A 230,686-nucleotide genomic window follows, 5' to 3' on the forward strand; every position below is an offset into this window, starting at 1 on the left:
GCCACACGAGCTTTTCACTGGACGGGAGTTCAGACGTGTGCGCCTCCGATCTGCGCTGCCGCCGTCGCGCGCGGTGGCCAGCGCCCCGAGCGCGGCGGCCAGGCCCGGGTCTGTCCCCGTTTCGCCGGCCGGCAGCAGATCGTAGGCCGGAGTCGCCGCCCGTTCGAGCGCCTCGGCCAGCGCCTGCGCTTGCTGGCGCCGCGCTTCCTGCGCTGTTAGGGGCGGCGCCAGCGTGGCCTGCTGCTGCGCCAGCTGTGCCTGGGCGGCGTCGCCACGGGCCTGCGCGGCGGCCGCGCTTTGCCTGGCGTGCTGCAGCGTTGCGGCCAGGCAGAAGTCGCCTTCCGCCGCCAGCGCGGCCGTCAGCAGACCGGGTACGGCTTCGGCCGCGCGCGGCGGCACGTGTCCCGGCGGCGGCCCGCCGTGGGCGGCCCAGAAGTCGGCATCCATTTCATCGAGCCGCCGCTGGCGCTGCGCCAGTTCGGCCGCCGCAGCCTGCCGGTGCGCTGCGGCGCGCAGCGCCGCTTCCGGCGCCCCGCGCACAGGGCACAGCTGGTCTTCGTCGAACACATGCAGCGCCGCCGTGGCCGGCGCCAGGCGCAGCGCCATGACCTCGTGATAGTGCGGCAGGCTTTTCGGCGTGCCGCAGTCTTCATACGCCAGCATCAGCGCGGCCACGTCGAGCGCATCGCTGTCGCCGATCGGGGTCTGGCCGTGGTAGACCAGCACCCCAAGTTCGTATTCGGGCAGGAACCAGACGGTGTCCATGCGCAGCGCCACTTCGGTGGCGGCGGCGGCGCCGGCCAGCTGGACAAACGCGCGCGCGCGCAGCTGCGGCAGGCAGCCTTCGATCAGCGGTTTGCTCGGATGCACATTGTGCAGGCAATAGGCTTCGCCGCCGCGGAAGAACTGCTTGCACCACTGGTCGGACGGCGCCTGGTTGAACACGCTCCAGTCGATGTCGCGCGCAAAACCGGGCGCGTCGTGCTCGAGCCAGCGGCGGTCATAGGTGCCGAACTTGTCCTTGCGCGGCGCCCAGCCGGTCGGCAGCGGGCCAAAGCCGGCCGGCGCGGCGCGGCGCCAGTGGCCGGCGGCGGCGGCCGGGTATTCGATATTGGGCATGGCGCCACAGTTGACACCGGCCAGCGCGCCCAGCGGCGAGCCGGTATAGCCGCAGCCGTCGGGATTGCCCGGATGGCCGGCGCCGCCAAAGGCGCGCTGGTAGGTCAGCGGCATCACGGAGAACGGCGTGGGCCGCGACACGGCGTGCCAGGGCAGCAGGCCATAGCGCCAGTGGCGTTCGCCCGTCACGCGCAGCGTCTTGTCGATGCCGGCCACGCACAGGCGCACCGGCAGCACGGAACAAGGCTGGCCGCCAGGGCTGTGGGCGTTGCCCAGCATCAGCGCTTCGGCCTGCTGCTTGGGCATCGCTTCGTCGAGCGGCTGGCCCGGCGGCAGCGCCTTGAGCACCAGCGGCCATTGCTCGTTCTCGGCCAGGAAGCGGGGATTGCCGGCGCCGAGCCGGAAGAAGCCGAGCGCGGTGACGGCAAAGTGATGGCTGCCCTGGTACAGATAGGGCTTGTGCAGGACGCTCAGGCTCAAGGGTTTGACTATTTTCATCGCGTCTCAGATATAGATTTTGATCGCCGGCATGGTGACCGCCAGGCCGCTGATTTCGCACTTGACGGTGGCCGCTTCGAACGAGGCGCGCATGCCGAAGCCGCTCAGGTCGAGCGAGGTGATCGCGCCGCTCAGGTTGATCGTGCTGCTCGAACCGGTCACGTTGAGCGACTTGTTCAAGCCGCTGACGTTGGTCGTGGTCTGCTCGCCGTTGACGCTGAGCGAGGTGCTGACACCCGTGATGGCGACGCTGTCGCTCTTGCCCGTCAGGTTCGTCTGGGTACTCGCGCCGGTCAGGTTGACGCTGTCGCTCACGCCGGTCAGCGCGGTGCTGTTGCTCACGCCCGTCACCGAGGCGTTGTTGCTCACGCCGGTAGCCGAGGAATTGTTGCTCTCGCCGGTGGCCGAGGAGTTGTTGCTGATGCCGGTGGCATTGGAGCTGTTGGCCACGCCGGTCAGCGAGGCGGCCGTGCTCATGCCGGTGACCGAGACATTGTTGGACATCCCCGTGGCCTGGGTGCTGCTGCTCACGCCCACCGCCTGGGTGCTGCTGGTGGTGCCGGTGATGTCGTGGCTGACGCTGTCGCCCATGGTCGAGGTATTGTTCTGGCTCGTCACATGGGAAATGCTGGTGCTGCTGCCAACCGTCGAATGGCTGTACGAGGTGTCGACCGTCGAGACGCTGGACGACACGCTGGCCTGCTGGCGGCTGAAGGTGGAGCCGAACGATTCGGAAGCGCTCAGCAGGTCGCTGACGCCGCCCAGGGCGCCGAACAGTTCCTGCAGGTTGCTGCTGCTGGCTGCGGCGACGCTGTCGGCGGCGGCAAAGCTGTAGCTGGCGCCCTGGGCGTAGCTGGTGTCGCGGTAGCGGCCGCTGCTGTAGGTCTTCTCGACGATGCCGACGGCGCGCGGCAGGTCGGCGCTGGAGGCCGTGCCGAAGCGCACGCTCTTGCCGTCGCCATAGCTGGTCGAATAATTGTTGCCCGTGCGCGAGCTGGCCACCCATGCTTCGGGCATGATGCAGGTGTTGCCGTTCGAGTGGATGATGCTCTGGATTTCAGGCAGTTCCGATTCGTCCTGGGCCCGGGCCACCACCACGGTGACGCCGATTTCCGGGGCGGTCTGCATCGATGGCGCCAGTTTGACCCAGACTGGCTCGCTGTCCTGGCCGGCGGTGGAGAAAATCACGTACACGCCGATCGCATCGAGCCTGGCCTGGCCGTCGGTGAACTGGTTGTGCTGCGCGTCGTAGGGTGTCGCCGCCGCATAGTAGCGCCAGTCCGGCGGCACGGCGGCATCGGGTACGGCCACCACCCGCGCCAGCAGGCTGCCCTGCTGCGTTTCCTGCATCGAAAAGGCACTGATCAGTCCCTGCGCCCGGGTGGCCTGGAATTCGTTGGTGTAGCCGCCATCGAGGCTGGCCTGGTGCTTGACCTGGGTCAGCACGAAAGCCTGGCCCTCGAGCGTCGGGCGCACCAGTTGCGGATGGCTGTCGACAAGTTTGCTGCCGGTGACGCTGAACTGATGGCCGGCGCGAAAATGCGGGCAGTAGCTGCTGCCGCTAAATTGCGATGCGGCGCTGTCGAGCGCGTCGCCGGTGGCGCCGGCAAAGTGGCGCGCTTCCTCGACGCTGCCGCCGTACTGGTAGATCTTGTATTGCTGGAACGGCAGCTGGCCCGGATCGGCCACGCTCGACGCCGCATAGGTCTGGTACTGCGCCACGGCGTCGCTTTCCCAGGCCGCCTCCTGGCGCGCGAAGACGGTCTGCACGCCGCTGCTGGCCAGCGTCTGCTGATAGCTGAACTGTGAAATGACGTCGCTTTGCGCCAGGCCGGCTTCATCCTCGCCGGTGTAGGTGTAGCGCAGCGGCTGGCGCGAGGCCAGCGCCCAGGGATAGGCGGGCCGGTTGGCGAAGACCGCGCGGTGCTGGTTGCCGCCGTGGCTGAAAAAATAGTACAGGTGGGCCTTGCCCATCATGCGCTTGATGAAATCGAGGTCGCTTTCGCCTGCCTGCAGCCAGTCCTGGATGCGTGCCACGGCCGGGTTGTCGTCGCCCGACACGGCCTCCATGGTGTAGGCGATGCGGTGTTCGTCGAGGATGTCGCCGATGGCGTCGCGCACGTTCTTCTGCGCGTGGACGCGGTAGCGGTTGGTCAGCGCCAGCTTCGCCAGCGCCGGCTTCATGGTGAGGCGGTAGACGCCATTCATTTCCAGCGCAAACGCGCTGACGATGCCATTGAACAACGCCAGCCCGGCGCCGCCGCCGGCGCCGCGGATGGCGCGCTGGAAGCGGTCCGACAACTCGGCCTGGCTGTCGCCGGACGGATACTGGATGCCGACCGTGACAGGGCGGCCGATAATGTCGTCAAACGTGAAGGCCACTTCGCGGTGGCGCACCGTATTGCCGTGCAGTTCGAGCTGGTATTCGAACGTTTCGGAAGCGCTTTCCTGTCCGCTGAAGCTGGTCAGGCGGAAGGTTTCGTCGCTGACGATGCGGTTGCCGCGCAAGAAAATCGCGCTGTGCAGGAACAGCGCGGGACGCGGATCGTCGATCGGCGCGACGGCGCTGGCGGCCAGTGGGTCGAGTCGCTGGTTCATCGCGCAGCCACGCTGTCGCCGTGGGCGGGGATCAGATAGTGGACGCGGCGCTGCCGGTGCGTGCGCGCGCCGCGCAGCCAGGCTGTCTGTCCCAGGCGCCAGCCGGGGCGGCCCGGCGCGGCGGCCGGCAGCGCCGGCGCCGGAATGCCGTCGTCATCGATCTGCAGTTCGATTTCGCAATCGACCTGGCGGTCGAGCAGCAGGTGCACCATCGCCACCAGCGCGGCGAAGTCGGCGCCTGCCTGCCGCCGTTCCTGCTGCCGCGCGCGCAGCTCGGCCAGGTTTGGCGGCAGCAAACGGCACAGGCGCGCGTAGCTGACGCCGGCGATCACCAGGCGCACGCGCGCCTGCTGGTCCCACACGCGCCGGCCCAGCACGGCATCCTGGCCCAGCTGGTGGCGCTGTTGTCCCAGCCGGTTCTGGTCGTCCCCTTCGAGGGTATGCCAGGCGCCGAGCATGGGAATCAGGCTGACCTGCGCACCGAGAAAGCACGACAGCACCCGCGTTACCGTCGAGGCGCTGCGGCGGCTGTTGGCGAGCAGGCCGGCCAGCGCCAGCCAGGCGCGCGGCGGCAAGGGCAACTGGCGGCGCAGGTCGTGCGAGCCGACGCCCATCAGCGATGCCAGCACATGCGCATGTCCCGTATGTTCCGGCGGCAGGGTATTGAGGGCGATTTTCTGCGCCGCCTTCAGTTCGAAGCGCAGCGTGTTGAGGCGCTGGTTGAAGATGTTCAGGAAGTCGGCCATGGCCGGCGCGCGCGCCCGTTCCAGGTCGCGCACCCATTCCGTGAACGGCTCCGGCAGCGGCCCGAGGATGCTGGCGACGCAGTAGTTGGCCGTGCCGATTTCGACCACGCCGCCCTGGCGCGCATTGAGGCTGGAGAATTCGCGCGCCGGAAACGCGGCCGACAGGTCGGCGCGGAAACGCAGCGTTGGCGCCGGCGCGCTGGCGCTGGCGCGCGTGAGCAGGCGCATCAACTGGAAGATGTTGACCTGGTCGTGCCCCTCGAACATGAGCTCTTTCAGATTACCGGCTTGGCGCCCGCTTGCGATGGCCATCGATTCTGTGGTCCTTTGATATCCTGGGTTTCGAGATTGACTTCAACGAGGGTGTTGACGGTCGCGTACAGACAGAAAAAATGCCGCAAGATGGCGCAGAACAGCACCGGGCTGGCGTGGCCGTCGCGGAACTTGCCGCGGTCCATGTCCAGCGTCAGGCCGGTGCCGCGCACGAAGCCGCGCCAGCCGCCATGCTTGCGCACCTGGCGCGTGATGGTGCGGCAGCGCATGTGCGTGATGGCATCGATCTGCTGGTGGCCAGCGGCCATGTTGGCGCCCACGTGCATGCGCAGGATGTCCTTGAGTGCGTTGAGCGCGCCCGGATCGTCCGCCAGCGACAGATGGTTGAGCGCCAGCTGCGACACCAGCTTCCACGGCCGCTCGCCGATCTGCGGCGGCGTCTGGTGGGGCGTGGGCTTGCTCAGCACGCGCATCGAGGCCACCGGCCCCGGGCCTTCGAGCTGCAGCGGGCTGCCGTTGACGAGCTGCTCCGGCAGGCGGCGGTTGGTGCACAGGGCCACGCCACCGACCACTTCGTCGCGCAGCTGGCACAGGTCGAAACGCGCATCGAGAAAGGACAGGCGCAATTCGGTGCCGGCGATATGCTCGCCGTGGCTCTGGCGGCGCCGCGCCACGTAGAAATAATCCTGCTCGCTGAGCTTTTGCACGTCATCCATCGCAAAATAGGGGGCGATCGGACGCGGCGAGCCGGACGGCGTGATCGACTCGAGTTTTTCGATCGAATAAATCTCGCAGTAGCGGTGGTTCGCCAGGTCGCCCATCACGTGGTACTCGTACTGCGTGTGGTCGAGCATGATCGGGTCGATGCGCTGCGAATACAGGTTAATCAGCGGCACGCAGTTCAGCCGCAGTACTTCCGCCGCAAAGGTCTGCGCCGTGTCGAATGGCGCGTCAAACGCGAACAGCAGATCGGTATAGTCGGCGGCGGCGCTGAAATCGTGGCGTTCGAGGCCGCTCACTTCAAAAAACAGGAATTTTTGCGGAAAGCAGAAATATTCCTGCAGCAGGCGCAAGGCGGGATGCGTGTGCAGGTTCGATGGCAGCGCCGCTTCGTCGTCGCGTTCGCCCAGCCAGCGCAGGCAGTCCGCCGGCAGCACGGTCGAGACCGTCTCCAGGCCGTCGGCCGGCGCCGTTTGCACCACCACCCCGGTCAGGCGCAAGGCCAGCATCTCGTACAGCGTCCATGCGCCCGGCTCGCTGCTGTCGATATAAAAGCGCAGGCGGCGCGGACCTTGACCCTGGGTCGTCAGCGGCAGGCCGACCTGGCTGCGCACGCGCACGCGCACGATGGCCTGGGTGCGCTTGCCGTCCTTGCCGATGATGTCGTGGGCGGCGCCCGATTCAAGCTCGATGCGCTCGACCGTCAACGGCAGCAGCGGCGTGGCGTAGCAGGTGCGAAAGCGGCAGCTGACCCTGCGGCCGCTGGCGCCGACGGCTGGCGCTGCGATGTAGGCGCCGCGCTTGAGCAGCTGTTCCTTGTTGCCGTCGGGCTTGACGGTGATGTCGGCCACCAGCATCGACGGTACCGGCGCTTCCAGGTGCGGATACAGGAAAGCCAGCAGCGCATTGGGCAGATCGGCCTTGTCCTGCTCGATCTGGTGCCGCAGCCGGCCGGCCAGGAAGGCGAACGACTGCATCAGCAATTCGACCTGCGGGTCGCCGGCGGCGCGCGCGTTCAGGCCCAGTTCGCCCGCCAGGTGCGGATACTGGCGGGCGAACGCCATGCCCTCGCTGCGCAGCGATGACAGTTCTTCCTGGAAGTAATCCTTGAGGGTGGCGTTAATCGGCAGCATGGGCGCGGCGCTCTGTTTCTTTAGTAAGCAGGCAAATCAAAGGTGAAGCTTTCCGGCGTGCTGGCGTCAGACAGCATGCCGCTCACTACCAGCCGGTATGGCGCGAGCGGCAGGCCGGTGCTTTGCAGCCGTACTTGCGGCGCCAGCAGGCGCGGCTCGTAGCGGCGCACCAGCCGTTCCAGGCGTGCGCCATAGCGTTCCAGTTCGCTCTTGCCGAAGGTGCTCAGTTCGACCACGTTGGGCATGCCGAATTCGAGCAAGCTCAGCTGGTCTCCCGTCTCGACCACGCGCGCGCCGATGATGCGCTGGATCTGCATCGCGATGGCCGTGCGCAGGTCGAACGGTGGCGGCCGTCCGGACAGGGGCGGCGTCGCATGGGCCAGGCGTTCAAGCAGGAAGAGCATGGTCGATTCCAGTACAAAAAGGGTGGTGCGGGCCGCCGCAGCCGCCCGTTGCCGGGCGGCCTGGCGTGCGGTCAGTCCGTGAACTGTCCGATCGGCCGGTTGCGGGCGATACTCCAGCCCGTCGCCAGGTTGCCGGCCGTCGTCAGGTCGGCTTTCTGCACCGTGTAGGTCCACAGGATTTCCGTGAAGTTCAGCTTGAACTGCTCGGTCGGCATGTCGTCCGGATGGGTTTGCAGCTGGATCTCGCTGATGATGGCGTCGCGCAGCGAAATGGTCAGGATGTTGGCGGTCTTGTCACCCGAGTTGCGCGCGATGTACAGCTTGGTCGGCTTGTCCTTGCCCTTGCCCAGTGGTTCGGCGCGCAGGCAATATTCGTAGAACTTGACCGAGGTCTTGTCGACGTATTTGCTGAGCGTGAATTCCGTGATGATGGGCCGGCCCGAGGTCCGCGCGGAATTGCTGACGTCGGTGGTAATCTGCTGCTTCATGCCCTGGTGCATGGACACCAGTTCGATGCACTGGCCCAGGTCGAGCACGGAATCGCGCCAGGTGTTGTCGATCAGGCTGCCGCCGTTGTCCCAGCTGTTGGCGCCGCCGAACACTTCCGGATTGCCTGGCTGTAGAAGAATCAAATCCATGGTAAAGCTCCAAAAAATTGTCGATGAGGGAAGAGCACTGCCGCTTGCGCGCTTATTTGGGCACGTCCGCCACCAGACGGATCGACGTGGTCAACTCTTCGAGCTGAAAATGCGGCTTCAGGAAGACCGTCGCACGGTACACGCCGGGTTCGCCCGGCACGTCGGTCACCGCCACCTTGGCCGAACGCAGCGGATACGATGATTTCACTTCATGCGTGGCGTTATCGTCGAGCAGGACATAATTGGAAATCCACGTATTGAGGTAGCTTTCGACATTGGCACGCGTGAGCGCGCTGCCGATCTTCTCGCGCATGATGACCTTGATGTAATGGGCGAAGCGAGAGGCCGCCAGCATGTAGGGCAGCATGGCCGAGATGCGGGCATTGGCATTGGCGTCATCGGAAAAGTATTTTTTCGGCAGATTGGTGGTCTGGCCACCGAAAAAGGCCGCCTTGGCCGTGCCCTTGCAGTGGCACAGGGAAATAAAGCCCAGGTCGTTCAGTTCCTTCTCGCGCCGGTCGGTGATCGACACTTCCGTCGGGCAGAACAGTTCGGTGCTGCCGGCGTCGGACGTGTAGGTATAGCGCGGCAGGCCTTCGACCAGGCCGCCGCCCTCGACGCCGCGGATAGCCGCCGTCCAGTTATACAGCGAGAACGCATTGGTAATGCGTTCGGCCAGCAGGTAGGCTGGATTTCCCCACAAGAAGTTCTCATTGTCGGGCGATGGATAATAGGCGGTGCCGTCGGCGCTGGTGGGCTTGGACGGCGGTGGCGGCGGACCGACGTTTTCGTTGAAATTGAGGCCCTCGCACTCGATGGTGTTGCGCTTGTCCGGCGTGCCGTAGGGCAGGCGCAGCAATGCCCGTGGCAGGACCAGCGTCACGTAGCGCGCGTCCTCCATGTCGCGAAATTCGCGCCAGCCGCCAAAATCGTCGCTTTCGAAGATTTTCTTCAGGTCGCGTGGCTTGCCCAGTTCGGCAAAGCTGCTCAGGTTGAACAGATCCTTCGAGGCCTGGGCGATGAACGGCGCATGCGCCGCCGCCGCCACTTCCGAGATCTTCTTGAGAAACTCGATATCGTCGCCGGCGCGGCCGATTTCATAGTCGCCGATCAGCAAGCTGTACGGCAGGCCGCCGAAGGTGCCGTATTCGTCTTCGTAGATCTTCTTGAACAGCGCGCTCTGGTCGAACTCGACCGCCTTCTGCATGTCTTTCAGCAGTTCGGCCTTGCTGGCGTTGAGCACGCGCAGGCGCAGCATGGTGCTCGTTTCCGTGTTGAAGACCAGGTAGTGCAGGCCGCGCCAGGTCGCTTCCATTTTCTTGAAGCTGCTGCTGTGCATGATGTCCGACAGGGCGGTGCTCAGCAGGCCGTCGATCTCGGCGACCAGTTCGTCGATGACGGCGGCGGCGCCCTTGAGGCGGGCCGCGATGACCTTGTTGCGCGTGTCTGCCTGGGGGCTGCCGATGGCGATGCGCAGCCGGTCGACGAAGGAATTGACGGCCAGGATGCTGCGCGCCGTGTCGGTCTGGATCAGCGGCAGGATGGCCTGCGTCGCCAGCACCAGGTCGTCTGCCGTGGCAGGGGCGGCAGGGGTGGCCAGCAGGTAGTTATAGAGTTTGAGCGTGGCCATATAGGTCGGTTCCTCGCCCGCCGCGCTGTCCGTCAGGCCCAGCAGCAGCAGCGGCAGGCGCCAGATCTTGTCGCCTTCCGCATCGCCTGCGGGGGTCTTGAGGGCCACGAGCAGGTCCGCATCGCTTTTTGCCTTGTCCAGCCGGACGGTGGCGGCGGCGCCATCGGCAAAACCGAGCAGCACCAGCTGTTTGTCGAGCGGCGCTGCCGGCGCCGCTGCCGCCGCTGCCGCTGCCGCCGCCTTGGCTTCCGGCGTGGCGTTCTCGTCGTCACCGGTCACCGTACCGGCTGCCGCGTCGCCAGCCTTGCCCGGCCCGCTCGCCGCCTTCGCCTTGCCGCGCAGCATTTTCAAGCGTTCGATGGCCTTGTTGCGGTTTTCTTCCGTGTCTGGCGCGGCCAGGGCATTGGCCAGCACCAGTGCGCCGGGTCTGGCGGCAGGCACGTCGGCTTCCTTGCCGCTCGCGCCCAGCAGGCGCCACGCTTGCAGCTCTGGCAGCAGCGCGGCGTCGCTGTCCTGCAAGGCGTCGTGCAGGGTGAACAGGCGGGTGACCAGCGCCGGCGCATCTTTTTCCGCCAGCGGCGCCGAATGGGTCGTAAGGATCGCCAGGTGGCGCGCCTGGTCGGCGGCGCTGGTGCCTTGCGTCATGGCGTCGAGGTGTTTGGCCACCATGTCGTCCGACTCCGCCTTGGCCTGCAGTGTACGGATCTGGCCGCGCGCCAGGTACAGTTGCGACAGCGACGGCATGGCCTGCACGATATTGAGCGGTTCGAAATCCTCGATCGAGCGGAAGGTCAGCGCCTTGTCGCCGTCCTGCGGCAGCTCGGCCCAGCGCCTGATCGCGTTGCCGGAAAAAGCGGCACGCGGCGCGATGGTGCCCATCAGGTCATTGAAATTGTCGCGGTCGATATTGCACATGGCGCGCTGTTTCAAGCCAGTGTAATTCGCAGGGTCTTCACGGTCGCCTTTTAAATCCGCAAAAACACCGACGATAAAAGGCAGCTCCTTTTTTTCGATTGCATTACCGATTTCGACGTCATAAGTAATCTTTACCCGTGGCGGTCTTACCCGCAAGAGTTTCTTTTGTATGCTTTCAGTCATTTATTTCGCCTCGCTAAGGAATCGAATTCAAGAATCAGGTTTATCGACGGTATTTGCAGGGGCCTGCGGTGACAGCAATCAAGCACGCGTCAGGACTCCGGCATCGCCTGCTGTTAATGCAATACGCGTGCCACGTTATTGATCTACGCTAAGTAGTTGATTTGACAGGAGACAATACAGGCTGCCGGGGCGGTGCCTGGGTCATTCCTCACCCAGCTTGGGCTGTTGCAGATGGCGCGCCATGGCGCGATGTTGGGGCAGGGTGGAAAAATACCGGCATGGGTGGTTTTTTGCCCCCTGCCCGAGCCCGGCCATGCACGTGTAGCGCCGCGCTCAGGCAGGGGGGGCGTCAGGTGCTGATGGCACAGCGCGGCGAGCGCCAGACCAGGCGCGAGCCCACCCGCAATACTTCAAGCTGGTCGGCGGCGACCAGCAATTCCAGCGCCGCGAGCGTGACCTCGGCGCCGGGCCGGCAGGCCGCTGGCGCGCCGGGGCAGGCAGTCCAGTCGACCCACCACTGATCGATTCCCTCGGCCGTGTCGGCCGCGTTCGGATGCTCGGCGAGGTGCCGCCTGATCGAGGCAGTGGCAAAATCGAGCAGTTGTTGATCCATTCATGTCTCCCTGGCGGGATCGCCGGGGCGCAGGGCGGTTTACCCGGACGTGACCGCGAAAATCCAGCCTGTATAGCCGATTGTATTTTGGTTCAATATACAATAAAAGCGCGGCGAGACCGTGTTTGCCTTGCAATCGTCCTGGTGTCAGCCCTCGGGTGTTGCCGTGCTGGCGATTTTTTCCTCCACGCCGTACTTGCGCGCCAGTTTGCCGAAGGCGCTTCTTTCCTGCCCCGCCAGGCGCGCTGCCTGCGACAGGTTGCCGTCGGACTGTTTCAGCGTGTCCTGCACGTAGCGCCGTTCGAAGTCGCTGATGGCACGCGCCTTGGCACTCTTGAAGTCTTGCAGCAAGGGCAGCACCGCTGCCGTCGCCAGCGCGGCGCCCAGCTGGGTTTCGCCGTCCTCGCACAGGAGGAATTGGCGGTGAACCACGTTTTCCAGTTCGCGTACATTGCCGGGCCAGTCGTGCTGGCGGATCAATGCAATCAGATTTGGATGCAGGCTCTTGCGGGCCATCCGGTACTGGTCGCTGAAGCGCTCGGCGAAAACCTGCGCCAGTTCCAGCGCATCGTCCTGGCGCTCGCGTAGCGGCGGCATGCGCAGCACCAGTACATTGAGGCGGTACAGCAGGTCGCGGCGGAACTGGCGTGCATCGACCAGCTTTTCCAGGCTGGCATTGCTGGCGACGACGATGCGCACGTCGGCCTGGCGGGTGACGCCACTGCCGACGCGGCGGTAGGTTTTGTCTTGCAGAAAACGTAACAGCGCCGCCTGCGCTTTCATGCTGAGGGAATCAACTTCGTCGAGGAACAGGGTGCCGCCGTCGGCTTCGCTGACCAGCCCCGGCGATGCCGATTTGGCATCCGTGAACGCGCCCCGTTCGTGACCGAACAGTTCGCTTTCGATCAAGCTTTCAGGCAGTCCGCCGCAATTGACCGGGATAAAGGCCTGCCCGCTGCGCTTGCCCAGATAATGCAAGGCGCGTGCCGCGACTTCTTTTCCGGTGCCGGTCTCGCCTTCGATCAGCACGGTGGCGTCGACGCGGGAAAATTTATGAATCAGGGTGCAGCTTTGGGTGAATTGGGGAGAAGAACCGAGCAAATTCAATTGCGTTAAGGTCCTGTTGGCATTCATCGACGATATCCTCTGATTTTAAAAGACGGGCAGTTTTTTAATGTTCAGCTAATCGATCAGCGGGAGCGAAATCACGACGGCATTGTCAAATCTGGCCATGAGATCGAGAAACTGGTGAGTATCTGTGAGATTGGCTAAAAGTTAATGATATTTATACCGCATACAATGGTGCTTGTCGATTTTTTTTAAAAATAAAACGCGTCGCTGGAGTGCTTGCGGGTGTTGGCGCGTACATGGACGAGGCTGATTTCTCGGCTCGTCCATGCAGGATCAGGTGATGCTGAGAGAGGCAGGCAGGGCTGGCTTCAGAACTGGTAACGCAGGTTCAGCGAGGCATTGCGGCCCTGGCCGACCATGCCCGAATACCACCAGTCCGATACCGAGGCCGTGTATTTTTTATCCAGCAGATTGCCCACGTTGAGGGTGGCCGACAGTTTGTTGTTGATGTCGTAGCGCGCCATCAGGCTGGCCACGGCGTAGCTTTTCTGCTCCCAGCGCAGGGTGCGTTCGATCTGCCATGCTTCGATAGTCGAATAGACGGTGCTTTGCCAGTTGACGCCGCCGCCCACGGTCAGGCGCTGGAGGTCGCCCGGCAGGCGGTAGGTGGTCCACAGTTTCACCAGATGGCGCGGGAAGGTGGTCTGGATCGCCTTGCCGGTGTTGTTTTTGGTGGCGCTGTAGGACCACGACGCCGCCACATTCCAGTCGCGCGTGAGCGCTCCGCTCGCTTCCACGTCCAGGCCCTCGGTTTTGGCGCCCTTGACGGTGCGGTAGGCCGCATCCGTGGTGCCGGGCACCGTGTAACCGGGGTCCGATTCCGACAGGTTTTTCTGGCGGATCTGGTACCAGGCCAGCGCCGTATTGAACTGGCCATCGAGCCATGCGCTCTTGATACCCGCCTCGAACGTCTTGCCTTCGCGCGGCGCCAGCAAGGCGCCGTTGCGGTCCTGCGCGGCCTGCGGCTGGTAGATGGTGGAGTAGCTGGCGTAGGCCGCATGCGCATTGTTGATCTCGTAGACCAGGCCGCCGTAGGGCGTGACCACGCTGCTTTCCCTGGCCGGCGTCTCGCTGTGGTAGCCGATGGTGGGCGCGTCGGTGACATAGTTTTCGTTGTAGCGCATCACCTTCGCGCCGGCGATCAATTTCAGCTGCTCCGACAAGGCGAAGCGGCCGGCCGCGTAGGCGCTGGCCTGGCGGCGCGTGCTGTCATAGGTCACATAGCGCTCGCCGTAGACGGGTGCCACCTTGCGCTTCCAGCGGTATAAATTGGCCGGCGTGCCCTGCACGTTCCAGTCGAAGCTGCCGTCGGTCACGCTCTGGAACTGGTGGTAATCCATGCCCAGCACCAGTTCATGCTGGCGACCGAACAGGGTCACGGGGCCGCTGACCTTGACGTCGGCGCTGTTGACCTTCAGGTGGTAATTGCGCGCATTGGCTTTCAGCTCCAGGCCGTCGCCTGTCGCCTGGTCGGCAAAGGTGTCGCTTACGCCCAGATACACCGAGCGTTCGTCCTGCGACGAGGTCAGGTGGTTGGCGGCGAGCTTCAGGGTCCATTCATTGCCCAACTGGTGCTCGAGCGCGGCAAAGACATCGGTCGAATTGCTGTCGAAGCGATTCGACGGCGCGGCCGGATTGAAGGAGCGCGGCAGGTCGGTCATCTGGCCGTTGCTGTAAAAGATGGGAAAGCCCAGATACGACATCGACCCTTTCGAGCGGTTGCGCTGGTGCGTCAGGCCCGCCGTCAGCAAGGTGCCGGGCGCCAGGTCCGCTTCGAGCACGCCGTAAATCACTTTCTTGTTGCGGTGGTAGTCATCGATGGCGCTGTCGCCATCTTCCACCACGGCCACCGCCCGGCCGCGCAAGGCGCCGGCGGCATTGAGCGAACCACCGGCGTCGAGCATGGCGCGCTTGTCGTGCCAGGAGCCGACGCCGCCTTCCGCCTTGACCTGGGTCTGCGCGGTCGGTTTTTTGCGCACCATATTGATGGCGCCCGAAGCGTCGCCGGCGCCCGTGATCAGGCCCGAGGCGCCGCGCAGCACTTCGATGCGGTCATACAGGGCCATGTCGGCCAGGCTTTGCGCGGGCACGGCATTGAGGCCCAGGTTTTCCGAATGGGTGCTGACGCCGTCGAGCTGGTAATTGGTGATCGAATAACCGCGCGAGGTAAAACCGGTGCGCTCGCTGCCCAGGGCAAACAGGGTGACGCCCGGCGTTTGCGCCATCGCCTGGGCGATCGTGGTCAAGCCCTGGTCTTCCATGCGCTGTCTGGTGATCACGCTGACCGATTGCGGTGTCTCCTTGATGGTCAAGCCCAGCGGCGTGGCGGTGGGGCTGCCTGCTGTCGAGACATACGAGCCGCTGCCTTCGGTCACGTCTTGCTGCGCCGAGACCGACACTTCCGGCATGGTCGACAGCGATTGTTTTTCTGCGCCAGGTTCAAACGCGCGCAGCGCATAGCTGCCGGCGCTGCTGCGTTCGGCCTTCAGGCCGGTACCGGCCAGTACGCCGTTCAAGGCGGACTGCACGTCGCGGCGGCCCCTTAAGCCTGTCGTGGTTTTGCCCTGGGTCTGTTCGGGCGTAAAGCTGAGGATCACGCCGCACTGGCTGGCCACCTGGCGCAGTGCGGCGGCCAGGTCGCCGGCCGGCACCTTGAAGTCGTGCACGGCCTGCTGCGTGCTGGCGTCCACACCCTGCGCCTGCACGGTGGAGGGTTGGAACAACAGCAGGGCGGCGCCGAACAGGGCGAACTCGATGGCGTGCGCCATCGGCGTGCGTTTGGAAGCGATAAAGGAGTACATGGTTACCTTGTGATTGAGTCGTCGAATGCCTTGCCTGTACTGGTCACGAGAGAATCGAAAACGGGTAATCTTTTTTTGAAATGCGGCGAAAATAAAGCCTAACGCCGGCTTGTTGGCTGCACCCGCACCCAGAATCGCGTGCGAAAGTGGATCTCGACCGGCAGCGAATGGGGCAGCGACAGCAGCACCGCCTGCGTGTCCTGCAGCGGAAACACGCCGGAAATGCGCAGGCCGGCCACCGTCTCGTCGCAGCCGAGCAGGCCGTGGCGGTAGCGGCCCAGCTGGCGCAGGAACTCGGACAGCAGCATGCCGTCGGCCAGCAGCAGCCCCTGGCGCCAGCCCCAGATATCGGGTGAGACGGCGTGCGCGGCCCCGATGCGCCGCGCCGTCATGCTGGCGCCCTGGCCGGCCTGGATCAGCTGATGGGCGCCGCCCTCGCGCGAGCGCAAGCGCACCGCGCCCTGTTCCACGGCAACGACGGTGTGCGCCTCTTTCTGGCGCACCGAATAGCGCGTGCCGAGCGCCTGGGCCTGGCCGTGCGTGGTTTCGACCAGGAAGGGACGGTAGGGGCGGCCTGCCTCCTTCGCGGTGGTGATGAACACTTCGCCCTTGACCAGTTCCAGGCGCCGCTCGCTGGCGCTGAAATGCACATTGACGGCGCTGTCGGCATTCAGGTGCAGATTGCTGCCGTCGGCCAGCCGCAGTTCGCGGCGCTGGCCTATGCTCGTGGACAGGTCGGCCAACGCCGAGCGCGCGCCCTGGCTGCGCAGGCCCAGCGTGCCGGTGGCGCCAGACGCCGCCAGCACCATGGCCAGCTTGAGCGCTTGCCGGCGCGTCGCCGGGCGCCGCGCCAGGGCCTTGCGGCCGGCCTGCGCGTCGAGTTGCCGGAAACCCGCGCTGACGTGTTCGATATGGGTCCAGGCCCGTTCATGGTCGGGATGCTGGGCGCGCCAGCTGGCCCAGGCCTGTTGTTCGGCCTTTGTCGCCTGGCCGCTCATCAGGGTGGTCAGCCATTCGGCGGCCTGCATGGCGATCTTCAGGTCGATCGGCTGGCCGCCCGCATAGACCTGATGGGACGTCTTGAGCACGTCAGGACGCCGCAAAATCGGGCACGGCAAAAAAGCACAGCAGATTGGCCTTGGCCAGGTATTTCTTGACCGAGTGCGTGCTGGTGGCAAGTTCAACAGCGATCTCGGCGTAGCTCAGGCCTTCCAGGTGCGCCATCAGGAAGGCCGACCTGGCTTTTGCCGGCAGCTTGCCCAGCGCGCGGTCGATCAGCTGCAGCGATTCAAGCACGATGCTCATGCTTTCCGGCGACGGTGCGCTGGCCTGCGGCAGGTGCAGCAGGGCGTCGACATACGCGCGCTCCAGCTCCTCGCGCCGGCAATGGTTGGCCAGCAGGCGCCTGGCGATGGTGGCGAGAAAAGGGCGGGGCCGGACGATGTCGTCATGGCTGCGCGCGACCAGCACCTTGATGAAGGTATCCTGCGCCAGGTCGCCCGCCAGTCCGGCGTCGTGCAGACGGCGCTTGAGCCAGCGCAGCAGCCAGCCGTGGTGCTCGCGGTACAGCGTCTGGAAGTCGGACTGCGAAGGATGGGCGGACAGCATGGCGCAGCGCGATCTAAATGAGAATTGTTCTCATTGTAGCGCAGCGGCCTGCGCCAGGCAATCGACAGCCGCACCGCGTTGTGCAAACGCCACTGGCGTGGCAACCCATATTTAATTGATGGCAAGCCTCGATGTGCGAAAATGGCCGCTGACGATGTTTGCGGAGCAAAAAATGATGTGGTTGGTAGGCGGTATCCTGTTGGTCCTGATCGCCGCATTTCTGTGGATGGCCTTTTTTCACCGCGTGCAGGCGATGTCGCGCCAGGCGCAATTGCTGAACTGGCTCGAGATCGGCCGCGTCTCCAATCCCGCTGGCGGCAAGGATATCCTGCTGGCCCGGAACGAACGTAATTCCAAGATCGACTGGCGCACCGGCGAAGTGTGGCTGGTCAATCCCAAGGTCGCCGAGTCATTCGCCGATTACCTGGCCGTCGAGCGCTGGCTGGCGCTGCACGATACGCCGCTGCCGGAACCCGAGTTGGTGCCGGCGCCGGCAGCGCAGCCCTTGCCGGAAGAGGACGAGGTGGTGGAAGTGCTTGCGCCGGCAGACGATGGCTTGCCGGCGTTCCGGCAACAGGTCGAGGACTGCCTGGCCAGGGCCGAGGGCGGCCAGGACCTGGTCGACACCAGGCAGGCTTTCGAAGCCGGCAGCCCGGAGTTTCTCGAAGCGGGAACCCAGTTGTGCACGGCCGCGCTCGAGTGCCACGTGCCGCCGATGATGGTCGCCACCTTTTATATCAGCGCCTTTGCCGCGCTGTCCGACGCGGCCGGCGAAGACAAGCTGGACCGGGTCACGGCCAGCCTGCAGGCGGCAGCGAAACAGATACGGATGATGCAGCAGGGGTAAGCGCACAGCAGGGGCCGGAATGCAAAAAAGGCTGATCGCGCGATCAGCCTTTTTCAATATTGGTTGCGGGGACAGGATTTGAACCTGTGACCTTCGGGTTATGAGCCCGACGAGCTGCCAGACTGCTCCACCCCGCAGCAGAATTATATACCAGATTATTGCGGGGCGTAAAGGGAGGATGTGACTGGAAGCGGATTGGAGGAGGTATGGATACAGCGATAGTATGTATGCGGGCTGGCCTCGCCAAAGCAAGTATGCATACATTCTTGTAAATGCTGACTCCCATAACCGGCGCACTGCAAGGTGGCCGACGAGGCTTGCCCACTGTTCGCACTGCGAGCAGTGGGCGCCTTGCCGCGCATCCGGTTCTGTTCTTTATGACTTTACAATAATTTCCTGATGATTACTTCACTATAATATGCGGCAAAGTGAATTTTTTACCCAAAGTGAAATGATTGATCTGTCAGGCGATTGTCTTCCAGGCACTCCGGAATCCATGTCGACTGGGTCGATAAGTCCGTTTTGATCACGGAATAACCGAGTGCGTCGTCGCCAGCGTCGCTTGCTTCGTAGACAGACCAAACGAACAGGGCGCGTTTGCATAGACGGGAAGTGGGGGGCTCGCTGGCGGCTGCCGGTGGCGCGTCCAGCATGCACGTGTACATGCGTTCGGGCTGTGGCAGGCTGGCGTGTAGCACGCAAGCCGAGCGACCGGGGGCGATATCGATCAGCGAATACAAGGCGTCGGGCATCGGCAGCGAGGAAACCTTATCGATCGGGATCGCCAGGCGCGCCGGCGGCATCGCAACGTTGGCCAACAATTCCAGCAGGAGCGTGTCGCCGGGCGCCAGCCCGGTCCGGCCGCTCGACGCGCCGAGCAGCGACGGCAGCGGCAGCGCATAGGAAGTTGCCGCGTTCATGCCGATGCTGGCGTGGCGCTCGCTGGCCGGTTCGCCGACCACGAACAGCAATGCTTCTTCCACGCTGGCGTCGACGCCATGGCGGCGTACGCGGGCCGACAATGTCAGGCCGGGCGGCGCGGTGGACGCGGTCGCCGAAGGCATCGAGACCGTGGCGCGGATGACCAGGGATTCGGACGGCGTGGCGCCCGCGCGATCGGCCCATAGCGTGATCTCTGCGCGCTGGTCATCCGCGCAACTGACGACGCTGATGCCACGGGCGCTGCTGAGCGCCGCGTCATAGGCCGGATCGGCGAACAGGACGGTGATGCGGCGCACCGGCATCGGGTAGCCCTCGCCAGCAAACGGCGGAAACGCCAGCGCGGCGCGCCGCAGCCCGGCGCTTTCCAGTGTCGGTTTTCCAGGATCGGGGGCAGTCCAGCCCTGCGAACAATAGCTCACCTCGAGTACACAGGCATGTGGATCGGCCAAATAGGGCGTGCCTGGCGCCGGCAGCAACAACAGTCGGTTTCCCGGGGCGGGAATGGCATGCGCCTCCTGCGCGGCGGTTGGGGCGACGGCAAAGCTGACCAGCTCGACGGACCCGCCGGCATGGCGGATTCTGGCGCGCGCCTTGCTGGTGAAGGTCTGGAAGACGAAATCGGCCGGCGCGGCGTGCGCGATGCCGGCGCGGTTGAACACGAAGCACGTGAGCGTGGTCGCGCCGCTCCACAACGGGCGCTGGCCGGCCGCAGGCGTGGCCATGCCGTCCGGCAGCGGATTGCCGAGGAAGACGTACCAGGCGGACAGGCCATCGGCCTGCGGGTCGTCGAAAATCAATTCCCAGGCACCGTCAATGACGGTGCATGAGGTCTCGGGTTTGCCGTAGAAACCGACGGTGCGGCGCCACTGCTCCGGGCCGCCCGCGTTCGGTGGCAGCGCGGCGGGCCGAGGCAAGCGCATGCTGCGTGTTTCGGCTGGGCCGGCCAGCGCGCTGGCGGCCCAGTCATCGGCCAGCGATAGCAGCACGCGCCCGCCGCGCTCGGCCAGCGTGCCCGCGCGTTCGCCGACGTCGATGCAGTCAAGCAGCGGCGGCAGGCAGGACTGCCAGTAACTCTCGGGCGGCAGTGCAGGCTCCATGCGCAGCAGGGCCGCGCGTACGCCCGCTTCACCGGGTGCGACCGGCAAGACGCTGGTGGCGGCGTCAACTTCGCGCGGCGCGGTGTCTTCGTCTGCTTCATCGCTGATTTCAAAGACACTGCGTTCCCATTCATCCAACCAGACCGTGGGTCTGGCTGTCGATGCGGCGCCGACTGCTGGAGCGCTGATCGCGGCGCGTGCGCCTGCCAGGCGAGGCGGGCGGATGCGTCCAACAATGGCGGCCAAGCCGTCGGCGCCGGCCTGGAATGGTTGACGTGCCTCCATGTCGATCGCCATCGCGCGTTTCAGTCCGGTCAGTGCTGCCGGTTCGGGCCAAGTGCGGCGGCCGTCAGTGCGGGCCAGCTTGATGGGGCGCAATGGGCGCGTGTGTCGGGTCAGCGGCTCGTGGCCCGGCGCCGGCGGCACGACCAGTGCGAATTTGACCCGCCCGCCATGCAGTCTGCGGCGGATCAGCGCCGCCGGCGCGTTCACTTGCGTCAGCGCCCATGCCCAGCGCTCGCGGTCGCTGCCGGCCGCGAAGGTGGGCGTCAGCGCCATTGCCCGCAGGTGGTGCGCACCGGCGATGATCATGTCGAGGTCTATGGACCGCAGGGCGGCATCGGCATTGGCGGCAGCTGGGTCGACGACGTGCGGCGCCGCCGTCACGACGGTGCGCACATCGATGTTAAATGGCGCGCTGCCCGTCAGACGTACCAGTACGCTGTGCACCTCGACCGGCCGCTCGGTCGCGGCGCTGATGGCCAAGTCTGCGACGGCGCGCGCTGCCACCCCGTCCGTCGTCGGTTTGCCGAGCCGTTGATGCAGCAGGGCCAGCATGACCGAGGCGCGCGGAAACGGATGTGGCCACGGTTCTGGAAAAACGCTGTCGCCCGGTCGTTGTAGTTGTTCGACGTGCCATCCCAGCTCGCCGCCGTCGCCGTTCCACCCAGCCATCAATGCCTGGCCCGACAGCGCGTGGGCCGGCAGCGCGTCGCATGCGTGGCGCACCGTTAAGGCGACCGGCAGACTCATCAAGCCACCTGCGGCCAGAGCGGTGTCCGCATCGAGGCGCACGGGCGTCGGCAGCAGGTCGTGGCGCGACATCCTGAAAGGCGGTGGGTGCACGACGGTCAATGCTGCGGTCAGCGTCGGCGCGGCACCGCCGTCGCCAAGCGCGCCGATGAATGGCAGATGCAGCGACAGATAGCCGGCGCCGTGGCCGGCGTCGGGCGCCTCGTCGATGCGGTACAACACGCTCATTCCGCCCAATACGATCCAGTCCCCGCCATTCGCCGTCGCCAGCGCTTCAAACACATGCGGCACGAAGACGCCGGCGAAGGCTGCACCGACCTTGCGCACGCCCGCATACGGAAAGGCGGCATGCGCGTTGCTTTTGTTGCCGAGGTAGGAAGGCGTGAAGCTGTATTGCTGCGCCTTGTCGTTGACGGCTTGCGCCAGCGTGGGCGCGGCCCACAATTGCAGCGCTTGCAAGCAATGTATTTTCCGCACGGCCCCGTCCGGCCAGGTCAGCGTGTGGGTCGCTTCTACCAGCCAGCTAACGGCCGGCAGCGCCTGGTCGACCGCAGGTATCACGCCGGCTGGCGAGCGGGCCGCCAGTTGCACACCGGCGATACGATGATCGGACAGCGCAAAGATGACATCGTGGCATACCCGATAATCGACATCGAACCGGACGTCAGTGCCATCGCTCTCCGGGGCCAGCGCCGGGAGCGTCAGATCGGGCCATGGGATCAGGCAGGCAAGCGCCAGGTCGCCGTCGAAACGCAATGCGTCGTACGCGCCGGTGGCGTCGGTGGTGAGCTGGTGCGACACGCACAGAGCGCCGATGTCGAACATCAGTTCCAGATAGCAAGCGCCGATGCGCCAGTCCTCGCCCAGCGCCAGGGTCAGGGCGCCGCCCGTAAACGTGGCGTCGGCATGCGCAAAGACCGTCACCGCGCTGGTCGGCGCTTCGCCGTCCCATGCGATGCTCAGGCCGCGCCGCGAGGTGTCCGGCAGCGTGGTGCCGGCGGGTAGCGCGTTGCCAAACCAGTTCAGCAACGTGCGCACGCGGTGTTCGGCGTCCTTGCCCTGCCAGGTTTCGTCTAACGTGAGCGCTACGGCGTCGCGCAGCGTGGCGGCAACATTGATGGCGACTACGCGCCTGGCGCGCAGATCGACTGTCAGCGCTTGCAGCGCCATGCACATCGCGGGCGCATCGGGAGGCGGCCCGGACAGCGTGGCGAGCGTCTCACCAGGCGCCAAATCGAGCGCCACCGTCAGCGGCGCGCCGAAACAGCGCGCATCAAGTGCGATCGCGGTCGGGCTGAGCCGGCCCGTCGGGGCGTCGTAGGCAAGCGCCGCCGACAGCCAGGGTACGCCGTCGAGTACGCCGATCCCGTCCTCGACGGGCGCCAGCTTCCAGGCGCAGCGGCCTCCCGGCACGGTGACGGCGTGCAGCGCCAATCCCGCGCCATCGGCGAGCAGCGTGAGTTCCACGCGGTTGCGGGCGTCGTCGTTGTACCCTGCCTGGCCCAGCGTCAGCGTCCCCTCCAGCACGACGCGGCTGACCCGGTCGGCGATATCGTCGTATTCCACGCTGGTCAGCGCCGCCGGCGAGAACCACAGCAATGCGCTCACTGGCCAGGCCTCGGTGCTCGCCGCGCCACTGGCGGCCAGCACCCAGCTCCAGCTGCGCGCCAGCGGCGCCAGCCTGGGCTCGTGCGGTTCGTCGGCACGCCACACGCGCTGGCCGTCGGCCTGGCGCAGCGGCAGATCGGTCAGTGCCAGCGTCCAGGTGACGTCGGTGTCGTGCAGCGGAGCGATCGGCAACGGTGTCGCCGTGCTGAACAGGCATACCGGATCGTTGGCGGTGCCGCCTTCGATCCGCATCGGGCGCAGCGCCGGCCCTTGTGCGGGCAGCGTGCCCCACCCGACACCGCGGCCATCGATGACCGTGCCGTCCGTATCGCGCTCGGCGATACTCCAGCCGGCCAGCGCTGGAACGCCGGCGCCGCTGGCGATGGCTACCGTGGTGTCGTCATCGATCACCAGATGGCCCGACGGTCCGCTGAGCAGCGCATTGCCGCAGGCATCCCAACGCCATGCCGGCGTTGTCTGGCTGAGCTGGACACTGCCCAGACTGAACGGTTTTATGCTGACCGCGAGATCGACGTGCGCGCTGGCGCCCCAATGGCGCGGTGCGAGCAGGTGGCTGGTGACGACGGGTACGTCGGTTTGCGGTGCCGCTGGCGCGAACATGATGCTTTGCTGCGCCTGTACGGCCAGCCGCGCGTCATGGTGTTGCGCGACCATGGTGGCGAGGGCCCGACGCGTGACGGCGGTCGGGTAGCCTGGTCCCGCTGCATCGGTCTGAGGCGGAGCGCGGCCGGAGACCGGACCTGGCACCTCGGCCAGTGCCAGCGCCTCGTCGCCGATCGGCAGGCTGTAGCTGCCACCGGCCAGGTAAAGATCGGGGCGCAGCGGTCGCAGCGTGATGCCCGGCAAGGAGAGCACGACAAGATCGCGTGCCGCCGGATCGGTGCCGGCCGGCGCCACGGTGAATTGTCCTGTAGCCTGGTGCAGCAAAGTGGGCGCGAACGTGGCGACGCCCGAGAGCTGCAGCTCGGTGGTGGCGCCGTCGAACGGTGTCAGGCCGCGGCTCGCGTGCGGGCGCGGCGATCGCAGATCTGCGCGCGTGCCCGGCATGGCCGTGATCGCCGGCATGCTGGTGTGGCGGCACCAGATCCGCTGCGTGGCTGGTCCGGCGTCCGGCGCGAGCAACGCCGGGCGGATGGTCAGCAGTATGCCGTCGGCCAAGGATGGCCGTCGCGATGCGCGCTGGCTTTCTCCCGGTGCGGCTGCGTCCCAGCCGGCGCCGAAGGCCGGCGCGTGCAATGCCAGGCCGTCGCACATAAATGGCGCCGTGGCCGCGTCGGCGACATCGACGTTGCGCAGCACGAGGTCGAACATGCCATCGGGCCGGTCGTCGAATCGTGGCAGCGCGTCGTGCTGGTCGGGCGCGCGGTTGGACAGCCACGCCAGGCCGCGCAACTCGATCGCCATGGCGTCAAGCTTGATCTCCACTGCGGCGAGGGACGGCGTGGCGGTGGCGGCGATGGTCCAGGACAGCCAATAGCGTTCCGGCGCGTCCAGGCGCACGCTCCATGGCGCCTCATTGGGGACAGCTACGCTGGCATGCAATTGCTGGCGCCGCGTGCCGATCAGCACACTGCCGCTGGCGTGTCGCGCGCGCACGCTGCGGGCCATCGATGGCGGCGTGGCGGCCGACGCGCTGAACGGCAATTCAAGCCATCCCTGTGCGGTTTTCATGAAGCCGATCGGCGGCGCGCCGGCTTCGGGCGTGGTCAGGGCCGCCAGTTGCGACGCCACCTGGGCTGGCGCATGGCTCAGGTGCAGGGCGCCGGGAAAGCTGATCGATTCGCGGGCCGGCTCGCCGCCCAGGTAGCGGTAATGGATGTCGCCCGCCGGCTCGCCATCCCAGGCGGTAATCGTCAGCGTGGTGCCGTGACGGACGATGCGGCTGTCAGAGGGCGTCAGGCGCAGTACCTGTTCCGGGCCGAGCATCTGGCTTTCGGTGGGCTGGTCGGCCATCGTCGCTGTCAACAGGCCGCGCGGCAAAATCATGCTGGTCCAATCGGGTGCGAGCTTGCCGTTCGCATTTTCGACAGGCCATGCCAGCGCCGGCAGCACCGTGCCGACCTCGAACAGCAGGCGCGCCCAGGCATTGTGGCGCGTATCGTCCGCATGGCGTTGCAGGCTGCGCCAGACGGCTTGCCAGCGCGCTGTGGCGATGGCGTCCTGGCGCTCCGGCAGCAGGGTCAACGACAGCAGCCTATCCTGTGCGGTCAGTCGCACGCGCGTGTCGATGTCGTCGCTGTTGTCCGGCGGCGTGATGGCCATCGTGCAAACCAGCCCATGCCGGTCGAGTTCGACGCTGCTGCCGGGCACCATACCCGGCAGCAGCGCGACGAGATTCGCCGGCTCCTCGATCGTCAGGCAGCCCTCCGCCAGGCGATAGGCCGGCACGTTGATTTCATCGCGCAGCGCTTCTTCCGCCGGCCGGTCTGGTTGCTCGGCGAGCGGGGCGAGCCAGACACGCTGTTCGTCCTGCAAGCTGATCGTGACATGATGGCCGCACACGTCCAGAGCAAAATCCGCGCCATCCTGCGACGAGCGGACGAACAGTTCGATCAGCAGCGGGTCGGCAAACGACCGGCTGTGGCCGCCGTCCGCCACCGGCTGCATGGCGTTGCGCAACCACAGCGCGCGCAGACTTTGGCTGCCTGGCGTGGCGCCGTCGCTGGCTCCTGGATTGTCGGGAACGCGTTGACTACTGGCGTCGAGCCGCCATATCCGGCTGTCGGCGTCGGCCTGGCTGGAGATGCTGACGCGGCGCAGGCTGGTCCAGGAAGCGGCGGGTGCTGTGGCCATGGTAATTCCTTCGCTTTCAGATGATGTTTTATGTCAAGGTGATCGGCGGCAGTGACAGCGGCACCGCGTCGCCGCGCGTGGCGCGCAGACGAATGCACATGCCGCCCAGCGCGCGCTCGCGCTGGCGTTGCCTGAGCGCGGTGAGATAGCCTTGCAACACCGGATCAGCGTGCGCCTGTTGCATTGCCTGCTGGAACTCCACATCCGTCATCAATTCCGATATCAGCATGCACGGCGATGGCGCATTGTCGTCGGTCGCCGGACTTAGCGTCAGTGGTGCACCGCAGGCGGGCAGCGGCGCGCCGCTCCACACCGGTAACGTGGCGCGGTGCGCGATGCTGCCGGGCCACGGCCAGTGATGTGCCGCGATCTGCGTCAGGGCCGGCGTATAGAAAGCGGCGATCATGTCCGTCAGTCCGGTCGATGAGGCGAACAACTGCGCGACCCACGCCTGTAATGCTGCGGCCAGCGCGTCCCATGCTGGCTCGTCGACAGGCTGGGTGAACGCGAGCGTTTGCCACTCCCCGAACACGGGGAAGACCGTGCGCAGGCACTCGAGTGCCGCACGCATCGGCTCGCCGACGACGGCCAGGACGTTCCAGAGTTGCGGTACGCCGAAAACCAAAGTATCGGGGACGGCGGCGCCGCCCAGTTTCTTCAGCAAGACCTCGATCCAGTGGCCGTTCCAGCCGCCGGGTACGCGCAGATGGTCGTTACGCAGGTAGTCGGCGCCTGCCAGCGCCGCGCGCAACGTGGCGAGGCCATCGTTCGTCAGTGGCAGCACGGCGCTGTACGGCGCCAGGGTGATTCGCAACGGATAGTTGCCAGTGCTGTCTGGCGTCAGCGAGCAGTCGCAGGCGACGCTCCAGTCGCCGGCCAGTTGCAGCACCTGATAGACTGCTTGCGGTTCGGCGTCGGCGGCGCAAGAGCGCTGCGGCGCGCGCGCGATGCGCGCCAGCGGCATGATCGTTTTGCGTGGCCGCAGCGGCGTTTTTGCGCCTTCCAGAGCGAGGTCATAGACCACCAGTGGATCGGGAAGGTTGGCGAGCGGCCCGGCCCAGTGCTCTGCGGTACGCTCGTCGGTGGTGTCGCGGTTGCGCAGCGCGCCCATCGTCAGCGCGATGCAATGGGCGCGCGCCGCCGCCGGGGTGCGCTCGACGACGTCGAGCCGGATGTCCGGCTGGTCATGATACCGGGTCCACGGATGCCCCGCGACCAGTGTCAGCTTGCCGTCGTCAATGCTGACCAGGCGTACGGGTGCATCGCTCAGGCGCGCGGTCGTCACCTCCGACACCGCGCGACCGGCGGCCACCGAGACGGCGATGGTGTGCAGGTACCAGTGCGGCAGGTGGCTGAGCATGCGCGTTTTCGAACGCACCGGCAGCGCGATACCCTGGCCTCGCAGATATCGCAGCACCGTGTCGACACCGGTCGGCGCGGCATCGTTGCCGAAAGGGGCCGCAATGCGCCTGGGCGGCTCGGCGAGGGCATCGGCCTGGCCGGCGCGCAGGCACCAGTCGACATCGCTGACCTGTAACAGGTGGCTGGAGCGGCTGCCGGCGAAGGAGAGTCGCCGCGCCACGCCGGTATTGGCTTTTGACAGGCGCAGCTCGGGATGGTCGGGCAGTACCGCGACCAGTTGCGCGCCGTCCTGCTTGCCCAGCCGGATGAACCCCTCGGCGCGTAGCTGCTGCGCGTCGTACGCTGGCGGGCTGGCCGCCGACGTCGCGTCTTGCTCGCGTTCGTAGACGGGCGGGTCGTCGTCCTTCCACCACCAGACGGTGTCGCCGATGCGCCCGGCCGGCACCACAGCCGGTGGCGTGAGTGGCGCGGTGCGCCGCAGCGTGCATTTGGCGTGGGCCGGCATGCCGACGACGGCGTCGGTCGAGAACGCCATGTGCGCCGCACGCCGCGTTGTGAAGACATCGCCATGGCCGGCCGCCGTCAGCAGCTTTTCATAACGCCATTGTGGCAGGATGCTCCATTCGCGGCGGTGCGCATAGCCGTCCGCCTCCATCATGTTCAACGACAAGCAGCCGTCGGCATCCTGCGCCAGCCGCACCGGTTCTCCCCGGTCCGGCGCCGCCCAGGCCAATTGCGGCCAGTCGATGTCGATCCCGCAGTCGGGCGCATAGTCGAAGAAGCGTGCGGTCCAGCCGGCCCACTGTTGGGCCAGCAGCGCCTTGGCGGCGGGATCAGTGGCCAGGTTGGGCAGGCGCAGCGCACGCGCGACCGTTGTCAGGAATTTGGCGACGCTCGCTTGCAAAGGCGCATCGAAGTCGGTGCGCTCAGGCGTCAACCAGCCGTTCCAGGTCGGAAATTGGCCGAAGGCGTCGACTCCGAGCAGATTGTCGGGATCATCCTGCGCCGGTGTCATGGCGATGCCGGGAAGGTTGTCCGCTAAGCCGGGCACATCGGTTCCCAGGCTCGGCGCGCGCAAGACGACGGTGTGCCCGATCCGCTTGGTTTTTGCCGTCTCGGCGACCAGCACGTCGTTCAGTGATTGATGGTCCAGAGAATAGATGAGGCCCGACTCGATCACCTTGGCGACGCAGCCGGGTTGGTGGGTGCTGGATGCTTCTCCCGCCGAGATGCGCCGGACACGGTATGCGAGGTGTTTGATGATGGCCGGACGCAGCGAGATGCGCAGCATCGCCAGCGCCGGCGCGGCGCCGGTGCCGTCGCCGGCATCGTCGCGGGCGTCGAAGCGCAGGCGCCGCGTCAACCCGTCCGGTTGCAGCAGCACTTCAACAAACAGCCGCCGCATGATCTGCTTTTTCAAGGTCGCGTCGGTGGCGGCCAGTTCCGGATACAGGCCGGCTGCACTCACGTCCCGCAGGGCCGCATCCAGCTGGTGCTGAAGTTGCAAGGCATCGATAAAACTGTCGCGTTCCGTATCGAACAGGCGCACCGTTACGCCCAGGCCGAGGCGATCAAGGATGGCCCACCCGCGCGGATCGGCGCCGGGATCGGCTGCGCTCAACAGATCCTCCAGGGTGCGCGCGTCGAGCACTGGCGCGGGCCGACGGTCCAGCTCGTACAGCTGGCGCGCGCCGGCGTCGGCGCCCGGCCGGCGCATGCGCGCCAGCACCGCCTCGATCATCGGATGCAGTTCGCGATCGAACGGCATCGGCACCACCAGCGGCGCCAGCGCGAAGGGCTTGTCGCTGCCGTCGGCGCCGGTGTAGGTCCAGCCAGGCGTCAACTGGAAGGCCCAGCCGGTATGCCCGGCGTCGGTCGGCGGCACCCAGCGCAAGCCTCGCAATGCGGTGCGCAGGTCCCTGGCCAGCGACGTCGTGTCCGTGACGCTGCCGCTATCGTTGCGCAAGGTCTTCGGGCCTTGATACGTCAACCATGCGGTCCCGGCGTCCAGCGTCCATGTCGCTTGGCAGCCGGCCCCGGAGGCGCAGGTGAACGCGATATCGTTGACGGCGATGTCGTCCTGGAGCATCGCCAGCACGATACGGTCGGGCGGGCCGTTTACGAGCAAGCCCATGATCAGCTCGGAACTGGGTTCGGGCAGCAATTCCACGCGCAGCAACGGCGCCGGCCAGTCGAGATAGGATTCGGCGTCCGAATACCAGGTACCGCCGGCCACGCGCTTGGCCCGGTCGCTCGGATAGTGCGCCTGCCATTTGCGCGGATCGCCCACCGCTGCCGGTGTCAGGGCCGCCTGATCGGGCGCGAGCAGACTGGCCGACAGCAGCGCGACGGCGTCCGGGCGACCAGGCGCGTCGCGGTCACGCATGAAAATTTCGAAACCGGCGCGCAGGCGGTAGCGCGCCGCCGTCGTCGCGTCCAGTCCGGACGGGAGCACGTTCCAGCGCAATGTGGTCAGCGCCGCGAACGCCGGGTCGGGCACATTGTCGCCAGGTTGCGGGCCGGGCGTGAACTGGCAGCGTGGCGGCAGATCGAGCCGGGCGGCCCGCCCGCCCTGTGCCGACAGGTCTTGCCAGACGACGGCGGCGAGCACCGGGTCGTCCGGTTGCGGCAGGCGTACCAGTTCCAGCGCATCGACGCGGCTCAGACGGCGCGCGGCGCCGTCGGCGCGGACGATGGCCACCGTCAACTCGAACGGCAGCAGCACCGAGTTGGCGACGTCGCGCTCGTTGTCGCGCCATACCGCCTGGACGTACAACCGGAACGCGCGGGGCGTCGTGGTGTCGCGCAGGGCATGCATCAGCTCGCCGAGGCGGGCAGGATTGCCCAGCTTGTCCAGTTCCGCCGTCTCGTCGCCGTTGCCATGAGGGAACGACAGGCGCTCGCCGACCGCAAAATCGACAGTCAGGTCGCCGGCCTGCACGGTGCGCTCGGCCGCCAGGCCGGCGCCCAGCGGGCGGGCGCTTTCGCCGTCGGCGCCATAAAAGCCTGCGGGGACGATCGCCTCGCCGCGCAGCACCACGCGCCAGAAGCGCTGGTGGCGGCCGGCATGGCTGTCGTCAGGCTGGTCGCCCGCTTCGATGCGCGCTTCAAGCTTGATGGCCTGTGTGGCAGGGTCGATCACCAGCACGGCGATGGCGCGTTTGATCGGCACCACGACCGGCTGGCCGCGGCGTTCGATGATGAAGTCGCTGCAAGGGACGCCGCGCGTGCCGCTGACGCACACTGGCACCACGCTGTAGCGCACGACGACATCAAAGGCCGGATTCGATAGCGCGGCACGCTCGGCCGGGCTGATGTCGGCAAATTCATCGGTGTACTGCCATGGATTGCGCTGCACGACGCGCCGTGCCGCGCCGCCGGCGGGCGCGTTGTCGTACACCAGCAGGTCGGCGCGCTTGGCAGTGATGGGCGCGGCGTCGGGGCCTGGCTTGCCGTCGATCTCCAGCCAGCGCGTCACTTCGTAGTGCTGGACATAGTGTTCTGGTTCGATCTGGCTGGCCGGCCAGACCAGGTCCCAGTCCAGATGCACCTTGTTGTCTTCGAACGCGACGCGGATGGCGTCGAAGCGCGGCGTCCGATAAGCGAAGGTGCGCTCCGGAGGGTTGAATATCCGGCATGTGACGGGTTGCGACAACTGCTCAAGGATACGTTTGCGCAGGCGCGCGCCGTCGCAGCACGCGAGCATGGCGCGCGGCACCAGCAGCGTCAGGCCTAGGCGGGCGATGTGGGCTCGCGGCGGCACCACCCCGTCGGCGCCCAGCTGGAACAAGTCGGAGATGAAGGCTTGCAGCAGAAAGTCGCGCGATTCGTGGCAGCGGCGGTCAGCTGGCGTGACTGCGATCAGCGCCTGGTTGTAGGCGCGCTCCTGGCTGGCGTAGCTGGCCTGCTCGCCGACGGGTGCCTGCCTGGCCACAGCGCCGGGCACGCCCATCGCGGCCCGCGCCAACGGTTCGCGGTAGCGCTTCTGCGCGCTAGTGTCGACATCGGCGAGTCTGGCGGCGTGGGTGCGAAAAGCGCTGAAGAACAGCCCGCTCAGCTGCGCCAGGCCGGTATGGTCGGCCGGCACGCCCGGTTGCGCGGCGCCGCCGTTCGGGGCGGTCGACGCGGCAAACGGCAACGTGGCCTTCCATTCGACGCGGGTGGGCAGCACGGTTTCGCCAGTGGCCGAGCGTTGCTCCTGCCAGCGGTTGTCGGAGAAAATGTAGAACGCATGCGCGGCGGCGTCGGCGAGCAGCGTGATTTCATGATCCGGCCCGGCGTCAACCGGAGCCACGCCGCCGGCGGGCGGCTCAGGCGGCGCTGCGTAGAACGATCCGCGTTGTGCCGCCGCGTCGGCGGCGGGCGCCGCCTCGAGCGGCAGGAAGCTCAGGTAGACCCAGTCGGTGGTGTTGACCATGTGTCCCGGCGGCAGTGCGGCGGGAACGACCGTGAGCGCCGTGAGGACGATATGGAAGTCGCCTTCGGCGATGTCGACGCTGGTATCGTGGTCGTTCCTGGGCGCGATATCGGCGGGCAGCGGATCCTCGTGTGGCTGCGCGGCGGCCGGGCCATTGTTGTCGGGTACGCCCGGTGGCGGCGCGGTGACGGCGTGGCGCGCTTCCAGGCGCTCGCGGCCCGCGTCGGCGGCGGCCTGGTTGCGGGCGTCCTGTTGCGGCAGCGATGGCGTGGTGGCCGGCAGGTCGAGTGTCAGGCCCAGATCCATGAAGCGGCCGACCCGCTGGGCGGCCTGGTCGACTACGCCGGGAGAGATGCCCAGGCCGACTCCGACGCTGAGCGTGCAACCGAAGATCGACACGACCAGCTGGGCGCGCATGCGCGCGCCCATGCTGGCGTCGCCGAGCAATGCCATTTCGCCCACCACCGAAATTTGCAGTGTCATCGCGAACGCGATGTGGATGGTGATTTTGCATAGCCATGCGTCGATCTCCAGCCAGGCGCAGATGCGGAACTGAATGTTGACGTTCAGCGCATACAGGGCGTAGTAGAGCGAATTGGCGACCCTGCGCGCGTCGAGGTAGCCGATCAGACGCGCGGCGATGGTCGCCAGCACCGACGCGCTGACGGCGACGCCGACACAGCCGGCGTCGAGCCGGCCTTCGAGCGCGAAATCGAGTTGGCCTTCCAGGTTCAAGGCGGCCAGCACTGCGTCGTCGCAGACCCGGAAGATCGCGCCGCCGGCCACGCTCAGATGCACGCCGGCGATGTTCTTGCTCCATCGGATGCGGTTCGGCCACCCGAACTCCGCGTGCAACAGGCCGGGTCGCATATAGATGATGGCCTCGTAGTCGATATCGGTGAGGGCGCTGCAGAACTCGGCCGGCAGGCCCAGGCGCGGGCCGACCTCGGCGCCGCGATTGCTTTTGAGTCGCGCCAGGAATTCACAACGCGACGCCGATAGCAGCACGTAGCCGTACATCGCCTGCTTGCCGCTCAGTGGGTTCTGACCAACCTGGCGGCCCTTGTCCCAGTCGCGGTAGTTGTACCCCAGCCACAGTGTGGCCTTCATGAAAAAGCTGTCCTCGCGCAGCGCCGCCACCGCTTCAAGGATAAAGACGTTGGGCAGATATTCCTCCTCGTCGGGTTTCCAGGACAGCGGCTCGGCTTGCGACGATGCGCTGCTCATGGTCAGCAGGATGCGCGCGGCGACGGTCAGCTTCATGTCGTTGGCGTCGGTCGGCAAGGTCCAGTGCGCCAGCTTGGACAATTCACCCGATGAGAGCCCCAGCGTGTCAAGCGATTTGATCAGTGCGGGCAGGCTGTCGGCGGCGTCGATCGCGACAAATTCGACCAGCGTGAAGCCGTAGCCCATGCCCAGCCCAGCCTCGCGCAGGTAGATCGGTACGGGGCCGACCTGGAAATAGTAACTGAGGTGCTGCGCTTCGAGGAACACGAACCATGCCCGCACCGGACCGCGCGCCGCTGTGGCCTGCACTTCGACAAAACCAAACGCGGCGGCGACGGCCGGCAGGCCCTGAATCGCCACCCGACCTTGTCCCATGAAGCCCTTGGCGGCAATCGCCGGCACTTTGCTCACGCTTTGCAGCAAGGCGTTGCCAACGCTGCCGTCGACGGCCACCACCAGGCCATCGATTTCGACACTGGCGCCGAAGCGCAGTGCCACGCCCAGTCCTTCGCAACGCAGGCGCGGCAGCCACTGGCCGGCGGCCGGCACGGCCAGGTGCAACAGATGACAGTCGATCTCCGCGCTGACCACGTCGCCCGCTTCGGCAAAAAAGATCTGGCCGCCAACCAGCAGTGCTGGCGGATGGTCGTCGAATAGCTGGTCATGCGGCATGAAGCCGATGCAGCGCACCTGGAATCGGAACAGTTCGAATACCCTGGCCTCGAGCGGCGTGTCGAGCGCGACGATGAACGACAGGTTCAGTCGTTCCAGCGCGCGTCGTACCACTTCGGAGGCGCCGGCGATCGGACAATCGGTGAAGCGCAATTCGAGGCCGGCCAGTTTGCCCAGCAGGCTGCCGGATAACTCGGCTGCTTGCGGCTTGAATGTGGCCCCGCCGCTGACAAAGGCGCAAAAGTGCAGGTTGCCAGCGTCCTCGAAGACGCGCACCGACACGGCGCTGAGCGTCAGCATGAAATGGGTGTTCTCGCAGCGCACAGGCTGATCCTTGCGCGCCAGTTCCATGCTGCCGTCGAGCAGTCCGATCGTGCCGTCCGTGCGTGCGCCAAAGGCCAGATGCAGGGCCACATCCACATTGCCGAGCAACGCCGGTGGCAACTGACCGGTGGCGTCCAGGTTGAAATCGGTGATGCGCCCGCCGCTGACGGCGATCCTGGCGGCCTGGAAAGTGAACTCGACGTCCAGCCCATTGAGCTTGATGGTGCTCGGCCCGTCGAGCACGGCCTCAAGATCGATGCCTGCGTTGTGCATGACGAACCGACCGACCCGAAAGTCGAGCGGCGGACCATCGCCGCTCAGCTGCGAAAATGCCAGCCGCAGCTGCCAGCCGTCGCCGAGCATCAGGCGGGTATCGCCGCCGCGCAGGTCGAGTACCAGCCGGTCGCCCGGCGTGGCTCCGGGTACCTGCAAGAAGGTCGCCTGCATGCCGAGCAGGTCGAAGCTGTGGTCCGGGTTGAATCCGAGCGCGCCGGCCTTGACGTTGAGGGTCAGGCTGCGTGCAGCCAGTTCCAGCACCAAGGTGGACTTGATGGCGGTGTCGAGCACTTTCACGGTGACGCCGGCCTCGGTGCTGAAGACGCCATGCTCAAGCGTGATTTGCCGGTCCGTGATCTGATCGATCTGCATGTATTGTTTCAGTTGGCCGACAAGCCCCTGGACGCCAGTGCCCGGGGCCTGGTTCCTGGGGGCCGCCAGGAATGGCAGGATGCGATGCCCGATGTCGGAGAAGGATGGAAATGTCGCGCGCACCGCTGCCACGCCGGACAGCTCGACCAGCTGGCAAGGCGCGAACGTCACAGACGCCTGGCCGAGTGCCGGCAAAGGGTCGTGCAGCGCCTGCAGGAACACCGGTTCGCCGTTGCGGATGCCAAATGGGATCACGCTCAGGCGCGCTGCGGTGCCGGCCGGCGCGGTCGTTTGCGCGACGCCGATGGTAATCAATCGGTCGGTATCGGCGCTGCTTGTGGATTGCTGTTGGTCAATGGCGCTGGCCGCGTGCTCGACATCGCCGCCGCCGAACCACAAGTCGGTTCCCAGCGTGAGTATGTCGACGCCAGCGCCGGCGCCGACGGTGGCGATCAGATATGCGTCGCGCGCGCCGGCGCGCAGGTCGAACAGCAGCGCCAGATCGGCCCCGGCCGGCGTGCGCAGGAAGCAGGCGGACGTGTCGAACACGACGTCGCTGGTGTTGTTGACACTGCGACACATGCACACCAGTACCTGCTGCAACGCGGCGCTGCGGCTGTCCAGTACCAGCGTGATGTCGAGCGCGGTCAGCGCGTCCCTGCCGCTGCGCAGCAGCGTGCACAGCGCGCGCAGTCCGGCCGCGACGACAGCGGCCAGGCCGGTGGCGCCGCTCGCGATGGCTGCCAGCAATTCGCCGACGATGTCTGCCAGCGGTGCCATGTCGGGCACCTGGGTGAACGGCAAGCGCAGTGACACGCTGGCCGGCAATGCGGCGTTTTTCAGCAAGCCGCCAAGCAATTGCATCGGCGTGGGCGCCAACAGCGTCACGCTCGTCTGCACAGGGATAGGTTCGCCATGGAAGGTAACGTGATCGACAAAATTGTCGTTCTCGAACGGTTGGACGATGTCGACGGTGATGAGATGGTCGGGTGCGCTGGCCGGCGCCATGCTGCACGTGTAGCGCAGGGCGCCGTGCACCATCAGAGTTGGGGTGGTCGTCAGCTCAAGGCGCAGTTCGCCTGCGCCTCGTTGATAGCCAATGCCGGTGAGCGGCGCCGACAGCGGGGTCTGGTTGGGGGCTGCTTCCCATGTCAGTCGCAACGGGTCCGGCCACAGGCCGGTGATCGCCAGGGTGCCGTTCTCATACACCAGCGCGGGCGACCCGAGGTCGAATGACGCCGTGGCGTCGCTGACCTTGATCGCCGCGTCCGTGACCGTGATGGAGACCGTCACCGCGCCGGTGTCCGCGTGCAAGGTAACTGAAGAATGGATCGGGCCGTGGATCACGGTGAAGGGAATGCCGGGCACGGCAGGCAGGTGAAAGTCGAACGGTGCATCTGGGTTGCAAGCGGCCGTTTGCCAGTCGAAGCCGGCAAATTGCAGCGCGGGAAATTGAAAGCCGAGTTCGGGCAAGCGCAGTGCCATGGTCGGTATCGCGCCTTGCGCGTCGATGCGCATTTGCCAGGCCAGGCGCGCGCGCAAGGCCGAGCCAAGGATATTGGCGTCGCACTCGCCAGCGATGTCGAGTTGCATTTCCAATGCCGCCGACGCCATCGATCCGCCAAGACAGGCGCCGATGTCGCACGTGACGCGAGCGACGATGGTTGCGACGCCAGCCGGGAAAATCGTGGCGCCGCAGAAACGCTGCTCTGCTTCGAGCACGAAGGCCGCATGCGATAGCGCGTTGACGGTGGCGCGCCAGACATCTTCGGTCAGCGAGTTGAATGCTTGCTGTTGCGTGCTGATCAGTTGTCGCAATTGCGCCAGCGTCATCAGGTGATCGTCGACCACCAGCATCGGATCGAGTGGAATCGGTGGTGCCAGAGTCAGACTGAGGGCCGTTTCGGGCGCTTGAGCGTAGCGGACGTGCAACCGCACGATCGTGTGATCGGCCCCAATGTCGGCCTCGAGGCTGGGCGACATGGTGTTCTGGTTCGAGGGAATGATGATCACGACGGCTCCATGACAGTCGGTGCGGCAGCGTGACATGGCACGCGAGGTCGCGACCATGCGGAATGGAAAACAGGAAAATCGGGCATGCCGATTGCGAACCAAAGCGTTACGAGACCCATCCGTTGGCGCAAAAATCATTATTACTTTTTTAATGGATGTGATGGATTATTTAACTATTTTCTTTGATAAAAATCAGCCTATGCGGTGATCTGTCCAGTAATCTTGAAACCTTATCTCTGTAAAGAGGGGAGCGAGAATATGGCCATTTCATTTGACGCGCTGCGCGATCACTACCCGACCGATCCGAAAGCGGAACTGTTCGAGCGGATGGGCGGACAATGGCCTGCGCTGGTCGATGACCCGCTTTACGCGAACACGTGTTGCGTGCGCTTGTCGATCGCCCTCAAAGGCGCTGGCGTGGGCATTCCGGCGCAATACAAGGAAGCCATCGAAGGCGATGGCACCGCCATCGTGCTCAAGGTCAAGACGATGGGCGAGTTGGTCACTGCGCTGCTCGGCAAGCCATATTGGGGTATGAGCAAGAATCCGGGGCAGCCGGTCGGCGCTGGCACAATACCGGCGCGCGCCGGCATTCTGGTCTATCACGTGGCGTGGAATGACGCGACCGGTCATTTTGATTTGTGGACCGGCAACGATTTCGTTGGCAACGGCAATTTTGGTGGCATCGCCGACGGCTTCAGTCTGGCATTCTGGAGTCTGGTGTAACGGCAACGCCGGCGTACGTCATCTCATCGTTTTGAATCGGAGAAACAGCATGGCATCGCATACGTTCGTCAATCGCGACCACGAATTCGTCCAGGTCAATCTGGTGTCGGGCAGCTTGAGCAAGAAGTTCGGCCTGTCGCGTGGTGAAAGCGAAACCGTGCCGACAGATCAGCCGGTGCAATACGCCTGGGCGCCCGAGAACGACGTGATACTGGAATCGGAATTCGCCACGTTTGCGACAACGACCGACGACAGGACGATCACATTCGGCGATCCGCCTGGCCGGGTCATGCGCTAGCCCGGATATTTCACCAGTCTTCAAACCGATGGGCTGAAGCGTGCTGGTAGCGGGCACTGCGCGCTGTGGGGTCGCTTTTTGAACGAGCACCTGACACCAAAGGATCGCCTTGGACTGCCAAGTAGTCTCCTGCTGTCGACTGCAAGGGCGCAGATACGAAAAAACCGCTGACCCTCTTGCGAGAAATCAACGGCTTCGAATTGGTTGCGGGGACAGGATTTGAACCTGTGACCTTCGGGTTATGAGCCCGACGAGCTGCCAGACTGCTCCACCCCGCAGCGCAATTATAGCGGGGTTTGCTGCATTGCGCAATGGCTGCCCGGCTTACTCCTCCATTACGCAGCCGCCAGGCGCCACAGCGAGGTGATTTCCTTCGAGCGCGCCGCATGCAGGCTGTCGGTCGCATCCTGGGCGCGCGGGTGGGTAGGGGCTACGTCATGGCGGTCAATGACTTTGAGACCGGCGCCCGTTATCCACTCCAGCAGCTGCGCGCGCGGGCGCAGGCCCAGGTGTTCGGCCAGGTCGGACAGGATCAGCCAGCCTTCGCCGCCCGGCTCCAGATGGTCGGCCAGGCCGGCCAGGAAGCCTCGCAGCATGCGGCTGTCGGGGTCGTAGACGGCGTATTCGATGGGCGAGCTGGGGCGTGCCGGCAGCCATGGGGGGTTACACACCACCAGCGGCGCACGCCCAGGCGGGAACAGATCGGCCTGCACCACCTCGACTTTGTCGATCAGGTCCAGGCGCGCCAGGTTTTCGCGGGCGCAGGACAGGGCGCGCGGGTCCTGGTCGGTGGCGACGATGCGCTTGACGCCGCGGTTCGCCAGCACGGCCGCCAGTACGCCGGTGCCGGTACCGATATCGAAGGCCAGACTGGCCCGCGGCGGCAGCGGCGCGTCGGCCACCAGGCCCACGTATTCGCTGCGGATCGGCGCGAACACGCCGTAGTGCGGGTGGATGCGCTGGCCCAGGGCCGGCAGTTCCACGCCGGTGCGGCGCCATTCGTGGGCGCCGATCAGGCCCAGCAGTTCGCGCAGCGAGGCGACGAACGGCGTTTCGCCACGGCCATAGGCTTCATTGCAGGCCAGTTTTACGTCCGGCGCGCGCCGCAGTGCAATTGTGTAGTCGGCGTCGAACGGCAACAGCAGCATGGCCAGGGTGCGGGCGCGCTGCGACTGGGCCTGGCGGTGCAGGTGGAATGCTTCGGTGGCGCTCGGCTCGGGTTTCGCCAGCCTGGCGGCCACGGCTTTCTTGCTGGGCTTGTCGTGCTTGTGGTCGGCGCGCCGCGCCAGCGCTTGCAAGAGCTGGCGTGCGTTCTGGAAGTCGCCGCGCCACAGCATGGCCGTGCCTTCGCAGGCGAGGCGATAGGCCTGGTCTGCCGTCGTGCGGTCGTCGGCGATGACGACGCGTTTCGGCGGCGGCATGCCGCTTTCCGAGCGCCAGCGGGCCGATTGTTCGACGCCGTTTTCGCTCCAGTGGATCTGCGGATGAACGGTGGAAGTAGGGGTGTCAGGCATGGGATTCAATCGAAAGAAGGTGGCGCGCGGCATGGTCGCCTGCGCAGGCCGTCTTCCATTATACGTCCCGGCAGCTTACTGCGATGGCGTTGGTTTGCCGCCGTAGGCGTCGGCGACGGCCCGCGCGCGCGCCTGCGCTTCCGGTGTCGGCTCCGGCTTGGCTGGCGGCACGGCGTCGGCCGGCAGTGCCAAAGGCTGGGCCGCTTCATCAAGCGTTTTCGGCGGCTGCAGCAAATTGAGCAAGCGCAGGTTCAAGCTGCCCACTTCGTCGCCAGCCTTGGACGTGGTCTGGTTGGCGCTGTCCTGGCCGGCATTGTAGATGCTGCTTTGCAGCTGCTGGCCCAGCATCTTGAACAGGTCGCCGAGGCTGCCGGCAAAGTTCATCGACGGCAGTTGCAGGGTCGGCAGGTCGCCGTCTTCGCCTGTGTCGGTGTCCTGATCCTGAGCTTGGTTGCTGGTTTCATGGGCCGCGCTGGCGCTGATCTTCGATTCGTACTGCACTTCCAGTTCAAAATCGAAGCTCTGGCCGTCGGCGGTGGTAATCGTGCCCTTGCCGAGAAAGTGGGCATTTTCCGCCAGGCTGAAGGCGGCCGCATTGCGCGTGCCGCCGGCGCCGGAACTGCTGGACGCCTGTGCCGCATAGCCGGAGGAGGCCGACAGGTCGATGGAGTCAAAACTGATGGCCGCGCCGTCGCCAAACAGTTGGCGCGCCATATTGCCGAGGAAATCCTGGGCCACGTCAACGGTGGCGTTGCCCAGGGCGTCGGTGCGCTGCGCCAGCCCCTGCGCCGACAGGTCGAGACCCTTTTTCGACAGGGCCACCACATCTTGCGAGGTGCGCCGCATCAGGGCGTCGGCGGCGCCCGAGGCGTTGCCGCCGGTTCTGGCCGGCTGCTGGCCGGCAAGCGTGCTCGCGCCGGTCTGGCGCGCGCCGAGGGCGGGAAGCTGGGGCAGGGTAGTGGCCATGGTGTTGTCCAAATCAACGTTGTATCGGAATTAACGGCAGGCCGCGCAGATTCTTTAACGGCTGGTTTGTAACAGGGATCGGTGGTGAAGGATCAGTGGTGAAGAATCAGTGGTGATGCGACCAACTGCCGTCGGCCGACGCCAGGTAGGACTTGACGGCGTCGGCCTGGCCGGTGGCGTGGCGTTTCAGCTCGCCGCACTGGCAGATGCCCTGGTAAGGCTGGATATGCGAGCAGGCCGATACTTTTTGCAGGTAGACCTGCATGGCTTTCTGGCATTTGACGCATTTGAAGGTAAGGCTGCGGGCGGCTTTCATGGGGGTCCTTGTGTGATGGATCGGGGCGAAGGGCGCGATTTTAACGCAAGCGGCCCCGTTTTCGCGGGTGTTGCAACGGCGCCACGTGCAGCCTTGTGTGTGTCAACGCCCGGAACGCTGGCGCGTTCAATGGGAAGATAAGCCATCGGGGCTTTGAAAGGTCGCATCATGCAACAACGCATACTGGCAGACAAGGAACTCGTTAGACAGTGGTTGAAGGCGGAACTGGCGCAGCGCCGCCCGCCGCCCGCACCGGAACAGATACGGCGCGAACTGGGCTGGCATCTGCTGCAGATAAAAAAGGCCAGCGAGCCACGCTGAAGCCATCTTCAGCGCACGCTGACCACGCTTTTGCCGCCCGCGCCCGGCTGCACCAATATCCGGGTGGCGATGCGCTCCGTCATTTCCTGCACGTGCGAGATGACGCCCACCTTGCGGCCCATGGCCTGCAGGCCGTCGAGCGCATCCATGGCCACGCGCAGGGTTTCCGTATCCAGGCTGCCAAAGCCCTCGTCGATGAACAGCGACTCGACCCGCACGCGGTTCGACGACAGCGAGGCCAGGCCCAGCGCCAGCGCCAGCGACACCAGAAACGATTCGCCGCCCGACAGCGAGTGCACCGAGCGCAGCTCGCCGCCCATGTCCTGGTCGCGCACCATCAGGCCCAGCGAAGGATTGTCGAGATTAATGATACGTTCTAACTGATAGCGACGCGCCAGATGGTTCAGGTGAGCATTGGCGTAGCCGAGCAGCACTTCCAATGTGAATTGATGAGCATAGTTACGGAATACTTTGCCAGTGGCTGACCCGATCAGGCTGTCGAGCGCGGCCCAACGACGGTAGATATTTTCCTGTTCCTCAATCTTGCCCAGGATCGCCTGCGCACTTTGCCGTTTCGCGTCGTCTTGAACAATAGTCAGGCGCAGTGCGGTAGCCTCCTGATTCACTTGTTTGCGCTCTGCCAGCAGCGCATCGAGCGCCGCCTGAAGGGTGGCCACGTCGGCCTCCAGCGCAGGCGGGGGATTGTCTTGGTGCAAGGTTTGCTGGCGCAGCCGTTCGGCCAGCACCGTGCGCGCTTCGGCCAGCTGCTTGTCCAGCAACTGCAAGGCGTCGCGCTCGGCGCGTATGGTCTCCGGGGACAGGCTCAGGCGTTCGCGCAAGGTGACGCTATCTGCGGGCGCCTGTTCGGGGTGATCGTGCTGGAACTGGCGCAGCCAGTCTTCCAGCGCGTTGGCCGCAACGGTGGACTGCGCCATCAGGCTGTCCAGGCGCTGTGTGGCTTGCGCGCGCGCTTCGTCAAACCGCGTGCGCTGTTCGCTGGCCTGCTGCACTGCGGCCTGGCGCGCAGCCAGGTCGACCCTGGCCGATTCGACCGCGTCGGCCAATGTGCGTTCCACCTCCAGCACAGGCTGGCCGTCCCATAACGACGCGCGTTCGGCCTGGGTGGCGATCAGCCTGGTGTCCAGCGCCCTGAAGGCGGTATCGGCGTCCTGCGCCGCCTGGCGCGCCTTGGCTGCGGCCGTGTCCAGCGCCGTCAGTTGCGCGGCCACCGTCACCAGCGCATGGCCGCGTTCGTCCTGGGCTGCTTGTTGTTTATTCCATTGCTGGCTTTCCAACTGGCGCGCGGCGCGGAAATCGGCCGGTCCCTGGCGCCAGCTGTCCTTCCAGTCCTCCGCGCCGTCGGCGTCGCCAAAAGCGCTGCCCAGTTGCGCCAGCAAGGCGTCAAGGTGGGCGCGCGCCGCCTGGCCCTTGTCGCTGGCCGCTGCCTGCTGCGCTTGCAACTGCGCCAGCCGCGCCTGCGCCTCCGATACCTGCGCCGTCAAGCGTGTCTGTTCCCTGGCCGCCTGTTCGCAGGCCGCTTGCGCCTGCTCGCGCCTGGCGCTGGCTTGCCGCAGCGAGCCTTCCTGTTCGGCCAGCGCCTGCATACCGGCGTGATTGGCGGCCAGCTGCTCGCTGAACCAGGCGCTGCGCAAGCTGTCTTCGGGCAGTTGCAGGCTGGCCGACTGCGTTTGCCATTGCGCGGCGAGGCTGGCAATCGCTGGCGGCAGCGTCTCAAGTTCCTGGGCCGCTGCCGCCTGCTCGCGCCGCAAGCCGTTCAACGCGGCCTGGTGCGCCGCCACCTGGCCGGTATTGGCCAGCGCCTGCGCGCGGCAGTCCCGCACCCCTCGCCGCAAGCTGGCCAGCATGGCCTGCAGCGCATGGTCGGTGTGCTGGTAGGGGTGGTCAAGCGCACCGCAGACCGGGCAGGGCGCGTCGTCCAGCAAAGTGGCGCGCAGCTGCTCGACGCTGGCCGCGCATGCCGCTTCCGCCCCTTTCAAGGCTTTTTCGGCCTGCGCCAGCGTGGCCTCGATGACCGGCGTGCTGGCCGCTTCCTGCGCCAGCGCCGCGTGTTCGGCATCGATGGCTTGCGCCAGCTGCGCCGCCTTGGCTTGCCGCTGCGCCAGTTGTTGCTGCTGGCGCGACAGCTCGGCCCAGGTCCTGTCGGCTGCCGTCAATATCCGGGCCTGCTGCTCCAGCTGCTGGCGCCGGCCCGGCAACTGCTCGCCGTCAAACGCTTGCACGGTGGCGATGGCGGCCGCCCGTTGTTCTTCCAGCGCGGCCGTCTTGTCGAGCGCCGCCGTCAGGGCGTCCTGCGCGGTGCGGGTGTCCAGTGTGGCCTGGCGCAGCAGCAGCGCCGCCTGCGCCAGGCTGGCGTCCAGCATATCGGCTTGCGATGCCGCCTGGCCGGCCTGGGCAAACAGCTGGTCCCATAACGTCCAGTCTTTCGCCAGCGCCTGCCAGTGCCGGTGGCTGGCCAGCCACTGCGATCCCGTTTGCTGCTGGGCGGTCAAGGCTTGCTGGTCCCGCTGCACGGCCAGTAGTTGTGCGCGCGCCGCATCGTTGACGGCATCGGCCGCCTGCGCTGCGTCTTTCGCCTGGCGGTGGGCCGGCAGTTGCGCAGCGATGCCGGCGTCGAGCGCCTTGGCCTGGTTCAGTTGCGGCGCCGCCGCGCGCTGCGCCGCTACCTGCGCGTGCAAGCGGGTTGACGCCTGCAGGGCAAGCAGCGCCAGCTGTTCCTGGCTGGCCAGCGCGTGCTGCACCTGCTGGCGTGCCGTGGCCAGCGCCACGCTGGCCGCCTCGCTGTCGCTGGCGAGCCGCGCCACGTCAAGCAGCAGCGGGCGGGCCGGTTGCAGCAGGTCCCACTGGGCCAGCGCGGCGCGGCGCCCCCCGGCGGCATCATGCGCGACACTGGCCGCGCCCAGTGCGTCGTTGGCATCGTTGGCCTGGGTTTGTAATCGCTGCGCATCAAGGTGCCAGCGCTGTTGCTGTTCCAGCACAGCCTTGCGCAATTCCAGCTGCTGCAGCACGGCTTCGGCTGCGCTGCTTTGCTGTTCCACCAGCGCCCGTTCTTCGCCGGGCAGCGGGCGCTGGTCGGCCAGCTTGTCGCTAAGGCGCTCCAATACCTGCTTTTCCAGCTTGGCGCGCTCGAAAGCGCGGATCGAAATATCGGAATAGATGCTGCTGCCGGTCAGCGTTTCCAGCAGTTCGCCGCGCTCGTTGTCCTCCGTTTTCAGAAAGGTGGAAAACTCGTTCTGCGCCAGCAGCACGGCGCGCGTAAATTGGTCGAACGACAGGCCGATGCGCTGTTCGATCGCTTCCTTGACTTCCGTCTTGGTGCCGCCGATGGCCTGCAGCGCGGGCAGTTGGTGCAATTGCATGACTGTCGCCTGCAGCGCGCCTTCGGCCCTGGTGCGCGAGCGGCGCACGCTCCAGCGCGCGCGGTAGCGGTGGCCGTCATTGCCGACGAAATCGACTTGCGCATGGCCTTCCGGCGTGCCGCGGCGCAGCAGGGTGCGCGTGTCCTGGGCGTTGACGGTTTCCTTGCCGACATCGGGCAGGGCATTGCGCCCGGCCACTTTCAGCAGGCGCGGGGTGGCGTCGTACAGGGCCAGGCACAGCGCGTCGAGCAGCGTGCTTTTGCCCGCGCCGGTGGGGCCGCTGATGGCGAACAGACCGGCGGACGCCAACGGTTCCTGTTCGAAGTCGACCATGAATTCGCCGGCCAGCGAGGCCAGGTTCTTGCCGCTGATAGTGAGGATTTTCATGTTGCTTGAGGATTCAGATTTGTGTGCCAGGCAGCAGCAGTTCCGCCAGTGCCGACAGTTGTTCGGGCGGCGCTTCCTTGCCGAATTTTTGCCGGTACAGGCGGCGGAAGATCTCGTCGGGCTGCAACTGCGCCAATTGGTCGAGCGTCATGCTCTCGATCTGCGTGCTGCGCGCCGCGCTTGACGTATCGATCTTGGCCAGGCGCACCGGCTTGCCGTCGAGCGCCGCTTCGATGCGCGCGCGCAGGCCAGGCTCGGGCGCCTCCAACCGCACGCGCACCTCCAGGAAGGGCTGCGCGTCGATAGCCGCGTCGGCAATGTCGAGTGCCGCCAACTGCGCCAGCACCTCGGCCACCGGCGCCGGTTTGTCGGGTATGCGCAACAGCGGCACGGCGCGCGGAATGTCGATGGCGCGCACCGCTTGCAATTGTTCGCCGTCGATCTCGACGCACAGCACCTGGTGCCGGTAATGGACTTCGGCGAACGACAGCGGAATCGGGCTGCCGCAGTAGCGGATATGCGGCTGGCCGCCGACCGCCTGCGCCAGGTGCAGATGGCCCAGCGCGGCATAGGCGATGGCCGGGTCGAATATGCCCGAGGGCAGCATCTCGGTGCCGCCGATGACGATGCGCCGCTCGGAGTCATTCGACATTTCGCCGCCCACCATATGGCAGTGGCCCATGGCGATAATGGCCTGGCCAGGTGCGCGCCGCGCCAGCGCCAGCCCGGTCAGTTGCTGGTACAGCAGGGCGATGCCGCCCAGATAGGCGTCTTGCGTGCTGCCTGGCGGCAGTTTCGGCACGTCGCCGGGGCGCAAAAAGGGCACGGCCAGGCACCACGCCGCCACCTGGCCATCGGCGCCCGTCAACGGCAGCAGCAGCCGTTCAAGGTCGATCTGGCCGTCTTCGCCGCGCAGGATGTGGCCGAGCATGTGGGTGCCGTAGTCGAACAGCAGCGGCGCCGGCGCCTCCAGGCGGCCGGCCGAATCGTGGTTGCCGGCGATAACGATTATCTGCAGGGCCGGCAGGCGCGTTCTGGCCTGCCGCAGGAAGCCGTACAACTGCCTTTGCGAGGCGGCCGAGGGATTGGCGTTGTCGAACACGTCGCCGGCCACCAGCAGCACGTCGATGCGTTCGGCCACCAGCGTGGCGAGCAGCCAGTCGAGGAAATGCTGGTGCTCGTAGCCCCGTTCATAATTGTGCAGGGTCTGGCCCAGGTGCCAGTCGGAAGTGTGCAGCAGGCGCATGGTGGAATCGGCGAGAAGACCAAAGCGCCAATATACCATCCGTCCTAGGCTACCATGGCGGCGGCCCGGTAGGTATTGCGGCCATCCTGCTTGGCCTGGTACAGCAGCACGTCGGCCTGCTGCAGCAGGGCGGCCGGCGAGAGGTCTTCATCGCGGTAGAAAGCGACGCCGATGCTGGCCGAGATATGCACGGTGATGCCGTCGAGCTCGAATGGCAGCTGCATGGCGTGGACGATACTGGCGGCCAGCACGGCCGCGTCCTCGGGCCGGCTGATGCTCTCCATGATGATGGTGAATTCGTCGCCGCCCAGGCGGGCGATGATGTCGGTGGCGCGCATGGTCTGCGTCAGGCGCTGGGCAAAGGCGCGCAGCAAGGCGTCGCCGGTGCCGTGGCCGTGGGTGTCGTTGACGGGCTTGAAGCGGTCGATGTCCATGTACATCACCGCCATCAGCCGCCCGTGCTTGCGGCTGGCGTGCATGGCGTCGGCGAGTTTTTGCACAAAGCCGGCGCGGTTTGACAGCCCCGTCAGCGCGTCGACCTGGGCCAGTTGCAGCAGCCGCTGTTTTTCGCGTTTTTGCACGGTGATATCCTGGCGCATCACGTGAAAGCCCACCACCTGCGGATGGTCTTCGCCGATCTGCGGGATATAGAGTACTTCCATGCAGCGCTCCAGGCCTTCCTTGATGTCTTCCTCTTCAAAGCTCAGCGTTTCGCTGGCCAGCACGCGCGCAATATACGGCGCCACCTTGCCGTAGCGCACGGCGCCCACATTGTCGCGCACGCTGCGCCCCAGCGCCGGCAGGCCCGTCAGGCCGAACTCGCGCTCGTAGGCCAGGTTCAGGAAGCGGTAGGTTTCGTCGGCGTCGATGTAGGCGATCATGGCCGGCAGGGCGTCGGCGATGGTACGCAGGCGCGCTTCGCTTTCGCGCAGCGCCACTTCGGATTCGCGCAGGAAGGTGATGTCGTCCAGGCTGCCCACATAGCCCTCGATGCCGCCGTCGACCATGATGGGGGCGATCTTCATCGACACCCACACCAGCCTGCCGTCGCGGTGCAGCCAGCGCAAGGTGGACTGGAATGGCGTCTGGCTGCGCCGCAGCTGGGCCAAAGCGGCGTGCATCAGGGCGAAATCGTCGGGGTGCAGGGCGCTGGTCCAGCCGGCGCCCAGGGCCGAGGCGCGCGGCTGGCCGGTGATCGCTTCAAAAGTACGGTTGACATAGGTGCAGCGGCGCTCGCGGTCCAGCCGTACCAGCCCGAGTGGCGAGGCGTCGTTGACGGCCGCCAGCTCGGCCTGGTTCTGGCGCAGCGCCAGTTCCTGCTGGCGGCGCTGCGAGATGTCTTCGGCAATGCCGAGGATATGCTCGACCTGGCCGCGCTCGTCGAACACCGGTACGGACACGGCGCGCAGGTGGCGCACGCTGCCGTCCTGCAGGCGCAGCGGCTTTTCCTGGTGGTCGATCACGCCGCGTTCGGCCAGGATGGCGCGGTCGTCCTCGTCGTCGTGCAGGCCGAAGCCCGATGGAAAAGCGGCGCTGTCGGTCTTGCCGATGATGTTCGCCGCCGCGTAGCCGGTGATGTCTTCGGCGGCCTTGTTCCACACTTCCATCTGGCCAAAGTTCTCAGGCCGCGCGCTTTTTACATACACCAGCACGGGCAGGTGATCAATCAGCGATTGCAGGAAGCTGCGGTTGTCCTGCAGCGCCAGTTCATCGCGCTTGCGCGCACTGATGTCGCGCGAGGTCACTGCCACGCCGTCGCTGATCGGCACGATCTGGTGGCGCACCCAGCGCGTGCCGCCATGCGGCAAGGCCAGTTCGAATTCGTCTTCCAGCGGCTGGCCGGACTCCATCACCAGCACGAAGCGCGGGAAGAAGCGCGCGTCGCGCAGCACCGGCGCGAGCGGCAGCGCCCGCTGGCCCAGCAGTTCGGCGCGCGGCTTGCCCAGCACGTCGGCGGCGCGTTCGTTGACGTCGGCGAAAATGAAGTCTTCGGGCGCCATGCCCGGCGCCGGACGCCAGGCCTTGAGCAGCATCACCGAGTCCAGGCTGCCCTGGTGCGCCGCGCGCAGCAGCGCCTGGGCGTCCTTGGCCTGGCGGATGCTGCGCCGCAGCCGCCGGCCCTGGCGCATCAGCAGCGCAATGAAGGCGATGATCAGCAGGCTGGCGGCCAGCAGCACGCCGATATACACGCGGCGCCGGTGTTCGAAAGAGGCCAGCGCCGCAGCGCGGCTCACGCCAACCACCGCCAGCAGCGGATAACGGCCCAGGTCGCGGTAGCTGTAGATGCGCGGGGTGGCGTCCAGCGGTGGCGTCACTTCCGCTTCCTCGGGCGCACGCGTGGGCGGGCCCGGCATGCGAAAGTCGAGCTTCTCGCTGATGATCAGCTGTTCGCCGATGCGTCCGACCGAATCGCCGCTGTCGCGCGCGACCAGCAGCAACGCGCCGTGTTCGTCGAGGTTCAGGCGGTCGTAGTCATCGACAAAGTAAGTGGGGTCGACCAGGATCACGATGGCGCCCGCAAAGCGGCCTTGCGCATCGTTCAGGCGGCGCGCCGAGCGTATCATCCACTTCTTGCTGGCCGCGTCGAGCACGGGCGTATCGACCAGGGCAATATCGCCGGGCGTGGTGGCCAGGGTGCGAAAGAAAAGCTGGTCGCCCAGGTTGGCGGACGCATGGCCGTTGGCGCTGTCGACGATATTGCCGGTGGCGTCGGTGACGGCGACCGGCAGTTCGAGCTTCGATGGCAGCACGCTGTCGAGCAGACCCTGGGGGCGCGTGAACTGCGCCAGCGACAGGCGCGCGCCGCTCGCTTCATGGCGCAGCTTGAACAGCTGGGTGGCGTGATCGGTCTGGCGCAGGATAATGCTGGTATGGTCGGCCAGGGTGCGCGCCAGCGACTGGCTGGCCGCCACCGCGTCGCGGGTGGCGGCGGCGCGTTCCTGGCCCACCTGGTAGACCAGACCGCCCCACAGTGCGAGCAGCAGCGGCAGCGCGAACAGCGGAAGCGGGCTGATGCTACAGACCCGGCGGGCCAGTCGTTGCAGGTTTTTTGTCATTGTCGGCTTGCGCGCGAGAGTCATGGAAAAGGGATGCGCGTAGACTTATTTTGCGCTAAATCAACGCGGCATGGCGAAATTCAAGATAGATAAGTTGCTCTCTTGCAACATGGTGCTGCCGCTGGGGTCGGCCTGACTGGCGCTGGCGTTAAAATGGCGGCTTCTTACTTCCAACTTGAAAGTTGCTTGCCATGCAGACTAAAAAGCCCGATGCGGCCCGGCTCGATAAAATCGTCGCCGAAGCGCGCCGCGCCGCCGATCAGCGCGAGAGCGGCTACCGTGAACGTTCGCTGAAAATGTATCCGTGGATCTGCGGGCGCTGCATGCGCGAATTCACGCGCGCCAACGTGCAGCAACTGACCGTGCACCACCGCGACCACAACCATGATAACAACCCGCCCGACGGCAGCAATTGGGAGCTGCTGTGCCTGTATTGCCACGACAATGAACACTCGCGCTACCTGGAAGCGGACCGCGGCGCCGGCCTGCTGTCGGCCGAGGTGGCGCCGGCCACGCACAATCCGTTTGCGGCGCTGGCGGGGCTGATCAAGAAAAAGGACTGAAGGATCGGCCGGCGCGTGGGCGCCGGCCCGTTTGCATCGTTACAGCGACTTCAGGAACGCCAGCAAGGCGTCGCGCTCGGCTTTTGACAAGGCCTCGAAACGCTGGCGCGCCCTGGCGCCTTCGCCGCCATGCCACAGGATCGCTTCGGTCAGGCTGCGTGCGCGGCCGTCATGCAGGTAGCCCGTTTTGCCTTCCTTGCCCATCACTTTTTCCGTATAGCCGATGCCCCACAAGGGAGCCGTGCGCCACATGGCCCCTTGCGCCTGGCCTTCGGTAAACTTGTCGGCCAGGCCGGGGCCCATGTCGTGCAGCAGCAGGTCGGTGTAGGGACGGATGGTCTGGTCGCGCAGTTCGGCAAACAGATGGCCGCTGCCCGTCTTCATTTCCGCCGTGTGGCAGGCAGCGCAGCGCATGCCCTGGAACAGTCTGGAGCCTGCTGCCACCTGCTGCGCATCGACCTGGTGCTCGTCGAGCGGCGCCACGCCCTTGGGGAAACCGCTGGCGATGCTGCGCTGGGCCGGTACGGCGACGAGCGCCAGGTAATGCGAAATCGACTGCAGGTCGGCTTCGGCAATGCCGGTCTGTTTGCCGCCGGCCGCGCACGCTTCAGGGCCGGCCATGCAGGCGCGGTTCGGGTAGACGGGGGAAGTGACCGCCATGTCGAGCAGCAGGGCTTCGGCCGCCTGCTGGCGCAAGGTGGCCTTGGCCGCCTTCCAGCCGAAGCGGCCCAGGCGCACGGCGCCGCTTTCCGGGTCGAACACGAAGTTCGCCTGGCCCTTGACGCCGTCGGCGTCGGGCGTGGAGCGCGTGCGCGCCAGGATGTCGCTTTCCGGCACGGCTTCCAGGAGGCCCGTGCCGATCATGGGCGGGGCGGCGCGCAGCGAGACGATGGCCGGCACCTGGCCTTCGAAAGCCAGGGTCGGTTTGCGCAATTGAACCTTGCTGCCGTCGGCCAGGGTGACCTGGCTGGTCTCGAAGCCACCGACGGCCACGCCATTGCCCCAGTTTTGCGGCGCGCCCGTGCTTGAAACCGCATTCATCTGGATCGCCGTGCCGTATTGCGGATGCGGCACCTGCTGGCCGTTTGCGTTCAGCGCGGCGACCCGCACGGCCATGGTGTCGAGGCGCTGGTTGATGGCGGCGGGCGCCGGGCTGCGGCCATTGTTGACGTGGCAGGCGATGCAGGCGGACTGGGTATAGCGCTGGCCCTGCAGGCCGACGGCTGGCGCGTAGCGGTCATTGCCGCCTTCATTGTGTTCGCCGCTGCGGAAATTGGTGTGCACCAGGCGCCTGCCTTCGACAAAGCGCTGCATGTTCTGCATGCCGATATGGTTGTGTGGCTGCTGGAACATGAACAGGGCGTTGTCCGAATAGTTATACGACACCGAACCGATGCCGCCGGAGAGCGTTTCGGCCGGCAATGGCACCGAGTTCAGGCGCGGCTGCACCCCATACCAGGGCCGCAGGCCGGCGCCCACCACATAGGTCCACTCATAGGAGTAGTAGCGGATGCCGCCGTCGTCGCCCTGGGCGGCCATCGCCTCTTTGGTGGAAAACATCGACGGCGACACTTCGATGATGTCGCCCGCCGTCAGGGCGCGCGCCTTGACGTCGACGCCATTGGGCATGCCGTTGGCGTCCAGCCCACCGTGGCCCGGATAGTCCTTGATCAGGAGGGTGCAGGCGCCGTTGATGCCGTTGGCGGTAGTGAGCTTGCCGGCGGCCGGGTAGGCCAGCGGTTTGCACACCGGAACATTGCGGTCCACCAGTTCTCCGGGCGACATCCAGCCGTAGCCGGTCACGCCAGGGCGGTCGAAGCCGCGAAAGAAGGCCACGCCGCCCGATAAAAAGTCAACCGTGGTGTACTGGTTGACGATCAAAGTCGGTTTGACGACACCGGCTACCCGGCTGTTGTCGATGATCTCCACGCCCCAGGTGCGGTTCTTGAAGTACTGCGGTACGAAGGTGAGGTAATTGCCCGGTCCCTTGTCGACGGCCAGGCCGGTGACCGGATCGACCGTCTCGTTCGGGCCATAGCCGGCCTCGTTCCATTCTTCGCCCCGTTCGCGGCCATGGCGGGCCAGGCCGCGCGCGCCGAAGCGCGTCACCAGGGTGCCGTCGGGTAGCGAGAACTGCAGCGTTTCCAGCGGTTCCTTGCTGGTGGGAAGCGGAACCAAGGCGCTGCCGTCAAACGGGAACTTCAGTGCCGAGGTGGCGGTGCCCGGCAGGGTGTTGTCGCTGCCGGGCGACTTGAACACTGCTTCGAGCAGCGAATAGCCATACTGGGTGGCGCGCGCCACGCCCTGCAGGCGCAGATAGCGGGCGTTGACGCCCAGGTTGAAAAATTCCTCGGTACCGCCCTTGCCGTTGGTGACATAGCGCACCTGCGTCCAGCTGCTGCCATCGTTCGAGGTTTGCAAGGCGTACTCTTTGCCGTAGGCGTTTTCCCATTGCAGCTGCAGATAGCCGATGGCGGTGGGTGCGCCGAAGTCGAACTGTATCCAGGCGCCGTCTTCAAAGCTGCTGGCCCAGCGCGTGGCGCTCTTGCCGTCGATCGCCATGGCGGCCGGCATGCCCGGGTTTTCCAGCGGCGAAGAGGTGGCGGCGACAGGTTTGATCAATACGCCCGGCTGGGTCGGGTCGGCGGGCACTACGGGGGGCGTGACCGGCGGCGCGCCCGGGACGGTGGCGGGCGTGCCCGAAAACGCCTGGATCTCGAAGATGGAATAGCCGTACTGGCCGGCGCGCTTGACGCCCTGCATGCGCAGATAGCGGCCCTGGCCCGACAGGCCCGTGAGGTCCTCGACGCCGCCGCTGCTGTTTTCCACGCTGCGGATGGTGGTCCAGTTGTTCAGGTCATTCGATACCTGCAGCAGGTAGCTGCTGGCATGGGCGTTTTCCCAGGAAATGCGCACGCGCGTGATCAAGGTCGACGTGCCGAAATCGAGCGTCAGGTTTTCAGCATCGGTAAAACCGCTGCCCCAGCGCGTGCCGTCGTTGCGGTCGATGGCGGCCGCCGCCGACAGGTCGCCCCGTTCGGCGGAACTGGCGCTCGCACCCACAGGCGTGAGCACGGTTTCCGACGACACTTGCGCGCTCAGCTGCGCGGTGGGGGGCGTTGCCGTTTGCTCGCCGCCGCCGCCGCAGGCAGACAGCGCCCATACCAGCGGCAGCAGTGGAACTGCGCGCAGGCGATACTGAAAAGGAGTCATGACACGCTTCCTTGATTATTATTTATAGTGGAGAAGGTTAGCCAGCAAGCACCAAAGCGCTGCTCGCACGACAGCGAGAACGTGTAGAAAATGATCATGGATGCCGGGGAATTTAATTTCCGTATGGAAATATTTACGCACATTATCGCAGCCGTCTGCCGCTGTCAAGCAGGCAATCAAACGCCCGGCGGGTGAGTCAACCATGCGAACCGCGCATGAAAAATGCGGTATCTTTATAGCATGAACAAACCTATGGACAAACGCGACCGCCAGCATCGACGAGTCACCCCGCAGCGGAGGCGCGCCGCATGACGTTGCCGCCAGCGCCAGCGACCCTGATCGACGCCAGCGGTGAGCCGCAATGCGGCCGGTATGCCGGCCTGGCCGACGCCTTTGACTGGGCGCGGCTGGCGCCGCCCCATGCGCGGGCAAGCCTGTGGCGGCTGTTCCACCACAAGCGCTGGCATCATGTGGCGCTGGCCACGCCCGAGCTGTTTTGCGCAGTGGCCATCATCGACCTGGGCTGGGCCAGCACCGCCTTTGCCTATGCTTTCGACCGCCGCAAGGGCAAATTCGTGGCGTCATTTTCGCGCGACGGCGTGCCGGGACTGTCAGCGAGCGTGGCGCCGCATGCCGCTGCCGGCAGCCGCTTTCGTTTCCTGTCGCAGGCCATCGACATCGAGGCGGCGCCCCAGCAGCGCTACCGCTTGCGGCTCGCTTGCGGCCATTTCGGCATCGACGCCGAATTTGGCCCGCCGGTCTCGCCGATGTTGCTGGCCGTCGGTCCGGTGCCAGGCGGCAGCGTGCATGCGACGCAAAAGTCGGGCGGTCTGCCGCTGTGGGGCACGGTGCGCTGCGGCGCCATCGGCTACAGCCTCGACGACGGCGTGGCCAGCTTTGACTATTCGAACGGCCTGTTGCCGCGCGAGACGGAATGGCGCTGGGCTTCGGCGCACGGGCTCGATATCGGTTTCAATCTGCAGGCCGGTTACTTTGGCGCCCAGGAAAACGCGCTGTGGCTCGACGGCCAGCTGTACCCGCTGGCGCGCGCCCATTTCGATTTCAATCCCGACAATCCCCTCTCGCCCTGGCATGTGTGGACCGACGACGATTTGCTCGACCTGCATTTCAGGCCGGAAGGGGCGCGCCGCGCGGACCGCAATCTGTGGCTGGCGGCCAGCCGCCATATCCAGCCGATCGGCACCTTCAGCGGCTGGGTGCGCGCCAGCGCGAACGCACCCAAGCGCATCGTGGCGCAGCTGGCGGGCGTGACGGAAAACCACCGCTCGCGCTGGTAGCGCGCCGTGGTCACGCCGGCACTTTTTTGGCAAAACGCACCACAAGGTCAAGTTTTTTTGCCGGTGCATCCTATACACTGGCGCAGTCGCCGCTTATAACACTGGCGCAGCCGCTGCGGGCACATCGCAAGCACAGTCCATAAGGCCAGAGCATGAGTATCCGTAATCTCGACAAGCTGTTCAAGCCGGCCTCGGTGGCCCTGGTCGGCGCTTCCCGGCGCGAACGCAGCCTGGGCGCCATCGCCCTGAACAATCTGCTGCAGGGGGGCTACCAGGGCGCCATCTACCCCGTCAATCCCAAGTACGATCAGTTGCGCGAGCTGCGCTGCTATCACAAGGTGAGCCAGTTGCCCAAGGCGCCCGACCTGGCGATTATCTGCACGCCGCCGGCCACCTTGCCGGGATTGATACGCGATCTGGGCGCCATGGGTACGCGCGCGGCCATCGTCATGACGGCGGGGCTCGACAGCGCGGAACACGGCAAGCTGCGCCATCTGATGTTGAAAGCGGCGAAACCGCACCTGCTGCGCATCCTGGGGCCGAACAGCATGGGCCTTCTGGTGCCAAAAATCGGCCTGAACGCCAGTTTTACGCATCTGGGCGCGGCCACCGGCAAGATCGCCTTCGTGTCGCAATCGGGGGCGCTGGTGTCGGGCGTGCTGGACTGGGCGCACGCGCATGGCGTGGGCTTTTCCAAATTCATTTCGCTGGGCGGCAGCGCCGACATCGATTTCGGCGACCTGCTCGACTACCTGGCAGGCGACGTCGATACGGCCGCCATTTTGCTGTACATGGAAGATATACACGCGGCCCGCAAATTCATGTCGGCCGCGCGCGCCGCCGCCCGCAGCAAACCGGTGATCGTGTTGAAAGCGGGGCGCGAAGCGGCAGGCGCGGCGATGGCGGCCTGGCATACGGGCGCGCTGGCAGGGTCGGACGCCGTGTACGACGCGGCGATTCGCCGCGCCGGCATGCTGCGCGTGTATTCGGCCGAGGAGCTGTTCGATGCGGTCGAAACGCTCACGCATATCCGCGCCCAGCGCGGCGAACGGCTGGCGATCCTGTGCAACGGCGGCGGGCTGGGCGTGATGGCCACCGATGCGCTGGTGGGCAAGGGTGGCAAGCTGGCCGAACTGTCGCCCGAGACCGTGATCGCGCTGGAAAAGGCGCTGCCGCCCGGCTGGTCGCACGACAACCCGGTCGGCCTGGCCGGCGACGCGCCGGTGCAGCGCTATGTCGACGCGCTCAAGCCCTTGCTGTCCGAACCCGACGCGGACGCCATGCTGCTGCTGCATGCGCCGACGGCCATGGTCTCCTCGATCGAGATCGCCGAGGCCGTCACGCCGCTGATCAAGGCCACGTCGCGCACGGTGCTGTCGTGCATGCTCGGTGGCACCACGGTGTCGGCCGCGCGCCAGGTGTTCAGCCGCGCCGGCATCCCCACCTACGATACGCCTGAAAAAGCCGTGCATGGTTTCATGCAGATCGTGCAGTACCGGCGCAACCAGGACACCCTGATGGAGGTGCCGGCCCAGCTGCCGCTCTCTGGTGCGCCGCGCCGCGCGCGCGTGCGCGAAATCGTTGCGCTGGCGCTGGCCGCCGGCCAGACAGTGCTGGGCGAATGCCGCTCGAAAGAAATTCTGGCCGCCTATGGCATTCCGGTCGCCACCACGCGCATGGCGGCCGACGTGGAAGAGGCGCTGGCGGTGGCGTTTGAGATCGGCTACCCGGTGGCGCTGAAGATCCATTCACCCGATATCGCGCACAAATCGGACGTCGGCGGCGTGGCGCTCGATCTCGACAACCCGGCGATCCTGCGCACGGCCGCCGCCGCCATGGAAAAGCGCGTGCGCAAGATGCGGCCCGACGCGCTGATCGACGGCTTTACGGTACAGCAGATGGCGCGCCGGCCGCAGTCGCATGAACTGATCGTCGGCGTCACCACCGACAGCGCCTTCGGCCCCGTGATTCTGGTGGGGCAGGGCGGCATCTCGGTGGAAGTGACGGCCGACCATGCGATCGGCCTGCCGCCGCTGAACATGGTGCTGGCGCGCGACATGCTTTCGCGCACGCGGGTGTCGAAGCTGCTGGCTGGCTACCGCAACCAGCCGGCCGCCAATATCGACGCCATCTGCTACACGCTGATCCAGGTGGCCGAGCTGGTGGCCGATATCGGCGAGCTGGCCGAGCTCGATATCAACCCGCTGGTGGCCGACGCCGACGGCGTGATCGCGCTCGACGCGCGCATCCGTTTGCAGCCTGGCCAGAGCGCCGACCGGCTGGCGATCCGCCCGTATCCGCAGGAACTGGAAGAAACAGTGACATGGATGGGCCAGTCCCTCTTGCTGCGTCCGATCCGTCCCGAAGACGCGCTGCAGCATATCGACCTGTTCAATGCGCTCGACCCGGACGACGTGCGGCTGCGCTTTTTTACCTCGATGCGCGAGCTGCCGCTGTCGCAGCTGGCGCGCCTGACGCAGATCGACTACGACCGCGCGATGGCCTTTATCGCCACCCACACGGGGCCGGACGGCCAGCCGGAAACCCTGGGCGTGGTGCGCGCCGTGGCCGATCCGGACAATATTACGGCCGACTTCGCGATCGCCGTGCGCTCAAAGCTCAAGGCGCAGGGCCTGGGCCATATCCTGTTTGAAAAACTGGTCGATTACTTCCGCAGCCGCGGCACGGAAGAACTGGTGGGCGAGGCGATGGCGCGCAACAAGGGCATGCAGCGGCTGGTGAAAAGCTTCGGCGGCACCGTCACGCCGTCGGAAGAGCCGGGCGTGGTGGATCTGCATATCCGTCTGCGCCAGTGAGTCCGTGCTGGTAGGGTTTGCGCAGGATCAATCCTGTCGCTGTCGGCAGTCTTTACACTCTCAACTTCACGTTTCCATCCTGGCCGCGTTTTTGGGAGTGAGTGCATGCTTACAGCAACCTATACTTTGGTGTCCTTGTCGGTCGAGCAGGCCAGCATCCGCGTAAGCCTGCTGTCGTTTCAGCAGTATATGCACGCGCTGTTGCGCCAGCAGCAACAGCTGTCCATGGCGCATCTGGACTACGCGTGCGACTGGCTCAAGCGCCTGTACCAGTGCGGCTACTGGCGCAAGGTCGACCAGTACCTGGTGCCGGCGATACGCCGGGCCACGCCGCACGCCGACGGCTTGCTGGAAGAATTGGGCAAGCTCAATCATGCGGCGCTGGAAAGCGTCAATCTGGTGCAGCTGCGCACCATGGCGGCCATCGACAGCGCCGAACGGCTGGGGTCGCAAGTGGAGCAGTTGGGTGCGGCCATCGACAGTTTTTGCGCCGCCCTGATGGCGCGCCTGGAAATGGAAGAGCGTGAATTGTTTGCCCTGGCGCGCCGGGTGATTGCCGGCGACGCCTGGTTTGCCATCGCCTACCAGTTCCTGGCCCACGATGCGCGCGTCGCCGAAAACCGCCACAACAAGGCGCGCGTGCTGCCGTTCGTGCAGAGCGCCGTCGTGTCCCACGCCAGCGTGCCGGCGCATGCGCCGGCAGTGGCCGCTAACTGCGCCGCCGCGGCTGGCACGCCTGGCCAGCATCACCACGTGGCATGAAGTCGCCGCTGGGGCCGGTTTGATGAAAAAATTTTAAGTTAATTATCTGTTAATTATCTGATAGTTATCTGTTAATTACGCGATTGCTCTCTGATGCAATGCCCCTGGCTTTGTTATGATGGTGGTTTTGATCCACGCGAAACCCGTCATGTTCGAATTTCTCTTCAAGCGTTCTGCCAGCAAGGTCAGCAAGGCTGGCAAAACCACCGCACCGGATCCTGTGGCGGCAGAGCAGGCCGCCGCCACGGCGCAGAGCGCTTCGCGCCGCGCCGAACAGCTGGCGCGCGCGCATGCCGTGGCCGGCGATGAGGCGGCCGCCTTTGACTTCATTATTGGCAGCGAATTTGCCGAAGCCCGCCTGATCGCGGCCGAACATGTACACGCGCTGCCGCTGCTGGAAAAAGTCCACCAGGCGATGCGCAATACCGACCGCCGCGTCGCCAAGCTGGTGCAGGGCCGCATCGACCTGATACGCCACCAGGGGGCCGAAGCGCAGCGCGCCCAGGCCAGCATCGCCACCGCGCAGCGCCTGCTGGACGATGAAAAACTCAGTCCCAACCAGGTCGCCGAGCTCGATCGTCAATGGCAGGTCATCAAGGCCACCCCAGAGCTGGCCGAACAGTTCACCGCCGCGCGCGCCGCCCTGGCGCAGCGCCTGGAAGCGCAAGTGGTGCTGCAGCGCGCCGTGATCGACGCCGTCGCTTGCGCGCGCAAGCTGGCCACCGGCGGCCAGTCGGCGCAGGAACTGGCGCAAGCGCTGGCAAGCCTCGACGCCGGGCACGCGCTGCACGGGCAGTCGCCCGAGCGCGCATCGCTGCCGAAACATCTGGCACTCGACTTTGCCCAGGCGCGCGAGCAGGCGCAAACAGCCTTGCAGGCGCTGCAGCAGCACCAGGCCGTGTTCGACGCGCGTCAGGCGGCATTGACCGAATGGCAGGCGCAGGACGCCGCCACGCTCGACGCGGACGCCATCAAGCGCGCCTGGCAAGCGCTGCCGCGCCTGCCAGAGTCGCCGCTGTCCGATACCTTGCAGCAGCAGTTCGACTCCTTGCTGGCCAGCGCACCGGCGCCGGCGGCCCCGGAAGCGGCGCCTGCCGCCGAACCTGCGCAATCGAGCTCAAACACGCGCAAAGCGCGCGCCGAAGCGGCGCCGGTCTCGAAAGAAAGCAGCGAGCAGTTCTTCAAGGCGCTCGACGCCATGGAAGCGGCGCTGGCCGAAGGCCTGCTGCATGTGGCCTCCGAGCACGACAAAACCCTGCGTGAGAGCAAGCATGGCCGCTTGACGCCGGCCCAGGCCGACCGCCTGGCCCATGTGCGCGCGCAGTTCAAGCAACTGGCCGACTGGGCGCGCTGGGGCGGCAACGTCTCGCGCGAGGAACTGGTCAAGGCGGCCGAGGAATTGCCGGCGCAAGAACTGCCGATGAGCGAACTGGCACGCAAGGTCGGCAGCCTGCGCGAGCGCTGGAAGTCGCTCGATACCTTGTCCGGCCCGGCCCCCAAGTCGCTGTGGGAGCGGTTCGACGCCGCCTGCACGGTGGCCTACGCGCCGGCTGCCCAGCATTTCAGGCAGCTGGCCGACGAGCGCCACGGCAATGCCGCGAAGGCGCGGGAACTGATCGTTGAGGCGACCGCCCTGGCTGCCGAGGAAAGCACCGACTGGAAACAGGTGGCTTCGAACTCGCAGCGGCTGCGCCAGGCCTGGACGCGCCTGGGCACCATCGACCGCAAGGACAAGAAACGCCTGGACGGTGAATTCGGCGCGGCGCTGGACGCCTTGTCGAAACCGCTCGATACCCAGCGCCAGATCGAAACGGCGCGCCGCGAGCAATTGATCGTCGAAGTGGGCCTGCTGAAACCGTCCGAACGCAATACGGTTGACATGCTCAAGGCCTTGCAGGACAAATGGCAGGAACTGGCCAAGGCCTTGCCGCTGGAGCGCCGCGCCGAGCAGGCGCTGTGGCAGCGTTTCCGCGCCGCTTGTGACGACATCTTTGCGAAACGCAAGGAAACGGCGCATGCGGCCGACCATGAGCGGCGCGAACACCTGCATGCGCGCGAGGCGCTGTGCGCGGCGCTGGAAACGGCTGTCGTGCCTGAAGGCGACGACAGGCAGCGCACGGCGGCCATCGCCACCTTGCTGCGCGAGACGCGCGCCGCCTGGAACGCCACCGGGCCCGTGCCGCGCGCCAGCGAAGCGAAGCTCGAGCAGCGCTACCAGGCCGCTGTCGCCTCGGTGCAGGCGCAGGCCGACGCCATCGTCCAGCGCGCCGGCGCGGCGCAGGCGAACGCCATGCGCGACAAGCTGCGCCTGGTGCAGGCACTGGAACTTGCGCTGGCCGACGGCGGCGCGCTCGATGCGCAGGTGTGGACCGAACGCTGGAGCACCTTGCCGCCGCTCGACGCGCAATACGAACGCAGCCTGCAGACGCGCTTTGCCGCCGCACTGGCCGCCATGGGCGAGCACAGCGCCGCCCATGTGGCCAGGCTGCAGGCGAACGTGCCGCGCCTGCTGGAAGAAGTGCTGCGTCTGGAAATCGTCGCCGGCGTCGACAGCGGCGCCGAGTTCGCGCGCGACCGCCTGAAGATGCAGGTCGACGTGCTGCAGTCGTCCCTGAAATTGGGCCAGAAGCCGCTCACGCAAGCGTCGCAGCTGATGCAGCTATGCGCGATCGCCGCGCTGACGGACGCGCGCACGGCCAGCCGCATCGAGGCGCTGCTGCGCCGCATCGGCGGTGGCGCATGACGACGACCACAGTCACGGTCAGCGTGCGCATCCAGGAAGCCGATTTTGACCTGAGCGAAGAAATCGCACAATTGCGCGCGCATGACCCCAGAGTGGGCGCCGTGGTGGGCTTCGTGGGCACCGTGCGCGACATGAACGAAGGACTGGACGTGGCCTCGATGGAACTCGAACACTATCCGGGCATGACCGAAAAGGCGATCGAGGCCATCGTCGCGCAGGCACAGGCACGCTGGCCGCTGGCCGGCGCCCTTGTGATTCACCGCGTCGGACCATTGCGGCCGCAGGAGCAGATCGTGCTGGTGGCGGTGGCGTCCGGCCACCGCGGCGAAGCCTTTGCCGCCTGCGAATTCATTATCGACTACCTGAAAACGGCTGCGCCGTTCTGGAAGAAGGAAGCGACGCCGGCGGGCGCGCGCTGGGTCGATGCGCGCGTGACGGACGAAACCGCGCTCGACAAATGGCGCACTGACTAGATTAGCCCACGCAGGTCAAGCTTCCCGCACATGGCGATGCGGCGCCACTGCATTATTTTCTTGCAATGTGTATGCTTGAAAAGGACCGCCACACCCCAATTTGATTCACAACGAATTAACCGGGAGCACCTTTCATCATGCGTCAAGATAAACTCACCACCAAACTGCAAGAAGCCCTGGCCGACGCGCAAAGCCTGGCCGTGGGCAACGACAATCCCTATATCGAACCGGTACACCTGCTCACCAGCCTGCTGAACCAGGACGACGGCGGCGCGCGCTCGCTGTTAGCGCGGGCCGGCGCCAATGTGAGCGGCCTGTCGAAGGCGCTGACATCCTCGCTGGAACGGCTGCCGAAAGTGTCCGGCACGGGCGGCGATGTGCAGATCAGCCGCGAATTTGCGGCCCTGTTGAACCTGGCCGACAAGGAAGCGCAAAAGGCCGGCGACCAGTTCATTTCCAGCGAAATGGTACTGCTGGCCATGGTTGACGACAAGTCCGACGCCGGCAAGCTCGCGCGCGAAAACGGCCTGAGCCGCAAGTCGCTGGAGTCCGCCATCGAGGCCGTGCGTGGCGGCAATAAAGTGGACTCGCAGGAGGCCGAAGGCCAGCGCGAGGCGCTGAAAAAATACACGCTGGACCTGACCGAGCGCGCGCGCAAGGGCAAACTCGACCCCGTGATCGGCCGCGACGATGAAATTCGCCGCACCATCCAGATTTTGCAGCGCCGCACCAAGAACAACCCGGTGCTGATCGGCGAGCCCGGTGTCGGCAAGACGGCCATCGTCGAAGGCCTGGCGCAGCGCATTGTCAATGGCGAGGTGCCCGAGTCGCTGAAAGGCAAGCGCGTGCTGTCGCTGGACATGGCGGCCCTGCTGGCCGGCGCCAAGTACCGCGGCGAGTTCGAGGAACGCCTGAAATCCGTGCTGAAAGAGCTGGCCATGGATGAAGGCCAGAGCATCGTCTTTATCGACGAGATGCACACCATGGTCGGCGCCGGCAAGGCCGAAGGCGCGATGGACGCCGGCAATATGTTGAAACCGGCCCTGGCGCGCGGCGAGCTGCACTGCGTGGGCGCCACCACGCTCGACGAGTACCGCAAATATATCGAGAAGGACGCCGCGCTCGAGCGCCGCTTCCAGAAGGTGCTGGTCGATGAGCCGACGGTGGAGGCGACGATCGCCATCCTGCGCGGCCTGCAGGACAAATACGCGCTGCACCACAAGGTCGAGATCACGGACGCGGCCATCATCGCGGCAGCGGAATTGTCGCACCGCTACATCACCGACCGCTTCCTGCCCGACAAGGCCATCGACCTGATCGACGAAGCGGCGGCCAAGATCAAGATCGAGATCGATTCCAAGCCGGAAGTGATGGACCGCCTGGAACGGCGGCTGATCCAGCTGAAGATCGAAAAAGAGGCCGTCAAGAAGGAAAAAGACGAGGCGTCCTTGCGCCGCCTGGGCCTGATCGACGAGGAGATCGTCAAGCTGCAGCGCGAATACAATGATTTCGAGGAAATCCTGAAGGCGGAAAAAGCCGTGGTGCAGGGCAGCACGCATATCAAGGAAGAGATCGAAAACGTCAAGCTGCAGATGGAGCAGGCCACGCGCGAGAGCAACTGGCAGAAGGTGTCGGAGCTGCAGTACGGCAAGCTGCCGCAACTCGAAGCGCAGTTGAAGCAGGCCGACAGCGGGCTGGCGAAAGGGCCGTCGGACCAGCCGAAACTGCTGCGCACGCAAGTGGGCGCCGAAGAGATCGCCGAAGTGGTGTCGCGCGCGACCGGCATCCCCGTGTCGCGCATGATGCAGGGCGAACGCGACAAGCTGCTGCATATCGAAGAGAAGCTGCACGAGCGCGTGGTGGGCCAGGACGAAGCGATCACCGCCGTGGCCGACGCGATCCGCCGCTCGCGCGCCGGCCTGTCGGACCCGAACCGTCCGTATGGCTCCTTCATGTTCCTGGGGCCGACGGGGGTCGGCAAGACCGAGCTGAGCAAGGCGCTGGCGACCTTTTTGTTCGATACCGAAGAATCGATGATACGCATCGACATGAGCGAATTCATGGAGAAACATTCGGTGGCCCGCCTGATCGGCGCGCCGCCCGGCTATGTGGGTTACGACGAGGGCGGCTACCTGACGGAAGCGGTGCGCCGCAAGCCGTACAGCGTGATTTTGCTCGACGAAGTGGAAAAAGCCCACGCCGACGTGTTCAACGTGCTGCTGCAGGTGTTGGACGATGGCCGCATGACGGACGGGCAGGGGCGCACGGTGGACTTCAAGAATACCGTCATCATCATGACCTCGAACCTGGGTTCGCATAAAATCCAGGCGATGGAAAGCGATGATCCCGGCGTCGTCAAGCTGGCCGTGATGGCCGAGGTACGCTCTCACTTCCGGCCCGAGTTCGTCAACCGTATCGACGAGATCGTGGTGTTCCATGGCCTCGACGAGAAAAATATCGGCGCGATCGCCAAGATCCAGCTGAAGATCCTCGAAGAGCGCCTGGCGCGCATGGACATGGGCCTGTCGCTGACCGATGCCGCGCTGCAGAAGATCGCGGAAGCGGGCTACGATCCGGTCTACGGCGCACGGCCATTGAAACGGGCGATCCAGCAGCAGATCGAAAATCCGCTGTCCAAGCTTATCCTCGAAGGCAAGTTTGGTCCGAAGGACGAGATCCGCATCGATGCACAGGGCGGCAACCTGGTGTTTACGGGCGCGCTGGTGGGCCTGGACAAAGTGTAATTTTCCTGTTGCCAGGCCGCGAGGGCGCGATCAGGGTAGACCTGAGCGCGCCCTTGTTGCTATCATCAACAGTATTTTCTGATGACTCTGGAGGTTGGGATATGGCAAGCAAATGGCAGGCAGGACGACGCATGGTACTGGGCATGACGCTGGCGGCGGCCGTGCTGGCGGTGCCCGCGCATGCGCAGGAAGAAAAAGTCCTGAATATCTACAACTGGTCCGACTATATCGGCGACGAGACGATCAAGAATTTTGAGAAGGAAACCGGCATCAAGGTGCGCTACGACGTTTTCGACAATAACGAAATCCTCAACGCGAAACTGGTGGCCGGCAAGTCGGGCTATGACATCGTGGTGCCGACCGCCCAGTGGGCGCGGCTGCAGATCGACGCGGGCCTGCTGCGCAAGCTCGACAAGAGCAAGCTGAACAACATCGGCAACCTCGACGCCAACCTGCAGGCCAAGCTGGCCAGGATCGATCCGAACAATGATTACCTGGTCGACTGGCTGTGGGGCTACACCACGGTGGGCATCAACGTCAACAAGGTCAAGGCCGCGCTGGGCGCCATGCCGATGCCGGAAAACGCCTGGGACCTGATTTTCGACCCCAAGTATGTGTCGAAGCTCAAATCGTGCGGCGTCTCCTTCCTCGATTCGCCGTCCGAAGTGCTGCCGGCCGCGCTGCAATACCTGAACAAGCCGGCGTATTCGAAAACGGCGGCCGACTACCAGGAAGCGGGCAAGGTGCTGCAGGCCATCCGTCCCTACGTGACCTTGTTCAGCTCGTCTGGCTATATCAATGACATGGCCAACGGTTCCGTCTGCGTGGCGCTGGGATGGTCGGGCGACATCAATATCGCGCGCCAGCGTGCCTTGGACGCCAGGAACGGCAATGTGATCCAGGTTCTGGTGCCGAAAACGGCGGCGCTGATGTTCGACACGATGGCGATTCCGGCCGACGCGCCGCACCCGAACAATGCGCACGCCTTTATCAACTACATCCTGCGCCCGCAAGTGCATGCCAGCCTGAGCAACAAGGTGTTCTACGCCAACCCGAATGTGCCGAGCCTGAAATACGTGCGCAAGGACATCGCCGAGAACAAGGCCATCTTTTTGTCGGACGCCGACAAGCAGCGCATGGCCGCACCCGAGCCGATCACGGCCGATATCCGCCGACTGATGACGCGTATCTATACCAAGTTCAAAACGGGAGTCTGAAAAACAGCAACGGCGCGAGGGACGTTGATATCGTCACTGGCGCCATTGATTGGAGCTCGCTGCGCTACTCGTGATAGCGGTCCATCAGTTTGTGGTGGCTGCCGCGCATCTCTTCGATCAGCTCAAAGGCGACAAAGCCGATGATGGCGGCGAAGATGGCGATAAAGAGAAAGACAAGAAAGGTCAACATACTATTTCAGCCGCCGTTGGACGGCCGTCCGCTGGGTTGCACAATGCGCCCCAGCGAGGCCAGGGCGCGGTGTTGATGCAATTAAACTCTAGCAGATAGTCGGCGCTTTACAAGCCGCCTCGGCCTTGGTTGTTGCGCGGGCTTGACCTTTACTTCACTACCAGGTCGTGCGCCATCACGGCCTTCAGATAGACGCTCAGGGCGTCGCCCGGTTCGCGCTGCGAAAACCACCAGGCGCTGGCCTTGCGCATGTCCCAGTCCTGTTCCTCCCCCGTCAGCAGCAGCGCGGCCGCCTGGCCCAAAGTGGGCTGGTGGCCGACGATCAGCACGGTTTCCTTGTTGCCGGGCCAGTTGGCCGCTTTCAGGATATCTTCCGCTTCGGCGCCGGGCGCCAGTTCCGGCATCAGCTTGAACTTGCGGCCCAGCGCCTCGGCCGTTTGCAAGGTGCGCACGGCCGGGCTGACGAGGATGCGGCAATTGTCGGGCAATTGCGAACCGAGCCATTCAGCCATGCGGCGCGCCTGTTTCTGGCCCTTGACGGTCAGCGCGCGTTCCAGGTCGGGCAAGCCCGGTTCGGCTTCGGCATGGCGCCACAAGATAAGATCCATGATGTGTTCCTCCTGGTCGGTGCGATTGGCGATGCGTTCGGCGGGCTTACTCGCCCACGTCCGGGGCGGGTGTGCCCAGGTTGTGCATCAGGTATTGCTGGGCGCTGAACGGCGTCTGTTTGGCGCGCGGCTTGCGGCGCGTGTACTGGCCGCTCGACTCCAGTTCCCAGGCATTCGTATTATCCTTCAAATACGGATTGAGGCCTTCGGCAATCACGCGGCGTTTCAAGGCCCGGTCCAGGATCGGGAACGCCACTTCCACGCGGCGGAACAGGTTGCGGCTCATCCAGTCGGCGCTGGCCAGGTAGACATCGTGCGCCAGGTCGTTGCGGAAGTAATAGATGCGGCTGTGCTCGAGGAAGCGGCCGATCACCGAGCGCACCTTGATGTTTTCCGACAAGCCCGGCACGCCCGGTTTCAGGGTGCAGGCGCCGCGCACGATCAGGTCGATCTTCACGCCATCGGTCGAGGCCGCATACAGGGCGCGGATCACCGACTCATCGACCAGCGCATTGATCTTGACGATGATGCGGCCGCGCCGGCCCGAGCGGGCGATCTTCGCTTCGTTGCGGATGGCCTTGATGATCTCGCTTTGCAGGCCGAACGGCGCCAGCCACAGATGGCTCAGATTGTGCGGCTTGGTCAGGCTGGTCAGGTGGATAAACACTTCGTTCACTTCCACCGCCAGGTCCTGCTTGGCGGTCAAGAGGCCAAAGTCGGTGTACAGCTTGGTGGTGGTCGGGTGGTAGTTGCCGGTGCCCAGGTGTGCATAGAAGCGCAGCGCGCCTTCTTCGCGGCGGATCACCAGCGCCACCTTGGCGTGGGTCTTCAGGCCGACCACGCCGTACACCACCTGCGCGCCGGCTTGTTCCAGCTTGTCGGCCCAGTTGATATTGGCTTCTTCGTCGAAGCGCGCCATCAGTTCGACGATGACGGTCACTTCCTTGCCCAGCTTGGCGGCCATGATCAGGGACTCCATCAGGTCCGAATTCATGCCGGTGCGGTAAATCGTCTGCTTGATGGCCACCACGCTCGGGTCGTAGGCGGCGCTGCGGATAAAGTCGATCACCGTCTGGAACGATTGATACGGGTGGTGCAGCAGGATGTCATGTTTGGCCAGCGCGGCAAAGATGTCGTTGCCGATGGCTTTGTTGGCCAGGCCCGGGAAGAACGGCGCGAAGCGCAAGGCCGGCTGCTTGACGTGGTCGATCATTTCCGACAGGCGCACCAGATTGACGGGGCCGTTGACGCGGTACAAGCGGCTCTGGTCCAGACTGAACTGGTCGAGCAGGAATTGCGACAGTTCTGGCGGGCAGTTGCGCGCCACTTCCAGGCGTACCGAGGTGCCGAACTGGCGACCCACCAGTTCGCCTTTCAGGGCCTGGCGCAGGTTCTTGACTTCGTCTTCGTCCACCCACAGGTCGCTGTCGCGCGTGACGCGGAACTGCGAATAGGCGATCACTTCGCGCCCGGCGAACAGGTCCGAGATATGCGCGTGTATGACGGAAGACAACAAACAGAAGGACACGCCATCGGAAATCTCGTCGGGCAGCTTGATCACGCGCGGCAAGACGCGTGGCGCCTTGACGATGGCGATCGCCGTGCCGCGGCCGAAGGCGTCCTTGCCACTCAATGAGACGATGAAATTGAGGCTCTTGTTGATTACTTGTGGAAACGGGTGCGCCGGGTCCAGGCCGATCGGCGTCAACAGCGGGCGCACTTCGCGGTCGAAATAATCCTTGACCCAGGCGCGCTGCGCCTCGTTGCGGTCCTGGTCGCGCAGCAGGTGCACGCCCGCCGCGCGCAGGGCCGGCAGCACGTCATTATTGAGGATTTCGTATTGTTGTTCCACCAGCGCATGGCATTCCTTGTCGATGCGCTGCAGGTTGGCTGCCAGGGTAGGGTGGCCGGCCAGAGTGCCGCCGATGCTGCCGGCCGCCAGCAGGCTGGCCACGCGCACTTCGAAGAACTCGTCCATGTTGCTGCTGACGATGCACAGATAGCGCAGGCGTTCGAGCAGGGGAATGTTCGGATCTTCCGCCTGCGCCATCACGCGCCGGTTGAAGGTCAGTTGCGACAATTCCCGGTCAAGCAGGATGCCCGACTTGGTCACTTCCGTGTGCAGTTCAGGTTTCATATTCTTCTAACTTTGCAGATAGTTAATTCTAGCCGTATTCGGGCGCGTTGACATGCGTAGACATGCCAATAGTGTAATCATGAAATATGACGAGACCGTGACATCGCGCGTCATAAAGGCGCTTCCAGCATGTCATGAAACGCGTGCAAACGCCGGGTTTTCGGGGCGTAGGCAAATATTTCAACAAATTTCAGGCATGTCATAAAGCTGTCATATTCGATTGCTAGACTGCACAGCATTAACCGGGGCGTGACGCTCCAACAACCTTGTAATAACCTGAGGACTTGATATGCAAATGAAGCAAATGTTCAAATTTATCGTCGTGGGTGCTTCGGCAGCGATGGCATTTTCTTCCGCTTCCGTCATGGCGGCAGATATGACAGGTGCTGGTGCAACGTTCCCGTACCCGATCTACGCCAAATGGGCCGAGACCTACAAGGCCAGCACCGGCAACGGCCTGAACTATCAATCCGTGGGTTCCGGCGCAGGCATCAAGCAAATCAAGGCCAAGACCGTTGATTTCGGCGCGTCCGACATGCCATTGACGGCAGCAGAGCTGGAAGAAGCCGGCCTGATGCAATTCCCGGCCATCATGGGCGGCGTGGTCACCATTGTCAATCTGGACGGCGTCAAGCCCGGCCAGCTGAAAATGACCGGCAAGGTTGTTGCCGACATCTACCTGGGCAAGATCACCAAATGGAGCGCGCCGGAAATTGCCGCCCTGAACACCGGTGTCAAGCTGCCGGACACGGAAATCACCGTGGTGCACCGCGCCGACGGTTCGGGCACGTCGTTCCTGTTCACCGACTTCCTGTCGAAAACCAACCCGGAATTCAAATCGAAAATCGGTGCTGGCTCGGCCGTGAAATGGGCTGTGGGCGTGGGCGGCAAGGGTAACGAAGGCGTCGCCGCCAACGTGCAGCGCATCAAGGGTGCGATCGGCTACGTCGAGTGGGCGTATGCCAAGAAAAACCACATGTCGCACACCCAGCTGCAAAACAAGGATGGCAACTACCTGCAGCCTGACGACGACAACTTCAAGGCCGCTGCCGCTTCGGCGCCCTGGACCCAAACCCCCGGCTTCGGCGTGGTGCTGACCGACCAGGCTGGCAAGAACAGCTGGCCGATCACCGGCGTGTCGTTCATTCTGATGTACAAAGTACAAGCCGATGCCGCCAAAGGCAAGGAAGTGCTGAAGTTCTTCGACTGGGCCTACAAGAACGGTGGCGCCGCCGCCGTTGAACTGGACTACGTGCCGATGCCGGCGTCGGTCGTGAAACTGGTGCAGGAATCGTGGAAAGCCAATCTGAAAGATGCGTCCGGCAAGGCCATCTACTAATCTGCATGGTATTGCCATAAAGTCCCTTCCTTGCGTCGCCGCGCCTGCGGCGGGGCAGGGAGTTAGCCAGGACCGCCCGCCGCCTTGGCAGGCGCTCCCGGCTAAACGAGTAAAAACAGTCATCCAGCTGTACCGTCAGCACCACCACACTTGGCCCAATATGAGCGCACAATCTACTTCTTCCACGATTTCAATGTCAGGCGCCAGCATGACCGACTCCATTAGTCATACAGCAATGATGTCGGTCATGCGCAAGCAGCGCATGCAGGACTTCCTGTTCCACAAGGTGACGATGCTGTTCGCCCTGTCGGTGCTGGTAGTTCTTGTCGGCATCATCATTTCGCTGATCCACGAGTCGATCCCCGCCTTCAAGACCTTCGGCCTGCACTTCATCGTGTCGGCCGAGTGGGACCCGGTCAATGACCAGTACGGCGCGCTGATTCCCATCATCGGCACCCTGGTTACCTCCGTCATCGCCTTGCTGATCGCCTTTCCCGTCAGTTTCGGCATCGCCCTGTTCCTGACTGAAATCTGCCCGGCCTGGCTGCGCCGCCCGCTGGGCACGGCCGTCGAACTGCTGGCCGGCGTGCCGTCGATTATCTACGGCATCTGGGGCCTGTTCGTGTTCGCGCCGCTGTTTGCCGACTACGTGCAACCGGTGCTCAAAGCCACGCTGGGCAATGTGCCGCTGATCGGCCCGCTGTTCAGCGGCCCGATGATGGGCATCGGCCTGCTGACGGCCGGCCTGGTACTGGCCATCATGATCATCCCCTTCATCGCTTCGGTGATGCGCGACGTGTTCGAGATCGTGCCGGCGGTATTGAAGGAATCGGCCTACGGCCTGGGCTGCACGCGCTGGGAAGTGGTGCGCAAGATCGTGTTGCCATACACCAAGACCGGCGTGGTCGGCGGCGTCATGCTGGGCCTGGGCCGCGCCCTGGGCGAGACCATGGCCGTCACCTTCGTGATCGGTAACGCCAACAAGCTGTCCTGGTCGCTGTTTGCCGCCGGTAACAGCATCACCTCCCTGCTGGCCAATGAATTCGGCGAAGCACAATCGGCGCTGCACGTGTCCTCGCTGTTCTCGCTGGCGCTGATCCTGTTTGTCATCACCTTTATCGTCCTGTCCGCCGCCAAGCTGATGCTGGCTGGCATGTCCCGCAAAGAAGGCACCAAATGAGCCAAACCAGCCAAGTTAGCACTCTCGACGTACCGGCCAAGCCGGCCATGAACCCTGTCTACCGCAAGCGTTTGCTGATGCACCGCGTCGGTATCGCCCTGTCGATCGGCGCCATGGTGCTGGGCCTGGCCGTGCTGGTGTGGATTCTGTTCACGCTGGTGATCAAGGGCTTCGGCGCGCTGTCGTTCGACATGTTCACGCAAACCACGCCGGCCCCCGGCAGCGAAGGTGGCGGCCTGATCAATGCCATCGTCGGCAGCGGCCTGATGGTCGGCCTGGCAACCCTGGTCAGCACCCCGATCGGCATCTTTGCCGGCATCTACCTGGCCGAATACGGCGAAGAAAACAAGTTTGCGCAAGTGACGCGTTTCGTCACCGACATCATGCTGTCGGCCCCATCGATCGTGATCGGCCTGTTCGTGTATGCGCTGTATGTAGCGCAAGTAAAACACTTTTCGGGCTATGCCGGCGCCATCGCGCTGTCGCTGATCGCCGTGCCGGTGGTGGTGCGCACCACCGACAACATGCTGCGCCTGGTGCCCAACAGCCTGCTCGAAGCCGCGTTTGCGCTCGGCGCGCCGCGCTGGAAGGTCGCCACCCTGGTGCGCTTGCGCGCCGTCAAGGCCGGCGTGATCACGGGCGTGCTGCTGGCCCTGGCCCGTATCGCCGGCGAAACCGCACCGCTGCTGTTTACGGCCTTGAACAACCAGTTCCAGAGTTTGAACATGAACGCGCCGATGGCCAACCTGCCGTCCGTGATCGCCTCGTTCGCCATGAGCCCGTACGACAACTGGCGCTCGCTGGCCTGGGGTGGCGCACTGTTGATCACCTTCAGCGTACTGGCCCTGAACATCCTGTCGCGTACCGTGTTCAGCCAAAAAGTCCCCAATTAATCAGTAGCCGTTATCAGCTCATTACAGCGAAGCGAAACCATGCATACCCAAATGACTCCAGCCCAAGACGTGCTGCCAAAAAAGAAAACCATCGAAATTTCGGGCCTGAACTTTTTCTACGGCAAGACCCAGAGCTTGCACAACGTCAATCTCGATATCCATGAAAGGAAGGTCACGGCCTTTATCGGCCCGTCGGGCTGCGGCAAGTCGACTTTGCTGCGCACCCTGAACCGCATGTATGACCTGTATCCGGGCCAGCGCGCCGAAGGCTCGATCCTGTACCGCGGCCGCAACGTGCTCGACGCCGACCAGGACGTCAACATGCTGCGCGCCAAGGTCGGCATGGTGTTCCAGAAGCCGACGCCGTTCCCGATGTCGGTCTACGACAATATCGCCTTCGGCGTGCGCCTGTATGAAGACCTGTCGAAGGGCGAGATGGACGAGCGCGTCGAATGGGCCCTGAAAAAGGCCGCGCTGTGGGGTGAAGTGAAGGACAAGCTGACCAAGAGCGGCCTGTCGCTGTCGGGCGGCCAGCAGCAGCGCCTGTGCATCGCGCGCGGCGTGGCGGTGAAGCCGGACGTGCTGCTGCTCGACGAGCCGACTTCGGCGCTCGACCCGATTTCGACCGCCAAGGTGGAAGAGCTGATCAGCGAACTGAAACAGGATTACACGATCGCCATCGTGACTCACAACATGCAGCAGGCGGCGCGCTGCTCTGACTATACTGCCTATATGTACCTGGGCGAACTGGTGGAATTCGGCGAGACGGATCAGATCTTCATGAATCCTGCCCGCAAGGAAACCCAGGATTACATTACCGGCCGCTTCGGCTGATTCGCCCTGCAAGCGGCACACCATTACTGAATACGGAGAGACAGCATGTTAGGCGAACATTCATCCAAGCAATACGACAACGAACTCGAAGCGATCCGCTCGAAAGTTCTGCTGATGGGCGGCATCGTAGAAACCCAGTTCCTCGATGCGATGACCTGCTTTCGCATCGGCAATCCGGAGCGCGCCGACCGCGTGATGCGCGAAGACGACGTCGTCAACCAGCTTGAAGTGTCGCTCGACGACGCCTGCAGCCATTTGATCGTGCGCCGCCAGCCGACCGCCAACGACCTGCGCACCATCATGGCCACCGTCAAGATCATTACCGATCTCGAGCGCGTGGGCGACGAAGCGACCAAGATCGCCCGCGTGGCGAAGAATTTGCACAAGCGCGGCAACGGCGTCGTCAACCATTACGAGATGGTGCGTGGCGTGGCCAACACCGCCACCGACATGCTGCACGACGCGCTCGACGCGTTCGCGCGCAACGATGGCCAGCAGGCCCTGGCCCTGATTGCCCAGGACGCCATCATCGATCATGAATTTCGCTCTATCATGCGCAACCTGATTACGTTTATGATGGAAGACCCGCGCACGATCTCGGCGGCGCTCGATACCCTGTGGGTGGCCAAGGCCATCGAACGGATCGGCGACCATGCGAAAAACATCGCCGAGTACGTGATTTACGTGGTGGACGGCAAGGACATCCGCCACACCAAATCTTCCACTCCCGCCATTTCCGAGGAGCTCCCTGAGTAAGCTTTATGGCATCTGATAAAACCACGGTATTGATTGTTGAAGATGAGCCGGCCATCGTTGAACTGGTGACCTATTCGCTGCGCGAGTCCGGCTGGAATTGCTGTTCCGTACAAAATGTCGCCGATGCCTGGGACTTCATCCAGCACCGTACCCCGCACCTGATCCTGCTCGACTGGATGTTGCCGGACCAGACGGGACTGCGCTTGCTGTCGCGCATCCGCGCCGACCGCAATTTTGCCGCCATTCCGGTCATCATGCTCACGGCCAAGAGCATGGAAGAAGACAAGCTGGCGGGCCTCAACAGCGGCGCCGACGATTACGTCACCAAGCCGTTCTCGCCGCGCGAGCTGCTGGCGCGCGCCAAGGCCTTGCTGCGACGCAAGAGCCCGGAACACGCGCAGGCGCCCATGCGCGCCGGCAACGTGGCGCTGGACCCGGTCAGCTGCACCGTGATGATGGACGAGCAGAAGATCGATATCGGCCATGCCGAATACAAGTTGCTCAAATTCCTGCTGGCCCACCCGGAGCGCGTATTTTCGCGCAGCCAGCTGCTCGACAAGGTGTGGGGCGACCATGTGGTGATCGAGGAACGCACGGTCGATGTCCACGTATTGCGCTTGCGCAAAGCCTTGAAGGAGGCTGAAAGCCTGATCAAGACGGTGCGCAGCGTTGGCTATATGTTGTCTGAAAAATAAAGCCTGTCTCTTATGAATCCGAAATTGCTGTTCTGGGTGCCCGCCGCGCTGCGCATGGCGCTGGCGCTGGTGGGTGTGGCCGTGGTGTGGTATCTGTTCGGCGCCACCTATGCGCTGGGCATCGCCTTTGTGCTGATGTCGATGATGGTGTTCGTGCAGTTGTCGTACCTGTTCCAGCTCAGTAACTGGCTGGACAACCCGGAAAGCGCCAGGCTGCCCGACGGCTGGGGCGCCTGGACCAGCATCTTCGCGCGCCTGTACCGCATGCGCCGCGATGACGAGAAGAACCAGAAGGAACTGACCGAATGGCTGGCACGTTTCCGCCAGGCCATGCATCTGCTGCCCGACGGCGTGGTCATCATGGACGACGTGCTGTTCCTCGAATGGTGCAACCCTGCCGCCGAGAAACACCTGGGCCTGACGCAGGAGCGCGACAAGGGCATGCGCGTCACCAACCTGATCCGCAGCCCCGAGTTCATGGATTACATCATCCTGGGCCGCTACGACCAGCCGCTGACGATCACCTTCCGCAACCGCAAGCTGATCGTGCAGATCATCCCGTTTGAAAACCGCCGCCAGATTCTCGTCACGCACGACGTGACGGAAAACGAACGCCTCGAACGCATGCGGCGCGACTTTATCGCCAATGCCTCGCACGAACTGCGCACGCCGCTGACGGTGATCGTGGGCTTCCTGGAAATTGCCACCGAACTGGACCTGGACGCCACCACGCGCGCCGCGCATATCAAGCTGATGACGGAGCAGGGCCACCGCATGCAGCACCTGATCGAGGACATGCTGACCCTGTCGCGCCTGGAATCGGTCGACTATCCGCTGCGGCCGGAACCGGTGGATGTCAAGAAACTGATGCAGCAGGTGGCGCGCGACGCCAAGGCTTTGTCGGGTGGCAAGCATGATATCAAGCTCGATTTCAAGGGCCCTGACGTGCTGGGCAGTTACGACGAGCTTTACAGCGCCTTCGGCAACCTGGCCTCGAACGCCGTGCGCTACACGCCGGCTGGCGGCAGCATCACCCTGCGCTGGCAGGACGGCCCGGCCGGTCCGCAATTTATCGCGCAAGATACCGGCATCGGTATCAGCCGGGAGCATATTTCGCGGCTGACCGAGCGTTTCTACCGCGTCGACAAGAGCCGCTCGCGCGAAACCCAGGGCACGGGCCTGGGCCTGGCCATCGTCAAGCACGTGCTGCTGCGCCACGGCGGCACCCTGGCCATCCAGTCCGACACCGACAAGGGCAGCAGCTTTATCGTCAGCATGCCCAAATCCGTCGTCACGCCCGTGCAAGGCGAGTTGCTGGCCAAGTAAGGCGGCCACACCGCTGCACCGTGCAAGCCGGGAAAGTCGTTACAATCAGTACATGACTTTACCCAATGCTTCCTTTCGCCACGCCAATGCCCAGCAACTGGCGCTCGCCTTGACGGCCGCGCGGCGCCATACCCTGGCGCTGTTCGACTGCTACGCCCAGGCCGGTTACGACCTCGTTTCCCGCGTACCGCAGGTACCTGAAATCACGCCGCCGCTCTGGCAGTTGGGCAATATCGCCTGGTTTGCCGAGTGGTTCATCATGCGCGAAGCGCCTTCCAGCCATCCGGCCGACGCTCTCTACAATGGGCTATTGACCCGCGGCGACGACCTGTTCGACGCCAATCTGGTGGCGCACCGCGCGCGCTGGAATCTCGACTTGCCCGCCACCGGCGCCGTGCGCATGTATGCCCGTGAAGTGCTGGACCGCGTGCTCGACAAGCTGTCGCGCGCCGCCAATCTCGACAGCGCTCTGTATCCGTACCGGCTGGCGCTGGCCCATGAAGACCTGTGTGGGGAAACCATGCTGGCCGGCCTGCAATGGCTGGGTGTGGACCTGCCTGCCGGCTTGCTGGAACGCGGCCCGGTGCCGGCCAGCGGCGGCCAGATCGCGTTTCCGGGCGGCAGCATCGCGCTCGGTTCCAGGCTTGACGCCGGCTTTGCGTTCGACAACGAGTGCCCGCCGCAAGCCTGTTACGTGCCGCCGTTTGCCATCGACAGCGCGCCCGTGAGCAACGCCCAGTTTGCCGACTTCGTGCTCGACGGCGGCTACCAGAACCGCCAGTTCTGGAGCGTGGCCGGCAGCGCCTGGCTGATGCGCCAGGAGCGTTCTTCTCCGCTGTACTGGCAGCGCGACGCCCGCCAGTGGCGCACCCGGCGTTTTGGCCAGCCGGCCATCTTGCCGCCGCACCAAGCCGTGCGCCATGTCAATCTGTACGAGGCGCAAGCCTATTGCGCGTGGATCGGACGCCGCCTGGCGACTGAAGCCGAATGGGAGTATGCTGCCACCTCTGGCCACCCGCTGTTTCAGTGGGGCCAGGTGTGGGAATGGACGGCGACGCCGTTCGAGCCGTATCCGGGCTTCGTGCCTGGCGCATGGCGCGAATATTCGGCGCCATGGTTCATGCACCACCAGGTCTTGCGCGGCGCCTCGTTTGCCACGCCGGCCAGGCTGGTCGCGCCGCAGATGCGCGCCTTCCAGGACCCCGAACGCGTCCATGGTTTTACTGGCCTGCGCACCTGCTCCTGGTAAAGTTTCACCACCACCGGGCACCATCACACAGGATTTCTTTTGAGTATAGATAACACCGCGCAATTTGCGCCCAAGCGCATCACGCCCACCAGCGAGCAGATTGCCATCCAGACGGCGCAGAAAAAAGTCGTGCTGATCGACGCCAACGCGGGCGCCGCGAAAACCACCACGCTGGCGCTGCGCCTGGCCGAAGCGCTGCACCGGGGCCGCCCGCCCGAGCGCATGCTGGCGCTGGTCTTTACGGAGGCGGCGCGCGTGGCCTTGCGCCAGCGCCTGCTGGAAATCGGCGTGCCGCTGGGCGTGGTCAAGCGCTTGAGCATCACCACCTTTGACGCCTTTGCGACCCAGGTGCTGCGCCAGCTCGAAGGCGTGCAGATGGCCTTCCTGCGCAGCGACGAAGAGCTGCGGCCCGTGGCCTGGGAAGCCCTGGCAGTGGTGTCCGAGAAATATGCCCACCGCTATCCGCTGGAAGTCAACACCACCAATGCGGCGATTGCCGAGTTCCTGAAACTGCAGCTGCGCACCAAGGCCAGGCTGGATTTCCAGGCGCCCGACTTCGACAGCAATACGCTGGAAGACAATCTGGAGATGCTGGGCATGTCGCGCACGCATTATCTGTGGCTGCGCGAATACGAAGCCTTGCGCGGCGCCGATACGGGCGAGATCGCGTTCCGCGCGCCGTTTGACGCCACCTACGACCTGGTGCGCATGCTGGGCGACGACGAGCCGCTGCGCCAGCAATTGCCGGCCTACCAGATTATCGTCGCCGATGAATTGCACGACCTGAACGAAGCGTCATTCCGCCTCCTGACCATGCTGATACGGCGTGGCAATGCTTTTTTCTGTGGCGCCGGCGACAAGGACCAGGTGATCTACACCTGGTCGGGCGCCGATCACCGCTTCCTGCGCCAGCGTTTCGAACAGGAGTTCCCGTCCTTGCAGCGCATGCCGCTGACGGCGTCCTACCGCTACGGCACCGAACTGGCCCAGGCCGTGGGGGCATTGAAAAACAAGGCCAGCGTGTCGGCCCTGGCGCGCGCCACGCCGGTCGAGGTGCTGTACTACGACCACACCCAGCCGCAAGCGTGCAGCGCCCAGCTGATCGCCGCGCTCGAGCATGCGCAGGCGGGCACCACGGCGATTTTGCTGCGCGACCGCGACCAGGCGATTCGCGTGGAAACGGCACTGTTCCAGAGCGGCATCGCCTACGGCCTGGTCGACATGAACAGCTATCTGCTGAACCAGGAAGTGCTGATGCTGCGCGGCATGGTCGCGATGGCCCGCAAGGACTTGCACGCGATCACGAGCGGCCCGCGCCGCGGCGAGATCCTCGAGGCCCTGGTGGCCTTCGCGGAAATCCCTTTTACGCGCGCCCAATTGCAGCAAGCCAGGACCGATGTCGCCAACTACCCGGAATTGCTGGAAGGTTTTTTGAGCAACCAGCTGGGCAAGTCGACCAACCAGGACAAGGCGGCCTTGACCCTGGCCGCCGTCGAGTATCTGCGTGATTTGCCGCCGGACGCGCCGGCCGGCCCTGCCTTGCAGCATGTCTTTGCCATGCTGCAGCTGGAACAGACGGCGCGCCGCATCTATGTCGACCCGGCCCAGGCGAGGGTGGTGGCGCGCTCCCTGCACGGTTTTATCGCCGTCTGCACGGAGGCCGGTGTGGCCGTGGACGGCTTTGCCGGCTGGCTCGGCGAGATGGAAGAGGCCGTGACGGTGTCAACCGGCAAGGCCAAACTGGTCATCGCCTGTATCGACCAGATCAAGGGCCTGGAATACAACCATGTGATCCTGCCTTATCTGGCGGTCGACGAATTCCCACGCAGCAAGTCCGATCCGCTGGAAGAGGAAAACCGTTTTTATGTGGCCGCCACCCGCGCGCGTGACCGCCTGACGATCCTGACGCCGCAAGACCTGGCCTATCAAAGCCGCTATATCGCCGTGCTGCCGCCAGCGACGCGCAAACGCTGATTGTTGCTGTGCCTGCATAAATCCTTTGCCGCGCCAGGGCTGTTTGTGTCATGGACTGCGGCGCATACTGCTTGGCTCTGATTGACAGCAAACAAGGAGCAAACCATGAAAGTATTTCTGACAGGTGCAGCGGGTTTTATCGGCAGTTCCATCGCCCAAGGACTGGTTGCCGCCGGCCACCAGGTGATAGGCCTGGTGCGCAAGCCGGAACAAATAGCCGAACTGGCCGGCATCGGCGTGCAGGGCGTGGTCGGTACCCTGGACGACCGCGAACTGATCATCGAGCAGGCGAGGGCGGCCGACGCCGTCATCAATGCGGCCAGCAGCGACCATCGCGGCGCGGTGGAAGCGATCATCGAGGCGCTGGCCGGCAGCAACAAGCCTTATCTGCACACCAGCGGCTCGTCCATCGTCGGTGATGCGTCCGGCGGCGAGGGCAGCGAACATATTTACCACGAAGGCAACTTGCCGCAGCCGACCGCCGACAAGGCTGCCCGCGTCGCCATCGACGACCTGGTATTGGCCAGCGCCAGCGCCGGCGTGCGCGCCAGCGTGCTGTGCAATACCCTGATCTATGGCCACGGCGCCTTGCCGCGCGACAGCGTGCAACTGCCGCGCCTGCTCAAGCAGGCACGCAAGAGCGGCATCGTGCGCCATGTGGGGCCGGGCCGCAACATCTGGTCGAACGTGCATATCGACGATGTGGTGGCGCTGTATCTGCTGGCGCTGGAAAACTCGCCCCCTGGTACCTTTTACTTTGTCGAGTCTGGCGAAGCGGCGTTCCGCGACATGACGGCGGCCATGGCCGAAGCATTGAAACTGGGTCCGGCGCAGGACTGGCCGCTGCCGGAGGCGATTGCCGAGTGGGGCTACGAGATGGCCTCGTATGGCCTCGGTTCCAATAGCCGCGTGCGTGGCGAACGGGCCCGCGCCCTGGGCTGGAAGCCGGCGGGACCGAGCGTGCTGGACTGGATCGCCGACGATATGCTCAAGCCACCTTATTGATACAGATCAGAAAGCGGGCGCTATGTGCGCTGGCGAACGGTGCGCGGCGCTGATTACGGTTATGATGGCAACGCTTCGGTTGAGGCGCACTGCCGTGAAGTTGGCGGCATGTTCGATCTACCAGCAGGTCAGCCGGTCGCCTCAAGGATCGGCACCAGTTTCCAGCACGTCGATGGTGGCGACAAGTGGCATTGCGAGTATCACTTTCTGCGGCGTTCGTTTTGAATTTGTTGTGATAATGACCCCTTCAGGGCCGGCTCAGCCGGCCTTTTTTTGTGCTTCCTTTCCGTCCTTTCCGCCATTCACCGATTCCCTTCCGCCATTGGCCGAACCGGCATTTCCTTTTCCCGCGCCACCGCGTATCTTTACGATCAACCAACAACCCGGGGGTCTCGTGAAACATGAACAAGCTTATTGGCGCCGCACCCAGCTGCTGTGGGGCGTGCTGCTCATTGTCGTCGGCGCCGTCTTCCTGCTCGACCGGCTGGACATCATCTACCTGCGCCACTATCGCCAGCTATGGCATTATTGGCCCGTGATCATGGTGCTGTTCGGCATCAACAAACTGGTGGCGCCGGTCTCGGCCAAACAGGTTCTGAGCGGCCTGTGGCTGATCTTTTTTGCCGCCTGGTGGTATGTGTCTTACGAGGAACTGTGGAACCTCAGTTTCTACAACAGCTGGCCCGCCTTGCTGATCGCCTGGGGCCTGGGGCTGGTGCTGGAACCCTTGCTGAACAAACACTTCATGGCCTACCGGGAGTCCGAGCATGAAAAATAAACCATTGCCCGATTCGCCCTCGCAGATCATCCTCGGCGTGCTGGTGATTGGCCTGGGACTGGTGTTCCTGCTCGATAACCTCGGCTTGATCAGCGTGCGCTATACCTTCCGTTTCTGGCCCACCATCCTGATCATCTTCGGCTTGCTGAAAATTGCGCAAAGCCGTACCCGTTCCGGCTATGTGCTCGGCGGCTTGCTGGTCTTGCTGGGCGCGACCTGGACCTTCCGCGCCATGGGCCTGTTCTATATCAGCTGGAACATGCTGTGGCCGCTAGTGATTATCGGCATCGGTATTGCCGTGGTGACCAAGTCGCTGCCCGGCGCCCGGCAACGCCAGCGCCGCCAGCGCTTTTCTGCACGACAGGAAGGCGCTGCACAACCTGACTCGTTTGGCCAGGCCCGCCATGGCGCCGTGTCGCTGGACAAGGCGGCAGCGCCCGATGCCAACGGGCAGGTGGACGATGACAGCATCATTGAAGTGTCGGCCATTCTCGGCGGCTTCGTGCGGCGCGTGTCGTCGCAGCGTTTTCGCGGCGGCGACATCAATGTGATCATGGCCGGCTGCGAGATCGACCTGCGCCAGGCTTCGATCGAAGGCGAAGCCGTGTTGAATGTCTTCGCCCTGTGCGGCGGCATCACCATCAAGGTGCCGCCCGACTGGAGCGTGATCCTGCAAGGCACGCCCATCCTGGGCGGCTTCGAAGAAAAGACCATCGTGCCGCCGCACCAGCTCAAGCGCCTGTATGTGATCGGCTACGCCGTGATGGGTGGCCTGGAAGTGCGCAACTAGGCCCGCCGCCAGGATGAGCGCAGCTTTGTCGAGACGGCGCGCCGCCGTGGTGGCGGCTCTGGTGTGCCTGGCGCTGGGGCTGGCGCTGGCCTTCGTGCTGTCGCGCTCGGCGCCCGTGCCGTGGATCAATGCCGCGTTGCTGGTGGTGCCGGCAACCCTGGTGTACGCCATCGGTACGGGCTTTTCCACCTTTTACCTGTGCCGCGCCTATCCGCTCAACGGCCGCCACCCTGTCGCGATTCTCGGCGTGATGCTGGTGGCGGCCCTGTTTGCGGGCTTGCTATGGGCGACCCTGCTGCAATTCATGAATAGCCTCAGCCTGCTGCCGGAAGTGCCGTGGCTGGGCGTGCCTTTGGGGCAGGGCTCGCTGCTGCTGTTTTTTGGCCTGGGCGTCCTGCTGTACTGCCTGGCCGGCGCCGTGCATTATCTGCTGCTCGAATTCGTGCGCGCCAGGATGGCCGAGCAGCGCGGGCTGGAAGCGCGGCTGATGGCGCAGCAAGCCCAGCTGCGTATGTTGCGCACCCAGATCGATCCGCATTTTTTGTTCAACAGCCTGAACTCCATCAGCGCGCTGACGTCCATCAATCCGGCGGGCGCGCGCACCATGACGGTGGAGCTGGCCAGTTTCTTCCGCCAAAGCCTGAGCCTGGAAGCGCACAAGCACATTACCGTGGTGCAGGAACTGGTGCTGATCCGCCATTTCCTGGCGATCGAGCAGGTGCGCTTCGGCGAACGCCTGCGGGTGGCATTTGCCATCGACGAGGCGGCGCTGGCTTGTCTGTTGCCGCCGATGCTGATACAGCCACTGGTGGAAAACGCCGTCAAGCATGGCATCTGCGGCCTGACCGACGGCGGCGTGATCGAGGTGGACGTGCAGCGTGTGGGCAGCCTGCTGCGCATACGGGTCGGCAACCCGGTCGAGCAGGAGGCGCTGTCGCCGCGCGGCAATGGCGTCGGCCTCGACAATGTACGCCAGCGCCTGCTGGGCGCCTATGGCCATGAAGCGAGCGTGCACTGGGCGCGCCAGGGCGATGGTTTTGAGGTAAACATAGCGATGCCGGCACAGACCGGTTCCACGGAGGAAGAATAAATGCAAGGCAAGATGCGGGTGGCCATCGTCGACGATGAAATGCTGGCGCGGGCCGTATTGCGCGAATACCTGTCGCGCCACGACGATGTCGAGATCGTGGCCGAATGCGCCAACGGCTTCGAGGCCGTCAAGGCCATCGCCGAGCTCGAGCCGGAACTGGTGTTTCTCGACATACAGATGCCCAGGCTCGATGGTTTTGAAGTGGCCGAACTGATCGGCGCGAAAACCCGCTGGATTTTTGTCACGGCCTATGACCAGTACGCATTGAAGGCCTTCGACTGCCATGCGCTCGATTATTTGTTGAAACCCTACAGCGAGCAGCGCTTCGCGCAGGCGCTGGCCCATGCGCGCGCCCACCGTGCGCCGGCTGCGGGCCTGCAAACCGTGGTGCGGGAAGCGGCCACGCGTGTCGCGCCCCTGTCGCGCGTGTTGATACGCGACGGCGCTACAGTGCATGTGATCGCGGCGGCCAGCATCGCCTATATCGAGGCGCAGGACGATTACGTCAGCATTTGCGCCGACGGCAGGCGCTGGCTGAAAAGCCAGCGCCTGAGCGAACTCGAAGCCCAGCTCGACCCGCAGAAATTCCTGCGCGTGCACCGATCCTACCTGCTCAATATCGACGGCATCAGCCGCATCGAGCCGGCCACCAGGGACAGCCATGTGGCCATCCTCAATGAGGGCACGCGCATTCCGGTGAGCAAATCAGGCTATCAAAAGCTCAGGCTGCTGGTCGGCTGAACTGGTCGGCCTTGTCCGTCAGTTGCACGTCCCACCAGGTGGGCAGGAGCTGCCGCACTTCCGGCCGGGCAAAGCGGTCGTCGATCAGGTAGACCACGCCCTTGTCGGTCTGTGTGCGGATCACGCGGCCGGCCGCCTGCACCACCTTTTGCATGCCCGGATATAAATACGTGTAGTCGTAGCCGGCGCCGAAGATGTCGCCCATGCGCTGGCGTATCTGTTCATTGACCGGGTTGATCTGCGGCAGGCCCAGGGTGGCGATAAACGCGCCGATCAGGCGCGCACCGGGCAAGTCGATACCTTCGCCAAAGGCGCCGCCCAGCACGGCAAAGCCGATGCCGCGCGTCTCCAGGCCGAAGCGTCCCAAAAATTGCGTGCGCGCCGTGTCGTCCATGCGGCGCGGCTGCTGCCAGATCGGCACGTCCGGAAAATGCTGGGAAAACAGGGTGGCCGTCTTTTCCATATAGTCAAAGCTGCTGAAAAACGCCAGGTAGTTGCCGGGTGCTTCGGCATACTGTTTCGCCATCAGTTCCACGATGGGCAGCAGCGAGGCGGCGCGATGCTGGTAGCGCGTGGAAATATTGTCGGCCACGCGCACGGCCAGCTGTTCGGCCAGGAAGGGCGACTCGACGTCGACCCAGGCAGTACCTGCCGGCATGCCCAAGGTATCGTTGTAGTAATTCCAGGGGCTGAGCGTGGCGGAAAACAGGGCCGTGCTGTGGCTGGCCTCGAAACGCGGTTTCAGGAAAGGGGCCGGCACGATATTGCGGATGCAGATGGTCGAGCCCGTCGCCGTCTTGCTCACATCGAACAGCGAATGCTCGCCAAAGCTTTCGGCCAGGCGATTGATCAGGAGCACGTCGAAATAAAAGCGCTGCAAGTCGCCGTCCAGCGAGGCCGCGTGCTCGGCCATGTAGTCGCCGATGGCGGTGGCCACGCCTTGCAGGGCGCCAAAGAGTTTTTCTGGCAGGGCCGCATGCACGAGGTAGTCGTCGCTTTGTTCCTTGAGCAGGGCGTTCCACTGGCGATTGAGCCGGTCCAGCGGCTTTTTCAGGGACTCGGGCGCGAACTTGCGCAGTCCCTTGAGCGCGATATGTTCGAGCTCGGCCGTGTACATGCCACGCGCGCGCGACACCATATTGTGCGCTTCGTCGACCAGCACATTGACCTTCCAGTCATGGGCCAGGGTCATGCCGTACAGCATGGCGCTGAGGTCGAAATAATAGTTGTAGTCGCCGATCACCACATCGCTCCAGCGCGCCAGCTCCATGCCCAGGTAGTAGGGACACACGCCCTGCTGCAGGGCGACGGCGCGTACGGCTTCCTTGTCGAGTATCAGGCCGCAGGCCAGCGCCACGTCGCGCGCCAGCGGCAGCCGGTCGTAGAAGCCGCGCGCCAGCGGGCACGCGTCGCCATGACAGGCCTTGTCGGGATGCTCGCAGGCGCTGCTTTTCGCGCTCAGTTCCAGCACCCGCAGCGGCAGCAGAGGCGCGCTGTTTTTCAGGATGGCGCAAGCGTCGAGCGCCATCTGCCGGCCCGGCACCTTGGCGGCGAGGAAGAACAATTTGTCGAGGCCATGCGCGGCGGTTGCCTTGAGCATGGGAAACAGACTGCCCACCGTCTTGCCGATGCCGGTCGGCGCCTGCGCCAGCAGGCAGCAGCCGCGGTTGCTGGCCTTGTACATCGCTTCGGCCAGCTGGCGCTGGCCCGGACGAAAGCCGGCGTGGGGAAACGCCATCGCCGCCAGTTGCCGGTCGCGGCTGTCGCGGTGGGCCAGCTCCTGTTGCGCCCAGTCGATAAACAAGGTGCAGTGCTGTTCAAAAAAGAGGCGCAGCGCGTCCGCCGTGCACTCTTCGTGCATCACCGTTTCTTTCTGGCTGGCGATATCGAAATACACGAGGGCCACGCGCAGCATGGGCAAGTTCAGCTGCTGGCACAGCAAATGGCCATAGATGCGCGCCTGCGCCCAGTGCAGCTGGCGGTGGTTGGCCGGCATGAGTGACAGATCGCCACGGTAGGTCTTGATTTCTTCCAGTTGGCGGCGGGCCGGATCGTAGCCGTCGGCGCGCCCGCGCACATGCAGCGGTCCGAAGTCGCCGCACAGGCTGATTTCGCGCTGGTAATCGTCGTCGCGCCGGCCGGTGACGGTGGTATGGCCGGCAATGCCCTCCTGCGCCGTGGGCGAAGGCGTAAAGCGCAGGTCGAGGTCGCCCACCTTGGCCGTAAATTCGCACAGTGCGCGCACGGCAACGGTATATTGTTTCGTTTCTGGCGTCATGCCGCCACCGCCTGCGACCATTGCAGATAGCACACGGACACCGGCATGGCGTGCTCGGCGCAATAGGCGATCCAGCGCTGCTGGTTGTCCTGCAGGCGGTCGCCCGGGCCTTTTACTTCGATCATGCGGTAGCGCTGTTCGGCCGGCCAGAACTGGATCAGGTCGGGAAAGCCCGTGCGGTTGGTTTTTATGTCGAGCAAGATGCGTTCAAACGCCTTTTTCAAATGCCGGGACGGGATGCAGGCCAGCGCCAGTTCCAGCAGTTCGCGGTCAAGCGCCGGCCAGCTGACAAACGGCGACACGATGCCGGCCTTGGCTGCATAGGTGGCGCGCATGGTGGCGCGGTAGTCGCCATTGTCGAGCTGCGCCAACGATGCCGCAAAGTCGTCCAGGCGGCGCGCATGGAAGTCGGCGCTGTGCAGGTCGGCCGGGCCACGGTGGAACGGGTGGAAAAATGCACCAGGTATCGCCTTGAAAATTGCCTGCCAGCACAACAGGCCAAACAGGGAATTGATCAGGGTGTTTTCCACGTAGTAGACCGGCGCGTCTTGCTGTGTCAAGTGCTGTTGCACCACGCCTTCCACATGGCAGGCTAGCGGCGGCAACGGCAGCAGCAGATCGATGCGCTCGACCGGCGCGGCCGGCGTGGTGGCCTGTCTGGCATGGCCGAGTTTGCGCCGCAAGCGGGGCGCCATGCGCAGCAGCAACTGGCGCTCGGCCTCGCTTTCCGGCGCCTGCAGGGCGATTTCCAGGCGCTCGTAGGCGGCGCCCGGCTGTGCATCTTTTTCCAGCACACGGATGGCCCGCGCGCGCGCGCCCGGATAGCGGCAGTCGGCATAGGCGCGGCAGGCGGCGGGCCAGTCCTGCGATTTTTCCAGCTGCTGGGCGATCTGGAACTGCAGTTTGTCGCGGCGGCTGGCCAGCCAGGCGTTATCGGTCACGGGCGAGAGCGCAGCGAGCTCCTGCAGCACTTCGCTTGGGGAGGCAGGCGCCAGCGCATCGTTGAAGCGCTCGCGGCACTGATGCAGCACTTCATAGTGGGCAATATCCTGGCGCGTGCGAAAGCCGCGCGAGGCCAGCGAAAACTCGACCTTTTCATATTGATGCACGCCCAGGTCGGACAGCACGAATTCCGACCAGTCCTGGTGGTAATTACCAAAGTAAATCAGGCGCAGCCGGTCGCACAGGGGCTGGTTGCAGATGCTGTAGAGCACATCGTCCGAGGCCGGATACCAGGCGGAAAACGGCTGCTCTTGAGCATGCAGTTCGCGCAACGCTGCCAATTGCTCCGCCTTGCGCGCCGTTTTCAAGGGGCCGGCCAGCGCGAACACTTGTTGCAGCTCGGGCTTCAACAGCAGCTCGAACAGGGTGGCGATGTCGATGGCAGGATCGAGCACCACCCAGCCCGTGGCCAGCAGGGGCAGGGCGGCGATGCGCGTATCGCCGATCTCGCGGTAGTTGAGTTTGCTTGCGCGAAACAGACAACCCTTGCGCATCACCAGGCGCACGAACAGCGCGCGCGACGCTTGCGGCAGTTGCGCGAACTGCGCGATGAACTGCGTCTCTTCGCTGCTCAGCAAGTCGGCATAGCGCTCGCTGATCCAGTTCAGCACGCCCTGGAAGTTCTCCAGATAGTACAAGGGATTTTCCAGGACTCTCAGCATAGGGGGCAGGTGGCTCTTTGATGTTACTTGGATATGGTTTTACTGTGTTTATATACAGTTTAAACCCTGGCGACCGGCTTGCACAGCGATTTTCCCGCAGCATGGGGCTGACGTTGCGCCGGCAGGCATAAATAATCAATTTTGTTTACTTATTGCAAGCCGCCACGTATAGTCTCGCGTATGAAAAATGCTATCCTGATCACCGCCGCCTGCCTGCTGGCCCTGCTGTCCACCATCGGCGCTTCCTTGCCTTATCCCATCTTGCCGCCGCTGTTTGCCGCCGAAGCGCCGAATGCTTTCAATCACTACATGGGATTACCGTCAAAACTGCTGTTCGGCCTGGCGCTGACCATCAATCCGCTGGGCCTGCTGATCGGCTCGGCCTTGCTGGGACCGCTGTCGGACCGCTATGGCCGGCGTCCCTTGCTGATGCGCACTGCTGTTGGCGCCGCCATCGGCCATGCGATCACGGCCTGGGCGCTGCTGATCCAGTCCTACCCGCTGTTTATCGTCGCGCGCTTTATCACCGGCCTGCTCGAAGGCAATGGCGCCATCGCGCGCGCCATGCTGGCCGACCAGTTGCAAGGGCCGCTGCGCCTGCGCGCCATGTCCTGGCTGAACGGCGCCTTTTACCTGGGCTGGCTGGTCGGCCCCATCCTCGCCGGCGCCACTTTGGCGTGGGGGGTGACGGTGCCGTTCCAGATCGCGGCCGGCGCGCTGATGCTGGTGGCCGTGCTGGTGGCGGTGGGCTTGCCGCGCGAAACGCCTTCACTGCTGACCACCTCGTGGTGGCAGGTGGCGCGCGACCGCCATTCGCTCAATCTGCTGCGCCACCAGGAGTTGCGCACCTTGTTCATCGTGCAACTGGCATTGACCTGCGGCGTAGCCAGCTTTTACGAGTTTTATCCGCTGTGGCTGGTCGAAACGGCGCACTACCATGCGCAGGAGATCGCCTGGGTGAATGTGGGCCTGTGCGGCACCATGACGATGACCTCGCTGCTGGCGGGCGGCCCCAGCCGCCATGCGCCGCTGCTGCGCGCCGGCTGGTATGCCAGCGCCGTGGCGCTGGCCATTTTAATACTGGCGGTGGGCAATATCTGGGTCGGCATCGCCGCCATCGTGCTGTTCGGCATCCCCAACGCGCTGTACAACACGGTAATACAGGGCTGGTGCGCCGAGCGTTTCAGCGCGCACGGGCAGGGCGCCGTGATGGGCTTGCTGTCGACCACGTTTTGTATTGCCAATATCGTCGTCGCGCTGGGCGGCTCGCTGCTGATCCTGGTCGACACGCGGCTGGTGCTGGTGGCGGGCGCCTTGTGCGCGGCCTGGTCGGCCTGGCGCATGCATGGCTGGCGCCGCCACCTGAACGCCACCGATGCGCCGGACCTGAAGGCGGCCGCATGAGCGCCGCCGTAGCCACCTCGGAGCGTACGCTGTTCCTGCTGAAGATGCGCGGCCCGCAAACGGCGCAGCAACTGGCGGCCTTGCTCGATGTGACCTCGATGGGGGCGCGGCGCCAGCTCGAAGCGGCGCATGGCAAGGGCCTGGTCGCCTTCGAGGACCTGGCCGACAAGGTCGGGCGCCCGGCGCGGCGCTGGGCGCTGACGGACGCCGGCCATGCGCGCTTTCCCGACCGCCACGCCGACCTGACGCTGGAATTGATCGCCCAGGTGCGCCAGCTGTTCGGTGACGAGGGCATGGACAAATTGATCGCTGCGCGCGAAGCGGGCAGTGTGGCGGCCTACCGCGCGCGCATCGATCTGGGGGCGCGATTGGCCGAAAGAGTGGCCAGCCTGGCCCGCGCGCGTGATGGCGAAGGCTATATGGCCGATAGCGAACCGCAGCCGGACGGCAGCGTGCTGCTGCTGGAAAACCATTGCCCGATCTGCGCGGCGGCGACCTCCTGCCAGAAGTTTTGCCGTTCGGAACTGGCGATATTCCAGCGCGTGCTGGGCGACGATTGTACGGTGGAGCGCAGCGAGTATCTGCTGGAGGGGGGCAGACGGTGTGTGTATCGGATAACCCCGGTAAGGGCGACGTAGGTCGGATTAGCGCTTGCGCGCAATCCGACAACACCACGGTCTACGCCTATTTCTTTGCTGCCTTGGCCGCTTTCGGCATCACTTTTTCAGCCGCTTCCTGTACCCCCGCCGTCGCCTTGTCCGACGCCTGCGCGACCTGCGCCGAGGCCTTGGCGATTTGTTCTTCCACCGTTTTCACGGCCTGTTGGGTGGCCTTGGTGACTTGCTCGTAGCCGAGGAAGGCGTTGTCGATGGCGGCCTTGACGATGGCGACGGCGTTTTCCGAGCCTGGCGGCACGTTTTTCGTCACGTCGTAAATCAGCGCGCTCAAGTTGCTTTTCGCTTCCGCCACATGGGCTTCGGCGGCGCTGGTGAATTCGGTGTGAATGTCCTTGATGATGGCATCGAGCTGCTGCTTGTAGGCCTTGGCGCCGGCCACGCCCGGCTGCAGCTGGGCGGCGGCGGCGGCCATCGCCGCTTTCGGGTCCTTGGCCTGGCTTATTTCCTTGCCGGCTGCGAGGCCCTCTTCCATGCCGGATTTGGCGGTGGCCATGTTCAATGCCAGCACTTGCTCCACGCCCTGCACCGCCTTGGTGGTGAGGGTGTTGAAGGTCATCAGCTGGAATTCAAACAGGGCCTTGGTGGCCGATGCGAATTGTTCGGGATTCGTAAACATGTGCTCTCCTCGGTGAAATAGACAGGACTGCCTTATCTTTCCATGCGCTTTCCATGCGTGCCATCGCTTGTTGCCAAGCCGGTTGCCCCGTGTTGTTATGTCCCCATTATTTAACAAGCGCCGGTTTTTCGCAACGGCTATCTTTGTACGGTCCCGAGGCCAGCTCCCAGCCAAAGCCCAGGGTCGACTGGGCGCAGGACAGGGTGCCGTCGACCTTGCTGCGCCATTGGTACCAGGGCGCCGGTCCGCCCATTGCGGCGGTGCATGCCGCCAGCAGGGCGACCGCGATCAGGTATTTCATCTTATTCTCCAGCGGCTGTGCCGGCCTGCGGCGCCACGGCCGGCAAGTGCAAGGTAAACGTGGTGCCGGCGTCGCCGCTGGCCACCTCGATATGGCCACCGAGCACGCCGGTGACGATATTGTGCGCCACGTGCAGGCCCAGGCCCGAGCCGCCCGAACCGAGCCGGGTGGTAAAGAAAGGGTCGTAGATGCGCGCCAGGTCGCCGGCGGCGATGCCCCTGCCATTGTCGGCGATGGCGATGCTGATGCTCTCGCCAGCGACACTGGCGCGCGCCGTGATGCCGATGGCGCCGCTGTTCCTCCCTTCGAAGGCGTGGCGCACGCAGTTTTCCACCAGGTTCGTCAGCACCTGGCCCAGCGGGCCGGGGTAGCTGTCCATCGCCAGTTCCGGCGCCACGTCCTGCTCAAGCAGATGGCCGGCGCCCTTGAGCGTGGCCGACAGCGGCAGCATCAGTTCGGCGATGAACTGGCGCAGCAAAAAATGGCGGCGCTGCGAGCTGGCGCGGTCGACGGCGATCTGCTTGAAGCTCGACACCAGGTCGGCCGCGCGCTGCAGGTTACGCAGCACGATGGCGTCCGCTTCGCTGGCCTGCCCCAGGTAGCTTTCCAGTTCCGAGCGGCGCAAGCCGTCCTGGAAACCGGCCTGTAACCCCCGCGTGCGTTCGGCCATGGTAGTGGCCACCACCAGGGCGTTGCCGATCGGCGTATTGAGTTCATGCGCGATGCCGGCCACCAGCGCGCCGAGCGCGGCCAGCTTGTCGCGCCGCACCAGTTCGTCCCGCGTGATCGACAGGTGTTCGAGGGCGGCCGCCAGTTCGCGGTTGGCCTGTTCCGATTGTTCCTTGGCCAGGGTCAGCGCGGCCGTGCGTTTGGCCACCAGGTCTTCCAGGTGGCTGCGGTGGCGCTGCAATTCCTGCTCGTGGCGCATGCGGGCAATCGCGATGCCTGCCAGGTCGGCCGCCACGTCGATCAGCACCAGTTCCTGCGCTACGGGACTGCGCACTTCGCGGTAGTACATGGCGAACGAGCCCAGCACCTGCTCGTCCTGGCCGAAGATGGGCTGGGACCAGCAGGCGCGCAGGCCGAAGGCGGCGGCCATGCCGCGATACGGCGCCCACAGGGGATCGTGCTCGATATCGCTGACCACCACCGGCTTGCCGTGGAACATGGCGGCGCCGCAGGAACCGACGCCGGGGCCGATCTCCACATCGTCGAGCATGTCCAGGTACTGGCGCGGCAGGCTGGGACCGGCCATGCTGCGCATGCGCCGGCCGTCTTCATCGAGCAGCATGACGGAGCAATACACGCCGCGCGACTGGCCCTCGATCAGCAGCAGCAAACGATCGAGCGTGGGCACCAGCGGCGCGCCCTTGGCGATCATTTCCAGCAGCGCATTCTGGCCCGCGCGCAAAGCTTCGGCCAGGTTGCGTTCGGTCAGGTCGATGATGCGCGCGTGCACCAGCTGGCGGCCCGGCACCGACAAGCGCATCAGCCGGATTTCGCAGGCGATGGCGTGGCCGTCGCGGTGGCGGCACTCGGCGCGAAAGACGACGATCTTGCCTTGCAGGGTGTCCTGCATTTTTTCCCGCAACAGCCGGATCGAGGCCAGGCCGTCCGCTTGCCGGCGTGGAAAGACGCGCTCCATGCCGCCTTGCAGCAGGCTCGCTTGCGGCATGCCGAACATTTTTTCGGCCAGGTGGTTGGCGTCGATCAGCAGGGCGTTGTCGATGTCGAACAGCAGCACCGCATCGGGCGAGCCTGCCAGGATGGAGTGGTAATTGACCTCCAGCGTTTGCGGATGCACGGGGCGCGCCGCTGCGCTGGCATCGATGGACTCGGCCTCGGCCTCGGCGCCATGGGCCTTGTGCAGCGCCAGTTCCATCAGGATTTTTTCGGCCACGTCGCGCGCGTTGAACGGCATCCTGATGTAGTCGCTGGCGCCGGCGCCCACGCTGCGGCCCTGCTCTTCGGCGCTGGGCGAGGACGACATCAGCAGCAGCGGCACGCCATGGCGCTCGGCCGCATTGCGCAGGCGCAAACAGCTGGCGTCGATATTGCTGCCGGCCAGCGCCGCGTCGAGCAGGATCAGGTCGGCGCCGCCGGCGGCCAGTTCCACGCCGGCGTCGATATCGCCGGCTACGCCCGTACCCAGATTGTGCCGGTCCAGTACATACAGCAGTTCGCGCACATCGCTGGTGGCAGGACTGACCAGCAAGACCCTGGCCCGGTCGGAAGAGATCAACTGATTCATGGTGTCGCAATCATGACGCCTGTTGGTGGACCTAGTATTACATCAAGGCCAGTCACTGTAAACGTCACGTTGGTAATAAAAAGCAATATTATCGAGGCCTTCAAGCCGCTTGTTCCGTGCTCACGCTGCGCGCCAGGTCGGCGCGCGCCTGTTCGATGCGCGGGTAATTGTCTTCGATCCAGTCGACCAGCACGGCCAGCCGTTCTGCCGCCTCGCGCCCCAGTGGCGTCAAGCTGTATTCCACCTTGGGCGGTATCACCAGATAGGCCTGGCGCAGCACGAAGCCGTCGCTGCACAGGGCGTCGAGGGTTTGCGCCAGCATTTTTTCGCTGACGCCGCCCACCTCGCGGCGCAGTGCGCTGAAGCGCCGCGTGCCGCCGAGCAGCAGGACCAGCACCAGCACCGCCCAGCGGCTGGTCAGGTGGCTCAGCACGGCGCGCGACGGGCAGGCGGCCGCCATCAGGTGGGCGCCCTGGTTCTGTTCGGCGAGCGCGGCGCGCAGGCTGGCGCCGGGAGTATCGGTGGGCATGGGGTGGCCTGTAGAGCATGCATGTTAATACTTACCAAAAGGTACGTACTTACATTCGGTAAGTGATAGCGCTATTATAGATTTTTCTCATCCATACACCAAGGACTCATCATGATCGTCATCACCGGCGCCACCGGCCAACTGGGCCAGCACGTTATCGCCAGCCTGTTGAAAACCGTTCCCGCCAGCTCCATCGTCGCCGCCGTGCGCAATCCGGCCAAGGCCGCCAGCCTGGCCGCGCAAGGCGTGCAGGTGCGCCAGGCCGACTACAACGACGGCGCCAGCCTCGACGCGGCCTTCGAGGGCGCCAGCAAGATCCTCCTGATTTCGTCGAGCGAAGTGGGCCAGCGCGCTGCCCAGCACCAGAACGTGATCGATGCCGCCAGGCGCGTCGGCGTGGCGCTGCTGGCCTACACCAGCGTCCTGCGCGCCGACACCTCGCCGCTGGGCCTGGCGGCCGAGCACGTGATCACCGAAGCGGCGATCCGCGCATCAAGCCTGCCGTACAGCTTCCTGCGCAATGGCTGGTACCTGGAAAACCATACGGAACACCTGGCGCCGGTGCTTGAGCATGGCGTGGTGCTGGGCGCGGCGCAGGATGGCCGTTTCTCGTCGGCTTCGCGCGCTGACTACGCAGCGGCAGCCGCCTGTGTTCTCACCAGCGCGGCGCCCCGGGCGATCTATGAGCTGGCCGGCGACGACAGCTTTACCCTGGCGCAGTATGCGGCCGAAGTGGCGCGCCAGTCGGGCAAACAGATCGTCTACAAGGATATGCCGCAGGCCGACTTCAAGGCGGCGCTGGTCGGTGTGGGCGTGCCGGAAGGCTTTGCCGAACTGCTGGCCGATTCCGATGCGGGCACGGCCAAGGGTGGCCTGGAAGAGCATGGCAAGCAATTGAGTGCCCTGATCAAGCGTCCGACCACCAGCCTGGCCGATGCGGTAAAAGCGGCGCTGGCCAAATAAAAGGGAAGCGCCATGAAAAAAGCCGCAGACTGATGAAAGTCTGCGGCTTTTTTGCGAATCTGGTAATGGTGCCCACGAAGGGACTCGAACCCCCACACCCGAAGGCACATGGACCTGAACCATGCGCGTCTACCAATTCCGCCACGTGGGCATCTGTACTACTGAATGCGTGCTGCTTTTACTGCTTTGCTGCGGATAACAACGACAACTGCTCGCTGCTGGTGCCCACGGAGGGACTCGAACCCCCACACCCGAAGGCACATGGACCTGAACCATGCGCGTCTACCAATTCCGCCACGTGGGCATTTTCTTGCTCGTCGCTGCGTGTTCTGCAGCGACGGACAAAATCATAAGGGTTGGCGCGCATTCGGTCAATCAACATTTGCTGTTTTCTTCAAGAAAGACCTTTTTCACCTGAAAAAAGCGCTTTCCCTATGAAAACTGCCTGTTTTTATGGCGCAGCAAGCCCATTAATAACAATCCCAGGCACAGCAGGGGCAGGGTGCCCGGCACGGGCACGGCGAACAGGCTGACGTCCCAGCCGATGGCGTCCAGGGCGATCAGGTCGCTGGGACGCAGCACCAGGCGTTCGCCGTAGGCCACGGTCGGGTCCATGATGCCGAGGCCCAGCTGGTCACGCCAGTGGCTGGCCTGGCGGCCGTCGCCGTGGTAGGCGCCGTTGGAGAACAGGGGCCCGCGCGTGACGCCGCCATCGAGCGAAAAATACTTGTCGCGGTTGTCGGCCGTCCAGTCGATCACGCCGGCCGCCGTGCTCTCGGTCGAGTAGCGGAACAGGTCCAGCGGCGCGACGTAGGTAAATTCGGTATCGTCATATGGCCCGCCCAGCGGTGGCGAGTTGAAATCGAGAATATCGACGCCGCTGAGAAAACCCAGCGCGTGGCCGATCTCGTGCATGGCCACGCCGATAAAGTCGATGGCGTTGGCGGCAATGCCATTGCCGGGATCGAAATCAAACGTGAAGTCGCTATTGAACTGGATAAAGCCGTCGCAGTTGCCCAGGCAGCCGGGCAGCGACTGGCCGGGTGGCGCCAGGCCCAGCGCCTTGGCTTCGGCGTTGCTCATGAACAGGTATTGATTGTTGTCATCGCCATTGTTGTCGACGTAGGGCACGGGGCTGCCGGGACCGTTCGGATTGTTTGCCGTGTTATTGATCAGCACGCCAAAATTGTCGCCGCCTGGCAAGTGTGCCTGCGCCTGCCGGTCGTAGGCCGAGGTGACGTCCTGCGCCAGCGCATTGCGTACGTCGCCGTAGCGGTAAAACGCTTCGCTCGAACCGGTCTGGCCCAGGATGCTGCTGCCGAGCGAATTGAAGCCGACCGTCAGTTCGATGGTCACATTGTCGTTCAGTACGCGCGACCATCGCGCGGCTGCCGCCTGGAAGCCTTGCTGCGCCTGCAGCGAAGTGCCGGGAACGTATTGCAAATTGAAGATCGGTGCTGCCAGGCAAGTCAGGGGCAGGCTGATGGCCAGGCCGATCAGGAAGGAGGGAAGCGAGCGGGCTTTCATGGCGACTCCAGGGAGTGGGGAAGGAAGCCATCGCCACGCAAAAAGCGTGCTCGACTATAAAAATCAGGGACTTGCGTGAAAGACCGGGGTGTTGACGTCGTGGATTGTCAGAAATGCCGACAGCTTGAATGTGCGCGCAGAAATGAAAAAAGCCGCAAACCCGTGAGAGTTTGCGGCTTTTTGCGAATTCGGTAATGGTGCCCACGGAGGGACTCGAACCCCCACACCCAAAGGCACATGGACCTGAACCATGCGCGTCTACCAATTCCGCCACGTGGGCACTGATACTACTTGACAATAAACCTCGTCAATTCTGCTATTATAGCGACTTGAAGAGTTTTGCGCCAGATGAGCTTTCGCTCCATACTGCACATCAACCCTGTACCGCTTTCCTGTTACGTCGCGCCGATGAAGGCGTTACGCTGCAAGAGACAAGGATTATAGAGCAATATTTGCCGATGTCAAAGGGCTGGTGCATTTTTCCGCACATTTTCATCATGGGACGGGCCAGGCCTGTTCCCGGTACGCTGTCTGTTAGGCAAACCAAGGCGTCCTCCGGTACACTACGGCCTATCACCGTGTCGATTGACGGTGATGTCATCGGCCTGTTTTCCGTTTGATCACTGTCAATACAACTATAGAAATACTTTTGAGCCAAAATACCCACACCATCCCCAGCCGGGAGGACATTCTCGGCATATTCCGCAGCGTCAACGCGCCTCTCGATCCGCAGTCACTCGGGAAAACGCTGCAAGTGCATGCCGATTCCATGGAAGTGCTGGTTCGTCGCCTGAAGGCGATGGAGCGCGACGGCCAGCTCACCTCTGACGCCGGCGGCGTGTTCAGCCTGGCCGACCAGAGCGCTCTGGTGGCCGGTCGCGTGACCAGTCACCGCGACGGCTTCGGCTTTGTGATTCCTGACGACGCCAGCGCCGACCTGTTCCTGCCTGAAAAAGAAATGCAGAAAGTGCTGCATGGCGACAAGGTCATGGCACGCATCGTCGGCACCGACCGCCGTGGCCGCCCGGAAGGCACCATCGTCGAAGTGACTTACCGCGCCAATACCCATGTGATCGGCCGCCTGATCCAGGAAAACGGCACCTGGGTGGTGGCGCCGGAAGACCAGCGCATCGGCCAGGACATCCTGGTGAGCGGTTCGGTGGGCAAGGCGAAAGCCGGCCAGATCGTCAGCGTCGAGCTGACCGAACAGCCGATGCGCTTCAAGCAGCCGGTCGGCAAGATCGTCGAAGTGCTCGGTGCGCTGGACGACCCCGGCATGGAAATCGAAATTGCCGTGCGCAAATTCAATGTGCCGCATATCTTTTCCGCCGCCGCCCTCAAGCAAGCGGAGAAGCTGCCGTTCGAAGTGCGCGCCGCCGACCTGAAAGAGCGCGTCGACCTGCGCGACGTGCCGATGGTGACCATCGATGGCGAAGACGCGCGCGACTTCGACGATGCCGTCTACTGCGAACCGGTGAAGGTTGGCCGCGCCAACTGCTTCCGCCTGATCGTGGCGATCGCCGACGTCAGCCACTATGTCAAACCGAACGACGCGCTCGATACCGACGCGCTCGAACGCAGCACCTCCGTGTACTTCCCGCGCCGCGTGATTCCGATGCTGCCGGAAAAGCTGTCCAATGGCCTGTGCTCGCTGAATCCGGCCGTCGACCGCCTGACCCTGGTGTGCGACGCCGTCGTGACCGACAAGGGCGAGATCAAGGCCTACCAGTTCTACCCGGCCGTGATTCATTCGGCCGCGCGCCTGACGTATGACGAAGTGGCCGCCGTACTGGGCAACACCAAAGGTCCCGAAGCAGCACGCCGCGCCGATATCCTGCCGCACCTGCAAAACCTGGAACTGGTCTATCGCGCCTTGCTCAAAGCGCGTACCGCGCGCGGCGCCATCGATTTCGAAACCACCGAAACCTATATCGTCTGCAACAGCGCCGGCAAGATCGAAAAGATCATTCCGCGCACCCGCAACGAAGCGCACAAGATCATCGAAGAGTGCATGCTGGCGGCCAACGTCTGCGCGGCAGACTTGCTGCTGCGCCACAAGCACCCGGGCACCTACCGCATCCACGCCAGCCCGACCAAGGAAAAGCTCACGCAAGTGCGCACCTTCCTCAAGCAAGTCGGCCTGAACCTGACCGGCGGCGATACGCCGACGGCTTCGGATTACCAGACGCTGATGCAGCAGATCAAGCTGCGTCCCGACGCGGCCCTGCTGCAGACCATGTTGCTGCGCTCGATGCAGCAAGCCGTCTACAGCCCGGACAATATCGGCCACTTCGGCCTGGCGTATGAGGCCTATGCCCACTTCACCAGCCCGATCCGCCGCTATCCCGACCTGCTGACGCACCGTGCCATCAAGGCCATCTTGCAAGGCAAGAAGTACGAGCCGAAGTTGTCCGACAAGACCGTGCTCAACACCAACGTGTCGAACGCCACGCGCAAGCAGCAGGCAAAAGACAAGGCCGAAGGCAAGCCGAAGAAAGCCGATCTGACCATCTGGGATGCGCTCGGCGTGCATTGCTCGGCCAACGAACGCCGCGCCGACGAAGCATCGCGCGATGTCGAAGCCTGGCTCAAGTGCTACTTCATGCAAGACAAGCTGGGCGAGGAATTTACCGGCACCATTACCGGCGTGACCACCTTCGGCGTATTCGTGCAATTGGATACCCTGTTTGTCGAAGGCCTGGTGCACGTCACCGAGCTCGGTACCGATTACTTCCAGTACGACGATGCGCGCCATGAACTGCGCGGCGAACGCACCGGCAAGCGTTATCAACTGACCGACCGTCTGACGGTGCAGGTGGCCAGAGTCGACCTGGAAACGCGCAAGATCGACCTGCGCCTGGTGACCGAAGGGGAAGCGGCTGGCGAAGAAACCGGCGACAAGCCTGCCGGCGGCAAGCGCAATAAAAAAACCATGGTCAAGCCCGGTCCCGCGACCGAACAGCGCCATGAAATCAAGGCCGGCGGCGCCAATGGCGCTGCCAAACCGAAGCGTGGCAGGTCGTCCGGCAACAACAGCAACACCCCGGTCGCGGCGCCCGCCACGGCAGCGCCTCGCGCGGCAAGAACCGGTTCGAAAACAAGCAAGAAGAAACGATAAACAATGAAGAATAAAATGATTTTCGGCTTCCACGCCGTGACCTCGCGCCTGCGTCATGAAGCGTCGTCGGTGGAAGAGATTTTTGTCGACGCCAGTCGCGTCGACGGCCGCATGAAGGACATGATCGCCGCCGCCAAGGCCGCCGGCGTGCGCGTCATGCCCGTCGATTCGGCGCGCCTCGATAAAATCGTCGGCACCCGCCGCCACCAGGGCGTGATCGCGTTTGCCTCGCAGCTGTCGCTGGCGCGCAACCTGGACGAACTGCTCGACGCCGTCGACGGCCCGCCGCTGCTGCTGATCCTCGACGGCATCACCGACCCGCACAACCTGGGCGCCTGCCTGCGCGTGGCCGACGGTGTCGGCGCGCACGCCGTGATCGTGCCGAAGGACCGCGCCGTGGGCCTGAACGCCACCGCCGCCAAGGTCGCCAGCGGCGCCGCCGAGACCGTGCCTTACATCACCGTGACGAATCTGGCGCGCACCATGCGCGAACTGAAGGACCGCGGCATCTGGCTGATCGGCACCTCGGACGACGGCGAAAAAGGCCTGTACGAAGCCGACTTCACCGGCCCGACCGCGCTGGTGATGGGTTCCGAAGGCGAAGGCATGCGCCGTTTGACGCGCGAGACCTGCGACATTCTCGTCAATATCCCGATGTTCGGTTCGGTCGAGAGCCTGAACGTGTCGGTGGCATCCGGTGTGTGCCTGTATGAAGCCCGCCGCCAGCGCATCGCGCTGGAAGCCTAAAAAACGCCCATGGCGGCGTTGCACTGCCTCGCCGTACTAATCGTACTGTCTTCGGCAATGCGCCTTGCCCTGAACGTTTTTTAGAGCTTCCAGAAAATCAGCCGCCGCCCCCGAGGCGGCGCTTGTTTATCCGCTGCTCCAGCAAGCCCCCGCGCAATACGCTACCATTTGCATCCTGTCACCTTTAGTCGAACCACCTCCCATGTTCCACCACCTGCGCGAAGATATCAACAGCATCATTGAACGTGACCCGGCTGCCCGCAATGGCTGGGAGGTACTGACCTGTTATGCGGGCCTGCACGCCATCGTCATGCATGGCTGGGCGCACTGGTGCTGGCTGCGCCGCATGCAGTGGCTGGGGCGCTTTATCTCGTATATCGCGCGCATCATCACCGGCATCGAAATCCATCCCGGCGCCGTCATCGGCCGCCGTGTCTTTATCGACCATGGCTTTGGGGTGGTGATCGGCGAGACGGCCGTGGTCGGCGACGACTGCACTATCTACCAGGGCGTGACCCTGGGCGGCACCTCGCTGCACACGGGCAGCAAGCGTCACCCGACATTGGAGCGCGGCGTGATCGTCGGCGCCGGCGCCCAGGTGTTGGGCAGCTTTACGGTGGGCGCCTACGCCAAGGTCGGCTCGAACGCGGTGCTGTTGAAACCCGTGCCGTCCGGCGCCACGGCCGTCGGCAACCCCGCGCATATCGTGCAAAAAGACCTCAATGCCCTGCGCGAAGGCAGCACTGCCCATTTGTTCGCCGCCTATGGCGTCACGCCCAATGGCGACGATCCGCTGTCGAAAGCGCTGCAGGGCCTGATCACGCACGCCGTGGCGCAGGAGCAGCGCATCGAAACCATCCTGGCGACCTTGAAGCGCGCCGGCATTTGCTGCCAGGGCGTGCCCGAGTGTGATAAATTGGATACGGAACAGATGAACAAGCTGGTGGACTAGTAAAAGAGGATGACGCATGAGTACTGAAGCAAGCGCAGCAAACACCGATAATCCCAACCTGCTCGACCCGTTCGAGATCCGCGTGCTGGCCGTGCTGGCCGAAAAGGAAGCACTGACGCCGGACAGCTACCCGCTGTCGCTCAATGCCCTCACCAACGGCTGCAACCAGCTGTCCAGCCGCGAGCCGGTGATGGCCCTCACTGAGGAAACCGTGTACGACGTGCTGCAGCGCCTGATGCAGCGCAAGTTCGTCAACGGCATCACCCAGGCTGGCGCGCGCGTCGCCAAGTACGAACACCGCATGCGCATCAAATGGTCGCTGGAACAGGACAAGCTGGCCATCCTGACGATCTTGATGCTGCGCGGCCTGCAGACGGCTGGCGAGATCCGCAGCCGCAGCGGCCGCGTGCATGAATTCAAGTCCGTCGCCGACGTGGAATCCGGCCTGCAGTTCCTGATCGACAAATACCCGCCGCTGGTGGCCAAGCTGGCGGTGGCTCCTGGCGCCAAGGAACCGCGCTATGGCCATCTGCTGGGCGGCGAAGCAGCGCTGGCGCAGATCGAGACGGCGGCAGGTTATGCCGGCGCCGTCAGCGCGCCGCAGCAGGGCAGCAGGGTGGCCCAGCTGGAGCAGGAAGTGCTGCAGTTGCGCAGCGACTTTGATGGACTGGCGGCACAGTTCGAGGCGTTCAGAAAGCAGTTTGAATAAGTTGTTCAGTTCGCCGGATAATTCCGCGGATCGATCATCGGCGTGCCGTGGTGTGCAAACACGTCGCCGCCGTTCGGATGCTTCTGCGCGCGCCGCTTTTCCTCTGACGGCGGACTGACCAGCACAATCGACGCTTCCTGCGCATTGCGCAGGTTGACCGCCGCGCTGACGCCGCCGTCGCGGTAGCTGCCCATCACACCGATCGCCATCTGCACGAACAGCGTGGCCGCGCCCGTATTGCCCAGGCGCCGGTCGGTGTCGATCCATTGTGCCAGGTTGCCGCTGTCGAGTTCCGCGCCACCGTCTTGCGCGTGTTTCATCAAGGTCTTGTGCAAGGTGATCAGTTGTTGTGTATCGCCGCCGGTGGCCGCCACAAGGCGCGCCGGCGCCGCCGCCCGCTGCGTTTCGGGCAGGGTACGCAGCGCTTCCTGCCAGCCAGCCTGCAAGGCGCGCTCGCGCTGGTCACGGCGCGTCAAGGGCTTGCCGTGCTCGTCGACCATCTTGACGAAAATGGGACGGTGGATAAAGCCCAGGGTGGGCAGACGGTCGAGCTGCGCCAGCTGTTCCTTGTTGAAGGGTACCGGAAACCAGGGCGTCGGCTGCCATTGCCTGGGGGGATGGTAGTTGCGGCCATGGAGCTTGTCGAGCAGGCTGAAACTGCCGGTGCCGCGGATATCGGTGCGGCGCGCGAATTGGGCGGCGACGGGCAGCCATTCGTCGATCAGCGGTACTCTGCCGACGGGTGAATCCGGTTCCGGCCTGGGAACCTTGCGGGTCAATTCGTCATACGCCAGATACAGCCGGCGCGCCACGCCGAAGTTATTGAGGTCGTCGACACTGTCTTCGGGTGGCGCATCGTCAAACGCAAACTTGCGTACCGCATCGATGCGCTCGCGCCGGGCCAGCACGAACAGGGCGGAGGCGTCGGGCATTTCGGGGATGTAATAACCGTTCTTTAGTAGTTCGGGAGTATTGGGAAGACGGTTGCCATCACGTGACTCCATGCCGTCGTGCGAATTCAAGATTATGTATGGCACGTCCGGATGAGCATCAAAAAATGCAAATACCTCTTTCAGAATTCTGTCTGGATACTCGTCGAAACGCCTGGCGGCAGCGGTAAACAAATGCCAATGCATGCCGGACGAACTGGCACTCCCGGCCAATCCTGACCTGGGGGAATCGGGGCTATCCTGCATGTCGGGATCAGCAATTGGACCTTCAGCGTTAAACACAGGTACGGCAAAATACATAGGCGTATTGAGTGCACCATTTTCGAGCGTGTCACCAGCGCGACCTCCGCTGATACCGGCTTTCTCAAGACTATTCCAAGGGTATTTTTCCTTGTTCTGCTCACGAATGCTGGAATAGGCGTGCCCCTTTTGAAGAGCCTCCCATAGTTTTCCTTGCCGATATTTGTCCAACGTGACACCGAGGCCGATCACTTCCAGCACATACTCGCGCCGGGATTGTTCGCTGACAGGCGCCGTTTGTGTGATCGGCTTGACGGCGGGGACAGGGTTCCGTTGACTGAACCAGCGCGTGCCGAACAGGCTTGCGGCAATGATAGGTGGTATCAGCAAGAGCGATTGGAGGTATTTCCCGGTCTTGATGGCCATCGTGTGCTCCTGTAAGAATGACATGGGATCGGATGATAGATTGTTCATTTTGGAATATCATTGATGGCTCGACGGCTGAGGGGCGGGAAGACAGATTCGGTACGCCGTCCATTGACCGTTTCGCACACAACAGTCGATGGCATTCCTGCGAATAATGAGGGAACACAGGCGGGGAGTTCTCCAGAACTGTAATACCTTGCGTTGCCAAAGATGACAGCTTTGCGTTCTGCTGGTTCTGCAGACCAATATGGGGAAAATTTTTTCGTGAATGTATCCCATCGCAATATTGATGGACGAGGAATTTGGTCATTGGTCTTGAGCCGCCAATCCGCTACCGCACATAAGTATTCATAAAACCGTGGATCACTGCTTGCCTTGCCGCCACCGATGGCCACGTCATACGCCGTCACATTCCGGTGATTGTCCGCATTGCCGATAATTGCGCCGTGAAAGGACTTGGGACTGACCTCATGCTGCCAGCGCTTGCGCGCCTCGTTTGGGGTTTCCATGGCATCGATGTACAGCAGGTCGCCGCCTTGCGGGTAGCGCGCGACACGCTCCAGCCTGCGCCAATCGCCTGGCTCTTTGCCTCGATTGAGCGCTTGTTCCACCTGTTTGTGCGCAGCCGGGCTGAAAGGGCCATAGCCATGTACTGATTTCCGGTCATGCTCGGGACGTGGATCGTCAACGACTGCCCTTGGAAGTTGGCGCAAGCCGTCGCTGCTGGTCACGGCGATGGCCGCGTCGATCGGGTCGACCTCTTCGCACGGGCCTTGCTTCTTGGGCGGCAGCGCGGCCTGGCTTGATGTGGCGGGGAACTGGCCGGGACGCAGTTCACCGCCATCGAGCACGGCTGCCCTGGGCACGCGCAGCGCTTCGCCGTTGATGGTGCGCAGGCCGGCGCGGCGGCGCGCTTCGGTTGAAAAGATGTTCCATTTGCTCGGCGTGACGGACGGCCATTGGGCTTCGTCGTGGCTGGCGCGGTGGCCGCGGTTGGCGTCGGCCACATGGGCGTGGTCGTCCTCGCCGTCCAGGCGCAAGGCGTAATCGTGGGGCGGCAGGCCGACCAGCACCGGCCCCGTGGCTTTTTTCGCCGGATCGAGCCGCCGCTTGTCGGTGAAGACGCGCTGGTAAAAGCCCGCGCCCAGCTCGCGCAAGGGCTGGCGGCGCTGGTACTCCTTTTCCCAGTAGGTGGGGCCGTCGCCCCAGATGCTTTTTTCCGTCTTGCCTTTCGTCGTCGACAGGCAGTTACCTTCGAGGTGATCGGGCACGCCCTGCCAGCCGATGCCCTGCATATTGTCCAGCGCGACCGTCATGTCTTCCGGGCAAAAGTACAGATACACCTTGCCGCGGTTGTCGCGGTCCGCTTCGGCTTTCCACGGCGCGCCCGCCATGCCGTGGCACAGCGCATGGTCCTTGATCTGGCCGAAGGCGGGCGTGGCGTGCTTTTTTGCGACCAGGCCCTGCACGATCTGCACCAAGGTCTGCAATCGCGCATGGAAGGTCTGGCGGTTGTTGATGGCGGCATACTGTTCTGCCATGGCCGGGTCCTGGCCGCCGCCAAAGATGCGGCTCGTTTCGATGGTGCCGAAAAACATGGTGGTCTCTTCCACCAGGCTGTAGGGCGGATGGGTGAGGATCAGCGTGTCGGCCGGGCGCTGGCCTTCGTCCATCAGGAAAGCTTGCGCCAGCAGTGAAATCAGGCAGCCCTGGCTGTGGGCGATGATCGAGACGACATCGTTCTGGTCGTAGTCGCGGATCATGGCGATCAAGGCCGCCAGGCGTTTGGCGGCCAGCACCATGTACATGCGGCCCGGCGCCGTCATCAACGGCCGTACCGGGTCGCCACCCATGTCGATCGGCGAATACAGGCCCTTGTTCCACATGTCGGGCAGCGTATTGGTGGCGTTGCCGAACGGGCCGCCATTTTTCGACATGTCCTTGTCGAGCCGGTTGCCGTGGCGGTCCGTGTTCTGGCCGTTGACAACCTTGCTTGCATTGCCGCGTTCCCGGTAGCCCCAGTAAAACGGAATCACCGGGCTGTTGGTGGTCTCAAGCAGCTGGCGCTTGAACAATACCGCATCCGGGTCCGGCTCCACCGTGTCCTTTTCCTCGAGCTGCGGCAGGCGGTAGCTGGCGGGGCGCAGTATGGGCTGGCGGAGGTCGGCGCCATACAGGCGCGCGTTCAGGCCCTGGCACAAGCCTTTTTCGACGGCGCCAAAACTGGTGCCGACATCGTTGACGCCATGGATCACGATCACATTGCCGGGCAGCTCGCGCCGTATGCGCACGCGCGCCGGTTGATCGGGCGAACGCTCGCATTGCAGCAGCGCCTGCTCGCTGCCGGTCACATAAGGAATTTTCGGATACGTCATCGCCGCGCCTGTTTTCCATGCTGCTGGGAAACACAGTGTAGGGCGATGGCGGCTGTTGTCAGTCGCCGATTGGGGCTTGTTTGCGCTGGCGCAGTGAAAAAGCAGCCTGGAGCGGGATGCTGCTTCTTGATGCGCTTGCAGCAGTTGCTCCACACCGAAGCCTATGCGGCAAATCGATGGTTAAACAACATAAATTTCACAAATATGATAAATTAAATTTAAATATTGAATTTATTTTGAAATTTGGTTACTATCAAATTATCGTCAATTACTTGTCAACCAACCTGCGGAGATTCCATGGAACAGCACACCAATGAAGAGAAGTCCAGTCTGAGCAGTCTGGTATTTGGCTTGGGCAAAGAAGAATATGCGATCGATATCCTGCTGGTGCAGGAGTTATGCGGCTATGGCAAAGTGACCCAACTGGCCAACACGCCCGACTATTTCATGGGCGTGGTCAATCTGCGCGGCGTGATCGTGCCCCTGATCGACCTGCGCGTGCGCTTCGGCTTTGCCAGTCCCAGCTACAACGACAGCACGGTGGTGGTCATGCTGACCCTGTCCGGCAAGACCACCGGCATCGTGGTCGATAGCGTGGCCGATGTCGTCACCCTGGGCGACGCCCAGATCAAGCCATCGCCGGACATGAGCCAAAGCAGCGCCGCGTACATGCGGGCGATCGCGGTGGTTGAAGAACGGATGATCATCATGCTCGATATCGCGGCGCTGGTGAACGACCTCTGCCCGCAACAGGCAGCATTGCTGGCGGCTTGAGGAGCGTTGTGTGAAGCCGTCGGCTTGCCAGATCGCCCCTCGCTCCGGGGTGGCCCATCTCTGCCGCATCGCTGCTGGTGCAGCAATCTGATTTGATAGAGCGAGAACCGCATGAAATTGTCTGACTGTAAGCTGGGAGTGCGCCTGGGGCTGGGTTTTGGCGCCGTGCTGGTGCTGTTGCTGATCCTTGCCACGGTGGCCATCACCCGCATCAATTCCAACAATCTTGCCATTTCCAATATTATCAACGACCGCTACGCCAAGGTCATGCTGGCCCAGGCCATCCAGTTCGAGGTCAATGTGCAGGCACGCTTCCTGCGCAATGCCATCATCGGCGCCGCGGACAAGGCGGAAGTGGCGAGCATGCTGGAAAAAATTGCCGAGTCCGTCAAGAAGAATGACGGTTACAGCGAAAAAATGAAAGTATCGATACACAGCGAAAAAGGTCAGGCGCTGTTCGCGGCGATGGCCGACAAGCGCGCCCGCTATGGCGCGGCGCGCGGCGTGGTAATTCGTACGCTTCAAGAAGGCAAGGTCGCCGCCGCCGGCGCCTACCTGCTGAAAGAAGTGCGTCCGCCGCAAAGCGAATTCTTCGCCGCGCTGCAGGCGATGATCGATTTCCAGCAGTCATTGATGAAGCGGGACGGAGAGCAGGCCGAGGCTGACGGCAAAGCGGCTGTCGCCATGACCCTTGGCTTGTCGATAGGCGCCGCCATCATGGCCATCGTCATCGCGGTGCTCACCACGCGCTCGATCACGGGGCCGGTCAATCAGGCGGTGGCGCTCGCGCAGGCGGTGGCGGCTGGCGACCTCAGCCGTAAGATCGAGGTCAGCAGCGGCGACGAAATTGGCCTGCTGCTGCAGGCGCTGAAGGACATGAACGCCAGCCTGCTCAATATTGTCGGCCAGGTGCGCGCCGGTACCAACGAGATCGCCACCGCAAGTACCGAGATTGCGAAGGGCAATATGGACCTGTCGTCGCGCACCGAGCAGCAGGCCGGTGCGCTGGAGGAAACCGCCTCGTCGATGGAGGAACTGACCTCGACCGTGAGGCAGAACAGCGAAAATGCGCGCCAGGCCAACCAGTTGGCCCAGTCGGCCACGGACATCGCCCGCAAGGGCGGTGTGGTGGTGGCCAACGTGGTCACGACGATGGGCGAGATCAGTGCCTCGGCCAACAGGATCGCCGACATCATCGGCGCGATCGATGGAATCGCCTTTCAGACCAATATTCTGGCGCTCAACGCGGCCGTGGAAGCGGCGCGCGCCGGCGAACAGGGGCGCGGCTTCGCAGTGGTGGCGTCGGAGGTGCGCAATCTCGCGCAACGCTCCGCCGCCGCAGCCAAGGAAATCAAGACCTTGATTGGCGATTCGCTTGAAAAAGTCAACGCTGGCAACGAACTGGTACAGACCGCCGGCACGACGATGCGCGATGTCGTCGGCAGCATTGAACGCGTGACCGCCATCATGAGCGATATCAGCGCAGCGGGCCGGGAGCAGGAAACCGGCATCGAGCAGATCAACCAGGCGGTCACTGAAATGGACGCCGTCACGCAGCAGAATGCCGCATTGGTGGAGCAGGCGGCGGCGGCCACCGCCGCACTGGAGGAACAAGCTGCGCAACTGGCCCAGGTGGTGAGCGTCTTTACTCTCGACGGCAGTGCCGGCTCTGCACAGGCCAGGCCTGCTGGCAAACCGGTCAAGCGCGCTGTCAGGAAGGAAGTGGCACTTGAGTGGTAGCAGTGCTGAATGTGTTGTTCAGGCGTTGCTGCAGATCCAGCGCATTGACCAGGGCCGCACCCGACGCCGTATTATCGAAAATACACCAGCTGCCTGCCGCAGCTAGGCTGCGCAGTTCGGTGCTCAAGGACTCGAGAAATTCGGCGCAATAATCCGAGTAATAGATTTTCGGGCTGCCGTGCAGGCGGATATAAGCCTGCCCGGTGGTCGGCTCATGCGGCCCCGGCTGTCCGGCGGGCGGGTCGGCGCGTACGCGGGTGATGTGCCGTTCGCGCAGCAAGGCCGTGGCAGGCTCGGCGAACCAGCTGGCGTGGCGCGCTTCGAAGGCCAGCATGCACTGAAAATAGGCACGCAGCCGCGTGAAAAAATCTTCAGCCACGGCAGCGTCAAAACACAGGCTGGGCGGCAGTTGCACCAGCACGCAGCCCAGCTTGTCTTTCAAGTTGCCGGCCTCGCCGGCAAAACGCTCCAGTTCGGCCTCGCAAGCCTTCAGCCGCAGCGCGTGCGTGACCTGGCGCGGCAGCTTGACGCTGAAGCGAAAATCGTCGGGCACGCTGTCGGACCAGCGCGCATAGGTCGCCGGCTGGTGGGGGCGGTAGAACGAGGTATTGATTTCGGCACAGTTGAGCACAAGGCCGTAGCGCTGCAGATGACTGCCTTCGCCGGGGAAGCTGCTTGAGGCTGCGCTGGAAATACCCCAGCCAGCCGTGCCGATATACAGGGGATTCATGCCCTTATTACAGCAGAGGCAGTTGTTTGCGCCTGTCAGACGGCGCCTTGTGGCCGCGTCGGCAAACGGCTATTCAATGATGGCGCCGTCGAGCGCATGGCGCGTGATGACCCCGTGGCCGTCGATGGCGATCCAGCCGCCGCGCGCCAGTTCTGCATGTTCCACATCGCATTCCCAGTCCGGCAATACGTAGCGCAAGGTGCCGTCCACTTCGTGCAGGGCAGGGCGGTGGGTGTGGCCATGGATCATGATGGTCGAGGCTTGCTCGGCGAATACCTGCGCTACCGCTTCTGGCGTGACATCCATGATCTCCATCGACTTTACGCCATTGTGCTCGCGGCTGTTCTGGCGCAGGCCGTCGATGATGGCCTTGCGCTGGGTCAAAGGCATGGCGAGAAATTGCCGTTGCCAGGCAGGCTGGCGCACCATGGCGCGAAATTCCATGTAGGCCGCGTCTTTGGTACACTCGGCGTCGCCATGCAGCAGCACGATGCGCTGGCCGGCGATCGTCGTCACATGCGGTTCGTTCAGCAAGGTGGCGCCGGCAGCAAAGGCAAAGCCTGCGCCGACCAGAAAATCGCGGTTGCCGGCGATCCAGCAGACGTGCACGCCAGCATCGCTGACAGCGCGCAGCGCGGCCGTCATGCGCGCATTGAAGGGGTCTTCCAGGTCGTCGTCGCCGGCCCAGTATTCGAACAGGTCGCCCAACAGATACAGGGCCTGCGCGTGCTGCGCATGGTGTTCAAGAAAACAGAGAAAGGCTGCGCTGGTGCGCGGGTGCGAACGCTGCAGATGCAGGTCGGAAATAAAGAGTGCGGCAGGCATTGTCATCGTTCAACGCTCCCCTGATCAAGATTGTGCATGGAAGCAAGAAGTACGTGGCAATGCCTGTGCGTCATGATACGTGAGCCAATATTACGCGGCTTCTACCTTTTCGATGATGACGTCCGTCGCTGGCACATCGGCGAACATGCCGGCGCGCGTGGTTTTGACCGCGCGGATGGCGTCGACCACTTCCTTGCCGTCGGTAACTTTACCGAACACGGCGTAGCCCCAGCCGTCCTGGCCTGGATAGTCGAGGAAGCTGTTGTTCTTGATGTTGATAAAGAACTGGGCCGATGCCGAATGCGGGTCCGAGGTGCGGGCCATGGCCAGGGTATAGGGTTCGTTTTTCAGGCCGTTCTTGGCTTCGTTTTCGACCATCTTGTCGGCCGGCTTTTGTTTCATGCCTGGCTCGAAGCCGCCGCCCTGGATCATGAAGCCGTCGATCACGCGGTGGAAAATCGTGTTGTTGTAGTGGCCCGCTTCCATATAGGCCAGGAAGTTGGCAACCGTCTTCGGCGCTTTGTCGGCGTCCAGTTCAGCGGTGATCTTGCCCAGGTTGGTAGTGATGATTACGGAGGTCATGATGGTCCTTTTGTTTGGGTGAAATATTTGGTGCCCTGGCAAGCCGGGGCGGCAAGCCGGAGCGGCAAGCCGGGGCGGCAAGCCGGGGCGGCAAAAACGCTATTTTACAGTTTTGCGGGCGCTTGTTTGAGCACCGTCGCCGATTCGATCACCACCGGTGTGACGGGCACGTTCTGGTGCGGGCCCTTGTCGGCCACCGGCACGGCCTTGATTCTGTCGACCACCTCCATGCCACTGACGACCTTGCCGAACACCGTGTAGCCGAAGCCGTCGCGGCCCGGGTAGTCAAGCGCGCCATTGTTGCCGACGTTGATGAAGAACTGCGAGGTGGCCGAATGCGGGTCGCCCGTGCGCGCCATGGCGATGCTGTAGGTCACGTTCTGCAAGCCGTTTTGCGCTTCGTTCTGGATCGCCGGCCTGGTCGCTTTCTGCTTCATGGCCTTGTCGAAGCCGCCGCCCTGTATCATGAAGCCGTCGATCACGCGATGAAAGATGGTGCCCTTGTAGAAGCCGCTGTTAACATACTGTAAAAAGTTCGCCACGCTTTTCGGCGCTTTTTGCTGATCCAGTTCCAGCACGATGTCGCCCATACTGGTTTTCAGGGTCACGTGCGGCGCCGGGTCCGGCACCACCGGCGGGGCCGTTGGCGAGGCGGCCACCACCGCGCTGCCCAGGGTCAGGCCGGCCAACAGCGTGAAAATGCGGGCCAGGAAAGGCCGGCGCGGGAATTTTGTCTCTTGCATAAATAAGTCCTTGATCGTTATTTTTCTTTAAACTTGCTTGAATTATAAAGAAGCCAACTACGTGTGAAACTTCGTGAAAACCTGATTCATATCGGGCCAGTATGGTTTTTATCAATGTTATACTTGCCCGCTAACGCCTGATTTTAACAAACAAGAACAACAATACAGCGGGTAGTCCAGTCTCGGCGCACACGGCAGTTCAGTGGCGCGGCACCAACGGTGTCCGCGCCTGTCTGTCGTTTTTTCCGGGCTGGCAGCCGCTCCAACAGTAAAGTACGATGAGCAATCTAAAGATTTACAATACCCTGGCGCGTGAAAAGCAGGTCTTTGTGCCGATGGAAACGGGCAAGGTGCGCATGTATGTGTGCGGCATGACCATCTACGATTACTGCCATATCGGCCATGCGCGCATGATGATGGCCTTCGACGTGATCTACCGCTGGCTCAAGGCGTCCGGCCTGGACGTTACCTATGTGCGCAATATTACCGACATCGACGACAAGATCATCCGCCGCGCGGTGGAAAACGGCGAGACCATCTCGCAGCTGACCACGCGTTTCACGCAGTACATGGACGAGGACACGGCCGCGCTGGGCATCCTGACGCCCGACCATGTGCCGCGCGCCACCGAGTACGTGCCGCACATGCTGCGCCTGATCGAGCGCCTGGAAACGAACAAGCTGGCCTACCAGGGCGAGGACGGTGACGTCAATTACGCCGTGCGCAACTTCCCCGGCTACGGCAAATTGTCGGGCAAGTCGCTCGACGACCTGCGCGCCGGCGAGCGCGTCGATGTGAACACGGGCAAGCGCGATCCGCTCGACTTCGTGCTGTGGAAGTCGTCCAAGGAATCGGAACCCGAAGAAGTCAAATGGGACTCGAAATGGGGCCGTGGCCGCCCGGGCTGGCATATCGAGTGCTCGGCCATGGCCTGCGCCTTGCTGGGCGAACAGTTCGACATCCATGGCGGCGGCGCCGACCTGCAATTCCCGCACCATGAAAACGAGATCGCCCAGTCCGAAGGCGCGTTTGGCCATACCAGCGTCAACTACTGGATCCATAACGGCTTCGTGCGCCTGGACAATGAAAAAATGTCCAAGTCGCTCGGTAACTTCTTTACCATCCGCGAAGTGCTGCAAAAGTTCGACGCCGAAGTGATCCGCTTCTTTATCCTGCGCGCCCATTACCGCAGCCCGCTCAATTATTCCGACGTGCACCTGGACGACGCGCGCCTGGCCCTGACGCGCCTGTACACGGCGCTGGCTGGCGTCAGCGTGGAAGAGGGCGATATCGACTGGAATGAAGCCCATGCCGTGCGTTTCAGTGAGGCCATGGACGACGACTTCAACACGCCGCTGGCAGTGGCCGCGCTGTTCGACCTGGCCACGGAAGTAAACAAGAGCAAGTCGCCGGCGCTGGCGCGTCAATTGCAGGGCCTGGCCGGCGTATTGGGGCTGCTCGAACGCACGCCACAGCAATTCCTGCAGGCGACCGTCGGCGCGGCAGCCGGCGGCGGCGACGAGGCCGCCACCATCGAGCAAGCGATTGCCGCGCGCAGCGCCGCGAAAAAGGCGCGCGACTTTGCCCAATCCGACAAGATCCGCGCCGAGCTGCTCGAAGCGGGCATCATCCTGGAAGACAAGCCTGACGGTTCGACCAACTGGCGCCGCGCATGATGTCAAACACCAGGGAAAACGGGGAAGTACCCGGCACGGCGGCCGTGGCGCAAGTCATTCAGGTGCCGTCCTACTGGGAACAGGCGAAGATCGAGCTGATGAAGCGCGACCGCATCATGAAAAAGCTGATCCCGCAATTTGGTGACCTGCACCTGGTTGGCCATAGCGACCCGTTTACCACCCTGGCCCGCTCGCTGGTGGGCCAGCAGATCACGCCCAAGGCCGCCGACATGGCCTGGAAAAAGCTGTTGCTGGTTTGCCCGAAATGCACGCCGTCGCAAGTGCTCAAGGCCGGCGCCGAGCAATTGTCGGGCTGTGGCTTGTCCAAGCGCAAGACCGAATACCTGCTCGATCTGGCCGACCACTTCAAGGCCAAGCGCGTGCACGCCAACCAGTGGGGCGAAATGGATGACGAAGCCGTCATCGCCGAACTGGTGCAAATCCGCGGCATCGGCCGCTGGACGGCCGAAATGTTCCTGATTTTTAATCTGTTGCGCCCGAATGTGCTGCCGCTCGACGACCCCGGCTTGATCCAGGGCATCAGCGTCAATTATTTTTCCGGCGAACCGGTTTCGCGCAGCGATGCGCGCGAAGTATCGGCCAATTGGGAGCCGTGGCGCACCGTGGCCACCTGGTATTTATGGCGCAGCCTCGATCCCGCAGCGGCCGCTGGCGCAAGCGATGGAAAGCCCCGCGCCTGAAGCCGGTACGGTAAAATAAGCATCAATAACGCCGCGCGCCCTGGCGACGCGGCTGGTAAAACCCTGGAGGTACAATGACTAAAACGACTTTCCTCAATTTTGAACAGCCGATCGCGGAACTCGATTCCAAGATCGAAGAGTTGCGCTTCGTGCAAGACGATTCGGCCGTCGACATCTCTGAAGAGATCGATCGCCTGGCCAAGAAGAGCCAGCAACTGACCAAGGATATCTACGCCAAGCTCACGCCCTGGCAAGTGGCGCAGATCGCGCGCCACCCGCAGCGTCCCTACACCATGGATTATGTGAACGAAATCTTTACCGATTTCCACGAACTGCATGGCGACCGCAGCTATGCCGACGACCTCTCGGTGGTCGGCGGCCTGGCCCGCTTCAACGGCCAGCCCTGCATGGTCATCGGCCACCAGAAGGGCCGCGACACCAAGGAGCGCGCCATGCGCAACTTCGGCATGCCCAAGCCCGAAGGCTACCGCAAGGCCATGCGCCTGATGAAAGTGGCCGAAAAATTCAACCTGCCGATCTTTACCTTTGTCGATACGCCCGGCGCCTTCCCCGGCATCGACGCCGAAGAGCGCGGCCAGTCCGAAGCGATCGGCCACAACCTGTACGTGATGGCCGAACTGAAAGTGCCGCTGATCGCCACCATTATCGGTGAAGGCGGTTCCGGCGGCGCGCTGGCCATTGCCGTCGGCGACGCCGTCCTGATGCTGCAATACTCGACCTACGCCGTGATCTCGCCCGAAGGCTGCGCTTCCATCCTGTGGAAGAGCGCCGAGCGCGCCGCCGACGCGGCCGAAGCGCTGGGCCTGACGGCGCACCGCCTGAAAGCCATGGGCCTGATCGACAAGATCATCAACGAACCGCTGGGCGGCGCCCACCGTGATCCGAAACAGATGGCCACCTTGCTCAAACGCGCGCTGGCCGACACCCTGCGCCAGTTCCACGGCATGAAAACCAAGGACCTGCTGGCTGCGCGCCATGAAAAGCTGCTCAGCTATGGCAAGTTCAAGGAAACCACGCCGAGCGAGTAAGCCGAAAAATAGAAAACACCAGGGACAGGCAGGTAGTCGAAGATGTTCGGCTACCTGCCTGTCCCTCTTTGCATTCCCGGAAGTCCTATGAAAAAGCCACAAACCGCCGGCGTCGCCGACATCTTTGCCCGCGCCTTGCAAGACTGCGCGCCGCAGCCCGGCGACACCATCGGCATCGCCCTGAGCGGCGGCCTCGACTCCTCGGCCCTGCTGCACCTGGCCCAAGCCTGGTCGCAAGAGCAGGGCGTGTCGCTGCGCGCCTTCCACGTGCACCATGGCCTCAGCCCCAACGCCGACGCCTGGCTGGCGCACTGCGAGGCACTGTGCGCCAGCCTTGGCGTGCCGTTCGAGGCCAGCCGCGTCAGCATCGAAGTCAATCCGAAGACGGGGACGGAGGAAGCCGCCCGCAAGCGCCGCTATGGCGCCCTGGGCGCCTTGTGCGCGCAACACGGCGTGCGCCTGCTGCTGACCGCCCACCACCAGGACGACCAGGCCGAAACCGTGCTGCTGCAACTGTTGCGCGGCTCGGGCACGGCCGGTTTGTCGGGCATGGACGGCGCCAACAGCGCGCCCGAGCTGCTGGCCAATCCGGATCTCGTGATGGCGCGCCCGCTGCTGCCGGTGTCGCGCAAGCAACTGGAAGCGTATGTGGCAAAGCATGCGATCGCGCATATCCACGACGAATCGAACGACGACGCGCGCTTTGCACGTAATGCTTTGCGGCACCAGGTGATGCCGGTGCTGGCGCAGGCCTTTCCGGGCTTTCAGGAACGCTTTGCGCGCAGCGCCCGGCATGCGCAGTCGGCGCAGCGTTTGCTGACGGAACTGGCGACGCAGGACCTGGCGCACTGCCTCGACGGCGATTGCCTCGAGCTGGCCAAATTGCGCGAATTGAGCACCGACCGCTGCTACAACCTGCTGCGTCACTGGTTCGGCACGCGCAACTTGCGCATGCCCTCGACGGCCTGGCTGGCGCAAATGCTGGCGCAACTATTGGAAGCGCGGCCCGATGCGCAGTTGCTGGTGACACATCCCGAATGCCATGTGCGGCGCCACCGCGACCGGCTCTACCTGACGCCGAAACTCGCTGACCTGGCCGGCATGCGCGAGCGTGATGACGCGAATATCCCGGGGCTGGAAAAGGCCGGCCAGCAGTTTCACTGGCAGGGGCAGGCCAGCATCGCGTTTCCCGCGTATGGCGGCGTGCTGCATTTCGACCCTGTGGCAGAAGGGGAGCAGGGTGTCGACACGGCCTGGCTGCAAGCGCAAACCCTGACCATCGATTTCCGCCAGGGCGGCGAGCGATTGAAGCTGGCTTTGAACCGGCCTACCAAAAGCCTGAAGTACCATTACCAGGCGGTGGACGTGCCGGCCTGGGAGCGCGAGCGCCTGCCGCTTGTCAGTGCGGCGCAACAATTGCTGTATGCGGCCGGCATTGGCCTGGACTGCCATTGCCTCGGTTTGCCGGACCAGCCGCGCGTGAACCTGCGCTGGGTCGCGCGCTGAGCGGCTGGCCATGCGGTGCGCGCGGGCCTGCGCACTGCATGAATCGGTTATTTCCATATGCGCATTCGGTATGAGCTAATGCGCTTTATCGCTTGTTATTTTGCATTGCGGCATGTAGAGTAAAGCCCTCTTTTTTATTCTTCTTGAGCGGAAACTTCACTCTTATGGCTTTAATCGTCCACAAATATGGCGGTACGTCGATGGGCTCGACTGACCGTATCAAGAATGTCGCCAGGCGCGTTGCCAAGTGGCACGACGCAGGGCATCAAATCGTGGTGGTGCCATCGGCCATGTCGGGCGAGACCAACCGCCTGATTGGACTGGCCAGGGAAATCATGGATCAACCCGATCCGCGTGAACTTGACATGATCGCCTCGACAGGCGAACAAGTGTCCGTCGGCCTATTGTCGATGGCACTGCTGGCGATCGGCAAACAAGCCGTATCCTATGCCGGCTGGCAAGTCGCGATCAAAACCGATTCCGCCTTTACCAAAGCGCGCATCCAGTCGATCGATGACGAAAAAGTCAAACGCGACCTCGATGCCGGCAAGATTGTCATCATTACCGGTTTCCAGGGCGTCGACGAAAACGACAATATAGCGACCCTGGGCCGCGGCGGTTCCGACACCTCGGCCGTGGCAATCGCCGCCGCCATGAAGGCTCAGGAATGCCTGATCTTTACCGACGTGGACGGCGTCTACACGACCGATCCGCGCGTGGTCTCCGAGGCACGCCGCCTCAAGACCATCACCTTTGAAGAAATGCTGGAACTGGCTTCGCTGGGCTCCAAAGTGCTGCAAACGCGTTCGGTGGAGTTCGCCGGCAATTACCGCGTCCCGACGCGCGTCTTGTCGTCGCTGACCGACCCGATGCTGCCTTTGGAAATAGAAGCCAATTCAGGCACCCTGATTTCGTTTGAGGAAGACACCAACATGGAACAAGCAGTTATCTCCGGCATCGCCTTCAACCGCGACGAAGCCAAAATCACCGTGCTCGGCGTGCCTGATCGCCCAGGCGTGGCCTACCATATCCTGGGGCCGGTGGCCGACGCCAATATCGAAGTCGACATGATCATACAGAATCAGTCGGTCGATGGTAAAACGGATTTCACCTTCACCGTCTCGCGCGGCGAATACGCGCGCGCCCTGGCCGTGCTGGAATCGCACCGCGAACAACTGGGCGCGGCCAGCATCACCGGCGACGCCAAGGTGTCGAAACTGTCGGTGGTCGGCGTGGGCATGCGCAGCCACGTCGGCGTGGCCTCGCAAATGTTCCGCACCCTGTCGGAAGAGGGCATCAACATCATGATGATCTCGACCTCGGAAATCAAGATCTCGGTCCTGATCGACGAAAAGTACATGGAACTGGCCGTGCGCGCCCTGCACAAGGCGTTCGAGCTGGAAAAAGCCTGAACCAGTAAAAATATCGCCGTACGCCCTTGACCAAAGGGGGTGCAATCGATATTATGACGTTCGTCGCTGCAGCGCAGTCAGCTGGAACGACATAGTTGAGTAATCAGCTAGGAGACGTGGCCGAGTGGCCGAAGGCACATCCCTGCTAAGGATGCATACGGCTTATACCTGTATCGTGGGTTCGAATCCCACCGTCTCCGCCAGAATAAACAAAAAAGCCTCCCCTGCGGGAGGCTTTTTTGTTTGTGACGGACGGAGACGGTGGGATTCGAAGACGAAGCGCCCTGAAGGGCGCGCAGGCTCTCCGAATCGCCCATCTGCTGCCGCTGCGCGGCAGCCCCGCGCGCCGTGGGCGCGCGTCCGTGGTTCCAATCAGGTTTTTGGCTGAGTCGCTTCTGCAGCGCCCTTGGCATCAGTCCGTGTCCGAATGCCGGACCTGACCCTCGCCCCCTGCGGGAGGCTTTTTTGTTTGTGGCGGACGGAGACGGTGCGCCAAGGCGGCAGGTTCGAAGACAGCGCGCCCTTGGGGGCTGCGCAGGCTCTCCGAATCGCCCATCTGCCGCGCTCCGCTCCGCGCTGCGCGGTTGGCCGCGCAGCGCGCCAGCGCCGTCCCGTCATCTCAAGCTCTGGCAGCGAGCCCACATCCGCGCCGGCGACCACACACCGGAACCCGACCCAAAAGGCGTCAGCATCAGGCGCCCCCACTGGCCTCATTGCGCAGCACCGCCGCGCTGTCGCCGTACAGCGCCTCGACCAGCGCCGCGCGCCGTTGCAGCACCACGCGCTGGTTGATCGAGCCCTTGTCGGTCTGCTCGCCGGCTTGCACCGAGGGCGCTTCTTCCAACAGCAGCATGCGCGCCACGCGCGAGGCCGATCCGGTCGCCTGGGCGTTCAATTGCGTCATCAGGCGCTGGAAGTGCTGGCGCACCGGGACGCTCGCCAGGATGGCGGCGGTGTCGGCATCGGCGCCCAGTCCGGACAGCGACAGGCATTGGTCGAGACGGGGGAACACCAGCAAACCGATGCTGTCGCGATCAATGCCGGCCACCACCACGTCGTGGACATAGGGCGCGCCGGCCCCGATCACCCGCGCCCGCAACGGTCCGACGCTGACGAAGGTGCCGCTGCTGAGTTTGAAGTCCTCGGCGATGCGGCCGTCGAACATCAAGCCCAGTTCCGGCCGCGCCGGATCGACGAAGCGCACCGCGTCGCCGCTGCAGTAATAACCTTCCTCGTCGAATGCTGCGGCGCTGGCGTCCGGCGCGCGCCAGTAGCCTGGCATCACGTGCGGGCCGCGGAAGCGCGCCTCGTACTTGCCGTCCACTTGCACCAGCTTGACCTCGCAGGCCGGCGCCGGCAGGCCGACATAGCCGGCCATCATCACCGGACCGGTGGTGAAGGTGCAGGAGGGCGAGGTTTCCGTCATGCCCAGGCCGGCCATGATGCGGATGCGCTGGCCGCAGCCGGCTTCGCTGACCTGTTCCAGCGCATCCCAGGCCGCCTGGGACAGGCCGGCGCCAGCAAAGAAGAACAGCTCCATCTGTGAAAAGAAGCGCTTGCACAGTTCGGGGTTGTCCTGCAGCGCGGTGGTCAGCAGCTCCCAGCCCTTGGGCACGTTGAAGAACACGGTCGGCGCGACGTCCTGCAGGTTGCGCACCGTGGTGGCGAAGTCGTGCGCGGTGGGCTTGCCATCGTCGATGTAGTAGCTGCCGCCGTTGTAGAGCGCGATGCCGAGGTTATGGCTGCCGCCGAAGGTGTGACTCCATGGCAGCCAGTCCAGCAGCACCGGCGGCTTGTCGCCGAAGGCAGGGAAGCTCTGCAGCAGCATCTGCTGGTTGGCGCACAGCATGCGCTGGGTGGTGATCACGGCCTTGGGCAGCTTGGTCGAGCCGGAGGTGAACAGGAACTTGGCGATGGTGTCCGGACCGCAGGCCGCGTTGGCCGTGTCCACGCTGCGCGGCACGGTAGCGAGCAAGTCTGCCAGCGCGGTGCTGGCGCGCCCTGCCTTGGCCTGGCCCTGGTCGAGCACGATCTCCACCCCGTCCGGCAGCGTCGCCAGCGCCGCCGCGCAGGCGCCGCCGTCGCTGGCGTAGACCATGCCGGGCGTCAGGTGGCGCACGAAGTGGGCCAGCTTGGTGTAGTCGCCGGCGTTGTGGGACGCGGCGGGCGACACCGGGCAATACGGTATGCCCGCGTACAGCGCGCCCAGCGCCAGTTGCAGGTGCTGCAGGTCGTTGCCGGACCAGATCATCAGCGGACGTTCGGCCGACAGGCCACGGTCCAGCAAGGCCTGGCCGATCGCGCGCGCCTGCGCCAGCAACTGCCGGTAGCTGAGGCGCTGCCAGGCGCCGTCGGCGCCGCGGCGCGCGGCCAGCGTGCGTTCGGGATGGCGCTCGGCGCCGCGCACCAGGCAATCGGTGATACGGTCGGGATAAGCGTCGAGCGTTTCCTCCGATGCCAGGCGCCAGCGGCCCTGCTCGTCGGACTCGACCCGCACCGGCGCGCCGCCGACGCGCACCGGGCGGTAGCGCGACAGGTCCAGCGCGCCGGTGATGGTGGTGGTGGATAGCTGCGTCATTGCGCGCCCTCCATCACACCGGGTAGTGGCGGTGGCCGCTCTGGATGGTGATCCAGCGCAGCTCGGTGAATTCGGCGATGCCGGCCTTGCCGCCGAAGCGTCCGTAGCCGCTGGCCTTGACGCCGCCGAACGGCATATGGGCTTCATCGGCCACGGTGGAGCTGTTGATGTGGCAGATGCCCGACTCGATGCGGCGCGCCAGCGCCAGCGCGCGCGTGATGTCGCGGCTGAAGACGGCGGCCGACAAGCCATACTCGCTGGCGTTGGCTTCGGCCAGCGCGGCCTCGTCGCCGTCGACCCGGATGATGCCGACGATGGGGCCGAACGATTCTTCCTGGTACACCGTCATGGCCGGCGTGATATGGTCGATAATGGCCGGTTGCAGCAGGTTGCCTTCGGCCTCGGCGCCGCCGCAAACCAGCGTCGCCCCCCTGGCTTGGGCGTCGGCCACCATGGCGCCGACCCGGCTGGCCGCCGAGGCGTCGACCATGCCGCCCAATACCGCGCCCGGCTGGCCCGGTTTGCCTGCACGCAGGCCTGCGGTCTTGATGCGCAGTTTTTCGACAAACGCGTCGGCCACCTTGTGGTCGACGATGATGCGGTCGGTCGACATGCAGATCTGGCCCTGGTTGAAGAAAGAGCCGAAGGCTGCCGCCTGTACCGCCTCGTCGAGGTCGGCGTCGTCCAGCACCAGCAGCGGATTCTTGCCGCCCAATTCCAGCACCACCGGCTTGAGGTGCAGCGCCGCCTGCTGGGCGATGATGCGGCCCACTTTGGTGGAGCCGGTGAAATTGATGCGCTTGACAGCCGGATGGGCGATCAGGCGCGCCACCACGGCGGCCGCGTCCTGCGGCGCGTTGCTGATGACGTTGACCACCCCGGCCGGGAAGCCGGCATCCTCGAACACCTTGCCGATCAGGCGGTGCAGGGCGGGGCAGATCTCGGATGATTTGAGCACCACCGTGTTGCCGCAGGCCAGAGGGGTGGCGATGGCGCGCGTGCCCAGGATGACCGGCGCATTCCACGGCGCGATGCCCAGCACCACGCCGCACGCCTGGCGCATCCCCATCGCCATCAAGCCCGGCACGTCGGAAGGAATCACTTCGCCGGCGATCTGGGTGGTCAGCGCCGCCGCTTCGCGCAGCATGCCGGCCGCCAGCATCACGTTGAAGCCGTACCAGCCGGCCACGCCGCCCGCTTCGGCGATGCCGGCCGCGATGAATTCGGGTCCGCGCGCTTCCAGGCAATCGGCCGCCTTCAGCAGCAGCCGGCGCCGTTCGCCCGGCGCCGTGGCGGACCAGCCGGGAAAGGCCGCGTGCGCGGCGGCGACGGCGGCGTCGGCGTCAGCCAGGGAGGCGGCGGCGGCCACCGAGGCGGCGTCGCCGGTGGCGGGGTTCAGGCGCTGGTAGGTGGCACCGGTGGATGCGGCCTGGTCCAGGCCTCCGATCAGCAAACGGGCTTCAAGCATGGCGTATCTCCTTGTGTTATTGGCGGGGCTCTGTTGATGCGCGTCTTATGCGCGCTTGTAGGTTTGCAGGCCGGGTTTGATGGTCTTGTCGTCCAGGAACTGTTTGAGGCCCTGGGCGCGGCCTTTTTCCGGATCGCGGTAGTTGGACTGGTCGACCTTGGCATACAGGTAGTCCTCGCTCTGCTCCCAGGTCAGTTCGCGGCAGCGCTTGAAACCGTGCTTGGCGATGCGCAGCACGGTCGGTGCTTTGGCCAGCAGTTTTTCGGCCAGTGCGATGGTGGCGGCGCGCAGTTCCGCCAGCGGCACGCTCTTGTTGACCAGGCCCATGGCGGCCGCTTCCTTGCCGGTGAACGTGTCGCCGGTCATGATGTAGTGCAGCGCCTGGCGGTGGCCCATGGTGTCGGCGACCGCCTTGCTGACCAGGTTGCCCGGCGGGATGCCCCAGTTGATCTCGGACAGGCCATACACTGCCTCGTCGGCCGAAATGGCCAGGTCGCAGGCGACCAGCGGCGAGAAGGCGCCACCGAAGCACCAGCCATTGACCATGGCGATGGTCGGCTTGCTGTACATGCGCAGCAGCTTCCATTGCCACTGCGAGCAGTCGCGGCGCAGCTTTTCCTGGAAGATTTCCGGTTTGCCATCGTTTTCGCGGAAGTACTCCTTCAAGTCCATGCCGGCGGTCCAGCTGTCGCCGGCGCCGGTCAGCACCAGCACCTGGGCCTGCGCATCCAGTTCCAGGGTTTCCAGCACGTTGATCATTTCGCGGTTCAGGGTCGGGCTCATGGCGTTGCGCTTTTCCGGACGGTTCAGCGTCACCCAGGCGATGCCGCCGTCGACCTCGACTTTGACGGTGCTCCAGCGGTTTTCGTATTGGCTCATTGTAGTCTCACTCTATTGTTAGGTTTGGGTAGGTCGGGTATGTTAGGTTAATATCAGGTTGCCTGATACATGTCTTATAATATATTCTGCTTGGTCAGCAATGCAAGCGCTTTTTGAACACTTTTTGAACTTATTGGTCACAATGAAAAAAAACCTGCCCGCCGTCGCGCACGACAAGCCCAATGGTATCGCCTACCTGATCGGCCGCATCGACCATGTGCTGAGCCGGCGCCTGCGCGACTGCCTGGGCTTGCTGGGGCTGACCGCAGCCCAGTACACTGCGCTGTCGGTGCTCGACACCCAGCAGCAGCTGTCGAACGCGCAGCTCGCCGAGCGTTCGATGATTTCGCCCCAGTCGGCCAACGAAATGGTCAAGGCGATGGAAGCGCGCGGATGGATCACGCGCCAGGCGGACGCCAATCACGGCCGCATCATCCATTTGCGCCTCAGCGCCGAGGGCAGGGCGCTGCTGCACCGGGGCGACGCCGCCGTGGCCCAGCTGGAGCATGCCATGCTGGCCGAGATCGGCCTCGACCAGCGCGGCGAACTGCATGCGCAACTGCGCCAGTTATTGCGTTCACTGAGCGCCATCGTGCTTTGACGCGGGCCAGTCCGGGTTTTCCGGCAGCGGGCCGGTGGCCGGTGAGCAGGCCATTGACTATCCACAAGTAACACGAAGGCGACATCGAGCACGCCCTGGTGGCCAGGGGCATGGCCCGGTTTATGGCCAGAATGTCGACCGCAGCGCCTCCGTGTTCCCCGTATAGCCATGCTTGTTGGCCAACGCCGCCAGTGCCTCTGGCGCTTCGCGCCCGCCGAAGATCGACCACACGAACATGCGCCCATAAAGCTCGCAGCGCTCACGCGGGTTGTGCCGCATCGAGGCATCGTCCGCCAGCAATGCCTTGAGCGTCGCCTTGCTGGCGTGGTGCACCACCATGCGCGTGCCGCCGTCGGCGCTGGTGTCGAATACCATCAGCCGCGGTTGTGCTGCGTCTTGCTGCCAGCGGGCCCACTCTGGCCGGCCGTCGGCCGCGCCGCCAGGTTCGCCGTGGCGGGCGAAGTGGGTCCAGTAGCCGGCCATGGCGTCGGAAACCTCCTTGCGCCCCGGCAGATTGGCCGTGGTATAGGAGTGGAACGGATCGAACTCGCCATCGAGGTCGCGGAATACGAAACCCATCTCCAGCACATGCGCCGCGCCCAGCAGCACCTGCGGCTGTATCAGCGGCAGCGCCGGCTGCTCGTCCCAGTCGAAGCGGTACACCCACACGTCCGGGTGGCCGGAGGCGAGCATCGCGCTGGCCGGCTCCAGCGCACCGGACGTTTGCCACAGCGCCGACATGTACGCCGCGTGGCGCTGGTAGCGGGCGCGGTTGCGCATCACCGGCAGCTTGCCGAACATCATGCGCACGTAGTCCGGATTGTTCGACATGAACAGCTTGTACTCGTCGCGGTTGGTGCCGACGATGAACGGCACGGCGTGGTACGTGCTGCGGTCGGCGAACGCCTCGGCCAGCGGCCCCCGTGGCAGCACGTGGCCATCTTGCAGCACGGTGGGCGCCTCGTAAAAGTTCAGCGCCCCGGGCTTGACCGGCGCCAGCAGCGCTTGCGCCGACAGGCCGCGCACGAACGCTTCGATGTCGGCGGCAGGCATCGCTGCGATCAGCGCGCGGGCAGCCTCGCGGTTGGCAGCGCGGCCGTCGCGTTGCAGCCATGCGCACAGCAACTCGCGTGAACTGAGGGTGTGTCCCGGCTCCGTATCGTTGCGGTAGTTGCGGGCTTGTGCCAGGGAGTGGCTCGTTACAATCGGTGACTGCGCGATCGCCTTGTGGAACAGCCCCGCCGCCAGCGGACTGGCCAGCAGCGAATACACATTCTGGCCGCCGGCCGACTCGCCGAAAATGGTGACGTTGTCCGGATCGCCGCCGAAGGCTGCGATATTGCGCTTTACCCAGTGCAGCGCGGCTACCAGGTCGAGCGTGCCGAAATTGCCGGAGCGGTCGGCTGGCGTGTCGTCCTCGCGCGCCAGTTCCTCCAGGCTGAACCAGCCAAAGATGCCGAGGCGGTAATTTGCCGAGACCACGATCACCTGGTCGCGTCCCGCCAGGTTGCGCAGCGTGGTGTAGGTGGCGGCCGTGCCAGACGAATTGGCGCCGCCGTGGATCCAGAACATCACCGGCAGCGCGGCTGTCGCTGCGTCAGCATGCTGCGGCGCGAAGACGTTGAGCGTCAGGCAGTCTTCGGCGCCGGCAGGCTTGCCCCACTGGTCGGGCGGCAGTTCGAGCGCGATGCCGCCCAGTTGCATCGCCGGCGCGCCGCACGCCACAGCCTGGCGCACGCCGGTCCACGCCAGTGCGGGGCGGGGCGCCTTCCAGCGCAGCGGCCCCACTGGCGGCTGCGCATACGGCAGCCCCAGCCAGGCATGGGTGTTGTGCAGGCCTGCGCAGCCGACCACTTCTCCCTGCTCGGTGCGGCGCAGCGATTCCGGCGCGACTTCTTGCGCTACCTCTGGCTGCTGCGGCCTGGCCTTGCCGGACGGCGGCGTGGCGCCCGGCGCGGACTTTTGCGGCAGCAGGAAGTACGCCAGCGCCGGCACCAGCACCAGCGCGCCCACCATATTCCAGAGGAACATGAAGGCCAGCAGGATGCCCATGTCGGCCTGGAATTTGATCGGCGAGAACAGCCAGGTGGCGACCGCCACCGCCAGCGTCACACCGGTCAGTATCACCACCCGGCCGGTGAACTGCAGCGCGTGCAGGTAGGCGCCGGACAGGCTGGCGCCGGCCCGCATGCGCGTCAGCATCACGCTCAGCACGTACAGCGCATAGTCCACGCCGATGCCGACGCCGAGCGCGATCACCGGCAGCGTGGCGACCTTGACGCCCATGCCCAGCACCACCATCAGCACTTCGCACAGGATCGAGGTCAGCACCAGCGGCAGGATGGCCACCACCACCGCGCGCCAGTTGCGGAAGGTGGCGTAGCACAGCAGTATCACCGCGCCGTAGACCCAGAACAGCATGTCGTGCATGGCCTGCTTGACCACGATGTTGGTGGCCGCTTCGATGCCGGCGCTGCCGGCGGCCAGCTGGAACTGCAGCTGCGGCGTGTTGTGGGTGGCCGCAAACGCTTCGACCGCGTCCACCACCCGGCTCAGGGTGGCGGCCTTGTGATCCTTCAGGTAGACATACAGCGACAGCAGCGAGCAGCTCTGGTTGAACAGTTCGCGCGGCGCCCGGGTCTGTACCGCGCCCAGCGCGCCGGCGTTGGGAATCAGGTCATACCATTTGAAGTTGCCTTCGTTGTAGCCGGTGGTGGCCAGCTTGCTCAAGGCCGCCATCGAGTTGGTGGAATCGACACCGGGCAACTGCTCCAGTTGCCACGCCAGCGCGTCCACGCTGGCCAGCGTGGCGTACTGGGTGCACTGGTCGGGCGCGGTTTTGACCATCACTACCAGGATGTCGGAACTGGCGGCGTAGTTGGCGACCATGAAGCCATTGTCGCGGTTGTAGCGCGAATCGGCGCGCAGTTCCGGTGCACCCGGATCGAGGTCGCCCACTTTCAGGTTCAGGCTGTAGACGTATCCCAGGCCGCCCAGCAGCACGCTGGCGGCCACTGTCACGATGGCCCAGCGGCGCTGGGTGAAGCGGTCGAGGAAGGTCCACAGCCAGGGCTGGGCCGCGCCGCTCGCGCTGTCGGCCTGCAGGCTGCGCGCGGCAGCCCTGGTGCTCACGCCGGTGTAGGACAGCAGTATGGGCAGCAGCACCAGGTTGGTAAAGATCAGCACCGCCACGCCGATGCTGGCGATGATGGCAAGATCCTGGATCACCTTGATACGGATGCTGACCAGCACCGCGAAGCCGACCGCGTCGCACAGCAGCGCGGTGAGGCCGGCGGCGAACAGGCGCCGGAACGTGTAGCGTGCGGCCACCACGCGGTGGGTGCCGCGGCCGACGTCCTGCATGATGCCGTTCATCTTCTGGGCGCCGTGGCTCATGCCGATGGCGAACACCAGGAACGGCACCAGCACCGAATACGGATCGAGTTCGTAGTGCAGCGTGGCCAGCAAGCCGCACTGCCACAGCACCGCCACCAGCGAGCACACCACCACCAGCGTGGTGCTGCGCCAGCAGCGCGTATACCAGAACAGTACCGCGCCGGCGATGGCGATCGCCAGCAGGAAGAACATCAGCACCTGCTGCAAGCCGTCGATCAGGTCGCCGACGATCTTGGCGAAGCCGGTGATGTGGATGCGCACGCCTTCCTTCTGGTACTTGGCACGGATCTGTTCCAGCCGTTCCGACAGGGCGCCGTAGTCGAGCGCCTGGCCGGTCTGCGGATTTTGCTCCAGCAGCGGCACGAACACGATGCTGGACTTGAAGTCGGCCGCCACCAGCTGGCCGATTTCGCCGGAGCGGGCCACGTTGGCGCGCAACTGCTCCAGGCTGGCGGCCGAACCGTCGTAGCCGTCCGGGATGACGGTGCCGCCGTCCAGGCCGTCCTCGGTGACGGACGCCCAGCGGGTGTTGGCCGTCCACAGCGATTTCATGAAGGGCCGGTCCACGCCGGGCAGCAGGAACAGTTCGTCATTGAGGCGCTGCAGCGTGTCCAGATAGGCGCGCTCGTAGATGGTGCCGGCGTTTGCTTCGACGGCGATGCGCACCGAGTTGCCCAGCCCGTTCAGGTCGCTCTTGTTGGCCAGGTAGTTGAGCACGTAGGGATGGGCGCTGGGGATCATCTTCTCGAAGCTGGCGTTGAGCTTGATGCGCGTGGCCTGGTAGCCCAGCACGATGGTCGCCAGCAGGCAGAGCAGGATGACCAGCGGCCGGTGGTTGAACAGGGCCCGTTCGCCCAGGTTGCCCGAGCCGGTGTCGAAATCCTCCAGCCGCTTTACCACCGGCTGTTGTTCCAAGTCTTGATCTGTATGCATGATGTTCCAGCCATATTCGTATGAGGGGGAGGGATCTGACGCCTAGCGCGGTGCGGCTGGCGTGGCGGCCCGGCGCAGGCCGCGCAGCCCGGCCACGACCAGCGCGCCATCGCGGGCCTGGGCAACGGCGGCCAGCGGCAGGGCGGGCGGCAGCGCGCCACCGGCCTGCGCGGCGAAAGTACGTCCCTGGTCGCCGCTGAGCAGCACGTCGCCGCCCTGGCTGACCAGCACCAGGGTGCCGTCGGCCAGTTCGGCGCCGCCGGCCAGCGACGTCTGGATGCCGGTATCGACCTTGCTCCAGCTGGCACCCTGGTCGCCCGACCAAAAGGCGTTGCCGCGCAAGCCGAAGGCGAGCAGCGCGCCGCCGCGCGCGGCCAGCAGGCCGAAGTAGCTGCCTTTGTAAGGGCTGGCGAGGGCGGTGAAGCTCTGGCCCTGGTCGGTCGAACGCAGCAGCAAGCCTTGTTCGCCGGCCAGGTACAGCGCCGTGCCCGTGCCGCGCATGCTGTACAGGTGCAGGCCCTTGGGGTTGGCGACATGGCGGTTCCACGGCTGCCAGCTGGCGCCGCCGTCCACGGTCTTGAACAGCAGGTTGTAGGCGCCGATCACGTAGCCGCTGCGCGCGCTGTCGAAATACAGGTCGAGGAAGGGCTTGTCCGGGCCGTCGTCCGCCAGATGCCGGGCCTCGGCCTGGGCCTGGGCTTGCTCCGGGCCGGTGAGTTCGGCCGCCGCCCGCAGCGCCAGCGCGGCGGCCTCGATGCCGTCGAGCTGCTTGCTCCAGGTCGCGCCGCCGTCGGCGCTGTGCAGCACCACGCCCTGGTGGCCCACCGCCCAGCCCTGACGGGCGTCGACGAACTGCAATGCCGTCAGGCTGACGCTGACCGGCACGCTGGCCTGGCGCCACGAAACGCCGGCATCGTCCGAATACAGGATGGTGCCGCGCTCGCCGGCTGCCACCAGCCGCGGGCCGGCGGCGGCCACCGCCAGCATGGCTGCGTTGAGCGCCTTGGGCGTGACCAGGGCCGGTTGCTTCAGCGCGACCGGGACGGCCGCGCCCTCGGCCCGCGCGCCGGGCGCCAGCATGCTGCACATTGCCAGCGCCAGCGCGAGTGGTTGGTATCGGTTCATCGATCGCCCCTTCACTTAGCGCGAGCCCTGGTTGGCCAGTTCCTCGGGACCGAAATAGCTGGCCGGCAGGCGTGCAATGGTTTTGTACTGGGACGCCAGGTCGTTGGACGCTTCGTTCAGCAGATACGCGCCGGTTTGCACGTTGTAGGTGCCCCACATGACGTTGCCCACCACCGCCGGCACGTCCGGCGCCAGCAGCGTCAGCGTGTAGTTGCCGCGCCAGATCTGGCCTTGGGCGTCGTAGCCGTCGACCATGATGATCTGCCAGGTGTCCTCGTCCAGGTAGTAGCGGCGCTTGGTGACCACGTGGCGCTTGCCGGGCAGCAGGCTCGCTTCCACTTCCCACACGCGGTGCAGCTCCCAGCGCACCAGGTCGGGATTGAGGAACTGCGGGCCAACCAGGTCGCTGATCTTGGCCGAGGCGGCGCGGTTGTTGTTATAGGGGATGTATAGCTCCTTCTTGCCGATCAGCTTGAGCTCATGGTGATCGATGGGGCCGAACAGCATGAACGCTTCGTCGAACAGGCCGATGCCGGAAGTGACCGAGTCCGGCGTGTCGTAGGACACCGACGGCGCGCGCCGCACGCGGCGCTGGCCGACCAGGTACTGCCAGATGGCGCGCGGCTGCGCGTCGCTGATGCCGTCGTGGACCAGGATGCCTTCACCGGCCTTGGAAGCAGGCGCGCGCGTGATCAGGCGGCCGAACTGATAGATGCCGTCGAATTTTTCCAGGCTGCCGTCCTTGAAGTAGTAGGGCCGCATGATGGTCTGTTCAGCCTCGGTGGCGGTGGCGCGCTTGCCGTCCGGTGTGACGATGGTGGTGCGCAGCGGGAACACGGTGGTCTCGCCGGTCCACGCCAGGCGGTGGTTCATGATCGCCTCGTAGCCGGTCTTCGGAATCGGGAACGGGACGCCGCCGAATGCGCCCTCCACGCCGAAGCCGCCGTCGATGGACTTGGCGCGGGTGGCGTTCTTGAAGGTGTTCTCATACACCCAGGCCGGTGCGCCGCCGGTGCGGTGGGTCGGGTAGACGTCGAGGCGGTAGGTTGGATATTTTTTCAGCAGCGCCACGGTGGCGGCCGACAGCTTGGCCGCGTACTGGTCGACGTTCTTGCCGGTGATGGCCAGCGTCGGCTTTTCGGCGGCGAAGGGATCGGCGCGGAACTCGCCGGCCTTGTAGCCGGCGGGCACCTTGGCGTAGACGCCGTCCCAGGCCGGGATCGTGCCTTCCTTGTTGCCGGCCTTTTCGGCGCCCAGCGGCGTCAGGGTGGTGTGCAGCTTGGCCGCTTCGTCGGCGGTAACGGCGGCGCCGGCATGCGGAACCGCGAAGGCCAATGCCAGCGCGGCGGCGGCGAAAGTCAGGGTCGTCTTCATTATAGTTTTGTCCTTAGAATGCGCGTTTGATGTTGAAGGAGATGTAATCGCGGTCGGCCAGCGACTGGGCGTAGCTCAGGATCGGCGTGTTGGTGGCGGGGTTATTCTTCAGGAAGGTGCCGGCGGCGCCCAGGAAGCGCACGTAGCCGATGCCGAACTTCCAGTCCTGGTGGTAGGTGGCGTTGACGCCGATATTGAAGTCGCCGCCGTGCGAGCTGCCGCCGTTGAAGTTGAACACCGCGCGCGAGCGTCCGTCGATGTTGTAGCCGATGCCGATCGGGACCGACAGGTCCAGCCCGTCGATCACCTGGTAATAGGCCGGCTCGAAGATCATGCGCGCCGAGGTGGCGTCGCGCGTGGTGTTGGGATCGAGCGAGCCTTGCCAGGTGACGCTGGTGGCGCGGTTCCACGCCAGCTCGCCCAGCAGCGACGCGCCCTGGAACAAGGGATTGGTCGGCATGACGTAGATCGCGGACAGGTTGGCGTGCGCCGTGTTGCCAACCGCGTAGGCGGGATTGCCGCTGTTGTCGGCGAACTTGCCGACGCCGGCGCGCGACTGGAAGTTAGGCGTGGGATCGCTGACCAGCGGGGTGTTGCGGCGTATCGAGACTTCGGCCGCCACGTTTACGCCCAGCAGCACGGTGCTGGCGCTGGCGCCGAAGGTGCGTATGCCTTGCGCATACACGGCCTGCACGGTGGACGGCGCGCCGGGCGGGAAGCCGGGCGCGAAGCCCAGGTAGAAGTAGGGCGTCTTGTCGTGATAGCGCGCCGCGTAGAAGCCGTATTCGACATCCGATCCGGCCGGCGAATACTTGATCTGTATGCCGCCCTGACCGGAATTTTTCGCTTTCATGTCCGATACCGTATGAAAGGCCGGTGCACCGCTGTTGGTGGGCGCGACCAGAAAGGCGCTGCTGCCGGCGCCGGCAGCGTCGTAGGAACTGAGGTAGCTGCCCGCGCCCGGAATCTGGCTCGCACGCCATTCGAACTGGTAGTAGCCGCCGATCGACACATTGGGCAGCACCTGCAGCTGGCCCGAGACCTGGTTGACCGGACGCAGGATCTCCTTGAACTGCGCGCCCGGCACGCTGAGCAGCTTGACCAGGTCCACCGGGCCCTGCGCGTTGGCGATGCCGTTGGCGCCGAAGAACAGGCTCTCGCCATATTGCAGCGTGTGGCGGCCCACCCGTACGGTGCCCGGCAGCTCGCCCAGCGTGCCCTTGGCGAAGACGAAGGCGTCCAGCAGCTCGGCATTGCGGCCGTGGAGCAAACGGGTGCCGTCGGCGAAGGTGTTGCCGGCCCGGCCGGTCAGCGTGACGGCGTTGCTGGCGTAGGAGGCGTTGTCGTTGCTGCGGTTGTAGACGGTGTCGTACCAGGCGGCGGCGCTGATGCGCATGCCCAGGTTGCGGGTGCCGGCGTCGAACTCGGACAGCCAGTCGACGCGGTTCGAGACGATGCCCTTGTTGCGGAAGTTCTGGTTGCCGTCGTCCACGTTGTAGCCGGTGAAGTCGCCGGGGCCGGCGGACGGATAGCCGCCCGCCAGCAGGCGCGCATTGGCGTCCTTCATGCGGTAGGCGCTGCTGTATTTGAAGGTATTGTTCCAGCTGATCTTGAGTTCAGGATTGTCGGTCTCGAATTCATACGCGTTGGCGGCCGGCAGTGCGGCCGCCACGGCCAATGCCAACAGGGTTGGACTCAGGCGTTTGTTCGCTTGCATGGTTTGTCTCCTAATTTTAGTTTTATGGCCGCTGACGCGCGGCCGGGCGGATGGCGTACATCAGATAAAGGTTGAGGCCAGTCCTCCATCTACCGGCAGGTTGACGCCGCTGATCCAGCGCGCTTCGTCGCTGCACAGAAAGCCGATGACGGCGGCCACTTCGTCGGCATAGGCGGGGCGCTTCATGCGGTGGGCATCGCGCTGCACGCGCTCTTCGCCCAGCATGGAAACGAAGTCGCCCAGGATTGGCGTGAAGACGGGGCCGGGCGCCACGCTGTTCATGCGCACCGAGTGCTGCAGGAACCACGGCTGCGACTGGGCGCAGGTCCAGACGATCAGCGCCTCCTTGAAGTACTGGTAGCAGGTATCGGCCGGCACTGGATGCGCATCGAGCCAGGCCTGGCCTTCGGCAAAGCCGCGCACTTCGGCCAACTGCTTGTGCAGGTCCAGCCGCTGCGGCCATTCGGCGCCCAGGATGGAGGCCACGTTGACGATGGAAGCGCCGGCCGGCATGCGCGGCAGCACGCCTTCGGTCAGGTGGCGCAGTCCCAGGTAGTTGACCTTGGCCAGCAGCGCCGGATCGGCGGTGCCGGGCACGCCGGCGATGTTGCATAGCGCGTCCACGCGCTGCGGCAACTGGGCGATGGCCGCGTCGATGCTGGCGGTCTGGCTCATGTCGACGGCGACAAAACCGTCCAGCGTCAGGCCCGGTTCGTTGCGGTCCATGCCGATCACGGTGGCGCCCTGGAAGCGCGCCAGGCGCGCCACTTCGGCGCCGATGCCGGAAGCGGCGCCGGTGACGACGATAGTCTTGTTACGTAACTTCATGTGCTCTCCTGGTGGTGATGGCTGGGTTGATAGTGTCTTGGGTCAGAACGGGTAGCGCGGCGCTTCGGTCTTCAGCGTCAGCCACTGCCATTGGGTGAATTCGTCCCAGTCGGCACTGCCGCCGTGGCGGCCGCCGTTGCCCGAGGTGCCGCTGCCGCCGAACGGCGCATGCGCCTCGGCCAGCACGGTCTGGTCGTTGATATGGACGTGGCCGGCCGGCACGCGGTCGACGATGTGCATGGCGCGTGCCAGCGTCGGCGTGATCACGCCCAGGGCCAGGCAGCCGCTGCTGGCGCCGGCCAGCGCTATGGCTTCCTGGTCGGTGTCGAACACGGTGATCGAGGCCACCGGACCGAACAGTTCTTCCTCGAAGCAGCGCATGCCGGGACGCACGCCGGTCAGCACGGTGGGCTGGTAGAACTGGCGGTCGTAGTCGCCACCGGCCAGCACGGTGGCGCCGGCGGCCACGCTGTCGTGCACGATGGCGTGCACCCGCTGCACCTGGCGCGCGTTGATCAGCGGCCCCAGGGCGACCTGGCCGCTCATCGGATCGCCCACCGGCAGGTTGCGAGCCTTGGCCACCAGGCGTTCGATCACCGCCTCGGCGATTGAGCGCTGCAGCAGGATGCGGCCGGAGGCCATGCAGATCTGGCCCTGGTGCAGATAGGCGCCCCAGGCCACGTTGGCGGCGGCGATGTCGGGATCGGCGTCGTCCAGGATGATCAGTGAATTCTTGCCGCCCAATTCCAGCGACATTTTCTTCAGGTTGCGGCCCGCCAGTTCGCCGATGCTGCGGCCGACCGCAGTCGAGCCGGTGAAGGCGATCATGGCAATATTCGGATCGGCGCACATGGCTTGGCCGGCCTCGGCGCCGCCCGGCAGCACGTGCAGCACGCCTTTCGGCAGGCCGGCTTCTTCGAAGATGCGGGCGATCAGCACGCCGCCGCTGACCGGCGTTTGCAGGTCCGGCTTGTGCACCACGGCGTTACCGGTGGCCAGCGCCGGCGCGATCGAGCGGATCGACAGGATCAGCGGGAAGTTGAAGGGCGAGATGACGCCCACCACGCCGTGCGGCATGCGCCGCGCGATGCTCATGTGTCCGCTGGCCGATGCCAGCAGCTGGCCCTTGGGCTGGGTCAGCATGGCGGCCGCTTCCTGCAGGTGCGCGGCCGCTTCGCGCAGCTCCAGATCGGCCTTGGGGCGGATGGCGCCGGTTTCGCGCACGATCCAGGTCGACAGTTCGTCGTGGTGTTCGGCGATCAGCGCGGCGGCGCGGCGGAAGATGGCGGCGCGTTCCTTGTAGTCGCTGGCGGCCCATGCGGCTTGCGCGGCGCGCGCCTGTGCGGCGGCCAGCGCGACGTCGTCGGCGTCGGCCAGGCCGACACTGCCCAGTTGTTCGCCGGTGGCCGGCTCGGTAAAGGTGTGGGTGCCGCCGTGGGCTGCGGTCCAGCCGCCGTTGAAGATCTGGCCTTGCCAGATCGATGGGCGCAAAAGCGCATTCGCGTTGCTCATATTGTCTCCTGTCGTTTGAAGGTGGGTGGGGAAGTCAGCCTGTTAGCACGCTAGTTGCATGAAGGTCTGCTTGCCGCTCTTGCATTAGCTATTACAAGTTGCGTGCCAGCTCGTCGTGGCTTGCAGTGATTGCGTTGCAGCATGCGCCACTCGCACAATGAGGGCGGCGCTATTCGGTGCGCATTGTGGCGCGCCGCAGCAAAAATTCTGCAGCCGGATGAATTTATGAAATGATCAAATGGGAGAATTGCCGATGTATGATTTGGTGAAAGACGACGAAAGCGCAGACATGAGCAAACCCCATCGCGTATCGCTGGCCGAGGTATCGCGCGCCACCGGCAAGATGCTGAGCCACGGCGATAGCCAGCACCTGAACGCCGGCGCCGTGCCGACGCTGGACGACTTGACGCAAAGCCTGCACTTCTCACCCGGCGACGGCCGCATCTGGCTCAACGGCCAGCGCATGCAGCTGCTGCATACCACATCGCTGGGGGCGCTGCGGCGCGAGCTGCTCGAGAGCATAGGCGTCGAGCGCACGCGTGGCCTGTTGACGCGGGTGGGCTATTCTGCCGGCGCGCGCGACGCCCAGTTGCTGCGCGAGCGCTGGCCCGACGCCGAACCGGGTTCGCTGTTCGCGGCCGGCCCGCGCATGCATTCGCTGGAAGGGGCGGTCAAAGTCGAACCGCTGCATTTTGAATTCGACTTCGAGCGCGGCACCTACCGCGGTGAATTCCTGTGGCACCATTCCAGCGAGGCGGAGGTGCACCAGGCCGATTTCGGCATCGGCACCGAGCCCGCATGCTGGATGCAGACCGGCTATGCGATCGGCTACACCAGCGCGATGATAGGGCGGCTCATCGTCTACCGCGAGATCGAATGCACCTGCATGGGCCACCAGCACTGCCGCCTGGTCGGCAAGCCGGCCGACGAATGGGACAATGTGGAGGATGACTTGCGCTTCCTGAACGCGGAAGCCTTCGTCAGCACCACCGCCCATGGCGGCGCCGGCGCACGGCAGCAGGCGGCGGAGCTGCCGGGCGACGACCAGCGGCCCTATGGCGAAAAGGAAATGGTGGGCGTGTCATCGGCCTTCAACTCGGCCTGCCATATGCTCAAGCGGGTGGGGTCGACCGCCGCCACGGTGCTGTTTACGGGCGAGTCCGGCGTGGGCAAGGAATTGTTCGCCTATATGCTGCACCAGATCGGCCCGCGCAAGGAGCAGCCCTTCGTGGCCGTCAATTGCGCCGCGATTCCGGAAACACTGATCGAGTCCGAACTGTTCGGCGTGGAGCGCGGCGCCTATACCGGCGCCAGCCAGTCGCGCCCCGGCCGTTTCGAACGCGCGTCCGGCGGCACCCTGTTCCTGGACGAGATCGGGACACTGAGCCTGGTGGCGCAGGGCAAGCTGCTGCGCGCGCTGCAGGAGGGCGAGATCGAGCGGGTCGGCGGGGTGCGCAGCGTCAAGGTCGACGTGCGGCTGGTGGCCGCCACCAACGTCGACCTGCGCGAAGAAATCCGCCAGGGCCGCTTCCGCGAAGACCTGTTCTTCCGCCTGAACGTGTTCCCCATCCATCTGCCGCCACTGCGCGACCGGCGCGACGATATTCCGCTGCTGATGGGTTACTTCATGCGCCACTACGGGAAAAAACACCAGCGGCGCGTGACCGGCTTTACGGCGCGCGCGGTCGACGCGCTGCTCAACTACCATTTTCCGGGGAATATACGGGAGCTGCAAAACCTGGTGGAGCGCGGCGTCATCTTCGCCAACGAGGATGGCCCGATCGACTTGCCGCATCTGTTTACCAGCGGCGAAAAATCGAACACGTCGTATTTTTCGCTGGCGCAGACGGGACGCCTGGCCAGCCATGACGCCGCGCCGGCCGTCGTCGGCGGCGCGCTGCTCGATGTGCTGCCGTCCATGCTGGCGCAAGAGGCCGGGCCGGGCTGGTCGCTCGACCAGCTGGAAAGCACGCTGATACTGGCGGCGGTCAAGCGGGTCGACGGCAATCTGTCGGCGGCGGCGCGCATGCTGGGGTTGACCCGGGCGCAGCTGTCGTACCGGATGAAAAAGCTGCAGCAGCCAGCTGGCGAGTGAACCGGTTTAAGCCATGCCTCAATCGAGGTAGATCTTTTGCAGCAGTGTGATCAACTGCGCCCTTTCCCCATCGGTCAGCGCGGCGGTGGCTTCAGCCTCCAGTTCGCTGGCCGTCTTTTCCGCCCTGGTGCACATGGTCAGGCCAGCCGTCGTCAGCACCAGCGTCTGGGAGCGTCGGTCCAGCGGGCTGCGCTGGCGCTGCAGCAGTCCGCGTTGCTGCAGCTTGTCGAGCAGGGTGGCCAGGTTGGGTGGCGAGACGTTGACTGCCTCGGACAGGCGTTTCTGGTTGATGTTGGGATTGGCCTTGAGCAGGCTCAGCACGCTGAAGTCCGCAGGCCGCAGCTGATACTTGGCCATGCGCTTTTCAAACGTCGGCAGGATGCGCAGATAGGCCCGGCGGCAGTTGTAGCCGACCAGGCTCTGGAGCACTTTCTGGTCCAACGCTTGCCCGGCGGCTTCCTGGACGGCGTTGAGGAATTCAAGCTGCTTCTCGGACATGGTAAGCAGTCGGATTTAAGGAGGCCATGATTCTAGCAAAGAATCGCGGCCTCGGCCATCGCATGCTTGCAATTCCTTCATAATACGTATAATCTATAATCATTATAAAACATAACTAAATGCCCGAAAACCAATCTTCGAGGAGACATGATGCAACTGACATTGAAAACGAAACCAAAACGCGGCACCTTTGGCGCCGTACTTGCCGCCATGCTGGCGGCCGGCCTGCATCTGGCCGCCGGCCAGGCCCAGGCCCAGGCCCAGGCCCAGGAACCGCTGCGCATCGGCGTGATTGCCGCGCTCACCGGACCGTTCGCCAACACCGGCAAGCCGTTCGAGGACGGCATCAAGACCTATCTGCAGCAGTATGGCGACCAGGTGGCCGGCAGGAAGATCGAGATCATCTACCGCGACGACGGCGGCACCAATGTCGACCAGTCGAAACGGGCGGCGCAGGAGCTGATCACGCGTGACAAGGTCAGTTTCCTGATCGGCTTCTCGCTCACGCCCAGCGCCATGGCGGTGGCGCCCATCGCCACCCAGGCCAAGATGCCGATGATCGTGATGAACGCGGTCACCAACGGCATCACCGCCAAGTCGCCTTATATGGTCCGCACCAGCATGACGATGCACCAGATGACCGGCCCGTTCGGCACCTGGAGCGCGAAGAACAAGATCGGCAAGGTATATACCCTGGTCAGCGACTACAGCACCGGGCTCGATGCGGAGGCGAACTTCAGCAAGGAGTTCAGCGCCGGCGGCGGCAAGATAGTGGGTTCGGCGCGGGTGCCGCTGGCCAACCCGGATTACTCGCCCTTCATCCAGCGCATCAAGGATGAAAAGCCCGATGCGCTGTTCTTCTTCGCGCCGGGCGTGGAGGACGGCATCGGCCTGCTGAAAGCCTTCAGTGACAAGGGCCTGGGCAAGGCCGGCATCAAGTTCCTCGGGGTGGGCGACATGACCAGCGAAACGCCAACGCTGGAGGCGCTGGGCGAGCGCACGCTGGGCGCGGTCACGGTGCTGAACTACGCGCCCACGCTGGACAACGAAGCCAACAAGTCCTTCCTGAAAGCCTATGCGGCGGCCAATCCGGGCCGCCCGCCCGCCACCTTCGTCACGGTGGCGGCCTACGACACCATGGGCATGATCTATGAAACCGTGCGCAAGCTGAACGGCGCCGTCAGCGGCGACAAGGCGATGCAGGTGCTGGCAGGGATGAAGCGCGACAGCCCGCGCGGTCCGATCAGCATCGACCCGGCCACGCGCGACATCGTGCAGAACATGTACATCCGCGAAGTGAAAAAGGTCAACGGCAAGCTGGTGAACGAGCCGATCGGCGTGCTGCGCGACGTCCGCCCCAACTAAGCGTATCCCAATAGATCAATACATCTGCTGCTGGCGCCCCTCGGAAGCGGGGACTGGCCGTCATAGATGAACAGGAGACTAAAATGAAGAAAGCAATCTGCTGCGCGGCAGCGCTGCTGGCCGGAGTCGGCGCATCTGCCGCGATGGCGCAAAGTAGCGTCACGGTGTATGGCCTGATCGATACCGGCCTGGTGTACACCAACAACGTCAATGCCGCTGGCGCCAACGCCACCAAGATGCCGTCGCTGACGGGTTCGTTCCCGTCGCGCCTGGGGTTCCGCGGCACCGAGGATCTGGGCAATGGCTTGCAGGCGGTGTTCACGCTGGAGCAGGGACTGTCGCCGGACACCGGCGCCATGGGACAGGGCAATCGCCTGTTTGGCCGCCAGGCGACGGTGGGATTGAAGGGCGCCTTCGGCACCGTGACGCTGGGGCGCCAGATCAACATGACCTATCTCGCGGGGCAGAAGGCCGATGTGCTGGGCCCCAACCTGTTCGCGATCGGCAGCATCGATCCCTATCTGCCCAATGCGCGCAGCGACAACGCCATTGGCTACCTGGGCAACTTCAATAACGTGGTGATCGGCGCTACCTACAGCACCGGCCGCGACGCGTCGGCCGCAGGCGGCCCTGCCGCCACCGGCTGCCCGGGCGAAGTGGCCGGCAATGCCAGGGCTTGCCGCCAGGTCACCGGCCTGCTGGGCTATGAGACGGCGGACTACGGCTTGAACACTTCCTACGATATCCTGTATGGCAACGTCGGCGCGGCCGGCGGCCTGACCAGCAGCGACAACAGCGACAAGCGCATTACCGTGAACGGTTATGTGAAGGTGGGCGCGGCCAAGATCGGCGCCGGCCTGATAGAGCGCAGCACGCGCGCGGCCACCGGCCTGACCGAGTCGGATCTGTACTACCTGGGTGTCAGCTATCCGATGACGCCGTTGTCCACGCTCGATGTGCAGGTGGCGCGCCGCGACACCAGGAACAGCAGCTCGGACGTGGATATGGTGGTCGCGCGCCTGACCTACTACCTGTCCAGGCGCAGCGCCGTGTATGGCGCATTGGGCCGCATGAACAATTCCGGCACGTCGGCGGTGGCGCTGGACGCGGGCGGCACCGTCGGCGCGGGCTTGTCGCAGAATGGCATCATGGCCGGCCTGCGCCACAGCTTCTGAGGAGCACGTTGCCATGGCAGCAGTATCGAGAGTTCCTGGGCTGTGCGCAACAGCACCGAGCGGAGGAGATAAAAAATGAAACAACAAAAACAGGACAGGAGGCGGACATGCTAGCCAATTTTGCCGGCGTGCTATTTGACGGCATTGCCTATGGCAGCCTGCTGTTCCTTATCAGCGTGGGCTTGTCGGTCACGATGGGCATGATGAACTTCATTAACCTGGCCCACGGCGCCTTTGCCATGCTGGGCGGCTATGTCAGCGTGACCGTGCTGGCGCGCCTGGGCGTGCCCTTCCTGGCTTCGCTGCCGCTGGCCTTCCTGGCCTCCGCCTTGGCCGGGCTGGTGCTCGAGCGCCTGCTGTATCGCCGTCTGTACCAGGCCAGCCATCTGGACCAGGTGCTGTTCTCGATCGGCCTGACCTTCATGTCGGTGGCCGGCGCGACCTGGCTGTTCGGTCCGTCCCAGCAGCCGGTGACCTTGCCGGACTGGCTGCGCGGGCAGGTATCGCTGCCGGGACTGGACGTGGGGGCGTATCGCCTGTTCCTGATCGCGGTGGTGGTGCTGGTCACGCTGGCGCTGGGACTGCTGATCGAGCGCACCCGTTTCGGCGCACAGATCCGCGCGGCGGTGGACAACCAAACCGCCTCGCGCGGCCTGGGAATCAACGTCAGCCTGGTGTTCAGCCTGACCTTTGCGCTCGGTTCCGGCCTGGCCGGCCTGGGCGGCGGCCTGGGGATCGACGTGCTGGGACTCGATCCCGCCTTCCCCGTCAAGTACATGGTCTACTTCCTGCTGGTGGTGGCGGTCGGCGGCGCAGGCACCATCAAGGGGCCGCTGCTGGCAGCGCTGATACTCGGCGTGTTCGACGTGGCCGGCAAATATTATGTGCCGCAGGTGGGCGCCTTCGTCATCTACGGCTTGATGGTGGTGCTGCTGATCCTGTTCCCGGCCGGCCTGATGCGGAGGAAAGCATGAACGCCTTCAGCAACACCGCCGTCAAGCCGGCGCCTGTTCCCGCCGGCCAGACTGCGCTCCAGCCTTCAATCATGCCTCGTCCGCGCCTGCCCAACGACCGCTGGTCCGCGCTGGAAGTGGCCTTCTGGCTGCTGCCGGTGGTCGCGTATTTTGCCTTTCCCGGCTACCTGGTGCTGATCAGCCAGATCATGATCATCGGCCTGTTCGCACTGTCGCTGGACCTGATACTGGGCTACGCCGGCATCGTCTCGCTGGGCCATGCCGCCTTCTTCGGCCTGGGCGCCTACACTGCCGGGCTGCTGTCGGTGCATGGCTGGAGCGAGCCGCTGAGCGGCCTGCTGGCCGGCGCCGTGGTGGCGGGCCTGTTCGGTTTCGTTCTGTCGTTCCTGGTGGTACGCGGCCAGGACCTGACCCGTTTGATGGTCACGCTGGGCATCGGTTTGATGCTGTTCGAGGCGGCCAACAAGGCGTCCTTCCTGACGGGCGGAGTGGATGGCTTGTCCGGCATGATGGTCGGTAAATTGTTTGGCGTCTTCGAGTTCGATTTGAACGGCAACGTCGCTTATTGCTACAGCTTTGCGGTGCTGTTCCTCGTGTTCGTGGTGCTGCGCCGGGTGGTGAAGTCGCCGTTCGGGCTGAGCCTGATCGGCATCCGCGAGGGCGCGCGCCGCATGCCGGCGCTGGGCGTCAACGTCAACCGCCGCCTGGTGGCCGTGTTCACGCTCGCCGCCACGGTGGCCGGCCTGGCGGGCGCGCTGCTGGCGCAGACCACCCAGTTCGTCGGCCTGGACTCGCTGGGCTTTCCGCGCTCGGCCGAGCTGCTGATCATGCTGGTACTGGGCGGGACCGGACGGCTGTACGGGGCGCTGGTGGGCGCTGCCGTGTTCATGCTGGCGCAAGACTATATCTCGGGCCTGAATCCGGCCTACTGGCAGTTTTATATCGGCCTGCTGCTGGTGGTGATCGTGCTGTTCGCGCGCGGCGGCATCCTGGGCGGGCTGGAAAAAATGGCGGGTCGTTTCAAACGGAAGGAGCAGGCATGAGCGGCGACATCACACTGCGTACCGAAGGCTTGACCAAGTGCTGGGGCCCGTTCGTCGCCAACAGCGACGTCAGCCTGACCTTCGCGCCCGGCGCGCGCCATGCGCTGATCGGCCCCAACGGCGCCGGCAAGACCACCTTCATCAACCTGCTGACGGGCGGCTTGATGCCCAGCAGCGGCAAGGTGTATCTGGGCGGCGAAGACATCACTGCGTTGGCGCAGCACCAGCGGGTTCAGCGCGGCATGACGCGCACCTTCCAGCTCAACACCCTGTTCGCCGGCATGACGGTGCTCGAATCGGTGGTGCTGGCCATTTGCGAGCGGCGGGGCCTGCAATCGGTCTGGTACCGGACGGTTGCCAGCCAGACCGACGTGATCGACGAGGCGCTGGCCCTGCTGGCCACCCTCAAACTGAGCGACCAGGCCAACAACATCACGCGCAGCATGGCCTACGGCAAGCAGCGGCTGGTGGAAATCGCGCTGGCGCTGGCCACCAAGCCGCGCATTTTGCTGCTGGACGAACCGGCCGCCGGCATCCCGCAGGCGGAAAGCCAGGAGCTGTTCGAAGTGCTGACCCAGCTGCCGCGTGACGTCACGGTGCTGTTTATCGAGCACGACATGGGGCTGGTGTTCCGCTTCGCCGACCGCATCACGGTGCTGGTGGGCGGCAAGGTGCTCACCGAGGGCACGCCGGCGCAGATCGCGGCCGACCCGCGCGTCAAGGAAGTTTACCTGGGAGAGGCGGAACATGGCTGAATTACTGGTGCTCGATAAAGTCACGGCCGGGTATGGCGAGTCTGTCGTGCTGGAGGACGTGTCGTTTGCATTGAACGAGGGCGACAGCCTGGCGCTATTGGGTCGCAACGGCGTCGGCAAGACCAGCCTGCTGGTGACGCTGATGGGATTGACGCGGCTGCACGGCGGCGCCATCCGCTGGGCCGGCAGCGACATCGCGCGCATGCCGACCCACCGGCGCGCGCGCGCCGGCCTGGGCTGGGTGCCGCAGGAACGCCACATGTTCCCGTCGCTGACGGTGGAGGAGCATCTGACGGTGGTGGCGCGGCCCGGCCGCTGGAATCTGCAGAAAATTTACCAGATCTTCCCGCGCCTGTTCGAACGCCGCGCCAACATGGGCAACCAGTTGTCGGGCGGCGAACAGCAAATGGTGGCGATCGCGCGCGCGCTGATGACCAATCCGCGTATCCTGCTGCTGGACGAGCCGATGGAAGGCCTGGCGCCCATCATCGTGCAGGAGCTGGTGCGGGTGATCCGCAAGCTGGTGCGGGAGGAGGGCCTGTCGGTGATCGTGGTCGAGCAGCATGCGCGGCTGGCCTTGTCGCTGACGCAGCGCGCCATCGTGCTCGACCGCGGCCGCATCGTGCATGACTCGGACAGCGCAAGCCTGCTGGCCGATGGCGACAAGCTGGACCGGCTGGTGGCGGTGGCCTGAGGCCGGCGGCGGCCCACCCGGGCCGCCACCGGCTGCATCTGACCATGCAGCGACTCCGGCAGCCAAGGGATAAAAAAGCCGCAGAACCAAAGCTGCCTGACTTGCCCATTTGTGACGCTGCAAGACTATTTCTTGTAGATGCCCACGCCCACCACGTATTTATCCGCAGCCTTGCGAACGTAGGACGTTTTCGGTTCCATCGCCTTGGTGAGCGGATTGACCCATATATAGTCGACCCAGCCCTGCTGGTTCGACATGGCGATGTCGCGCATCTCTTTCGTGAAGTACTTGCCGTTGGCATCTTTCAGTCCCGACATGTCCTTGCCGTTCATTTTAGGATTGTCGGCGTGGCAGGTCATCTTCAGTTGCGCATCCTGGACGAACACATACAACTCGCCCTGAATATAGCCGCCCTTGGGGTCTGCAAAATCCTTGCAGGCTTGCTCGATGCCTTTCTTCTGAATGTTTGCCACCGCTTTGTCGACCAGCGCGATGACGTCGGCCTTGCTGGCGGTTTGTGCCGATGCGGGCAGCATGATGGCCAGCAGCAGCGTGCCGGCTATTTTGGAGATGGAAAATGACTTCATGGGTTCCTTGGTATGGTGAGCACACTGCGGCCGTCTGGCGGGCCGCTGACTGTCATCGTACCGCACTCAATGTGCGATTGACATCGTTTTGCGCCATAGACGAACGCTATCGCCATCAAGCCTCGCGCCTTGCCAGCGGGGCGCGGCTTTGATCGTTGTTTTCCTGTACCAGCTTGCTCAGCAGCGCCATGAACTGCAGCTGTTCCGGGGCGCTGAGCGGCGCCAGCAGGCGGCGCCGCAAGCGCTGCGCGCCCGGTATCAGATCGGCCAGCAGCTGTTCGCCGGTGGCCGTGATGGCCAGGGCGCGCTGGCGGCGGTTGCTCGGTATCACGGTGCGCGTCAGCAGTCCTTTTTCCTCCAGCCTCGCGCAGACGGTGGCGCCGGTCGAGGTGTCGATGCCGCTGATGGCCGATAGAGACACCTGGTCGATGCCGGCGTGGCTCTCCAGGCTGCGCAGCATCGCATACTGCACCGGAGTCAGCTCATCGCCCATTTCGTCGTGAAAAATCGACACCGAGATTTGCTGCGCGCGGCGCAGCAAATGGCCGGGATGTTCGTACAGGTTGGTTAGCCGGCTCTCGGTCTGTTTCTCTGCTTGTTTCTCAGTCTGTGCCATGGTCTTGCTCCTCCCGCTGTGCTAAGTAAGTACGCATAAATTCTTGTGCATTCTGACTTCCATAACCGGCGCTCTGCGGCGTTGCCCGCTGCTCGCAGTGCTCGCACTGCGTCGCATAGGGCGCCTTGCAGCGCATCCGGTTCTGTTCGTCATAATTTCACAATAATTTCTTTGCACTTACTGAGCTGCGATTGCGTTTGTCGTGATGGCTGTTGCGGCAAAAAGAATTCGTCGCGGGTGTTTACTTCGCCGGTTTCCAGTCTATACTTTATAACATTCAGTACACTGAATGTTAATCGAAAACAGAACAAGGAGACGAGATGTACCCTAAAAATACCTGGTACGTGGCCTGCACCCCGGACGAAATCGAGGGCAAGCCGCTGGGACGCCAGATCTGCGGCGAAAAGATCGTGTTTTATCGTGGCGCCGAGGGTAAGGTGGCGGCGGTGGAGGATTTCTGTCCGCACCGGGGCGCGCCACTGTCGCTGGGCTTCGTGCGCGACGGCCAGCTGGTGTGCGGCTACCACGGCCTGGAAATGGCTTGCGACGGCAAGGTGATCAGCATGCCGGGCCAGCGTGTGCGCGGCTTCCCCTGCATCCGCAGCTATCCGGTGGAGGAGCGCTACGGCTTCATCTGGGTCTGGACCGGCGACAAGGAACTGGCCGACCCGGCGTTGATTCACCACCTCGAATGGGCCGACAATCCGGCCTGGGCCTACGGCGGCGGGATGTATCACATCAACTGCGAATACCGTCTGATGATAGACAACCTGATGGACCTGACCCACGAAACCTATGTGCACGCATCCAGCATCGGCCAGAAGGAAATCGATGAAGCGCCCGTCACCACCCGGGTCGAGGGCGAGCAGGTGATCACCAGCCGCTACATGGAGAACATCATGGCGCCGCCGTTCTGGCGCGCGGCCCTGCGCGGCAATGGCCTGGCGGACGACGTGCCGGTGGACCGCTGGCAGATCTGCCGCTTCACGGCCCCCAGCCATGTGATGATCGAGGTCGGCGTGGCGCATGCGGGCAAGGGCGGCTACCAGGCAGCGCCGCAATACAAGGCGTCGAGCATCGTGGTCGATTTCATCACGCCGGAAAGCGCGACCTCGCACTGGTATTTCTGGGGCATGGCGCGCAATTTCAAGCCGCAAGACCAGCAACTGACGGCCACCATCCGCGAAGGCCAGGGCAAGATCTTCAGCGAGGACCGGGAGATGCTGGAACTGCAGCAGGCGAATATCTTGCGCCATCCGGAACGCAAGCTGCTGATGCTCAATATCGACGCCGGCGGCGTGCAGTCGCGCCGGGTGCTGGACCAGTGGCTGGCGCGGGAGGACGGCGCATGAACGGCGATCTCCTGCAAGTCCGGGTCGAGCGCAAGCAGCAGGAGGCCGAGGATATCTGCAGCTACGAGCTGGTCAGCCCGGACGGCGCGCCGCTGCCGGCATTCACGGCCGGCGCGCATATCGACGTCTACCTCGATTCCGGCCTGGTGCGGCAGTACTCGCTGTGCAATCCGCCGTGGGAGCGCCAGCGCTACCTGATCGGCGTGCTGCGCGATCCTTCCTCGCGCGGCGGCTCGCGCGCCATGCACGACGAGGTGCGCACCGGCGCCATGCTGCGCATCAGCGCGCCGCGCAACCACTTCGCGCTGGCCGAAGCGCCGGCCAGCCTGCTGCTGGCTGGCGGCATCGGCGTCACGCCCATCCTGGCGATGGCCGAAACGCTGGCTGCGCGCCGCGCCGCGTTCGACATGCATTATTGCGCGCGCTCGCCCGAGCGCGCCGCGTTCCGCGCGCGCATCGCCGCCGCGCCTTTTGCGCAGCAGGTGCATTTTCACTACGACAGCGGCGACGTGGCGCAGAAGCTGGACCTGGCGGCGTTGCTGGCGCGGCTGGACCGTGGCACGCACATCTATTTGTGCGGCCCGGCCGGCTTCATCGACCATGTGACGGCTGTCGCCAGGGTTCACGATTGGCCGCAGGACCAGGTGCACCTCGAGTACTTCGGTGCCGCCGCGCCGGCCGCCGACGGCGACCAGGCGTTCGACGTCAAGCTCGCTTCCAGCGGCAAGGTGTACACCATCCCGGCCGGCAGCAGCGTGCTGAAGGTGCTCGGCGAGGCCGGCGTGTTCATTCCCGCTTCCTGCGAGCAGGGCGTATGCGGCACCTGTCTGACACGCGTGCTGGACGGCGTGCCCGAGCACCGCGACCTGTACCTGGATGAAGCGGAACAGGCCGCCAACGACCAGTTCACCCCCTGTTGTTCCCGTTCTAAAACCGCCACCTTGCTGCTGGACCTATAACCAACAACTTGTAAAACGAGGAGACACAATGAGAGACCCTATCAACCGCCAACGCCGCCAGGTGCTGCTGGGCGCGGCCGCCCTGTCGGCCTTGCCCGTTTTGCCCGCCTTTGCCGCCGGCGCCGAGCCGCTGAAGGTGGGCTTGATCGTGCCGATGTCCGGCCCGTTCGCCTCCACCGGCCGCCAGATCGAGGCGGCGGTCAAGCTGTATCTGCAGCAGAACGGCGCCAGTGTCGCCGGCCGCCACGTCGAGATCATCCTCAAGGACGACGGCGGCGTGTCGCCGGACGTGACCAAGCGGCTGGCGCAGGAACTGGTGATGCGCGACAAGGCGCAAGTGCTGGCCGGTTTCGGCCTGACGCCGTTGGCCTTCGCCGCTGCGCCGGTCGCCACCCAGGCCAGGGTGCCGATGATCGTGATGGCCGCCGCCACGTCGGTGATACCGCAGCGCTCGCCGTACATCGTGCGCACCGGCTTTACGCTGGCGCAGGTGACGGCGCCGCTGGCGCAATGGGCTGCCAGGAACAAGATCAGGAGCGTGGTCACGCTGGTCAGCGATTACGGACCCGGGCTGGATGCGGAAAAAGTGTTCGCCAAGGTCTTCAGCGAGGGCGGCGGCAAGCTGGTCGACAGTGTGCGCGCGCCGTTGCGCAATCCCGACTACGCGCCGTTCCTGGCGCGGGTCAGGGACTTGAAGCCGGATGCCTTGTTTGTGTTCGTGCCCTCGGGCGAGGGCGCCGCCGTGCTCAAGCAGTTCACCGAACGGGGGCTGGCGGCCGCCGGCATCCGCCTGATCTGTACCGGCGACGTGCTGGATGACGACCTGATGGCCAGCATCGGCCCGGCCGCCGCCGGCGTGGTCAGCAGCCATCATTATTCGGCCGCCCATGCGTCGGCCGAGAACAAGGCATATGTGGCAGCGTTCGGCAAGGCCAGCCAGGGCATGCGGCCGAATTTCCATTCGGTTGGCGCCTACGATGGCATGCATCTGCTGTACCAGGCGCTGAAGCGGACCGGCGGCGACAGCGACGGCGACAAGCTGCTGGCGGCCATGAAGGGCATGGCCTGGACCAGCGTGCGCGGCCCGGTCAGCATCGACGCCGCCAGCCGCGACATCGTGCAGACGGTCTACCTCCGCAAGGCGGAGCTGGTGGGAGGCGGGTATTACAACGTCGAGTTCGACCAGGTGGAGAAGGTGCGCGATCCTGGGGTTTAGCAGCGCAGAACGCGCCGTTGCCGACACTTGAGGGGGCAGTGAAAAGCTATCCTTTGCTTGCTATTTTACGTAGATGGGACATAATCTATACGTAGAAAATCTTCATTTGGAGGAAATTTATGGCCATTTCATCAACAACCAAACCGGCAGTTCGCCGATCTTCGGTTGAAAAAGTCAGGCTCAACGCCGACCTGTCCCCCGATGTTGCCGACGCGCTCAAGACTCTGGCAAGCTCGCAAAACGTTTCTTTAACTGAGGCATTGAGCCGTGCAATCAGTACCGAAGCGTTTCTGGTTCAACGCAGAAAGCAGGGGGCCAAGGTTGTTTTGGAGCAAGACGGCAAAACGTCGGAATTAATTTTCGCCCGTTAAATATTCCCATATTAAAGACGGGGCAAACATGCAAGCTCAGAATCCAGACGCTGCACCGGAAGCGTCGCCCACCGAGGTTTCCCCTGAAGATGGGCAAGATGCGCCGGACACGGCAGTGTCGGGCGATACGTTAAACGCGACACTGGTGCCTGGTGAGAGCCCGTTCGGCCTTGAAACGCCGGATGAGCAGTACAACCCGGAGCAGTCCAGGGACAAGGCGCGCGCAACAATCACCTATTGGCTGCTGGGCTTGCTTACTTTTTTGTTCATCGCTGCCTTCATCGCTTTTTTTGTTTCTTCCGAGAGGACGTTTGCCAATCTTAAAGTGATGCTTGAAATGCTAATCAGTCCTCTCATTGTGCTGGTATCAGCTGCGACGGGCTTCTATTTCGGAGCGCATTCCGCCAACAAAAAATAGTCGCCTGTTTTCGAACGACGGCTGGCGCTGCTTTTCCGTTAAAGTTCACCGATAAAGCTGCGCACCACATGGCTGAAGACCACCGGCTGCTCGATATAGCTCAGGTGCGATGCCTGTTTCAGCACCTCCAGCCGCGCACCGTCAATGCCGTCGGCCAGCACCTGCGCCATCGCCAGCGGCGTGCCCTGGTCCAGTTCGCCCGCGATCACCAGCGTGGGCGCGGCGATGGCGCCCAGGCGCGCCGTCGTGTCGACGCCGCCGACCGCGTTGCAGCAGCCGATGTAGCCGGCGGCGTCGGTGCTGACCACGCGCCGGCGAAAGCGCGCCACCGTGGCCGCATGGCTGGCGCGGAAGGCGTCGTGGAAGTAGCGTCCCATCACGGCATCGGCGATCGCCTCGATGCCTTGCGCGCGCACCGTGGCGATGCGCTGGCGCCATGCCTCGCGCGCCGCCTCGGGATAGCCGGATGTGGTGTTGGCCAGCACCAGCGCGCGCACCAGGACAGGATGGCGCAGCGCCAGCTCCTGGCCCACCATGGCGCCCATCGACAAGCCCACCCATACTACCGGTCCGGTGTCGAGTTCGCGCAGCATCGCCGCTGCATCGTCGGCCAGGCCCGCCATGTCGTACATGCCCTGCGGCGCCTGCGAGCCGCCGTGGCCGCGATGGTCGTAGGCGATCACGCGGCAATCCTGCGCCAGCTGATTGGCCAGTTCATCCCACATGCTCAAGTCGCAGCCCAGCGCGTGGCTCAGCACCACGGTGTGGCGCGGCGCCTTGCCGCTGCGCGGTTCGCGCAGCGTGTAATGCAGCGCGGCGCCGTCCACCCTGGCTGTGCTGAGGCCGGCGCGGCCGACGCCGGGATGGCTGGTGTCGGCCGGCGCCAGCGGCGCCAGTTCATAGCCGATTTGCGGCCCCACTTCGCGCAGGATCGCCAGCGCATGGCTGAAGGCGGTATTGGCGGCCGGCACGCCGGCATAGATGGCCGACTGTATCAGCACTTCCTTCAGTTCGTCCGGCGTCAAGCGGTTGGCTTCCTCGCCCAGCAGCGCGGCGCGCACGTGCAGTTCGTATTCTTCCCAGCGGCCCAGCGCGATGGTGGTGGCCAGTACGATTGCGCGCCGGGTTTTTTGTTCCAGGCCGGGGCGGCCCCAGATCTCGTGCCAGGCAAACCGCGTGATCAGGTTCTGGAACTCGGCATTGAAGCTGTTGGCGTTGGCCAGCGAGCGGTCTACCCAGGCGTCGCCGAGGATGGCGCGGCGGTTGTTGAGTCCACGCTCGAAGTCGTGGTCGATGGGGGCTAAGCTCATGTGCTGGTCCTTGGGCTGAAATGGGAGATGGGAAGGCGTTCGATGGGGGGTGTTCAACCGGGGGCGTCCAGGGCGGCGATCTCCAGGCGCAGGCGCCGCAACTGCTGTTGCGCCAGCCGTTGCGCCGGCGCGGCGGCGGCGGCCGGATCGAACAGCGCGGCCAGCGCGGCCGGGTCGATGCGCTCGCGCAGGCTGGCGTCGGCTTGCACCGCCTCGGCCAGCAGCTGGGCCAGATGGCGGCCGTCGGCCAGCGCCGCAGCGCTCATTTTTTCCAGCAGGCTGTGGGCGGCCGGTCGGCCGATGGCGGCCGCCAGCCAGACCGAGGCCGCTTCCGCAAACACCAGCCCCTGCAGCGCATCGATATTGCGCAGCATGCGCGCGCAGTCCACCTGCAGCCCGGCGAAGGCGTCGTTCAGCGCTTGCAGGGCGCCGTGGGCGCTGAGGAACAAGCCCGGCCACTCGGCCAGTTCGGCCTGCCAGTTGCCCAGGCCGCGCTCATGCTGCTGTCCCATGCTGGCCAGCAGCGCCGCTGCCCGCTGCGGGGTGCGGGTGGCGGCCGCCAGCGCGATCATGGCCGATACCGGATTGCGCTTGTGCGGCATGGCCGAAGAACCACCGCGGCCATTGCCGGATGGCTCTGCCAGCTCGGCGATTTCGCCCTGAGCCATCAGGCTCAGGTCGGTGGCGACCTTGCCCATGCTGCCTGTCAGCACTGCCACTTCCAGGCCCAGGCGCACCCAGTCGTCGCGCTGCGTGTGCCAGGCGGCGTCGGCCACCTTCAGGCCCAGATCGGCAGCCACCAGAGCGGCCACGGCCGCGCCTTGCTCGCCCATCACCGCCAGCGTGCCGACGGCGCCTCCCAGCTGCAGCTGCAGCGCGCGCGCCGCGCACTCGCGCAGGCGGGCGCGGGCGCGCACCAGCGGCGCCAGCCAGCCGGCCGCCTTGAAGCCGAAGCTGCTCACCTGGGCCGGCTGCATCAGCGTGCGCGCCAGCACCGGCGTGGCGGCGTGCTGTTCGGCCAGCCGCAGCAGGTGTCCGCTCAGCTCGTGCAGGCCGTCGTCCAGCAGTTGCAGCGCATCGCGCGTGGCCAGCACCATGGCGCTGTCGATCGCGTCCTGGCTGGTGCTGCCCCAGTGGACACGGGTGGCTGCCTCGGCGTCGTACAGCGCCACGGTGCGGGTCAGTTCGCGCACCAGCGGGATCGCCAGGCTGCCGGCACGGCGGCCGGCGCTGACGATGGCCTCAATGTCGTACAGCTGCGCATTGCAGACGCCGGCGATGATGCGCGCCGTCTCCGGCGCCAGCATGCCTTGCGCGGCCTGGGCCTGGGCCAGCGCCTGTTCGAAGCGCAGCATGGCTTGCACGATGGCAGCGTCGTCGAACACGGCGATCATGTCCGGCGTGGTAAGAAACTGATCGAATATGGATACGCTCAAGAGAACTCCGCTGCCAGGTCAGACATAGTCGAAGAATGCGGTTTCCTTATCGGACTGCATCCAGATGTCCCAATGATAGACCCCTGGCGCGCTCTTGCGGGCGATCAGGGTGGCGCGGCGCTCGGCCGGCACCTGTTGCAGTATCGCCGATCGGGCCAGGCCGCCGTCATCTTCCAGGAACACGGCGCTGAACTGGTGCTTGACCAGGCCGCGCGCGAACACCGTGATGTAGCTGGCCGGCGCGCCCTCGGCCGGCGTCGCGCATTGCGACAGCTGCAGGCAAAATTCGCCCTGTTCGCCGCTGGCCACGCGGCGAAAGCCCGGCAGCGCCTGGCTCGCTTCGGCGCCGGCCGCCGCCGGCTGCCACGCTTCGATCTGGGCGTCGTTGAGCGGCACGCCGTCGCCGTCGTAGATGGTGCCGCTGATGGTGATGGTGGCGCAGGAGGTTTGCAGCGTGCCGGCGGCGGTCGCGTCGGCCGCCCACTGCCAGGCTTCATGCGAGAACGGGCCGATGGTTTGCGAAGTGGTGATGTGGTTCACGATATTGCTCATGCTGTGTGCTCCTTCAAAGGCCCATGGGCGTGGCGTCGCGGCCGCGCAGTACGATGTCGAATTCATAGCCCAGCATCTTGTCGCTGTCGGTATGTTCCAGGCTGTAGCGGGAAATCAGGCGCTGGCGGGCGGCCGGGTCCTGGATGCTCTGGAAGATGGGGTCGTAGTCGAACAAGGGGTCGCCGGGGAAGTACATTTGCGTGACCAGGCGCTGCGCGTACACATTGCCGAACAGTGAAAAGTGGATGTGCGCCGGACGCCAGGCCTTGTCGTGGTTGCCCCATGGGTAGGGGCCGGGCTTGATGGTGACGAAGCGGTAGCGGCCGTCGTCGTCCGTCATCATCTTGCCGATGCCGTAGAAATTCGGGTCGAGCGGCGCATCGTGCTGGTCCTTCTTGTGCCAGTAGCGGCCGGCCGAATTGCATTGCCACACTTCCAGCAGCGAATTGCGCACCGGCTTGCCGTCTTCATCGACCACGCGGCCGGTGACGACGATCTTCTCGCCCAGCGGCGCGCCCGCACCGTGGGCTGTCAAGTCGATATCGTTGGGCAGCAGGATGCGCGGCGACGGCTTCAGATTGTCCCGCACCGGCTCATCGGCGTGGATGCGCAGCAGCGGCTGGGTCGGACCGCGTTTGAGCGTGGACTTGTAGGGCGGGTAGATCAGTTCCGGATAGACGCCGGACGCGATAGCATCGAATTTCAAGACAGTCTCCTGTGTGTGGGGGGCGTTCAGTGCCAGCCATGGTATGAAATGCCTGCCGCCGCCGCAATACGGCGCGAGTGTGCAATATCCGCTATACGCACAAAATGTGCGATACTCGCACAAATTATTCATTTTCTCAGTCATGGACCCGGAATACGACACTCCCGCTCAGCGTGACCTGGTGGCCAGCCTGGAAAAGGGCTTGCAGGTGATCGCCGCCTTCGACCAGGAGCGCAGCCGCCTGACGATCGCCGAGGTGGCCGAGCGCACCGGCCTGACGCGGGCGGCGGCGCGCCGCTACCTGATCACGCTGACCCACCTGGGCTATATGCGGCATGAGAACAAGCTGTTCGCGCTGACGCCGATGGTGCTGCGCCTGGGCCAGTCCTACCTGCATTCGGCGCGCCTGCCGCGCATCGTGCAGCCCTTGCTGTACCGGCTGGCCTATGCCCAGGGCGAGGCCGCCTCGGTGGGCGTGCTCGATCAAGACCAGCTGGTGTGCGTGGCCGCCGTCAGCGCGGGACAACTGGTGTCGGTCACGCTGCAGCCGGGCACCCGGGTGCCGGCCTATTGCACCGCCAACGGTCGGGTGCTGCTGGCGCACCTGCCGCAGCCGAGAATCGACGAATTCCTGGCGCGTGCGCAGCCGGAGCAGATCACGGAATACACCATCGTCCACAAGGAGCGCCTGGCGCTGGAGCTCGCGCGCGCCCGCGCGCAAGGCTATGCGCTGGTGGACCAGGAGCTGGAACTGGGCTTGCGCACCATCGCCGTGCCGCTGAAGAATTTTCGCGGCGAGATCGTGGCGGCGATGAACATCAGCGTGCATGCCGGCCGCATGCGGCGCGAGCAGATGGTGGAGCGCTGCCTGCCGGCGCTGATCAAGATCCAGGTGGAGTTGAACGCTTTGCTGTAAAGCGGTGCTGGTGTTGGCTTGCATTGCGGGATGTTGCGCCGCCGCCGAATGTTGACTCGGCGGCCGTATCCGTGCCTGATTCAGGCGCTGCGGAATTGCTTGGGCGTCAAACCCATGCGCTTCTTGAACAAGCGGCTGAAGTAGGCCGGGTCCTGGAAGCCCAGCTCATAGGCGATGCTGGCAATGCTGGCCGGCAGGTAGGTCAGCTTGCGGCATGCTTCCAGCATCAGCCGGTCCTGGGCGATGTCGAACGCCGATTTGCCGGACAGTTTGAGGCACAGGCGGTTGAGCCGGGTCGGCGTGGCGCGCAGCGCGCCGGCATATTGGCCGACCTGCCATTGTTCCTTGTAGTGCCGCTCCACCTCGGCGCGGAAGCGGCTGAACAGTTCAAAGTCGCTGCGGCCCGATTGATCGGCGAAGCGGCGCTCGGCGTGCAGCCGCACCAGCAGCAGCAAGGCGCTGCGCGCCAGCCATTCCAGCATCAGCGTGTGGCCGTACTGGGGCCAGGCCGCTTCCGCCAGCAACTGCCGCAGCAGCGCTTCGAGCCGTGCGCACTCCGGCGCCCCGGCCAGGTCGATCGCCAGCGGCTCGACGAACAGTGGCGAATACAGGTCGCCATGGTTTTCCGTCAGCGCGAACACCACGTTCTGGTCCACCGTCAGCACATAGCCGTGCGCCTCGGACGAAAAGTCGAAGCCGTGCACCACCGAGGGGTGGATGGTGATGACGGTCGGCGCCCGGCATTCCCAGGCGGCGCCGTCGATGCTGGCGCGCACTTCGCCTTTGAATAGAAAAAGTACCTGAAAAAGGCCACGGTGGACATGGTTTTCGATGTGCCAGTGGTGCACCCGGCTACGGGTTTCGATCAGTTCGATATGCACGAATTCGGCGTTTTCCCCCCGTGTTTGCTCGCCATAGAGGCCAAACTGGGGGATATCGCGCAGTGCTGGTTTTGCGTTTCTGGCCATGGGCGGGGTAGCTGGGGAGGCGTGGGTCTGTCGAAATAGTACAAGTTTTATGCTGTTTCATCCATTCTTTTTAAGGCTCCCCGAGGCTACGATGGCTGCACATCACAACCATATCGGAGACATTATGCGTACCCAGGTAGCCATTATCGGCGCCGGCCCGGCGGGCCTGCTGCTATCACATCTGCTGCATTTGAACGGCATCGAATCGATCGTGCTGGAGTCGCGCAGCCAGGCCGAGATCGAAGCGACGATACGCGCCGGCGTGCTGGAACAAGGCACCATGGACATCCTCACCAACGCCGGCGTCGGTGCCCGCATGCAGGCCGAGGGTGCTCTGCACCATGGCATAGAACTGGCGTTCGGCGGCCGCCGCCACCGCATCGACCTGACCGAACTGACGGGCAAGGCCATCACCGTCTATCCGCAGCACGAAGTGATCAAGGATCTGGTGGCGGCGCGGCTGGCGGCCCAGGGCCAGTTGCTGTTCGAAGTCGGCGCGGTGCAATTGCACGACATCGACAGCACCGCGCCGGCGGTCAGCTTCCGGCATGGTGGCGAGGCGCTGCGCATCGATGCCGATTTCGTGATCGGCTGCGACGGCTACCACGGCGTGACGCGGCCGGCCATGCCGGCGCAAGAGCGCCAGGATTTCCAGCGCATCTACGGCTTCGGCTGGTTCGGCATCCTGGTCGAATCGGCGCCATCGTCCGATGAGCTGATCTATGCGCAGCATGAGCGCGGCTTCGCGCTGGTCAGCACGCGCTCGCCGGCGGTGCAGCGCTTGTACTTCCAGTGCGATCCGGCCGACCACGTCGACAACTGGTCGGATGACCGCATCTGGGCCGAGTTGCACGCGCGCCTGGAGAACAACGATGGCTGGAAGGTCAACGAGGGACGCATTTTCCAGAAAGGGATCATCGGCATGCGCAGCTTCGTCTCGACGCCGATGCAGGCGGGCCGGCTGTTCCTGGCCGGCGACGCGGCGCACATCGTGCCACCCACCGGCGCCAAGGGCATGAACCTGGCGGTGTCGGACGTGCACCTGCTGGCGCAGGGGCTGGAGCAGTTTTACCGCCAGGGGCGGGAAGACCGGCTGCAGGGCTACACGGCTGGCGCCTTGAAACGCATCTGGCGCGCCGAGTATTTTTCGTGGTGGATGACCAGTCTGCTGCACACCTTCGCCGAGGCCACTCCCTTCAGCCGCGAAATGCAGCGCGCCGAACTGGAATGCGTGGTCAGTTCGCGCGCGATGGCGACGGCGCTGGCGGAAAACTACGTCGGCGCGTTCTGATCATGGACGGTGGGCGGCAGATTGCCCAGGGCTGATATCAACCCTTGCCTCCCACCTGCGTCAATATGCCCGGCCCGAACGCCAGCACCACATCGCGCACCAGCCCCGCCGAACTGTGACAACCGAGCTTCTCCTTGACGGCGGCGCGGTGCACGTCGACCGTGCGGGCGCTGATATTGAGGGCACGGGCGATGACCTTGCTGGCGTCGCCGCGCAGCATGCCGTCGAGTACCTCGCGCTCGCGCGGACTCAGGTGCTTGAGCTTTTCGCGCAGCTCGATCCGTTTGGCACGCTCGGGAAAGCGTTTTTCTTCGTCGCCCAGCACCAGCTGGATGCGGTCGAGGATCTGTTGCGAGTTGTACGGCTTTTCAAAAAAATCGACGGCGCCGGCGCGCAGCGCGCGCACCGACATCGGGATGTCGCCGTGGCCCGAGACGAAAATGATCGGCAACTCGCTGCCCAGGGCCTTGAGCCGCTCCTGCAGCTGGAAGCCGCTGATCTCGGGCATGCGTACATCGAGCACCAGGCAGGCCGGCGCCTGGGCGTCGTAGGCGTCGAGGAAGGCCGCAGCGCCCGGAAAACAGGCGGTGCGGATATTGACCGAATTGAGCAGCCACGCCAGCGAAGTGCGCGCGCCTTCGTCGTCATCGACGATATAAACCACGGAAGTATCCATCTTTTTCGTCTCCATCCTGCGTCCCGACTACGTAATTTCCTTATCCGCACTGGCGTTCTGCCGCATTGTCCGCGCCTGGCCGCTGCCGTATTCTGGCGATGAACCCACACCAGAGGAGACTTGCATGACTACCCCCGCCAAACCCGCCCCCACGCTCACGCCGCAGCAAACCGCCTTCCGCCATGCGATGGCGCACCTGCCGGCGGCAGTGTGCATCATCACCACCGACGGCGACGCTGGCCGCTGCGGCATCACCGCCAGCGCAGTGTGCTCGGTCACCGACAGCCCGCCCACGGTGCTCGTCTGTATCAACCGCAACAGCGCCATGCACGACGTGTTCAAGCAGAACGGCCACCTGTGCATCAATGTGCTCAGCGGCGAGCACGAACAGCTGGCCATGCATTTCTCCGGCGCCACCAGGGTGGCCATGGACGAGCGCTTCACCTTCGACGACTGGCAGGCCGGCGTGGCGGGCCAGCCGGTGCTGGCCGGCGCGCTGGTCAAGCTGCAAGGCCATATCCAGGACGTCAAGGCGGTCGGCTCGCATTCGGTGCTGTTCGTCGAACTCGACGAGATCGACGTGCGCGAAGAGCGCGACAGCCTGATCTACTTCAACCGCCTGTTCCACACCGTGCGCCCGACCCGCGCCGTCGCCTGATTTCACTGCCCCAGTGTAAAGCCGGATTGCGGCATTGTTCTAGCCGCAATCCGCAAATCCACCCCACCGTTACAGATCCAGCACCAGCCGCGCCGAGCGCGAGCGCGAGACGCAGGCGCAGATCTGGTCGTTGGCGGCCTTTTCCTTTTTTGACAGGCAATGGTCGCGGTGATCCGGCTCACCGTCGAGCACCGGCACCACGCACGTGCCGCAGATGCCCTCCCTGCATGAGGTGTCGAGCATGATGCCGGCGCGCGCCAGCACGTCGACGATGCTCTCGCCTGGCGGCACCGCCAGCACCTGGCCCGAGGCCGCCAGTTCCAGCTCGAAAGCGTGGTCCGCGCCGCTGGCCGCCACCGGAGCGGCCTGGAAGTGCTCGAGGTGGATGCTTTCCGACGGGCGATCGAGGGCGGCGCGCGCCACCACGGCGTCCATGAACGGCGCCGGGCCGCAGGTGTAGACGTGCGCGGCAGCGCCGCTGGCGGCGGCCGCCAGACAGGCGTCGAGCACGCCCGGCATCGCCTCGGGCGACACGCCATAGTGAAAGCGCACATTGCCGCCGAAGCGCGGCGCCGCCAGCAGCGCCGCAAACGCCGCATCGGTTTGGCTGCGCGCAAAGTAATGCAGCGTGTAGCGCGCCTCGCCGCCGCTCAGGGCATACACCATGTTGAGCAGCGGCGTGATGCCGATGCCGGCGCCGAACAGCACATGTTCGGGCGCGCCTTCATCGAGCGCGAACAGGTTGCGCGGCGCGCCGATCTCCAGCGCCGCGCCGGGGCGCACCTGGGCGTGCAGCGCGCGCGAGCCGCCGCGCGAGGCCGCCTCAAGCTTGACGGCGATCCGGTAGCACGACAGGTCGGCCGGATCGCCGCACAGCGAGTACTGGCGCACGATGCCGCCAGGGACCGTGACGTCGACATGGGCGCCCGGCGTATAGGGCGGCAGCGGCGCGCCGGCCGGGTCGGTCAGGCGGAAGGCCAGGATGCCTGGCGCTTCTTCGGTAATGCTGGCAACGGTCAGTTTCATGGCCGCTCACAGTAAAAAGCCGAGCGCATTGAGCGCGTCTTGCGAATTGACCAGGCGCACTACCTTGCGCACCAGTTTCGGGCCGTCTTCGGTCAGGCGGATGCGGTGCGTCAGGTTGGCGGCGAACAGCGTGGTCGCGCCGCGCTTGAAGGCGGCCAGCAGCTGGGCCGAGCGTACTTCGATCTCGTCGTCCACGGCTTCGACCAGGGTGAAGCGCGACACCGTGCGCACGGTGACGGCCGAATCGGCGGCCGACATCGAAAAGCCCGAGGTGAAGCGCTCGATACGCAGCCGGCGCATGCGCGCGTCGTCGTAGACGTAGTTCAGGGTGCTGGCGAAATCGGTGGTGTCAGGATCGATCGGCACCACATAGTGGCCGTCGTCGGCCCACAGCTGGCCCCAGTCCCCGTAGTTTTTGCTGTCGAGCAGCTCGGCCTCGTGCCAGACAAAGGCGATGGCGCGGCCGAATGGGGTGTCCTGGCCGGCGCCAGGCAGATTGTGTTGGTTTTTCATTTGCTCATCATCCTTTTCCACATGGCATAGGCTTCGCGCATGCCGGTTTCGTCTGTCGAATGCGACACCTTGTCGCCGTTCTGGTCCTGCCACTCGCGGTTCAGGCCGCGGTTGACGAGTATCGGCACGTCGCGCCCGGCGTGCGCGCCGGCCTGCACGCGCTCCCACGCCTCGGCGTCGTCCGGGCTGCCGAAGCCGAACGGGCCCTGGAAGTGTTCGTGGATGCGCAGCCGTTCGCGGTTGGCGATCTCGGGGCCGCCGTCCATGCCCAGCGCCACGTGGCGGATTTCCGTCTCGTCGACGGCCACCGGGCGCAGCACGCGGAAAAACGACATCGACATGGCCACGTTGGGAAACAGGTTCAGGTTGAAGCCGGCGCCGTGCAGCGAGCGCACGATGCGGCGCACCTGCTCGGGCGGATAGTCCTTCGACAGTGCTTCGGTGACGTGGGCGAAGCGCTCCTGCAGTGCCTCGGTGCCGTCGTCGATATCGAGGTCGACGTGCTCGGGCACCATCACCATCACGCTGTGGCCATTGCCCAGCGAACGGGTGATCGATTCCTCGTCGGTCATGAACGACAGCATGGCCGAGGTTTCCGCGTCGACCGACTGCAGGAAAGTCTTGTGCACCACCGGAAAGTGGTAGCCGTCGGTGGTGTTCTCGAGCTGGATCTTCCAGTTGCCCTTGAAGCTGAACTTGTGTTCGCCCTGGGTCTTGACCGGGAAGCCGGCGCCCTGTTTCATGAACAGGTCGATCCAGTGCCGGGCGTTGCCCAGGAAGTCTTCCAGCGGTTCCACGTCCTGGTTGTAGCTGGCGAAGATCATGCCGCCATACACGCCGACCTTCAGGCTTTTCAGCGGCAGGTCCGATTTTTCGATCACGTCCTCGTAGCCGTCGGCATACGGCAGGCCGCGCAGCTTGCCGTCCAGGCCATACGACCAGCTGTGATAAGGGCAGGTAAAGCCGGTGGCGTTGCCACGGGTTTTTTCGCAGACGGTGGCGCCGCGGTGGCGGCAGCGGTTTTCCAGCACGTGGATAGCGTGCTGGCGGTCGCGCACCACGATCACCGGATTGCGGCCGACAAAGGTCGAGCGGAAGTCGCCCGGCTTGGGCAGTTCGCTGACGTGGGCCACCCAGATCCAGGTCTGGCTGAAGATGCGGTCCATTTCTGCGTCAAAGATCTGCGGATCGGTGTACAGCGAGGGGTCGACCAGGGCGTCCTGGACCAGGTCGGCGTAGCCGGACTGCGCGGTGCGCGGGTGGAAGCGTAAGGGGGCGTTCATGGGTGCTCCTGTGGTTGATCGGGTGAGTGATCTGGTGAATGAGAGGGAACGGCGTGATGGTCCAGCATGTCCTGCAGATGCAGCGCGAGGGCGCACAGGCGTTCGTCGTCGCCCTTGCGCCCGATCAGTTGCAGGCCCGCCTTCCAGGGCGAACCGGCGGCCAGCGATATCGGCAAACTCAGCGCCGGATGGCCGCTGAGATTGAAGGGGCGCACCAGCCGGCTCAAGGCGAGCACCGGCTGGCCCGCCGCCACCTCGGCCAGGGTCGGCGGCAGCGACGGCAGGGTCGGCAGCACCAGCGCGTCGACGCCTTCGAGCGCGCGGTCGACCTCGTCGGTAAAGGCGCGGCGCACCTGTTCGGCGGCGGCGCGCGCGGCGTCGGTGGTGGCGCCGGCGGCCGCCAGGCGCGCGGCCACGTCGGCGCCCACCTTGCCACTGCCCAGCAAGTGGCCGAAGGCGGCCCAGGTCTCGACATTGATGATGGTCATGCCGGCCTGGAACGCCGCGTCCAGGCCGGGCAGGGCGCGTTGTTCGGTGTGCCAGCCGCTGGCGCCAAGCGCCTGGTTCAGCGCCGCTTCGATGGCGGCGTCGCTGCCGGTGGCCAGCACGCCGACGCTGGCCTGCGCCTGCGGCGTGTTGGCCCGCGCCGCGTCAAAAGCGGGGACGATCGCCGCCATCACCTGGTTCAGCACCCGCATCTCGCGCGCCAGAGGGCCGACGCAATCGAGGCTGCTGTCGCGCGGCCAGGCGCCGGCCCGGCTGACGCGCCCGAAGGTAGGTTTGAAGCCGATCACGCCGCAGCAGGCCGCCGGCAGGCGGATCGAGCCACCGGTGTCGCTGCCCAGCGCCGCGTCGGCCTCGCCGTCGCCGACGGCCACCGCCGAGCCGCTCGACGAGCCGCCCGGTATCCATTGCGCATGCTGCGCATTGCGCGGCGTGCCGGCCCAGTGGTTAATGCCGGTCATGCCGTAGGCCAGTTCGTGCATGGTGGTCTTGCCGTTGATTAGCCAGCCAGCAGCCAGCAGCAGGCGCACCGCCTCGGCGTGCCGTGCCGCCGGCGCGCTGTCGGCCAGCGCGGCGCTGCCGCCGCGCGTGGCGTGGCCGGCGATGTCGATGCAGTCCTTGATGGCGATGCTGGCGCCGCCCTCGCGGCCCAGCGTGAACCGTTCAACATAGGCGTTCATGCGCTTTTCTCCCCGGCTGGCGCTGGGTTCCATGGCACGCATTCCAGGCGTTCGGTGCGAAAGTGCGCGATCAGCCAGCGACCGTCCGGCAGCGGCGCAAAATCGACTTCCAGGCGCGCCGTGATCGCCTGCGCGTCGCCGTCGCCGTCGCCGTAGGTCGACAGCTGCAGCATCAGCCACTGGCCGCGCGCGCCGGCGCCGTCTTCGTTGACATACACCTGGTCGGAGGTGAGAAAGTGCAGGTTGCGCCGGAAGTGGGTGGATGGCGCCAGGTAGGCGCCGACAAAGGCGGCGATCGCTTGCCGGCCCTGGTGGCGGCCGAAGGTGCCGGCATACAGCGCGCCGACGCCTTCCCATACCGCGTCGTCGGTAAACAGGTCGGCCAGTTGCGGAAAACGGCGGTCGGCGCAGGGCTGGTCGCACAGCTGCATGTAGCGTCCCAGCGTGTTGCGTACCTGCTGCGCCGCTTCCACGCGGGACAGGCGTGCGGCCAGGTCTTGCAGTGCAGTGGTGCTCATGGTGTCTCCCGGTTTGTTGTTGTGAAATGCAGCTCGATTCTAGGAGCGCAATTAACATAGATCAAATTGATGTATTGTATGATCTGAATCAGTGACATGGATTATGGTGGGGAGACTAAACAGCAATGACGACCTTTAACAATGTGGACCTGAACCTGCTGCGCGTGTTCCAGGCGGTATCGGAAGAGCGCAGCCTGACCCTGGCGGGCCACCGCCTGCACCTGTCGCAGCCGGCCGTCAGCTACGCCGTCAGCCGCCTGCGCGAACTGTTCAACGACCCGCTGTTCGTGCGCACGCGCGACGGCATGCAGCCGACGCCGGCCGCGCTGGAACTGGCCAAGCCGATCGGCCGCGCGCTGCAGGCCGTGCACGAAGCGTTGCGCTATGCCGACGGCTTCGATCCGGCGTCCAGCACGCGCGTGTTTCGCGTGTCGATGACGGACGTGGCCGAAATGGTGTTCCTGCCGCCGATCTGCGAGCAGTTGCGCCAGCTGGCGCCCCAGGTGCAGCTGAAGGTGGTGCAGGTGCCGCAGGAGGGTCTCGTCGAGGCGCTGCGCACTGGCAACATCGATTGCGCGATCGGCAACCTGCCGGCGATCCGCGAGGCCACGCGCCACGCCTTGCTGTTCAGCGAATCGTATTGCTGCCTGACGCGCCGCCGCGCGGGGTTGCCGCGGCGCCAGGCGCTGCGCCTGGAGGAATTCGAGGCGCTATCGCATGTGCAGGTGCGTTCGGCCGAAAGCAGCCATAGCCAGGTGGCGCAGGCGCTGCACGGGCTGGGGGTGGCGCGCCGGGTGGCGCTGGAGATTCCGCATTTTTCGGTGCTGCCGCTGATCCTGGCGCAATCGGACCTGGCGGCCACGGTGCCGCTGCGCATCGGGCGGTTGTTCAACGCCGGCAAACAGTTCGCGCTCTACGAGTTGCCGGTGGCGCTGCCGCCGGTCGACATCATGCTGCACTGGCACGAGGAGTTTGACAACGACCTGGCCGGCAAGTGGCTGCGCCAGCTGGTGCTGGACCTGTTGCAGGGTTACGGCCGCAATTGCTGAACGCCGCTGTCGGCCAGCCGTGGCAAGAGCGGCAGCGCGAAGCGGAACAACGCGCCGCCCGGTGCGCCCTGTTCGGCCCAGATGTCGCCGCGATGGCGGCCGATGATGTTCTTGCATAGCGCCAGGCCGATGCCGTTACCGCTCACTTTCGAGGTAAAGAAGCCGTCGAACAGGCGCTCGTGCAGGGCGGCGGCGATGCCCTCGCCCTGGTCGCGCACCGACAGCAGCGCCCGGCCGCCGTCGGCCTGGCACCAGAGTTGAACCCGGCGCCGCGCTTGCGGCGCGCGCTGCATCTCCTCGATGGCGTTGAAGGCCAGGTTCAGGATCACTTGGCCAATCAGCACCTTTTCGCAGCTGATCATCAAAGGCTGCGGCGCGAATTCAAACGCCAGCCGCACGCCGGCCTCGGCCGCTTTCAGTTCGATGAAGTAGCGGGTGTCGGCCAGGATGGCGTTCAGGTCGGCCGGCGCCTCCGTTTGTTCGAGCTTGACCACGTAGGCGCGCACGCTGCTGATGATGGCGCTGGCGTGGTCGACCTGGCGCGCGGCGGCGTCCAGCCCGAACAGCAGATCCTCGCGGGCGGGGTGCTTGTCGGTGGCGGCGCCGCGCAGGCGCAGGCTGGTGCCCTCGATATAGTTGCGGATCGCCGCCAGCGGCTGGCTCAGTTCATGCGCGATGGCGCCGGCCATTTCGCCCATGGCATTGTGGCGCGCCAGGTATTCGAGCGCGGCCTGCTGGTCGCGCCGCGCGCGCGCCGCTTCCACCTGTTCGCTGATGTCGCGAAAATGCAACAGGTGGCCCGTGAGATCGCCCTCGATATCGATATGGCGGCAGCTGCCCTGGAACCAGCGGCGCCGGCCCTCGGCGCCGGTTGTCGTGGAAAAGCCCAGCGACAGCGCCGGGCCGTCCGGCAGGGCCAGCGCCAGCACCCGTTCGAGTTCGTGGCGCGAATCGGTCACGCACAGGCTGCGCAGCAGGGGCAGGGCGGCGCCTGGCGCGGCGTCGAGGTGCAGCAGCTGGCGCCCGGCCGCGCTCAGGTAGGCGAAGCGGCCGTCGGCGTCCAGCACCGCCACGCCCTCGTCGGAGTCCTGCATGAATTCCTTGAGCCGGCTTTCCAGCCGTTTCATCTGGCGCCTGGCCTGCTCCTCGCGCGCGATGTCGCGAAACTGCACCATGATCACGTCGCCGCCGGACAGGTGCACCAGGGTGGCCACCGCTTCGGACATGATGTCCTCGCCCTGCTTGCTGCGATAGCACCATTCGATGATATTGATGCCGCGTTCGACCGCCCCCTGCAGCCAGCGCAGGCCGATATCGCGGCCGTAGCGCGCCGTATGCGCGCTCATGTCGGGCGCCTTGAGCGGCAGCAGCTCCTCGAGGGTGAAGCCGAGCACGGCGCAGGCGGCCGGGTTGGCCCAGACGATGGCCTTGGTGGCCGCGTCGTGCACGATGATGCAGGAGGACATGGCCTGCACCATGCGCTGGAAATCGCCCGATTCGAATTGCGCCATGGTGTTCTCCGCCAAAGTAGCAGCCGATTATAGGGCGGCCCGCGCGCCGCCGCGCGCCACTACGTAATTTCTTCAGACGCCACCGGCATTGCACCTAGCGTTGCCGGAATCATCCCGATTGAAGCCTGCCTGCGACCTGCCTACACTGGCAGCAGCCGTTTGCGCCATGCCACATACATCAGGAGACAACCATGCTAGCCCATCACGCCGAAGCCCCATCGATTGCCACCACTGCGGCCAGCGCCGCCCCCAATGAGACGTTCGACCAGTTGCTGGCCGATATCCGCCTGCGCCACGCCGAATTTTCCACCCTGCGCCACGTGCCGCGCGACGTCATCGACCGCCTCAAGCGCCAGGGCGTGTACCGCGCCGCCACGCCGGCCTGCTTTGGCGGCAGCGGCATGAGCCCCGCCCAATTCCTGGCGCTGGTCGAACGCATCTCGCAGGCCGACGGTTCTACCGGCTGGGTAGCCAGCTTCGGCTCGGCCTCGATCTATCTGGCGGCGCTGCCGAAAGCCACGCAAGCGATCATGTATGCGGACAGCCCGGACCTGGTGTTCGCCGGCGGCCTGTTCCCGATCCAGCCGGCGGCCCAGGTCGACGGCGGCTTCCTGGTGAACGGCACCTGGAAGTTTGCCAGCGGCTGCAAGGGCGCCGACGTGCTGGGCGTGGGCATCGGCACGGCCACCCCGGGCCAGCCGGGCGGCAAGCCGCGCACCGCCGTGCTGCCGCGCGAGCAGGTCGAGATCATCGACAACTGGGACGTGGTGGGCCTGTGCGGCACCGGCAGCCACGACCTGCGCGTCGATGCCCGCTTCGTTGCCGAAGAATGGACTTTCGTGCGCGGCGGCGAGCCGATGATCGACGAGCCCCTGTTCCGCTATCCGACCATCGCCTACGCCGCGCAGGTGCTGGCGGTGGTCAACCTGGGCATCGCGCGCGCCGCCATCGAGGAAATCAACAGCATGGCAGGCGGGCGCGTGGCCATCACCGGCGCGCCCAAGCTGGCCGACCGCTCCTATGTGCGCATCGAGGTGGCCAAGGCCGAGGCGCGATTGCGCGCGGCGCGCGGCTTTTTCTACGATATCACCGGCGAAGTATGGAATACCGTGCTGGCCGGCGACCCGGTCACGCCGGCGCAGGTGGCCACCTTGCGCCTGGCGGCGGTCGATGCCGCCCGCGCCGGCGATTCGGTGACGCGCCACATGTACGGCCTGGCCGGCACCACGGCGATCTATACCAGCCATCCGCTGCAGCGCTACCTGCGCGACGCGGCCGTGGTGCGCCAGCACGCTTTCCTCGGCGAGGGTATCTACGATGGCGCCGGCGCCGTCGCGCTGGGCGTGCCGCCGATGCCCGGCTTCCTGTAATTTCTCACCTCCCACAACAATACACTGGAGACCACCATGTCCGACACCCCAAAAGATCCCCTGCGCGTGCTGTTTTGCATCGGCGTGACGCAAAACTTCTTCGACCTGCCCGAAACCGACATCGGCGCCGTCTGGAAAGGCTATGGCGAGATGATGAGCGCCATGAACGCCATGCCCGGGGTGAACATCCTCGGTACCATGGACGACGACCGCACCATGGTCGGTGCGTCCGAATCGTGGCCGTGGACGGTCTACATCATGGCCGACGTGGCCGATCTCGACACCGTCGTCGCCGCCTGCAACCTGTTCCGCACCGTCAAGGTGGGCGACTACCGCCTGTGGAAGTTCGGCAAGATCGAAGCGCGCATCGGCCGCGCCCTGATCATCCAGGGAGCTTGAGCCATGAACGACCGCAAAGTCGCGCTGGTCACGGGTGCGGCCCGCGGCCTCGGTGAACTGATCGCGCGCCGGCTGCACGCGGCCGGCTACAAGGTGGCGCTGGCCGACCTCGACGCCGACGCCGTGGCGGCCATCGCCGGCAACCTCGATGGCAGCGGCGACACCGCGCTGGGCCTGCGCCTCGACGTGCGCGAAAAGGCCGGTTTCGAAGCCGCCGCCGCCATGCTCGAACAGCGCTGGGGCGGCGTGCATGTGCTGGTCAATAACGCCGGCCAGTCGCGCGTGGCGCAGCTGATGGAGATCGGCGCCGACGAGTTCGACGCCGTCGTCGCGGTCAACCTGCGCAGCGTGTTCCTGGCCTGCCAGGTGTTCGGCCAGGCGTTCGCCAGGCGCGGCTACGGGCGCATCATCAATGTCGGCTCGCTGGCCGGGCAGACCGGCGGCACCGCCACCGGCGCCCATTACGCGGCCGCCAAGGGCGGCGTGCTGACGCTGACCAAGGTGTTCGCGCGCGAGCTTGCCGCCTCCGGCGTGACCGTCAACGCCATTTCGCCAGGCCCGCTGGACCTGCCCATCGTGCACGAGACGGTGCCGGCCGAAAAGCTGGCGGCGATCACGCAAACCATCCCGGTGCGCACGCTAGGGGACGCCGGCTTCGTCGCCGACGCCGTGCTGCTGCTGGCCGCGCCAGGCGCCGCCTCCGTCACCGGCGCCTGCTGGGATATCAACGGCGGCCTGTTCATGCGCTGAAAGGAGTCTTCATGCCAACCATCCAGGCCTACATTACGGCCGGCCAGCCGCCGGCGTCCAGGCAGCGTTTGATCGCGCTGCTGACCGACGCCGTCGTCGCTTCGGTCGACGCGCCGCCCGAAGCGGTGTGCGTGATGCTTACCGAAGTGCCGCACGAGCATTATGCGGTGGCGGGCCAGCCGGCAAGCGCGCCGCGCGCCGTGCTGCAGGTGTTCCTGATCGCCGGGCGCAGCGACGCGCAAAAGGCGCGCCTGATCGAACGCCTGACGGCGGCGGCCGCCGCCATCGGCGTGGCGCCCGAGGTAGTGCGGGTCTTCATCGTGGACCTGCCCAACAGCGACTTTGGCCTCGGCGGCGTGACGGCGGCGGCGCTCGGGCGCGGCATCGACCGTGCCGCCTTGCTGCGCCAGCACTGAAACAGGAGCAATCACCATGACGATGGAACTGCGGCATCTGAAGTATTTTCATGCGGTGGCCGAAACGCTCAGTTTCAGCCGCGCCGCCGAGCGCCTGCATATCGCGCAACCGCCGCTGAGCCGGCAGATCCGCCAGCTCGAGGATCTGCTCGGCGTCGAACTGGTCGACCGCGAGTCGAGGCCGATCGCGCTGACGGTGGCCGGCAAGTTCTTCTACGAGCAGACCTGGCAGGTGCTGTCGCGCCTGCGCGAAATCGAGGAGGGCACGCGCCGGCTGGTGCGCCACCAGCGCGTCTGGCTGGGCATCGGCTTCGTGCCGTCGGTGATGTGCGGGCTGCTGCCCCAGCTGATACGGCGCTTTCGCGCCGTCGAACCGGAGGTGGAGACCAGTTTCACCGAGCTGCTGACGATGGAGCAGGCGGCCGCGCTCAAGCTGGGCCGGATCGATGTCGGCTTCGGCCGCCTGCCGATCGACGACCCCGACATCGAGTGCGTCACCTTGCTGCGCGAGCCGCTGCTGGCGGCGCTGCCGGCCTCGCATCCGCTGGCCGGCCGCCTGGCCATACCGCTGGCCGAGCTGGCGCGCCAGGCGCTGGTGGTCTACCCGGCGCGGCCGCGTCCCGGCTACGCCGACCAGGTGCTGGAATTGTTTGCCCGCCACGGCGTGCCGCCGGCAACCGTGCGCGAAGCGAACGAGATGCAGACCGCGCTGGGCCTGGTGGCGGCCGGCATCGGCGTGGCGCTGGTGCCGGCGTCGGTCGGCCACGGCCGCCGCGACAGCGTGGTGTTTCGCCCGGTGCTCGAAGCGGACGCGGTGTCGCCCGTGATCATGAACTGCCGCCGTGGCGACGCCGGGCTGGTGCTGGCGCGCTTTCGCGCCATGGCCGCCGAGATGCTGCCGCTGGCGATCGACGAGCACGCCGGTGCTGGCGCACACCATGTCGCGCTGGCGCGTCATGAACTGCCAGACAATGTTGTTACCAATGTTGTTACATAAGCGCTGCAATCGCGCAACAACGGCGGCTAAATTATCGCGGGTGTGACTTTTAGTGAGAAAGTGGCGTTAATATTGACCCATATCATTGCCTTTTTGATTTGAGTCATGCACACACCTTCCGCTCCCCTGGCTGTTCCCATGCTCGTTCCGATCTCGCGCTGGCATAGCGAAGACATCGACGAGCAGTCGGCCTTGCTGTCGGGTTGGCAGCAGGAGTATCGCCAGCTCGGTTGCGGCAAATTCGCCGGCAAGGTCGCCAGCGTGCAGGGGCCGCAGATCATGATCGTGGCCGAGCAGACCAACCAGTCGCTGCACCAGCGCGTGGCGCCGCCCGCCGGCAGCGTGGTGTTTGGCCTGGTGCTCAACAACGACACGCTGCAGATTGACCAGCGCCCGGTCGGCGCGCAGTCGCTGATCGTGCTCGAAGGCGGCAGGACCTACGACTTGCGCACCGAGGGCAATGTGGAGTTGCTGGGCCTGTCGCTGGACGCCGGCTTGTTGAACAGTCACCGCGGTGGCGCCAGCGGCGACATCGTGCAGCGCGCGCTGGGCTGCGGCGTGGTGCCGCTGACCGACAGCGCCGGCGCCATGCTGCGCCATTTCTGGCTGATGGTGTCGCATATGCTGCACTCGCAAAGCAACTGGCCCGAGGAGATGCCGCTGTCGCTGCTGACCGACACGGCGCTGAACAATATCGTGCTGGCGCTCAATATCAGCGCCGGGGTGGACATTCCCGCCATGCCGCAATCGGCGCAGCGCCAGGTGCGCGTGGTGCGGCAGGCGATCGCCTTCATGCGCGACAACCTGGCCAACGACTTCTCCATCGTCGAGGTATGCGCCGCCGCCCACGTCAGCCAGCGCACCTTGCAGTATCACTTCGAAAGCTGCCTGGGCGTGTCGCCGCAGCAGTACCTCAAGGCGATGCGCCTGAACGCGGCGCGGCGCATCCTGCGCTTGATCAGCAAGCGCGAGGCGGCGGGACCGCGCCAGCCCAATATCGCCGACGTCGCCGCGCTGTGCGGCTACGAACACGCCAGCCGCTTCGCCGGCGACTACCGCCGCCAGTTCGGCGTGCTGCCTTCCGAGACCATGCGCGAAGGCGCGCAAACCCTGTCGATTTCAGCCTGAGCGAGCGCCGCTGGCCGCTGCCGCATCCCTGCGCATCCCCCTCATTGCTCTTCGCACCGCCTTATACCTTTCAGGTATGGCGCTTGCCGCCATCGGTCTTGGACGCGGCGCGTACTTGTTCCTAAGATGGAGTGAACAATACGAGGAGTGCCATGAGCCATACCACCATCAGGATAGAGAACGTCGACGTGCTGCTGCTCGACCTGCCGACCATCCGCCCGCACCAGCTGTCGGTCGCCACCATGCGGCGCCAGAAGCTGGTGCTGGTGCGCATCCGCGCCGAGGACGGCATCATCGGCTGGGGTGAGGCGACCACCATCGGCGGCCTGGCCTACGGCGAGGAAAGCCCGGACAGCATCCGCGTCAATATCGAAACCCATATGCGCCCGCTGCTGGTCGGCGCCGACGCCACCAGCCCGAACGCCCGCATGCATGCGCTGCGCGCCAGCCTGCAGGGCAACCGTTTCGCCCTGTGCGCCATCGAGACCGCGCTGCAGGACGCGCAGGCGCGCCGCATCGGCGTGCCGCTTTCGGACCTGTTCGGCGGCAGGGTGCGCGACAGCCTGCCGGTGGCCTGGACCCTGGCCAGCGGCGACACCGCGCGCGATATTGCCGAAGCCGAGGAAATGCTCGATCGCAAACGCCACAATGTCTTCAAGCTCAAGATCGGCGCGCGCGACGTGCGTGCCGACGCCGCCCACGTGGCCGCCATCAAGCGCGCGCTGGGCGAACGCGCCAGCGTGCGCGTCGACGTCAACCAGGCCTGGAGCCAGACCGAGGCCATGCTGGGCATGCAATTGCTCGAACACGCCGGCGTCGACCTGGTCGAGCAGCCGATCGCCGCCCACGACCACGAAGGCATGCGCCGCCTGCGCGACATGAACCGCGTGCCGCTGATGGCCGACGAGGCCTTGCACGGCCCGCTCGACGCCTTCCGCATCGCCGAACGCCGCGCCGCCGACGTGTATGCCATCAAGATCACCCAGTCGGGCGGCCTGAACGGCGCGCGCCAAGTGGCGGCAATCGCCGAGGCGGCCAATATCGGCCTGTACGGCGGCACCATGCTCGAAGGCGCGGTCGGCACCATCGCCTCGGCGCAGCTGTTCGCCACCTTCGGCGAACTGGCCTGGGGCACCGAGCTGTTTGGCCCGCTGCTGCTGACCGAGGACATCCTGCGCACGCCGCTGGTGTACGAGGATTTCGCGCTGCGCCTGCCGACCGGCCCGGGCCTGGGCATCGAGCTCGACGAAGACAAGCTGCTGTTCCTGCAGCGCCAGTACAACACCCAATAAAACCAGGGAGCCACCATGTTATTCAAAGTCAGCATGACCGTGCGCCTGCCGCACACCATGGCAAAAGACGAAGCCGAGCGCCTCAAGGCCACCGAGCGCGACGTGGCGCAGGCGCTGCAGCACAGCGGCAAATGGCGCCACCTGTGGCGCGTGGTCGGCCAGTACGCCAACGTCAGCATTTTCGACGTCGACAGCCCGGCCGAACTGCATCAGCTGTTGCAGACCCTGCCGCTGTTTCCCTACATGGAGATTGCGGTCGAGGCGCTGTGCCGCCACCCATCCTCGATTCACCAAGACGACCGCTAAACAATTTTAACCAGGAGACCAGCATGGACAAGAAAGCCATCGACGCGCTGTTGCGCAAGATCGAAAGCACCGAAAAAGACACCGGCAACCCGCGCGTGCAGACCATCGTCAACCGCATCGTGCGCGACCTGTTCGCCACCATCGAGGAGCACGACGTGCAGCCGCATGAATTCTGGAGCGCCATCAGCTACCTGACCGAGGCGGGCCAGTCGGGCGAATACGGCCTGATCGCCGCCGGCCTGGGCCTCGAACACTTCCTCGACCTGCGCATGGACGAGCAGGAAGCGGCGCAGGGCCTTGGCGGCGGCACGCCGCGCACCATCGAAGGTCCGCTGTACGTGGCCGGCGCGCCCGAAACGTCGGGCCTGGCGCGGCTCGACATCGACGAGCAGCCGGGCGAGGTGCTGTTCATGCAGGGCCAGGTGCGCGGTGCCGATGGCCAGCCGCTGGCCGGCGCGCTGGTGGAGGTGTGGCACGCCAACCACCTGGGGCGCTACTCGTTCTTCGACCCGGAGCAGACGCCCTACAACCTGCGCAGCACGATCCGCAGCGACGCCGACGGCCGCTACCGCCTGCGCACGCGCGTGCCGGTCGGCTACAGCGTGCCGCCTTGCGGCGCCACCGACAAGCTGCTCACGGCCCTCGGCCGCCATGGCACGCGTCCGGCGCACGTCCACTTCTTTGTGACGGCCGACGGCCACCGCAAGCTGACCACCCAGATCAATATCGACGGCGACCCCTATCTGTGGGACGACTTCGCCTTTGCCACGCGCGAGGGCCTGGTGCCGGCCATGACCAAGGTGACGGACCCGGACGCGCTGCGCAGCCACGAGGTCGACCAGCCGTTCCACTCGATCGACTTCGATTTCGAGCTGCACGCGCAGCGCGATGGCCTGCCGGCCGACGAAATCGAGCGCGCCCACTTCGTCGCCTGAGAGAGCCGCAGCATGCCGATACTCGAGCCGGGCGAGCACCAGATCGCCTACACCTTGCAAGGCCCGGCCACGGCCCCGGTGCTGGTGCTGTCCAATTCGCTGGGCACCACCTTGTCGATGTGGGACGCCCAGGCCGACGCCCTGGCGCGCGGCTTTCGCGTGCTGCGCTACGACACGCGTGGCCATGGACGCTCGGCTGCGGGTGAGCACCCGCAGCAAGGCTACACGCTGGCGCAACTGGGCGGCGACGTGCTGCGCCTGCTCGACGCGCTGGCCATCGAACGCGCGCATTTCTGCGGTATTTCGATGGGCGGCCTGACCGGCCTGTGGCTGGGGGTGCATGCCGGCCACCGCCTGCATAAACTGGTGGTGGCCAACAGCGCGGCGTGCATCGGCGCAGCGCCGGCGTGGCGTGAACGCGCCGCCCTGGTGCTGGCAAGCGGCATGGACCAGGTGGCCGACGGCGCCGCCGCGCGCTGGTTCACGCCAGGCTGGGCCGCCGGCGCGCCGCAGGCGGTCGGGCAACTGATCAGCGAGTTGCGCGCCACCGCGCCGGCCGCTTACGCCGGCTGCTGCCTGGCGCTGGCGCAGGCCGACCTGCGCGACGCAATTTGCGGCATTGCCGCGCCCACCCTGCTGGTGGCCGGCGACAGCGATCCGGTCACGCCGCTGGCCGATGCCGTCTTCATGGCCGAACGCATCGCCGGCGCGCAGCTTGTCACGCTGCCGGCCTCGCACCTGTCTAACATCGAGGCGGCCAGCACCTTTACCGAAGCGCTGCAGGCGTTTCTCGGCGCCTAGCGGCGGCACGCAGCGAAAAAAACTACGGAGACAAACATGCAACACACCCTGACCGACACGGCGGCCGGGCGGACTTCTGCCGCCCGCGCTACCGACGACGCGCTGTACCGCAAGGTCACGCGCCGCATCATTCCCTTTCTGTTCGTCTGCTATGTGGTCTCCTTCCTGGACCGCATCAACATCGGTTTCGCCCAGCTGCAACTGAAGCAGGATCTCGGCTTCAGCGACGCCATGTACGGCCTGGGCGCGGCGGTGTTTTATATCGGCTACGTGCTGTTCGAGGTGCCCAGCAACCTGCTGCTGGCGAAATACGGCGCGCGCCGCACCTTTATCCGCATCATGCTGCTGTGGGGCGCGGCCTCGGTCGGCATGATGGCGATTGCCACGCCGACCCAGTTCTACGTGCTGCGCTTTGCGCTGGGCGTGTTCGAGGCCGGTTTTTTTCCCGGCATCGTGCTGTACCTGACGTACTGGTATCCGCCGCTGCGGCGCGCCTCGGTGCTGTCGTATTTCTTTGCCGGCGTGGCCGTGGCCGGCATCGTCGGCGGCCTGGTGTCGGGCTGGATCATGCGTGACATGGCCGGCGTGCTGGGGCTCAAGGGCTGGCAGTGGATGTTTGTCATCGAAGGCTCGCCGGCGCTGCTGCTCGCGCTCATCGCGTACCGCTACCTGGATGATTATCCGCAGGATGCGCGCTGGCTGACGACGGCGGAAAAGGCGCGCCTTGCCGCCAATCTGGGCAGCGGCCAGGCAGCCCGCCGCAGCGCCGGGGCCTCGCTGGCGGCCTGCCTGCGCGACCCGCGCATCTATCTGTACTCGTTGCCGTATTTCGCCCTGACCGGGGCGGCGCTCACCCTGAGCTTCTGGATGCCGCTGATGATCCGCGATTTCGGCGTCAGGGACGTGATGCAGGTGAGCCTGTATTCGGTAATTCCCTACACCATCGGCGCGCTCGGCGTGCTGCTGCTGGCGCGTGCCGCCGACCGTCACCGCCGTCACGGCGCGTACTTTGCCGGCTGCGCCGTGGCCGGCGCGCTGGCTCTGGCGGCGCTGACCACGCATCCGTCCAGCCTGGTCGTGGCGCTGGGCCTGTTGTCGGTGGCGGCGGTGGCGCTGTACTCGGGCTTGCCGATTTTCTGGGCGATACCGACGGCGCACCTGCCGCCCGACATGCGCGCCGGCGGCATCGGCGTCATCAGCAGCCTGGGCACCAGCGCCGGCATCGTCGCGCCATGGGCCATCGGCCAGGTCAAGACCGCCACCGGCAGCATGGATGGCGCGCTGCTGGGCCTGGGTGTGCTGCTGGTGGCCAGCGCCATGGTGCTGCTGGCGGCCCAGCGCGGCGCGAAGGAGGCGGCATGAACCGCTCCAGGGCCGCGCCCATATCCGTAATTCGCAAGCCGCCAGCGTGGCCGGCGGCGACTCTCGTCTCCGGTGCGTCCGGCGCACCAGGCCAGTGCGCCGCAGGGACCGCCGCCGCATCGCTTGCCCCTTGGCCGTGCACGGCTGCGGCCCGGGCCGTCGCGCGCCGCCAACAATGCGCGCGCGGCAGGCCGGCGATCTGCGGTTTCCGGATAACGCGCAGTACCGGCCGCTGCATAAGCTGATGACACGGTGATGACATTCAACCTACCCAACGGGAATAATTTTATGAACAAGAAAATGACATCAAGAGACACGGCGCCAGCCAGGCGGCACGGCTGGAAGCCTGCCGCCATGGCCTGCATCATGGCGGCCATGGCGGCCAGCGCCCCGGCGCAGGAGTTCGTGCCCGAGACGCTCAAGGATGGCGTGGCGCTGCCGGCCGATATGCCGCGCATTTACGTGGGCGACTTTGCGATCGGCCATCTGATGGACGGGCGCATCAACGTGCTCGATGGGCGCAGCGGCAAATACGCCGGTGTGATCGATGGCGGCTTCGCCGGCCATTTCACCGCCTCGCCGGACGGCAAACAGCTGTATGTGGCGACCACCTACCTGACGCGCCACACGCACGGCGAGCGCCATGACGTCGTCGAGATCTACGACGCCGATACGCTGCGGATCACCGGCGACGTCGAACTGCCGCCCAAGCGCGCCCAGTCGGCCTACCAGCAAACGCTGAGCCGCACCTCGCATGACGGCCGCTATCTGTTCGTGCAGAACGCCACGCCGGCCACCTCGGTGTCGGTGGTCGACGTGCGCGACAAGAAAATGCTGGTCGAAGTGCCCACCGCCGGCTGCTGGGGCATCTACCCGTCGCAGACCGAGGCGCTGCGCTTCTCGATGCTGTGCGGCGACGGCAAGCTGGCCACCGTCACGCTCGACGCCGAAGGCAAGGTGAGCGGGCGGGCCGTGTCGGCCAAGTTCTTCGACTCGGGCACCGATCCGATCTTCACGGCGATGGTGGCCGATCAGGCGCGCTACTACTTCATCGGCTTTACCGGCACCTTGTTCCGTGCCGACCTGCGCGGCGCCGAGCCGGTGCTGGAAAACGCGGTGCAGGTGGTGCCGGCGGCCGAGCGCAAGGCCGGCTGGCGCCCGGGCGGCTACCAGCTGCTGGCGCTTGACACTGCGCGCAAGCAGCTGTTCGTCGGCATGCACGCCAAGGGCGTCGAAGGCAGCCACAAGACGCCGGCCCAGGAAATCTGGACGCTGGACCTGGCCAGCGGCAAGCGCCTGGCGCGCACCAGGGCCTTGAACGCCATCGCGCTGACGGTGTCGCAGAAAGCACCGAACTACCTGTATGCAATCAACGGCGCCACCAACCAACTGGTGGCCTACCAGCTGCCCGGCCTGCGCCAGGTGTTCGTCTCGGCGCCGATCGGCGAAGCGCCGCTGCAGGTGGATGCGCCATGAACCTTTACGCCGAACCGGTGCTGACGCTGCTGCCGAGCGCCTTTTTCACCTTGCTGCTGGGGATTGCCGCCACCCACAAGCTGACCGCCTGGCGCGTGTTCGAACAGCAGGTGGCCGACTACCGCGTGCTGCCGAAGGCCTGGACCGGCATCGCCGCAGTGCTGTTGCCGGCAGCCGAGGCGCTGCTGGCGCTGGGCTGGCTGGCCGACGGCACGCGTGCGCCGGCGGCGGGCTTGACCGCGCTGCTGTTGGCGACCTACGCCGGCGCGATGGCGTGGAATTTGCGCCAGGGCCGCGACTTCATCGACTGCGGCTGTGGCGGCGTCGATGGCGCCCAGGTGATCCGGCCGGCGCTGGTGGCGCGCAACCTGCTGCTGGCAACGGTGGCGGCGGCGATGGCGCTGTGGACCAGCCATCTGCCGCTTGCCGCGCGCGTGCCGGGCTGGATCGACTGGCTCAGCGTGTTTGCCGGCGCGGCGGCGCTGCTGGGTATCTATGTCACGGTCAACCAGATACTGGCCAACCTGCCGCCGCAGCGCGTGCTCGATTAACGAACCAACTTTCAGGAGAAAACAATGGAAACCGCTTTGCTCATATCGAATGGCTTGTTGTGGTGCGTCTTGCTGGCGCTGGTGGTGATGGTGATCGCGCTGGCGCGCCAGGTCGGCGTGCTGTTTGAACGGGTGGCGCCGATGGGCGCCCTGGTGACGGACTCCGGGCCGAAGGTGGGCCAGCCGGCGCCGTCGATGGCGCTGCGCACGATGGACCAGGCCGGCCTGCAACTGCCTGGCGCGGCAGGCACCAGCACCTTGCTGTTCTTCCTGTCGCCGACCTGCCCGGTGTGCAAGAAGCTGCTGCCGGCGCTCAAGTCGATGCAGAAGGCCGAAGCCGGCTGGCTGCAGATGGTGCTGGCCAGCGATGGCGACGTGCTCGAACACCAGGCGTTTCGCAGCGAGTACGGCCTGACGGGCTTCCAGTACGTGCTGTCGGCGCCGCTGGGCATGGCTTACCGCGTGGCGCGCCTGCCGTATGCGGTGCTGATCGACGCCAGCGGCGTGGTCAGCGCCAAGGGCCTGATCAATTCCCGCGAACAGCTTGAAAGCCTGCTCACGGCGCAGGAACTGGGCGTGGCCTCGGTACAGGAATACCTGGACGCCCCGGCCGCGCACCAGCACGAGCACCAGCACGCACACCAACACTAAGGAGTCAACGACATGTTCAACTGGTTCGACAAGCTGGCCGAGCGCCAGAGCCGCCGGCTGGCGCAGACGGTCTCGCGCCGTCACGCCCTCACCACCATCAGCCGCGCGCTGGTGGGCGCCGCCTTTATCCTGCCGGTGCTGCCGTTCGACCGCAGCGAGGCCAAGGCCGCCACGCACGGCGGTGCCAAGGGTGGCGCCAACGCCGCCACCGAGGACCCGACCGCCTGCGAATACTGGCGCTACTGCGCCATCGACGGCTTCCTGTGCTCGTGCTGCGGCGGTTCGCTCACACAGTGCCCGCCGGGCACCAACGCCTCCAAGGTCAGCTGGGTGGGCACCTGCCACAACCCGAAGGACGGCAAGGACTACCTGGTCAGCTACAACGACTGCTGCGGCAAGACCTCGTGCGGCAAATGCATGTGCAACACCAATCTGCGCGAGCGTCCCGGCTACAACCTGGGGCTGCACAACGATATCAACTGGTGCATGAGCAACGACAGCTCGATGTTCCATTGCACCACGGCCTCCGTGGTCGGCCTGGCGGAGGACTAGCATGCGCACCTTTGCAACCATCGCCACGGCCGGCCTGGCCGCCGCGCTGCTCGCTGGCCCGGTGGCGCAGGCGCAGCAGATCAAGGGCGCCGACGTCTACCACAGCGCCTGCATGATGTGCCACCAGGCCCAGGCCCAGGGCGCGGCCGGCCTGGCGCCGCCGCTCAAGGGCAGCTATTGGGGCGAGCTGGGCAAGCTGCCCGGCTATGTGCCCGGCGTGCTGCTGGCCGGCATGCACGGTCCGCTGGCAACCGACGAAGGCCAGTTCAATGGCGTCATGCCGACCCAGAACCGGCTCAGCGACGCCGAGATTGCCGCCGTCAGCAATTACGTGGTGCGCGAGGTCAATGGCCAGGCTGCGGCGCCGGCGGTCGCGGCGTTGGATGTGGCGGCGCTGCGCGCCAAGCCGCCGACGGTGTCGGAACTGCGCGGCATGCGCAAGAAAGCGCTGCCAAAATGAAGCCCTCCCATCGCCCGTCCTGTCATCGGGCCTGGCTGGCGCTGGGCCTGGCGGCCTGCCTGGCCGGTATGCCGGCCGCCGCAGCCTCGGCAGCATCAGCATCGGCAGCGGCGCCATCGAGCGTATCGGTCGAGCGCGCGCGCGGCCTGTTCATGCTCCATTGCGCCGGCTGCCACCGGGTCGACGGCAGCGGTGCGCCCGGCTTCGGCGTGCCAACCATGATCAATACCCTGGGCCAGTTCCAGCGCACCAGCGCCGGGCGCGCCTTCCTGTTGCAGGTGCCGGGGGCGCGCAACGCGGCCATCACCGACGCCGAACTGGCGGCGCTGACCAACTGGGCGGTAAAGGCGTTTTCCGCGCCGACCCTGCCTGCCGATTTCCAACCCTATACGACGGCCGAAGTGACGCACTGGCGCGCCAACGCGCCGCTCGACATCGCCGGCACGCGCGAGGCCGTGGTGGCCGCGCTGCCGCCGATGCCCGCAATGACTACCTATAACAAACACCAAGGAGACAAGCATGACTAGCCTGGCCGAACAATTCCAGTTGCAGCAGCAGTACCGGCATTTCATCAACGGACTATGGCAGGACGGCGGCGACGGCCATATCGACGTCGTCAATCCGGCGCGCGAAGAGGTGATCGCGCGCGTGCCGGCCGGCGGCGCCGCCGAGATCGACGCCGCGGTGCGCGCGGCGCGCGCCCAGTTTGCCGGCGGCGCCTGGTCGCGCCTGTCCGGCCCCGAGCGCGGCGCCCTGATCCTCAAACTGGCCGACCTGGTCGAACGCGACGCCGCCATCATCGCGCGCCTCGACGCGCTGTGCATCGGCCGTCCGATGCATGAGCCGGCCATGCTGGACCTGCCCAACGCGCTGGCCACCTTGCGCCACAACGCCGGCTGGGCCGACAAGATCGAAGGGCGCACCATCCCCAATCCCGGCTATTTCGGCCGCCCGACCGTGACTTACACGCGGCGCGAGGCGATCGGCGTGATCGGCGCCATCGTGCCGTGGAACACGCCGTTCATGATCACCTGCTGGAAGCTGGCGCCGGCGCTGGCGACCGGCTGCACCATCGTCATCAAGCCGGCCGAGGAAACCCCGCTGTCGGCGCTGCACCTGGCCGCGCTGGTGGCCGAAGCGGGCTTTCCGCCGGGCGTGGTCAATGTCGTGACCGGCCGCGGCGCGGTGGCCGGCGCGGCGCTGTGCGTCCATCCCGGCGTCGACAAGATCAGCTTTACGGGCAGCCCGGTGGTGGGCGCCGAGATCATGCGCGCGGCCGGCCCGCTGTTCAAGCGCGTGGCGCTGGAACTGGGCGGCAAGTCGCCGCAGGTGGTGTTCGCCGACGCCGACCTGGAACGCGCGATCCAGGGCTGCGCCATGGGCCTGTTCTTCAACCAGGGCCAGGTCTGCGCGGCCGGCACCCGGCTGCTGGTGCAGCGCCCCATCTATGAACAGTTCGTCGCTGGCCTGCGCCAGGCGGCAGACAACGTCAAGGTCGGCGATCCGCTGGAAGAGGGCGTGTCGATGGGTGCGGTGGCCAAGCGTTCGCAGTACGACAGCATCGCGCGCTATATCCAGGCGGGCTGCGACGAGGGCGCGACCCTGGTCACGGGCGGCGCGGTGGAGGGCGGCAAGGGCTGGTTCATCCGTCCGACGCTGTTTGCCAACGCCCGCAACGACATGCGCATCGCCCGCGAGGAGATCTTCGGGCCGGTCGGCACCATCATCGCCTTCGACACCGACGAGGAAGCGCTGGCGCTGGCCAATGACAGCAAATACGGCCTGGGCGCGACCATCTGGACGCGCGACATCACGCGCGCCCACACCATGGCCGCCGCCATCGAAGCCGGCGCGGTCGGCATCAACGGCTGGGCGCCGATGGATGCGCGCGTGCCCTGGGGCGGCGTCAAGAGCAGCGGCCTGGGACGCGAGCTCGGTTACAGCGGCATCGAGGCCTGCACCGAAGAGAAGGTCATTACCGTGGTGCTGTAAGGCGCATTTTTAAAAAACAGGCGCCGTCCGGCGCTGCATAAAAGGGGCCGCGAGGCCCCGTCAAGGGAGAAACAACATGGCAAATCGATACATCTGTGCATGGCTGGCCTGCGCCGGCATGGCGGGCGCGGCCTGGGCCGGTTCGGCCCAGGACCTGGGCACCACTTTGACCCCGCTGGGTGGCGAAAAGGCCGGCAACGCGGCCAAGACCATCCCCGCCTGGAGCGCGGAAAACGTGCAGACGCCGGGCTGGAGCGCCGGCAAGTACCGCAAGGACTTCTTCAGGTACAAGGACGACAAGGTGCTCGAAACGATCGACTCTTCGAACGTCGACAAGTACGCCGAGCACCTGACGCCGGGCCAGATCGCCTTGTTCAAGGAGAACAAGAACTACAAGATGCAGGTATATCCGAGTCATCGCTATTGCAGCGCGCCGGATTTCGTGCTCGAAAACACCAAAAAGAACGTCGGCACGGCCAAGCTGGGCGCCGATGGCTGGAGCATGGGCGAGGCCACCGTGCCGGGCGTGCCGTTCCCGTTCCCGCAGAACGGCACCGAGGCGATGTACAACGCCAAGCTGCGCTACCACGGCGTGGGCATCGAATACAAGAAGGTGACCACGGCGGTGTCGCCGCGCAAGGGCTCGACCGAATGGATCAAGGCCAGTTCCGAGCAGGCCGCCTTCTTCCCGTGGGGCGGCAAGGGCAGCACGCAACTGAGCACCTTGCCACAGATCGAGTACCAGACCTATTTCGCGTATTCGGCGCCGGCGGCGCTGGCGGGGCAGGCGCTGATCCTGAGCTTTGCGCTGAACCAGCCCGGCGCCGAGTCGTTCTATTACTTCCCCGGCCAGCGCCGCGTGCGCCGCATGCCGGCCTACTCGTATGACGCGCCGCAGATCGGCCTGGAAAACCAGTACGCGGTCGACGAGCCGTTCGTGTTCAACGGCACGCTGGACCGCTTCGACTGGAAGCTGGCCGGCAAGAAGGAAATCTACGTACCTTATGGTTCGTTTGGCGCCTATAACGCCGGCGCCAAGTTCGAGGACGTGGCCACCGACGACGGCATCGCGGCCAACGCCCGCCGCTACGAGCTGCACCGGGTATGGGTGGTGCAGGCAACAGTGAAGGCCGGCATGCGCCACTCGGCGCCGAAACGCACCTTCTACCTTGACGAAGACAGCTGGAACCTGATGGCCGCCGACGACTACGACGCCCAGGGCCGCCTGTGGAAGCACCGCGAGGGCTATCTGATTCCCGTCTACGAGACCGGCAGCTGCGACGTGTCGGCCTTTGCCCAGTACAACCTGGTCGAGGGGCGCTACCTGTTCGACATGCATTCGGCCGGCGCCGGCAAGGACATGAGCTGGGTCACCGACCCGAAAGGCAATCCGCGCCTGAAATCGAGTTTCTTCACGTCCGATAACCTGCGCGCGATCAGCGAGCGCTAAGAGGAGACCAGCATGAACACCCTTCCACGCAAGGCCGCACTGGCGGCGGCGCTGCTGTGCGCACACGCCGCGCACGCGGTCGAAATCAAGGGCGACACCGTCAACGGCAGTTTCGATTCCACCATTGCGGTGGGCACCGGCATGCGGCTCAATGGTCCGACCTGCGACGCCGTCATCGGCAGCGCCGGTGGCACGCCGCTGGGCGGCGGCTGCGCCGATGCGGCCAGCTCGCTCAACGACCAGGGCAACCTGAACTATGCGCGCCACGACCGTTTCACCACCTACATCAAGGGCACCCACGAGCTGCTGCTGAACTTCCCGGACGATATCAAGTTCCTGGGCCGGGTCAGCTGGCTGCGCGACTTTTCCTCCACCCACGCCAGCGGCCTGGCCAGCGCCACCGGCGCCCCGGCGCCGTTCGTGCCCGACGCCAGCGACGACCTGCGCCACAAGACGCGGCTGCTCGACTTATGGGTCAGCAAGTCGTTTGCCATCGGCGAGGAACGCATGCGGGTGCGCCTGGGCAACCAGGTGGTGAACTGGGGCGAGAGCATGTTTATCGCCGGCGGCATGAACCAGACCAACTCCGTCGACCTGATGCGCCTGGCCCAGCCGGGCACGCAGCTCAAGGAAGCGGTCTTGCCGGCGCCGATGCTCAATGTGTCCACTGGCCTGGGCCACGGCGCCAGCATCGAGGCCTATGTGCAGCGCGGCTGGAACGGCAATTACTTCCCGCCCGTCGGCAGCTACTGGTCGACGGCGACCATCGGCAAGGGTGCCGCCGACTATGGCGTACCGGACGCCTCCACGCCGCGCAGCAACGGCCAGTACGGTGCGGCGCTGCGCTACCAGCCCGAAGGCACGCAGCTGAACCTGGGCCTGTACGCCATCAACTACCATGACAAGTCGCCGGTGCTGGCCACCTCGATGACCTCTGGCGCGGGCTTCGCCTACCGCTACCTCGAAGACCGCAAGCTGTTCGGCATCAGCGCCAACTTCCCGCTCGGGAACTGGGCCATCGGCAGCGAACTCAGTTACCGTCCGCGCGACGCCATCGCCCTCAATTCGTCCGCGCCTGGCCTGTCGGCGACCTCGCAGACGGCCAACAACGGCGCGCGCGCCTGCCTGGCCAGCGGCGCCTGCTATGTCGAGGAAAAGAAATTCCAGTGGCATGTGACGGGCCTGTTGAGCCTGAGCCCGAGCGAAAACCCCACCTTGCTCGGTTTGCTGGGCGCCGATACGGCCACCTTGCTGGCCGAGGCGGTGCTGGTGCGCTATCCCGACCTGCAGGCCAGTTACGACGGCGTGCCGGTGGCGGCCGGCGGCTGGGGCTGGGGTTACGGCAGCGGCGCCGACGCCAGGCGCACCGGCCCCGGCGTGCCGGCGGCGAAGGGCACGCGCAATTCCTACGGCTACAACTTCGACTTCAGCTGGGTCTACGACGGCAGCGTGATTCCCGGCTGGCAGGTGGTGCCGGAGCTGTACTTCTTCCACGCGGTCAAGGGGCGCACGCCGAACCTGACGGCGACCTTCATGGAAGGGGCCAAGTCGGCCAACTTCACGGTCAGCTTCATCAAGAATCCGGCCAGCTGGCAGGTCAGCCTGAACTACGCGCGTTTCTGGGGCGGCGCGTCCATCCTTGACCAGCCATTGCGCGACCGCGCCTTTGTCGGCGCCAACGTGTCGCGCACGTTCTGATGGTCGCCAGCCCGGCCGCGCGCCGCCGGGCTGGCGATTTGTTGCAAATCGGCGTGGAGCGATGCCTTGTGCGGGTTTGGGATAACCGCTGCGCCAGCAAGCGCATAAGCTAAGACGAGCCAGTACCGCGGCGTACCGATCACATATTACGGAATCAACATGATCATTCTTATCAATAAAATATTGCATCCGAACCTGGATTGGGCGGACTGACCCATGAAAAACTATTTCAGTCTGCATCACCTGGAACAGCTGCTGTTCCGGCTGCGCGTACCGATCCTGGGCGCGCTGGCCGCGCTGACCGCCGTGATGGCCTTCTTCGCGCTGCAGCTGCGCATGGATGCCGGCTTTGAGAAGCAGATGCCGGTCGGCCACGAGTATATCCAGACCTTCAACCAGTACCGCAACGAGGTGCTGGGCGCGAACCGCATCAATATCGTGCTGCGCGCGCGGCACGGCCAGATCTGGACCCAGCCCGGCCTGGCGCGGCTGCATGCGCTGACGCAGGCGGTGATGTTCCTGCCCAATATCGACCGGCTCGGCGTGCAGTCGCTGTGGACCCCGAACACCTTTGTCAACGAGATCACCGAGGAGGGCTTTCGCGCCGATCCGGTGATCCCCGGCACCGTCACGCCCGAGCGGCTCGACGCAGCCGCGCTGGCGCAGATCCGCCAGAGTACGGCCGCCGGCGGTTTTGTCGGTACCCTGGTATCGCAGCGCCAGGACAGCGCCATGGTGATCGCCGAGATCAACGAATTCGACGCCCAGGGCCACAAGATCGATTACGTCGCCTACAACCACCTGCTGGAGCAGCAGATCCGCGCCAAATTCGAGGACAAGGACTTCGAGGTGCAGATCATCGGCTTTGCCAAGCAGATCGGCGACGTGGCCGACGGCGCGGCCGGCGTCGTCCATTTCTGCATCATCGCGCTGGTGCTGACGGCGCTGGCCGTGTACTGGTACTGCCGCTCGGTGCCGCTGACCCTGTTGCCGGTCCTGTGTTCGCTGGTATCGCTGGTGTGGCAGTTCGGCACCTTGCGCCTGCTCGGCTATGGCCTCGATCCGCTGGCCGTGCTGGTGCCGTTCCTGGTGTTCGCCATCGGCGTGTCGCACGGCGTGCAGCAGATCAATTACATCGTGCGCGGCATCGCCGCCGGCATGGACTGCGCGCACGCCGCCAGGGCCAGCTTCCGCGGCCTGCTGGTGCCGGGCGTGCTGGCGCTGGCGACCGCCTTCGTCTCGTTCGCCACCCTGGTGATGATCCCGATCCCGATGGTCAAGGAACTGGCGATCACGGCCTCGATCGGCGTAGCCTATAAAATCGTCACCAACCTGGTGATGCTGCCGCTGGCGGCCTCCCTGCTCAGCGTCGGCAAGGACTACGCCAGCGGCGCGATGCGCTCGCAGCTGGCGCGCGCGCGCTGGCTCGCGCCCCTGGGCCGCGCGGCCCGTCCGCGCACGGCCACCGCCATTGTCGCCGCCACCCTGGCCCTGCTGGCCGGCTCGGCCTGGTACAGCCACGACCGCCTGGTGGGCACCTTGCAGCCGGGCGCGCCCGAGCTGCGCGCCGATGCGCGCTACAACCTCGACGCCAAGTCGATTTCGGCCAATTATTCCACCGGCCTGGACTGGCTCACCGTGGTGCTGGCGCTGCCGGCCGGCTCCTGCGAGAACGTCGGCTACGGCCGCTACCAGGACGATTTCGACGCCGCCATGCGCTATGTGCCTGGCGTGATGTCGGTCAGCTCCTTCGCCGGCCAGGTCAAGGCCTACAACGAGGGCTACAACGAAGGCAATCCGCGCATGGCGGTGGTGCCGCTGGACGCGGCCAACTATGCCGCGCTGGGCGTGGAAGTAGGGCGCGTGCGCGGTTTCGTCAGCAAGGAGTGCGCCATGCTGGCGACCAACCTGTACCTGACGGACCACAAGGCCGTGACCATCAACCGCGTGATCGACGCCGTGCGCCACTACCGCGACAACCACCGCCTGGCCGGCGTCACCGTGCGCCTGGCGGCGGGCAATGCCGGCGTGCTGGCGGCCGTCAACGACGAGGTGGAAAAATCCGAGCTGCCGATGATGCTGTATGTGTACGGCGCCATCATCGTGCTGGTGCTGGCGGTGTACCGCGACCTGCGCGCCGTGGTGGCCTGCTGCGTGCCGCTGACGGTGGCCACCTTCATCGGCTACGCCTTCATGAAGTATCTGCAGATCGGCCTCACGGTGGCGACCTTGCCGGTGATGGTGCTGGCTGTCGGCATCGGCGTCGATTACGCCTTCTATATCTACAGCCGGCTGCAGCTGCACCTGGCCGGCGGCGAGACCATCGAAGTGGCGTTCGGCAAATCGATCCAGGAAATCGGCATCGCCACCATCTTCACGGCCATCACCCTGGCCATCGGCGTGGCGACCTGGTCGTTCTCGGCGCTGAAATTCCAGGCCGACATGGGCAAGCTGCTCGCTTTCATGTTCCTGGTCAACCTGGTCATGGCCATGACGGCCTTGCCCGCCTTTGCGGTGTTGCTGGAGCGACTGTTCCCGCGCCGCCGTCCCATCAGGCTGAGCGCCGCTCTGCAGCATTGAGGAGAATCACATGACAAGCAAATACACATGGCGCCGCGCCGCCGGCGCGCTGGCGGCGGCGCTGGCCGCCGTCACCTCGCTGGCGGCGGCGCAGTCGCCGGCCGCCCCCCCTGCGCCGGCACGGCCGGACCCATATGCGTTGCACGCCGGCATGCTCGACGCGCAGCGCGCCGGGCAGCGCGTGGTGGCCGTCGGCGAGCGCGGCGTCATCGTGCTGTCGGACGACGATGGCGCCACCGTGCGCCAGGCGCGCGCGGTGGCCGCCGACCTGGCCCTGACGGCGGTGTCGTTCGCCGACGCGCGCAATGGCTGGGCGGTCGGCCACGGCGGCGTCATCGTGCATACGGCCGACGGCGGCGAGCACTGGACGCTGCAGCGCAGCGATACCGCCAGCGACCAGCCGCTGCTGACGGTGTATTTCCGCGACGCGCAGCACGGCTGGGCCGGGGGGCTGTGGTCGCTGCTGCTGGCCACCAGCGATGGCGGCAAGACCTGGAACCGGATCACCCTGGCGCCGCCCGAAGGCAGCAAGAAGGCCGACCTGAATCTGCTGAAGATCTTTGCCTCGGGCCGCGACTTGTATATCGCCGCCGAGCGCGGCATGGTGCTCCATTCGCCTGATGACGGCGCCAGCTGGCAGTACCTGGCCACCGGCAGCAAGGCTTCCTTGTGGAGCGGCGCGGCCAGCGCCAAAGGCACGCTGGTGGTTGGCGGCCTTGGCGGCAAGCTGCTGCGCAGCAGCGACGGCGGCGCCCACTGGGCGCCGGTCGACGCCGGCAGCGCCTCGCTGACGCAGCTGCGCGCCGACGGCCAGGATCTGTGGGCCGGCGCGCTTGACGGGCGGCTGCTGCGCAGCACCGACGACGGCCTGCACTGGAGCGCCGCCGCCAGCGGCGAGCCGGTCACGGCCATCGTTGCCCGCACCGGCGGCGGCATGCTGCGCTACGGCAAGTCGGGAGTCGTCAAATGAACCCGCGCCGGCCCTGGCGCGATCTGTCGATGCGCGCGCGGCTGCTGATGTTGTCGGGCGTGCTGTCGGCGGCGATCCTGCTGCTGGGCGGCATGGGCATCTATGCCGGCCAGCGCGCCGTCGGCGACATGCGGCAAATGTATGCCGGTGACGCGCGCGCCATCGAATTGCTGGCGCAAATCCGCAGCAACATGCTCGAAGGCGCAGTGGCCTCGGGCCAGATGGCCGGCGTGCCGGCCGAGCAGAGGCCGCAGTTGCTCAAGGCCGCCGACGAGTACATGCGCATCGCCGCCGACAGCTGGCGGCAATACCGGCAGATACCCGCCAATGCCCGCATCGTGGCGCTCAGCGAGCGCTTCGAGCGGGCCTTCAAGCCGGCTTTCGAGGCCACCAGCGTCTATTATCGCGCCCGCTACAGCGGCGACCTGGCGGCGGTGGCGGCGATCGACGCCGGCATCGAACCGATCTGGAACGCCTATGTCGACGCCACCGAGCAGCTGGTGGCGGCCAACAAGGAACAGGCGCGTGCGCGCTTCGACGCCGGTGTGGCGGCAGCGGACCTGATGCGGCTGGTGGCCGGCGTGGCCATCTGCGGCGGCATCGTGCTGTCGGTGCTGATGCATCGCGGCTTCGTGCGCTCGTTGCTGGTGCCGCTCGAGGCGGCGGTGCGCAACTGCGAAAGGATCGCCGCCGGCGACCTGCGCGCCAGCCTGCCGCCGGTGTCGGGCGACAACGAGATCGCGCGGCTGGTGGCGGGCTTCGCCACCATGCAGCGCGACCTGTCGGCGGCGGTGCGGGTGGTCAAGGACGGCACCGGCGAGATCGCCGCAGCCACCCACGAGATCGCGCAGGGCACGCTGGACCTGTCGCACCGCACCGAGCGCCAGGCGGCGTCGCTGGAGGTGACGGCCGCCAGCGTCGAGACCTTGCTGCGCACCGTCGAACAGAATGCCGACAGCGCCGCCACGGCCCTGCGCATGACGGGCGCGGCCAGCGCCATCGCGCAGCAGGGCAAGGACGCGGTGGCCGGCGTGATCGGCGCGATGGGGCAGATCGAGGCCAGCGCGCGCCAGGTGGCCGAGATCGTCACCGTGATCGAGTCGATCGCCTTCCAGACCAATATCCTGGCGCTGAACGCGGCGGTCGAATCGGCCCGCGCCGGCGAGCACGGACGCGGCTTCGGCGTGGTTGCCAGCGAAGTGCGCGCGCTGGCGCAGCGCTCGGCCTCGGCCGCGCGCGACATCGGCGCGCTGATACGGCGCTCGGGCGCCGAGGTGGCCGCCGGTTCGGCCCAGGCGCACGGCGCCGGCCAGACCATGGAAACCATGCTGGCCGAAGTGACGCAAGTGGCCGGCATCGCCGCGCGCATCGCCGCAGCGTCGCAGTCGCAATCGCGCGATATCGCCCAGCTGAGCGAGGCCGTCGGCGAGATCGACGGCGCCACCCAGCAGAACGCCGCGCTGGTGGAACAGGTCAGCGCGGCGGCGGCATCGCTGGCGCGCCAGACCGATGCGCTGTCCGAGGCGATGGCGGTGTTCAAGCCGCAGGAGGCGCGTGCGCCAGTTCCAGGGTCCGTGCCAGGCACAGTTGCTCCAGCCCAGACAGTTCGGCGGGCAGGCGCGATTGCTGTGGCATAAGCAGCATCAGTCCTTCGATCTGGGTGGCCATCAGCGCGGCGCGCTGGGCCACCTCTTTTTTTTCCAGCGCCGGATTGAGTTCGCGGATAAAGAACTCGAACACCGCGCGTTCGTGGCCGTAAGTGTCGACCATCGCCTGGCGCGCGAAGTCGTTGGTCTGCGCCAGCGCCCACAGCTGCGCGAACAGCGATTGCGACACGGGGCTCTTGATGTCACGCAGCAGGTAGTCGAGCACGGACTCGAACTGCCGTAGCCGCGAGCGCGCCGGCCGCGCCAGCACGCGGTTGATCTCCCTCAGATAGTTCGACGTTACCCGCGTGATCATCGCCTGCAGCAGTTCTTCCCAATTGGCGAAGTGATGCTGGAGCGCGGAGATGCGCATGTTCAGGCGCTCGGCCACCTTGCGCATCGACAGCGATGCGTGCCCTTCATGCACCATGATTTCTATCGCCGCGTCGAGGATGCGGCCAACCGTCGCCTGTCCCTTCGGCGTGCGCGCGGCGATGGCCGCGTCTTCGGGGATGTCGAATGTGATGGATTTCATGCTGCCTCGCGCTGGCTTCTGGATTGTCAAAATTACCGGTCGGATGACCCGCTGGCGAAGAGCCGCCCGCCGGCTTTCGCGTCGGGTTAACGCCACAGGCATTGTAACAGTCACCGTAATTTTACTTAGTGCAACAGTTAGCGCTTGCTGCAGATGCTGCGCTGATTTATAAATAAAAAACGGTCAATTGACCGGTAAAATAAAAACTGAGGACACCTATGGAACACAATGCCAAGTCTGGCCGGCGCGCCTTTTTGAGAAACTCCAGCGTGGCCGCCGCCGGTGCGGCCCTCGGGCTGCAAGCGGCCCGGGCCGGTGAGCAGGCGGTGACGGTGGCGCGTGCGCGCGGCGCGCCGGTGGCCGACGGCGCGCAGTTCGACGTGATCGTGATCGGCGCCGGCTTCGCGGGCCTGACGGCCGCGCGCGACAGCGCCCAGCGCGGCGCGAAAACGCTCTTGATTGAAGCGCGCAACCGCATCGGCGGGCGCACCTTCACCGCCGAGTATGCGGGTGCCAAGCTTGAACTGGGCGGCACCTGGATCCACTGGAGCCAGCCCTTCGTGTGGTCCGAGATCAGCCGCTATGGCCTGGAAATCGAAGAGAGCCCGGGCTTCGGCGCCGAGCGCATGTCGTGGATCGCGCAGGGCCAGCTCAGGCACGGAAAAGCTGGCGACGTGCTGCGGATGATGGGCGAGGGGCTGGAGACATTCTGCAATATCGACGGCCAGGGCGGGCGCACGGTGTTCCCGCGCGCGCACGACCCGTTCTTCTCCAGGCTGGTCGCCAAATATGACGGCCTGTCGATGCAGGACCGGCTCGACCAGATGGAAGCGAGCGCCGACCAGCGCGCGCTGGCCGGCGCCTTTGTCGGCCTGGACTGCCATAACGACCCCGCTGTGGCGGGTGTGGTGGACCAGCTCAAATGGTGGGCGCTGGGCGACTTCGATGCCTCGCGCATGGCCGACAAGCTGGGCCGCTTCAAGTTCGCCCAGGGCACGTCCGCGCTGGCCAACGCCATGCTGGGCGAGGCCGACGTCGACCTGCTGCTGTCGACTCCCGTCAGGGCGGTGCGCAGCGAGGGCCAGCTCACCACCGTGACGGCCGCCGACGGCAAGCGCTACCTGGGCAAGGCGGTGATCTGCACGGTGCCGATGAACGTGCTCAAGACCATCGCCTTCACGCCGCCGCTGTCGCCGGCCAAGCGGCAGGCCTCCATCGAAGAGCACACGGGCAAGGGCAGCAAATTCTATATCCACGTCAGGCAGAAGGTGGGCGCGTGGATGGGCCTGGCGCCATACCCGAACCCGATGACGGCCGCCTGGGCCGAGCGCGACCTGCCCGACGGCACGCTGCTGGTCGCATTTGCGCCGCCGGGCAAGGTGGAGATGAACGACCACGCCTCGGTGCAGCGGGCCTTGCGCACCTTGCTGCCGGGCGTCGAGGTGGTGGCGGTGACCGGCTACCACTGGACCGAAGACCCGTATTCGCTGGGAACCTGGTGCATGTACCGGCCCGGGCAGTTTACGCGCTACCTGCATGCGCTGGGCGAGCGCGAAGGCAATATCTTCTTTGCCAGCGCCGACAGCGCCAACGGCTGGCGCGGCTTTATCGACGGCGCCATCGAAGGCGGTAGCCGGGCCGCGCGCGAAGTGAGCCGTTACCTGCATGGTGCGTAGACCTTTTTCAAGGCAGCACGCTTGTCCCACCGGCGCTGCGGCGCCTTTCACCAAGAAAGAAGAGACCATGAAATCGAAGTTGATCCAACACCTGCTGGGCGCGCTTGTCCTGGCTGTGGCCATGACCCCGGCCTCGGCGGCGCAGTCCGCCATTCACCAGCAGTTGCAGCAGCGCGTCGATGCGCTGGGCAAGCAATGGTCGGGCCACGACGCCCACGCCATCGCGACGCAGTTTTTCACCGGCGACCTGACGGCCAGCGGCGAAGGCAATCCGGGCCTGGTGCAAGGCAGCGGGCAGCTTGAACCCCTGCTGGCCGAATTGTTCAAGGCCGCGCCGCACGCGCGCCTGGAAGTGCATGTCGCCGAGCAGCTGGGCGCCGATGCGGCCTACGCCTGGGTAGTCTGGCATTGCAACGAAGACAAGCCGGCCACGCAGCAGTTCAAGGTGCGCAGCCTGTATGTCTTCAAGAAAACGGGCGGGCTCTGGAAGATCGCGGCCGACGCCTATTCCATGGGCGGCTTGCCCAGATAAGCAGGGCGGACCGGCCGGCGCCGGGCCTGTCAGGCCTGCCGCAGGGCCGGCTGCTGCCCGGCGCCCGCCGCCGCGTGCGCCACGATGTGCGCGCTCAGATGTTCGGCGTCGCGGCCGATACCGGAGAAGCGTCCCGAGCCCCACGTGTATTGCCACGGCAGGCCGAGGAAGTACAGGCCGGCCGCCTCGGTGACGCCGCGCTCATGGCGCGGATAGCCGCGCTGGTCGAAGATGTCGGCGTCGATCCAGCCGAAATCGGTGCGAAAGCCGATGCACCAGACCACGGCGGCGATCCGGCCGCCGGCCATGTCCAGGCTCGCGGGGGCGTCGTTCGCCGGCTGCCACAGCGGCTCGTACGGTGCCTGCGCGGGCGCGGCGATGCCGTGCTGCTCGATATGGCGGTCGATGCTGTCGTTGATCTTGCGGTAGACCGCATCGGCGCCGTCGAGGTTGGCGCGCAGGTCGCCGCCGAAGTGCGCCACGCCATCGCGCAGGCCCTCGTAGCGGCCGTACAGCGCCATGCCCTCGAGCGCGAACTTGCGCAGGTCGATATCGCGTCCGCCATCGCGCCCGGTCACATAATGGTTGGTTTTCTCGCGCACGCCGGCGCCGAGCGGGTGGCGCTCGACCGGCAGGTCGTAATAGGCCATTTCATCGAGCCACTTGACGACGTCCTTGCCGCGATAGCTGCGCGCCACGCGCGGCGCGTCGCCCACGCACAGGTGCACCTTGCGCCCGGCCAGATGCAGGTCCTCGGCGATCTGGCAGCCGGACTGGCCGGTGCCGACCACCAGCACCTCGCCGTCCGGCAACTGCGCCGGGTTCAGATAGTCGGACGAATGCAACTGCGCCACGTTCGCCGGCAGCTCGGCGGCGTCGGCCGGCAGGATCGGCGTGTGGTAGCCGCCCACGGCGAGCACCACCTGGCCGGCGCGGAAAACGCCGGCATCGGTGGCGACCTCGTAGCCGCCGCCGTCGCGCGGGGCGACGGCGCGCACGGCGGTGACGGTCACGCCCTCGCGCGCCGGCGGCGCGAACGCGGCGATGTAGCCGTCGATGTAGTCGACGATCTGCTGCTTGACCATGAAGCCGTCCGGGTCGTTGCCCTGGTAGGGAAAGCCGGGCAGCGTGCATTGCCAGTTCGGCGTGACCAGGCAGAAGCTGTCCCAGCGCTCGCTGCGCCAGGCGTGGCCGAGCTGGTGTTTTTCCAGGATCAGGTGCGACACGCCGCGCTGCTTGAGCAGATAGCTGAGCGACAGGCCGGCCTGGCCGCCGCCGATGATCAGCACTTCATGGTATGGATGTGGGGTAGGGTTGGACATGGCAGGGACTCGCTTGAAAAAGGAATGGGATGGCTTATGAATGCAGGGTTTCGACGGTGACGGTGGCGCCGGCGTCGGTCTCGAAGCGGGACGCGCCGGCTTCGAGCCGCGCCAGCTGGTCCATGGCCGAGGAACAGGCGTAGCCGTATTTCAGGCGCACCCGCTCGCTGGCCAGGGTCAGCGCGGTACGGCAGCGCGCCATGAAATCGCTCAGGTCATAGCGTTGGCCGGCGCGCAGGTACTCGTGCACGATGGTCGAGGGGGAATAGCACTGGCTGACGCTGTCGTCGGGCCAGCGCACGGTAAAGCGCACTTCAGGCATGGTGTTTCTCCTTGTCGGGGGCGCAGCCGATCAGCGCCTGTTCGGTAAAATCCCATAGCGTGGCGCGCGCTTTTGCGCCCAGCGTCAGTTGCAGCTGGCGCGTGGCGTCGGTGCGGCCGATGACGGCGCAGGCCAGCGCGCGCCCGCTGAAGCGCGCCAGCACGGCGTCGACCTGGGCGTCATCGACGCTGAGGATGAAGCCATAGCTGGGGAAGGTCGCCAGCCAGCGCGCCAGCGGCACGCCGGCGGGGCGCGGAATCGCGTCGAGCGCGATGCTGGCGCCGACGCCCGAGCATTCGAGCAGCATCAGCGCGGTGCCGATCACGCCGGCCATGCTGACGTCCTTGGCCGCCGCGCACAGGCCCTCCTCGGCGATGGCTGGCAGCAGTTCCAGGTCGGCGCGCAGGCGCTCGGGCGGCGCGCCGACGCTGGCGTTCCAGTAGTCGTACGGTTCGTGGTAGGCGCCGCGCAGGTCGAAGGCCGCCACCAGGCTTTGCCCCGGCCTGGCGTCAAAGCTGGTCAGCAGGCGCCTGGCGCGGCCGGTGATGGCCACCGACAGCTGCTCGCGGTCGCTGCGGCGGTTGCTGTGGCCGCCGACGATGGGCACCTGGTAGACCTCGGCCGCCGCCGCCATGCCCTGCAGCAGCGGCAGCGCGGCCTCGCCGCCACGGCTCCACAGCGCGTCGACGATGGCCAGCGGCCGGCCGCCCATCGCATAGATGTCGCTGACGTTGACCATCACGCCGCAGTAGCCGGCGAACCACGGTTCGCGGGCGACGAATTCGTTGACGAAGCCTTCGATCGCCAGCAGCAGGTAGCTGCCGTCGTCGCAGGCGATGGCGGCGCAGTCGTCGCCGACGGGCGTGCTCCAGGCGCCGCCGCGCGCCGCCGCCCCGGCGGGCGCGGCGAGCGAACCGACCACTTGCGCGATGTCGCTCTTGTGGGCGATGCCGGGCAGCGCGCGCAGCGTTTGCACCAGTTGCGCCAGTTCGCTGTCGATGGCGTTCATGGATTGCTCCGCGTGCACAAAAAGCCGCTGGCGCCGTCGGCGATCGGCGGGTAGCAGGCCAGGTCGGCCTGCATCAGCTGGTGCGCCCGTCCATGGAGCTCCAGCGCGTCCAGGCTGCGCCAGTGCAGCTGTTCGAACATCGCCACGTTCTGCTGCTGCACGTGGGCCAGGAAAGTGCGGCATCCCAGCGCGTGCGCGGTGCAGACGGCGAGGCGTATCAGGCCGCTGCCGACGGCGGCCTGGCGCCGCGCGCTGCGGGCGACGGCCAGGCGCGAACCCCACCAGGCGCCGTCGGCCGCCTGGTGGACGCGCACCGTGCCGACCACCTCGTCGGCTGCGCCGCCGCCGATGGCCACCAGGGTCAGCGCCGAGGCGTCGATGGCGTCGATATCGTCGCCGTCGAACAGGCCCTGTTCGACGCAGAACACGCTGTGCCGCAGGCGCAGCGCGGCGTCCCGCTCGGCGTCGCTGGTGGCCAGCTTGATGCGCACGGCCGGCGCCGTGTGTGCGGGCCGGATCAGCAAGGCGGTGGTCATGGCGCTGTCCTTTCGAAGGTCGACAGCGACGAGCACGCGCCACAGCGCCCGCAGCCGGCCTTGATGTCGGCCGAGCGCAGGCCGCCGGCGCCGAGCATCTCGCCCAGCGGCGCGAGCAGTTCGCGCATGAATTGCGGCGACGGCGCCGGATGGTCTTCCAGCGGGGTGCCGGCGATCGGCACGAACGGCACCACGAACGGGTAGACGCCGATCGCGATCAAGCGCTCGCAGCAGCGCAGGATGGCCTCCGGCGTGTCGCCCAGGCCGGCCAAAATGTAGGTGCTGACCTGGCCGTGGCCGAACACCTCGACCGCGCGCGCGAAGGCGTCGAAATAGCGCGCCAACGGCACGCTGGCCTTGCCCGGCATGATGCGCGCGCGCACTTCGGGCATGACCGCTTCCAGGTGCATGCCGAGCGAGTCGATGCCGGCGTCGCGCATGCGGGCGAACCAGGCGTCGTCGTCGGGCGGCTCGCACTGGCCCTGGATCGGCAGGGCGACGGCCGACTTGACGGCGAAGGCGCTTTCGCACAGGATCGCCGCGCCGCGGTCGGTGGCGTTGGGCGTGCCGGTGGTCATCACCATGTGGCGCACGCCGTCGAGCAGCACCGCCGCGCGCGCCACCTCGGCCAGTTGTTGCGGCGTCTTGCGCAAAATGGTGCGCCCGGCTGCCAGCGACTGGCCGATGGCGCAGAACTGGCAGGACTTGCGCCGGCTCTCGTAGCGGATGCAGCTTTGCAGCACGGTGGTCGCCAGCACGTCCTTGCCGTGCAGCGTGGCGATCTGCTGGTAGGGCACGCCGTCGAGCGTTTGCATCTTGTAAAAGCGTGGCTGGCGCGGGAAGGAGATCATGCCGACTGCGCGGCCGTCGCGCAGGATGGCGCTGCGCCCGTCGGCACCGGCCGGCGCGGCCAGGTAGGGCGAGTGGAAGGCGCCGCCGGTGTGTACCGGGATCATCACCGTCAGGCCGTCGACGGTGACGGCCTTGTGGTCGGACGGCCCGGCGCCACCGCGCCGGCTGGGTACGCCGTCGCCCGGCTCGGCCAGGCGCATGCCCAGCGATTGCAGCTCGGTGATCAGGCGCTGGTTGGGGGAGATCAGGGTATTCATGCGTCTTGCTCCACCGGTGCGGTCTCGTCGGCGAGCGTGTGCGCCGGCCGCAGCGCCGGCTTGGCGCGTTCGTCGATCATCAGGCTGAGCAGCTCCGGCCGGGCGTAGTGGCCGACCGAATCCATCATCCGCTTGCGTTTGGTGATCAGGGCCATGTCGAGGTCGGCGATGACCATGCCCTCGCCGCTGCGCAGCGGTTCGGCCAGCAGCACGCCCTCGGGCGAGACGATGGTGGTGCAGCAGCCGCCGCGCAGCGCCTTCTGCTGCACCGGGTCGCTGGTGATGGTGGCGATCTGTTCTTCCGTCAGCCAGCCGGTGGCATTGATGACGAAGCAGCCCGCTTCCAGCGCGTGGTGGCGTATCGTCACCTCCATCTGGTCGGCGAAGATCTGGCCCACCATCGAGCCGGGGAACTGCGCGCAGTGGATCTGCTCGTGCTGCGCCATCAGCGCATAGCGCGCCAGCGGGTTGTAGTGCTCCCAGCAGGCCAGCGCGCCGACGCGGCCGACGGCCGTCTCCACCACTTTGAGGCCGCTGGCGTCGCCCTGGCCCCAGATCATGCGTTCATGGTAGGTCGGCGTGATCTTGCGGCGCTTGAGCACCAGCGCGCCGTCGGCGTCGAACACCAGCTGGGTGTTGTACAGGCTGCCGTGGTCGCGTTCGTTTACGCCCAGCACCACCACCATGCCGTGGCTGCGCGCGGCGGCGCCGACGGCGTCGGTGACGGGGCCGGGCACGACCACCGCGCGCTCATACAGCAGCAGGTGCTCGGCGCCGGCCTGGAAGGGCGGACGCACGAACGAAAAGTAGGGGTAGTAGGGCACGAAGGTCTCGGGAAATACCACCATCTCGGCGCCCTGGGCCGCCGCGTCGGCGATCGCTTCGAGCACGCGCGCCAGCGTGCCGCCCGCGCTGGTCAGGTCAGGCGCGATCTGCACTGCGGCTGCCCGCACTGTCTTCCTGGTCGTTGTCATGGGTCCGCCTTTCTTTGCTTACAGGGTCCAGGTGTCGATGATCACCGCGTTGTCGCGCAGATGCAGCAGCTTCAGGTCCAGCACGTCCTGCGGGGCGATGGCGCGGATGCCTTCGATCAGCGACGGCTCGCCATGGCCATACAAGGCCTGGAGCGCGAAACGGCAGGCGTAGACCTTGCCGCCTTCGGCCATGAACTTGACCAGCTGGTTGTTCTGGTTCAGGTGGCCGGGGAAGGCCTCGTCGCCGAGCGTCGGGAAGCCGCGCTGCAGGCCCAGCGTCACGCCCGGGCCATACAGCAGCACAGTCGTTTCGTAGCCCTTGCGCTGCAACCGCGTGGCCTGCAGCAGGTTGACGAAGCCGATCGAGCCCTCGAAGGCGACGGTATGGAAGGTGACCAGCGCCTTCTCGCCCGGACGCGCTTTCACGTCCTCGAACACCTTCTCTTCGTAGTCAACAAAATAGTCGCCCTTGACGTGGGCTTTGTGATTGATCGCTGGCATGCTGCTTCCTTCAATAAGGTTAAGGGGAGTACCGGGCGTTCGGATTGATTGCGCCGCGATAGCCGGTTTGAATGCATGCGGCGTGCCAGCGCCGGCGCATTGAAGGGGCTTGTGCAGGGATAAAAATCCAGTCAATCGCGGTTTTCAAAGGCGCCGCCATTGTGCCGCCGCAGCGTCGACTTTTCGGCCCCGGGCGCGGCTCCATTCAAGTCGTGCAGTCAATCGCCTGTATCTGCAGGGAACGATCGAAAAGGGGCGTGCGCCGCGATGGGGCGCGCCGCCCGCCGATGGTGCACCCGAAGCGTGATTCCGACGTGTTTTGGGCGTTTTCGAGCGGCACGAATAATGCATGCAATGTGCGGGTCGCACCAACATTGAATGGAGAAAACGCAATGTCGAAATCCGCCGCCGCATGGCTGCCGAAACTGAAAAAAGGCCAGGGGCCGCTCTACAAGGCGATTGCCGACGCCATCGCCGCCGACATCGCCACCGGCCGCCTCGCGCCCGAACAGCGCCTGCCGCCGCAGCGCCAGCTGGCCGATGCGCTGGACATCGACTTCACCACCGTGGCGCGCGCCTACGGCGAGGCGCACAAGCGCGGCCTGGTCGATTCGACGGTGGGGCGCGGCACCTTCGTGTGCGGGCGCCGGGCGATGGCGATCCCGCGCGCGGTGGCCGGGCGGCCGAACGTCGACCTGTCGATGAACATGCCGCCCGAGGCGCTCACGCCCGAGCTGGCGGCGCTGATGCGCGCCGGCGTGGCGTCGCTGGGCGAGTCGCCCGCCGCCATGCAGGCGCTGTTGCGCTACCAGGACTTCGGCGGCTCGGCGCAGGACCGCGAGGCCGGCGCGCTGTGGCTGCGCCGGCGCGGCCTGGCGGTCGAGCCCGAGCGGCTGCTGGTGGCGCCGGGCGCGCAGGCGGCGCTGCTGGCCATCCTCAGCACCATCGCGCCGCCCGGTTCGGTGGTGTGCTGCGAGGCGCTGACCTATCCGGGCCTGCGCGCGCTGGCCGGCGTGCTCAACCTGCGCCTGGTCGGGCTGCCGATGGACGGCGAGGGGATCGACGCGCTGGCCTTCGCCGCCGCCTGCGCGCAATACGCGCCGCAGGCGCTGTACTGCACGCCGACCTTGCTCAACCCGACCACTTTGACGATGTCGCCGCAGCGGCGCCAGGCCATCGTGCAGGTGGCGCGCCACTACAAGGTGCCGATCATCGAGGACGACGCCTACGGCTTCCTGCCGCGCGAGGGCGTGGCACCGATCGCCGCCATCGGCGCCGACATCACCTTCCATGTGGCCGGCCTGGCCAAGTGCATCGGCGCCGGCTTGCGGCTGGCCTATGTCAGCGCGCCTGACGCGGCCGACACGGCGCGCCTGGCGGCGGCGCTGCGGGCGACGGCGGTGATGGCTTCGCCGTTCACCGCCGCGCTGGCGACGCGCTGGATCCGCGACGGCACCGCCGACCTGGCGCTGAACGCGATCCGCAAGGAATCGATGGCGCGCCAGCGGCTGGCCGCGCGCATCCTGCCGGCCGGCAGCTACGCCTCGCAGCCCGAGGCGTTTCATCTGTGGCTGCGCCTGCCGCCGCAGTGGGACCGGCTGGCTTTTACCGCCCATCTGCGGGCGATCGGCATCGGCGTGGTGCCCAGCGACGCCTTTGCGGTCGATGGCGGCGGCCCGGCGCCGCAGGCAGTGCGCGTGTGCATCGGCGGCGTCGCCACCCAGGAACAGCTGCGCCACGCGCTGCAAGGGATCGCCGACGCCATGCTGGAAGCGCCGCTGGCCGTGCCGGCGGTGCTGTAACGGCGGTGCCGGCGCCTGTTCTTTCCTGTGGTGCAAAAAAACCGGAAAAAATCACAAAATGATGGCGCCCGGGCTTGTGTTACCGCGTCGTGGAGCTAGAGTAAAAGAATGCACCTGCTTCAATCCCAGCCAAAGGAGATCATCATGACAGCACCAGTGGAAGCGATTCCCCAAGACATGCATACGATTACCCCGCACCTGGTCTGCGACGGCGCAGCCGAGGCCATCGACTTCTATAAAAAGGCCTTCAATGCCGTCGAGGCCGCGCGCATGCAAACGCCGGACGGCAAGATCATGCACGCCATGCTCACTATCGGCGACTCGCACCTGATGCTGGTCGACGAGTTTCCCGACTACGGCAGCGTCGGCCCCAACAAGCTCAAGGGCACACCCGTCACGCTGCATATGTATGTGCAGGACGTGGACCAGGCTTTCGCGCGGGCGGTGGCCGCCGGCGCCAGCGTCAAGATGGCGGTGGAAAACCAGTTCTGGGGCGACCGCTACGGCATCGTCACCGATCCGTTCGGCCACAGCTGGTCGCTGGCCACCCACGTCAAGGATGTCACGCCGGAAGAAATGAAGGCGGCGATGCAGGACATGAACCCCGAATGCGGCGCGCAATCCTGACATGGGCGCGCTCGTGACGCTGCCCTGAACACCGTCCTGCCACACCTTCCTGACGCCTCCTGAGGCCGGGGTCCGCTTGTGCGGGCGCCGGCTTTTCCACATCCCTTCCACCGTTGCTAGCCGTCACGGCATTTTTTGCGCGCCATTGCGAGGTGCGGTTTTGGGCTAACGCTGCACAGGCCCAAGGCGCAAACTGGATTCATGGCGTGGCGATCATCGCGACACGCCGCAGCGATGCAACGATGGCCATGCGGCCCATCGTCATTGACCGAATCAACGCAGCAGCTAAAGGAGTTTTGCATGAGCTACAACGAATCCCGTTTTTGGCATCCGATGATGCACCAGGCTGACATGAAGTCGCGCGCACCGCTGCGCATCGTGCGCGGCGACGGTTGCCATGTGTTCGACGACCACGGCCAGAAATTCGTCGATGCCGTCGCCGGCCTGTGGAACGTCAACGTCGGCCACAACCGCGCCGAGGTCAAGGACGCCGTCATCAAGCAGATCAATGAACTCGAGTATTTCCAGATCTTCGACGGCGTGTCCAATCCGCGCGCCGAGGAATTGTCGGCGCAGCTGGTCGGCATGCTGGCGCAAGAGGACATGCAGCGCGTGTTCTACGGTTCGAACGGCTCGGACGCCACCGAAACGGCGCTCAAGCTGGCGCGCCAGTACTGGAAGATCCTGGGCCAGAAGGACCGCACCAAGTTCATCTCGCTCAAGCAGGGCTACCACGGCAGCCATTTCGCCAGCGCCGGCGTCAACGGCAACGCCGCCTTCCGCCGCAATTACGAGCCGAACCTGGCCGGCTGCTTCCATGTTGAAAATCCGTGGCCTTACCGCAATCCGTTCACCGACGACCCGGAGGAACTGGGCCGCATGTGCGCCATGCTGCTCGAGCGCGAGATCGAGTTCCAGGGCCCGGACACGGTGGCCGCCTTCATCGCCGAGCCGGTGCAGGGCGCGGGCGGGGTGATCGTGCCGCCAGCGAACTACTGGCCGCTGATCCGCGCCGTGTGCGACAAGTACGGCGTGCTGCTGATCGCCGACGAGATCGTCACCGGCTTCGGCCGCACCGGCAATCTGTTCGGTTCGCGCGGCTGGGGCGTCAAGCCCGACATCATGTGCTTCGCCAAGGGCATCTCGTCGGGCTATATCCCGCTCAGCGCCACTGCGCTCAACGGCCGCATCGTCGAAGCCTTCGAGAACAACCGCGACTTCGGCGGCGCCATCATGCACGGCTATACGTATTCCGGCCACCCGGTCGGCTGCGCGGCCGCCATCGCCAGCCTGAAGATCGTGGTCGACGAAGACTTGCCGGGCAACGCCGCCAAACAGGGCGCCTACCTGCTCGACGCGCTGCAGCCGATGGTCGGGCGCTACGAAGCGATCGGCGAGATCCGCGGCAAGGGCCTGATGCTGGCCATCGACCTGGTCAACGACCGCAAGACGCGCGAGACGATCAGCCCGAGCAACGGCTATGCCTACGCGGTGGCCGAAGCCACCCGCCGCCACGGCGTCATCGTGCGTCCGGTCGGCACCAAGATCATCCTGTCGCCGCCGCTGGTGATCAACCGCGAGGAGATCGACCATATCGTCAGCGCGCTCGACGCCGGCTTCAAGGCCGTTCCGTTCACCCGCACCTGAGAGAGCAGCGCGTCATGACACTCACACTCAAGCATTTCATCGACGGCCAGGCCGTCGATGCCTCCGACGCGGCGACCATCGCGCTGGTCAGCCCGGTTACCGAACAGGTGTTCGCCACCTCGGCGCGCGGCACCCGCAGCGACGTCGACCGTGCCGTCGCCGCCGCCCGCGCCCAGCTTGACGGCGGCGCCTGGAGCCGCCTGAACGGCGCCGCGCGCGGCCTGTTGCTGTTCCGCCTGGCCGACCTGGTGCAGCGCGACCTCGAGCTGCTGGCCGACATGGACGCACGCTGCATTGGCCGCTCGCCGATGGAGCCGCGCATGATGGATATTCCCAACGCCATCGGCACCCTGCGCGCCGCCGCCGGCTGGGCCGACAAGCTCGAAGGGCGCACCATCCCCACCGGCGGCTACATGGGCATGCCGACCCTGTCGTACACGCGGCTCGAACCGGTCGGCGTGGTCGGCGCCATCGTGCCATGGAACTCGCCGTGCATGATCACCACCTGGAAGCTGGCCTCGCTGCTGGCGGCCGGCTGCACGGTAGTGATCAAGCCGTCCGAGGAGACGCCGCTGTCGGCGCTGCACCTGGCCGCGCTGTGCCAGGAAGCCGGTTTCCCGGACGGCGTGGTCAACGTGGTCACCGGCCTGGGCGAAGTGGTCGGACGGGCGCTGTGCGAACACCCCGGCATCGACAAGGTCACCTTTACCGGCAGCCCCGAGGTCGGACGCGAGATCTCGCGCGTGGCCGGCGCCAGTTTCAAGCGCGTCGCGCTCGAACTGGGCGGCAAGAGCGCGCAGATCGTCTTCGACGACGCCTCGCTCGAGGCGGCCGTGCGCGGCTGCGCCATGGGCCTGTTCGTCAACCAGGGCCAGGTGTGCGCTGCCGGCACCCGCATCCTGGTGCAGCGTGCGATCGCCGAGCGCTTCACCAGCGCGCTGGTGGCGGCGGCCGAGTCGATCAAGGTGGGCGACCCGGCGCAGCCGGGCGTGACGATGGGACCGGTGGCCAAGCGCGAGCAGTTCGAACGCGTCAACCGCTACATCGCCCAGGGCATCGAGGAAGGCGCGACCGTGCTGACCGGCGGCGTGGCCGCGCACGATGTCGGCTGGTTCGTGCGCCCGACCATCTTCGGCGGCGCCAGCAACGCGATGAGCATCGCGCGCGACGAGATCTTCGGGCCGGTCGGCACCATCATTGTGTTCGACACCGACGAGGAGGCGATCGCCATCGCCAACGATTCGAGCTACGGCCTGGCGGCCACCGTCTGGACCAACACGCTGGCGCGCGCACACAAGGTGGCGCACGCGGTCAGGGTCGGCGCGGTCGGCGTCAATTGCTGGAGTCCGCTCGACCCGAACCTGCCGTGGGGCGGTACCAAGAGCAGCGGCCTGGGACGCGAATGCGGCCTGACCGGCGTGCTGTCCTATACCGAAGAAAAAGTCATCACGGTCTTGCTGCCGTGACCGTCCAGGGGTGATGTGATGCAGATAAGCAATACTCGCACGCGCTTCGGCGCGGTCGCCAAGCTGTTTCACTGGAGCATGGCGCTGGCCTTTATCGGCGCCTACGTGGCCGTCTATTACGTGATCTGGTTCGTCAATCCGGAAACCAGCATCAAGCCGGCGCTGTTCGGGGTAGTGCCCGACGCCGGGCGGGTCATACCGCTGCTCAATATCCACTGGATACTGGGCGTGACGATCGGCGTGCTGGTGCTGCCGCGCCTGCTGTGGCGGCTCTGGTCGACCGAGCCCGATCCGCTACCGGGGCCGGCACTTGAACATGCGCTGGCGCGCTGGGCCCACCGTTGCCTGTATCTGCTGATGCTGATCATGCCGCTGACCGGCTACATCACCACCAACCACGGCGCCGACTTCGGCCTGTTCCACCTCACGCCGTTCAAGGATACGGCGCTGTGGCCGGCGCTGGCGGCGCTGACGGGCTGGTCGTGGACGGCGGTCGAGGACAACGCCTACCTGGTTCACAGCTTCATCGGCCACTGGCTGGCCTGGGTAGCGGTGCTGCTGCATGTGGCGGCGGCGCTGTACCACCACTGGGTGCGCCGCGACGCCACCCTGAGCCGGATGCTGCCGGGCACGGCGGCAAAACACGACGCCGGCTAGCGGCTGGCGCTTCACACCGCGATTCATATCATTACAGGCGCGTTACGCCACGTGAGCGATCACGGGGCAGGGCGCGCCCCTACCACCTGAAGGGGATGCACATGATTTGCCTGACCAAGCCATATTGTTCCACCACCGGCCTGCTGCTGGCCGGCGCGCTGTTCGCCCTGGCGGCGCACGCCGGCGCCGCCGATCCCGGCCTGCTCGACAAGACGCTGACACCGGCCGGCGGCGAACGCGCCGCCAGCAAGGACGGCGCGATTCCGGCCTGGCAAGGCACCGAGGCGCCATTGCCAGGCTGGGAATGGGGCAAGCCGCGCGCCGACTACTGGAAATACAAGGGCGAAAAACCGCTGTTTTCCATCGATGCGGCCAGCGCCGACAAATACGCCGACAAGCTGTCGGCGGGCCAACTGGCCACGCTCAAGCAGGTCAAGGGCTATCGGATGGATGTGTATCCGAGCCACCGCAGCTGCGGCGCGCCGGACTTCGTGGCCGCCAACACCAGGAAGAACATCGAGCTGGCCAAGCTGGCGGCCGATGGCTGGAGCCTGAAGGAAGCGGTGGTGCCCGGCTATCCATTCCCGATGCCGAACACCGGCATCGAGGTCATGCTCAACTCCAAGATGCGCTACCGCGGCGTTGGCATCGACTACAAGAATGTCATCACGGCGGTGTCGCCGCGTCCCGGCTCGGACGAGTGGATCAAGGCCGGCTCCGAGCAAAGCCTGTTCATCCCGACCGGCGCCAAGGGTTCGACCCTGCTGTCGAAACTGTCGCCGGTCGAGTTCTACGTCTACTTCGGCTATAACAATCCGACGGCGCTGGCCGGCCAGGCGCTGGCCATCACCCAGTACCTGAACCAGGCGGAAAACGAGACCTTCTATTACTTCCCCGGCCAGCGCCGGGTGCGGCGCATGCCGTCGTACTCGCATGACTCGCCGCAGGTCGGTTTCGAGAACCAGTACACGCTGGACGAACCGCAAGTGTTCAACGGCGCGCTCGACCGCTTCGACTTCAAGCTGGTCGGCAAGAAGGAGATGCTGGTGCCGTACAACGCCTTCGGCGCCTTCGATTTCCGCGCCAAATTCGACGATGTCGCGCTGCGCAATTTCATCGATCCGGGCCACCGGCGCTACGAGATGCACCGCGTATGGGTGGTCGAGGCCACCGTCAAGTCCGGCATGCGCCACACCGCGCCCAAGCGCATGTTCTATCTCGACGAGGACAGCTGGGCGCTGCTGGTGGCCGACGACTACGACGGCCAGGGCAAGCTGGCCAAACTGCGCGAAGGCTTCGTCATCCCCGTGTATGAAACCGGCAGCTGCGACGTGATGGCCATGGTGCAGCACAACCTGGCCGAAGGGCGCTACGTGTTCGACGGCGGCTCGTCCGGCGCCGGCAAGGATATCCGCTGGGTCACCGAACCGGACGGGCCACGCTACAAGGCGGGCTTTTACACCTCGGATAATCTGCGCGCCATCAGCGAACGCTGATTGTCCGCCCCAGCCCTTCGCCTACCTTTGCCCACACAAGGAACTTCCATGAAATCTCTGCATACACCGCTGGCGATCGCGGCCGGCGCAATGCTGCTGCACGGCGCGCACGCCGACGCCGCCAACTTCAGCACCGACTATTTCACCGCCAGCCTCAATTCGACCGTCTCGGCCGGCACCGGCATTCGCACCAGCGATCCGTCCTGCACCCTGCTGCTCAAGGGCGCCGGCGGCGCCGGCGCCCCCGCCGGCTGCCTGGCCCCGACCTCGGCGCTGGGCGACCAGGGCAACCTGAACTACGCCAAGGGCGACCGCTACACGACCTTTCTCAAGGGCACCCATGAACTGCTGATCAAGATACCGGACCAGGATGTCAGCATCATGACAAGGGTGGGCTGGCTGAAGGATTTTTCGGCCACCGACACCACCGGCTTTACCAGCGCCGCCGATCCGGGCGCGCCGGCCGTGCGCGGCGGCCTGTCCGAGGCGGCGCGCAAGGACCTGCGCTTCAAGACCCGGCTGTACGACTTATGGATCAGCAAGACCTTCGACGTGGCCGACCAGCGCGTGCGGGTGCGGGTTGGCAACCAGGTGATCAGCTGGGGCGAAAGCCTGTTCCTGCCGGGCGGCATCAACAGCTCCAACGCGTCCGACCTGATGAAGCTGTCGCAGCCGGGCACGCAATTGAAGGAGGCGATCCTGCCGGCGCCGATGGTCAGCGTGGCCACGGGCCTGGGGCACGGCTTCAACCTGGAAGCCTATGTGCAGACGCGCTGGAACGCCAACTACTTTCCGCCGACGGGCAGCTACTGGTCGACCGCCAACGGCCTGGGCAAGGGCGACACCGCCTACGGCCTGATCACCGACAAGGCGCGCGATTCGGGCCAGTGGGGCGCTGCGCTGCGCTGGCAGCCCGAGGGCACGCAGCTGAACCTGGGACTGTATGCGATGAATTATCACGACAAGTCGCCCAACTTCAGCACCAATATCCGCAACACCGGTGTGAGTGGCTGGACCTATGCCGAAGACCGCAAGCTGTACGGCATCAGTGCCAACCTGCCGCTGGGCGACTGGGCGGTCGGCGGCGAGCTGTCGTACCGGCCGCGCGAGGCGGTCTCGCTCAACAGCAACGTCAGCGGCTGCGCCTCGCAGCGCGGCAACTGCTGGGTCGACAACCACAAGGTGCAGGCGGCGCTGACGGGCCTGTATTCGGCCGCGCCGAGCAACGCCAAGGGGCTGCTCGACTTCCTGCGCGCCGACACCGCCACCCTGATGGTGGAAGGGGTGCTGATCCATTATCCGGGCCTGCATTCGACTTACGGCGGCGACCCGATTTCGGCCGGCGCCTGGGGCTGGGGCCAGCAGTTCAGTCCGGCCGGCACGCCGGTGGCGATGGGCACGAAGACCTCGTACGGCGTCAACCTCGACTTCAGCTGGGTGTATGACGGCACGCTGATCCCGGGCTGGCAGGTGGTGCCTGAAATCTATTATTTCCAGGCGCTCAAGGGCCGCACGCCGAACAGCGCGTCGACTTTCATGGAGGGCGCCAAGTCGGCCAACTTCACGGTCACGCTGATCCAGAATCCGGCCACCTGGCAGGTGGCGCTGAACGTCACCCGCTTCTGGGGCGGCAGCACGGTGTTCGACCAGTTGTACCGCGACCGCAACCTGGTCGGCATCAACGTGTCGCGCAATTTCTAGAAATAGTGCGGGGCGCTGGCGTGGAGCCGCCGGCGCCCCGTTGTAATAACGCAAAACAATATGATAGTTGATGTCACGCCAGGGTTTTGCTGATACAACAGGCAGGCAGGCTGGGCGGGCATCTTCAACAAAAAACAGGAAGAGACCAAGGCAATGACTATCTTGAACGAGGCGTGCACGGCGCGGCTGGACACGGCGTCGGCGGGCATATCGACTGAATTGCGGCGCGGCAGCCTGGGCGTGGGCCTGATCGTGCTGCTGGTGATTTCGGCGGCCAGTCCGCTGAGCGTGGTGGCGGGCGGCTTCCCGATCGGCATCATGCTGGGCAACGGCGCGGGCACGCCGGCGCTGGTGGTGGTGGCGCTGCTGCTGCTGCTGGCCTTTGCCTCCGGCTATACGGCCATGGCTGGCGAGGTGACCAACGCCGGCGGCTTTTACGCACTGATCGCGCGCGGCCTGGGCGGCTATGCCGGCGGTGCGGCGGCGATGGTGGCCGTGGTCGGCTACAACTGCCTGCAATTTGCCCTGTACGGCATGTTCGGCGCGGTGACCTCGGGTTCGCTGGCGGCCGAGTTCGGCATCCATGCGCCGTGGTGGGCCTGCAGCTTCACGGCCATGGCCAGCATCGCGGTGTTCGGTTACCGCCGCATCGACCTGTCGGCCAAGGTGCTGGCCCTGTTCGTCATCGCCGAATACGTGGCGGTGCTGGTGCTCGATATCGCCATCCTGCGCCACGGCGGCGACAGCGGCATTTCGCTCGATTCGTTCAAGCCGTCGGTGGTGTCAAGCGGCAATCCCTTCATCGGCCTGCTGTTCTGCTTTGCCGCCTTTATCGGCTTCGAGGCCACCACGATTTACGGCGAAGAAGCGAAGGACCCGCACCGCAGCATTCCGCTGGCGACCTATGTGTCGGTGCTGGTGATCGGCAGCTTCTACGCCGTCACGCTGTGGTGCATGGTGGTCGGCGCCGGTGCCGACAAGGTGGCCGACACCATCCGCGCGCAGATCGATCCGACCATGTTCCTGTACACGCTGTCGGACCGCTACGTCGGCGGCGGCCTGACGCTGGTGCTGCGCGGACTGTTCATCGTCAGCGTGTATGCCGGCCTGCTGGCGTTCCACAACTCGACCGCGCGCTATTTTTATGCGATGGGCCGCGAGCGCCTGTTGCCGGGGCGCCTGGGCCACACCCATCCGTCGCACCAGAGCCCGCACGTGGCGTCGGTGCTGCAAAGCGTCTTGTGCTGCGCCGTGGTGCTGTGCTTCGCGCTGGGCGGCGCCGATCCGCTGATGACCTTGTTCGGCTGGCTGTCGAACGTGGCCACCTTGTGCATCCTGCTGCTGATGGTGCTGACCAGCGCCTCGGTATGGCGCTACTACCGGCGCCAACGCCACGCCCATTGCGGCCCGTTGCGCACGCTGGTGCTGCCGCTGCTGTCGGGCACCGGCCTGGCCGCCGTGCTGCTGCTGGCGGTGCGCAATTTCGACGTGCTGACCGGCGCCAGCCACAAGACCTCGTACACGCTGGTGGGACTGCTGCCGCTGGCGGTGGCGGCCGGACTGTATGCGGCGCACCGGCTGCGCCTGGCCGACCCGCGCCGCTTCGCCTGCCTGGGCCAGGTCGACCGCGGCTGACAGCCAGGGGCGGCCCATGCCCGGCGCCGCTCAGCCGGCCTCGGGCGGCGCCTGGTTGCCCGGCAACAGCGCGCCGATGCGGCTCGCCGCCTCCATCACCAATTCCCCCAAAAATTGCTCGTTGTACAGGCGGTAGCGCTGGCGCTTGAATACCAGCGTCAGGCTGCCGGCCACCGTGCCGTCGCGGTACAGCACGGGCGCGGCCACGCCGTCGCTGCCGGCATCGAGCTCGCCGTGCGAGACCCAATACCCATGTTCGCGGATGGCCTGCATGTGCAGCCGGAAGCTGTCCCAGTCCGGCCCGATGGCGCGCACGTCGTCCTGCTGCTGGTGGAGTTTCCAGAGGCGCTTGAGGCGCGCCGGTTTCAGGTGCGCCAGGATCACCTTGGAGCTGGCGCTGCGGAAGGTCGGCACCGCCTTGCCGCGGCTGTAGGTGATGGCCCAGTCGCCATGGTCGCCTTCCTGGTGGATATTGATGATCTGGCTGTCATAGATGGTGGCCAGCAGGCCAATGCCGCCGGTGCTGGCGACCAGCTCGGCCAGCACGGCGCGCCCGATATTGAGCAGCGGGTCGGTTTCGCGGATCTGGTAATCGAGCTCGATGATGCGCGGCCCCAGGCCATACAGTCCCATATTGCTGACCAACAGGCCGGCCTCCATCAACTCCTTGATATAGCGGTAGCAGGTGGTGCGCGCCAGTTGCAGTTCGTCGGCGATGACGTCGGCCGACAGGGCGGTGTGCTCCTTTGAAAACAGTCCAAGGATGGACAGCATGCGGGTGAGGCTGGACATGGTCGATGGCGCCGGCGGCGCTGAGCTGAGGATCGCGCATTCTACCGCGATTCAAATCCTGCATAGTGGGATTTATTTTAATCCCAAATGGCGGAACTGTGATTTGAAAAAATACGGCGTTGATGCGGTCATTGCCGCACATAATCCCACATTTATGGCGGAATGTAGGCAATTTCAGCGTTTTTAAAGTGGCGTCGCTTGATCCATCTCAAAAATTCGTCCGTTGACAGTCCCAAATAGCGGGATTATGATTTATCTCATGAAAACACCACACCCCCTCCCGGCGCCCAACGGCGCATCCATCGTGCTTCGCGCCTGCGGCATGGCCGGCGTCGACGTATGTTTTGCCAATCCAGGCACCACCGAAATGCCGTTCGTGGCCGCTTTTGACGAGGAAGGCGTCACCGTGCGCGCCGTGCTCGGCCTGTTCGAGGGCGTCTGCACCGGCGCCGCCGACGGCTACGGGCGCATGCTGGGCCGGCCCGCAGCGACCTTGCTGCACCTGGGCCCCGGCCTGGCCAACGGCCTGGCCAACCTGCACAATGCGCGCCGCGCCCGCACGCCGATCGTCAACCTCATTGGCGACCATGCCAGCTGGCACCTCAAATACGACGCGCCGCTGAGCTCGGACATCGAATCGCTGGCGCGCCCGGTATCGGGCTGGTTCCGCACCGTGGCCCGCGCGGCCGAGCTGGAACGCGACACGCTGGCCGCCATCGACGCGGCCAACGCCGCGCCCGGCGTGGTGGCGACCCTGGTGGTGCCGGTCGACTACCAGCAGCAAGTCACGCCGCAGGCGGTGCCGCCGCGCGTGCCGCGTGCGCCGTTGACGTTTGACGCAGCAGCCGTGGCGCGCTGCCATGCGCTGCTCGAGGGCGGCGCGAAGACCGTGCTGCTGCTGGGCGCGCATGCGCTCAGCGCGCGCGGCCAGGTGGCCGCCGGCCGCATCGCCGCAGCCACCGATGCGCGCCTGTTCAGCGAAACCTTCCCGGCGCGCAGCGAACGCGGCGGCGGCCTGCCCGATATCGACCGCCTGCCGTATTTCCCCGAGGCTGCCATCGCCGCGCTCGACGGCGCTACCGTGATGCTGGCCGGCGCGATCGCCCCGATCGCCTATTTCGGCTACGAGGGCCTGCCCAGCGAACTGGCGCCGGCCGACGCGCTGGCCACGCTGGCGCTGCCGGGCGAGGCCGCCGACGCCGCGCTCGAGGCGCTGGCCGACCTGCTCGACGCGCCGCTGCACGGCGCTGGCGTGGCGACCTCAAGTTATGCGATCGAGGACGGGCCGCTCACGCCAGTGGCGGTGGGCCGCCTGCTGTCGAACGCCTTGCCGGACGACGCCATCGTCTCGATCGAGGGCGGCACTTGCGGCTACCCCTTCGTCACCGCCTCGGCTTGCGCGCGGCGCCACACCATCCTGACCAATACCGGCGGCGCCATCGGCCAGGGCCTGCCGGTGGCGCTGGGCGCGGCGATCGCCTGCCCTGAACGGCGCACGTTCGCGCTGCAGTCCGACGGCAGCGCCCAGTACACCATCCAGACCTTGTGGACCATGGCCCGCGAACGCCTGCCGGTGGTGATGCTGATCGCCTCGAACCGCCGCTACGGCATCCTGCAAACCGAATTGAGCCGCATCGGCCTGACCCGCAACGGCCCGCAGGCCGAACGCCTGACGGTGCTCGACGATCCGGGCTTCGACTGGCCGGCGCTGGCGCGCGGCTACGGCGTCGAGTCGCGCCGGGTGGCCACCGTCGACGAACTGCGCGCGGCGCTGGCGTTCGCGCAGAAGCTGCACGACCGTCCCTTCCTGATCGAAATGTGCCTGCCTTGAGCATGGCCCACTTGTTACACACCGGAGAACCGTAATGAATCTTGAATTGACTGGAAAGGTCGCCTTTGTCACCGGCGGCAGCATGGGCATCGGCAAGGCCATCGCGCTTGAGCTGGCGCGCGAAGGCGTCGACGTGGCGATCGCCGCGCGCCGCCTGCCGCAACTCGAGGAAGCGGCGGCCGCCATCCGCGCCAGCCTGGACGGCAAGGGCGGGCGCATCCTGCCGGTGGTGGTCGACACCACCGACATGGCGTCGGTCGAAGCGGCCATGGCCGCCACCGCCGAAGCGTTCGGCGGCATCGACATCCTGGTCAACGGCGCCGCCCATCCTGGCGGCCTGGTGCGCTCGGAACTGGACCAGGCCGACCCCGAGGGCCTGCTGCAGGACATCGACATCAAGGTGGTCGGCTACTTCCGCTGCTGCAAGGCGGTGGCGCCCTACATGAAGCGCAAGCAATGGGGCCGCATCCTCAATATCGGCGGGCTGACCGGGCGCGGCAGCAAGCAGATCTCGGGCATGCGCAACCTGGCCATCGTGCACATGACCAAGACCCTGTCGGACCAGCTGGGGCCGCACGGCATCACCGTCAACGTGATCCACCCGGGCGTGGTGGAAACCCCGCACATCCACGAGCTGTACGCGATCGAGGCGGCCAAGCAGGGCCTGACGGCGGCCGAAGTCGAGGCCAACTACGCCAGGGCCACGCCGATCCGGCGCGTGCTGCAGGTCGAGGAGATGGGCTATCTGGCGGCCTTCCTGCTGTCGCCGCGCGCCGCCTGCATCACCGGCGAATCGCTGGGCTGCGACGGCGGCCTGACGCGCGGCATTTTCCTCTAAAACCAAGGAGTTTTATCTTGTCTACCATTTTAGTGGCCACCGCCGGCCAGGGCATTTTACGCAGCAATGACGACGGCGCCAGCTGGCACCGCCTGGGCTTGACCGAGCCGATCGAATTCGACGGCATCGTGCGCGCGCTGGCAGTCGATCCGAGTCGCCCGCAACGCATCTACGCCGGCGCCGACGCCGGCCTGTGCATCAGCGACGACGGCGGCGCGCACTGGCGCCGCGCCGACGGCCCGCTCAACGGCATGACCGTGTGGGCCATCGCCATCGACCCGAACGACGCCAGCGTGCTGTACGCCGGCACCGGCGCGCCCTCGCGCGCGGTGTTGTGCAAGTCCACCGACGCCGGCGAGAGCTGGACCCGCCTGCCGGTCGAACTGCCCGAATTCTGCTCGGGCGTGAACCGTCCGCGCCTGCTGACCATCTGCGTCGACCCCGACGACAGCCGGCAAGTGTGGTTTGGCGTGGAAGAGGGCGGCGTCTGGCGCAGCTTTGACGCCGGCGCCAGCTGGCTGCGGGTCGACACCCCCGACGGCGTGATCCGCAATTCCGACATCCATGCGGTGGCAATCCTGCCGGCCGCCGGCGACCAGCCCAAGACCACGCTGGTGTTGACCGTCAACGCCATCTACCGCAGCACCGACGACGGCCACAGCTGGGAGGGCGAATTGTCGAGCAAGCGCTTCGACGGCCTGTACTACACCCGCACGGCCATGCCCCTGTGCGGGCCGGACGGCGCACTGCTGCTGGCCATGGGCGACGGCACGCCGGGGCGCGTGACGCGCCTGTACCGCTCCGAAGACCGTGGCCTCAGCTGGACGCCGGCCGCGCTGGCCAGCCCGCCCAATTCGACCTTCTGGGCGCTTGCCGCGAACCCGGCCGACCCGCAACTGCTGTATGCGGGCACCAAGTACGGCGACCTGTACACCTCGCGCGACGCCGGCCTGCACTGGAGCAGGGAATGGCGCGCCTTCAGCGAGATCGCCGCCGTCGCCTGGACGCCGTACACGGCGCCGCTGCAGGCCCACGCGCAATCGACCCACTGACAGGAGGCTCCATGAGCACAGTTTCCCCGCCAGCGGCGCTGCCGGTGCCGCGCATCAGGCGCACCCATTTGTCGCTGTACGTGCGCGACCCTGATCTGTCCGGCCGCTGGTATGCCGAGGTGCTGGGCATGAAAGAAGCCGCGCGCGGCCCGCAATGGGTGTTCATGTCGTTCGGCCAGAAACACCACGACATCGCCCTGCTGCGCGCCGAATCGAACGCCGAACTGGGCAACATCGGCCTGCAGCACTATGGCCTGGAGATCGACGGCGACCTGCGGGAACTGCGCCGGCTGTACGGCATGCTGCTGTCCCGCAAGATTCCGATCGTCAAGATCACCGACCACAAGGTGGGCATCGGCGTGTATTTCTGCGACCCCGACGGCAATCGCCTGGAATTTTTCTGTGAAACCGTGCACGACGACGAGGAGGGCCGGCGCCTGATCAAGCAATTCCACGCGCCCAGCGAGCCGACCTCGCTCGAGCCGCTGTACGACTGAACACCACTTTTTTAACCACAACACTGGAGCCATATCATGAACAAACCCGCCAACTTTGAGTCCTACCACATCCGCAAATGGTACACCCAGATCGACGACACGCTGGCCAACGAAACGGGCCGCCTGGCCGACGGCGCGCCACTGCGCAAGATCGTCATCGCCGCCGCCATCGTCAACCCTTATGCCGGCCGCTACAGCGAATCGCTGGACCTGATCGTCGAACACTCGCCGGCGCTGGGCCATGAATTTGCGCGCCGCATCGTCGCGCTGATGGGCGACGATGCGCTGGAAAGCTATGGCAAGGGCTGCCTGGTCGGCAGCGAGGGCGAATACGAGCACGGCAACGCCTTCCTGACCGCCATCTTCGCCGATCCGGTGCGCGAGGCCATCGGCGGCGGCAAGGCCTGGGTGCCGTCGACCGGCAAGCGCGGCGCCCCCGGCACCGTGCTCGATATTCCGCTGGCGCACAAGGACGAGCTGTATGTGCGCTCCCATTACGACACGCTGACGGTGCTGTTCCCCGATGCCCCCAACGCCGACGAGGTGGTGATCGCCTTCGCCTTCGCCACGCGCGGTCGCCTGCATGCGCGCCTCGGCGGCATCAAGGCGGCTGACGTTGCCGCCGCAATGGCCTCGGCCGCCTGAGCCGGCGTCCGGGCATGAACGCCATCTCTTCACGCGAAGGCCGCTTTGACAGCGACGGCCTGTCCTTGCGCTACGTCGAATGGGGGCCGGCCGACGGCCCGGTGCTGATCCTGCTGCATGGCCTGCGCAGCTACGCCCACACGTGGGAGCCGGTGGCGCTGCCCTTGGCCGGGCGCTGGCGCGTGGTCGCGCTGGACCAGCGCGGCCGCGGCGACAGCGACTGGGACCCCGGCCGCCACTACTACGCCGGCGACTATGTGCGCGACCTCGAGGCGCTGGTGCGGCACCTGGGCGTGGAGCGTTTCGTGCTCGGCGGCCACTCGATGGGTGGCGCCAACGCCTTTGTCTATGCGACGCGCCATCCGGAGCAGCTGATCGCGATGGTGATCGAGGACATGGGGCCGGGCGCCTCGGCCGCGTCCGGCGGCGCCGAACGCATCAAGCGTGAATTGCTGGCCACGCCCGATCAGTTCGACTCCTGGGACGCGGCCGAGGCTTTCTGGCGCAGCCACCGGCCCAATATTTCGGAAGCGGCGCTGCAATCGCGCCTGGCGTACTCGCTGCGCCAGGCGCCAGACGGCGCAATCGTGTGGAAGCACGACGCGCGCGGCATCGCCGCCGCGCGCCTGGGTGCGACCAACGAGCAACTGATCGACCTGTGGCCGCATGTCGACGTCATCAGCATGCCAACCCTGCTGCTGCGCGGCGCGCAGTCCGACTTCCTGTCGGCCGCCACGGCCGATGACATGGTCGAGCGCAACGCCTTGCTGACCCGGGTCGACATCGCCAACGCCGGCCACTACGTCCATGACGACAATTTGCCGGACTTTAACGCCGCGCTCTACCCTTTTTTGGATGGGTTGATTTCATGACTACCGAGCACCCCGAACAGCGCGCCGTCGTCATCGTCGGCGCCGGCCCCAACGGCGCCACCCTGGCCAACCTGCTGGGCATCTACGGCATCGACACCTTGCTGATCGAGCGCAGCGAGCAGATTTTGCCGTATCCGCGCGCCGTCGGCATGGACGACGAGGCCTTGCGCGTATTCCAGACGGCCGGCCTGGCCGACGCCATCGCCGCCAACCTGATCCAGAACGTGTCGATGCGCATGTTCGACGCCGGCGGCGCCTGTTTCGCCGACATTCGTCCGGCGACGCGCGAATTTGGCTGGTGGCGGCGCAATATCTTCATGCAGCAGCTGGCCGAAGGCACTCTGCGCGAGGGCCTGGCGCGCTTTCCCCATGTCGAGCTGCGCCTGGGCCAGGAGGTGGTCGGTGCGCAGCAGGACGCCGACGGCGTCACCCTGTCGGTGCGGCGCGCCGATGGCGGCCTCTACACGGTGCGCGCCGGCTATTGCGTCGCCGCCGACGGCGGGCGCAGCCCCGTGCGCGAGCTGCTCGGCATTGCCCTGGAAGGCAAGACACTGCCGCGCAAATGGGTGGTGGTCGATGTGCGCAACGCGCCGGTGGACGCGCCCTATACGGCGCTCAACTGCGATCCGCGCCGGCCCAATGTGTGCATCTATTTGCCGTACAACTACCGGCGCTGGGAATTCATGCTGTTCGAGCACGAGGACCCGGAGGCGATGTCCAGCCCGGAATCGCTGCGGCGCCTGATCGCGCCCTATGTGCGCGATGCCGCTGCGATCGAGATCGTCAGCGCCCGCACCTATACCCACCATTCGCGCGTGGCGCAGCGCTTCGTCGACGGGCGCATTGCGCTGATCGGCGACGCCGCCCACTTGAGCCAGCCGTGGATAGGCCAGGGACTGAACATCGGCCTGCGCGACGCCGGCAACCTGGGCTGGAAACTGGCCGGCCTGGTGCGCGGCCAGCTGGCGCCGTCCGTGCTGCAAAGCTATGACAGCGAACGGCGCGGCCATGCGCGCGCCATGATCGACCTGGCCGATACCTTCGGCGCCTTGCTGATGCCGACCAGCCGCAGCAAGGCCTGGCTGCGCGACCGCTTCTTCCAGGCCGTGCGCTTCCTGCCCGGCGTGCGCAACTACGTGCTGCAGATGCGCTTCAAGCCGATGCCGGTCTACCACGACGGCGTGGTACTGCCGGCCACCGGCCGGACGATGGTCGGGCGCATGTTCATCCAGCCCGACGTCGAGGACGCCGCAGGCCGCCGTGGCAAGCTCGACGACGCGGTCGGTCCCTGGTTTGCCGTGCTCGGCTGGCAGGTCGATCCGCAAACGGTGCTCGGTACTTCCGAGCGCGCGTTCTGGCACCGGCTCGGCGCGCGCTTCATTCACGTGAGCCGCTCGCGCAGCGGCCAGGGCACCGGCGAGCGCGTGCTCTCGCCCTGCGGCACCGTCTGCGTCGAGGACGTCGACAACCAGCTGGCCGGCTGGTTCGAAGCCCATCCGGGCGAGATCGTGGTGCTGCGCCCGGACCGCTATATCGCCGCCCACACCACGCCGCAAGGCCTGGCGCAAGTGACCATGGATTTTCGCCGCTTCGCGGCCCCAACCAAGGAATCGACATGTATCTCGAACAACGCATCTACACCATGGTCCCCGGCGGCGTCGCCGAGTATCTGAAGCATTACGCCGAATCCGGCCGCGCCATCCAGGAAAGCCATCTGGGCGAGGCGCTCGGCTGCTTTACGCGCGAGGTGGGCGAACTGAACCAGCTGGTTTATCTGTGGCCGTTCGACAGCCTCGATGAACGGGCGCGGCGGCGCGCCGCGCTGCTGGCCGACGCCGGTTTCGCCGTATTCCGCGGCAAGGTGCGCCATTTGCTGGCCAGGCAGGAAAACACCATTCTCGTGCGCGCCCAGGCCGCCAAGGCGGCGCCATGAAGCCCGCCTACGATCCGCTGCTGCTGTATATCGATGGCGAGTTCCTCGGTGGCGAAGGACGCAACACGCAGGCCGTCATTGACCCGGCCACCGGCATGGAGCTGGGCCGGCTGCCGCACGCCGGCACGGCCGACCTCGAACGCGCGCTGGCGTCCGCCCAGCGCGCCTTTCAAAGCTGGCGCCTGGAGTCGCCGCTGCGCCGCTCGGCCATTTTGCGCCGGGTCGCTGAACTCATCCGCGAGCGGGCCGGCGAGATCGGCCGCCAGTTGACGCTGGACCAGGGCAAGCCGCTGGCGCAGGCCGTCGGCGAGGTCGCCAGCGGCGCCGAGACGGCCGAATGGCACGCCGAAGAAGGCCGCCGCGTCTACGGCCGCGTGATCCCGGCGCGCTCGGCCGATGTGCGGCAGATGGTGCTGCGCGAGCCGGTCGGCGTGTGCGCTGCCTTCACGCCGTGGAACTTCCCGTTCAGCCAGGCGATGCACAAGGTGGCGGCGGCGCTGGCGGCCGGCTGCACCATTATCCTCAAGGGACCGGAGGATTCGCCCAGCGCCCTGGTGGCGATGGCGCGGCTGTTCCACGACGCCGGCCTGCCGCCAGGCTGCCTGAACCTGGTCTGGGGCGTGCCGCACGAGGTGTCGCGCCACCTGATCGAGTCACCCATCGTGCGCAAGGTGTCGTTTACTGGCTCGGTGCCGGTCGGCAAGCATCTGGCGTCTTTGGCCGGCCTGCACATGAAGCGCGTGACGATGGAGCTGGGCGGCCATGCGCCCGTCATCGTGTGCGCCGACGCCGACGTCGAGCGCGCCGCCGATATGCTGGCGCCCTTCAAGTTCCGCAACGCCGGCCAGGTGTGCGTCTCGCCAACCCGCTTTTTTGTGCACAGCGCCGTGTACGAGTGCTTCGTGGCGCGCTTTCTCGAACGCACCGCCGAGCTGCGCGTCGGCCCCGGCCTGGACCCGGCCACCACCATGGGGCCGCTGGCGCACGGGCGCCGCGTGGCCGAGATGGAGGCCTTTGTCGCCGACGCGCGGGCGCGCGGCGCCGACATTGCCACCGGCGGCGAACGGCTCGGCGAGGAGGGCAGCTATTACGCGCCCACCGTGGTGCTGGCGCCGCCGCCCGACAGCCGGCTGATGAATGAGGAGCCGTTCGGCCCGCTCGCGGCCATCGTCCGCTTCGACGACCTGGACGCAGCCATCGCCGAGGCCAACCGATTGCCGTTCGGCCTGGCCTCGTATGCGTTCACCGATTCGGCGCGCAGCGCGCACCAGTTGGCCACGCACTTGCAGGCCGGCATGGTCAATATCAATCATTTCGGCATGGGGCCGGCCGAGGTGCCGTTCGGCGGCGTCAAGGACAGCGGCTACGGCAGCGAGGGCGGCAGCGAATCGCTCGACGGCTACCTGGTGACCAAACTGGTCACGCACATGCACCCGGCCGGCTGAGCCGCGCCTTTATTGTTACAGGAGACACCGACATGCAATTGAACGATACTACTCTTTTCCGCCAGCAGGCCTTGCTCGACGGACGCTGGTGCGACGCCGACGACGGTGCCACCTGCGCCGTCACCAACCCGGCCACCGGCGAGCTGCTGGGCACCGTGCCGAACATGGGAGCGGCCGAGACCGCCCGCGCCATCGCCGCCGCCGAAGCCGCGTGGCCGGCCTGGCGCGCCAGGACCGCCCACGAGCGCGCGCAAGTGCTGCGCGCCTGGTACGACCTGATCCGGGCCAATCTGGACGACCTGGCGATGATCATGACACTCGAACAGGGCAAGCCGCTGGCCGAGGCGCGCGGCGAGATCGACTACGCCGCTTCGTACATCGAATGGTTCGCCGAGGAGGCCAGGCGCGGCGGCGGCGACATCGTGCATTCGCCGTGGGCGGACAAACGCATCGTCGTGCTGCGCCAGCCGATCGGCGTGTGCGCCGCCATCACGCCGTGGAATTTCCCGTCGGCGATGATCACGCGCAAGGCCGGGCCGGCGCTGGCGGCCGGCTGTCCGATGGTGCTCAAGCCGGCCACGGCCACGCCGTATTCGGCGCTGGCGCTGGCCGTGCTGGCCGGGCGCGCCGGCGTGCCGGCCGGCGTGTTCAGCGTGCTGACCGGTTCGTCGCGCCAGATCGGCGGCGAGATGACGGCCAACCCGGCCGTGCGCAAGCTGACCTTTACCGGCTCGACCGAGGTGGGGCGCGAGCTGATGCGCCAGTCGGCGCCGACCATCAAGAAGCTGTCGCTGGAGCTGGGCGGCAATGCGCCCTTCATCGTCTTCGACGACGCCGATCTGGATGCGGCGGTGCAAGGCGCGCTGGTGTCGAAATTTCGCAACGGTGGCCAAACTTGCGTATGCGCAAACCGAATATACGTGCAGAACAACGTGTATGATCAATTCGTAGGCAAGCTCGTCGCTGCTGTGCGGGCCTTCAAGGTCGGCAACGGCGTCGAGCCCGGCGTGACCCAGGGGCCGCTGATCGACCAGGCGGCGCTGGCCAAGGTCGAGCAGCATGTGGCCGACGCGCTGGAGCAGGGCGCAACCCTGCTGGCGGGCGGACGCCGCCATGCGCTGGGACGTGGCTTTTTCGAGCCGACCGTGCTCGGCGACGTCACCGCCGCCATGCTGGTAGCGCGCGAGGAAACCTTCGGGCCGCTGGCGCCGGTGTTCCGCTTCGATACCGACGAAGAGGTGCTGGCGCAGGCCAACGACACCGAATTCGGCCTGGCCGGCTATTTTTACACGCGCAACCTGTCGCGCGCCTGGCGCGTGGCCGAGGCGCTCGAATGCGGCATGGTGGGGCTGAACACCGGCATCATTTCCACCGCGGTGGCGCCGTTTGGCGGCGTCAAGCAGTCCGGGCTGGGGCGCGAGGGGTCGCAGTACGGGATGGACGATTACCTGGTAACGAAGTATGTGTGCATGGGCGGCATCGGTGGATGACACCCGCATTCAACCACTTTAGCGAAAGCCCTCATGCTCAGTACCGTCAACCGCTACAAGGATGTCAACCTGCACGCCGCCGCCGTAGGCGAATGGCGCCAGACCTATAACCAGATCACGCCCGGCGCGCTGCACAGTTCCCTGATCCAGCTGGCCACCACGCATGTCCACGTATTTCGCGAATACCTGAACCAGCGCGTGGTGCAGCAGGGCGTGGCGCCGCGGCGCATGCTGTGCTTTGCGCTGCCGTCCGACACCTGCGGCGCGGCGCGCATACAGGGCAGGGTGGCGCCCGACCACAGCGTGTTCCTGCTGCGCGGCGGCGAGGAATTCGTGTTCCATATGCCGATGCACACCGATCTGCTGTCGGTGACGTTCGATTATGCGCAATTCGAGGGCGTGCTGGAAGGGTTTTTGCGCCCCGGCGCGCTCGAGGCGCTGCTGCGCCAGCCGGTGATACAGGTGTCGTCCGAGCGGCTGGCGGCGATCCGCCATCGCCTGCTGTGCCTGTTCAGTCACGCGGTGGCCAATCCGCACCTGATCACCACGCCGGCGGCGCAGAAAATGCTGGACCATACGCTGGTCGGCGCGCTGCTCGAACTGATCAGCGATCCGGAGTGCGAGAAAGCGCCCAACCTGTCGAGTTCGACGCAAAGCTTTATCGTCGACAAATGCCACCAGATCGCCATGTCCAGCGGCGACATGCCGGTGACGATACTCGACCTGAGCGCGCGCCTGCGCACCAGCCAGCGCACGATACAGAAGAGTTTTCACGCCGTGACCCAGACCACGCCGGTCGACTACCTGCGCTCGATCCGGCTCAACGCCGTGCGGCGCCAGTTGCTGTCGACCAGCGCGGCGGAACTGAGCGTGGGACAGGCGGCAGCGAACTGGGGCTTTTTCCACCTCAGCCACTTTGCCACCGCCTACAAATGCCTGTTCGGCGAACTGCCTTCGCAAACGCGGCGTGCGGTGCGCATCCTGGCCGCGCCCGGCTTTCCGGCAGGGGCTCGCCGCGAGGGCCAGCTCGCGCATTGACCGGCCAGGCGGTGGCGTGCGGCGGCATTCGGCTTTCGCTGCCATGCTGTCCCGTATCGCCAACCTTCACCGCGCGCCCGCTGCCATGAAACCGGCCAGCTTTCCTTCCGACCTGATCGACGAACAAGCGCTGCTGCCGGCCCTGCGGCGCGCGGCCTTCTCGTACTTCCTGGCGCAGGTCAATCCCGCCAACGGCCTGGTGCGCGACAAGGACAAACAGGGCTGGCCGGCCAGCATCGCCGCCGTCGGCCTGGCACTCACCAGCTATTGCGTCGGCGTCGAGCGCGGCTACCTGGCACGCGATGACGCCGTCGCACGCACCTTGACCACCTTGCGCTTCTTTGCCCGCAGCGAGCAGGGCGACTCGCCCGCCGCCACCGGCCACAAGGGGTTTTACTATCACTTCCTCGACATGGACAATGGCCGGCGCGCCCGGGATTGCGAACTGTCGAGCATCGATACGGCGCTCTTGACGGCCGGCGTGCTGGCTGCCGCCGAATACTACGACGGCGAGGGCAAGGACGAACTCGAGATCCGCACACTGGCCGACTTTTTGTACCGAAGAATCGACTGGCAATGGATGCGCGCGCGCTGCCAGTTGCTGCGCCATGGCTGGAAGCCGGAAACGGGTTTTCTGCGCAAGTGCTGGCGCGGCTATGACGAGGCGCTGATCCTGTACGTGCTGGCGCTGGGTTCGCCCACCAGGCCCGTCGAGCGCGCCAGCTACGACGCGTGGACCGGGAGCTTCGAATGGAAGTCGGCGTACGGCATCGATTACCTGTATGCAGGTTCGCTGTTCATCCACCAGATGTCGCATGTCTGGCTCGATCTGCGCGGCATCCAGGATGACTTCATGCGTGCCCATGATCTCGATTACTTTGAAAACAGCCGGCGCGCCACCCTGGTGCAGCAGCGCTATGCGATAGCCAATCCGCTGGGTTTCCCCGGCTACGGCGAACACTGCTGGGGCATCAGCGCCAGCGACGGCCCCGGCCCCGCCACCCGCCAGTCGCACGGTGTGCGGCGCGGCTTTCGCGACTATGTGGGGCGTGGCGCGCCGTATGGCTACGACGATGGCACGCTGGCGCCGTGGGCGGTGGCCGCCTCGCTGCCGTTCGCGCCCGAGATCGTGCTGCCGTTCGCGCCCGAGATCGTGCTGCCGGCGCTGGCGCAGATGCATGACGTGTTCCATGCCCGCTCTGCCGTCTTTGTCACGAAGCAGGGCACGCGCTGGGTCTCGCCGTACCGTTTCGGCATCAACGACGGGCCGGTACTGCTGATGCTGGACAACCACCTGCACGATTTTCCGTGGCGGCTGATGCGCGGCAATCCCTGCTTGCGTGACGGACTGGCGAAGGCGGGGTTTGCGGGAGGGTGGCTGGAAGAGCCGTGAGCGCGCATGCGCTGAGGTTGGCTATTCCGCCATCGCTTTCATCGCTGCCTGGGCCAGAAAGCTCGAACGGCTCAGGTGGCGTGATTTGGCAAACACGTCAATGTCACGCAGCAGGCTTGCCGGCAGGGAGATATTCAGGCGTACCGGTTTGGTCCTGACTTTCGCCAGATCGATATCGACCAGCATCCAGAATCCCCCCGCATACTGTGCATCGCCAGTCCATTGTTCAATGGCCGAGGCGACTGGAATACTGTCTTCGTCTTCATACATGGTTTCGACAGCTTCCTGCGCCGCCTGCTGAAGATCACCTTGCGTGTCGGCGGCGGTATGGACGCCCGGCAGATCGGGAAAAGTAGCGCCGTAGGCGCTGTTGGCGTCTTTCCATACATAGAGGGGATAAAACATACATTGCCTCACTTTAAGTCAGCTTGTTTCAATATCGCGTTGGCAGTACCTGTTGGCAAATCTTTTTTCGGATGCGGAACGATGACTGATCTGCCGGTGGCACGATGGCGGTATTTGCGATGACTGCCGCGCGTCGACACATGTTCCCATCCGGCAGATGTCAGTTGCTTGATAATGTACGCACTGTCCATAGTTTAAATCATACACAAAAACTACACACGCATTCACAGCTTGTGCCATTTTCGTGCAGCGTTCCAGCGATTATGGTTCGGATACCGTTGTCTGGTCCTTCTGCCCTGCAATGCGCAAGGTCACCGTCCCCTTGAACGGCTGCGTCGCCCCGGCCGTGCCCACCGTGATGTTGCTTGACACCCCGATCTCTGCCGTCAAATCGACCTTCTCGCCAAATTGCCGCAGCTCGCTGGCCCGTATCACCTCGTCCAGCGTGATCGACTGCCCTGGCGCGATGGGAGTAAAGACGTTGCGCAGCGCACGGTCGGCCAGCGAGATGCGCTGCGGCCTGCTGCGTCCGCTGGCCGGGTCGCGCAGCATGACGGTGGGGCCGCTTTTTCATGTAGGCCAGCGGGTAGCCTGCCATCTGCCCGCTGATATTGGTAATGACTATTTCGATCCGCAGGTCCTCGCCCATAAACAGGCTGCCGGGATGGTCGATGCAGCGGGCGGTGACCTGCAGCGCTTCGCCAGCCATGGCGTTTCCTTGCACGGGCAGAGCCAGCATGGCGATGATCAGGGCGCCTGGGAAGTATTGCATATGAAAGTCTCGCTCGATGACCAAGCCAGACTATACCCCTACCGCGAGTGCGGTTCATGCTTGAATGGTAATTATTCTCATTTATAATGCGAGTCTGCGTGAGAGATGGCTGGTGGCAAAGGAGGCATGATGGGCAAGATGGCAAGCAGGGATGACATGATCGCGCAAGAGCACCGCGTGCTGCTGAGCGCCTACGGACGCGCGCAGGCGCGCTGCAGCGAGCATATGGCCGTGCAGGCGGCACAGGTGGCACGCATTGCCGCGCTTGAAGCGCAGTTGATGCGCACGCGGGCACAAGTGGTGATCCGCGACACGAAACTGGCTTTGGTGCGCGAGCAGCTGGCTGAACTGACTGCGGCGGCGCCCGGTTTGCCGACGCGCGTCAAGCTGGCGCGGCGGGTCGAGTGGCTCGCTGAGCGGGTGCAGGAACTGATGCGCGAGCTGCTGCGGCTGCAGTGCAAGCCTGTCGTGTCAGACAAACCAGCGGTCGCGCACAAGCTGCTCGCCGGCGTGCGGGAAAAAGCCGTGCTGTATGTCGGCCACTTTCCTGGCCAGGGCGCTGGCAAGGAAGCAAGCGAAGCCATTGAGCAGGCCGGCGGGCGCTTTCTGCACCATGCGCTCGGCGGCGATGGCTTTGACGATGTGGCCGCGCTCGAAGCGAGCCTGGTGGCGGCCGACCTGGTGATCTGCCAGACCGGCTGCGTCAGCCACGACGCCTACTGGCGCGTGCACGACCACTGCAAGCGCACCGGCAAGCAGTGCGTGCTGGTGGACCAGCCGCAGGCGATGTACTTTGTGCGCAAGGAAGCGCTGGCCGGCCAAGTGTAACGCCGTCAGGCCGTCAACACGAACGAGGCGCTGTCGCCCAAGGCCAGCATCGCCTCCAGGTGAGCGGAGCCGGCGCGTCGCGCCAGCACGTCGTCCAGGCAGTGGGTAGTCAGGCGCACGCGCGCCTTGTCGGGTCCGGTAAAATCCCACACCACCCCGAAAGTGAAACTCGTATTGCGTGGGTCGCTGACCGCCGCCGCCTGCTGGCCTTGCGAGGTGCTGGCCTGCACGGCAAATGCCTGGTGCAGCTGCGGGCGGGCGCGTAATTGCGCGGCCATCGCATCGTCGATGGTGAAATCGGTTTGCGTGCAAGGCTCGTCATCGGGAAAAAGTTCTTCCATGGTCCTGCCACGGTCAGGCTGCTCGCAGGCCTCCAGCAAGGTCACACGCACCACCTGCCCGGCCAGCAGCGCCTGTTCCGGCAACCAGATCAGGCTGTCGCACCCACCTGCCGAGGGGTTGACGCCCATCGCGTGCAGGGTCGCTTTCGGGTTGTAGTCGAGCGCGCCGTGGACCGAGACGTCGACCACCTCCATGCCGGCCAGGTTGATCATGGCGACCCGGGTACCATCGAGTGCAACGCACAAGCAGGGCATGGTTACTTTCTGTTTAAGTAAAAGTATATTGTCGCATGGGCTCAGCCGTGCAGCATCACCGCACCGCGTTCCAGCCGGAAGCGGCTGACCACCTGCGCCAGCCGGCTCGCTTCATCCTGCAGCGATGCGGCGCCGGCCGCAGCCTGCTCGACCAGCGCGGCATTCTGGTGCGTCACCTTGTCCATCTCGGCCAGCGCCAGGTTGATCTGCTCGATGCCCGTTTCCTGGGCGTGGCTGGCGCCGTTGATGTCGCCCATGATGTCGGTCACGCTGCGCACGCTGTCGACGATCTGCGTCATGGTGGAGCCGGCTTCCTGCACCAGCACGCTGCCGGCCGCCACATGGCTGACCGAATCGTCGATCAGCGCCTTGACTTCGCGCGCGGCCTGGCTGGAGCGCTGCGCCAGGTTGCGCACCTCGCTGGCCACCACCGCGAAGCCGCGCCCCTGTTCACCGGCGCGCGCCGCTTCCACTGCCGCGTTCAGGGCCAGGATATTGGTCTGGAAGGCGATGCCGTCGATCACGGCGATGATATCGACGATTTTCTTGGACGAGGTGTTGATGGCGCCCATGGTGCCTACCACCTGCGCCACCACGGCACCGCCGCGTACCGCCACTTCGGACGCCCGCGCCGCCATCTGGTTGGCCTGGCTGGCGTGGTCGGCGTTCTGCTTGACGGTGGACGTCAGTTGCGCCATCGATTCGGCCGTCTCGCGCAGCGAGTCGGCCTGCTGGCCGGTGCGCGCCGACAGGTCGAGATTGCCGCTGGCGATGCGCTCGGAGGCATCGGCGATGGTGTCGGTGCCGCCACGCACCTGGCCAACGATGTCCTGCAAGCTGGTGTTCATGCTGTTCAGCGCTTGCAGCAGCTGGCCCGTTTCGTCGCGCGTGCCGACAGCCACCTTGCTGGTCAGGTCGCCGGCGGCCACCTGGCGCGCCACGCCCAGCGCTTGCAGCAGCGGGCGGGTGATGCTGTTGCTGGCCTGGATCGCCAGCAAAATGCCCGCCAGCGCGGCGCTGCTTGATATCAAGAGGATGATCAGACGGGTCTGGTCGGCCTGCTGCGCCGAGGCCTTGCCCGACGCTTCCATCAGGCCGGTCTGGTAATTGACCAGCTGTTCGAGCGCGGCGAAGTACGCTTGCTGGCGCGGCAGCAACTGCTTGAGCATCAGGCTCTTGGCTTCGAATTTTCGGTCTTCCGCCACCAGGCCGATCACGTCTTTCCTGACCTTGTCGAATTGCTGGCGCGCCCCGTTCAGTTGCTTGATGCGGCTGGCGCTGTCGGGCGAGGCCGGCAGCCCTTCCAGTTTGCCGATCGACGTATCGATGCGGCGCGCGATCTGTTCGACATGCTGTACCTCTTTGTTGGCCAGTTCGGCTTCGACGGTCAGGAAGATATTGCGCATGGCGATCATGGTTTCGTTGACGTCATCCTTGATCGCATGGACCAGCATGGTTTTCGGATAACTGTCTTCGTTCATGCGGCGAATTTCGTTGCCCAATTCGCTCACGCGGGTAATGGCGACCACCGCCAGGATCAGGAGCAGGGCGATGATGGCGCCAAAGCTGAGGCCCAGCCGGCGGCCGATTTTCAAGTCGTTGAATTTCATGTTGCTAGTCTCCTGATATTTTTATGGTCCACCGTCTGGCAAGTCGACAGGCGACAAAATGGCGGCGGATGGCTGATGGTAGAGCGCTTTCTGGTTTTTTTCCAATCATTAATTTTTAATGCTTAATATCAATTCTGGTATGAATTCGAAAAGCAACACACATGCCTTTTTTGCCATTTTTCAGGCAAGGAAAAAATTTCCTGATACTATACCCCCCTATAGTATTTTAAAGGAGCTGGAATGGGCCACACATCGGCAAACAAGAGCAAGCTGCACAACCGCGTCAAGCGCATCAAGGGCCAGGTGGAAGGCATCGAACGGGCGCTGGAAGAAGGGCGCGATTGCGGCGAGGTGCTGCAGCTGATCGCGGCCGTGCGCGGCGCCGTCAACGGGCTGATGGGCGAGGTGATCGAAGAGCACCTGCGCGAACACGTCGCCAGTCCCGCCATCACCAGCGATGCCGAACGCGCCAGGGGCGCCGACGAGATCGTCGCCATCCTGCGCACTTATTTGAAATAAACTGAAATGAACGGAGCCACCATCATGACGCAAGCACACGCGGCCGAAGACCTGTCGGCCTGGACCCATGAACATGTTTTCGATACCGGCGATGGCAGGGCGGAGCGCCGCGCGCGCGTCGTCATGTGGATCACCCTGGCCACCATGGTGCTGGAAATCGTCGCCGGCTGGTGGTACAACTCGATGGCGCTGCTGGCCGATGGCTGGCACATGAGCTCGCATGCGCTGGCGATCGGCCTGGCCGCCTTTGCCTATGCCGCTTCGCGCCGCCATGCGCGCGATCCGCGCTTCGCCTTCGGCACCTGGAAGATTGAAATCCTGGCCGGCTACACCAGCGCCATCCTGCTGCTTTGTGTGGCGGTGCTGATGGTGGCCGCCTCGGTCGAACGGCTGTTTTCGCCGCAGGCGATTCACTATCCGCAGGCGCTGGCGGTGGCCGGCGTCGGCCTGGCGGTCAACCTGGCGTGCGCGCTGATACTGGGCGGACATCACGACCATGACCATGGTCACGGCCATCACGGCCATGGACACGATCACGAGCACCACCATGACCATGGCGAAGACCTGAACATGAAGGCCGCCTACGTCCACGTGCTGGCCGACGCCGCCACCTCGGTGCTGGCCATGCTGGCGCTGGCCGGCGCCTGGGTGTTTGGCTGGAACTGGCTCGACCCGGTGATGGGCGTGGCCGGCGCCGTGCTGGTGGCGCTGTGGGCGAAACAGCTGATGCAGGAAACCGGCAAGGTCTTGCTGGACCGCGAGATGGATCACCCGGTGGTGCGGGAAATCCGCGAGGCGGTGGAGGTGGAAGCGGAGGGCGACACGCCGCGCATCGTCGACCTGCACGTCTGGCGCGTGGGCAAGCAGCTGTACTCGTGCGCGCTGTCGGTGGTCAGCCGCGATGCCACCCTGACGCCGGGCCTGCTGCGCGCGCGCATCGGCATCCACGAGGAAATCGTCCACAGCACCATCGAGATCGTGCGGCGGGGCTGAGGGAACGCCCTGAAAAGCCGCCCCGGACCGGCTATCCCGGAAAATCGAAGACTGCCCGGCGCCCAGCCTGGCAGGGATCAGCTGCCATCCTTGCGCGCCCGGAAAGCGGCGACCTTCATCCGGTTGCCGCACACGGCCATGCTGCACCAGCGCCGCCGGCCCGACTTGGTAATGTCGAGGAAGCGCAGCGTGCAATCGTGCGCCTCGCACTGGCGTATTTGCGCCAGCTTGCCCTGTACCAGCAGATGGACCAGCGCCGCCGCCACCGGTTCGAGCAGGCTGGCCACGCTGTCATCGCGGCGCCGCTCCAGCAGCACGATATTGGCCTCGGCGTCGGCGTCGAGCGCCAGCGTGCGTATGGGACGGCCTGCCTCCAGTATCGCGTTCACCACGTCGAAGTCGTGTGGATCACGCGGCTTGTTCAAATCGATCAGCCGGCCCGCCGCCGCGCGCAAGCATTGCGCCGCTGCCGCCAGTCCGGCCAGTGTGGCGGCCGGCGCGTCGAAGTCAGGCGCCAACTGGCCGGCCGCCTTGAGCCATGCCACCGCACTTGCATCGTCGGCCAGGCAGTCGCAACTGCTCTCGCCCATGCCAAAGGCGCTGTTGATGAAATCGAGGGCCAGGTCGTTGCCGATGAAATGTGGTGTGTGGGTGGTGTGCAAAATCATTTCGTAACCTTTAAAAATAATATTGACAGGTTACCATAAATGGATGTAACCTTCAAATACGCAATTTAACGGTTACAAGGACTAAACCATGAATATCAAAGCCAGTACCCTCGCTGCCGCCACCACTCTCGCCATGGCCACCGGTGGCATCAGCGCTGCCCCCATGTCGGCCGCCGACAAGGCGCAGGTGCACTACCGTTTTGAAAAAGTCGGCGACGTGAACGTGTTTTACCGCGAGGCGGGCGACCCTGCCGCGCCGACCATCGTGCTGCTGCATGGCTTTGCCGGGTCTTCGTTCATGTACCGCGACGTGATACCGGCGCTCAGCGATCGCTATCACGTGGTGGCGCCGGACCTGCCTTCCTTCGGCTACACCGAAGCGCCGGCGCGCGAACACTACGCCTACACCTTCGACAACATCACCCGGACCATGGATCGTTTTACCGAGCAGTTGAAGCTGGACCGCTACGCCATCATGGTGCACGACTACGGCGCGCCAGTCGGCTGGCGCCTGGCGCTGGCCCATCCTGCGCGCATCACGGCCATCATCTCGCAGAACGGCAACGCCTATGAAGAGGGGCTGTCCAAGGGCTGGGACGGCATCAAGCAATACTGGCAGGCGCCGACGGCGCAAAACCGCGCGGCGCAGGCCGACTTTCCGACGCCGGCCGGGATGAAATGGCAGTATCTGGAAGGCGTGCCCGACCCGAGCAGCGTTTCTCCCGACGGCTATACCCTGGAAGGCATGCGGGTGGCGCGTCCGGGCAACGCCGAGATCCAGCTCGACCTGCTCCTCGATTACGCGTCCAATGTGCGCATGTACCCGCAATTCCATGCCTATTTCCGCCAGCAGCAACCGCCGCTGCTGGCCGTATGGGGCAAGAACGATCCGTTTTTCCTGCCGGCCGGTGCGCAGGCATGGAAACGCGATTTGCCCAACGCCGATATCCGCTTCTACGACACCGGCCACTTCGCCCTTGAAACGCATGCCCGCGAGATCGTGCCGGTGATCCGCGCCTTCCTGGATAAAAATATCAAATAACGCTGCGACGCCATATGCGAAAAAGCCCGCCGATGGCGGGCGTAGCCTTTATAATGTCGGCTTTTACGGCCGGCGGCCGTCTACCAGACCGAGAAACGAATGAGCACATTACCTCCATGCCCGCAATGCAAATCCGAATACACGTACGAAGACGGCGGCCAGTTGGTCTGCCCCGAGTGCGCGCATGAATGGTCGGCCACGGCCGGCGAAGCGGTGGAGGAGGGCGCCAGGGTGTATCGCGATTCGGCCGGCAATATCCTGCAGGACGGCGACACCGTCAGCGTCATCAAGGATCTGAAACTGAAAGGTGGCGGCGGCGTCGTCAAGATGGGCACCAAGGTCAAGAATATCCGCCTGGTCGACAGCGACCACGATATCGATTGCAAGATCGAGGGTTTCGGCCAGATGAGCCTGAAAACCGAGTTCGTCAAGAAGGTCTAGTCGCTCAAGCCAGGCCCATGCAAATCGATGCCATCCGCCAGCGCCTGCGCGCGCTGGGCGCCAAGCCCCTGCACGAACAGCGCGTGCTGCGCGACTGGATACAGGCGCAGCCGCACGACCAGGGCCGGCGCCGCGCCGAAGACTTCTTGCCGCTGCCGGTGCGCGAGGCCTTGCCCGCGCTGGACCAGCAATTGCAGGGCATGCTCAAGCTGCTCAGCACCCACCCTGGCGCCGACGGTTCGGCGCGGCTGCTGGTCGGTTTGCACGACGGGCAGACGGTGGAAAGCGTGCTGCTGCCGCGCGACGGCCTGTGCGTGTCGAGCCAGGTCGGTTGCGCCGTCGGCTGCCAGTTCTGCATGACGGGGCGCGACGGCCTGATACGGCAAGTCACCAGCGGCGAGATCGTGGCGCAAGTGGTGCTGGCGCGCACCCTGCGGCCGGTGAAAAAAGTCGTCTTCATGGGCATGGGTGAACCGGCCCATAACCTTGCCAACGTCATGGAAGCGATCGAACTGCTGGGCACGGAAGGCAATATCGGCCACAAGAACCTGGTGTTTTCCACCGTGGGCGACCCGCGCGCTTTCGAGCGCCTGCCGCAAGGCAGGGTCAAGCCGGCGCTGGCGCTGTCCCTGCACACCACCAAGCCCGCCTTGCGCGAGCAACTGCTGCCGCGCGCGCCGAAACTCGCGCCGAGCGAACTGGTGGCGTTTGGCGAGTCGTATGCGCGCCTGACCGGTTACCCGGTGCAGTATCAATGGACGCTGATGGAAGGCGTCAACGATGGCGACGATGAGCTCGACGGCATCGTCGAACTGTTGAAGGGCAAGTACGCGGTGTTGAACATGATCCCTTACAACACCATCGATGACCTGCCGTTCAGGCGCCCCAGCTGGGAGCAGGCGCGCGCCATCGCCGCCCGCCTGCACCAGCGCGGCGTGCTGACCAAGCTGCGCGATTCGGCGGGGCAGGATGTGGAGGGCGGTTGCGGCCAGTTGAGGGCCAGGGCCGCCAAAGGAAAGATTATCTCCATCAAAGCGGCCTGAACAATTCGGTCAAAGGCCACCCAGCAAATCATTTTCATTCAATATCGCAAACGCGATTTCCGGATGCGCCACCAGGCAGCGCCGCACCGCCGCCGGAATCGCCGCGCGCGTCTTGCGGCACAGGCCGGGCTGCTCCAGCAATTGAATCTGGAAGCCGCGCACGGTGCGCACTTCGCCGCTTGCCGGAGCGATGCGCAGCACCACGCCCAGGTTTTTCTGCAAATTTCTTTCCAGCTTGCGCAAGCCTTCCAGCGTGCTGATGGTCTCGATATGGGCCAGCAGGTGCTTTTCTTGCGTCAGGTTCAGGCGCAGGATGGCGAGGTCGGCCTGCGCATCTTGCAACAGCGGTTCGCGCGCGCAGTCGCACAGCTGTGGCGGGCACTGCCTGCGTATCTCGAAATCGGCCATGAGATTGCTACCTGTCTGTGCAAGATGGAGCGAGCCAGTATCGTTTGGCGCCCGCCGCCTGTCAATCGGGGCCACAATTGTGCGCGGGCTTGACCGCGTGGCTGGCCTGGTGGCGCGCAGCGTGTTGTAATGTTGACCATCATGAGAACCCGTATCAAGATCTGCTGCATCGCTTCCATCGACGAAGCGCAACTGGCCATTGCCGCCGGCGCCGACGCGCTGGGCCTGGTGGCGGCCATGCCGTCCGGCCCCGGCGTGATCCCCGACGCGCGCATCGCGAAGATTGCCGCCTGGACGCCGCCGCCGGTCGCCACTTTTTTATTGACAGCCGAGACCACCGCCAGCCGCATCGCCGGGCATATCGCGGCAACCTTGCCGACGACGGTACAGATTGTCAACCATATCGACCCGCGCGAGGTGGCTGAACTGGCGCGCCTGCAGCCGCAGGTGCGCCGGGTGCAGGTGATCCATGTGGAAGGCGAAGAGGCGCTGGGCATGATAGGGGCCTATGCGCCCCACGTTCACGCTTTTTTGCTCGATTCGGGCAGGCCGTGCGGCGCCGTGCCGGAACTCGGTGGTACCGGCAGGACCCATGACTGGGCCATCAGCGCGCGCTTCGTGCGCGCCAGTCCCGTGCCGGTATTCCTGGCTGGCGGCCTCGACGACAGCAATGTGGCCGCCGCCTTGCGCCAGGTGCGCCCCTACGGCATCGACCTGTGCTCGCGCGTGCGCACCGACGGCCAGCTCGACATCATGAAACTGGCGCTCTTGACGTCGGCCGTGCGCGAGGCCGATGCGCTGCTTTACGCGGAAGGCTGAGCCAGCGGCGCCATCTCGCGCACCAGCGCTTCGGCAAACGCCGCCACCATGCCGCTGGCCTCGCGCGGCGAGACCAGGCCGACCACGGTCGACGATACTTCCTCTGGCAGGCTGAGAAAATGCACGCCCGGCGGCGCCACCAGGCGCATGCTGTCGGGGACGATGGCGATGCCGAGGTTCGCTTCGATCAGGTTCAGCTGCGAGGTCTTGCGCGACAGCGCGCGCGCCGCCTTCGGGAAATAACCCTGGGCCAGGCACAGGCCCGCCACCAGGTAGCTGAGGCCACCCCTGTCCTTGTGCGGGATCGAGACGAACGCCTCGTCGCGCAGGGCGGCGATGGTGGTGTGCGATTGCGCCGCCAGCGGCGAGTCTTTTGAGACGGCCACCACCAGCTTTTCGGTAAACAGCTCGCGCACGACGATATTGGCGTGCTTGCGCAAGGTGGGCAGGCGCACCAGGCCAAGGTCGGCGCGGCCTTCCTCGATGTCGGCCGCCTGGTTTTCCGATGAGCCTTTCGATACATCGAGCGAGACGCCGGGAAACTGCGCCAGCAGGCGCTTGAGCAGCGCGCCGATGGATGGCGTCAGGGTGACGGAACTCGAATGGAGCAGGCGGATAATGCCAGCCGCGCCCTGGCCCACATGGCGCGTCTGGCGCACGGTTTCCTCGATATCGTCGAGGATGCGTTTGGCGCGCTCATGGAACACCTGGCCGGCGGCGGTCAGCTCGATATGGCGCGCGTCGCGCGTGAGCAGCAGTGCTTGCACTTCGTTTTCCAGTTCCTTGATCTGCCGGCTCAGGGCCGACTGCGCGATATACAGTTTTTCCGCCGCGCGCGAATAGCTGCCCGCATCGACGATTTCGACAAAGTAGCGGAACTGCTTGATGGTGATCATGGATGCCTTTTCGAGATCGCCGGGCGCCGTATTTGATATTGGCCGTGCGTGCATGCAAACGTTACAGTGGTCTGGTCGCCATCACTGCAAGGAAAACGCCATGCTGGAATTGATCGGAGTGCTGGGAGTGCTCGTCAGTATTGTCGTCAAACTGATTTTTGTCCAGCTTGGCTGCAACGCGGGCAGGGAAGAGGATTAAGTAGCAAGAAATTATTGTGAGGTTATGACGAACAGAATACTTGCTGCTTCAGGCATTCGTGCCGCAGGGACCCGTGCTCATGGCCCTGGACGACACGATTGAACGCCGGCGTGGCGCCAGGATCGCTGCCAGGGGAATCTATCGCGATCCAGTGCGATCGAGCCACAGCCATTTCGTCAAGGCCAGCGGCTTGCGTTGGCTGTGCCTGATGCTGGTGGCGCCGATTCCTTGGGCCGGACGTTGTTGGGCATGACCGTTCTGTTCGGTGCTGGCGTCGTCGGAGCGCTACTGCCTGGACCGCAAGCGCCGCCCCAATAAGTTCACCGACCGGGCGCGGCAATTACTATGGATGGTCAAGCGATGGCTGCCGGAGCGGTCCATCGTGGTCGTCGCCGACAGCAGTTTTGCAGCATTGAACCTGCTTGCCGGCGTGCGCGAGCAACTGTGCGTGGTCACCCGCCTGCGCCTCGATACGCAGTCTGTATGGATAAAGTCCAGCTTAGTACGCCAACGTCGCCGTATAGCCTGCCGGTACGGGCACCGCTTGCAAGCGGCAGGCGGGAGCCTTGCCGTCCCATTCGGTCAGCGCCAGGCCCGCATACTTGAGCGCCGCCTCGCGCGCCGTCCAGGCCTGCGCCAGGGCCAGCGGTCGCTGCCCGGCAGGGCAGGCCGCCAGCGACTGCGCCACCTGCGGCCCCAGGTAATCCGTCGCCACGGCAAACCAGTCGGCAATCTCCATCACCCGCATCACGTCGATGCCGACCGCGCCATGCAGGTCGATGGCGGCCAGCGAGATACCGTCGTCGTGGCTGATCGCCAGGCCTGCAATGCGGCCCGCAAGCAGCAAACGCGGTGCCTGGCCTGGCTGCGATTCCACGCTGACGTCATCGATGGAAAGCCCCAGCCACTGCGCCGCCGCCTCGCTGATGGCAAGGCGGATGCGCTGCCGCGCCTCGCTTCGGCTCATGGCCGCTTCGACGCCGATCACCAGCACGCCATCACCCGACCAGTACTGCGCGAAACTCACTGACGCAGCGGCGCCGCCGGGCAGCCGGCCCAGTTGCTGC

The 230,686-nt window shown here is 65.4% G+C and carries 191 protein-coding genes, 6 tRNA genes and 1 pseudogene (1 of these 198 only partly in view); 113 read left to right on the forward strand and 85 right to left on the reverse strand.

Going from position 1 to position 230,686, the window contains the following annotated elements:
• From CD932_RS29475 to CD932_RS20045, 12 genes are all read right to left on the reverse strand, one after another.
• Positions 1-1,617: DUF2169 domain-containing protein (locus CD932_RS29475; RefSeq protein ID WP_254926689.1), on the reverse strand; the 1,617-nt coding region annotated here is incomplete at its 3' end.
• 6 nt (positions 1,618-1,623) lie between these two features.
• Complete coding sequence (locus CD932_RS19990; RefSeq protein ID WP_094444576.1) at positions 1,624-4,215, reverse strand: contractile injection system protein, VgrG/Pvc8 family; 2,592 nt, start codon at positions 4,213-4,215, stop codon at positions 1,624-1,626.
• A complete protein-coding gene (gene tssG / locus CD932_RS19995; protein WP_176461072.1) occupies positions 4,212-5,228 on the reverse strand; it encodes a type VI secretion system baseplate subunit TssG in 1,017 nt (338 codons plus the stop codon). The genes CD932_RS19990 and tssG overlap by 4 nt, the downstream gene beginning before the upstream one ends.
• Before the next feature lie 8 nt (positions 5,229-5,236).
• Complete coding sequence (gene tssF, locus CD932_RS20000; RefSeq protein WP_094444578.1) at positions 5,237-7,087, reverse strand: type VI secretion system baseplate subunit TssF; 1,851 nt, start codon at positions 7,085-7,087, stop codon at positions 5,237-5,239.
• A 20-nt stretch (positions 7,088-7,107) separates the two neighbouring features.
• Positions 7,108-7,491, reverse strand: coding sequence for a GPW/gp25 family protein (locus tag CD932_RS20005; RefSeq protein ID WP_094444579.1), 384 nt, complete (start codon positions 7,489-7,491; stop codon positions 7,108-7,110).
• A gap of 71 nt (positions 7,492-7,562) precedes the next feature.
• A complete protein-coding gene (locus CD932_RS20010) occupies positions 7,563-8,129 on the reverse strand; it encodes a type VI secretion system tube protein Hcp (protein WP_094444580.1) in 567 nt (188 codons plus the stop codon).
• Between the two features lie 52 nt (positions 8,130-8,181).
• Complete coding sequence (tssC, locus tag CD932_RS29480; protein ID WP_254926690.1) at positions 8,182-10,857, reverse strand: type VI secretion system contractile sheath large subunit; 2,676 nt, start codon at positions 10,855-10,857, stop codon at positions 8,182-8,184.
• Between the two features lie 349 nt (positions 10,858-11,206).
• Positions 11,207-11,470: a hypothetical protein gene (locus tag CD932_RS20025; RefSeq protein WP_094444581.1), complete on the reverse strand. Its 264-nt coding sequence runs from the start codon at positions 11,468-11,470 to the stop codon at positions 11,207-11,209.
• A gap of 147 nt (positions 11,471-11,617) precedes the next feature.
• Positions 11,618-12,604, reverse strand: coding sequence for a sigma 54-interacting transcriptional regulator (locus CD932_RS20030; RefSeq protein WP_094444582.1), 987 nt, complete (start codon positions 12,602-12,604; stop codon positions 11,618-11,620).
• Between the two features lie 305 nt (positions 12,605-12,909).
• A complete protein-coding gene (locus tag CD932_RS20035) occupies positions 12,910-15,402 on the reverse strand; it encodes a TonB-dependent receptor (protein ID WP_254926691.1) in 2,493 nt (830 codons plus the stop codon).
• Between the two features lie 98 nt (positions 15,403-15,500).
• Positions 15,501-16,490, reverse strand: coding sequence for a FecR domain-containing protein (locus CD932_RS20040; protein ID WP_094444583.1), 990 nt, complete (start codon positions 16,488-16,490; stop codon positions 15,501-15,503).
• A gap of 1 nt (position 16,491) precedes the next feature.
• Positions 16,492-17,010, reverse strand: coding sequence for a sigma-70 family RNA polymerase sigma factor (locus tag CD932_RS20045; protein ID WP_094444584.1), 519 nt, complete (start codon positions 17,008-17,010; stop codon positions 16,492-16,494).
• 172 nt (positions 17,011-17,182) lie between these two features.
• Here CD932_RS20045 and CD932_RS20050 point away from each other — a divergent pair, with 172 nt between their 5' ends.
• Positions 17,183-17,857: a hypothetical protein gene (locus CD932_RS20050; protein ID WP_141213321.1), complete on the forward strand. Its 675-nt coding sequence runs from the start codon at positions 17,183-17,185 to the stop codon at positions 17,855-17,857.
• A 60-nt stretch (positions 17,858-17,917) separates the two neighbouring features.
• On the opposite strand, the gene CD932_RS20055 is transcribed toward CD932_RS20050, so the two are convergent.
• From CD932_RS20055 to CD932_RS20065, 3 genes are all read right to left on the reverse strand, one after another.
• A tRNA-Met gene (locus tag CD932_RS20055) sits at positions 17,918-17,994 on the reverse strand.
• 300 nt (positions 17,995-18,294) lie between these two features.
• A complete protein-coding gene (locus CD932_RS20060) occupies positions 18,295-25,350 on the reverse strand; it encodes a hypothetical protein (RefSeq protein WP_094444586.1) in 7,056 nt (2,351 codons plus the stop codon).
• Positions 25,351-25,378: 28 nt separating this feature from the next.
• Positions 25,379-36,013, reverse strand: a complete 10,635-nt coding sequence (locus CD932_RS20065) for a hypothetical protein (protein WP_141213322.1) — start codon at positions 36,011-36,013, stop codon at positions 25,379-25,381.
• A 222-nt stretch (positions 36,014-36,235) separates the two neighbouring features.
• Between CD932_RS20065 and CD932_RS20070 the strand changes: the two genes are divergently transcribed.
• Both CD932_RS20070 and CD932_RS20075 read left to right on the forward strand, forming a co-directional pair.
• Positions 36,236-36,739 (forward strand): T6SS effector amidase Tae4 family protein, encoded by a 504-nt coding sequence (locus CD932_RS20070; RefSeq protein WP_141213323.1) that lies wholly within the window; start codon positions 36,236-36,238, stop codon positions 36,737-36,739.
• A 49-nt stretch (positions 36,740-36,788) separates the two neighbouring features.
• The gene (locus CD932_RS20075; protein WP_094444589.1) at positions 36,789-37,037 is read left to right on the forward strand and encodes a hypothetical protein; all 249 of its coding nucleotides are present in this window, start codon (positions 36,789-36,791) and stop codon (positions 37,035-37,037) included.
• 201 nt (positions 37,038-37,238) lie between these two features.
• Here CD932_RS20075 and CD932_RS20080 read toward each other — a convergent pair.
• From CD932_RS20080 to CD932_RS20095, 4 genes are all read right to left on the reverse strand, one after another.
• Positions 37,239-37,315 (reverse strand) — tRNA-Met (locus CD932_RS20080).
• Between the two features lie 57 nt (positions 37,316-37,372).
• Positions 37,373-38,551: a class I SAM-dependent methyltransferase gene (locus tag CD932_RS20085; protein ID WP_094444590.1), complete on the reverse strand. Its 1,179-nt coding sequence runs from the start codon at positions 38,549-38,551 to the stop codon at positions 37,373-37,375.
• Positions 38,552-38,626: 75 nt separating this feature from the next.
• Complete coding sequence (locus CD932_RS20090) at positions 38,627-39,517, reverse strand: hypothetical protein (RefSeq protein WP_094444591.1); 891 nt, start codon at positions 39,515-39,517, stop codon at positions 38,627-38,629.
• Positions 39,518-39,623: 106 nt separating this feature from the next.
• Complete coding sequence (locus CD932_RS20095; protein ID WP_094444592.1) at positions 39,624-39,833, reverse strand: hypothetical protein; 210 nt, start codon at positions 39,831-39,833, stop codon at positions 39,624-39,626.
• Positions 39,834-40,001: 168 nt separating this feature from the next.
• On the opposite strand from CD932_RS20095, the gene CD932_RS28995 reads away from it, so the two are divergent.
• Complete coding sequence (locus CD932_RS28995) at positions 40,002-40,154, forward strand: hypothetical protein (RefSeq protein WP_176461073.1); 153 nt, start codon at positions 40,002-40,004, stop codon at positions 40,152-40,154.
• Positions 40,155-40,162: 8 nt separating this feature from the next.
• Here CD932_RS28995 and CD932_RS20100 read toward each other — a convergent pair whose 3' ends face one another.
• The 3 genes from CD932_RS20100 to CD932_RS20110 are packed head-to-tail and all read right to left on the reverse strand — an operon-like array spanning position 40,163 to position 48,220.
• Positions 40,163-43,918, reverse strand: coding sequence for an AAA family ATPase (locus CD932_RS20100; RefSeq protein WP_094444593.1), 3,756 nt, complete (start codon positions 43,916-43,918; stop codon positions 40,163-40,165).
• A gap of 13 nt (positions 43,919-43,931) precedes the next feature.
• Entirely contained in the window at positions 43,932-45,164 is a 1,233-nt protein-coding gene (locus CD932_RS20105; RefSeq protein WP_094444594.1) for an exonuclease SbcCD subunit D C-terminal domain-containing protein, read from the reverse strand.
• A 44-nt stretch (positions 45,165-45,208) separates the two neighbouring features.
• Complete coding sequence (locus tag CD932_RS20110; RefSeq protein WP_094444595.1) at positions 45,209-48,220, reverse strand: PAS domain-containing protein; 3,012 nt, start codon at positions 48,218-48,220, stop codon at positions 45,209-45,211.
• Positions 48,221-48,411: 191 nt separating this feature from the next.
• On the opposite strand from CD932_RS20110, the gene CD932_RS20115 reads away from it, so the two are divergent.
• Positions 48,412-48,783, forward strand: coding sequence for a YajD family HNH nuclease (locus CD932_RS20115; protein WP_094444596.1), 372 nt, complete (start codon positions 48,412-48,414; stop codon positions 48,781-48,783).
• Between the two features lie 39 nt (positions 48,784-48,822).
• On the opposite strand, the gene CD932_RS20120 is transcribed toward CD932_RS20115, so the two are convergent.
• The gene (locus tag CD932_RS20120; RefSeq protein WP_094444597.1) at positions 48,823-51,996 is read right to left on the reverse strand and encodes a di-heme oxidoredictase family protein; all 3,174 of its coding nucleotides are present in this window, start codon (positions 51,994-51,996) and stop codon (positions 48,823-48,825) included.
• A 308-nt stretch (positions 51,997-52,304) separates the two neighbouring features.
• Between CD932_RS20120 and CD932_RS20125 the strand changes: the two genes are divergently transcribed.
• From CD932_RS20125 to CD932_RS20155, 7 genes are all read left to right on the forward strand, one after another.
• Entirely contained in the window at positions 52,305-53,294 is a 990-nt protein-coding gene (locus CD932_RS20125) for a DUF2804 domain-containing protein (RefSeq protein ID WP_094444598.1), read from the forward strand.
• A gap of 152 nt (positions 53,295-53,446) precedes the next feature.
• Complete coding sequence (locus tag CD932_RS20130) at positions 53,447-56,110, forward strand: bifunctional acetate--CoA ligase family protein/GNAT family N-acetyltransferase (RefSeq protein WP_176461074.1); 2,664 nt, start codon at positions 53,447-53,449, stop codon at positions 56,108-56,110.
• A gap of 105 nt (positions 56,111-56,215) precedes the next feature.
• Positions 56,216-56,872, forward strand: a complete 657-nt coding sequence (locus CD932_RS20135; protein ID WP_141213324.1) for a hypothetical protein — start codon at positions 56,216-56,218, stop codon at positions 56,870-56,872.
• Between the two features lie 148 nt (positions 56,873-57,020).
• Positions 57,021-59,615 carry a DUF349 domain-containing protein gene (locus CD932_RS20140; protein ID WP_094445276.1) on the forward strand — a complete coding sequence of 865 codons (2,595 nt, stop codon included), beginning with the start codon at positions 57,021-57,023 and terminating at the stop codon, positions 59,613-59,615.
• A complete protein-coding gene (moaE, locus tag CD932_RS20145; protein WP_094444600.1) occupies positions 59,612-60,088 on the forward strand; it encodes a molybdopterin synthase catalytic subunit MoaE in 477 nt (158 codons plus the stop codon). Before CD932_RS20140 ends, moaE begins: the two co-directional genes overlap by 4 nt.
• A 137-nt stretch (positions 60,089-60,225) precedes the next feature.
• On the forward strand, positions 60,226-62,832 hold the full coding sequence (gene clpB / locus CD932_RS20150) for an ATP-dependent chaperone ClpB (protein WP_094444601.1): 2,607 nt from the start codon (positions 60,226-60,228) through the stop codon (positions 62,830-62,832).
• A 131-nt stretch (positions 62,833-62,963) separates the two neighbouring features.
• On the forward strand, positions 62,964-64,049 hold the full coding sequence (locus tag CD932_RS20155; protein ID WP_176461112.1) for a polyamine ABC transporter substrate-binding protein: 1,086 nt from the start codon (positions 62,964-62,966) through the stop codon (positions 64,047-64,049).
• A 64-nt stretch (positions 64,050-64,113) separates the two neighbouring features.
• Here CD932_RS20155 and CD932_RS29485 read toward each other — a convergent pair whose 3' ends face one another.
• The 3 genes from CD932_RS29485 to ppk1 form a co-directional block, all read right to left on the reverse strand.
• Positions 64,114-64,239 (reverse strand): hypothetical protein, encoded by a 126-nt coding sequence (locus tag CD932_RS29485; protein ID WP_254926692.1) that lies wholly within the window; start codon positions 64,237-64,239, stop codon positions 64,114-64,116.
• 149 nt (positions 64,240-64,388) lie between these two features.
• Positions 64,389-64,847, reverse strand: coding sequence for a phosphohistidine phosphatase SixA (sixA, locus tag CD932_RS20160; RefSeq protein WP_094444603.1), 459 nt, complete (start codon positions 64,845-64,847; stop codon positions 64,389-64,391).
• A gap of 46 nt (positions 64,848-64,893) precedes the next feature.
• Positions 64,894-66,984, reverse strand: a complete 2,091-nt coding sequence (gene ppk1, locus CD932_RS20165) for a polyphosphate kinase 1 (protein ID WP_094444604.1) — start codon at positions 66,982-66,984, stop codon at positions 64,894-64,896.
• 289 nt (positions 66,985-67,273) lie between these two features.
• On the opposite strand from ppk1, the gene pstS reads away from it, so the two are divergent.
• The 14 genes from pstS (at position 67,274) to CD932_RS20235 (ending at position 81,634) form a co-directional block, all read left to right on the forward strand.
• A complete protein-coding gene (gene pstS, locus CD932_RS20170; protein ID WP_094444605.1) occupies positions 67,274-68,323 on the forward strand; it encodes a phosphate ABC transporter substrate-binding protein PstS in 1,050 nt (349 codons plus the stop codon).
• A gap of 208 nt (positions 68,324-68,531) precedes the next feature.
• Positions 68,532-69,503 carry a phosphate ABC transporter permease subunit PstC gene (gene pstC, locus CD932_RS20175; protein ID WP_094445277.1) on the forward strand — a complete coding sequence of 324 codons (972 nt, stop codon included), beginning with the start codon at positions 68,532-68,534 and terminating at the stop codon, positions 69,501-69,503.
• Positions 69,500-70,396 carry a phosphate ABC transporter permease PstA gene (gene pstA, locus CD932_RS20180; protein WP_094444606.1) on the forward strand — a complete coding sequence of 299 codons (897 nt, stop codon included), beginning with the start codon at positions 69,500-69,502 and terminating at the stop codon, positions 70,394-70,396. The genes pstC and pstA overlap by 4 nt, the downstream gene beginning before the upstream one ends.
• 39 nt (positions 70,397-70,435) lie before the next feature.
• Positions 70,436-71,230 (forward strand): phosphate ABC transporter ATP-binding protein PstB, encoded by a 795-nt coding sequence (gene pstB / locus CD932_RS20185; RefSeq protein ID WP_094444607.1) that lies wholly within the window; start codon positions 70,436-70,438, stop codon positions 71,228-71,230.
• A 45-nt stretch (positions 71,231-71,275) separates the two neighbouring features.
• Positions 71,276-71,986, forward strand: coding sequence for a phosphate signaling complex protein PhoU (gene phoU / locus CD932_RS20190; protein WP_094444608.1), 711 nt, complete (start codon positions 71,276-71,278; stop codon positions 71,984-71,986).
• A 5-nt stretch (positions 71,987-71,991) separates the two neighbouring features.
• Positions 71,992-72,681, forward strand: a complete 690-nt coding sequence (locus tag CD932_RS20195; protein WP_094444609.1) for a response regulator — start codon at positions 71,992-71,994, stop codon at positions 72,679-72,681.
• A 12-nt stretch (positions 72,682-72,693) separates the two neighbouring features.
• Positions 72,694-74,007 carry a phosphate regulon sensor histidine kinase PhoR gene (gene phoR, locus CD932_RS20200; protein ID WP_094444610.1) on the forward strand — a complete coding sequence of 438 codons (1,314 nt, stop codon included), beginning with the start codon at positions 72,694-72,696 and terminating at the stop codon, positions 74,005-74,007.
• A 52-nt stretch (positions 74,008-74,059) separates the two neighbouring features.
• Entirely contained in the window at positions 74,060-75,256 is a 1,197-nt protein-coding gene (senA, locus tag CD932_RS20205) for a selenoneine synthase SenA (protein ID WP_254926693.1), read from the forward strand.
• A gap of 39 nt (positions 75,257-75,295) precedes the next feature.
• The gene (locus CD932_RS20210; protein WP_094444611.1) at positions 75,296-77,230 is read left to right on the forward strand and encodes a UvrD-helicase domain-containing protein; all 1,935 of its coding nucleotides are present in this window, start codon (positions 75,296-75,298) and stop codon (positions 77,228-77,230) included.
• Between the two features lie 105 nt (positions 77,231-77,335).
• A complete protein-coding gene (locus CD932_RS20215; RefSeq protein ID WP_094444612.1) occupies positions 77,336-78,235 on the forward strand; it encodes an NAD-dependent epimerase/dehydratase family protein in 900 nt (299 codons plus the stop codon).
• A 394-nt stretch (positions 78,236-78,629) separates the two neighbouring features.
• Positions 78,630-79,013: a DUF5668 domain-containing protein gene (locus CD932_RS20220; RefSeq protein ID WP_176461075.1), complete on the forward strand. Its 384-nt coding sequence runs from the start codon at positions 78,630-78,632 to the stop codon at positions 79,011-79,013.
• Positions 79,003-79,803: a DUF5668 domain-containing protein gene (locus CD932_RS20225; RefSeq protein WP_094444614.1), complete on the forward strand. Its 801-nt coding sequence runs from the start codon at positions 79,003-79,005 to the stop codon at positions 79,801-79,803. The genes CD932_RS20220 and CD932_RS20225 overlap by 11 nt, the downstream gene beginning before the upstream one ends.
• A gap of 13 nt (positions 79,804-79,816) precedes the next feature.
• Complete coding sequence (locus tag CD932_RS20230) at positions 79,817-80,893, forward strand: sensor histidine kinase (RefSeq protein ID WP_094444615.1); 1,077 nt, start codon at positions 79,817-79,819, stop codon at positions 80,891-80,893.
• Positions 80,894-80,905: 12 nt separating this feature from the next.
• Positions 80,906-81,634 carry a LytTR family DNA-binding domain-containing protein gene (locus CD932_RS20235; RefSeq protein ID WP_094445279.1) on the forward strand — a complete coding sequence of 243 codons (729 nt, stop codon included), beginning with the start codon at positions 80,906-80,908 and terminating at the stop codon, positions 81,632-81,634.
• On the opposite strand, the gene CD932_RS20240 is transcribed toward CD932_RS20235, so the two are convergent.
• Both CD932_RS20240 and CD932_RS20245 read right to left on the reverse strand, forming a co-directional pair.
• A complete protein-coding gene (locus tag CD932_RS20240; protein WP_094445280.1) occupies positions 81,615-83,912 on the reverse strand; it encodes an ATP-dependent DNA helicase in 2,298 nt (765 codons plus the stop codon). The genes CD932_RS20235 and CD932_RS20240 overlap by 20 nt on opposite strands.
• Positions 83,909-85,576: a VRR-NUC domain-containing protein gene (locus CD932_RS20245; protein ID WP_094444616.1), complete on the reverse strand. Its 1,668-nt coding sequence runs from the start codon at positions 85,574-85,576 to the stop codon at positions 83,909-83,911. Before CD932_RS20245 ends, CD932_RS20240 begins: the two co-directional genes overlap by 4 nt.
• A gap of 180 nt (positions 85,577-85,756) precedes the next feature.
• Here CD932_RS20245 and CD932_RS20250 point away from each other — a divergent pair, with 180 nt between their 5' ends.
• Complete coding sequence (locus CD932_RS20250; protein WP_094444617.1) at positions 85,757-86,980, forward strand: MFS transporter; 1,224 nt, start codon at positions 85,757-85,759, stop codon at positions 86,978-86,980.
• Entirely contained in the window at positions 86,977-87,618 is a 642-nt protein-coding gene (locus CD932_RS20255) for a metalloregulator ArsR/SmtB family transcription factor (RefSeq protein WP_094444618.1), read from the forward strand. Before CD932_RS20250 ends, CD932_RS20255 begins: the two co-directional genes overlap by 4 nt.
• A 46-nt stretch (positions 87,619-87,664) precedes the next feature.
• Here the strand turns inward: CD932_RS20255 and phaP are convergent, their stop codons facing one another.
• The 4 genes from phaP to CD932_RS20275 form a co-directional block, all read right to left on the reverse strand.
• The gene (gene phaP / locus CD932_RS20260; protein ID WP_094444619.1) at positions 87,665-88,273 is read right to left on the reverse strand and encodes a TIGR01841 family phasin; all 609 of its coding nucleotides are present in this window, start codon (positions 88,271-88,273) and stop codon (positions 87,665-87,667) included.
• 106 nt (positions 88,274-88,379) lie between these two features.
• The gene (locus CD932_RS20265) at positions 88,380-88,574 is read right to left on the reverse strand and encodes a hypothetical protein (protein WP_094444620.1); all 195 of its coding nucleotides are present in this window, start codon (positions 88,572-88,574) and stop codon (positions 88,380-88,382) included.
• A 1-nt stretch (position 88,575) separates the two neighbouring features.
• Positions 88,576-90,825, reverse strand: coding sequence for an ATP-binding protein (locus CD932_RS20270; RefSeq protein ID WP_094444621.1), 2,250 nt, complete (start codon positions 90,823-90,825; stop codon positions 88,576-88,578).
• Between the two features lie 100 nt (positions 90,826-90,925).
• Positions 90,926-91,354 carry a helix-turn-helix domain-containing protein gene (locus tag CD932_RS20275; RefSeq protein ID WP_094444622.1) on the reverse strand — a complete coding sequence of 143 codons (429 nt, stop codon included), beginning with the start codon at positions 91,352-91,354 and terminating at the stop codon, positions 90,926-90,928.
• A gap of 111 nt (positions 91,355-91,465) precedes the next feature.
• On the opposite strand from CD932_RS20275, the gene CD932_RS20280 reads away from it, so the two are divergent.
• Positions 91,466-92,317 carry an SDR family oxidoreductase gene (locus tag CD932_RS20280; protein ID WP_094444623.1) on the forward strand — a complete coding sequence of 284 codons (852 nt, stop codon included), beginning with the start codon at positions 91,466-91,468 and terminating at the stop codon, positions 92,315-92,317.
• Positions 92,318-92,383: 66 nt separating this feature from the next.
• Here CD932_RS20280 and CD932_RS20285 read toward each other — a convergent pair.
• From CD932_RS20285 to CD932_RS20300, 4 genes are all read right to left on the reverse strand, one after another.
• Positions 92,384-92,468: transfer RNA gene (locus tag CD932_RS20285), tRNA-Leu, on the reverse strand.
• A gap of 68 nt (positions 92,469-92,536) precedes the next feature.
• Positions 92,537-92,621, reverse strand: a tRNA-Leu gene (locus CD932_RS20290).
• Between the two features lie 128 nt (positions 92,622-92,749).
• Positions 92,750-93,844, reverse strand: a complete 1,095-nt coding sequence (locus CD932_RS20295) for an NF038122 family metalloprotease (RefSeq protein WP_094444624.1) — start codon at positions 93,842-93,844, stop codon at positions 92,750-92,752.
• A 195-nt stretch (positions 93,845-94,039) separates the two neighbouring features.
• Positions 94,040-94,124: transfer RNA gene (locus tag CD932_RS20300), tRNA-Leu, on the reverse strand.
• A 369-nt stretch (positions 94,125-94,493) separates the two neighbouring features.
• Between CD932_RS20300 and rnr the strand changes: the two genes are divergently transcribed.
• The 4 genes from rnr to CD932_RS20320 all read left to right on the forward strand — a co-directional run bounded on the left by rnr (position 94,494) and on the right by CD932_RS20320 (position 99,370).
• Positions 94,494-96,962 carry a ribonuclease R gene (gene rnr / locus CD932_RS20305; protein ID WP_094444625.1) on the forward strand — a complete coding sequence of 823 codons (2,469 nt, stop codon included), beginning with the start codon at positions 94,494-94,496 and terminating at the stop codon, positions 96,960-96,962.
• Positions 96,963-96,965: 3 nt separating this feature from the next.
• A complete protein-coding gene (gene rlmB, locus CD932_RS20310) occupies positions 96,966-97,709 on the forward strand; it encodes a 23S rRNA (guanosine(2251)-2'-O)-methyltransferase RlmB (RefSeq protein WP_094444626.1) in 744 nt (247 codons plus the stop codon).
• Positions 97,710-97,911: 202 nt separating this feature from the next.
• Positions 97,912-98,661, forward strand: a complete 750-nt coding sequence (cysE, locus tag CD932_RS20315) for a serine O-acetyltransferase (protein WP_094444627.1) — start codon at positions 97,912-97,914, stop codon at positions 98,659-98,661.
• 16 nt (positions 98,662-98,677) lie between these two features.
• Entirely contained in the window at positions 98,678-99,370 is a 693-nt protein-coding gene (locus tag CD932_RS20320) for a YceH family protein (RefSeq protein WP_094444628.1), read from the forward strand.
• 5 nt (positions 99,371-99,375) lie between these two features.
• Here the strand turns inward: CD932_RS20320 and CD932_RS20325 are convergent, their stop codons facing one another.
• Complete coding sequence (locus CD932_RS20325) at positions 99,376-100,986, reverse strand: DUF2875 family protein (protein WP_176461076.1); 1,611 nt, start codon at positions 100,984-100,986, stop codon at positions 99,376-99,378.
• Positions 100,987-101,030: 44 nt separating this feature from the next.
• Positions 101,031-103,361 carry a DUF3274 domain-containing protein gene (locus CD932_RS20330; protein WP_094444630.1) on the reverse strand — a complete coding sequence of 777 codons (2,331 nt, stop codon included), beginning with the start codon at positions 103,359-103,361 and terminating at the stop codon, positions 101,031-101,033.
• A 297-nt stretch (positions 103,362-103,658) separates the two neighbouring features.
• On the opposite strand from CD932_RS20330, the gene CD932_RS20335 reads away from it, so the two are divergent.
• Both CD932_RS20335 and CD932_RS29680 read left to right on the forward strand, forming a co-directional pair.
• Positions 103,659-104,135: a chemotaxis protein CheW gene (locus CD932_RS20335; RefSeq protein WP_094444631.1), complete on the forward strand. Its 477-nt coding sequence runs from the start codon at positions 103,659-103,661 to the stop codon at positions 104,133-104,135.
• Positions 104,136-104,246: 111 nt separating this feature from the next.
• On the forward strand, positions 104,247-105,875 hold the full coding sequence (locus CD932_RS29680) for a methyl-accepting chemotaxis protein (protein WP_094444632.1): 1,629 nt from the start codon (positions 104,247-104,249) through the stop codon (positions 105,873-105,875).
• Here the strand turns inward: CD932_RS29680 and CD932_RS20345 are convergent.
• The 4 genes from CD932_RS20345 to CD932_RS20360 form a co-directional block, all read right to left on the reverse strand.
• Complete coding sequence (locus CD932_RS20345) at positions 105,847-106,605, reverse strand: DUF72 domain-containing protein (protein ID WP_094444633.1); 759 nt, start codon at positions 106,603-106,605, stop codon at positions 105,847-105,849. The two genes, CD932_RS29680 and CD932_RS20345, sit on opposite strands and share 29 nt — an antisense overlap.
• A gap of 69 nt (positions 106,606-106,674) precedes the next feature.
• Positions 106,675-107,430 (reverse strand): UDP-2,3-diacylglucosamine diphosphatase, encoded by a 756-nt coding sequence (locus tag CD932_RS20350; protein WP_094444634.1) that lies wholly within the window; start codon positions 107,428-107,430, stop codon positions 106,675-106,677.
• A gap of 90 nt (positions 107,431-107,520) precedes the next feature.
• Positions 107,521-108,012, reverse strand: coding sequence for a peptidylprolyl isomerase (locus tag CD932_RS20355; protein ID WP_094444635.1), 492 nt, complete (start codon positions 108,010-108,012; stop codon positions 107,521-107,523).
• A gap of 104 nt (positions 108,013-108,116) precedes the next feature.
• Complete coding sequence (locus CD932_RS20360) at positions 108,117-108,755, reverse strand: peptidylprolyl isomerase (RefSeq protein WP_094444636.1); 639 nt, start codon at positions 108,753-108,755, stop codon at positions 108,117-108,119.
• Between the two features lie 278 nt (positions 108,756-109,033).
• Between CD932_RS20360 and cysS the strand changes: the two genes are divergently transcribed.
• The 6 genes from cysS (at position 109,034) to CD932_RS20390 (ending at position 115,302) form a co-directional block, all read left to right on the forward strand.
• Positions 109,034-110,431 carry a cysteine--tRNA ligase gene (gene cysS, locus CD932_RS20365; protein WP_094444637.1) on the forward strand — a complete coding sequence of 466 codons (1,398 nt, stop codon included), beginning with the start codon at positions 109,034-109,036 and terminating at the stop codon, positions 110,429-110,431.
• Entirely contained in the window at positions 110,428-111,132 is a 705-nt protein-coding gene (locus tag CD932_RS20370) for a DNA-3-methyladenine glycosylase (protein WP_254926694.1), read from the forward strand. Before cysS ends, CD932_RS20370 begins: the two co-directional genes overlap by 4 nt.
• A 74-nt stretch (positions 111,133-111,206) precedes the next feature.
• Positions 111,207-112,181: an acetyl-CoA carboxylase carboxyltransferase subunit alpha gene (locus CD932_RS20375; protein WP_065308858.1), complete on the forward strand. Its 975-nt coding sequence runs from the start codon at positions 111,207-111,209 to the stop codon at positions 112,179-112,181.
• Between the two features lie 87 nt (positions 112,182-112,268).
• Positions 112,269-113,687 (forward strand): tRNA lysidine(34) synthetase TilS, encoded by a 1,419-nt coding sequence (gene tilS, locus CD932_RS20380; protein WP_094444638.1) that lies wholly within the window; start codon positions 112,269-112,271, stop codon positions 113,685-113,687.
• Between the two features lie 164 nt (positions 113,688-113,851).
• Complete coding sequence (locus CD932_RS20385; RefSeq protein ID WP_094444639.1) at positions 113,852-115,099, forward strand: aspartate kinase; 1,248 nt, start codon at positions 113,852-113,854, stop codon at positions 115,097-115,099.
• A 110-nt stretch (positions 115,100-115,209) separates the two neighbouring features.
• Positions 115,210-115,302 (forward strand) — tRNA-Ser (locus CD932_RS20390).
• A gap of 488 nt (positions 115,303-115,790) precedes the next feature.
• Here the strand turns inward: CD932_RS20390 and CD932_RS20395 are convergent.
• Genes CD932_RS20395 through CD932_RS20405 form a run of 3 tightly spaced genes read right to left on the reverse strand, consistent with a single transcriptional unit; the run spans position 115,791 to position 120,024 of the window.
• Entirely contained in the window at positions 115,791-117,677 is a 1,887-nt protein-coding gene (locus CD932_RS20395) for a feruloyl-CoA synthase (RefSeq protein ID WP_094444640.1), read from the reverse strand.
• 13 nt (positions 117,678-117,690) lie between these two features.
• Positions 117,691-119,145 (reverse strand): aldehyde dehydrogenase, encoded by a 1,455-nt coding sequence (locus CD932_RS20400; protein WP_094444641.1) that lies wholly within the window; start codon positions 119,143-119,145, stop codon positions 117,691-117,693.
• Between the two features lie 45 nt (positions 119,146-119,190).
• Positions 119,191-120,024, reverse strand: coding sequence for a p-hydroxycinnamoyl CoA hydratase/lyase (locus tag CD932_RS20405; protein ID WP_094444642.1), 834 nt, complete (start codon positions 120,022-120,024; stop codon positions 119,191-119,193).
• Positions 120,025-120,166: 142 nt separating this feature from the next.
• On the opposite strand from CD932_RS20405, the gene CD932_RS20410 reads away from it, so the two are divergent.
• Positions 120,167-120,625 (forward strand): MarR family winged helix-turn-helix transcriptional regulator, encoded by a 459-nt coding sequence (locus CD932_RS20410; RefSeq protein ID WP_094444643.1) that lies wholly within the window; start codon positions 120,167-120,169, stop codon positions 120,623-120,625.
• Between the two features lie 120 nt (positions 120,626-120,745).
• Here CD932_RS20410 and CD932_RS29500 read toward each other — a convergent pair whose 3' ends face one another.
• From CD932_RS29500 to CD932_RS20440, 7 genes and pseudogenes are all read right to left on the reverse strand, one after another.
• Positions 120,746-122,620 (reverse strand): carboxylesterase/lipase family protein, encoded by a 1,875-nt coding sequence (locus CD932_RS29500; RefSeq protein ID WP_254926740.1) that lies wholly within the window; start codon positions 122,618-122,620, stop codon positions 120,746-120,748.
• Positions 122,594-124,954, reverse strand: a pseudogene (locus CD932_RS29505) (RND family transporter); the annotation flags it as partial. The pseudogene CD932_RS29505 and the gene CD932_RS29500, both read right to left, overlap by 27 nt.
• A gap of 42 nt (positions 124,955-124,996) precedes the next feature.
• Entirely contained in the window at positions 124,997-126,079 is a 1,083-nt protein-coding gene (locus CD932_RS20420) for a YCF48-related protein (protein WP_094444645.1), read from the reverse strand.
• Positions 126,080-126,094: 15 nt separating this feature from the next.
• Positions 126,095-127,453, reverse strand: a complete 1,359-nt coding sequence (locus CD932_RS20425) for a DUF1329 domain-containing protein (RefSeq protein ID WP_094444646.1) — start codon at positions 127,451-127,453, stop codon at positions 126,095-126,097.
• Between the two features lie 13 nt (positions 127,454-127,466).
• Complete coding sequence (locus tag CD932_RS20430) at positions 127,467-129,170, reverse strand: DUF1302 domain-containing protein (RefSeq protein WP_094444647.1); 1,704 nt, start codon at positions 129,168-129,170, stop codon at positions 127,467-127,469.
• 60 nt (positions 129,171-129,230) lie between these two features.
• A complete protein-coding gene (locus CD932_RS20435; protein ID WP_094444648.1) occupies positions 129,231-129,998 on the reverse strand; it encodes a coniferyl-alcohol dehydrogenase in 768 nt (255 codons plus the stop codon).
• 42 nt (positions 129,999-130,040) lie between these two features.
• Positions 130,041-131,510 carry an aldehyde dehydrogenase family protein gene (locus CD932_RS20440; protein WP_094444649.1) on the reverse strand — a complete coding sequence of 490 codons (1,470 nt, stop codon included), beginning with the start codon at positions 131,508-131,510 and terminating at the stop codon, positions 130,041-130,043.
• 289 nt (positions 131,511-131,799) lie between these two features.
• Here CD932_RS20440 and CD932_RS20445 point away from each other — a divergent pair, with 289 nt between their 5' ends.
• Complete coding sequence (locus tag CD932_RS20445; RefSeq protein ID WP_094445282.1) at positions 131,800-133,605, forward strand: sigma-54-dependent Fis family transcriptional regulator; 1,806 nt, start codon at positions 131,800-131,802, stop codon at positions 133,603-133,605.
• Between the two features lie 18 nt (positions 133,606-133,623).
• On the opposite strand, the gene CD932_RS20450 is transcribed toward CD932_RS20445, so the two are convergent.
• A complete protein-coding gene (locus CD932_RS20450; protein WP_094444650.1) occupies positions 133,624-134,103 on the reverse strand; it encodes a MarR family winged helix-turn-helix transcriptional regulator in 480 nt (159 codons plus the stop codon).
• Between the two features lie 147 nt (positions 134,104-134,250).
• On the opposite strand from CD932_RS20450, the gene CD932_RS20455 reads away from it, so the two are divergent.
• The 6 genes from CD932_RS20455 (at position 134,251) to CD932_RS20480 (ending at position 140,109) form a co-directional block, all read left to right on the forward strand.
• On the forward strand, positions 134,251-135,468 hold the full coding sequence (locus tag CD932_RS20455) for an ABC transporter substrate-binding protein (protein WP_369679845.1): 1,218 nt from the start codon (positions 134,251-134,253) through the stop codon (positions 135,466-135,468).
• A gap of 83 nt (positions 135,469-135,551) precedes the next feature.
• Positions 135,552-136,643, forward strand: a complete 1,092-nt coding sequence (locus CD932_RS20460) for a porin (protein WP_094444651.1) — start codon at positions 135,552-135,554, stop codon at positions 136,641-136,643.
• Between the two features lie 107 nt (positions 136,644-136,750).
• Positions 136,751-137,617 (forward strand): branched-chain amino acid ABC transporter permease, encoded by an 867-nt coding sequence (locus CD932_RS20465; RefSeq protein ID WP_094444652.1) that lies wholly within the window; start codon positions 136,751-136,753, stop codon positions 137,615-137,617.
• Complete coding sequence (locus CD932_RS20470) at positions 137,614-138,660, forward strand: branched-chain amino acid ABC transporter permease (protein ID WP_094444653.1); 1,047 nt, start codon at positions 137,614-137,616, stop codon at positions 138,658-138,660. The genes CD932_RS20465 and CD932_RS20470 overlap by 4 nt, the downstream gene beginning before the upstream one ends.
• Positions 138,657-139,415, forward strand: coding sequence for an ABC transporter ATP-binding protein (locus CD932_RS20475; protein ID WP_094444654.1), 759 nt, complete (start codon positions 138,657-138,659; stop codon positions 139,413-139,415). The genes CD932_RS20470 and CD932_RS20475 overlap by 4 nt, the downstream gene beginning before the upstream one ends.
• Entirely contained in the window at positions 139,408-140,109 is a 702-nt protein-coding gene (locus tag CD932_RS20480) for an ABC transporter ATP-binding protein (protein WP_094444655.1), read from the forward strand. Before CD932_RS20475 ends, CD932_RS20480 begins: the two co-directional genes overlap by 8 nt.
• 125 nt (positions 140,110-140,234) lie before the next feature.
• On the opposite strand, the gene CD932_RS20485 is transcribed toward CD932_RS20480, so the two are convergent.
• Both CD932_RS20485 and CD932_RS20490 read right to left on the reverse strand, forming a co-directional pair.
• Positions 140,235-140,696, reverse strand: a complete 462-nt coding sequence (locus CD932_RS20485) for a cache domain-containing protein (protein WP_094444656.1) — start codon at positions 140,694-140,696, stop codon at positions 140,235-140,237.
• Between the two features lie 115 nt (positions 140,697-140,811).
• Positions 140,812-141,312, reverse strand: a complete 501-nt coding sequence (locus CD932_RS20490) for a MarR family winged helix-turn-helix transcriptional regulator (RefSeq protein WP_094444657.1) — start codon at positions 141,310-141,312, stop codon at positions 140,812-140,814.
• 320 nt (positions 141,313-141,632) lie between these two features.
• On the opposite strand from CD932_RS20490, the gene CD932_RS20495 reads away from it, so the two are divergent.
• The 5 genes from CD932_RS20495 (at position 141,633) to CD932_RS20515 (ending at position 145,628) form a co-directional block, all read left to right on the forward strand.
• Positions 141,633-142,664: an aromatic ring-hydroxylating dioxygenase subunit alpha gene (locus CD932_RS20495; protein ID WP_094444658.1), complete on the forward strand. Its 1,032-nt coding sequence runs from the start codon at positions 141,633-141,635 to the stop codon at positions 142,662-142,664.
• On the forward strand, positions 142,661-143,623 hold the full coding sequence (locus CD932_RS20500; protein ID WP_094444659.1) for a PDR/VanB family oxidoreductase: 963 nt from the start codon (positions 142,661-142,663) through the stop codon (positions 143,621-143,623). The genes CD932_RS20495 and CD932_RS20500 overlap by 4 nt, the downstream gene beginning before the upstream one ends.
• 28 nt (positions 143,624-143,651) lie before the next feature.
• A complete protein-coding gene (locus tag CD932_RS20505) occupies positions 143,652-144,839 on the forward strand; it encodes an ABC transporter substrate-binding protein (RefSeq protein WP_094444660.1) in 1,188 nt (395 codons plus the stop codon).
• A 119-nt stretch (positions 144,840-144,958) separates the two neighbouring features.
• The gene (locus CD932_RS20510; RefSeq protein ID WP_094444661.1) at positions 144,959-145,210 is read left to right on the forward strand and encodes a hypothetical protein; all 252 of its coding nucleotides are present in this window, start codon (positions 144,959-144,961) and stop codon (positions 145,208-145,210) included.
• Positions 145,211-145,238: 28 nt separating this feature from the next.
• Positions 145,239-145,628, forward strand: a complete 390-nt coding sequence (locus CD932_RS20515; protein ID WP_094444662.1) for a hypothetical protein — start codon at positions 145,239-145,241, stop codon at positions 145,626-145,628.
• A gap of 38 nt (positions 145,629-145,666) precedes the next feature.
• On the opposite strand, the gene CD932_RS20520 is transcribed toward CD932_RS20515, so the two are convergent.
• The 4 genes from CD932_RS20520 to pcaH are packed head-to-tail and all read right to left on the reverse strand — an operon-like array spanning position 145,667 to position 149,632.
• Positions 145,667-146,938 (reverse strand): alpha/beta fold hydrolase, encoded by a 1,272-nt coding sequence (locus CD932_RS20520; RefSeq protein WP_094444663.1) that lies wholly within the window; start codon positions 146,936-146,938, stop codon positions 145,667-145,669.
• A 53-nt stretch (positions 146,939-146,991) separates the two neighbouring features.
• On the reverse strand, positions 146,992-148,374 hold the full coding sequence (locus tag CD932_RS20525) for a lyase family protein (protein WP_094444664.1): 1,383 nt from the start codon (positions 148,372-148,374) through the stop codon (positions 146,992-146,994).
• Between the two features lie 18 nt (positions 148,375-148,392).
• Positions 148,393-148,914: a protocatechuate 3,4-dioxygenase gene (locus tag CD932_RS20530; protein WP_094445284.1), complete on the reverse strand. Its 522-nt coding sequence runs from the start codon at positions 148,912-148,914 to the stop codon at positions 148,393-148,395.
• 25 nt (positions 148,915-148,939) lie between these two features.
• Positions 148,940-149,632: a protocatechuate 3,4-dioxygenase subunit beta gene (gene pcaH / locus CD932_RS20535; protein WP_094444665.1), complete on the reverse strand. Its 693-nt coding sequence runs from the start codon at positions 149,630-149,632 to the stop codon at positions 148,940-148,942.
• Positions 149,633-149,774: 142 nt separating this feature from the next.
• Here pcaH and CD932_RS20540 point away from each other — a divergent pair, with 142 nt between their 5' ends.
• Positions 149,775-150,548 (forward strand): IclR family transcriptional regulator C-terminal domain-containing protein, encoded by a 774-nt coding sequence (locus tag CD932_RS20540; protein ID WP_094445285.1) that lies wholly within the window; start codon positions 149,775-149,777, stop codon positions 150,546-150,548.
• An 80-nt stretch (positions 150,549-150,628) separates the two neighbouring features.
• Here the strand turns inward: CD932_RS20540 and CD932_RS20545 are convergent, their stop codons facing one another.
• Positions 150,629-151,516, reverse strand: coding sequence for a helix-turn-helix domain-containing protein (locus CD932_RS20545; protein WP_094444666.1), 888 nt, complete (start codon positions 151,514-151,516; stop codon positions 150,629-150,631).
• A gap of 124 nt (positions 151,517-151,640) precedes the next feature.
• On the opposite strand from CD932_RS20545, the gene CD932_RS20550 reads away from it, so the two are divergent.
• Entirely contained in the window at positions 151,641-152,807 is a 1,167-nt protein-coding gene (locus CD932_RS20550; RefSeq protein ID WP_094444667.1) for a 4-hydroxybenzoate 3-monooxygenase, read from the forward strand.
• A 37-nt stretch (positions 152,808-152,844) separates the two neighbouring features.
• On the opposite strand, the gene CD932_RS20555 is transcribed toward CD932_RS20550, so the two are convergent.
• The gene (locus tag CD932_RS20555) at positions 152,845-153,483 is read right to left on the reverse strand and encodes a response regulator transcription factor (protein ID WP_094445286.1); all 639 of its coding nucleotides are present in this window, start codon (positions 153,481-153,483) and stop codon (positions 152,845-152,847) included.
• Positions 153,484-153,607: 124 nt separating this feature from the next.
• Here CD932_RS20555 and hpaC point away from each other — a divergent pair, with 124 nt between their 5' ends.
• Positions 153,608-154,141, forward strand: coding sequence for a 4-hydroxyphenylacetate 3-monooxygenase, reductase component (hpaC, locus tag CD932_RS20560; RefSeq protein ID WP_094444668.1), 534 nt, complete (start codon positions 153,608-153,610; stop codon positions 154,139-154,141).
• A gap of 69 nt (positions 154,142-154,210) precedes the next feature.
• Here the strand turns inward: hpaC and CD932_RS20565 are convergent, their stop codons facing one another.
• From CD932_RS20565 to CD932_RS20585, 5 genes are read right to left on the reverse strand one after another with little or no spacing between them, the layout of a single operon-like run.
• Entirely contained in the window at positions 154,211-155,167 is a 957-nt protein-coding gene (locus tag CD932_RS20565; RefSeq protein WP_094444669.1) for a PDR/VanB family oxidoreductase, read from the reverse strand.
• Positions 155,168-155,173: 6 nt separating this feature from the next.
• Entirely contained in the window at positions 155,174-155,680 is a 507-nt protein-coding gene (locus CD932_RS20570; protein ID WP_094444670.1) for an aromatic-ring-hydroxylating dioxygenase subunit beta, read from the reverse strand.
• Positions 155,677-156,963, reverse strand: coding sequence for a Rieske 2Fe-2S domain-containing protein (locus tag CD932_RS20575; protein ID WP_094444671.1), 1,287 nt, complete (start codon positions 156,961-156,963; stop codon positions 155,677-155,679). The genes CD932_RS20570 and CD932_RS20575 overlap by 4 nt, the downstream gene beginning before the upstream one ends.
• Positions 156,960-158,147, reverse strand: a complete 1,188-nt coding sequence (locus tag CD932_RS20580; RefSeq protein ID WP_094444672.1) for an amidase — start codon at positions 158,145-158,147, stop codon at positions 156,960-156,962. The genes CD932_RS20575 and CD932_RS20580 overlap by 4 nt, the downstream gene beginning before the upstream one ends.
• Positions 158,144-158,665, reverse strand: coding sequence for a nuclear transport factor 2 family protein (locus tag CD932_RS20585; RefSeq protein ID WP_094444673.1), 522 nt, complete (start codon positions 158,663-158,665; stop codon positions 158,144-158,146). Before CD932_RS20585 ends, CD932_RS20580 begins: the two co-directional genes overlap by 4 nt.
• 125 nt (positions 158,666-158,790) lie before the next feature.
• Between CD932_RS20585 and CD932_RS20590 the strand changes: the two genes are divergently transcribed.
• The gene (locus CD932_RS20590; RefSeq protein ID WP_094444674.1) at positions 158,791-159,714 is read left to right on the forward strand and encodes a LysR family transcriptional regulator; all 924 of its coding nucleotides are present in this window, start codon (positions 158,791-158,793) and stop codon (positions 159,712-159,714) included.
• On the opposite strand, the gene CD932_RS20595 is transcribed toward CD932_RS20590, so the two are convergent.
• Positions 159,696-161,225 carry an ATP-binding protein gene (locus tag CD932_RS20595; RefSeq protein ID WP_094444675.1) on the reverse strand — a complete coding sequence of 510 codons (1,530 nt, stop codon included), beginning with the start codon at positions 161,223-161,225 and terminating at the stop codon, positions 159,696-159,698. The genes CD932_RS20590 and CD932_RS20595 overlap by 19 nt on opposite strands.
• A 191-nt stretch (positions 161,226-161,416) precedes the next feature.
• On the opposite strand from CD932_RS20595, the gene CD932_RS20600 reads away from it, so the two are divergent.
• The 23 genes from CD932_RS20600 to CD932_RS20710 all read left to right on the forward strand — a co-directional run bounded on the left by CD932_RS20600 (position 161,417) and on the right by CD932_RS20710 (position 184,998).
• Positions 161,417-162,595, forward strand: coding sequence for an acyl-CoA dehydrogenase family protein (locus CD932_RS20600; RefSeq protein WP_094444676.1), 1,179 nt, complete (start codon positions 161,417-161,419; stop codon positions 162,593-162,595).
• Positions 162,596-162,631: 36 nt separating this feature from the next.
• Positions 162,632-162,994: a hypothetical protein gene (locus CD932_RS20605; protein ID WP_094444677.1), complete on the forward strand. Its 363-nt coding sequence runs from the start codon at positions 162,632-162,634 to the stop codon at positions 162,992-162,994.
• 3 nt (positions 162,995-162,997) lie between these two features.
• Positions 162,998-163,744 (forward strand): SDR family NAD(P)-dependent oxidoreductase, encoded by a 747-nt coding sequence (locus CD932_RS20610; protein ID WP_094444678.1) that lies wholly within the window; start codon positions 162,998-163,000, stop codon positions 163,742-163,744.
• Positions 163,745-163,755: 11 nt separating this feature from the next.
• Positions 163,756-164,160, forward strand: a complete 405-nt coding sequence (locus CD932_RS20615) for a tautomerase family protein (RefSeq protein WP_094444679.1) — start codon at positions 163,756-163,758, stop codon at positions 164,158-164,160.
• A 16-nt stretch (positions 164,161-164,176) separates the two neighbouring features.
• Positions 164,177-165,157 (forward strand): LysR family transcriptional regulator, encoded by a 981-nt coding sequence (locus CD932_RS20620; protein ID WP_369679846.1) that lies wholly within the window; start codon positions 164,177-164,179, stop codon positions 165,155-165,157.
• A 105-nt stretch (positions 165,158-165,262) separates the two neighbouring features.
• Entirely contained in the window at positions 165,263-166,285 is a 1,023-nt protein-coding gene (locus tag CD932_RS20625) for a helix-turn-helix domain-containing protein (RefSeq protein WP_094444680.1), read from the forward strand.
• Between the two features lie 152 nt (positions 166,286-166,437).
• Positions 166,438-167,577, forward strand: coding sequence for a muconate/chloromuconate family cycloisomerase (locus tag CD932_RS20630; protein WP_094444681.1), 1,140 nt, complete (start codon positions 166,438-166,440; stop codon positions 167,575-167,577).
• A gap of 15 nt (positions 167,578-167,592) precedes the next feature.
• The gene (catC, locus tag CD932_RS20635) at positions 167,593-167,883 is read left to right on the forward strand and encodes a muconolactone Delta-isomerase (protein ID WP_094444682.1); all 291 of its coding nucleotides are present in this window, start codon (positions 167,593-167,595) and stop codon (positions 167,881-167,883) included.
• Positions 167,884-167,906: 23 nt separating this feature from the next.
• The gene (gene catA / locus CD932_RS20640) at positions 167,907-168,818 is read left to right on the forward strand and encodes a catechol 1,2-dioxygenase (protein WP_094444683.1); all 912 of its coding nucleotides are present in this window, start codon (positions 167,907-167,909) and stop codon (positions 168,816-168,818) included.
• Positions 168,819-168,830: 12 nt separating this feature from the next.
• Positions 168,831-169,619 (forward strand): 3-oxoadipate enol-lactonase, encoded by a 789-nt coding sequence (gene pcaD / locus CD932_RS20645; protein WP_094444684.1) that lies wholly within the window; start codon positions 168,831-168,833, stop codon positions 169,617-169,619.
• Positions 169,620-169,655: 36 nt separating this feature from the next.
• Positions 169,656-170,981, forward strand: coding sequence for an MFS transporter (locus CD932_RS20650; RefSeq protein ID WP_094444685.1), 1,326 nt, complete (start codon positions 169,656-169,658; stop codon positions 170,979-170,981).
• Between the two features lie 300 nt (positions 170,982-171,281).
• Positions 171,282-172,457, forward strand: a complete 1,176-nt coding sequence (locus CD932_RS20655) for an amine dehydrogenase large subunit (RefSeq protein WP_176461077.1) — start codon at positions 171,282-171,284, stop codon at positions 172,455-172,457.
• The gene (locus CD932_RS20660) at positions 172,454-173,008 is read left to right on the forward strand and encodes a MauE/DoxX family redox-associated membrane protein (RefSeq protein ID WP_094444687.1); all 555 of its coding nucleotides are present in this window, start codon (positions 172,454-172,456) and stop codon (positions 173,006-173,008) included. Before CD932_RS20655 ends, CD932_RS20660 begins: the two co-directional genes overlap by 4 nt.
• 24 nt (positions 173,009-173,032) lie before the next feature.
• A complete protein-coding gene (gene mauD, locus CD932_RS20665) occupies positions 173,033-173,659 on the forward strand; it encodes a methylamine dehydrogenase accessory protein MauD (RefSeq protein WP_094444688.1) in 627 nt (208 codons plus the stop codon).
• 12 nt (positions 173,660-173,671) lie between these two features.
• Positions 173,672-174,211: a methylamine dehydrogenase light chain gene (locus tag CD932_RS20670; protein ID WP_094444689.1), complete on the forward strand. Its 540-nt coding sequence runs from the start codon at positions 173,672-173,674 to the stop codon at positions 174,209-174,211.
• 1 nt (position 174,212) lies between these two features.
• Positions 174,213-174,671, forward strand: coding sequence for a cytochrome c (locus CD932_RS20675; RefSeq protein WP_094444690.1), 459 nt, complete (start codon positions 174,213-174,215; stop codon positions 174,669-174,671).
• Entirely contained in the window at positions 174,668-175,198 is a 531-nt protein-coding gene (locus CD932_RS20680) for a c-type cytochrome (protein ID WP_094444691.1), read from the forward strand. Before CD932_RS20675 ends, CD932_RS20680 begins: the two co-directional genes overlap by 4 nt.
• On the forward strand, positions 175,191-176,663 hold the full coding sequence (locus CD932_RS20685; protein ID WP_094444692.1) for an aldehyde dehydrogenase family protein: 1,473 nt from the start codon (positions 175,191-175,193) through the stop codon (positions 176,661-176,663). The genes CD932_RS20680 and CD932_RS20685 overlap by 8 nt, the downstream gene beginning before the upstream one ends.
• A gap of 118 nt (positions 176,664-176,781) precedes the next feature.
• A complete protein-coding gene (locus tag CD932_RS20690; RefSeq protein ID WP_254926741.1) occupies positions 176,782-178,113 on the forward strand; it encodes a DUF1329 domain-containing protein in 1,332 nt (443 codons plus the stop codon).
• A 12-nt stretch (positions 178,114-178,125) separates the two neighbouring features.
• Positions 178,126-179,811, forward strand: a complete 1,686-nt coding sequence (locus CD932_RS20695; RefSeq protein ID WP_094444694.1) for a DUF1302 domain-containing protein — start codon at positions 178,126-178,128, stop codon at positions 179,809-179,811.
• A gap of 216 nt (positions 179,812-180,027) precedes the next feature.
• Positions 180,028-182,391 carry an RND family transporter gene (locus CD932_RS20700; RefSeq protein ID WP_094444695.1) on the forward strand — a complete coding sequence of 788 codons (2,364 nt, stop codon included), beginning with the start codon at positions 180,028-180,030 and terminating at the stop codon, positions 182,389-182,391.
• Between the two features lie 10 nt (positions 182,392-182,401).
• The gene (locus CD932_RS20705) at positions 182,402-183,361 is read left to right on the forward strand and encodes a YCF48-related protein (protein ID WP_094444696.1); all 960 of its coding nucleotides are present in this window, start codon (positions 182,402-182,404) and stop codon (positions 183,359-183,361) included.
• Positions 183,358-184,998: a methyl-accepting chemotaxis protein gene (locus CD932_RS20710; protein WP_094444697.1), complete on the forward strand. Its 1,641-nt coding sequence runs from the start codon at positions 183,358-183,360 to the stop codon at positions 184,996-184,998. The genes CD932_RS20705 and CD932_RS20710 overlap by 4 nt, the downstream gene beginning before the upstream one ends.
• On the opposite strand, the gene CD932_RS20715 is transcribed toward CD932_RS20710, so the two are convergent.
• Positions 184,898-185,542 carry a TetR/AcrR family transcriptional regulator gene (locus CD932_RS20715; RefSeq protein ID WP_176461078.1) on the reverse strand — a complete coding sequence of 215 codons (645 nt, stop codon included), beginning with the start codon at positions 185,540-185,542 and terminating at the stop codon, positions 184,898-184,900. The genes CD932_RS20710 and CD932_RS20715 overlap by 101 nt on opposite strands.
• A gap of 218 nt (positions 185,543-185,760) precedes the next feature.
• Between CD932_RS20715 and CD932_RS20720 the strand changes: the two genes are divergently transcribed.
• Entirely contained in the window at positions 185,761-187,218 is a 1,458-nt protein-coding gene (locus tag CD932_RS20720) for an NAD(P)/FAD-dependent oxidoreductase (protein WP_094444699.1), read from the forward strand.
• A 67-nt stretch (positions 187,219-187,285) separates the two neighbouring features.
• Complete coding sequence (locus CD932_RS20725) at positions 187,286-187,750, forward strand: hypothetical protein (RefSeq protein WP_141213326.1); 465 nt, start codon at positions 187,286-187,288, stop codon at positions 187,748-187,750.
• 29 nt (positions 187,751-187,779) lie between these two features.
• Here the strand turns inward: CD932_RS20725 and CD932_RS20730 are convergent, their stop codons facing one another.
• Genes CD932_RS20730 through CD932_RS20760 form a run of 7 tightly spaced genes read right to left on the reverse strand, consistent with a single transcriptional unit; the run spans position 187,780 to position 193,523 of the window.
• Complete coding sequence (locus CD932_RS20730; protein ID WP_094444701.1) at positions 187,780-189,072, reverse strand: MSMEG_0569 family flavin-dependent oxidoreductase; 1,293 nt, start codon at positions 189,070-189,072, stop codon at positions 187,780-187,782.
• Between the two features lie 34 nt (positions 189,073-189,106).
• Positions 189,107-189,394: an MSMEG_0570 family nitrogen starvation response protein gene (locus CD932_RS20735; protein WP_094444702.1), complete on the reverse strand. Its 288-nt coding sequence runs from the start codon at positions 189,392-189,394 to the stop codon at positions 189,107-189,109.
• Entirely contained in the window at positions 189,387-190,403 is a 1,017-nt protein-coding gene (locus CD932_RS20740) for a sll0787 family AIR synthase-like protein (protein ID WP_094444703.1), read from the reverse strand. Before CD932_RS20740 ends, CD932_RS20735 begins: the two co-directional genes overlap by 8 nt.
• Positions 190,400-190,939, reverse strand: a complete 540-nt coding sequence (locus CD932_RS20745) for an MSMEG_0567/Sll0786 family nitrogen starvation N-acetyltransferase (protein ID WP_094444704.1) — start codon at positions 190,937-190,939, stop codon at positions 190,400-190,402. Before CD932_RS20745 ends, CD932_RS20740 begins: the two co-directional genes overlap by 4 nt.
• Positions 190,936-192,048: an MSMEG_0568 family radical SAM protein gene (locus tag CD932_RS20750; protein WP_176461079.1), complete on the reverse strand. Its 1,113-nt coding sequence runs from the start codon at positions 192,046-192,048 to the stop codon at positions 190,936-190,938. Before CD932_RS20750 ends, CD932_RS20745 begins: the two co-directional genes overlap by 4 nt.
• Positions 192,045-193,022, reverse strand: coding sequence for a Nit6803 family nitrilase (locus CD932_RS20755; protein WP_094444705.1), 978 nt, complete (start codon positions 193,020-193,022; stop codon positions 192,045-192,047). The genes CD932_RS20750 and CD932_RS20755 overlap by 4 nt, the downstream gene beginning before the upstream one ends.
• Positions 193,023-193,040: 18 nt before the next feature.
• A complete protein-coding gene (locus CD932_RS20760) occupies positions 193,041-193,523 on the reverse strand; it encodes an MSMEG_0572/Sll0783 family nitrogen starvation response protein (RefSeq protein ID WP_094444706.1) in 483 nt (160 codons plus the stop codon).
• Positions 193,524-193,915: 392 nt separating this feature from the next.
• Between CD932_RS20760 and CD932_RS20765 the strand changes: the two genes are divergently transcribed.
• The 8 genes from CD932_RS20765 (at position 193,916) to CD932_RS20800 (ending at position 204,554) form a co-directional block, all read left to right on the forward strand.
• On the forward strand, positions 193,916-195,325 hold the full coding sequence (locus CD932_RS20765; RefSeq protein ID WP_094444707.1) for a PLP-dependent aminotransferase family protein: 1,410 nt from the start codon (positions 193,916-193,918) through the stop codon (positions 195,323-195,325).
• 144 nt (positions 195,326-195,469) lie between these two features.
• Positions 195,470-195,952, forward strand: a complete 483-nt coding sequence (locus tag CD932_RS20770; RefSeq protein WP_176461080.1) for a VOC family protein — start codon at positions 195,470-195,472, stop codon at positions 195,950-195,952.
• Positions 195,953-196,252: 300 nt separating this feature from the next.
• On the forward strand, positions 196,253-197,599 hold the full coding sequence (locus tag CD932_RS20775) for an aspartate aminotransferase family protein (RefSeq protein ID WP_094444709.1): 1,347 nt from the start codon (positions 196,253-196,255) through the stop codon (positions 197,597-197,599).
• A gap of 14 nt (positions 197,600-197,613) precedes the next feature.
• Complete coding sequence (locus CD932_RS20780; RefSeq protein ID WP_094444710.1) at positions 197,614-199,065, forward strand: aldehyde dehydrogenase; 1,452 nt, start codon at positions 197,614-197,616, stop codon at positions 199,063-199,065.
• Positions 199,066-199,083: 18 nt separating this feature from the next.
• Positions 199,084-199,722: a cytochrome b gene (locus tag CD932_RS20785; RefSeq protein WP_094444711.1), complete on the forward strand. Its 639-nt coding sequence runs from the start codon at positions 199,084-199,086 to the stop codon at positions 199,720-199,722.
• 101 nt (positions 199,723-199,823) lie between these two features.
• Positions 199,824-201,218 carry a DUF1329 domain-containing protein gene (locus tag CD932_RS20790; protein ID WP_094445289.1) on the forward strand — a complete coding sequence of 465 codons (1,395 nt, stop codon included), beginning with the start codon at positions 199,824-199,826 and terminating at the stop codon, positions 201,216-201,218.
• A gap of 48 nt (positions 201,219-201,266) precedes the next feature.
• Positions 201,267-202,919, forward strand: a complete 1,653-nt coding sequence (locus CD932_RS20795; protein ID WP_094444712.1) for a DUF1302 domain-containing protein — start codon at positions 201,267-201,269, stop codon at positions 202,917-202,919.
• A 153-nt stretch (positions 202,920-203,072) separates the two neighbouring features.
• Positions 203,073-204,554 (forward strand): APC family permease, encoded by a 1,482-nt coding sequence (locus CD932_RS20800; protein ID WP_094444713.1) that lies wholly within the window; start codon positions 203,073-203,075, stop codon positions 204,552-204,554.
• Between the two features lie 30 nt (positions 204,555-204,584).
• Here CD932_RS20800 and CD932_RS20805 read toward each other — a convergent pair whose 3' ends face one another.
• On the reverse strand, positions 204,585-205,346 hold the full coding sequence (locus tag CD932_RS20805) for an IclR family transcriptional regulator (protein WP_094444714.1): 762 nt from the start codon (positions 205,344-205,346) through the stop codon (positions 204,585-204,587).
• Here CD932_RS20805 and CD932_RS20810 point away from each other — a divergent pair.
• The 13 genes from CD932_RS20810 (at position 205,345) to CD932_RS20870 (ending at position 218,380) form a co-directional block, all read left to right on the forward strand.
• Positions 205,345-205,533 (forward strand): hypothetical protein, encoded by a 189-nt coding sequence (locus CD932_RS20810; protein WP_141213327.1) that lies wholly within the window; start codon positions 205,345-205,347, stop codon positions 205,531-205,533. The genes CD932_RS20805 and CD932_RS20810 overlap by 2 nt on opposite strands.
• A gap of 72 nt (positions 205,534-205,605) precedes the next feature.
• On the forward strand, positions 205,606-207,177 hold the full coding sequence (locus CD932_RS20815) for an acetolactate synthase large subunit (RefSeq protein ID WP_094444716.1): 1,572 nt from the start codon (positions 205,606-205,608) through the stop codon (positions 207,175-207,177).
• 34 nt (positions 207,178-207,211) lie between these two features.
• Positions 207,212-208,015 (forward strand): SDR family NAD(P)-dependent oxidoreductase, encoded by an 804-nt coding sequence (locus CD932_RS20820; protein ID WP_094444717.1) that lies wholly within the window; start codon positions 207,212-207,214, stop codon positions 208,013-208,015.
• A gap of 14 nt (positions 208,016-208,029) precedes the next feature.
• Positions 208,030-209,067, forward strand: coding sequence for a glycosyl hydrolase (locus CD932_RS20825; RefSeq protein ID WP_094445290.1), 1,038 nt, complete (start codon positions 208,030-208,032; stop codon positions 209,065-209,067).
• Positions 209,068-209,078: 11 nt separating this feature from the next.
• Positions 209,079-209,564 carry a VOC family protein gene (locus CD932_RS20830; RefSeq protein ID WP_094444718.1) on the forward strand — a complete coding sequence of 162 codons (486 nt, stop codon included), beginning with the start codon at positions 209,079-209,081 and terminating at the stop codon, positions 209,562-209,564.
• 36 nt (positions 209,565-209,600) lie between these two features.
• Complete coding sequence (locus CD932_RS20835) at positions 209,601-210,209, forward strand: amino acid synthesis family protein (protein ID WP_094444719.1); 609 nt, start codon at positions 209,601-209,603, stop codon at positions 210,207-210,209.
• Positions 210,210-210,223: 14 nt separating this feature from the next.
• Positions 210,224-211,081 carry an alpha/beta fold hydrolase gene (locus tag CD932_RS20840; protein ID WP_094444720.1) on the forward strand — a complete coding sequence of 286 codons (858 nt, stop codon included), beginning with the start codon at positions 210,224-210,226 and terminating at the stop codon, positions 211,079-211,081.
• A complete protein-coding gene (locus tag CD932_RS20845; protein ID WP_094444721.1) occupies positions 211,078-212,754 on the forward strand; it encodes a bifunctional 3-(3-hydroxy-phenyl)propionate/3-hydroxycinnamic acid hydroxylase in 1,677 nt (558 codons plus the stop codon). The genes CD932_RS20840 and CD932_RS20845 overlap by 4 nt, the downstream gene beginning before the upstream one ends.
• Positions 212,697-213,014 carry an NIPSNAP family protein gene (locus tag CD932_RS20850; RefSeq protein WP_094444722.1) on the forward strand — a complete coding sequence of 106 codons (318 nt, stop codon included), beginning with the start codon at positions 212,697-212,699 and terminating at the stop codon, positions 213,012-213,014. The genes CD932_RS20845 and CD932_RS20850 overlap by 58 nt, the downstream gene beginning before the upstream one ends.
• Positions 213,011-214,459 (forward strand): NAD-dependent succinate-semialdehyde dehydrogenase, encoded by a 1,449-nt coding sequence (locus CD932_RS20855; RefSeq protein ID WP_094444723.1) that lies wholly within the window; start codon positions 213,011-213,013, stop codon positions 214,457-214,459. Before CD932_RS20850 ends, CD932_RS20855 begins: the two co-directional genes overlap by 4 nt.
• Positions 214,460-214,491: 32 nt before the next feature.
• Entirely contained in the window at positions 214,492-215,949 is a 1,458-nt protein-coding gene (locus CD932_RS20860; protein ID WP_094444724.1) for an NAD-dependent succinate-semialdehyde dehydrogenase, read from the forward strand.
• A gap of 33 nt (positions 215,950-215,982) precedes the next feature.
• Positions 215,983-216,987 carry a helix-turn-helix domain-containing protein gene (locus CD932_RS20865; protein ID WP_094444725.1) on the forward strand — a complete coding sequence of 335 codons (1,005 nt, stop codon included), beginning with the start codon at positions 215,983-215,985 and terminating at the stop codon, positions 216,985-216,987.
• A gap of 43 nt (positions 216,988-217,030) precedes the next feature.
• A complete protein-coding gene (locus CD932_RS20870) occupies positions 217,031-218,380 on the forward strand; it encodes a glucoamylase family protein (RefSeq protein ID WP_369679847.1) in 1,350 nt (449 codons plus the stop codon).
• Between the two features lie 21 nt (positions 218,381-218,401).
• On the opposite strand, the gene CD932_RS20875 is transcribed toward CD932_RS20870, so the two are convergent.
• Together CD932_RS20875 and CD932_RS20880 are read right to left on the reverse strand one after the other, a co-directional pair.
• The gene (locus CD932_RS20875) at positions 218,402-218,785 is read right to left on the reverse strand and encodes a type II toxin-antitoxin system HicB family antitoxin (protein ID WP_094444726.1); all 384 of its coding nucleotides are present in this window, start codon (positions 218,783-218,785) and stop codon (positions 218,402-218,404) included.
• 8 nt (positions 218,786-218,793) lie between these two features.
• Positions 218,794-218,976, reverse strand: a complete 183-nt coding sequence (locus CD932_RS20880) for a type II toxin-antitoxin system HicA family toxin (protein ID WP_094444727.1) — start codon at positions 218,974-218,976, stop codon at positions 218,794-218,796.
• Positions 218,977-219,029: 53 nt separating this feature from the next.
• Here CD932_RS20880 and CD932_RS28415 point away from each other — a divergent pair, with 53 nt between their 5' ends.
• Positions 219,030-219,644, forward strand: coding sequence for a hypothetical protein (locus tag CD932_RS28415; protein WP_141213328.1), 615 nt, complete (start codon positions 219,030-219,032; stop codon positions 219,642-219,644).
• Between the two features lie 39 nt (positions 219,645-219,683).
• On the forward strand, positions 219,684-220,385 hold the full coding sequence (locus CD932_RS20895; protein ID WP_254926695.1) for a DUF2325 domain-containing protein: 702 nt from the start codon (positions 219,684-219,686) through the stop codon (positions 220,383-220,385).
• Positions 220,386-220,390: 5 nt separating this feature from the next.
• On the opposite strand, the gene CD932_RS20900 is transcribed toward CD932_RS20895, so the two are convergent.
• Positions 220,391-220,981 (reverse strand): hypothetical protein, encoded by a 591-nt coding sequence (locus CD932_RS20900; RefSeq protein WP_141213329.1) that lies wholly within the window; start codon positions 220,979-220,981, stop codon positions 220,391-220,393.
• A 41-nt stretch (positions 220,982-221,022) separates the two neighbouring features.
• On the reverse strand, positions 221,023-222,591 hold the full coding sequence (locus CD932_RS29685) for a methyl-accepting chemotaxis protein (protein ID WP_094444731.1): 1,569 nt from the start codon (positions 222,589-222,591) through the stop codon (positions 221,023-221,025).
• Positions 222,592-222,831: 240 nt separating this feature from the next.
• Here CD932_RS29685 and CD932_RS20910 point away from each other — a divergent pair, with 240 nt between their 5' ends.
• Together CD932_RS20910 and dmeF are read left to right on the forward strand one after the other, a co-directional pair.
• On the forward strand, positions 222,832-223,110 hold the full coding sequence (locus CD932_RS20910; protein ID WP_094444732.1) for a metal/formaldehyde-sensitive transcriptional repressor: 279 nt from the start codon (positions 222,832-222,834) through the stop codon (positions 223,108-223,110).
• A 24-nt stretch (positions 223,111-223,134) separates the two neighbouring features.
• Positions 223,135-224,103 carry a CDF family Co(II)/Ni(II) efflux transporter DmeF gene (gene dmeF / locus CD932_RS20915; protein WP_094445293.1) on the forward strand — a complete coding sequence of 323 codons (969 nt, stop codon included), beginning with the start codon at positions 223,135-223,137 and terminating at the stop codon, positions 224,101-224,103.
• Between the two features lie 77 nt (positions 224,104-224,180).
• On the opposite strand, the gene CD932_RS20920 is transcribed toward dmeF, so the two are convergent.
• A complete protein-coding gene (locus CD932_RS20920; protein ID WP_094444733.1) occupies positions 224,181-224,771 on the reverse strand; it encodes a CGNR zinc finger domain-containing protein in 591 nt (196 codons plus the stop codon).
• Between the two features lie 163 nt (positions 224,772-224,934).
• On the opposite strand from CD932_RS20920, the gene CD932_RS20925 reads away from it, so the two are divergent.
• From CD932_RS20925 to CD932_RS20935, 3 genes are all read left to right on the forward strand, one after another.
• Positions 224,935-225,813: an alpha/beta fold hydrolase gene (locus CD932_RS20925; RefSeq protein WP_254926742.1), complete on the forward strand. Its 879-nt coding sequence runs from the start codon at positions 224,935-224,937 to the stop codon at positions 225,811-225,813.
• Positions 225,814-225,912: 99 nt separating this feature from the next.
• Positions 225,913-226,254: a zinc ribbon domain-containing protein YjdM gene (locus tag CD932_RS20930; RefSeq protein ID WP_094444734.1), complete on the forward strand. Its 342-nt coding sequence runs from the start codon at positions 225,913-225,915 to the stop codon at positions 226,252-226,254.
• 17 nt (positions 226,255-226,271) lie between these two features.
• Positions 226,272-227,297, forward strand: coding sequence for an RNA methyltransferase (locus tag CD932_RS20935; RefSeq protein ID WP_094444735.1), 1,026 nt, complete (start codon positions 226,272-226,274; stop codon positions 227,295-227,297).
• 9 nt (positions 227,298-227,306) lie between these two features.
• On the opposite strand, the gene CD932_RS20940 is transcribed toward CD932_RS20935, so the two are convergent.
• Entirely contained in the window at positions 227,307-227,705 is a 399-nt protein-coding gene (locus CD932_RS20940) for a hypothetical protein (RefSeq protein ID WP_094444736.1), read from the reverse strand.
• 141 nt (positions 227,706-227,846) lie between these two features.
• On the opposite strand from CD932_RS20940, the gene CD932_RS20945 reads away from it, so the two are divergent.
• Complete coding sequence (locus CD932_RS20945) at positions 227,847-228,524, forward strand: phosphoribosylanthranilate isomerase (protein ID WP_094445295.1); 678 nt, start codon at positions 227,847-227,849, stop codon at positions 228,522-228,524.
• On the opposite strand, the gene CD932_RS20950 is transcribed toward CD932_RS20945, so the two are convergent.
• Positions 228,509-229,420, reverse strand: a complete 912-nt coding sequence (locus CD932_RS20950; protein ID WP_094444737.1) for a LysR family transcriptional regulator — start codon at positions 229,418-229,420, stop codon at positions 228,509-228,511. The genes CD932_RS20945 and CD932_RS20950 overlap by 16 nt on opposite strands.
• Between CD932_RS20950 and CD932_RS28420 the strand changes: the two genes are divergently transcribed.
• Positions 229,410-229,619: a hypothetical protein gene (locus CD932_RS28420; RefSeq protein WP_141213330.1), complete on the forward strand. Its 210-nt coding sequence runs from the start codon at positions 229,410-229,412 to the stop codon at positions 229,617-229,619. The two genes, CD932_RS20950 and CD932_RS28420, sit on opposite strands and share 11 nt — an antisense overlap.
• Positions 229,620-230,118: 499 nt before the next feature.
• Here CD932_RS28420 and CD932_RS20960 read toward each other — a convergent pair whose 3' ends face one another.
• Together CD932_RS20960 and CD932_RS20965 are read right to left on the reverse strand one after the other, a co-directional pair.
• Positions 230,119-230,646, reverse strand: coding sequence for a 4'-phosphopantetheinyl transferase superfamily protein (locus CD932_RS20960; RefSeq protein ID WP_094444738.1), 528 nt, complete (start codon positions 230,644-230,646; stop codon positions 230,119-230,121).
• Positions 230,643-230,686 carry the 3' end of a Pls/PosA family non-ribosomal peptide synthetase gene (locus tag CD932_RS20965; RefSeq protein ID WP_094444739.1) on the reverse strand. Its footprint extends 4,015 nt past the window's final position, so the window shows 44 of its 4,059 coding nt (coding positions 4,016-4,059); its start codon lies off the right edge, out of view; its stop codon occupies positions 230,643-230,645. Before CD932_RS20965 ends, CD932_RS20960 begins: the two co-directional genes overlap by 4 nt.

Source organism: Janthinobacterium sp. PC23-8, from assembly GCF_002250505.1.
Classification (GTDB): Bacteria; Pseudomonadota; Gammaproteobacteria; order Burkholderiales; family Burkholderiaceae_D; genus Janthinobacterium.

Bases quoted from the DNA above. Each gene is read 5' to 3' on its own strand.
- CD932_RS20715 (WP_176461078.1), bottom strand. From the start codon at position 185,542: ATGAAATCCATCACATTCGACATCCCCGAAGACGCGGCCATCGCCGCG.
- cysE (WP_094444627.1), top strand. From the start codon at position 97,912: ATGTTCCACCACCTGCGCGAAGATATCAACAGCATCATTGAACGTGAC.
- CD932_RS20745 (WP_094444704.1), bottom strand. From the start codon at position 190,939: ATGACCACCGCCTTGCTGATCCGGCCCGCACACACGGCGCCGGCCGTG.
- sixA (WP_094444603.1), bottom strand. From the start codon at position 64,847: ATGGATCTTATCTTGTGGCGCCATGCCGAAGCCGAACCGGGCTTGCCC.
- CD932_RS20405 (WP_094444642.1), bottom strand. From the start codon at position 120,024: ATGAGCCAATACGAAAACCGCTGGAGCACCGTCAAAGTCGAGGTCGAC.
- CD932_RS20355 (WP_094444635.1), bottom strand. From the start codon at position 108,012: ATGACCTCCGTAATCATCACTACCAACCTGGGCAAGATCACCGCTGAA.
- CD932_RS20900 (WP_141213329.1), bottom strand. From the start codon at position 220,981: ATGCCCTGCTTGTGCGTTGCACTCGATGGTACCCGGGTCGCCATGATC.
- CD932_RS20235 (WP_094445279.1), top strand. From the start codon at position 80,906: ATGCGGGTGGCCATCGTCGACGATGAAATGCTGGCGCGGGCCGTATTG.
- CD932_RS20420 (WP_094444645.1), bottom strand. From the start codon at position 126,079: ATGAACCGATACCAACCACTCGCGCTGGCGCTGGCAATGTGCAGCATG.
- tssF (WP_094444578.1), bottom strand. From the start codon at position 7,087: ATGCTGCCGATTAACGCCACCCTCAAGGATTACTTCCAGGAAGAACTG.
- CD932_RS20650 (WP_094444685.1), top strand. From the start codon at position 169,656: ATGCAACACACCCTGACCGACACGGCGGCCGGGCGGACTTCTGCCGCC.
- catC (WP_094444682.1), top strand. From the start codon at position 167,593: ATGTTATTCAAAGTCAGCATGACCGTGCGCCTGCCGCACACCATGGCA.
- tssC (WP_254926690.1), bottom strand. From the start codon at position 10,857: ATGACTGAAAGCATACAAAAGAAACTCTTGCGGGTAAGACCGCCACGG.
- CD932_RS20110 (WP_094444595.1), bottom strand. From the start codon at position 48,220: ATGACAAAAAACCTGCAACGACTGGCCCGCCGGGTCTGTAGCATCAGC.
- CD932_RS20005 (WP_094444579.1), bottom strand. From the start codon at position 7,491: ATGCTCTTCCTGCTTGAACGCCTGGCCCATGCGACGCCGCCCCTGTCC.
- CD932_RS20075 (WP_094444589.1), top strand. From the start codon at position 36,789: ATGGCATCGCATACGTTCGTCAATCGCGACCACGAATTCGTCCAGGTC.
- CD932_RS20115 (WP_094444596.1), top strand. From the start codon at position 48,412: ATGCAGACTAAAAAGCCCGATGCGGCCCGGCTCGATAAAATCGTCGCC.
- CD932_RS20440 (WP_094444649.1), bottom strand. From the start codon at position 131,510: ATGAGCAACGCGAATGCGCTTTTGCGCCCATCGATCTGGCAAGGCCAG.
- CD932_RS20060 (WP_094444586.1), bottom strand. From the start codon at position 25,350: ATGGCCACAGCACCCGCCGCTTCCTGGACCAGCCTGCGCCGCGTCAGC.
- CD932_RS20410 (WP_094444643.1), top strand. From the start codon at position 120,167: ATGAAAAAAAACCTGCCCGCCGTCGCGCACGACAAGCCCAATGGTATC.
- CD932_RS20325 (WP_176461076.1), bottom strand. From the start codon at position 100,986: ATGGCCATCAAGACCGGGAAATACCTCCAATCGCTCTTGCTGATACCA.
- CD932_RS20610 (WP_094444678.1), top strand. From the start codon at position 162,998: ATGAACGACCGCAAAGTCGCGCTGGTCACGGGTGCGGCCCGCGGCCTC.
- CD932_RS19990 (WP_094444576.1), bottom strand. From the start codon at position 4,215: ATGAACCAGCGACTCGACCCACTGGCCGCCAGCGCCGTCGCGCCGATC.
- CD932_RS20730 (WP_094444701.1), bottom strand. From the start codon at position 189,072: ATGTCCAACCCTACCCCACATCCATACCATGAAGTGCTGATCATCGGC.
- CD932_RS20570 (WP_094444670.1), bottom strand. From the start codon at position 155,680: ATGAAAAACCAACACAATCTGCCTGGCGCCGGCCAGGACACCCCATTC.
- phaP (WP_094444619.1), bottom strand. From the start codon at position 88,273: ATGTTTACGAATCCCGAACAATTCGCATCGGCCACCAAGGCCCTGTTT.
- CD932_RS20330 (WP_094444630.1), bottom strand. From the start codon at position 103,361: ATGACGTATCCGAAAATTCCTTATGTGACCGGCAGCGAGCAGGCGCTG.
- CD932_RS20515 (WP_094444662.1), top strand. From the start codon at position 145,239: ATGCAAGCTCAGAATCCAGACGCTGCACCGGAAGCGTCGCCCACCGAG.
- CD932_RS20675 (WP_094444690.1), top strand. From the start codon at position 174,213: ATGCGCACCTTTGCAACCATCGCCACGGCCGGCCTGGCCGCCGCGCTG.
- CD932_RS20320 (WP_094444628.1), top strand. From the start codon at position 98,678: ATGAGTACTGAAGCAAGCGCAGCAAACACCGATAATCCCAACCTGCTC.
- CD932_RS20140 (WP_094445276.1), top strand. From the start codon at position 57,021: ATGTTCGAATTTCTCTTCAAGCGTTCTGCCAGCAAGGTCAGCAAGGCT.
- CD932_RS20230 (WP_094444615.1), top strand. From the start codon at position 79,817: ATGAGCGCAGCTTTGTCGAGACGGCGCGCCGCCGTGGTGGCGGCTCTG.
- CD932_RS20425 (WP_094444646.1), bottom strand. From the start codon at position 127,453: ATGAAGACGACCCTGACTTTCGCCGCCGCCGCGCTGGCATTGGCCTTC.
- CD932_RS20125 (WP_094444598.1), top strand. From the start codon at position 52,305: ATGACGTTGCCGCCAGCGCCAGCGACCCTGATCGACGCCAGCGGTGAG.
- CD932_RS20705 (WP_094444696.1), top strand. From the start codon at position 182,402: ATGACAAGCAAATACACATGGCGCCGCGCCGCCGGCGCGCTGGCGGCG.
- CD932_RS20245 (WP_094444616.1), bottom strand. From the start codon at position 85,576: ATGCTGAGAGTCCTGGAAAATCCCTTGTACTATCTGGAGAACTTCCAG.
- CD932_RS20835 (WP_094444719.1), top strand. From the start codon at position 209,601: ATGAACAAACCCGCCAACTTTGAGTCCTACCACATCCGCAAATGGTAC.
- CD932_RS20755 (WP_094444705.1), bottom strand. From the start codon at position 193,022: ATGACAACGACCAGGAAGACAGTGCGGGCAGCCGCAGTGCAGATCGCG.
- CD932_RS20925 (WP_254926742.1), top strand. From the start codon at position 224,935: ATGTCGGCCGCCGACAAGGCGCAGGTGCACTACCGTTTTGAAAAAGTC.
- clpB (WP_094444601.1), top strand. From the start codon at position 60,226: ATGCGTCAAGATAAACTCACCACCAAACTGCAAGAAGCCCTGGCCGAC.
- CD932_RS20775 (WP_094444709.1), top strand. From the start codon at position 196,253: ATGAGCTACAACGAATCCCGTTTTTGGCATCCGATGATGCACCAGGCT.
- CD932_RS20750 (WP_176461079.1), bottom strand. From the start codon at position 192,048: ATGAATACCCTGATCTCCCCCAACCAGCGCCTGATCACCGAGCTGCAA.
- CD932_RS20450 (WP_094444650.1), bottom strand. From the start codon at position 134,103: ATGTCCGAGAAGCAGCTTGAATTCCTCAACGCCGTCCAGGAAGCCGCC.
- CD932_RS20345 (WP_094444633.1), bottom strand. From the start codon at position 106,605: ATGAATCCCCTGTATATCGGCACGGCTGGCTGGGGTATTTCCAGCGCA.
- CD932_RS20385 (WP_094444639.1), top strand. From the start codon at position 113,852: ATGGCTTTAATCGTCCACAAATATGGCGGTACGTCGATGGGCTCGACT.
- CD932_RS20725 (WP_141213326.1), top strand. From the start codon at position 187,286: ATGAAATCGAAGTTGATCCAACACCTGCTGGGCGCGCTTGTCCTGGCT.
- CD932_RS20810 (WP_141213327.1), top strand. From the start codon at position 205,345: ATGGTCGATGGCGCCGGCGGCGCTGAGCTGAGGATCGCGCATTCTACC.
- CD932_RS20895 (WP_254926695.1), top strand. From the start codon at position 219,684: ATGATGGGCAAGATGGCAAGCAGGGATGACATGATCGCGCAAGAGCAC.
- CD932_RS20035 (WP_254926691.1), bottom strand. From the start codon at position 15,402: ATGTACTCCTTTATCGCTTCCAAACGCACGCCGATGGCGCACGCCATC.
- CD932_RS20490 (WP_094444657.1), bottom strand. From the start codon at position 141,312: ATGGCACAGACTGAGAAACAAGCAGAGAAACAGACCGAGAGCCGGCTA.
- CD932_RS20935 (WP_094444735.1), top strand. From the start codon at position 226,272: ATGCAAATCGATGCCATCCGCCAGCGCCTGCGCGCGCTGGGCGCCAAG.
- CD932_RS20045 (WP_094444584.1), bottom strand. From the start codon at position 17,010: ATGCTGTCCGCCCATCCTTCGCAGTCCGACTTCCAGACGCTGTACCGC.
- CD932_RS20130 (WP_176461074.1), top strand. From the start codon at position 53,447: ATGAGTATCCGTAATCTCGACAAGCTGTTCAAGCCGGCCTCGGTGGCC.
- pstB (WP_094444607.1), top strand. From the start codon at position 70,436: ATGCATACCCAAATGACTCCAGCCCAAGACGTGCTGCCAAAAAAGAAA.
- CD932_RS20395 (WP_094444640.1), bottom strand. From the start codon at position 117,677: ATGACGCAGCTATCCACCACCACCATCACCGGCGCGCTGGACCTGTCG.
- CD932_RS20815 (WP_094444716.1), top strand. From the start codon at position 205,606: ATGAAAACACCACACCCCCTCCCGGCGCCCAACGGCGCATCCATCGTG.
- CD932_RS20860 (WP_094444724.1), top strand. From the start codon at position 214,492: ATGCAATTGAACGATACTACTCTTTTCCGCCAGCAGGCCTTGCTCGAC.
- pstC (WP_094445277.1), top strand. From the start codon at position 68,532: ATGACCGACTCCATTAGTCATACAGCAATGATGTCGGTCATGCGCAAG.
- pcaD (WP_094444684.1), top strand. From the start codon at position 168,831: ATGCCGATACTCGAGCCGGGCGAGCACCAGATCGCCTACACCTTGCAA.
- CD932_RS20785 (WP_094444711.1), top strand. From the start codon at position 199,084: ATGCAGATAAGCAATACTCGCACGCGCTTCGGCGCGGTCGCCAAGCTG.
- CD932_RS28420 (WP_141213330.1), top strand. From the start codon at position 229,410: ATGGTGATCATGGATGCCTTTTCGAGATCGCCGGGCGCCGTATTTGAT.
- CD932_RS20575 (WP_094444671.1), bottom strand. From the start codon at position 156,963: ATGAACGCCCCCTTACGCTTCCACCCGCGCACCGCGCAGTCCGGCTAC.
- CD932_RS20685 (WP_094444692.1), top strand. From the start codon at position 175,191: ATGACTAGCCTGGCCGAACAATTCCAGTTGCAGCAGCAGTACCGGCAT.
- CD932_RS20050 (WP_141213321.1), top strand. From the start codon at position 17,183: ATGATGTGGTTGGTAGGCGGTATCCTGTTGGTCCTGATCGCCGCATTT.
- CD932_RS20270 (WP_094444621.1), bottom strand. From the start codon at position 90,825: ATGAATCAGTTGATCTCTTCCGACCGGGCCAGGGTCTTGCTGGTCAGT.
- CD932_RS20105 (WP_094444594.1), bottom strand. From the start codon at position 45,164: ATGCGCCTGCTGCACACTTCCGACTGGCACCTGGGCCAGACCCTGCAC.
- CD932_RS20680 (WP_094444691.1), top strand. From the start codon at position 174,668: ATGAAGCCCTCCCATCGCCCGTCCTGTCATCGGGCCTGGCTGGCGCTG.
- CD932_RS20590 (WP_094444674.1), top strand. From the start codon at position 158,791: ATGACGACCTTTAACAATGTGGACCTGAACCTGCTGCGCGTGTTCCAG.
- CD932_RS29685 (WP_094444731.1), bottom strand. From the start codon at position 222,591: ATGAAATTCAACGACTTGAAAATCGGCCGCCGGCTGGGCCTCAGCTTT.
- CD932_RS29680 (WP_094444632.1), top strand. From the start codon at position 104,247: ATGAAATTGTCTGACTGTAAGCTGGGAGTGCGCCTGGGGCTGGGTTTT.
- CD932_RS20795 (WP_094444712.1), top strand. From the start codon at position 201,267: ATGAAATCTCTGCATACACCGCTGGCGATCGCGGCCGGCGCAATGCTG.
- CD932_RS20605 (WP_094444677.1), top strand. From the start codon at position 162,632: ATGTCCGACACCCCAAAAGATCCCCTGCGCGTGCTGTTTTGCATCGGC.
- CD932_RS20805 (WP_094444714.1), bottom strand. From the start codon at position 205,346: ATGTCCAGCCTCACCCGCATGCTGTCCATCCTTGGACTGTTTTCAAAG.
- CD932_RS20880 (WP_094444727.1), bottom strand. From the start codon at position 218,976: ATGGACAGTGCGTACATTATCAAGCAACTGACATCTGCCGGATGGGAA.
- CD932_RS20655 (WP_176461077.1), top strand. From the start codon at position 171,282: ATGACATCAAGAGACACGGCGCCAGCCAGGCGGCACGGCTGGAAGCCT.
- CD932_RS20660 (WP_094444687.1), top strand. From the start codon at position 172,454: ATGAACCTTTACGCCGAACCGGTGCTGACGCTGCTGCCGAGCGCCTTT.
- CD932_RS20735 (WP_094444702.1), bottom strand. From the start codon at position 189,394: ATGCCTGAAGTGCGCTTTACCGTGCGCTGGCCCGACGACAGCGTCAGC.
- CD932_RS20335 (WP_094444631.1), top strand. From the start codon at position 103,659: ATGGAACAGCACACCAATGAAGAGAAGTCCAGTCTGAGCAGTCTGGTA.
- CD932_RS20585 (WP_094444673.1), bottom strand. From the start codon at position 158,665: ATGAGCACCACTGCACTGCAAGACCTGGCCGCACGCCTGTCCCGCGTG.
- CD932_RS20580 (WP_094444672.1), bottom strand. From the start codon at position 158,147: ATGAACGCCTATGTTGAACGGTTCACGCTGGGCCGCGAGGGCGGCGCC.
- CD932_RS20475 (WP_094444654.1), top strand. From the start codon at position 138,657: ATGAGCGGCGACATCACACTGCGTACCGAAGGCTTGACCAAGTGCTGG.
- cysS (WP_094444637.1), top strand. From the start codon at position 109,034: ATGAGCAATCTAAAGATTTACAATACCCTGGCGCGTGAAAAGCAGGTC.
- CD932_RS20370 (WP_254926694.1), top strand. From the start codon at position 110,428: ATGATGTCAAACACCAGGGAAAACGGGGAAGTACCCGGCACGGCGGCC.
- CD932_RS20030 (WP_094444582.1), bottom strand. From the start codon at position 12,604: ATGAATGCCAACAGGACCTTAACGCAATTGAATTTGCTCGGTTCTTCT.
- CD932_RS20240 (WP_094445280.1), bottom strand. From the start codon at position 83,912: ATGACGCCAGAAACGAAACAATATACCGTTGCCGTGCGCGCACTGTGC.
- CD932_RS20090 (WP_094444591.1), bottom strand. From the start codon at position 39,517: ATGGCCACTACCCTGCCCCAGCTTCCCGCCCTCGGCGCGCGCCAGACC.
- CD932_RS20670 (WP_094444689.1), top strand. From the start codon at position 173,672: ATGTTCAACTGGTTCGACAAGCTGGCCGAGCGCCAGAGCCGCCGGCTG.
- senA (WP_254926693.1), top strand. From the start codon at position 74,060: ATGACTTTACCCAATGCTTCCTTTCGCCACGCCAATGCCCAGCAACTG.
- CD932_RS20480 (WP_094444655.1), top strand. From the start codon at position 139,408: ATGGCTGAATTACTGGTGCTCGATAAAGTCACGGCCGGGTATGGCGAG.
- CD932_RS20495 (WP_094444658.1), top strand. From the start codon at position 141,633: ATGTACCCTAAAAATACCTGGTACGTGGCCTGCACCCCGGACGAAATC.
- CD932_RS20540 (WP_094445285.1), top strand. From the start codon at position 149,775: ATGGACCCGGAATACGACACTCCCGCTCAGCGTGACCTGGTGGCCAGC.
- CD932_RS20600 (WP_094444676.1), top strand. From the start codon at position 161,417: ATGCTAGCCCATCACGCCGAAGCCCCATCGATTGCCACCACTGCGGCC.
- CD932_RS20790 (WP_094445289.1), top strand. From the start codon at position 199,824: ATGATTTGCCTGACCAAGCCATATTGTTCCACCACCGGCCTGCTGCTG.
- ppk1 (WP_094444604.1), bottom strand. From the start codon at position 66,984: ATGAAACCTGAACTGCACACGGAAGTGACCAAGTCGGGCATCCTGCTT.
- pstS (WP_094444605.1), top strand. From the start codon at position 67,274: ATGCAAATGAAGCAAATGTTCAAATTTATCGTCGTGGGTGCTTCGGCA.
- CD932_RS20225 (WP_094444614.1), top strand. From the start codon at position 79,003: ATGAAAAATAAACCATTGCCCGATTCGCCCTCGCAGATCATCCTCGGC.
- CD932_RS20010 (WP_094444580.1), bottom strand. From the start codon at position 8,129: ATGGATTTGATTCTTCTACAGCCAGGCAATCCGGAAGTGTTCGGCGGC.
- moaE (WP_094444600.1), top strand. From the start codon at position 59,612: ATGACGACGACCACAGTCACGGTCAGCGTGCGCATCCAGGAAGCCGAT.
- CD932_RS20875 (WP_094444726.1), bottom strand. From the start codon at position 218,785: ATGTTTTATCCCCTCTATGTATGGAAAGACGCCAACAGCGCCTACGGC.
- CD932_RS20855 (WP_094444723.1), top strand. From the start codon at position 213,011: ATGAAGCCCGCCTACGATCCGCTGCTGCTGTATATCGATGGCGAGTTC.
- CD932_RS20695 (WP_094444694.1), top strand. From the start codon at position 178,126: ATGAACACCCTTCCACGCAAGGCCGCACTGGCGGCGGCGCTGCTGTGC.
- mauD (WP_094444688.1), top strand. From the start codon at position 173,033: ATGGAAACCGCTTTGCTCATATCGAATGGCTTGTTGTGGTGCGTCTTG.
- CD932_RS20930 (WP_094444734.1), top strand. From the start codon at position 225,913: ATGAGCACATTACCTCCATGCCCGCAATGCAAATCCGAATACACGTAC.
- CD932_RS20505 (WP_094444660.1), top strand. From the start codon at position 143,652: ATGAGAGACCCTATCAACCGCCAACGCCGCCAGGTGCTGCTGGGCGCG.
- phoU (WP_094444608.1), top strand. From the start codon at position 71,276: ATGTTAGGCGAACATTCATCCAAGCAATACGACAACGAACTCGAAGCG.
- CD932_RS20780 (WP_094444710.1), top strand. From the start codon at position 197,614: ATGACACTCACACTCAAGCATTTCATCGACGGCCAGGCCGTCGATGCC.
- CD932_RS20025 (WP_094444581.1), bottom strand. From the start codon at position 11,470: ATGGATCAACAACTGCTCGATTTTGCCACTGCCTCGATCAGGCGGCAC.
- CD932_RS20360 (WP_094444636.1), bottom strand. From the start codon at position 108,755: ATGCAAGAGACAAAATTCCCGCGCCGGCCTTTCCTGGCCCGCATTTTC.
- CD932_RS20555 (WP_094445286.1), bottom strand. From the start codon at position 153,483: ATGGATACTTCCGTGGTTTATATCGTCGATGACGACGAAGGCGCGCGC.
- CD932_RS20195 (WP_094444609.1), top strand. From the start codon at position 71,992: ATGGCATCTGATAAAACCACGGTATTGATTGTTGAAGATGAGCCGGCC.
- CD932_RS20740 (WP_094444703.1), bottom strand. From the start codon at position 190,403: ATGAACGCCATCGACAGCGAACTGGCGCAACTGGTGCAAACGCTGCGC.
- pstA (WP_094444606.1), top strand. From the start codon at position 69,500: ATGAGCCAAACCAGCCAAGTTAGCACTCTCGACGTACCGGCCAAGCCG.
- CD932_RS20710 (WP_094444697.1), top strand. From the start codon at position 183,358: ATGAACCCGCGCCGGCCCTGGCGCGATCTGTCGATGCGCGCGCGGCTG.
- CD932_RS20215 (WP_094444612.1), top strand. From the start codon at position 77,336: ATGAAAGTATTTCTGACAGGTGCAGCGGGTTTTATCGGCAGTTCCATC.
- tssG (WP_176461072.1), bottom strand. From the start codon at position 5,228: ATGTTCGAGGGGCACGACCAGGTCAACATCTTCCAGTTGATGCGCCTG.
- CD932_RS20845 (WP_094444721.1), top strand. From the start codon at position 211,078: ATGACTACCGAGCACCCCGAACAGCGCGCCGTCGTCATCGTCGGCGCC.
- CD932_RS20250 (WP_094444617.1), top strand. From the start codon at position 85,757: ATGAAAAATGCTATCCTGATCACCGCCGCCTGCCTGCTGGCCCTGCTG.
- CD932_RS20625 (WP_094444680.1), top strand. From the start codon at position 165,263: ATGCACACACCTTCCGCTCCCCTGGCTGTTCCCATGCTCGTTCCGATC.
- CD932_RS20275 (WP_094444622.1), bottom strand. From the start codon at position 91,354: ATGCCCACCGATACTCCCGGCGCCAGCCTGCGCGCCGCGCTCGCCGAA.
- CD932_RS20280 (WP_094444623.1), top strand. From the start codon at position 91,466: ATGATCGTCATCACCGGCGCCACCGGCCAACTGGGCCAGCACGTTATC.
- dmeF (WP_094445293.1), top strand. From the start codon at position 223,135: ATGACGCAAGCACACGCGGCCGAAGACCTGTCGGCCTGGACCCATGAA.
- CD932_RS20720 (WP_094444699.1), top strand. From the start codon at position 185,761: ATGGAACACAATGCCAAGTCTGGCCGGCGCGCCTTTTTGAGAAACTCC.
- CD932_RS29485 (WP_254926692.1), bottom strand. From the start codon at position 64,239: ATGTTGACCTTTCTTGTCTTTCTCTTTATCGCCATCTTCGCCGCCATC.
- CD932_RS20085 (WP_094444590.1), bottom strand. From the start codon at position 38,551: ATGCCTGACACCCCTACTTCCACCGTTCATCCGCAGATCCACTGGAGC.
- CD932_RS20565 (WP_094444669.1), bottom strand. From the start codon at position 155,167: ATGAAACTGACCGTTGCCAGCATTACCGAAGAAGCGCCAGGCATCCTG.
- CD932_RS20470 (WP_094444653.1), top strand. From the start codon at position 137,614: ATGAACGCCTTCAGCAACACCGCCGTCAAGCCGGCGCCTGTTCCCGCC.
- rlmB (WP_094444626.1), top strand. From the start codon at position 96,966: ATGAAGAATAAAATGATTTTCGGCTTCCACGCCGTGACCTCGCGCCTG.
- CD932_RS20760 (WP_094444706.1), bottom strand. From the start codon at position 193,523: ATGCCAGCGATCAATCACAAAGCCCACGTCAAGGGCGACTATTTTGTT.
- CD932_RS20120 (WP_094444597.1), bottom strand. From the start codon at position 51,996: ATGACTCCTTTTCAGTATCGCCTGCGCGCAGTTCCACTGCTGCCGCTG.
- CD932_RS20460 (WP_094444651.1), top strand. From the start codon at position 135,552: ATGAAGAAAGCAATCTGCTGCGCGGCAGCGCTGCTGGCCGGAGTCGGC.
- CD932_RS20375 (WP_065308858.1), top strand. From the start codon at position 111,207: ATGACTAAAACGACTTTCCTCAATTTTGAACAGCCGATCGCGGAACTC.
- CD932_RS20350 (WP_094444634.1), bottom strand. From the start codon at position 107,430: ATGCCTGCCGCACTCTTTATTTCCGACCTGCATCTGCAGCGTTCGCAC.
- CD932_RS20950 (WP_094444737.1), bottom strand. From the start codon at position 229,420: ATGATCACCATCAAGCAGTTCCGCTACTTTGTCGAAATCGTCGATGCG.
- CD932_RS20615 (WP_094444679.1), top strand. From the start codon at position 163,756: ATGCCAACCATCCAGGCCTACATTACGGCCGGCCAGCCGCCGGCGTCC.
- CD932_RS20430 (WP_094444647.1), bottom strand. From the start codon at position 129,170: ATGCAAGCGAACAAACGCCTGAGTCCAACCCTGTTGGCATTGGCCGTG.
- CD932_RS20945 (WP_094445295.1), top strand. From the start codon at position 227,847: ATGAGAACCCGTATCAAGATCTGCTGCATCGCTTCCATCGACGAAGCG.
- CD932_RS20455 (WP_369679845.1), top strand. From the start codon at position 134,251: ATGATGCAACTGACATTGAAAACGAAACCAAAACGCGGCACCTTTGGC.
- CD932_RS20690 (WP_254926741.1), top strand. From the start codon at position 176,782: ATGGCGGGCGCGGCCTGGGCCGGTTCGGCCCAGGACCTGGGCACCACT.
- CD932_RS20765 (WP_094444707.1), top strand. From the start codon at position 193,916: ATGTCGAAATCCGCCGCCGCATGGCTGCCGAAACTGAAAAAAGGCCAG.
- CD932_RS20545 (WP_094444666.1), bottom strand. From the start codon at position 151,516: ATGGCCAGAAACGCAAAACCAGCACTGCGCGATATCCCCCAGTTTGGC.
- CD932_RS20920 (WP_094444733.1), bottom strand. From the start codon at position 224,771: ATGATTTTGCACACCACCCACACACCACATTTCATCGGCAACGACCTG.
- CD932_RS20100 (WP_094444593.1), bottom strand. From the start codon at position 43,918: ATGAAAATCCTCACTATCAGCGGCAAGAACCTGGCCTCGCTGGCCGGC.
- CD932_RS20400 (WP_094444641.1), bottom strand. From the start codon at position 119,145: ATGCTTGAAGCCCGTTTGCTGATCGGAGGCCTGGACCAGGCCGCATCC.
- CD932_RS20520 (WP_094444663.1), bottom strand. From the start codon at position 146,938: ATGAGCTTAGCCCCCATCGACCACGACTTCGAGCGTGGACTCAACAAC.
- CD932_RS20155 (WP_176461112.1), top strand. From the start codon at position 62,964: ATGGTACTGGGCATGACGCTGGCGGCGGCCGTGCTGGCGGTGCCCGCG.
- CD932_RS20850 (WP_094444722.1), top strand. From the start codon at position 212,697: ATGTATCTCGAACAACGCATCTACACCATGGTCCCCGGCGGCGTCGCC.
- CD932_RS20870 (WP_369679847.1), top strand. From the start codon at position 217,031: ATGCTGTCCCGTATCGCCAACCTTCACCGCGCGCCCGCTGCCATGAAA.
- CD932_RS20465 (WP_094444652.1), top strand. From the start codon at position 136,751: ATGCTAGCCAATTTTGCCGGCGTGCTATTTGACGGCATTGCCTATGGC.
- catA (WP_094444683.1), top strand. From the start codon at position 167,907: ATGGACAAGAAAGCCATCGACGCGCTGTTGCGCAAGATCGAAAGCACC.
- CD932_RS20435 (WP_094444648.1), bottom strand. From the start codon at position 129,998: ATGAAGTTACGTAACAAGACTATCGTCGTCACCGGCGCCGCTTCCGGC.
- CD932_RS20910 (WP_094444732.1), top strand. From the start codon at position 222,832: ATGGGCCACACATCGGCAAACAAGAGCAAGCTGCACAACCGCGTCAAG.
- CD932_RS20265 (WP_094444620.1), bottom strand. From the start codon at position 88,574: ATGAAATACCTGATCGCGGTCGCCCTGCTGGCGGCATGCACCGCCGCA.
- CD932_RS20500 (WP_094444659.1), top strand. From the start codon at position 142,661: ATGAACGGCGATCTCCTGCAAGTCCGGGTCGAGCGCAAGCAGCAGGAG.
- CD932_RS20135 (WP_141213324.1), top strand. From the start codon at position 56,216: ATGCTTACAGCAACCTATACTTTGGTGTCCTTGTCGGTCGAGCAGGCC.
- CD932_RS20840 (WP_094444720.1), top strand. From the start codon at position 210,224: ATGAACGCCATCTCTTCACGCGAAGGCCGCTTTGACAGCGACGGCCTG.
- hpaC (WP_094444668.1), top strand. From the start codon at position 153,608: ATGACTACCCCCGCCAAACCCGCCCCCACGCTCACGCCGCAGCAAACC.
- CD932_RS20095 (WP_094444592.1), bottom strand. From the start codon at position 39,833: ATGAAAGCCGCCCGCAGCCTTACCTTCAAATGCGTCAAATGCCAGAAA.
- CD932_RS20800 (WP_094444713.1), top strand. From the start codon at position 203,073: ATGACTATCTTGAACGAGGCGTGCACGGCGCGGCTGGACACGGCGTCG.
- CD932_RS20700 (WP_094444695.1), top strand. From the start codon at position 180,028: ATGAAAAACTATTTCAGTCTGCATCACCTGGAACAGCTGCTGTTCCGG.
- CD932_RS20820 (WP_094444717.1), top strand. From the start codon at position 207,212: ATGAATCTTGAATTGACTGGAAAGGTCGCCTTTGTCACCGGCGGCAGC.
- tilS (WP_094444638.1), top strand. From the start codon at position 112,269: ATGAAAAAGCCACAAACCGCCGGCGTCGCCGACATCTTTGCCCGCGCC.
- CD932_RS20940 (WP_094444736.1), bottom strand. From the start codon at position 227,705: ATGGCCGATTTCGAGATACGCAGGCAGTGCCCGCCACAGCTGTGCGAC.
- CD932_RS20485 (WP_094444656.1), bottom strand. From the start codon at position 140,696: ATGAAGTCATTTTCCATCTCCAAAATAGCCGGCACGCTGCTGCTGGCC.
- CD932_RS28995 (WP_176461073.1), top strand. From the start codon at position 40,002: ATGCAACAACGCATACTGGCAGACAAGGAACTCGTTAGACAGTGGTTG.
- CD932_RS20445 (WP_094445282.1), top strand. From the start codon at position 131,800: ATGAGCAAACCCCATCGCGTATCGCTGGCCGAGGTATCGCGCGCCACC.
- CD932_RS20255 (WP_094444618.1), top strand. From the start codon at position 86,977: ATGAGCGCCGCCGTAGCCACCTCGGAGCGTACGCTGTTCCTGCTGAAG.
- CD932_RS20510 (WP_094444661.1), top strand. From the start codon at position 144,959: ATGGCCATTTCATCAACAACCAAACCGGCAGTTCGCCGATCTTCGGTT.
- CD932_RS20770 (WP_176461080.1), top strand. From the start codon at position 195,470: ATGACAGCACCAGTGGAAGCGATTCCCCAAGACATGCATACGATTACC.
- CD932_RS20865 (WP_094444725.1), top strand. From the start codon at position 215,983: ATGCTCAGTACCGTCAACCGCTACAAGGATGTCAACCTGCACGCCGCC.
- CD932_RS20620 (WP_369679846.1), top strand. From the start codon at position 164,177: ATGACGATGGAACTGCGGCATCTGAAGTATTTTCATGCGGTGGCCGAA.
- CD932_RS20295 (WP_094444624.1), bottom strand. From the start codon at position 93,844: ATGAAAGCCCGCTCGCTTCCCTCCTTCCTGATCGGCCTGGCCATCAGC.
- CD932_RS20550 (WP_094444667.1), top strand. From the start codon at position 151,641: ATGCGTACCCAGGTAGCCATTATCGGCGCCGGCCCGGCGGGCCTGCTG.
- CD932_RS20630 (WP_094444681.1), top strand. From the start codon at position 166,438: ATGAGCCATACCACCATCAGGATAGAGAACGTCGACGTGCTGCTGCTC.
- phoR (WP_094444610.1), top strand. From the start codon at position 72,694: ATGAATCCGAAATTGCTGTTCTGGGTGCCCGCCGCGCTGCGCATGGCG.
- CD932_RS20830 (WP_094444718.1), top strand. From the start codon at position 209,079: ATGAGCACAGTTTCCCCGCCAGCGGCGCTGCCGGTGCCGCGCATCAGG.
- CD932_RS20595 (WP_094444675.1), bottom strand. From the start codon at position 161,225: ATGGCGCAATTCGAATCGGGCGATTTCCAGCGCATGGTGCAGGCCATG.